This window comes from Microbacterium sp. NPDC055455, assembly GCF_053619935.1.
In genome coordinates this window covers 42189-244430 of sequence record NZ_JBSHLB010000006.1, presented here as the reverse complement: position 1 = coordinate 244430, position 202242 = coordinate 42189, and the positions used below count along the sequence as shown (strand labels likewise).

General features: G+C 71.2%; 177 protein-coding genes and 2 riboswitches. Of the genes, 84 read left to right on the top strand and 93 right to left on the bottom strand.

The genetic code is table 11. From position 1 onward, the window contains the following. The coding region (locus tag ACWGUG_RS15925; RefSeq protein ID WP_452325266.1) for a lipase family protein at positions 1–583 on the top strand (583 nt) is incomplete at its 5' end. A 170-nt stretch (positions 584–753) separates the two neighbouring features. On the opposite strand, the gene katG is transcribed toward ACWGUG_RS15925, so the two are convergent. The 3 genes from katG to ACWGUG_RS15910 are packed head-to-tail and all read right to left on the bottom strand — an operon-like array spanning position 754 to position 4640. Next, entirely contained in the window at positions 754–3066 is a 2313-nt protein-coding gene (katG, locus tag ACWGUG_RS15920) for a catalase/peroxidase HPI (protein WP_452325265.1), read from the bottom strand. A gap of 41 nt (positions 3067–3107) precedes the next feature. Then, positions 3108–3596 (bottom strand): Fur family transcriptional regulator, encoded by a 489-nt coding sequence (locus ACWGUG_RS15915; RefSeq protein ID WP_336398487.1) that lies wholly within the window; start codon positions 3594–3596, stop codon positions 3108–3110. Between the two features lie 48 nt (positions 3597–3644). Continuing rightward, positions 3645–4640, bottom strand: a complete 996-nt coding sequence (locus tag ACWGUG_RS15910) for a stage II sporulation protein M (RefSeq protein WP_452325264.1) — start codon at positions 4638–4640, stop codon at positions 3645–3647. 16 nt (positions 4641–4656) lie between these two features. Here ACWGUG_RS15910 and ACWGUG_RS15905 point away from each other — a divergent pair, with 16 nt between their 5' ends. Next, positions 4657–5529, top strand: a complete 873-nt coding sequence (locus ACWGUG_RS15905) for an RDD family protein (RefSeq protein ID WP_452325263.1) — start codon at positions 4657–4659, stop codon at positions 5527–5529. Between the two features lie 24 nt (positions 5530–5553). On the opposite strand, the gene ahcY is transcribed toward ACWGUG_RS15905, so the two are convergent. Together ahcY and ACWGUG_RS15895 are read right to left on the bottom strand one after the other, a co-directional pair. Continuing rightward, entirely contained in the window at positions 5554–7053 is a 1500-nt protein-coding gene (ahcY, locus tag ACWGUG_RS15900) for an adenosylhomocysteinase (RefSeq protein ID WP_452325262.1), read from the bottom strand. 39 nt (positions 7054–7092) lie between these two features. Then, positions 7093–7299: a DUF3499 family protein gene (locus tag ACWGUG_RS15895; protein WP_109210080.1), complete on the bottom strand. Its 207-nt coding sequence runs from the start codon at positions 7297–7299 to the stop codon at positions 7093–7095. 79 nt (positions 7300–7378) lie between these two features. Between ACWGUG_RS15895 and ACWGUG_RS15890 the strand changes: the two genes are divergently transcribed. After that, positions 7379–7819, top strand: coding sequence for a metallopeptidase family protein (locus ACWGUG_RS15890; protein ID WP_336398483.1), 441 nt, complete (start codon positions 7379–7381; stop codon positions 7817–7819). Positions 7820–7852: 33 nt separating this feature from the next. On the opposite strand, the gene ACWGUG_RS15885 is transcribed toward ACWGUG_RS15890, so the two are convergent. The 4 genes from ACWGUG_RS15885 to manA all read right to left on the bottom strand — a co-directional run bounded on the left by ACWGUG_RS15885 (position 7853) and on the right by manA (position 13877). Continuing rightward, positions 7853–9271: a DUF5719 family protein gene (locus ACWGUG_RS15885; RefSeq protein WP_452325261.1), complete on the bottom strand. Its 1419-nt coding sequence runs from the start codon at positions 9269–9271 to the stop codon at positions 7853–7855. Further along, positions 9268–12129 carry a glycosyltransferase gene (locus tag ACWGUG_RS15880; protein ID WP_452325260.1) on the bottom strand — a complete coding sequence of 954 codons (2862 nt, stop codon included), beginning with the start codon at positions 12127–12129 and terminating at the stop codon, positions 9268–9270. Before ACWGUG_RS15880 ends, ACWGUG_RS15885 begins: the two co-directional genes overlap by 4 nt. Positions 12130–12216: 87 nt before the next feature. Continuing rightward, positions 12217–12543 (bottom strand): WhiB family transcriptional regulator, encoded by a 327-nt coding sequence (locus ACWGUG_RS15875; RefSeq protein ID WP_194397809.1) that lies wholly within the window; start codon positions 12541–12543, stop codon positions 12217–12219. Positions 12544–12725: 182 nt separating this feature from the next. Further along, positions 12726–13877 carry a mannose-6-phosphate isomerase, class I gene (gene manA / locus ACWGUG_RS15870; protein ID WP_336398480.1) on the bottom strand — a complete coding sequence of 384 codons (1152 nt, stop codon included), beginning with the start codon at positions 13875–13877 and terminating at the stop codon, positions 12726–12728. A gap of 130 nt (positions 13878–14007) precedes the next feature. Here manA and ACWGUG_RS15865 point away from each other — a divergent pair, with 130 nt between their 5' ends. Genes ACWGUG_RS15865 through ACWGUG_RS15855 form a run of 3 tightly spaced genes read left to right on the top strand, consistent with a single transcriptional unit; the run spans position 14008 to position 17835 of the window. Beyond that, the gene (locus ACWGUG_RS15865) at positions 14008–15441 is read left to right on the top strand and encodes an O-antigen ligase family protein (RefSeq protein ID WP_452325259.1); all 1434 of its coding nucleotides are present in this window, start codon (positions 14008–14010) and stop codon (positions 15439–15441) included. Further along, positions 15438–16793 carry an O-antigen ligase family protein gene (locus tag ACWGUG_RS15860; protein WP_452325258.1) on the top strand — a complete coding sequence of 452 codons (1356 nt, stop codon included), beginning with the start codon at positions 15438–15440 and terminating at the stop codon, positions 16791–16793. The genes ACWGUG_RS15865 and ACWGUG_RS15860 overlap by 4 nt, the downstream gene beginning before the upstream one ends. A 55-nt stretch (positions 16794–16848) precedes the next feature. Further along, on the top strand, positions 16849–17835 hold the full coding sequence (locus ACWGUG_RS15855) for a glycosyltransferase (RefSeq protein WP_452325257.1): 987 nt from the start codon (positions 16849–16851) through the stop codon (positions 17833–17835). A gap of 53 nt (positions 17836–17888) precedes the next feature. Here ACWGUG_RS15855 and ACWGUG_RS15850 read toward each other — a convergent pair whose 3' ends face one another. Next, the gene (locus ACWGUG_RS15850; RefSeq protein ID WP_452325256.1) at positions 17889–18635 is read right to left on the bottom strand and encodes an ABC transporter ATP-binding protein; all 747 of its coding nucleotides are present in this window, start codon (positions 18633–18635) and stop codon (positions 17889–17891) included. Continuing rightward, positions 18635–19432 (bottom strand): ABC transporter permease, encoded by a 798-nt coding sequence (locus ACWGUG_RS15845; protein WP_452325255.1) that lies wholly within the window; start codon positions 19430–19432, stop codon positions 18635–18637. Before ACWGUG_RS15845 ends, ACWGUG_RS15850 begins: the two co-directional genes overlap by 1 nt. 71 nt (positions 19433–19503) lie before the next feature. On the opposite strand from ACWGUG_RS15845, the gene ACWGUG_RS15840 reads away from it, so the two are divergent. Further along, a complete protein-coding gene (locus ACWGUG_RS15840) occupies positions 19504–21603 on the top strand; it encodes an acyltransferase family protein (RefSeq protein ID WP_452325254.1) in 2100 nt (699 codons plus the stop codon). A gap of 47 nt (positions 21604–21650) precedes the next feature. Here the strand turns inward: ACWGUG_RS15840 and ACWGUG_RS15835 are convergent, their stop codons facing one another. Genes ACWGUG_RS15835 through rfbA form a run of 5 tightly spaced genes read right to left on the bottom strand, consistent with a single transcriptional unit; the run spans position 21651 to position 28224 of the window. Further along, positions 21651–23669: an acyltransferase family protein gene (locus ACWGUG_RS15835; RefSeq protein WP_452325253.1), complete on the bottom strand. Its 2019-nt coding sequence runs from the start codon at positions 23667–23669 to the stop codon at positions 21651–21653. After that, positions 23666–24802, bottom strand: coding sequence for a UDP-galactopyranose mutase (gene glf / locus ACWGUG_RS15830; RefSeq protein WP_452325252.1), 1137 nt, complete (start codon positions 24800–24802; stop codon positions 23666–23668). Before glf ends, ACWGUG_RS15835 begins: the two co-directional genes overlap by 4 nt. A gap of 58 nt (positions 24803–24860) precedes the next feature. Next, positions 24861–26300, bottom strand: a complete 1440-nt coding sequence (locus ACWGUG_RS15825) for a sugar nucleotide-binding protein (RefSeq protein WP_452325251.1) — start codon at positions 26298–26300, stop codon at positions 24861–24863. Positions 26301–26352: 52 nt separating this feature from the next. After that, positions 26353–27354, bottom strand: a complete 1002-nt coding sequence (gene rfbB / locus ACWGUG_RS15820; protein WP_452325250.1) for a dTDP-glucose 4,6-dehydratase — start codon at positions 27352–27354, stop codon at positions 26353–26355. Beyond that, positions 27355–28224, bottom strand: coding sequence for a glucose-1-phosphate thymidylyltransferase RfbA (rfbA, locus tag ACWGUG_RS15815; RefSeq protein WP_452325249.1), 870 nt, complete (start codon positions 28222–28224; stop codon positions 27355–27357). A 171-nt stretch (positions 28225–28395) separates the two neighbouring features. Between rfbA and ACWGUG_RS15810 the strand changes: the two genes are divergently transcribed. The 4 genes from ACWGUG_RS15810 to ACWGUG_RS15795 all read left to right on the top strand — a co-directional run bounded on the left by ACWGUG_RS15810 (position 28396) and on the right by ACWGUG_RS15795 (position 32545). Then, positions 28396–30414, top strand: coding sequence for a hypothetical protein (locus tag ACWGUG_RS15810; RefSeq protein ID WP_452325248.1), 2019 nt, complete (start codon positions 28396–28398; stop codon positions 30412–30414). Positions 30415–30495: 81 nt separating this feature from the next. Beyond that, positions 30496–31227, top strand: coding sequence for a glycosyltransferase family 2 protein (locus ACWGUG_RS15805; protein WP_452325247.1), 732 nt, complete (start codon positions 30496–30498; stop codon positions 31225–31227). Further along, complete coding sequence (locus ACWGUG_RS15800) at positions 31224–31625, top strand: DUF2304 domain-containing protein (protein WP_452325246.1); 402 nt, start codon at positions 31224–31226, stop codon at positions 31623–31625. The genes ACWGUG_RS15805 and ACWGUG_RS15800 overlap by 4 nt, the downstream gene beginning before the upstream one ends. After that, complete coding sequence (locus ACWGUG_RS15795; RefSeq protein ID WP_452325245.1) at positions 31622–32545, top strand: glycosyltransferase; 924 nt, start codon at positions 31622–31624, stop codon at positions 32543–32545. The genes ACWGUG_RS15800 and ACWGUG_RS15795 overlap by 4 nt, the downstream gene beginning before the upstream one ends. On the opposite strand, the gene ACWGUG_RS15790 is transcribed toward ACWGUG_RS15795, so the two are convergent. Then, positions 32517–33767 carry a polysaccharide biosynthesis protein gene (locus ACWGUG_RS15790; protein ID WP_452325244.1) on the bottom strand — a complete coding sequence of 417 codons (1251 nt, stop codon included), beginning with the start codon at positions 33765–33767 and terminating at the stop codon, positions 32517–32519. The genes ACWGUG_RS15795 and ACWGUG_RS15790 overlap by 29 nt on opposite strands. Before the next feature lie 59 nt (positions 33768–33826). Here ACWGUG_RS15790 and ACWGUG_RS15785 point away from each other — a divergent pair, with 59 nt between their 5' ends. Next, the gene (locus tag ACWGUG_RS15785) at positions 33827–34606 is read left to right on the top strand and encodes a glycosyltransferase (protein ID WP_452325243.1); all 780 of its coding nucleotides are present in this window, start codon (positions 33827–33829) and stop codon (positions 34604–34606) included. On the opposite strand, the gene ACWGUG_RS15780 is transcribed toward ACWGUG_RS15785, so the two are convergent. From ACWGUG_RS15780 to ACWGUG_RS15765, 4 genes are read right to left on the bottom strand one after another with little or no spacing between them, the layout of a single operon-like run. Continuing rightward, positions 34565–35452 (bottom strand): glycosyltransferase family 2 protein, encoded by an 888-nt coding sequence (locus ACWGUG_RS15780; protein WP_452325242.1) that lies wholly within the window; start codon positions 35450–35452, stop codon positions 34565–34567. The two genes, ACWGUG_RS15785 and ACWGUG_RS15780, sit on opposite strands and share 42 nt — an antisense overlap. Then, positions 35449–37383: a DUF6541 family protein gene (locus ACWGUG_RS15775; protein ID WP_452325241.1), complete on the bottom strand. Its 1935-nt coding sequence runs from the start codon at positions 37381–37383 to the stop codon at positions 35449–35451. The genes ACWGUG_RS15780 and ACWGUG_RS15775 overlap by 4 nt, the downstream gene beginning before the upstream one ends. Continuing rightward, on the bottom strand, positions 37380–38282 hold the full coding sequence (locus tag ACWGUG_RS15770; protein ID WP_452325240.1) for a glycosyltransferase family 2 protein: 903 nt from the start codon (positions 38280–38282) through the stop codon (positions 37380–37382). Before ACWGUG_RS15770 ends, ACWGUG_RS15775 begins: the two co-directional genes overlap by 4 nt. Beyond that, a complete protein-coding gene (locus tag ACWGUG_RS15765; protein WP_452325239.1) occupies positions 38276–39943 on the bottom strand; it encodes a glycosyltransferase in 1668 nt (555 codons plus the stop codon). Before ACWGUG_RS15765 ends, ACWGUG_RS15770 begins: the two co-directional genes overlap by 7 nt. Before the next feature lie 180 nt (positions 39944–40123). On the opposite strand from ACWGUG_RS15765, the gene ACWGUG_RS15760 reads away from it, so the two are divergent. Together ACWGUG_RS15760 and ACWGUG_RS15755 are read left to right on the top strand one after the other, a co-directional pair. Further along, complete coding sequence (locus ACWGUG_RS15760; RefSeq protein WP_452325238.1) at positions 40124–40990, top strand: ABC transporter permease; 867 nt, start codon at positions 40124–40126, stop codon at positions 40988–40990. Beyond that, complete coding sequence (locus tag ACWGUG_RS15755; protein WP_452325237.1) at positions 40974–41723, top strand: ABC transporter ATP-binding protein; 750 nt, start codon at positions 40974–40976, stop codon at positions 41721–41723. Before ACWGUG_RS15760 ends, ACWGUG_RS15755 begins: the two co-directional genes overlap by 17 nt. Before the next feature lie 58 nt (positions 41724–41781). Here ACWGUG_RS15755 and ACWGUG_RS15750 read toward each other — a convergent pair whose 3' ends face one another. From ACWGUG_RS15750 to ACWGUG_RS15715, 8 genes are all read right to left on the bottom strand, one after another. Continuing rightward, positions 41782–42771, bottom strand: coding sequence for a metallophosphoesterase family protein (locus ACWGUG_RS15750; RefSeq protein ID WP_452325236.1), 990 nt, complete (start codon positions 42769–42771; stop codon positions 41782–41784). Further along, positions 42768–45281 (bottom strand): CotH kinase family protein, encoded by a 2514-nt coding sequence (locus ACWGUG_RS15745; protein ID WP_452325235.1) that lies wholly within the window; start codon positions 45279–45281, stop codon positions 42768–42770. The genes ACWGUG_RS15750 and ACWGUG_RS15745 overlap by 4 nt, the downstream gene beginning before the upstream one ends. Positions 45282–45512: 231 nt before the next feature. Next, on the bottom strand, positions 45513–46643 hold the full coding sequence (locus ACWGUG_RS15740; RefSeq protein ID WP_452325234.1) for a glycosyltransferase: 1131 nt from the start codon (positions 46641–46643) through the stop codon (positions 45513–45515). 3 nt (positions 46644–46646) lie between these two features. Beyond that, positions 46647–48116, bottom strand: coding sequence for an LCP family protein (locus ACWGUG_RS15735; RefSeq protein ID WP_452325233.1), 1470 nt, complete (start codon positions 48114–48116; stop codon positions 46647–46649). Further along, positions 48113–48580 (bottom strand): 5-(carboxyamino)imidazole ribonucleotide mutase, encoded by a 468-nt coding sequence (gene purE / locus ACWGUG_RS15730; protein ID WP_378882811.1) that lies wholly within the window; start codon positions 48578–48580, stop codon positions 48113–48115. The genes ACWGUG_RS15735 and purE overlap by 4 nt, the downstream gene beginning before the upstream one ends. A gap of 128 nt (positions 48581–48708) precedes the next feature. Next, a complete protein-coding gene (locus ACWGUG_RS15725; RefSeq protein WP_378882450.1) occupies positions 48709–49845 on the bottom strand; it encodes a 5-(carboxyamino)imidazole ribonucleotide synthase in 1137 nt (378 codons plus the stop codon). A gap of 67 nt (positions 49846–49912) precedes the next feature. After that, entirely contained in the window at positions 49913–50497 is a 585-nt protein-coding gene (locus tag ACWGUG_RS15720) for a PH domain-containing protein (RefSeq protein WP_336398433.1), read from the bottom strand. A 54-nt stretch (positions 50498–50551) separates the two neighbouring features. Beyond that, positions 50552–51373, bottom strand: a complete 822-nt coding sequence (locus ACWGUG_RS15715) for a biotin--[acetyl-CoA-carboxylase] ligase (protein ID WP_452325232.1) — start codon at positions 51371–51373, stop codon at positions 50552–50554. Positions 51374–51523: 150 nt separating this feature from the next. On the opposite strand from ACWGUG_RS15715, the gene ACWGUG_RS15710 reads away from it, so the two are divergent. Next, a complete protein-coding gene (locus ACWGUG_RS15710; protein WP_378882441.1) occupies positions 51524–53113 on the top strand; it encodes an acyl-CoA carboxylase subunit beta in 1590 nt (529 codons plus the stop codon). Further along, positions 53110–53343 carry an acyl-CoA carboxylase subunit epsilon gene (locus ACWGUG_RS15705; RefSeq protein ID WP_336398429.1) on the top strand — a complete coding sequence of 78 codons (234 nt, stop codon included), beginning with the start codon at positions 53110–53112 and terminating at the stop codon, positions 53341–53343. Before ACWGUG_RS15710 ends, ACWGUG_RS15705 begins: the two co-directional genes overlap by 4 nt. Before the next feature lie 301 nt (positions 53344–53644). Here the strand turns inward: ACWGUG_RS15705 and ACWGUG_RS15700 are convergent, their stop codons facing one another. From ACWGUG_RS15700 to ACWGUG_RS15690, 3 genes are read right to left on the bottom strand one after another with little or no spacing between them, the layout of a single operon-like run. Then, a complete protein-coding gene (locus ACWGUG_RS15700) occupies positions 53645–54745 on the bottom strand; it encodes a hypothetical protein (protein WP_336398428.1) in 1101 nt (366 codons plus the stop codon). Beyond that, positions 54742–55989: a sensor histidine kinase gene (locus ACWGUG_RS15695; protein WP_452325231.1), complete on the bottom strand. Its 1248-nt coding sequence runs from the start codon at positions 55987–55989 to the stop codon at positions 54742–54744. The genes ACWGUG_RS15700 and ACWGUG_RS15695 overlap by 4 nt, the downstream gene beginning before the upstream one ends. Beyond that, positions 55979–56656: a response regulator transcription factor gene (locus ACWGUG_RS15690; protein WP_336398426.1), complete on the bottom strand. Its 678-nt coding sequence runs from the start codon at positions 56654–56656 to the stop codon at positions 55979–55981. Before ACWGUG_RS15690 ends, ACWGUG_RS15695 begins: the two co-directional genes overlap by 11 nt. Before the next feature lie 68 nt (positions 56657–56724). On the opposite strand from ACWGUG_RS15690, the gene pseI reads away from it, so the two are divergent. After that, positions 56725–57780, top strand: coding sequence for a pseudaminic acid synthase (pseI, locus tag ACWGUG_RS15685; protein WP_452325230.1), 1056 nt, complete (start codon positions 56725–56727; stop codon positions 57778–57780). 23 nt (positions 57781–57803) lie between these two features. On the opposite strand, the gene ACWGUG_RS15680 is transcribed toward pseI, so the two are convergent. Genes ACWGUG_RS15680 through ACWGUG_RS15650 form a run of 7 tightly spaced genes read right to left on the bottom strand, consistent with a single transcriptional unit; the run spans position 57804 to position 64544 of the window. Continuing rightward, on the bottom strand, positions 57804–59234 hold the full coding sequence (locus ACWGUG_RS15680) for a GNAT family N-acetyltransferase (protein ID WP_452325229.1): 1431 nt from the start codon (positions 59232–59234) through the stop codon (positions 57804–57806). Further along, positions 59231–59962, bottom strand: a complete 732-nt coding sequence (locus tag ACWGUG_RS15675; RefSeq protein ID WP_452325228.1) for a cytidylyltransferase domain-containing protein — start codon at positions 59960–59962, stop codon at positions 59231–59233. Before ACWGUG_RS15675 ends, ACWGUG_RS15680 begins: the two co-directional genes overlap by 4 nt. Next, the gene (locus ACWGUG_RS15670) at positions 59959–61089 is read right to left on the bottom strand and encodes a DegT/DnrJ/EryC1/StrS family aminotransferase (RefSeq protein ID WP_452325227.1); all 1131 of its coding nucleotides are present in this window, start codon (positions 61087–61089) and stop codon (positions 59959–59961) included. The genes ACWGUG_RS15675 and ACWGUG_RS15670 overlap by 4 nt, the downstream gene beginning before the upstream one ends. Positions 61090–61094: 5 nt before the next feature. Then, positions 61095–62078, bottom strand: coding sequence for a UDP-N-acetylglucosamine 4,6-dehydratase (inverting) (gene pseB / locus ACWGUG_RS15665; protein ID WP_452325226.1), 984 nt, complete (start codon positions 62076–62078; stop codon positions 61095–61097). Then, entirely contained in the window at positions 62075–62425 is a 351-nt protein-coding gene (locus ACWGUG_RS15660) for a hypothetical protein (protein ID WP_452325225.1), read from the bottom strand. Before ACWGUG_RS15660 ends, pseB begins: the two co-directional genes overlap by 4 nt. A gap of 19 nt (positions 62426–62444) precedes the next feature. Beyond that, positions 62445–63149, bottom strand: a complete 705-nt coding sequence (locus tag ACWGUG_RS15655) for a hypothetical protein (protein WP_452325224.1) — start codon at positions 63147–63149, stop codon at positions 62445–62447. 12 nt (positions 63150–63161) lie between these two features. Next, positions 63162–64544 (bottom strand): class I SAM-dependent RNA methyltransferase, encoded by a 1383-nt coding sequence (locus ACWGUG_RS15650; RefSeq protein WP_452325223.1) that lies wholly within the window; start codon positions 64542–64544, stop codon positions 63162–63164. Between the two features lie 42 nt (positions 64545–64586). Between ACWGUG_RS15650 and ACWGUG_RS15645 the strand changes: the two genes are divergently transcribed. Further along, positions 64587–65264 (top strand): Maf family protein, encoded by a 678-nt coding sequence (locus ACWGUG_RS15645; protein WP_336398424.1) that lies wholly within the window; start codon positions 64587–64589, stop codon positions 65262–65264. Between the two features lie 112 nt (positions 65265–65376). Next, on the top strand, positions 65377–67143 hold the full coding sequence (locus tag ACWGUG_RS15640) for an acetyl/propionyl/methylcrotonyl-CoA carboxylase subunit alpha (protein WP_336398423.1): 1767 nt from the start codon (positions 65377–65379) through the stop codon (positions 67141–67143). 173 nt (positions 67144–67316) lie between these two features. Here the strand turns inward: ACWGUG_RS15640 and ACWGUG_RS15635 are convergent, their stop codons facing one another. After that, positions 67317–68765, bottom strand: a complete 1449-nt coding sequence (locus tag ACWGUG_RS15635; RefSeq protein WP_452325222.1) for an NAD(P)H-quinone dehydrogenase — start codon at positions 68763–68765, stop codon at positions 67317–67319. 115 nt (positions 68766–68880) lie between these two features. Between ACWGUG_RS15635 and ACWGUG_RS15630 the strand changes: the two genes are divergently transcribed. The 5 genes from ACWGUG_RS15630 (at position 68881) to ACWGUG_RS15610 (ending at position 75124) form a co-directional block, all read left to right on the top strand. Beyond that, positions 68881–69714, top strand: coding sequence for a purine-nucleoside phosphorylase (locus tag ACWGUG_RS15630; protein ID WP_378882428.1), 834 nt, complete (start codon positions 68881–68883; stop codon positions 69712–69714). Between the two features lie 56 nt (positions 69715–69770). After that, complete coding sequence (locus ACWGUG_RS15625) at positions 69771–71696, top strand: phospho-sugar mutase (RefSeq protein ID WP_452325267.1); 1926 nt, start codon at positions 69771–69773, stop codon at positions 71694–71696. Between the two features lie 120 nt (positions 71697–71816). Then, complete coding sequence (locus ACWGUG_RS15620) at positions 71817–73193, top strand: MFS transporter (RefSeq protein WP_336398420.1); 1377 nt, start codon at positions 71817–71819, stop codon at positions 73191–73193. A gap of 76 nt (positions 73194–73269) precedes the next feature. After that, on the top strand, positions 73270–73854 hold the full coding sequence (locus ACWGUG_RS15615; RefSeq protein ID WP_336398419.1) for a GNAT family N-acetyltransferase: 585 nt from the start codon (positions 73270–73272) through the stop codon (positions 73852–73854). Positions 73855–74173: 319 nt separating this feature from the next. Further along, positions 74174–75124, top strand: coding sequence for a hypothetical protein (locus tag ACWGUG_RS15610; protein WP_452325221.1), 951 nt, complete (start codon positions 74174–74176; stop codon positions 75122–75124). Positions 75125–75565: 441 nt separating this feature from the next. Here ACWGUG_RS15610 and ACWGUG_RS15605 read toward each other — a convergent pair whose 3' ends face one another. After that, positions 75566–77509, bottom strand: coding sequence for a BglG family transcription antiterminator (locus ACWGUG_RS15605; protein ID WP_452325220.1), 1944 nt, complete (start codon positions 77507–77509; stop codon positions 75566–75568). A 120-nt stretch (positions 77510–77629) separates the two neighbouring features. Here ACWGUG_RS15605 and ACWGUG_RS15600 point away from each other — a divergent pair, with 120 nt between their 5' ends. The 7 genes from ACWGUG_RS15600 to ACWGUG_RS15570 all read left to right on the top strand — a co-directional run bounded on the left by ACWGUG_RS15600 (position 77630) and on the right by ACWGUG_RS15570 (position 84150). Then, a complete protein-coding gene (locus ACWGUG_RS15600) occupies positions 77630–77998 on the top strand; it encodes a PTS sugar transporter subunit IIB (protein WP_336398417.1) in 369 nt (122 codons plus the stop codon). A gap of 32 nt (positions 77999–78030) precedes the next feature. Further along, positions 78031–78309, top strand: coding sequence for an HPr family phosphocarrier protein (locus tag ACWGUG_RS15595; RefSeq protein ID WP_336398416.1), 279 nt, complete (start codon positions 78031–78033; stop codon positions 78307–78309). Between the two features lie 2 nt (positions 78310–78311). Beyond that, a complete protein-coding gene (gene ptsP, locus ACWGUG_RS15590) occupies positions 78312–79979 on the top strand; it encodes a phosphoenolpyruvate--protein phosphotransferase (RefSeq protein ID WP_452325219.1) in 1668 nt (555 codons plus the stop codon). A gap of 26 nt (positions 79980–80005) precedes the next feature. After that, positions 80006–81565, top strand: coding sequence for a PTS mannitol transporter subunit IICB (locus ACWGUG_RS15585; protein ID WP_336398414.1), 1560 nt, complete (start codon positions 80006–80008; stop codon positions 81563–81565). Between the two features lie 139 nt (positions 81566–81704). Then, complete coding sequence (locus ACWGUG_RS15580) at positions 81705–82142, top strand: PTS sugar transporter subunit IIA (RefSeq protein WP_336398413.1); 438 nt, start codon at positions 81705–81707, stop codon at positions 82140–82142. After that, the gene (locus tag ACWGUG_RS15575; RefSeq protein WP_452325218.1) at positions 82142–83314 is read left to right on the top strand and encodes a mannitol-1-phosphate 5-dehydrogenase; all 1173 of its coding nucleotides are present in this window, start codon (positions 82142–82144) and stop codon (positions 83312–83314) included. The genes ACWGUG_RS15580 and ACWGUG_RS15575 overlap by 1 nt, the downstream gene beginning before the upstream one ends. Positions 83315–83340: 26 nt before the next feature. Further along, positions 83341–84150, top strand: coding sequence for an alpha/beta hydrolase (locus ACWGUG_RS15570; protein WP_452325217.1), 810 nt, complete (start codon positions 83341–83343; stop codon positions 84148–84150). Positions 84151–84211: 61 nt separating this feature from the next. Here the strand turns inward: ACWGUG_RS15570 and ACWGUG_RS15565 are convergent, their stop codons facing one another. The 9 genes from ACWGUG_RS15565 to ACWGUG_RS15525 form a co-directional block, all read right to left on the bottom strand. Next, positions 84212–85327, bottom strand: coding sequence for an adenosine deaminase (locus ACWGUG_RS15565; protein WP_452325216.1), 1116 nt, complete (start codon positions 85325–85327; stop codon positions 84212–84214). 94 nt (positions 85328–85421) lie between these two features. Continuing rightward, on the bottom strand, positions 85422–86732 hold the full coding sequence (locus ACWGUG_RS15560; RefSeq protein ID WP_452325215.1) for a thymidine phosphorylase: 1311 nt from the start codon (positions 86730–86732) through the stop codon (positions 85422–85424). Beyond that, positions 86729–87130 (bottom strand): cytidine deaminase, encoded by a 402-nt coding sequence (locus ACWGUG_RS15555; protein WP_336398408.1) that lies wholly within the window; start codon positions 87128–87130, stop codon positions 86729–86731. The genes ACWGUG_RS15560 and ACWGUG_RS15555 overlap by 4 nt, the downstream gene beginning before the upstream one ends. A 4-nt stretch (positions 87131–87134) precedes the next feature. Further along, positions 87135–88421, bottom strand: a complete 1287-nt coding sequence (locus ACWGUG_RS15550) for an ABC transporter permease (protein WP_452325214.1) — start codon at positions 88419–88421, stop codon at positions 87135–87137. Next, positions 88418–89788, bottom strand: a complete 1371-nt coding sequence (locus tag ACWGUG_RS15545; protein WP_452325213.1) for an ABC transporter permease — start codon at positions 89786–89788, stop codon at positions 88418–88420. Before ACWGUG_RS15545 ends, ACWGUG_RS15550 begins: the two co-directional genes overlap by 4 nt. Further along, positions 89785–91299 carry an ABC transporter ATP-binding protein gene (locus ACWGUG_RS15540; protein ID WP_378882402.1) on the bottom strand — a complete coding sequence of 505 codons (1515 nt, stop codon included), beginning with the start codon at positions 91297–91299 and terminating at the stop codon, positions 89785–89787. Before ACWGUG_RS15540 ends, ACWGUG_RS15545 begins: the two co-directional genes overlap by 4 nt. A 110-nt stretch (positions 91300–91409) precedes the next feature. Next, on the bottom strand, positions 91410–92558 hold the full coding sequence (locus ACWGUG_RS15535) for a BMP family lipoprotein (RefSeq protein ID WP_452325212.1): 1149 nt from the start codon (positions 92556–92558) through the stop codon (positions 91410–91412). Positions 92559–92739: 181 nt separating this feature from the next. Continuing rightward, positions 92740–93855 carry a mannose-1-phosphate guanylyltransferase gene (locus tag ACWGUG_RS15530; RefSeq protein WP_336398403.1) on the bottom strand — a complete coding sequence of 372 codons (1116 nt, stop codon included), beginning with the start codon at positions 93853–93855 and terminating at the stop codon, positions 92740–92742. A gap of 99 nt (positions 93856–93954) precedes the next feature. Then, positions 93955–95118, bottom strand: coding sequence for an endo-1,4-beta-xylanase (locus ACWGUG_RS15525; RefSeq protein WP_452325211.1), 1164 nt, complete (start codon positions 95116–95118; stop codon positions 93955–93957). Between the two features lie 377 nt (positions 95119–95495). On the opposite strand from ACWGUG_RS15525, the gene sdhC reads away from it, so the two are divergent. From sdhC to ACWGUG_RS15480, 9 genes are all read left to right on the top strand, one after another. Then, on the top strand, positions 95496–95933 hold the full coding sequence (gene sdhC, locus ACWGUG_RS15520) for a succinate dehydrogenase, cytochrome b556 subunit (protein ID WP_336398401.1): 438 nt from the start codon (positions 95496–95498) through the stop codon (positions 95931–95933). Beyond that, on the top strand, positions 95933–96403 hold the full coding sequence (locus ACWGUG_RS15515) for a succinate dehydrogenase hydrophobic membrane anchor subunit (RefSeq protein WP_452325210.1): 471 nt from the start codon (positions 95933–95935) through the stop codon (positions 96401–96403). The genes sdhC and ACWGUG_RS15515 overlap by 1 nt, the downstream gene beginning before the upstream one ends. Before the next feature lie 55 nt (positions 96404–96458). Beyond that, positions 96459–98264, top strand: coding sequence for a succinate dehydrogenase flavoprotein subunit (gene sdhA, locus ACWGUG_RS15510; protein ID WP_452325209.1), 1806 nt, complete (start codon positions 96459–96461; stop codon positions 98262–98264). Further along, positions 98264–99064 carry a succinate dehydrogenase iron-sulfur subunit gene (locus tag ACWGUG_RS15505; RefSeq protein WP_336398398.1) on the top strand — a complete coding sequence of 267 codons (801 nt, stop codon included), beginning with the start codon at positions 98264–98266 and terminating at the stop codon, positions 99062–99064. Before sdhA ends, ACWGUG_RS15505 begins: the two co-directional genes overlap by 1 nt. Positions 99065–99139: 75 nt before the next feature. After that, positions 99140–100405, top strand: a complete 1266-nt coding sequence (locus ACWGUG_RS15500; RefSeq protein WP_452325208.1) for a YihY/virulence factor BrkB family protein — start codon at positions 99140–99142, stop codon at positions 100403–100405. A gap of 30 nt (positions 100406–100435) precedes the next feature. Further along, positions 100436–101302: an exodeoxyribonuclease III gene (locus ACWGUG_RS15495; RefSeq protein ID WP_336398396.1), complete on the top strand. Its 867-nt coding sequence runs from the start codon at positions 100436–100438 to the stop codon at positions 101300–101302. Between the two features lie 70 nt (positions 101303–101372). Next, a complete protein-coding gene (gene trpS, locus ACWGUG_RS15490) occupies positions 101373–102380 on the top strand; it encodes a tryptophan--tRNA ligase (protein ID WP_336398395.1) in 1008 nt (335 codons plus the stop codon). A 51-nt stretch (positions 102381–102431) separates the two neighbouring features. After that, positions 102432–102998: a GNAT family N-acetyltransferase gene (locus ACWGUG_RS15485; RefSeq protein WP_452325207.1), complete on the top strand. Its 567-nt coding sequence runs from the start codon at positions 102432–102434 to the stop codon at positions 102996–102998. Between the two features lie 75 nt (positions 102999–103073). Next, a complete protein-coding gene (locus tag ACWGUG_RS15480; protein ID WP_452325206.1) occupies positions 103074–103934 on the top strand; it encodes an Fpg/Nei family DNA glycosylase in 861 nt (286 codons plus the stop codon). A 39-nt stretch (positions 103935–103973) separates the two neighbouring features. Here the strand turns inward: ACWGUG_RS15480 and glpK are convergent, their stop codons facing one another. Both glpK and ACWGUG_RS15470 read right to left on the bottom strand, forming a co-directional pair. Beyond that, the gene (glpK, locus tag ACWGUG_RS15475; protein WP_452325205.1) at positions 103974–105524 is read right to left on the bottom strand and encodes a glycerol kinase GlpK; all 1551 of its coding nucleotides are present in this window, start codon (positions 105522–105524) and stop codon (positions 103974–103976) included. Positions 105525–105589: 65 nt separating this feature from the next. Next, on the bottom strand, positions 105590–107314 hold the full coding sequence (locus tag ACWGUG_RS15470; RefSeq protein WP_452325204.1) for an FAD-dependent oxidoreductase: 1725 nt from the start codon (positions 107312–107314) through the stop codon (positions 105590–105592). Between the two features lie 88 nt (positions 107315–107402). On the opposite strand from ACWGUG_RS15470, the gene ACWGUG_RS15465 reads away from it, so the two are divergent. The 7 genes from ACWGUG_RS15465 to ACWGUG_RS15435 all read left to right on the top strand — a co-directional run bounded on the left by ACWGUG_RS15465 (position 107403) and on the right by ACWGUG_RS15435 (position 114248). Continuing rightward, positions 107403–108362: a sugar-binding transcriptional regulator gene (locus ACWGUG_RS15465; RefSeq protein WP_378882377.1), complete on the top strand. Its 960-nt coding sequence runs from the start codon at positions 107403–107405 to the stop codon at positions 108360–108362. Between the two features lie 91 nt (positions 108363–108453). Continuing rightward, positions 108454–108615, top strand: a riboswitch (FMN riboswitch). 68 nt (positions 108616–108683) lie between these two features. Then, positions 108684–109721 (top strand): bifunctional diaminohydroxyphosphoribosylaminopyrimidine deaminase/5-amino-6-(5-phosphoribosylamino)uracil reductase RibD, encoded by a 1038-nt coding sequence (gene ribD / locus ACWGUG_RS15460; RefSeq protein WP_378882374.1) that lies wholly within the window; start codon positions 108684–108686, stop codon positions 109719–109721. Further along, on the top strand, positions 109721–110392 hold the full coding sequence (locus ACWGUG_RS15455) for a riboflavin synthase (protein ID WP_452325203.1): 672 nt from the start codon (positions 109721–109723) through the stop codon (positions 110390–110392). Before ribD ends, ACWGUG_RS15455 begins: the two co-directional genes overlap by 1 nt. Further along, a complete protein-coding gene (gene ribA / locus ACWGUG_RS15450; protein WP_336398387.1) occupies positions 110389–111663 on the top strand; it encodes a GTP cyclohydrolase II in 1275 nt (424 codons plus the stop codon). The genes ACWGUG_RS15455 and ribA overlap by 4 nt, the downstream gene beginning before the upstream one ends. Further along, positions 111660–112142 (top strand): 6,7-dimethyl-8-ribityllumazine synthase, encoded by a 483-nt coding sequence (ribH, locus tag ACWGUG_RS15445; protein ID WP_336398386.1) that lies wholly within the window; start codon positions 111660–111662, stop codon positions 112140–112142. The genes ribA and ribH overlap by 4 nt, the downstream gene beginning before the upstream one ends. Positions 112143–112216: 74 nt before the next feature. Beyond that, the gene (locus tag ACWGUG_RS15440) at positions 112217–112570 is read left to right on the top strand and encodes a Fe-S protein (RefSeq protein ID WP_452325202.1); all 354 of its coding nucleotides are present in this window, start codon (positions 112217–112219) and stop codon (positions 112568–112570) included. A 199-nt stretch (positions 112571–112769) separates the two neighbouring features. Continuing rightward, entirely contained in the window at positions 112770–114248 is a 1479-nt protein-coding gene (locus ACWGUG_RS15435) for an MFS transporter (RefSeq protein WP_336398384.1), read from the top strand. 65 nt (positions 114249–114313) lie between these two features. Here the strand turns inward: ACWGUG_RS15435 and ACWGUG_RS15430 are convergent, their stop codons facing one another. From ACWGUG_RS15430 to ACWGUG_RS15420, 3 genes are read right to left on the bottom strand one after another with little or no spacing between them, the layout of a single operon-like run. Beyond that, the gene (locus ACWGUG_RS15430; protein WP_336398383.1) at positions 114314–115156 is read right to left on the bottom strand and encodes an ABC transporter permease; all 843 of its coding nucleotides are present in this window, start codon (positions 115154–115156) and stop codon (positions 114314–114316) included. Then, positions 115153–116034, bottom strand: coding sequence for an ABC transporter permease (locus ACWGUG_RS15425; RefSeq protein ID WP_336398382.1), 882 nt, complete (start codon positions 116032–116034; stop codon positions 115153–115155). Before ACWGUG_RS15425 ends, ACWGUG_RS15430 begins: the two co-directional genes overlap by 4 nt. Beyond that, on the bottom strand, positions 116031–116972 hold the full coding sequence (locus ACWGUG_RS15420; RefSeq protein ID WP_336398381.1) for an ABC transporter ATP-binding protein: 942 nt from the start codon (positions 116970–116972) through the stop codon (positions 116031–116033). Before ACWGUG_RS15420 ends, ACWGUG_RS15425 begins: the two co-directional genes overlap by 4 nt. A 226-nt stretch (positions 116973–117198) precedes the next feature. Between ACWGUG_RS15420 and ACWGUG_RS15415 the strand changes: the two genes are divergently transcribed. Together ACWGUG_RS15415 and ACWGUG_RS15410 are read left to right on the top strand one after the other, a co-directional pair. Then, positions 117199–117414: an AsnC family protein gene (locus ACWGUG_RS15415; protein WP_336398380.1), complete on the top strand. Its 216-nt coding sequence runs from the start codon at positions 117199–117201 to the stop codon at positions 117412–117414. Positions 117415–117440: 26 nt separating this feature from the next. Next, complete coding sequence (locus tag ACWGUG_RS15410) at positions 117441–119453, top strand: ABC transporter ATP-binding protein (protein WP_452325201.1); 2013 nt, start codon at positions 117441–117443, stop codon at positions 119451–119453. A gap of 69 nt (positions 119454–119522) precedes the next feature. Here ACWGUG_RS15410 and ACWGUG_RS15405 read toward each other — a convergent pair whose 3' ends face one another. Next, on the bottom strand, positions 119523–121403 hold the full coding sequence (locus ACWGUG_RS15405; protein WP_378882358.1) for a phosphoenolpyruvate carboxykinase (GTP): 1881 nt from the start codon (positions 121401–121403) through the stop codon (positions 119523–119525). 136 nt (positions 121404–121539) lie between these two features. Here ACWGUG_RS15405 and ACWGUG_RS15400 point away from each other — a divergent pair, with 136 nt between their 5' ends. Continuing rightward, complete coding sequence (locus ACWGUG_RS15400) at positions 121540–122976, top strand: helix-turn-helix domain-containing protein (RefSeq protein WP_452325200.1); 1437 nt, start codon at positions 121540–121542, stop codon at positions 122974–122976. A 15-nt stretch (positions 122977–122991) separates the two neighbouring features. On the opposite strand, the gene ACWGUG_RS15395 is transcribed toward ACWGUG_RS15400, so the two are convergent. Then, positions 122992–124071, bottom strand: a complete 1080-nt coding sequence (locus ACWGUG_RS15395; protein WP_452325199.1) for a winged helix DNA-binding domain-containing protein — start codon at positions 124069–124071, stop codon at positions 122992–122994. Between the two features lie 108 nt (positions 124072–124179). Here ACWGUG_RS15395 and treS point away from each other — a divergent pair, with 108 nt between their 5' ends. After that, entirely contained in the window at positions 124180–126474 is a 2295-nt protein-coding gene (gene treS, locus ACWGUG_RS15390; protein ID WP_452325198.1) for a maltose alpha-D-glucosyltransferase, read from the top strand. A gap of 81 nt (positions 126475–126555) precedes the next feature. On the opposite strand, the gene ACWGUG_RS15385 is transcribed toward treS, so the two are convergent. After that, positions 126556–127800, bottom strand: coding sequence for a maltokinase N-terminal cap-like domain-containing protein (locus tag ACWGUG_RS15385; RefSeq protein WP_452325197.1), 1245 nt, complete (start codon positions 127798–127800; stop codon positions 126556–126558). Between the two features lie 228 nt (positions 127801–128028). Here ACWGUG_RS15385 and ACWGUG_RS15380 point away from each other — a divergent pair, with 228 nt between their 5' ends. The 4 genes from ACWGUG_RS15380 (at position 128029) to ACWGUG_RS15365 (ending at position 131194) form a co-directional block, all read left to right on the top strand. Beyond that, a complete protein-coding gene (locus tag ACWGUG_RS15380; RefSeq protein ID WP_452325196.1) occupies positions 128029–129267 on the top strand; it encodes a hypothetical protein in 1239 nt (412 codons plus the stop codon). Positions 129268–129413: 146 nt separating this feature from the next. Beyond that, positions 129414–129899 carry a DUF2975 domain-containing protein gene (locus ACWGUG_RS15375; RefSeq protein WP_336398372.1) on the top strand — a complete coding sequence of 162 codons (486 nt, stop codon included), beginning with the start codon at positions 129414–129416 and terminating at the stop codon, positions 129897–129899. 1 nt (position 129900) lies between these two features. Continuing rightward, positions 129901–130155: a helix-turn-helix domain-containing protein gene (locus ACWGUG_RS15370; RefSeq protein ID WP_452325195.1), complete on the top strand. Its 255-nt coding sequence runs from the start codon at positions 129901–129903 to the stop codon at positions 130153–130155. Positions 130156–130255: 100 nt separating this feature from the next. Further along, on the top strand, positions 130256–131194 hold the full coding sequence (locus ACWGUG_RS15365) for an SDR family oxidoreductase (RefSeq protein ID WP_452325194.1): 939 nt from the start codon (positions 130256–130258) through the stop codon (positions 131192–131194). A gap of 1 nt (position 131195) precedes the next feature. Here the strand turns inward: ACWGUG_RS15365 and ACWGUG_RS15360 are convergent, their stop codons facing one another. The 3 genes from ACWGUG_RS15360 to ACWGUG_RS15350 form a co-directional block, all read right to left on the bottom strand. Next, on the bottom strand, positions 131196–131465 hold the full coding sequence (locus ACWGUG_RS15360) for a hypothetical protein (RefSeq protein WP_336398369.1): 270 nt from the start codon (positions 131463–131465) through the stop codon (positions 131196–131198). 145 nt (positions 131466–131610) lie between these two features. Then, entirely contained in the window at positions 131611–133080 is a 1470-nt protein-coding gene (locus tag ACWGUG_RS15355) for an NAD-dependent succinate-semialdehyde dehydrogenase (protein ID WP_336398612.1), read from the bottom strand. A gap of 157 nt (positions 133081–133237) precedes the next feature. Continuing rightward, positions 133238–135151 carry an FAD-binding monooxygenase gene (locus tag ACWGUG_RS15350; protein WP_452325193.1) on the bottom strand — a complete coding sequence of 638 codons (1914 nt, stop codon included), beginning with the start codon at positions 135149–135151 and terminating at the stop codon, positions 133238–133240. Between the two features lie 130 nt (positions 135152–135281). Here ACWGUG_RS15350 and ACWGUG_RS15345 point away from each other — a divergent pair, with 130 nt between their 5' ends. After that, positions 135282–135995 carry an IclR family transcriptional regulator gene (locus ACWGUG_RS15345; RefSeq protein ID WP_452325192.1) on the top strand — a complete coding sequence of 238 codons (714 nt, stop codon included), beginning with the start codon at positions 135282–135284 and terminating at the stop codon, positions 135993–135995. Positions 135996–136010: 15 nt separating this feature from the next. Here the strand turns inward: ACWGUG_RS15345 and ACWGUG_RS15340 are convergent, their stop codons facing one another. Then, entirely contained in the window at positions 136011–136319 is a 309-nt protein-coding gene (locus ACWGUG_RS15340; RefSeq protein ID WP_452325191.1) for a hypothetical protein, read from the bottom strand. A gap of 138 nt (positions 136320–136457) precedes the next feature. Here ACWGUG_RS15340 and ACWGUG_RS15335 point away from each other — a divergent pair, with 138 nt between their 5' ends. Then, positions 136458–138110, top strand: a complete 1653-nt coding sequence (locus tag ACWGUG_RS15335) for a thiamine pyrophosphate-binding protein (RefSeq protein WP_378882332.1) — start codon at positions 136458–136460, stop codon at positions 138108–138110. A gap of 14 nt (positions 138111–138124) precedes the next feature. Here ACWGUG_RS15335 and ACWGUG_RS15330 read toward each other — a convergent pair whose 3' ends face one another. The 10 genes from ACWGUG_RS15330 to ACWGUG_RS15285 all read right to left on the bottom strand — a co-directional run bounded on the left by ACWGUG_RS15330 (position 138125) and on the right by ACWGUG_RS15285 (position 147119). Further along, the gene (locus ACWGUG_RS15330; RefSeq protein WP_336398364.1) at positions 138125–138886 is read right to left on the bottom strand and encodes an enoyl-CoA hydratase/isomerase family protein; all 762 of its coding nucleotides are present in this window, start codon (positions 138884–138886) and stop codon (positions 138125–138127) included. Positions 138887–138896: 10 nt separating this feature from the next. After that, complete coding sequence (paaE, locus tag ACWGUG_RS15325) at positions 138897–140093, bottom strand: 1,2-phenylacetyl-CoA epoxidase subunit PaaE (protein WP_452325190.1); 1197 nt, start codon at positions 140091–140093, stop codon at positions 138897–138899. Further along, positions 140093–140614 (bottom strand): 1,2-phenylacetyl-CoA epoxidase subunit PaaD, encoded by a 522-nt coding sequence (gene paaD, locus ACWGUG_RS15320; protein ID WP_378882803.1) that lies wholly within the window; start codon positions 140612–140614, stop codon positions 140093–140095. The genes paaE and paaD overlap by 1 nt, the downstream gene beginning before the upstream one ends. A gap of 125 nt (positions 140615–140739) precedes the next feature. Next, a complete protein-coding gene (gene paaC, locus ACWGUG_RS15315; RefSeq protein WP_336398362.1) occupies positions 140740–141591 on the bottom strand; it encodes a 1,2-phenylacetyl-CoA epoxidase subunit PaaC in 852 nt (283 codons plus the stop codon). Next, the gene (paaB, locus tag ACWGUG_RS15310) at positions 141588–141893 is read right to left on the bottom strand and encodes a 1,2-phenylacetyl-CoA epoxidase subunit PaaB (RefSeq protein WP_378882800.1); all 306 of its coding nucleotides are present in this window, start codon (positions 141891–141893) and stop codon (positions 141588–141590) included. The genes paaC and paaB overlap by 4 nt, the downstream gene beginning before the upstream one ends. After that, complete coding sequence (gene paaA, locus ACWGUG_RS15305; RefSeq protein WP_336398361.1) at positions 141893–142858, bottom strand: 1,2-phenylacetyl-CoA epoxidase subunit PaaA; 966 nt, start codon at positions 142856–142858, stop codon at positions 141893–141895. Before paaA ends, paaB begins: the two co-directional genes overlap by 1 nt. A 94-nt stretch (positions 142859–142952) precedes the next feature. Further along, positions 142953–143366, bottom strand: coding sequence for a hydroxyphenylacetyl-CoA thioesterase PaaI (paaI, locus tag ACWGUG_RS15300; protein ID WP_336398609.1), 414 nt, complete (start codon positions 143364–143366; stop codon positions 142953–142955). Positions 143367–143401: 35 nt separating this feature from the next. After that, positions 143402–145528: a phenylacetic acid degradation bifunctional protein PaaZ gene (gene paaZ / locus ACWGUG_RS15295; protein ID WP_452325189.1), complete on the bottom strand. Its 2127-nt coding sequence runs from the start codon at positions 145526–145528 to the stop codon at positions 143402–143404. Next, on the bottom strand, positions 145525–146385 hold the full coding sequence (locus ACWGUG_RS15290; RefSeq protein ID WP_452325188.1) for a 3-hydroxyacyl-CoA dehydrogenase family protein: 861 nt from the start codon (positions 146383–146385) through the stop codon (positions 145525–145527). Before ACWGUG_RS15290 ends, paaZ begins: the two co-directional genes overlap by 4 nt. After that, on the bottom strand, positions 146382–147119 hold the full coding sequence (locus tag ACWGUG_RS15285; protein ID WP_452325187.1) for an enoyl-CoA hydratase/isomerase family protein: 738 nt from the start codon (positions 147117–147119) through the stop codon (positions 146382–146384). The genes ACWGUG_RS15290 and ACWGUG_RS15285 overlap by 4 nt, the downstream gene beginning before the upstream one ends. A gap of 91 nt (positions 147120–147210) precedes the next feature. On the opposite strand from ACWGUG_RS15285, the gene ACWGUG_RS15280 reads away from it, so the two are divergent. Further along, a complete protein-coding gene (locus ACWGUG_RS15280) occupies positions 147211–147825 on the top strand; it encodes a TetR/AcrR family transcriptional regulator (protein WP_452325186.1) in 615 nt (204 codons plus the stop codon). Between the two features lie 66 nt (positions 147826–147891). Here ACWGUG_RS15280 and ACWGUG_RS15275 read toward each other — a convergent pair whose 3' ends face one another. Continuing rightward, positions 147892–149274 (bottom strand): MFS transporter, encoded by a 1383-nt coding sequence (locus tag ACWGUG_RS15275; protein WP_452325185.1) that lies wholly within the window; start codon positions 149272–149274, stop codon positions 147892–147894. A gap of 123 nt (positions 149275–149397) precedes the next feature. Here ACWGUG_RS15275 and ACWGUG_RS15270 point away from each other — a divergent pair, with 123 nt between their 5' ends. The 10 genes from ACWGUG_RS15270 (at position 149398) to ACWGUG_RS15225 (ending at position 159207) form a co-directional block, all read left to right on the top strand. Next, positions 149398–150897, top strand: a complete 1500-nt coding sequence (locus tag ACWGUG_RS15270; protein WP_336398355.1) for a fumarylacetoacetate hydrolase family protein — start codon at positions 149398–149400, stop codon at positions 150895–150897. Further along, positions 150894–151595: a GntR family transcriptional regulator gene (locus ACWGUG_RS15265; RefSeq protein ID WP_336398354.1), complete on the top strand. Its 702-nt coding sequence runs from the start codon at positions 150894–150896 to the stop codon at positions 151593–151595. Before ACWGUG_RS15270 ends, ACWGUG_RS15265 begins: the two co-directional genes overlap by 4 nt. Positions 151596–151650: 55 nt before the next feature. Next, entirely contained in the window at positions 151651–153171 is a 1521-nt protein-coding gene (gene hpaE / locus ACWGUG_RS15260) for a 5-carboxymethyl-2-hydroxymuconate semialdehyde dehydrogenase (RefSeq protein ID WP_336398353.1), read from the top strand. Position 153172: 1 nt separating this feature from the next. Next, a complete protein-coding gene (hpaD, locus tag ACWGUG_RS15255) occupies positions 153173–154333 on the top strand; it encodes a 3,4-dihydroxyphenylacetate 2,3-dioxygenase (RefSeq protein ID WP_452325184.1) in 1161 nt (386 codons plus the stop codon). Between the two features lie 157 nt (positions 154334–154490). Further along, positions 154491–155276, top strand: coding sequence for a 2-keto-4-pentenoate hydratase (locus ACWGUG_RS15250; RefSeq protein WP_452325183.1), 786 nt, complete (start codon positions 154491–154493; stop codon positions 155274–155276). After that, on the top strand, positions 155261–156064 hold the full coding sequence (locus tag ACWGUG_RS15245; RefSeq protein WP_452325182.1) for an HpcH/HpaI aldolase family protein: 804 nt from the start codon (positions 155261–155263) through the stop codon (positions 156062–156064). The genes ACWGUG_RS15250 and ACWGUG_RS15245 overlap by 16 nt, the downstream gene beginning before the upstream one ends. Before the next feature lie 91 nt (positions 156065–156155). Then, on the top strand, positions 156156–156950 hold the full coding sequence (locus tag ACWGUG_RS15240) for a transglutaminase-like domain-containing protein (RefSeq protein ID WP_452325181.1): 795 nt from the start codon (positions 156156–156158) through the stop codon (positions 156948–156950). 74 nt (positions 156951–157024) lie between these two features. Further along, positions 157025–157591, top strand: coding sequence for a hypothetical protein (locus tag ACWGUG_RS15235; protein ID WP_378882298.1), 567 nt, complete (start codon positions 157025–157027; stop codon positions 157589–157591). A 75-nt stretch (positions 157592–157666) separates the two neighbouring features. Further along, positions 157667–158047 (top strand): YciI family protein, encoded by a 381-nt coding sequence (locus ACWGUG_RS15230; protein WP_452325180.1) that lies wholly within the window; start codon positions 157667–157669, stop codon positions 158045–158047. Positions 158048–158109: 62 nt separating this feature from the next. Then, on the top strand, positions 158110–159207 hold the full coding sequence (locus ACWGUG_RS15225; protein WP_378882293.1) for an RNA polymerase sigma factor: 1098 nt from the start codon (positions 158110–158112) through the stop codon (positions 159205–159207). Positions 159208–159459: 252 nt separating this feature from the next. On the opposite strand, the gene ACWGUG_RS15220 is transcribed toward ACWGUG_RS15225, so the two are convergent. Beyond that, entirely contained in the window at positions 159460–160341 is an 882-nt protein-coding gene (locus ACWGUG_RS15220; RefSeq protein ID WP_378882291.1) for a bifunctional methylenetetrahydrofolate dehydrogenase/methenyltetrahydrofolate cyclohydrolase, read from the bottom strand. Between the two features lie 99 nt (positions 160342–160440). Then, on the bottom strand, positions 160441–161715 hold the full coding sequence (gene glyA, locus ACWGUG_RS15215; RefSeq protein ID WP_378882288.1) for a serine hydroxymethyltransferase: 1275 nt from the start codon (positions 161713–161715) through the stop codon (positions 160441–160443). 38 nt (positions 161716–161753) lie between these two features. After that, positions 161754–161838, bottom strand: a riboswitch (ZMP/ZTP riboswitch). Between the two features lie 58 nt (positions 161839–161896). On the opposite strand from glyA, the gene ACWGUG_RS15210 reads away from it, so the two are divergent. From ACWGUG_RS15210 to ACWGUG_RS15185, 6 genes are all read left to right on the top strand, one after another. After that, positions 161897–163420, top strand: coding sequence for a family 20 glycosylhydrolase (locus tag ACWGUG_RS15210; protein ID WP_452325179.1), 1524 nt, complete (start codon positions 161897–161899; stop codon positions 163418–163420). Between the two features lie 25 nt (positions 163421–163445). Further along, positions 163446–164582: an N-acetylglucosamine-6-phosphate deacetylase gene (gene nagA, locus ACWGUG_RS15205; protein ID WP_452325178.1), complete on the top strand. Its 1137-nt coding sequence runs from the start codon at positions 163446–163448 to the stop codon at positions 164580–164582. 353 nt (positions 164583–164935) lie between these two features. Next, on the top strand, positions 164936–167083 hold the full coding sequence (locus tag ACWGUG_RS15200; protein ID WP_452325177.1) for a sigma-70 family RNA polymerase sigma factor: 2148 nt from the start codon (positions 164936–164938) through the stop codon (positions 167081–167083). Between the two features lie 41 nt (positions 167084–167124). After that, positions 167125–167538, top strand: coding sequence for a YrdB family protein (locus ACWGUG_RS15195; protein WP_336398330.1), 414 nt, complete (start codon positions 167125–167127; stop codon positions 167536–167538). Beyond that, on the top strand, positions 167535–168926 hold the full coding sequence (locus ACWGUG_RS15190; protein ID WP_452325176.1) for an FAD-binding oxidoreductase: 1392 nt from the start codon (positions 167535–167537) through the stop codon (positions 168924–168926). The genes ACWGUG_RS15195 and ACWGUG_RS15190 overlap by 4 nt, the downstream gene beginning before the upstream one ends. Beyond that, positions 168923–169327 (top strand): NUDIX hydrolase, encoded by a 405-nt coding sequence (locus ACWGUG_RS15185; protein ID WP_378882277.1) that lies wholly within the window; start codon positions 168923–168925, stop codon positions 169325–169327. Before ACWGUG_RS15190 ends, ACWGUG_RS15185 begins: the two co-directional genes overlap by 4 nt. Positions 169328–169360: 33 nt before the next feature. Here ACWGUG_RS15185 and ACWGUG_RS15180 read toward each other — a convergent pair whose 3' ends face one another. From ACWGUG_RS15180 to ACWGUG_RS15155, 6 genes are all read right to left on the bottom strand, one after another. Continuing rightward, positions 169361–170140 carry a glucosamine-6-phosphate deaminase gene (locus ACWGUG_RS15180; protein ID WP_336398327.1) on the bottom strand — a complete coding sequence of 260 codons (780 nt, stop codon included), beginning with the start codon at positions 170138–170140 and terminating at the stop codon, positions 169361–169363. After that, a complete protein-coding gene (locus ACWGUG_RS15175) occupies positions 170133–171083 on the bottom strand; it encodes an ROK family protein (protein WP_336398326.1) in 951 nt (316 codons plus the stop codon). The genes ACWGUG_RS15180 and ACWGUG_RS15175 overlap by 8 nt, the downstream gene beginning before the upstream one ends. A gap of 43 nt (positions 171084–171126) precedes the next feature. Then, positions 171127–171969, bottom strand: coding sequence for a carbohydrate ABC transporter permease (locus ACWGUG_RS15170; RefSeq protein ID WP_452325175.1), 843 nt, complete (start codon positions 171967–171969; stop codon positions 171127–171129). Then, positions 171966–172931, bottom strand: a complete 966-nt coding sequence (locus tag ACWGUG_RS15165; RefSeq protein ID WP_336398324.1) for a carbohydrate ABC transporter permease — start codon at positions 172929–172931, stop codon at positions 171966–171968. Before ACWGUG_RS15165 ends, ACWGUG_RS15170 begins: the two co-directional genes overlap by 4 nt. Before the next feature lie 87 nt (positions 172932–173018). Beyond that, on the bottom strand, positions 173019–174290 hold the full coding sequence (locus ACWGUG_RS15160) for an extracellular solute-binding protein (protein WP_336398323.1): 1272 nt from the start codon (positions 174288–174290) through the stop codon (positions 173019–173021). Positions 174291–174397: 107 nt separating this feature from the next. Further along, positions 174398–175591, bottom strand: a complete 1194-nt coding sequence (locus ACWGUG_RS15155; protein ID WP_336398322.1) for an ROK family transcriptional regulator — start codon at positions 175589–175591, stop codon at positions 174398–174400. A 219-nt stretch (positions 175592–175810) separates the two neighbouring features. Here ACWGUG_RS15155 and ACWGUG_RS15150 point away from each other — a divergent pair, with 219 nt between their 5' ends. Then, entirely contained in the window at positions 175811–177547 is a 1737-nt protein-coding gene (locus ACWGUG_RS15150; RefSeq protein ID WP_452325174.1) for a L,D-transpeptidase family protein, read from the top strand. A gap of 71 nt (positions 177548–177618) precedes the next feature. Here the strand turns inward: ACWGUG_RS15150 and ACWGUG_RS15145 are convergent, their stop codons facing one another. After that, positions 177619–179835, bottom strand: a complete 2217-nt coding sequence (locus tag ACWGUG_RS15145; RefSeq protein WP_452325173.1) for an NADP-dependent isocitrate dehydrogenase — start codon at positions 179833–179835, stop codon at positions 177619–177621. 148 nt (positions 179836–179983) lie between these two features. Between ACWGUG_RS15145 and ACWGUG_RS15140 the strand changes: the two genes are divergently transcribed. Beyond that, on the top strand, positions 179984–180436 hold the full coding sequence (locus tag ACWGUG_RS15140) for a GNAT family N-acetyltransferase (RefSeq protein ID WP_336398319.1): 453 nt from the start codon (positions 179984–179986) through the stop codon (positions 180434–180436). A gap of 154 nt (positions 180437–180590) precedes the next feature. Further along, positions 180591–181559, top strand: coding sequence for an acetylxylan esterase (locus ACWGUG_RS15135; RefSeq protein ID WP_452325172.1), 969 nt, complete (start codon positions 180591–180593; stop codon positions 181557–181559). 16 nt (positions 181560–181575) lie between these two features. On the opposite strand, the gene ACWGUG_RS15130 is transcribed toward ACWGUG_RS15135, so the two are convergent. Further along, entirely contained in the window at positions 181576–182601 is a 1026-nt protein-coding gene (locus ACWGUG_RS15130; protein ID WP_452325171.1) for a LacI family DNA-binding transcriptional regulator, read from the bottom strand. Between the two features lie 291 nt (positions 182602–182892). Here ACWGUG_RS15130 and ACWGUG_RS15125 point away from each other — a divergent pair, with 291 nt between their 5' ends. The 7 genes from ACWGUG_RS15125 (at position 182893) to ACWGUG_RS15095 (ending at position 191637) form a co-directional block, all read left to right on the top strand. Then, positions 182893–184209: an ABC transporter substrate-binding protein gene (locus tag ACWGUG_RS15125; RefSeq protein WP_452325170.1), complete on the top strand. Its 1317-nt coding sequence runs from the start codon at positions 182893–182895 to the stop codon at positions 184207–184209. Positions 184210–184228: 19 nt separating this feature from the next. Then, entirely contained in the window at positions 184229–185221 is a 993-nt protein-coding gene (locus ACWGUG_RS15120; protein WP_452325169.1) for a carbohydrate ABC transporter permease, read from the top strand. Next, the gene (locus ACWGUG_RS15115) at positions 185218–186120 is read left to right on the top strand and encodes a carbohydrate ABC transporter permease (protein ID WP_336398314.1); all 903 of its coding nucleotides are present in this window, start codon (positions 185218–185220) and stop codon (positions 186118–186120) included. Before ACWGUG_RS15120 ends, ACWGUG_RS15115 begins: the two co-directional genes overlap by 4 nt. Then, entirely contained in the window at positions 186117–188618 is a 2502-nt protein-coding gene (locus ACWGUG_RS15110) for a glycosyl hydrolase 2 galactose-binding domain-containing protein (protein ID WP_452325168.1), read from the top strand. Before ACWGUG_RS15115 ends, ACWGUG_RS15110 begins: the two co-directional genes overlap by 4 nt. Beyond that, the gene (locus ACWGUG_RS15105) at positions 188615–189586 is read left to right on the top strand and encodes a glycoside hydrolase family 113 (protein ID WP_452325167.1); all 972 of its coding nucleotides are present in this window, start codon (positions 188615–188617) and stop codon (positions 189584–189586) included. Before ACWGUG_RS15110 ends, ACWGUG_RS15105 begins: the two co-directional genes overlap by 4 nt. Continuing rightward, a complete protein-coding gene (locus ACWGUG_RS15100; protein ID WP_452325166.1) occupies positions 189583–190494 on the top strand; it encodes an N-acetylglucosamine kinase in 912 nt (303 codons plus the stop codon). Before ACWGUG_RS15105 ends, ACWGUG_RS15100 begins: the two co-directional genes overlap by 4 nt. A 255-nt stretch (positions 190495–190749) precedes the next feature. Beyond that, entirely contained in the window at positions 190750–191637 is an 888-nt protein-coding gene (locus ACWGUG_RS15095; RefSeq protein ID WP_452325165.1) for an endonuclease domain-containing protein, read from the top strand. Positions 191638–191839: 202 nt separating this feature from the next. Here ACWGUG_RS15095 and ACWGUG_RS15090 read toward each other — a convergent pair whose 3' ends face one another. The 10 genes from ACWGUG_RS15090 to ACWGUG_RS15045 form a co-directional block, all read right to left on the bottom strand. Beyond that, positions 191840–193654 carry an ABC transporter ATP-binding protein gene (locus tag ACWGUG_RS15090; protein WP_452325164.1) on the bottom strand — a complete coding sequence of 605 codons (1815 nt, stop codon included), beginning with the start codon at positions 193652–193654 and terminating at the stop codon, positions 191840–191842. Then, complete coding sequence (locus tag ACWGUG_RS15085; RefSeq protein ID WP_336398309.1) at positions 193651–195489, bottom strand: ABC transporter ATP-binding protein; 1839 nt, start codon at positions 195487–195489, stop codon at positions 193651–193653. The genes ACWGUG_RS15090 and ACWGUG_RS15085 overlap by 4 nt, the downstream gene beginning before the upstream one ends. Positions 195490–195893: 404 nt before the next feature. Then, the gene (locus ACWGUG_RS15080) at positions 195894–196406 is read right to left on the bottom strand and encodes a methylated-DNA--[protein]-cysteine S-methyltransferase (protein ID WP_378882245.1); all 513 of its coding nucleotides are present in this window, start codon (positions 196404–196406) and stop codon (positions 195894–195896) included. Next, positions 196403–197947, bottom strand: a complete 1545-nt coding sequence (locus ACWGUG_RS15075) for a DNA-3-methyladenine glycosylase 2 family protein (protein ID WP_452325163.1) — start codon at positions 197945–197947, stop codon at positions 196403–196405. Before ACWGUG_RS15075 ends, ACWGUG_RS15080 begins: the two co-directional genes overlap by 4 nt. Before the next feature lie 159 nt (positions 197948–198106). Further along, positions 198107–198394 carry a WXG100 family type VII secretion target gene (locus tag ACWGUG_RS15070; RefSeq protein WP_194397663.1) on the bottom strand — a complete coding sequence of 96 codons (288 nt, stop codon included), beginning with the start codon at positions 198392–198394 and terminating at the stop codon, positions 198107–198109. 102 nt (positions 198395–198496) lie between these two features. Beyond that, positions 198497–199282, bottom strand: coding sequence for a hypothetical protein (locus ACWGUG_RS15065; RefSeq protein WP_452325162.1), 786 nt, complete (start codon positions 199280–199282; stop codon positions 198497–198499). Then, positions 199279–199893, bottom strand: coding sequence for a hypothetical protein (locus ACWGUG_RS15060; protein WP_452325161.1), 615 nt, complete (start codon positions 199891–199893; stop codon positions 199279–199281). The genes ACWGUG_RS15065 and ACWGUG_RS15060 overlap by 4 nt, the downstream gene beginning before the upstream one ends. Further along, positions 199890–200507 (bottom strand): hypothetical protein, encoded by a 618-nt coding sequence (locus ACWGUG_RS15055; RefSeq protein ID WP_336398304.1) that lies wholly within the window; start codon positions 200505–200507, stop codon positions 199890–199892. Before ACWGUG_RS15055 ends, ACWGUG_RS15060 begins: the two co-directional genes overlap by 4 nt. Positions 200508–200535: 28 nt before the next feature. Continuing rightward, positions 200536–201768 (bottom strand): hypothetical protein, encoded by a 1233-nt coding sequence (locus ACWGUG_RS15050; protein WP_378882238.1) that lies wholly within the window; start codon positions 201766–201768, stop codon positions 200536–200538. Beyond that, positions 201769–202074, bottom strand: a complete 306-nt coding sequence (locus ACWGUG_RS15045; RefSeq protein WP_336398302.1) for a hypothetical protein — start codon at positions 202072–202074, stop codon at positions 201769–201771. Positions 202075–202242: the final 168 nt, after the last annotated feature.

Genomic DNA, 202242 nt, shown 5'->3' with positions numbered 1-202242 from the left:
GGTGCTCACCCGCATCGACGGCAACATGATCATGGGGGCCATCGGCTACGCGGTGAAAGGGTTCCTGGAAACGAACCCGGAGCTGCGCCCGATCATGGACGAGATCGCCTCGCCCTACGGCAAGCGCATCCTCGGCGAGCTGTCCGAGAACTGCATCGGCGACTCCGTCGAACGCGTCGGCCTGCACCGCACCAATTCGTGGACGCGCGACGGCCGCAGCCTGTCGGCGCACTTCGCCGAGCACCCCGAAATCGTTTCGGTCCTCGACCAGCACCGCATCGGGCGCCTGAAGCCCAATGCGCCCGTCCTGGTGCTCAACGGGCGCAACGATGACGTCATCCCGTTCCAGCAGGCCGAACAGATGGCCCGCGACTGGTGCTCGCTCGGCGCCGACGTCACCTTCGTCCCCGCGGAGATTCCGCGCATCGCCCCGGGCCTGGGCATCGGGCACACCGCCCCGATGATGTCCGGCTCGGAACTGGCCACGCACTACATGGCGGCCGCCTTCGGCATCGCGCTGAAAGAGGCCGCGCAAAGCGGTTCGGCCGGGGACATGGACCTGCCGGCGTCCTGCCAGTTCTAGGCGTTCCGCCCCGGGTGGGGACCACCGGCTGGGTGACCAAAGGCCGACCTCCCGCGCCATCGTGGTGCAGGAGGTCGGCCTCTGCCAGGAACGCTAGAACCGGAACCAGGGGCGGCGGGGGGGGGGCCCCCCCCCGGAGGGGGGGCGGGCCGCTCTGTCGTGGCCGTCGTTCAGACGAGGTCGAAGCGGTCGAGCTCGGTGACCTTGCCCCACGCCTTGACGAAGTCGCGCACGAACTTCTCGGTGGCGTCGTCGGAGGCGTACACCTCGGCGACGGCACGCAGCTCCGAGTTCGACGCGAACAGCAGGTCGACCCGGGTGCCGATGCCGACCGGCTCGCCCGAGCCGTCCTTGGCGCCCGAGAAGGCGTGCGAGCCCGGGTCGAGCGGCTTCCAGGTGGTGCCGAGGTCCAGCAGGTTCACGAAGAAGTCGTTCGTGAGAACGCCCTTGCGATCGGTGAACACGCCGTAGTCCGAGTCGTCCCAGTTCGCGCCGAGCACGCGAAGCCCGCCGACGAGCACGGTCATCTCCGGCGCGCTGAGCGTCAGCAGGTTCGCGCGGTCGATGAGGTGGTGCTCCTCGGGCATGAACGCCTGCGGCCCGTAGTAGTTGCGGAATCCGTCCGCCGCCGGCTCGAGGAACGCGAACGACGCGGCATCCGTCTGCTCCTGCGTGGCGTCGGTGCGACCGGGGTGGAAGACCACCTCGGCCTCGACGCCCGCGTCCTCGGCAGCCTTCTCGACCGCCGCGTTGCCGGCGAGCACGATGAGGTCGGCCAGCGACACCTTCTTGCCGTCGGTGCGGCCGTCGTTGAACGCGGCCTGGATCTGCTCGAGCTGCGCGAGCACCGTCGCCAGCTGGGCGGGCTTGTTGACCTCCCAGTCCTTCTGCGGCACGAGGCGGATGCGGGCGCCGTTGACGCCGCCGCGCTTGTCGCTGCCGCGGAACGAGGATGCCGCGGCCCACGTCGTCTCGACGAGCTGCGTGACGGTGAGACCGGAGTCGAGGATCCGTGCCTTGAGCGCCGCCGCGTCCGCCGCGTCGATGAGCTCGTGGTCGACGGCCGGGACGCGGTCCTGCCACAGGAGCTCCTCCGCCGGGACCTCGGGGCCGAGGTAGCGGTCGATCGGGCCCATGTCGCGATGGGTGAGCTTGAACCACGCCCGCGCGAACGCGTCGGCGAACGCCTCGGGGTCGTCCTTGAAGCGGCGCGAGATCCGGTCGTACTCGGGGTCGGTGCGCAGCGCGAGGTCGCTCGTCAGCATGCGGGGCTCGCGCCGGCCGTTCGAGTGGGCCATCGGCACCATGTCGGCGCCGCCGCCGTTGACCGGGCGCCACTGGTGGCCGCCGCCGGGGCTGCGCATGAGCTCCCAGTCGTACGCGTAGAGGATGTGGAAGAACTCGTTGTCCCAGCGCGTGGGGTGGTAGGTCCAGGTGACCTCGAGACCCGAGGTGATGGTGTCGTCGCCGTGCCCGGTGCCGTGGTTGTTCTTCCAGCCCAGGCCCTGCTGCTCGAGGCCGGCGGCCTCGGGGTTGTCCTCGACGTTCGTGTCGGGCGCGGCGCCGTGGGTCTTGCCGAACGTGTGGCCGCCGGCGATCAGCGCGACGGTCTCCTCGTCGTCCATCGCCATGCGACCGAAGGTCTCGCGGATGTCGCGGGCCGACGCGAGCGGATCGGGGTTGCCGTTGGGCCCCTCCGGGTTGACGTAGATGAGTCCCATCTGCACGGCGGCGAGGGGCTTCTCGAGGTCGCGCTCGCCCGAGTAGCGCTCGTCGGCGAGCCAGGTGGTCTCGGGGCCCCAGTACACGTCGGCGTCGGGCTCCCACACGTCGGCACGACCGCCGGCGAACCCGAAGGTGCGGAAGCCCATCGACTCGAGCGCCACGTTGCCGGCGAGGATCATCAGGTCGGCCCACGAGATCGACTGGCCGTACTTCTTCTTCACCGGCCACAGCAGGCGGCGGGCCTTGTCGAGGTTGACGTTGTCGGGCCAGCTGTTCAGCGGCGCGAAGCGCTGCTGGCCGGCCCCGCCGCCACCGCGGCCGTCGGTCACGCGGTACGTTCCCGCGCTGTGCCAGGCCATGCGGATCATCAGCGGACCGTAGTTGCCGAAGTCGGCCGGCCACCAGTCCTGCGAGGTGGTGAGGGTCTGGGCGATGTCGGCCTTGACCGCCGCGAGGTCGAGCGCCTCGAAGGCGGCCTTGTAGTCGAAGTCGTCGCCGAGCGGGTTCGCCACGGCCGGGTTCTTGGCGAGGATCTTGAGGTTCAGCTGGTTCGGCCACCACACGCTGTTCGCGTTGCCCGTCGTCGGGTGCGGCTGACCGCCGCCGTGGATGACCGGGCACGACTCGTCGAGATTCGGGCGCGGACGCGTCTCGCCGTCCTCGCGCTCGTCGACGGGGGTGTCGATCGGCGTGACCGCCTGGTCGGTGTTGGGCAGGTCCTCACCGATCTCGGGGATGATCTCGTTGCTGTCGGTCATGGCTTCCTTCCAATCGGGATGGGCTGTCGGGTCGGAGTGAGTCAGGATGCGGCGGGCACGGCGCGCCCGGGGGCGGCGCCGCCGGCGTCCTCCGCCGCGCACGCGGGGCACACACCCCAGAAGGTCACCTCGGCGACCTGCAGCGCGTAGCCGTGGGTGTCGGCGGGCGTGAGACACGGCGCCTCGCCCACCACGCAGTCGACGTCCTGCACGGCGCCGCAGCGCGAGCAGATGAGGTGGTGGTGGTTGTCGTCGACCCGCAGCTCGAACAGGCCGGGTCGACCCGCCGGCTCGATACGGCGCGCGAGTCCGGCGTCGACGAAGTCGCCCAGTGCGTTGTAGACGGACTGCAGGCTCGTGCCGGGCACCGTGCGAGCCACGACGCCGTAGAGCTCGTCCGCGCTGGCGTGCGGACGCTCGACGAGAGCGGCGACGACCGCGCGCCGGGACTCGGTCACCCGCAGGCCGGCCGCGCGCAGCCGCGCGATCGGGTCGACGTGCGCAGCGTCGAGGTGGGGGGCCGGAGTCACCCCTTCATCGTAGCTTTGTTTTGAGTCATTCAAAACAGTGGTAATGGCTCAGCCGGCGACGAGCGTCGGGGTGCCCGTCTCGTACTCGGTGAGGTCGCCCGTCTCCCCCAGCCGGTGCGCGCGGCGTCCCACGACCAGCATGTAGACGAGGAACAGCGCGAGCGCGGCCGCGCCGATGCCGATCTTGACCGGCCACGGCCAGGGCTGCGCCGTGACGAAGCCCTCGATGAGCCCGGAGACGCCGAGGGCGATGACGAGCCCGATCGCGATCGTGGCCAGCGAGCGGCCCGTCGCCGCGAGCGCCTCGCCGCGCGAGCGGGCGCCGGGCGCCACCCAGGCCCAGAAGATGTGCAGCCCGGCCGCGCCGGCGACGAAGATGCAGGTCAGCTCGAGGAGGCCGTGCGGGAGGATGAAGAGGACGAAGACGTCGGCACGGTCGAACGCCGTCATCACGGCGGCGGCGGTGCCGACGCCGACGGCGTTCTGGACCAGCACCATGACCGGCCACACGCCCGTGATGCCGAACAGCACGCACTGCGCCGCGATCCAGGCGTTGTTGGTCCATACGGTGCCGGCGAACACGGCCGCCGGGTTCTCGCTGTAGTACTCGGTGAAGTCGTTCTCGGCGTACTGCTCGAGCTGCGCCCGGCTGCCCAGACTCGCCACGAGCGCGGCGTCCTGCGAGACCCACAGGGCCACGACCGTGACGACCATCAGGAACGCCGCCGCGATGACGAGCGTCGTCCAGCGCACGCGGTACAGCGCCGCCGGCAGCTGGAGCGCGAAGAACCGCGGGATCTGCCGCATGACGTTCTCGGGGGCGCCGGTGAGCCGCAGCCGCGCCCTGCCGAGCATGGTCGACACGTGGTCGCTCTGGATGCTCCGCCCGGCCGACGTCTTCGCGTCGGCGAGATCGGCGGATGCCGCCCGGTACCGCGTCACCAGCTCGTCGACCTCCGCGCCCGACAGGCGCCGCGCACGGCTGAGCTCGTCCAGCCGGGCCCACTCCTGGCGACGGGCGGCGGTGAGCGCGTCGAGGTCCATGCGCTTTACTGTAGCCATGAGCGCTCCGCCGTCCGTCCCGCCGCCGAGCGTCTCCCGCGGCGCCGTCGTCGACATCCACCAGGACGAGGTCCTCACCGGCGAGGCGGTCGCGCTGGACGTCCAGCCGCTGGGCTTCTTCCTCCGGGCGCTCGGCGTACTGATCGACATGCTGATCGGCGTCGCGATCCTGCTGCTGTTCGCGTGGGGGATGCTCTGGCTCGTGGGCGTAGGGGCCGTGGACAGCACGGTGGTGCCGATCCTGACGATCGTCGTGCTCGTTCTCGTGATGGTCGTGATCCCGACGGTCGTCGAGACGACCACGCACGGCCGCAGCCTCGGCCGCCTCGCCGTGGGCGGGCGCATCGTCCGCACGGACGGCGGAGCGGCGGGCTTCCGGCACGCGTTCGTCCGCGCCCTCGTCGGCGTCTTCGAGCTGTGGTTCACGCTCGGCGCCGTCGCCGCCCTCGTCGGCGCGTTCACGCCGCGGTCGCAGCGACTCGGCGACCTCGTCGCGGGCACCTACTCCGAGCGCACGCGCACGCCCCGCCTGCCCGACGCGTGGATCGGCGTTCCGCCGCCCCTCACCGGGTGGGCGGCGGTCGCCGATGTCGCCCGGCTGCCCGAGCCGCTCTCGCGCCGCATCTCGCAGTTCTCGCGGTCGGCGACCAGCATGCAGCCGGCCGCGCGCACGCGGGTGGCGGCATCCCTCGCACGAGAGGCGGCCGAGCACGTCTCGCCGGTGCCGCCCGTCGATCCCGAGACGTTCCTCATCGGCGTGATGGCGCTGCGTCGCGATCGCGAGCTGCGGGCGCTGCAGCTGGAGACCGCCCGCGCGGACGCCCTGTCAGGACCGGCGGCGTCCCCGCCGCGCGGCTTCCCGGAGCGCTGATCCGCGCCGCTGCGGCGCGATGCCTCAGTAGCGGTAGTGGTCGAGCTTGTACGGCCCCTGGACGGGAACGCCGATGTAGTCGGCCTGCTCCTCGGTCAGCGTGGTCAGCTTCACCCCGAGGGCATCGAGGTGAAGGCGAGCGACCTTCTCGTCGAGGTGCTTGGGAAGCGTGTACACCGCGGTCGGATACTCGTCGCGCCGGGTGAACAGCTCGATCTGGGCGAGCACCTGGTTGGTGAAGGAGGCGCTCATGACGAACGACGGATGCCCCGTCGCATTGCCCAGGTTGAGCAGCCGGCCCTCGCTCAGCACGAGCACGCTGCGTCCGTTGGGCAGGCGCCATTCGTGGACCTGCGGCTTGATCTCGACCTTCTCGGCGCCGGGGAGCGACTCGAGCCCGGCCATGTCGATCTCGTTGTCGAAGTGCCCGACGTTGCCGACGATCGCCAGATGCTTGAGGGCGAGGAGATCGTCGACGGTGACGACGTCCTTGTTGCCCGTGCCGGTGATGAGGATGTCGACCTGGCCGGCGACATCGGCGAGCGGCGCCACCTGGTAGCCGTCCATCGCGGCCTGCAGCGCGCAGATCGGGTCGACCTCGCTCACGATCACGCGGGCGCCCTGCCCGCGCAGCGCCTCGGCCGCGCCCTTGCCCACGTCGCCGTAGCCGCACACGAAGGCGACCTTGCCGCCCATCAGCACGTCGGTCGCGCGGTTGATGCCGTCGGGGAGCGAGTGGCGGATGCCGTATTTGTTGTCGAACTTGGACTTCGTGACCGAGTCGTTGACGTTGATCGCCGGGAAGAGCAGGTCGCCGGATGCCGCCAACTCGTACAGGCGGTGGACGCCTGTCGTGGTCTCCTCCGTGACGCCCAGCAGGTCCGCTGCCATACGCGTGAACCGCTGCGGATCGCGCGCGATGCTCGCGCGGATCGTGTCGAGGATGATCCGGTACTCGGCCGGGTCGCCGGGCGCGGCATCCGGCACCGCCCCGTCCTTCTCGAACTCGACGCCCTTGTGCACGAGGAGGGTCGCGTCACCGCCGTCGTCGAGGATCATGTTCGGGCCGTCGAAGCCCTCGGCCGACCAGTCGAAGATGCGGTCAGCGAGGCGCCAGTACTCCTCGAGGGTCTCGCCCTTCCACGCGAACACCGGCACGCCGGCCGGCGCGTCGACGGTGCCGGCCGGACCGACGACGACGGCCGCGGCCGCCTCGTCCTGGGTGGAGAAGATGTTGCAGCTGGCCCAGCGCACCTGCGCGCCGAGGGCGACCAGGGTCTCGATGAGCACGGCCGTCTGCACCGTCATGTGCAGCGACCCGGCGATGCGGGCGCCCTTCAGCGGCTGCGACGCACCGAACTCCTCGCGCAGCGCCATGAGGCCCGGCATCTCGTTCTCGGCCAGGCGCAGCTGGTGGCGTCCCGCCTCGGCCAGCGAGAGGTCGGCGACCTCGAACTCGAAAGCGGAGGCTGCTGCCTCAGCAGCGGGGGCGCCGGCGGGCGCGACAGAGGTGTGGGTCGGCATCCGCCCATTCTCCCATGCGGATCCGGCGCACGAACGGGCTCAGGCGCGCAGGGTCTCGTGGCGCACCACCACCCAGCCCTTGGGAACCGAGAGCCGGTCGGTGTGGATCGCGCACAGGTCGTGCGCGTGCGGGTCGCCCACCGCGCCGAGGGGGCCGAGAGCCGCCATCTGGTCGCCGTAGTCGTAGGTGAGCGTCGACACCGCCTCACGGGCGCAGCCGACTTTGGAGCAGACTCTCTCGCGCATCGGCTCGACGCTACTGCCCCATCGACGGGAGCGACGGATGCCGCGCCGCGGCGACCTGCGCGAGACCTAGGATGGGGGCATGGCGTGGCGTCGGACCCGGACCAGCGACCGCGTGGCGCGGCGGGCGTCGCGACACGGACGCCACGGGCGCGAGGGGCGGAGCTCCGTCGTCCGACCGCCGCTGCCCCCGCTGGACACCCGCGTGGACCGCTTCGACCTGTCCGTGGGAACGGCGGCGGAGTTCCTGCGCTCGGCCTGGTCGGAGCTGCGCGACGTGCGGTTCGAGGTCGCCGACATGCCTGCCGCGACCGGCGCCGACGGAATCCCCCGCTGGACGGTCCTGCCCGCCGAGCGACGCATCATCCTGTACCGGCTCCCCATCGAGCGGCTGAGCCACCTGCACCGCGACGACGAGCTGCATCGACGCATGCTCGTGGAGGGCGCCGTGTTCCGGGCCGCGGCGGAGTACCTCGACCGCGACCCCTGGGATCTCGGGCCGGAGCGCTTCCGGTACTTCTGACGCGACTCGGATCGAGACGCGGCCCGCGGCGGACTACGGGTAGACGACGATCTCCGGCGTGGCGACGTCGGCCGGCCAGATCGGGAAGCCGGCCAGCGCGCCGTCGCCGGCGAACGTCAGCCCCGCCCGCACCGGCGCGTCGGGCTCGAACAGGTACAGCGTGCGGGGCGCGAGACGCACGGCCACCGATCCGAGGGCGGGAACCGTGAGGTCCATCGTCGAGCCGCCGTCGGCGGCGACCACGCCGACGGTGACGGCCTCCGCGGCGGGATTCACGATCGAGAGCGTCGGCGTCGGGCCGCCGGGCGTCGCGAACAGCGACGGCACCGCGACCTCGGGCGACGGCGTGTACCACGCGAAGTCGTCGCCCTCTTCGACGCCCGTGGTCTGCCAGACCGCCGAGACGACGGGGGCGTCCGCCTCCACCGTCACCGTGTAGGTGCCGGTGCTGAGGCCGTCCAGCGCGAACGCCAGCGGGCGTCCCTCTTCGAGCGCCACCTCCTGCGGCTCGCGCACCGACTCCGCCCGTCCCACCGCATTGACGGTGACCCGGGCGGTGGCCGCGGCAGAGGGCGACAGCATCCGCAGCACGGTGGCCTCCGCCGGGGCCTCTGCCGCGCCGTCGTCCTCGCCGGTGTCGGGCTCGACGGTGACGCCGGTGATCACGGTGCGGGTCTCCGCCTGCGGCACGGGGCCGACCTGGTCGACCCCGCCCGGCGTGAGGGTGCGGATGATGCTCGCCTGCAGCGAGGCGTGGATGGGGGCGCCGACCGCGGAGACCCGTACGACGGGCGTCTCCTCGCCGAGCGCGAGGCCCGCCAGCGGAATGACCCGCTGCGTGCCGGGGGCGATCACGAGGTCCGAGCCGCCGGGGGGAACCTGCGGCCCGTCCACGCCGTACACGGTGAGCTGCACGGTCGCCGCCACCGTCCCCGGATTCGACAGCAGCACCAGATCCGCCGCGCCCGTCGTCGCCGACCCGCCCACCAGCCACGAGTCCAGCAGCGGGGGGCGGCACGCCGACGCGGCGAATCCGGCGAGGTCGGGCTCCGCCGCGGTGGCGGAGCCGGTGGCGGCGATGTCCACCGCCTCGTCGCCGACCGGCTGGGCGACGAACGCGACGGGGCCCTCGCCCACGTCCACCGTCTCGAGCCGCTCCTCGTCGGCGGGCTCGCCCTCGGCCACGCCGCCGACGACGGACTGCGGCACGGCCACCTGAACGGCGTCGGCGTCGGTCGGGTCCCGCCCGATCGTCAGGAGCGCACCGTCGCACACGATCATCGACGCCGCGGGCGCCGGCGTGGCCGTCACCTCCAGCGGCGAGCGCGCGAGGGTCGGCCACGGCAGCCAGACCGCCGTCACCACCGCGATCGCGGCACAGATCGACACCGCCGTGCCGATGAGGAGGCGGGCGCTCGAGGTCGCCCACCGGAACACGCGTCGGTCGCTCATCGTCCCTCCTGCCAGTGCGGTCCCACGATCCGCGGCGTGCGCCGCGCCTGGCGCAGCGACGCGCCCGTCGGCACGGCCAGGAGCAGCGCGATGCCGAAGACGACGAGCTGCGCGGCGGCGATCCACCACGCGATCATCGACACGGATGCCGGCTCCCCAGGCCGCTCGGCCACCTCGTCGACGACGCGCCACAGCTCGCCCTTCGCGGTGTCGCCCACGACCACGAGCGTCTCGCGCTGACCGAGCGCCGTCATCGCCGACAGGCGCACCGTGCGGGCGGCGTCGGTCTCGGGCGGTGTGGCCGGCGCCAGCAGGATGAAGCCGATGCCGCTCTCGCCCAGCTGCGCGACGACGTCCTCGGAGGACGGCGTCACGAGGTCCGCGGCGAGCCTGGCCAGCTCGGCGTCCTGCGCCGTGGGCTCCGTGCGGGCGGACAGCAGGGTGGTCTGGCCGCCGATCGTCTCACTCGCGCCCCACACCACCTGGGCGGCGACACCGGAGTCGGCCTGCGGGGTCAGCACGATCGTCCCGACGTCCGGATCCTCGCGGCCCTCCGCGGCGACGAACGCCGGGAGGGTGCTGGCCGGGCCGTTGGCGAGCGTCGCCGCACCGCGGGTAAACGCGGTGAGGGAGGGCAGCGCGAGCACCACGGCGCAGCCGAAGACGAGCGCGGCGGCGACGCCCCGCACGAGGGCGACCCGCGGCGCGAGCCCGGCATCCAGTGCCACGAGCGCGCCGCCGAGCGCTCCCAGCCAGGCGAGGCTCAGCGCGGTCCCCGGCCACAGCGGCACGGTGAGCGACTGGATGAACTGGACCGACACGCCCGCGGCCGCGAAGGCCGTCGCCAGCCCGAGCGCCGTCACGACCAGGAGGCCGGTGCCCACGGCCCAGCGCTGGGTGAGCGGGGCCGCCAGGGCGAGGAGCGCGAGCGGGACGCTCAGCAGCGGCACCCACCACGTCGGGCCCTCCGGGAGGAGCGCTGCCCATCCGGCGAGGTCGGGGGTCGGGATGCCCGCCGCGAGCAGGGCCCGACCAGCGGCGTCCGCCGCGACCTGGGGTCCCGGCCACGGGACGCCGGGGTCGGCCACAAGGCTCCAGGCGCTGCCGCCCGCGAGGCTGTGCCAGACGAGGGGCAGAGCCAGGGCGATGGTGGGCACGAGCGCCCAGATCAGCCGCGCCACGCCGTGCCCCGCCCGGCCGAAGACGGCCAGCAGCACCGCGCCGATCCAGATCAGCGCCATCGCGGGGGCGAGGGACGGCGCGGTCGCGAGCACGGCGGCCAGCAGGATCGAGGCGGCGCCCGCACCCGCCCAGGAGCGGTGGGCGACCGAGCCGGCGTAGAACAGCCACGGCAGGAGCAGGTGCAGGATCACACCGGTCGGCCGGCCCTGCATGAGGGCGATCACAAAGGTGGGAGCGAGCGCCCAGACGGCGCCGCCGAGGAGTCGGAGCCCCGAGCGCTCGGTGACGCGCGTCGCCGCGAACCATCCGCCCAGAGCGGCGAGCGGGAGCGCGGCGATCCACAGCAGCACGAGCCCGCGGGACGGCGCCCACGGCGAGAGCGAGCCGAGGACGGCGACGACCGCCGCGAACGGGTCGGCCGGCCCGATGGTCGCAAGGCCGAGGGCACGCTGCCCGAAAGCCGCGTCGTTCCACAGCTGCCCCACCGTCGTCGCGAGGGGCTGCAGCGCTCCCCCGCCCAGCACCGGCCAGGCCAGGAGCGCGGGGAAGGCGGCGATGGATCCGACCAGCGCCGCGAGCACCAGCCACGCGCCGCCGCCGGAGAAGAACCGCAGGTCGCTGCGCCGGTGCCCGCCGATCGCCACCTCGGGCTCGTCGTCCAGCCGCTCGCGCAGCTCGGCCTGACTGGTCCGCAGCGGCGCCAGCAGCGCCCACGACGCCGTGCGGGCGTTGCGCAGGCGCCGCCGCCCGCGCCACACGGACGCGAACCCGACGAGCGCGACGGCGGCCGCCGCCCACTCGGGCGCGATGCGGCCCGGCTGCTTGCGGGCGAGGTCCGCGATGGTCCGCCACACCGCGAGCGGCAGGATCGTCAGCCAGTGCAGCGGCACCGCCGGCGCCGGCGCGTACACGAGGCGGCGGTGCAGCTGCGCCAGGCGAACGGCGTATGCCGTTCGGCGCCGCCGCTGCGGCGTGAGCGGAACGGGAAGGCCTGCCACGCCGTCCCCCGCGACCGCGACCAGCGCGCTGGGCACCAGCGAGACGCGCCCGCCGGCGAGCCGTGCGCGCACCCCCAGATCCAATCCCTCGTCCGCGCCCGCGAGGCCCCGGTCGAGTCCGCCGAGTCGCTTCCAGGCGTCGGCGCGGATCAGGATGCCGCGCACGTCGGTGCCGAGCACGTCTTCGCGGGCGTCGTGCTGACCCTGGTCCAGCTCGTCGTCGGCGAGCCCGACCGAGCGCCCGAAGCGCGTCATGCCCACGCCGAGGGACACGATCTCGGAGCGATCGTCCCACCGCACGAGCTTGGGGGCGACGAAGGCGACCGACGGCGACCGCTCCAGCGCGCCGAGCAGTCGCGCCAGCGCGTCCGGCTCGGGTGCGGTGTCCTGGGCCAGGAGCCACACCACGCCGTCGCCGAGATCGTCCGTGGCCTGCGCCACCGCGGCGGCGAATCCGGTCGACGCCGGCGCGCGCAGGATGACGTCTGGCCTGCCGGCATCGGCGACCTCGAACAGATGGTCGTCGCCGCCGCAGACGACGACGGTCAGCGTGTCGACCGAACGCGACTGCTGTCCGAGCGCCGCGAGGCTCCGGCGCAGATGGAACGCGGCTGGAGTGCGCCCGTCGGGACGCACGACCAGGACGGCGTGGACTCTGTTCGGCGTGTCGGCGGGCATGTCTTCGTCAGCCTAGGCGTGCAGATCCGTCACGCCGGGCGAACGCGCCGGGCCGACCGGATCGGACCGGTCGGCCGCGGCGTGCGTTCAGCCTGCTCGGCGCTTCAGCTTGCGACGCTCCCGCTCGCTCAGCCCGCCCCAGATGCCGAACCGCTCGTCATTCTGCAGCGCGTACTCGAGACATTCCCCCCGAACGTCGCACGACGTGCAGATGCGCTTGGCATCTCTGGTGGAGCCGCCCTTCTCAGGGAAGAACGCCTCCGGATCGGTCTGCGCACAGAGTGCGTCGGTCTGCCACGCGAGCGGATTGTCTTCTTCCGCGTCGACGTTGCGGCGTACCCCCGGAACCCCCAGTTGAACCGGATCGACGAACCAGTCGTCGGGAACGCCGGAACGGAATTGCGAAACCGTCATGTCGTTCTCACCCCCCGAGATCCTGCTCCACGCTGGTGCGTGTACGGCTAATTACACCCGTGTAGTTCGGTGAGGTCAAGTCGCAGATAGTAAAGGCTCAACCGACTCTTGAACCTTCACGACGCGCCGACGGCGTGTCGCACTGTGTAACGGTCCGGTGAGAAAGCCGCCCTGGGGCGTCCTCACCGCCCCGGCAGCGCGATGAACAGCTCACCCTCGCCCGACACGCGCACTCCCCGCTCGTCCGGGGTGACGAGCACCGCGGCGCCCGGCACCAGCTCCGCCCGTCCGCCCGAGGCGCGACCCGACACGGTGACGGCGCCGCCGGTCGCGAGGGCGATCGCTGGGCCCTCGAGCGGCACGTCGATGCCCGCGTCGTCGCGCGGCGAGGCGGTCAGCAGCGCGAAGTCCTCGACCGGGACGTCGTAGCGACCGACGCCGTCGCCGACCGGCCGCGCCCGGATCACGGGCGGAAGGCCCGGCGCGGGGTCGAGCACGCCGACCAGCTCCGCGGCATCCACGTGCTTGGGGGTCAGGCCGCCGCGCAGCACGTTGTCGCTGGCTGCCATGAGTTCCACGCCGAGCCCCTCGAGGTAGGCATGCAGGACCCCCGCTGGCACGAACAGCCCCTCGCCGCGGCGCAGGGTCACGAGGTTCATCAGCAGCGCGACGACGATGCCGGGGTCGCCGGGGAACGCCTCGTCCAGCGCGCGGGCGAGCTCCAGCTCGGCGGCGAACTCGTCGGAGCGGGCGGCGACCGCGGCGGCGATGATCTCCTTCGCCGCGTCGGCGCCGTCCGACAGCACCCAGCCGATGACGGCCGCGAGCGAGGCATCCGGATCGGCGAGCCTGTCGGCCAGCGGAGCCGCTCCCGCACCCAGCTCGTGCACGAGGCGGCGCGTCGCGTCGATCTCGCGCAGCCCCGCCAGCGCGCGGAAGGTCTCGCTCAGCGCCACGATGAGCTCCGGCTTGTGGTTGCGGTCGCGGTAGGTGCGCTCGCCCGCGTCCCGGGGGATCCCGGCGGCCTCCTCGCGCGCGAAGCCGGCTTCTGCCTGGGCGATGGAGGGATGCGCCTGGATGGACAGGGCGGATGCCGCAGCCAGGAGCTTCAGCAGGTACGGCAGCGGTCCGTCCACGCCGACGGCGGCGCCGTCCTCGGCGATCCAGCGGTCCAGCGTGCGCCCGTCCGGGGTGTCGGCCGGGTCCCCCGGGTGGTCGCCGAACCACACCTCGGCCTCGGGGCGGCCGGACGGCTCGCGCCCTTCGAGCTCTGCCAGCAGGGACGGGGAGCCCCACGCGTAGTCGCGGGGGTCGTTCGCAAGCGGAATCAGCACGCGCCTCAGCCTAGCCACGGCCCTCGCACCCCTCCCCGCCGTGCGTCATCCGCGGACCCGCCTCCGGTCGCGCGGCGCGGGGTCCTGCGAGCGGCGGGGCGGACGGGGTCGCGCGGGTACTCTGAGAGCGATGGCCGTCCACTCGAAGCATCCGGCGTCGGCGCCGCCCGGACCGCCGGTCCGCGAGAAGACCGGCCACCTGCTGCTGCGCGGCTGGTGCATCTTCGTCCTGTTCATGTCGCTGTCCGGCACGGCATGGGTCAACGCGTTCGGAGAGCTTCCGGCGGCCGTCGTGACCATCGGCGGCGGCGTCCTCTCGGCGGTGCTGTGGATCGTCGTCCGCCCTCCGGTGCAGTGGCGCCGCCTGCCCTGGTTCGTCGTGGCCTACGTCGTGTGGGCGACGACGTCGCTGGCGTGGTCGGCATGGCCGCAGACCACGGCGATCACCCTGCTGCTGCTGTACATCACGACCCTGCAGGCGCTCTTCATCGGCAGCGTCCTGACGTGGCGCGAGCTGGTGGGTGCGGTCGCGTCCGCGTTGAAGTGGGTCGTCGCGCTGTCGATCCTCTTCGAGCTGTGGGTGTCGGTCGTCATCGGCGAGCCGATCATGCCCGGCTGGGTCGTCGAGAAGGCCGACGATCCGATCGAGTACTGGTCGCGGAACAACCTCTTCGATTTCCCTGAGCGCATCCAGGGCATCATGGGCAACGCCAACCTGCTCGGCCCGGTGGCGCTGCTGGCGATCATCGTCTTCGCGATCCGGCTGGCCGCGGGCGCGCCCCGCCGCGTGGCGCTGTGGATCTGGATCGGATCGGCGGCCTTCCTCTTCGTCCGCGCGTCCTCGGCCACGGCCTACCTCGCCGCCGCCGCGGTGGCCGTGGTGCTGGTCACCGCGCTCCTCATGCGCCGCGCGACGAAGCCGGGCGAGCGGACGAAGTTCTACCTGGGATACCTCGTCGTGGGCGTGGGTGGCCTGGTGGCGCTCTGGCTGCTGCGGGATGCCGTCTTCAGCGCCCTGGGACGCAGCGCCGACCTCACCGGCCGGGAGCGCATTTGGGACGCGGTGCTGGCCCGCACCGCGGAGCGGCCGTGGGTCGGCTGGGGCTACGCGACGCCGTGGATCCCGTCGGATCCGGCGTTCGACGGCTGGGTGGTCGATCACGGCCAGACCGTCATGCAGGCGCACAGCATGTGGATCGACGTGTCGATGCAGCTCGGGATCGTCGGCGTGGTGCTGCTCGCGCTGCTCTTCTTCGCCTTCATCTGGCGCTCGTGGTTCTTCGCCGTCGACCGGCCGCGCTGGGATCTCCGATCCGACCGCCCGTACTCGCCGCTGACCCTGCTGCCCACGCTGGTGGGGGCGATCCTCCTGGTGCAGGGGCTGGCCGAGTCCAGCCCGCTGCTGCTGTGGGGCTGGCTCTTCGTGGTCATGCTCGGCGGCAAGATCAAGCAGTCCCCGCACGTGGGGGTCGGTCCCGCCGAGCAATCGGCCGCGATCGAGCGCGGTGAGGCCGTCCGCCCGGACGAGTCCGTCCCCCGTGACCGCCCGGGGCCGGGCGCGTGAGCGACTCGCCCGCGCCGACGGCACCCGGATGGCCGGGGGCGCTGCTGAACTCGGCGTCCTTCGCCCGCGCGTTCACCGTCACCGTCTTCGGCACCGTCTTCGCGTCCTTCGCGATCGAGCGCATCGCCGGGCACGTCACCTATGTCACCGTGGTCGCCGGGCTGTGCGTGCTGGGAGCGGCGGTGATGATGGTGCGCCGGGGCGAGGTCTCGCTCCTGCGGCTGGTGCCCACGAGCGTGGTCGTGTTCGTCGGCTGGGCACTGGCGAGCGTCTTCTGGAGCGGCGAGCCGACCACCTCGTTCTGGAGCTGGGTCTCGATGGCCGCGATCGCCTTCCTGGCCGTGGTGATCGGCCACGTGCGGGACACGCTGCAGACCGTCCGGGCCCTCGGCGACGTGCTCCGCGTGCTCCTGGGCCTCTCCCTCGCCGTCGAGGTGCTCTCCGGCATCCTGCTCGACGTCCCGTTCCGCTTCCTCGGCGTGCAGGGCAACCTCGCACAGCTGGGCCCGGTCCAGGGCATCTTCGGGACGCGCAACCTCCTCGGCTTCGTCGCCGTGCTCGCTCTCATCACCTTCCTGATCGAGTACCGCACGCAGTCCGTCGCGCCGGGCGTGTCGGTGGCATCCGTCGTGCTGGCGGGCGGCCTGGCCGCCCTGAGCGACTCCCCCACGGTCGTCGTCCTCGCCCTCGCCGTGGGCCTGGCCGTCGGCGCCCTCGCGCTCGTGCGCCACGCGCGCCCCGAGCGTCGCGCCGGACTGCAGCTCGCCCTCGGCGCCCTGGTCGTCGTCGGCGTCTTCGTCGGCTATGCGGCGCGGCATCCGATCATCGCCCTGCTCGGGGCCGGCACGGACTTCTCCATGCGCGTCGACCTCTGGAACTTCATGGTCGACATCCTGCGCCAGAGGCCCGTGCAGGGATTCGGCTGGTTCGGCGTGTGGGACCCGCGGGAGTACCCCTTCAACGCCATCAACTTCTGGGTCGACGCCGACCACGCCACCGGGCTGAACGCCTACTTCGACGTGGCGCTGCAGCTCGGCTGGGTGGGGCTGGTGCTGTTCCTCGCCCTGGGCGCCCTCGCCCTCGCGCGCGCGTGGCTGGTCGCCGGCGAGCGTCGCTCGGTGGTGTACGCGTGGACGCCGCTCATCCTCGTGGCGCTCCTGGTCGACTCGATGTTCGAGAGCTTCACGCTCACCGGCCTCGGCTGGCTGATGCTCGTGCTGTGCGCGGTGCGCGCGGGCCAGTCCCGCTCGTGGCGCGAGCGGCTGGACGGCGGGACGGATGCCGGCGGCGGGGCGGGCGCGAGCGGCTCCGGGCTTCCCCACGACCAGGGACCGCACGGGACGGCGGGGTAGGCTTCTCTCCGGCCCGACGTCTCGGCGCCCGCCGCCTCATCCCGGAGATCACCCCGTGAGCCACGTTCCGTCCGTCGCACCGTTCGACCCCGCCACCGCGACCATCGCCATCGTGACGTACAACCGGTCCGGTCTGCTGACGCGCCTGCTGACGAGCCTGACGACGATGGACCCGAAGCCCGGCAACGTCGTGATCATCGACAATGCCTCGACCGACGACACTGCCGATGTCGTCGAGTCGTTCCGCGAGAGCCTGGAGCCCACGTCCGTCGTATACCGGCGCATGGAGACCAACACCGGTGGGTCGGGCGGCTTCAGCGAGGGCATGCGCGTCGCGTACGAACTCGGGTCCGAATGGATCTGGCTCATGGACGACGACGTCGAGGTCCTCCCCGACGGGCTGGCGAAGATGGGCAGATGGGCGCCGCGCTTCAAGAGCATCCAAGGACGCCGCTACGACTACGACGGCAGCGCATTCTATTGGCAGTACCGGATCGCGGAGCCGTTGGGCATCCCCATCCCGTTCGCCCCTGCGGGCTTCGACGACTCGGGCTACAAGCCGATGAACTCGGGCTGCTTCGAGGGGATGTTCATCCACCGCGACATCGTGCGCGAGATCGGCCTGCCCGACCCGCGCTTCTTCATCTACTGGGACGACCAGATGTACGGCTGGCTGGCTTCCCGCATCACGCAGTCCGTCATCGTGAATGAGTTCGTGCTCCGCCGCACGCGCGAGATCAAGCAGTGGGACATGGGCATCCGGCACATGAACGCGTCCAGCAACGCCTACCGCTACTACATCATGCGCAACAGGGCATACATCAAGAAGTACTACCGCGCGCTGGGCGTTTACCGCCGCGTGCCGTTCGCCCTCGGGACGGCGTTGACTTTCGGCAAGGAGCTCATCCGCCTCCTCTTCGTCGAGCGCACGGTCCGCGGCACATCGAACCTCTTCCGCGGCCTTCGTGACGGGCGGAAGATCTCCAAGGATGCCTCGTGGCAGCCCATGCCGCCCCTGACAGCGGCAACTGCCCAGGCCTGATCTCGACGCATCGGTCTCATCGATTCTGGACCAACCGGTGGGAGTGAGCGCGATCAGCCGGTCGGGTAGTCGGCGTTGTAGCGGTCGAGCACCTCGTCGATCGGAGCGTCCAGCGCGAGCCGGTGCCTGTCGAGGTACAGTCCGCGACGGCAGAACCGCCGCAGGTCGCGTTCGCTGTGCGACACGAAGAACAGCGTCCGGCCGTCTGCCAGCAGCTCGTCGATGCGGGTGTAGCACTTCTCGCGGAACGCCTTATCGCCGACCGCCAGCACTTCGTCGACGAGGAGGATCGGCTCCTCGAGCTGCGAGACGACAGAGAACGCCAGGCGCACCTTCATGCCGTTGCTGAGATGCTTGTAGGGCGTGTCGACGAAGTCTCCCAGCTCGGCGAAGTCGATGATGCCGTCGAACCGACGCGTCACCTCCGCCTTCGACATCCCATGGAGGCCCGAGGTCAGGCGCACGTTCTCGCGCACGGTCAGGTCGCCGACGAAGCCTCCGGTGATCTCGATAAGCGGGGCCACTCCGCCGTTCACTGAGACGCTCCCCTCGTCCGGGAGCAGCACGCCCGCGACGAGCTTGAGCAGCGTGGACTTGCCCTGCCCGTTGCGTCCGACCACGCCGATCGACTCTCCGGGACGCACGTCGAAGGCGACGTCGCGCAGGGCCCAGAACTCGCCGGGTTTGGAGCGCCGCGAGGAGTCCGAGAACAGGTCCTTGATGCTGCGGCGGCCGCGCCGGTTGCGGCGGAAGCGCACCCCGAGGCCCTCGACCTCGATCGCGAGACCCGACGACGTCATCACAGCTCCTTCAGCACGGGACGCTCGAGGCGGCGAAACACGAGGACGCCGAGGACGAAGAAGAGCAGCGACGTCACGGCGCCGATGGAGACCACCCACGGGTCCCATTCCTCAGGGAAGAAACCCACCCGATAGAGGGCGAAGATCCCGGCCAGCGGATTGAACGCGGCGAGCGTCTCGAGAGCGCCCGGCAGGTCGGAGACGCCGTAGATGACCGGAGAGGCATAGAACAGTGCGCGCAGGATCAGCTTCGTCGTGCGCTCGAGGTCGCTCCACAGCACGCACAGGGGCGCGACGAGCAGGCCGAGGCCGATGAGCAGGATGGTCTGCAGCACGACGGCGACCGGGAACAGCAGCAGTCCCCAGTTGAACTGGACGCCCGGTCCGGCGAAGACGACGAACAGCACGAGGACCGGCAGCGAGCACAGGAACTCGATGCCCTTCGACAGCACGATCCGGTTCACCCAGATGGAGCGCGGGATCGCGGTGGACCGCACCAGCCGGGCGTCCTTATTGAACGCCCGCGTGAAGTCCGACACCACCGAGTTGAACCACACCCACGGCAGCAGTGCGGTGATTAGGAAGACGATGTACGGCTCGTGGCCGACCGTGCGATCGAAGATCTGCGTGAAGACGAACCAGTAGATCGCGCTCATCACGAGCGGGTCGAGGACCGACCACAGGTAGCCGAGCGCACTCGTGGCGTAGCGGACCTTCAGATCACGCGCCGACAGCAGCCACAGGGAGTGGACGTAGCGCCGGGGCGATCCGGGGGCGCCGACGGCGGCAGTGCTCACTCAAACGAGTCTAGGCTCCGCCTGCACACGGCGCGTGCACCGAGGCGCGGTAGTCTGTACGCGCCCCCGACGTGAGATTCCTCCCCGTGACGACAGCCACAGCAGCGACCTACACCCCAGCCCGCCCGGCTCGTTTGACCCCCGTCCGAGCAGAGATCCAGGCACTCCGGATGCTCGCGGTGCTGGGTGTCCTCCTCTTCCATCTGTGGCCGAACCGTCTCACCGGCGGATACGTCGGCGTCGATGTCTTCTTCGTCGTCTCGGGATTCCTGATCACCGATCATCTCGTGCGCGACCACGAGCGCTTCGGGCGCGTCCCGCTGGCCGCGTTCTGGGCTCGGCGAGCGCGCCGCCTGCTTCCGGCATCCTTCCTCGTCCTCCTGGCGACGGCCGCAGCGGTATACGCCTGGGTTCCGCTCAATCGCTGGCCGCAGATCGGCTCGGAGATCATCGCCTCCGCGCTGTACGTCGAGAACTGGGCCCTCGCCGCGCAGTCCGTCGACTACATGGCCGCTTCGAATGTCGCGTCTCCGGTCCAGCATTTCTGGACGCTGGGCGTGGAGGAGCAGTTCTACCTCGTCTGGCCGCTGCTGCTCGCCGTGGGGATCCTCGTCGCCCGACTCGCGAGGAAGGGCGCGGGGTTGGGCATCACCGTGGCAGTGGCATCGGCGACCGTCGGCAGCCTGGTCTTCTCGGTCGTCTACACGGTGCTGGTGCCGACCGTCGCGTATTACTCCACCTTCACGCGCGCGTGGGAGTTCGGCGCCGGTGCTCTCCTCTCCTTGCTCCTGCGTAGGCGCCCGGCGCCCTTCGGCGCTGCGTGGGCATCAGTGGCCGCCGTCGGCGGCTGGCTGCTGATCCTGGGAACGATGGTGGTGTACACCTCCTCCACACCGTTCCCCTCCTACACGGCGGGACTGCCGGTGCTGGGCGTCCTCGCGGTCATCGCAGCGGGCACCCCCGCGACGGGACCGCGGGCGCGCATCACGGGCCTGCCGCCGATCCAGTTCCTGGGGGATGTGTCGTACGGCGTCTATCTGTGGCACTGGCCCCTGATCGTCCTGCTGCCCTTCGTCACGCTGACGCCCCTCGCCACGGGGCAGAAGCTGGGCATCGCGGCCGCCTCGATCGCGCTCGGCTGGGCGTCGAAGAGATTCGTCGAAGACCCGGTCCGCGGCCACCGGTGGCTCGCGGGACGGCCACGGCGCTCGCTGCTCGGTGCGGCGGCGGGAATGGTACTGGTCACGTGCGCGGCATTGCCGCTCGCGGTGTCATCGATCCCTCCGCCTCCCGACCCACCGGCGACTCTGCCCGCCTGCTGGGGTGCTGCTGCGATGACCGACGCGTCGTGCGGCGGTCCGCTCGCCACGCCGCTGAAGGCGCCGCCGGAGTCTTTCGCCGCAGACCGTCCGACGCCTGACGCGCAGGCGTGCGAGGTCACCGTGGAACTGGCGGCCTTCCGGCGGTGCGACCGCGTCGCCGGAGCCGACGATGCCCCCCACATCGCGCTGATCGGCGACTCGCATGCCACGCGGTGGGTGGAGGCGTTCGATCGTGCCGCCGGCGACGACGGCTGGAGCCTGACGACGTACCTCGTGTCCGGATGTCCCCTCGTCTCGCGCGAGCCGCTCGGCAGCCCCTGGGGGTTCGATCCCGTCGGCGCCGAGCTGTGCACCGCTCCCACCGGAGCGCTGCTGCAGGAGGTCGCCGACGATCCCGCCATCACGGACGTGGTCTTCACCAATCGGACACGGCTGTATCTCTCCGACGACCCGGCGCACCATCCGCTCCAGGCCGAGGCGGTGGAGGCCTCAATAAAGGCTCTGCAGGACGCGGGCAAGAATGTCGTGATCCTCAAAGACCATCCCGAGATCCGTCCGGTGCCGCAGCAGGGTGGCGCGAGCGCACCCGATTGTCTTGCGCTCGCCCCCATCGACAGCTGCCGGATGCCGCGCACTGCAGCCGACTTCGACGACCCGATGACCGCGGCAGCCACCGCGACCGGCGCGGGGATCGTGGATCTCACCGACGCGTTCTGCGACGCAGAGGTCTGCTACTGGCAGATCGGCGGGCTGTCGGTCTACACCGACGACAATCACCTGTCTCGATCGTTTGCCGCGAGCCTTGCGGACCCGCTGGCCTCCGCACTCGCACCGTTGGTCGCTGACTGACGCGTGGCGCGTCGCGTGGCCGTCGTCCCCGCGTCAGAGCCGGTGTCTCAGAGCAGCCGGGCGAGCGCCGGTGCGAGTGTGCGAGCGTACGTCGCCGTCAGGTGATTGTCGTCGAGATACACGACGACACCGCCGATGACCGGCAGGCACACACCGTCCGGGCAGAGGTAGGGCGTCAGGTCGGCGACGCGTACGTCGCCCCCCTCTAAGCCGGCGGCCGGATTTCGATGCGCGAGCACCGCGTCGGCGGTGCGGGTGCATTCGGCCGCCTCAGGACCGAAGTCCTCGACACAGTCGAACATGTCGATGGCGAATCGGGGGTTGTCGCGGATGAGGAGGATCTGGGCCTCGGTGGTGCTCAGATCTTCCAGCGTCGCCTCGATTCCGGCGAGCAGCCGCTCCTCCGAGGCATCGGGGATCGTCTTCGTCCCCATCGCCACGATGATCGCCGGGTCGAGCCGGCGGATGTGCGCCAGGGCGTCGTCGCGCCACTCCTGGCACCCCTCGACTCCGGGAACCGGCGACTCGTCAGCCGCGAACGAGCAGCCGGCTTTGAGGAGTGCCACCACGTCCAGGCCCCGCTCCTCTGCCAACGGGATCACCGCACCCATCCACTGCTGGGCATGCGAGTCGCCGACGACCACGAGGGTGCCCTGCGGCGCGGAAGCCGCCGGTTTCTCCGAGCATCCTGGCGACGACCCGGCTACCGGCTTCCGAGTCCCTGTGCAGGGGCCGTCCAGCGCCACCCACTCCTCGTCGAGGGCTGTCGCCAGCGGCACGATCTCGTCGTAACTGCCGTCCGGGCCGGAGCCTCCCGGAAGCAGGACCGCTGCACCGGGGTTCTGCGACGACGCCTCGATCGTGGCCGCACGCGCCGTCTCGGCAGCGGTCCACGCCGTGAGCGGCACAGCGACGAGGGCCACCGACGCCAGGATCGCGACCACGCCACGGCGCGTCGAGGCGCTGATCCAGCGCGAGCGCCGGACGGGGTTCTCGACCAGGTACGTGAGGGCGAAGGCGAGCCCGACGCTGAGGGCGATCACCGCCGTGCCGGCGTACGGGCCGACGGAGGTTCGATTTGTCAGCGTCAACCAGGTGATGAGAACCGGCCAGTGGACGAGATAGAGGGCGTAAGCGATCGCACCGAGCCGGAGCAGGATGCCGTTGGAGAGGAAGCGCTCCGCGCCGAAGCGTGTCGTCGTGCGGCCCGCGATGATGACCGCTGCGGCGCTCAGCGTGGGCCACAGCGCGAGATAGCCCGGGAACCCGCCCTGCACATCGAGCACCATGCCGCACGAGACGAGCCCCGCGATGCCGGCCCAGCCCACGACTATCGCCCAGCGAGCCCCGAGCCTGATCTGCGGCGCCGCAAGCGCGAGGAGGGACCCGAGTGCGAACTCCCACAGGCGGGCGAAGGTGTCGAAGTACGCCCGCTGCTGGTCTGCTGAGGTGGCGATGATGGAGTACACGAAGGACGCGGCGAAGATGACGGCGAAGACGACGGCGAGCGAGCGCCTCAGGTCCAGGCCCGCCCGTCGGGCAGCGAGGCCGATGGTGAGGATGACCAGTGGCCACGCGATGAACACCTGTCCCTGAATCGACAGCGACCAGAAGTGGAGCAGTGGGCTCGGGGTGGACTCCTCGCGCGCGTAATAGTCCACGGAGGACGCCATCAGCTCCCAGTTCTGCGCGTAGAACAGAGACGCCCAGGCCTGCCGCCAGACGTCCGACCATGTCGACGGCGGGAACCAGAGCCAGGTCACGGCGAGCACTCCGACGATGGTGACGGCGGCGGCGGGGAGAAGGCGACGGAATCGGCCCACCCAGTATGCGCCGAGGGCGGGCCCCCTCCCGTCGAGCAGGCGTCGCGCCAGCGACGCCGTCAGGAAGTACGCCGAGATCATCAGGAAGACGTCCACGCCCCCTGATACGCGCCCGAACCACACGTGGTACGCGACGACCAGCCCGACTGCGAGAGCCCTCAGCCCGTCGATGTCGGGACGATGAGCTGCGTCCCCGACGCTCCGACGCGCGGCGAGCGTCGAGGCGACTGTGAGCTCGGTCACGCCAGCTGGTTCTGCCACATCGACAGCGCCGAGCCGATCGCCATGTGCATGTCGAGGTACTGGTACGTGCCGAGACGGCCGCCGAACAGGACGTCCTTCTCGCCCCTGGCGAGCTCGCGGTAGGCGAGGAGGCCGGCCCGGTCTTCAGGGGTGTTCACCGGGTAGTAAGGCTCGTCGTCCCGGGTAGCGAACCGGGAGAACTCCCGCATGATCACGGTCTTGTCAGCGGGGTATCGCTCGGCTCGTTCGGGGTGGAAGTGCTTGAACTCGTGGACGCGGGTGTACGGCACGTCCGCATCGGCGTAGTTCATGACCGAGGTGCCCTGGAAGTCGCCCACCTCGAGCACCTCCTCCTCGAAGTCGAGTGTGCGCCACGAGAGCGCGCCCTCCGCATAGTCGAAGTAGCGATCCACCGGACCCGTGTAGACCACGGGGAGCTGGCCCACGACCGCGTTCCGGCTCAACGGCTGCGACTCATCGAAGAAGTCGGTCTCGAGCTTCACCTCGATGTTGGCGTGATCTGCCATGCGCTCCAGCCACGCAGTGTAGCCGTCCGTGGGAAGACCTTCCCAGGTGTCGTTGAAGTACCGGTTGTCGTAGTTGTAGCGCACGGGGAGTCGGCTGATGACCTCGGCGGGCAGGTTCTTCGGGTCGGTCTGCCACTGCTTGGCCGTGTAGTCGCGGATGAATGCCTCGTAGAGAGGTCGGCCGATGAGAGCGATCCCCTTCTCCTCGAGGTTGGCTGCCTCCTTCGCGTCGAACTCGCCGGCAAGCTCGTGCACCAGCGCCTTCGCCTGGTCGGGGCTGTAGGCCGACTGGAAGAACTGGTTGATGGTGCCGAGGTTGATCGGCAGCGGATAGACGACGCCGCGGTGATTCGTGTACACGCGATGCACGTAATCGGTGAACGTCGTGAATCTGTTGACGTACTCCCACACCGTCGCGTTGGACGTGTGGAAGAGATGCGCACCGTAGCGATGGACCTCGATCCCGGTCTCGGGGTCGTCCTCGCTGAAGGCGTTGCCGCCGATGTGCAGCCGCCGATCGATCACCGTCACCTTGCGACCCGCCTCGGCGGCCCGCTCAGCGATGGTGAGGCCGAAGAAGCCGGAGCCGACGACGAGGAGATCCATGCAGAAGCCTTTTGAGAATGGGAGCGGGGGGCGCGGTGCGAGAACACCGCCATAGATTCTACCGACCAGCGGCGGGATCCTCGGACCCGGTCGACGCGAGGTACCGCTCGAGCGCTTCCTCCCATGCCACGGGCGCGAATCCCGTGGATCGGATCCGCTCGAGACGGAGGACGCTGTTGCGCGGGCGAGGCGCGACGACCGCAGCGGCCCCGGCGAAGTACTCCTCGGTGCTCACACCGGTCACTCGCGCCGGGTCCTGCCCGGTGAGGCTGAAGACGCGACGCGCGACGTCGGCCCAGGTGACCGGCTCCCCCGCGCCGGTGACGTTGTAGACACCGTATGGAGCTTCGACATCGAGGAGATGCCGGATGGCAGCCGCGATGTCAGAGGTGAACGACAGGCGACCGACCTGGTCGTCCACCACGCGCGGGTCGACGCCACTTCGCGCGAGCGCCGCCATGGTTCGCACGAAGTTGCCGCCGTCGCCGATCACCCAACTCGTCCGGACGATGTAGTGACGGGGGGCGGTGGCTGCAGCGGCATCACCGGCCGCCTTGGTCTGTCCGTAGACGCCGAGCGGCGCGACGGGATCGTCCTCCCCGTACGCCTCGGTCTTGGTACCGTCGAACACGTAGTCGCTCGAGATGTGGACCAGCGTGATGCCGTTCTCGGCCGCGACGCGGGCCAGGTCGGCCACCGCCGTGGTGTTCGCTGCCCAGGCGTGTGCGCGCCCCTCCGTCTCCGCCAGATCAACCTTCGTGTACGCCGCTGCGTTGATGATCGCACCGTAGTCGCGCCACCGGCGGGCACCAGCCAGACCGGGTGCGGTGACGTCCAGGTCGTCGCGCGTGACGTACTCGACGTGCGCGGGGTCTCCGAACTCGTCACGGACGGCTCTGCCGAGCTGTCCGTTGGCGCCCAGAACCAGGATCTTGCGGGGTCGAATGGGTGTGACGTCCGCCAGGCGAGGGTGATTCTGGTCCTTGTCGCTGATCACCACCCGATCCAAGGGGATCGGCCACACGATTCCGGCGGTCTCGTCTGCCAGATTGAGGAAGGAGTATTCGGCTTCAGGCGACCAGTGATCGTTGACCAGATACGTGTACGCGGTTTCCGGTTCGAGCGTCTGGTACGAGTTGCCGACGCCGCGGGGAACGAAGATCGCGCGTGACGGGTCGATCTCGGCGGTGAAGACAGCTCCGAACGTCGGGCCTTCGCGCAGGTCCACCCACGCGCCGAAGATGCGGCCGGTCGCCACCGAGACCCACTTGTCCCACGGCTCCGCATGGATGCCTCGAGTGGTGCCGACCTCGTCATTGAACGAGATGTTGTTCTGCACCGGCCCGAGGTCCGGGAGACCGAGCGCCGCCATCTTCTCGCGCTGCCAGTTCTCCTTGAACCAGCCGCGGGAGTCGCCGTGCACGGGCAGATCGAAGAGGACCAGACCGGGGATGGACGTTTCGGTGGCCCGAAGCTGCTTGCCGAACTCGATGGACACGACGCGACGCCTTTCGGAACAGGTGAGAGAACGTGAGGGCGGGGGCTCCCCGCTACTGGCCCTTGGAGGCGTAGAACGCCTCCACCCCGTCCTTGGCCGGCGCCCACCAGGACTCGTTGGCCCGATACCAGTCGACCGTCGCAGCGAGTCCGGCGTCGAAGTCGCCGTACTGGGGAGTCCACCCGAGCTCCGTCCGAAGCTTGGTCGAATCGATGGCGTAACGCAGGTCGTGTCCGGCTCGGTCGGTGACGTGATCGTAGGCGTCCGCCGGCCGGCCCATCAGCCGGAGAATCGTCTCGACGACCGTCTTGTTGTCTTTCTCGCCGTCGGCACCGATGAGGTACGTCTCTCCGATCGCGCCCTTGTCGAGGATCGTGAGGACGGCCGACGAGTGGTCGTCCGCGTGGATCCAGTCCCGCACGTTCTCGCCCTTGCCGTAGAGCTTGGGACGGATGCCGCGCAGAACGTTGGTGATCTGACGGGGAATGAACTTCTCGACGTGCTGGTAGGGCCCGTAGTTGTTCGAGCAGTTCGAGATCGTCGCCCGCACGCCGAACGATCGGACCCAGGCGCGGACGAGAAGGTCACTTCCCGCCTTGGTCGACGAGTAGGGCGACGAGGGGTTGTACGGCGTCGACTCCGTGAACCGCGCGGGGTCGTCGAGCTCCAGGTCGCCGTAGACCTCGTCCGTGGAGATGTGGTGGAAGCGCCGGTCGTGTCTGCGTGCCGCTTCCAAGAGCGTGTAGGTGCCCACGATGTTGGTGTCGAGGAACGGCCGCGGGTCGTGCAGCGAGTTGTCGTTGTGCGACTCGGCCGCGTAGTGCACGACGGCGTCGACTCCGGAGAACAGGTCGTCCACCAATGCCGCGTCCGCGATGTCCCCCACCACGAGGCGCACCCGGTCCTCCGGCAGGCCGTCCAGCGATGCGCGGTTGCCGGCATAGGTCAGCTTGTCCAGCACGGTGACGTGGTCGTCCGTGTGGGCGATGACGTGATGGACGAAGTTGGAGCCGATGAAGCCGGCGCCCCCCGTGACCAGAAGCTTGCGGCCCATTCAGCGCCCTCTTTCCAACGTCTCCAGCAGATACGTCCCGTATCCGGATTTCACCAGCTTCTGCGCCCGCTCACGAAGCTCGTCGTCGCTCAGGAACCCCTGACGCCAGGCGACCTCCTCGGGCACGCCGATCCGCAGGCCGGTCCGGCGCTCCATCGTGCGGACGTAGTCTGCCGCGTCCGTCATCTGGTCGAAGGTCCCGGTGTCGAGCCACGCTGTGCCGCGAGGCAGCACCTCCACCTGCAGCTTCCCGCGTTCGAGGTACGCCCGGTTCACATCGGTGATCTCGTATTCACCACGCGGCGACGGCTGGAGTCCCCGAGCGATGTCGACCACATCGTTGTCGTAGAAGTAAAGCCCCGGAACCGCGTAGTTCGACTTGGGCTCGGCGGGCTTCTCCTCCAGGGAGACAGCCTTCCCCTCGGCATCGAACTCGACGACGCCGTAGGCGGACGGCTCTGCGACCCAGTATGCGAAGACGGCGCCCCCGTCGACGTCCGAATAGCGCTTGAGCTGCGTGCCCAGCCCCGGGCCGTAGAGGAGGTTGTCCCCCAGCACGAGGGCGACCTTGTCGTCGCCGATGAAGTCCGCGCCGATGGTGAAGGCCTGCGCGAGACCGTCCGGCGAGGGTTGCTGCGCGAAGGTGAGGCGCACGCCGAACTGCGACCCGTCCCCGAGGAGGCGCTCGAAGAACGGCGCGTCGTGCGGCGTGGTGATCACGAGGATGTCGCGGATGCCCGCGAGCATCAGAGTCGACAGCGGGTAGTACACCATCGGCTTGTCGTAAACGGGGACGAGCTGCTTGGAAACGCCCAGGGTGATCGGGTGCAGACGCGTGCCCGAGCCTCCGGCGAGAATGATGCCCTTCACCCGTCAATCGTGTCATACGGCTGCCTGGATTCCCGTGCTGAGAGCAGCCCGGGATCATCCTGTGCACCGCGTGTCATAGCATCAATCACACGCGTCACAGTGGTATCTAACCGCCACTTCGGTAACAATGATCACGTGAATGATGCTCAACCGGGTCGCCTTCGTCACTCCATGACCGCGCTCCTGGTCTCCACGGCACTGGCGGCAGGGCTGATCGCAGGCGCCGTTCCGGCGACGGCGGCCCAGCAGCCAACGACGGCCGTGCCGGCAGCGGCCGTCGCCCCGGCCGTCATCACCGATCCCGCGCAGTTCCGCCCCGGGAACATCATCTCCAACGAGGTGTTCTTCGACTCGTCGACAATGACCGCCGAGAACATCGACGCATTCCTGAAGCAGCGGGTGGCCCGCTGCCAGTCGGGATACGTCTGCCTGAAGGATTACCGGCTCTCGACGACGTCCCGGGCCGCCGACAGGTACTGCAACGCCTACGAGGGAGCCTCCAACGAATCCGCCGCCCAGATCATCTCCAAGGTCGCACGGGCGTGCGGGATCAATCCCCAGGTGCTCATCGTGACCCTGGAGAAGGAGCAGGGACTCGTGACTCACACCTGGCCGTCCTCCTGGCGGTACACCATCGCGATGGGCCAGGGATGCCCTGACACGTCGGACTGCGACACCCGCTACTACGGCTTCTACAACCAGGTGTACGGGGCGGCGCGCCAGTTCAAGATCTACACCGAGAATCGATACTTCACCTACTACGCACCGGGCAAGACCTGGAACGTCCGGTACCACCCGAACACGTCGTGCGGATCGTCGCCGGTCTACATCGAGAACCAGGCCACCGCGAACCTCTACTACTACACGCCCTATCAGCCGAACGCCGCCTCGCTCCGCGCCGGATACGGCGAGGGGGACTCGTGCTCCGCATACGGCAACCGCAACTTCTTCAAGCGCTTCACCGACTGGTTCGGCAGCACCCAGACCCGCTACGGGGCGCTGGTCCAGGGAGCGGGGCGCGCCGAGGTGTATCTTCTGTCGAACGGCAACAAGCACCACGTCCCCACCATGGAGGTCCTCACGACGCTGCGCTCGCGGCTCGGAGCGGTCGCGACGGTGCCGGCGGCGTACATCGACGACCGCCCTTCCGGCAAGCCGATGTCGCGCTACGTCCACGACCCGAGATCCGGCACGCTGTATCTCCTCGAGCGCGACGGCACGAAGCATCGCTTCGCCTCCGCCGCGCAGGTCACGCTGTTCGGGTATGCCTTCACCGGCTACGTCGACGTCGACGCTCGCGTCGCCGACGCCTTCACAACAGGCTCCGATGTGGGTTCCTTCATCCAGGTGTGGGCCAAGCCCGAGGCGTACCTGGTCGAGAACGGCCAGCGTCGCCATGTGTACGACTGGGCGGCCTGGCAGTACGTCACCCGCGGAACCTCGCGGTACCTCGCGACGGTCGATGCTGCGGCCGCCGCGAACATCCCTGTCGGACCGACATATCTCACGCCGAACACGCTCGTGCGCGCCCAGTCGTCGGGTGACGTCATGCTGGTGACGCCCACCGCGACTCTCGTCCACATCCCGAGCTTCTCGCTGGCGGCCGACTTCGGCGCAACCGCGTACCGCGTCCTGCCCGACAGCGCACTGGCCGGGCGCAGCATCGCGAGCACCCAGCTCGCTCCGATCATCGACTGCGGTGGCGAGGTCCTCATCGCCGCCCGCGGAGGGGCGCGAGTCCTGGACGGCGGCAAGCCCGAAGGCGTGACCGCGACCGCGCTGAACGGCGCCGACTGCGCCGGGATCCCCCGGGTGGGCGGGTCTCTCGCAGCCCCGGTGCTCATCCAGCCGGTCTCTGCGGCCGAGGTGTACGTCCTCGACAAGGGCAAGCTGCGCCACGTCCGCTCCTACGCCAAGCTCCTGGAGCTCAACGGGCCGCGCCCGCTCACCATCCTCCGCTGGTCGCCTGACGCCGTCGCGCGCATCGGGGTGGGTGCACCGGTGCTCGCCGACGGAGCGTTCGTGCAGTTCGAGGGTCGTGGCGAGGTCTACCGAGTCGAATCGACCGGACTGCGCCATGTCCAGTCGATGCAGACGCTGCTGAAGTTCGGCGGCGGACGCATCCCGGCCATCGAATTCCTTCCCGCGGCGTACCTGCCGGTGTACGTCATCGGTGCGCCCATCCCCTAGACAGCACGCTGTCGCGGCGGCGACCCGACCGGGGTCCTCCGGGCGGGTCGCCGTGCGCCGAGTTGGTAGGATCCTTGAACTGTGAGCTCTCGTGTGCTGGTCATCGTTCCCGCGTGGAATGAATCGCGTAACGTCGGAGCCACCGTTACGGAGATCCTGCGGCAGGACTCCCGCTACGACGTGGCCGTCGTCGACGACGGGTCCACCGACGACACCGCTGCGGTCGCCCGCGCGGCGGGAGCGACTGTGATCTCCCTGCCCTTCAATCTGGGCGTCGGCGGCGCGATGCGCACCGGCTTCACGTACGCGCAGCGACACGGCTACGGCAGAGCCATCCAGGTGGACGCCGACGGACAGCACAACCCTGCGGACATCGACCGCGTGCTGGCGGGGCTGGACGTCGCGGACATCTCGATCGGTGCCCGTTTCAGCGACGTCGGCGACTACAGCGTGCGTGGACCGCGCAAGTGGGCCATGCGCTTCCTGGCGCGCGTGCTGAGCAGGGTCGCCCGGACGCGACTCACCGATGTGACGAGCGGTTTCCGCGCAGCCGGCCCCAAGGCGATCGCCCAGTATGTCCGCTACTATCCCGCCGAATACCTCGGAGACACCCTCGACTCCCTCGTGGCCGCCTGCCACGCCGGCCTCTCCGTCACGCAGGTTCCGGTCGCGATGCGACCCCGCCAGCACGGCCGCCCGAGCCAGGGCGCCGTCGGGTCCACCATCTACCTGGGGCGCTCGGTGTTCGCGCTCGCGCTCGCGCTGATGCGGCGACCGACGCCCAACCCCGCCGGCGATGGGCTGCCGCTGTGATCGTCTTCCTCGGGATCGTGCTCGCGGTCGTCTTCCTCGCTATCGTCATGTGGCTGCTCCTCACGCGCCGACTGCGCGAGAAGTACGCCGTGCTCTGGCTCGTCATCGGGCTCGGCGTGCTGGTGCTCGGCATCTTCCCGCAGCTGCTCTACTGGCTGACCGGAGCGCTGGGCGTGCAGCTGCCGGCCAACTTGCTGTTCGCCACTGCGATCGTGCTCCTCCTGGGCGTGTCGCTCCACCTCTCCTGGGAACTCTCGCAGGCGGAGGAGGAGATCCGGAAGGTCGCCGAAGAATCGGCGATCGCGCGCGCTGAGATGCACGCGCTCACAGAACGGCTCTCGGCCCTGGAAGGCCACTCCGAGAGCGCCAGCGCGTCCGACGCAGACGGGAACGGATGACCGCGCCCGTCTGGGCCGTCTTCAGCGCGTACCGGCCCGACCCCTCCCTCATCGCGAACGTCGCGTCGGTCGCAGACCAGGTGGCAGGGGTCGTCGTCGTCGATGACGGTGGCGGAGACGGCTTCGATGACGTCTGGTCGTCGCTCGCTGCGGACGATGTCACCGTCGTCCGCCTGCCGGCCAACGCAGGGATCGCCGCGGCGCTCAACCGCGGCGTCGCGGTCGCCCGCCTCGCTGGCGCGCGCTCCGTCGTCACCTTCGATCAGGACTCCTCCGTGGCGCCCGGCTTCGTCGAGGCGCTCGAGACGACCGCCCGTTCTGCGGCAGCATCCGGACGTCCGGCCGCGCCGGTCGTCCCGGAGTTCTTCGGCGGCGTATCGCAGGCGGTGCGACGCGGTCGGTCCTCTGCGCTCACGGCTCCGAAGGCGATCCAGTCGGGCATGCTGGTCGAAGTCGAGGTCTTCGACGCCGTCGGACCGCTGCGGGAGGATTTCTTCATCGACCTGGTCGACGTCGAGTTCGCCATGCGCTGCCGCGTCGCCGGACGAACGCCGCTTGCGAGCGCGGGTCTGCGGCTGGAGCATCGGCTCGGGCTGCGGCTCGAGCGCCGCGTGCTCGGCATCCTTCTGCCCGGCGCCGCCACCGTCAGCACCCCTTTCCGCTACTACTACCGGGTGCGCAACCGCGTCGCGCTGAACCGCATCTTCGCCGGGCGGCTGAGAGGAGCGCGGCTCATCGACACGGCGCTGGATGCGGCGCATTTCGCGATGGTGCTTCCGCTCGCACGGCCCTGGCGTTCGCTCGCGGCGCTGTACCTGCGGGGGCTGAGCGACGGACGCCGTCTCCGGCTGGGGCGGATAGACCCCGAGACCGAGACACGGGCCCTCGCTGTCACGTGGTCTGCTCGGCGCCTGGACTGACGGCGGAGGCACGCACTCGGCGGTACGCGCGCAGCGCCGGTACGGCGATCACGGCCAGAGCAGTGGCCTCCGCGCAGGCGACACCCAGCGCGATCAGGTTCGCGGACCCCGACGCGGACCCGACCAGCATGACCGCCAGTCCCGTCGCGGCGGCCGCGATCGTCGCCCCGAACACGACGCGGTACCGGTGGTCGGGGATAAGGAGGTTCCGCGTCAGCGGCGTCGCGGTGGAGATGAACAGGAACGCGGCACCGAAGAGCACAGACGGAATCGGCTGGGCGGCGACAGCGGGGCCGAAGAGGACGGCCGTCGCCCACGGACCGAGGAGCGCGATCATCGCGCCGCCCACGATCCCCAGACCGACGTGGGCCGACAGCGCCATCCGCTGCCTGCGCGCCGGGTCGTCGCCGGCGGGATCGAGCACCCAGGCCTGGAAGGCGTTTCCGACCGCGACCACCGCGAGCAGTCCCACGCGGTAGATGCGGTCCGCGGACGCGAAAGCACTCGCATCCGCGGCGCTGAGCCCGGCGGTGGCGATCGGGATCGGCGTCGAACCGTACGCGTTCGCCGTCGCGTCGATCGCCGCCGTCGGCACCAGTGCGCCGACGATCGCGCCCATGGGTCTCTTCGTGGCCAGCGTGGGGTCGTGATCGCGCCTGACGATCAGCCAGTGAGCGAGCACCGCCGGCAGCGTGAAGAGCACCAAGGCGATCGGGTACCAGAGGACCTGGCCGGAGAGGAGGACCACGGGAAGCATGAGGACGGATGCCGCCAGCTTGGGTGCCGCGTCGAAGATCATGAGCGCGCGGGGATTGCCCTGGCCGATGCAGAACCAGGCCGGAGAGAGTCCACCGAGCGTCATGGCGACGGCGACCGCGATGGATTCCGTGCGGTAGGCACCCTGGCAGATGATCGCGGTGACGACCCCCGCGAGCGGAACGGCGGCGCAGGCGAGGAGGACCCGAGACCGGAGGCTCTCGCCGAGGATCTCCGCCCGCTCGTGGGCAGATCGGCTCCTCGCGATCCGGACAGGGCCGACGACTCCCCACCCGAACAGGACGCCGACCATGCCGAGGATGCCGATGGACTGCCCGGTGGAGAAGTTCGCCCACCCCTCGCTGCCCACGATGCGGGAGATGACGGGAAGTATGATGAAAGGCGCGAAAGCTGCGATCACGGGCGCTCCGGCGAAGCCGGCGAGTTTCAGCATGAATGACCGCATCACCCCAGATTCTACGGCGTGGGGTGCCCGCAGCCCGTTCTGCCGCCGAGAGGGAGTGTATGAAGGTCAGCGTCTGCATGGCGACGTACAACGGCGCGCGCTTCGTCGCCGAGCAGCTGCAGTCCATCGTGTCGGAGCTCGAGCCGCAGGACGAAGTGGTCGTCGTCGACGACGCCAGCCGTGACACCACCGCGGAGGTGGTGGAGTCGCTCGCGGACGATCGGATCCGGCTCATCCGGCAGCCCGTCAACCGGGGATACGTCCGCACGTTCGAGCGAGCTTTGTCCGAGGCTCGGGGCGACGTGCTCCTGCTCGCGGACCAGGACGACGTGTGGGAGCCGGGCCGACGTGCCGCCCTGGTGGCCGGACTCTCGGGGGCGCAGGTGTGCGCGTCGAACCTCGTCGTCCTCGGCAGCGGTGCCCCGCTGTCGAACCCCGTCACTCGGAGACCGTGGCGGCTCAGCGCCGCCACGTCCGGCCAGTCCGCCCGCAACATCCTCCGGATCCTCGCGGGCGTCGCCCCGTACTACGGGTGCGCGATGGCGGTGCGGGCGGACTTCCGCTCGATCGCGCTGCCCTTCCCCTCCTACCTCACCGAGTCGCACGATCTGTGGCTCGCGATCCTCGGCAACCGCGCGCACGCCATGGGTCACGTCGAGGACGCCACGATCCGCCGCCGGTTCCACGACGGCAACACCTCGCCGTCGCGCCCCCGGGGCCTGATCACCGTGCTGAAGGCCAGAGTGATGCTGCTGCGACTCGTGCTCGAAGCCGGCCGTCGCCTGCGACGGGCGCGCTCACGGGGCAAAGATGTGCGCGGCGCACGCCGCCAGGGCTGAGCCGTTCCCCCGCAGAGCGGCCGCCGGCAGCTCCGTGATCGCGTGCAGGCGCGACATCAGCCGCAGGGCGGCGGCGCGTCGAGCCCTTCGCCAGCCCATCACCGAAGCGGCCTTCCGGGCCTCGGCGTAGAAGCGCCGCTCGTCGCGGAACCGCGTGCCGTCCAGCAGCGCGGTCTGCGAGGCACTCGCGTCATGGCGCCGGTACAGGAACGCCGGGGAAGGATCGTAGAGCAGGCTTCCCCCATCCATGGCGATCTCGATGAGCACCGCGAGATCCTGGATGACCGCGAGATCCTCGCGGAAGGGGTGCCGGCGGAGCGTCTCCGCCCGGAAGGCGAGAGAAGGCCAGTACAGCCAGTTGCCCCGCAGCAGACTCGCGGCCAGCTCCTCACCGTGCAGCACGGTCCGCTTCGACCGAGGCGGCGCGAGAGCGTCCTTGACGCGATCGACGAGCGGCGTGCGAGCCTCGCCGCGTGCATCGACGACCTGGACGCCGGGCTGCACGATGTCGACGTCAGGGGCCGACGCCAGCGCCTGGCGCACCACCTCGACGTATGACGGCAGCAGCACGTCGTCGGCGCCCATGATCGTCACGAACGGGTGCTCGGCGAGATCTATGCAGCGCTGGAAGTTCCCGCTGATCCCCAGGTTCGCCTCGTTCCTCACGTATCGCACGCGGGGATCGGTGATTGCCTGCACGGCTCGCTGGACGGTCAGGTCCGGATAGCAGTCGTCGACGACCGTGAGTCGCCAGTTCGGGTCGGACTGGCCCTGCACGCTCGCGACGGCGCGCAGCAGCAGCGCGGGATCTCCCCAGTACGGGATGGCGATCTCGAGCGTGCTCATCGCCGGAGCCCGCACGAGACGACGCGATACAGCCGAGCGTCACCTTCGCTCACGACGAGCTCCACGTCATCCGATCTCTCCAGATGGTCGAGGCCGGAGTAGTCGCCGTCGTGCTCCTGGAAGTCCCCTCCGCCGAAATCCAGGACGAATCGGACGCCGGTCTCCTCGAGCGCCTCGCACATCTCGGGCGAGTCGCCGTCGGTGTCCAAGCCGGTGTTGATCACGCGCGCCGCCGCGGTCTCGTCCATGAGGAGGTGGGGCATGAGCACGGCGCGACCCGAGATGCCGTATGCGAATGAGGCGCCCGTCCACGGGTTGGCTGCGATGACGGCATCCTCGGGAACGTAGTCGTCCAGCTCGCGCATGAGCTTGTACTCGTCGGGGCTGAGGATCGGGCCACCCGGGCGCAGCTGGTAGGTGAACTCGATGTCCGCGGCCGCCTGCCGCATCGCCGGCCCCTGGCTCAGCAGTGTCAGGACGATCCCGAAGACGACCACCGACGCGCCGGTCCCCACGAGTCGACGGCCCCGGGCAGGCAGGCGTGCGGTGAGGAAGCGCACCAGCACCGCCCCTCCGAGCGCGGCGAGCGGAAGGGCTCCGATGGCCCAGACCGAGGCGAGCCGCGGTGCGTTGTTGTACCAGGGGGCCGTGAGCCACATGCGGAGCGTCTCGCTCGTCGACCCCGCGACGATCACGTACAGCACACCGCCGATCAGCGCGATGGACAGCACGATCCACCGGGCGTAGGTCGGGCGCCGGATCGCCGAGTAAACCCCGACGAGCGACAGCACCGCCACCACAGGCGCGGCGGGATACTGGTAGACGGAGGCGCTGACGACCTCTCCGATCGCCGCCGGCAGCGTGCCGAGGACCGGCCAGTAGATCTGACTCGCCGGGGGTCGCACGGCGATCAGGATGACGCAGCCGATGACCGCGTAGGCGAGGATCCCGCCGACCCATGCGGCGCGGATCATCGGCCGCCGGGCGCGGCCGAGCCGCCCCAGGGCGAAGGCGAGCACGATCGGCACGCTCAGGGCGAGCAGGGCGAGGAGCGCACCGGGGTGGGCCACTCCGAGGCCCGGCACGAGCAGCACGACGAGGAGCACGGCGTCCTGCCGGCGGGGAACCCGCCCCGGCCGCAGCGCCAGGTACGCGAAGGCGAGCGCGGCCGGCACGATGGAGAGCCCGAGGAAGAGGGGATACAGCACGCCGTAGTGCAGCGGCAGATACGGGAACGCGGGGAAGGCCGCGCTGAGCACGCCCGCGGACACGGTCGTGATGCGGCTCCGCCCGAGGAGCGTCCGGGCGAGGAACAGCGCACCGAGCGGCCACACAGCCGCAGCGATCGCGAACACCGCCGCGTTGGTCGCGGCGACGACGGACGCACCGGTGAGCATGACGATGAGCGAGACGACGGCGTGCCAGCCCGACGGGTAGAAGGGCAGGCCCTCGGGCGAGGTCATCGAGCCGATCCACAGCGGTGACGCGTTCGCGGTGTCGATGACGTACTGCACCGCGTTGAGGTGGAAGAAGTTGTCGTACCGCTGGGACAGGTACTCGGGGTCGCCGATGCTGCGGACCAGCAGGTGGGTGATGACCGCGGCTGGGATCGCGAACGCGACCGCCGTCACCCACCAGCGGGAGCGGTCCGGTCGTCTCGCGGAGTGCGCGGGCGTTCCTGCCCACCTCGACCATGCGTACGCCGACGCCGCGGCGATCACAGTGAGGGCGATCACCGGTACCGGACCCCAGCCGCTCCCCACCATCGGCGAGACCAGGGCGGCGACGGCGATGATGGCGACCGAGATGCCCGGGGCGGCCGCTGCCAAGCGGAGACCGCGGAACCCGAGCAGCCAGGCGGTGAGCCCGCCGGGCACGGCGAGGACCAGGAGGGTGACGGCGGCGGTCGGCGTGAGGCTCAGCCAGCTCACGCGTCGGCCTGTCGCGGGTACTCCACCTTCGGGTTGAACGTCACCCCGGCGAGCCAGCGGCCGAGCAGCCGGGCCCGCAGCGGAAGCGCGACGCGCCCGCGGTGGAGACTGACGGCGAGCCGAGCCCCGAACTCCAGGAAGTACAGCAGTCCGCGGTGGTGCAGCTGGTACGACGCCTCGTTGCGGACGCCGTAGGCGAACTTCCAGAGGCTCTTGCGGTCGACCATCCCGAAGTTCACCCCGCGGTTCTCGCCCATGTCGTGGACCACCACGCTGTCGAGCACCTGCACGCCCGGGCACCGGCGCGTGAGGCGCAGGGTGTACTCGCGGTCATCGAACCAGATGAAGTAGTCGCGATAGGGCAGCCCGTACTGTGCGATGGCCCATCGCGGGATCAGGACGGACACGAACGAGCAGGCCGTCACCATCACGTTGCGCTGCGCCTTGACCAGGAGCCGGCCCCAGTCCCAGGTGGGCACGGGGTTGTTCATCTCGCAGATGCTGCCGTCGGTGAACTGCACGACGGAACAGGCGAACGGCACGTCGCCGCCCAGCTCCGAGACCGCTTCGTCGAATCCGCGGACCAGTGTCTCGAGGGCGGTGGGCTGGGGGTAGCAGTCGTCGTCCATGATCCAGACGTGGTCGGCCCCGCCCACGTATCCGCGGAGCATACCCTCGGCGAACCCGCCGGCTCCTCCGCTGTTCTCGGCCATCGACACGACGGTCAACGGCGCTCGCGTCTCAAGTCGGGCGAGGTAGTCCCCCGTGCCGTCCGTGGAGGCGTTGTCCACCACGATCAGCTGCGCGACGGGCATCGTCTGCGCCTCGAGGGAGGCGATGACCGTCTTGAGCTTCTCGAGCCGGTTGAACGTCACCACGACCGCTGCGACCGTCACCACGTCTTGATCTCCTTCGTGAACCATTCGCTCGCGGACGGGTGCGACAGCAGCCTCTGCTCGGCTTCGCGTTCCGCGCGCCAGAGTTCTCGCCGGCGCGCCTCATCGTCGGCGAGCACCGCGACGCGCTCCGCCGCCGTCCGCACCGCCCGGTGGACGTTCTTGGGGACGAGTCCGGACGCAGGGATGATGTCCGACTGCGCGCCGACGTCGGTGGAGACCACCGGGACCCCGTGGGTGATCGCTTCGAGCGTGGTCAGCGTGAGGCCTTCGTTGTGCGACGTGACCACCAGTACGTGCGCCTCGTCGAGGGTCGTCTCGACCGGAACGGTCGAGTCCCTGCGCACGACATCCGTGAGGCCGTACGCCCGGAGCAGGTCGCCGACCCACCCGGCCATCTCACCGTCGCCGTGCATGATGAACCGGAAGTCACGTCCCTGCTTGCGCAGACGGTTGGCCATCGCCACGAACACCTCGGGCGCCTTCTGCCGCGCCATCCGACCGACGAAGGCCACCGTGAACGGCTCATCGCCGCGAGCGCGGAACTCCGCCTCCCGCGCGTCGACCGTCAACCCGCCGAGCGGCGCCATCACCACCCGATCCGGTGCGATGCCCTGCCGGTCGATCATCCATCGCTCGAGCGCGGGCGAGATGACGTGGTGCGTGGTGATCACGTCGGCGACGAGGGCGCTGCTCAGTGGGTAGCCGCCGCCCCGGTACTCGATGACGTGCGTGGAGTCGACGATCGGGATACCCGGACGGGACCGCGCGATCCAGTGCAGGCGGTCGTAGAGCCACTGATTGTGGTGGACGACCGCGCCGCGCACGTCGAACGTGCGCAGCAGTGCGCGGAGGAGCTCCTCGACGCCGGGCGTCTGCGACTTGGAGGTCGCCTCGGAGAACGGGATGATGAGCGCGTCGTCGAGTTCCGGTCGCGTGATCCACGGCTGGTGGGAATCCCGGTTCGTCAGGACGATCGGAAGCAGGCCGGCCTCGCGGATGAGACGGACGCTCTCGAACGCCCAGCGTTCCGCGCCGCCCAGCTCGAACCAGTGCAGACCGACGATGACCGCCCGTTCGGCGCCAGCGGGGTGCTGCACGGCCGGGATGATCGCCGAGTCGGAGTGTGCGGCGCCGGGAAGGAATTCCGCTTCGAAGTCGCGGCGGGGCGCGCGCCGGATCAGAGCCGCGCGATGACGGAGAAGCTCTATGTCGCGGGCCTCGTCGTAGAGGAGAGGCATCCGCGCCCGGATCGCTCTCAGTGTTCGCCGGACGAGTGTCGGCTCGATGTCCCGCGGCGGGTCGAAGTCCAGCACCTCGTCGCGGGAGACGTGGATGTGGCGGACGGGCTGCGCGACGAGCTCGCGCGCCTCGCGCTCCGCTTCGACGCGCGCCCACTCCTCGGGCGAGACGACGCTGGCCGCGCGAAGCGAGTACTCGCGCTTCCGGAACGCGCGCGACATGCCCGAGAACGTCGTGTCGTCGGAGGTGCGGGGCAGGGAGTCCCAGCCGCCGCCGTACTCGTGCACCACGAGCTCCTGCTCCGGCGCCATGAGCGCGTGGAAGTTCAGTGCGCCGACGAGCAGGCGACGCTCACGCAGTGACAGGTCATCCGGAATCTCGCTGGAGTCGGTCAATCGGAAGAGGGCCGGCTGGCCGAGCACTTGGCGAAGTGTCACTGTCGGGCGGTCTCTCGTCTGTGTCGTGGGGGCGCGGGAACCCGTCGTGGGGGGCGCGGGAACCCGCCGAGCCTACCAGCGGCTCCTCACAGCAACCCGTGAGGACGTCACGCATTAGGATGTATCGGCCCCATTCCGGGCCTGTCACAGCATCCGAGGAGGGCAATGTCCCGCGCCGCACCCGAGCTCGCGACTCTCGACGAGCCAGGACGCAGCATCGGCCTGCTGGACGTGTTCCGTCGCCGCTACCTGCTGTCGCTCATCGTGCGAAAGGAGGTGCAGATCCGCTACCGCGGGTCGGTGCTCGGCTGGATGTGGTCCTACGTCAAGCCGCTCGTCCAGTTCGTCGTCTTCTATCTGGCGATCGGCGTCTTCCTCGGGATGAACGGCCGAGTGGACTACTTCCCGATCTATCTGCTCGCCGGCATCACGATCGTGACGTTCTTCAACGAGGCCTTCTCCAACGGGACCCGATCGCTCGTCGACAACGCTGCGCTGATCAAGAAGATCTACCTCCCGCGAGAGATGTTCCCGGTGGCCAGCATGATGATCGCGGCTGTGAACACTCTCCCGCAGATCGTGGTGGTGATCGTGATCGCCCTCTTCTTCGGCTGGGCGCCGACCGCACTGCAGATCGGAGCGATCTTCCTCGGACTGATCATCGTGGCGACCCTCGCGACCGGTCTCGGGCTGTTCTTCGGCGCCGTGAACGTCACATTCCGCGACGCGCAGAGCTTCGTCGAGATCATCGTGATGTGCGCCGTGTGGGCGTCGCCGGTGATGTATCAGTGGGAGATGGTGGCGGATGCGGTGCCGGAGTGGTTGTTCGTGCTCTACCGCCTCAATCCCATCACGGTGGCCGTCGAGCTCTTCCATTACGGCATCTGGTTCCCCCTCGACCCCCGGCAGGCATCCATGATTCCCGGCATGTGGATGTACACCGCGATCGCGATCGGCACGTCCGCCGTCCTGCTCGTGATCGGCCAGACCGTCTTCCGCCGTTTGGAGGGGCGCTTTGCACAAGACCTCTGACACGCTCGCCGGCACGCTCCCGCGCGTGACCGTCCGCGACGTGCACAAGGACTTCAAGCTGCGGCACACCCACTCCATCAAGGAGACGGTTCTGGCCGCGGTTCGGCGCCGACCGCTGACGACAGACTTCCACGCGCTCGACGGGGTCTCGTTCGACATCGCCGAGGGCGAGGCCGTGGCGCTGCTGGGGTTCAACGGCTCCGGGAAATCGACGACGCTGAAGATGATCTCCGGGGTGCTCCGGCCCGACAGCGGAAGCGTCATGACGCGCGGGCGGGTCGCCGGCCTCATCGAGGTGGGGGCGGGATTCCATCCCGATCTCTCCGGCCGCGAGAACATCTACCTCAACGCAGCGATTCTCGGGATGACCAAGAAGGAGACAGAGGAGCGCTTCGACGACATCGTCGCGTTCAGCGAGATCGAGCAGTTCATCGACACGGAGGTCAAGCACTACTCGTCCGGGATGTTCCTGCGCCTGGCGTTCTCTGTCGCGATCCACACGGAGGTCGACATCCTCCTCATCGATGAGATCCTCTCGGTCGGCGACGAGCCGTTCCAGAAGAAGTGCCTCATGAGGATCCGCGAGCTGCACGCAGCCGGCAAGACCCTGGTCGTCGTGAGTCACGACCTCAACATGGTCTCCGACCTCTGCCAGCGGGGCATCCTGCTTCGCGACGGAAAGGTCGTGTTCGACGGCGACAGCAAGCAGGCGGTCGCGCTCATGCGCGCGTGACCACGTCTTGCCCCTCGCTCGTCGCCCGTCGCGACGCCCGGGCCCGCGGCGATGATCGTCAGCCGCCGCGGCTCAGCTCGAGCTGTTCCACGCTGCGTCCCTGCCCGCCGTCAGGGACGCGGTAGTCCAGCACGAGCCGAGAGTCGGTCGCGGTGACCCGCAGCGCGCCGAAGCCCTCGACGCAGCCTCCGCTCTCTGCGACGAGCGGCACCGGACACTGCCGCGCGATGTCGCTGGCTCCCACCCCGGCGACGAGATACGGCAGTCCGTCGACCTCCAGCTCCTCGTACACGTGCTGATGGCCCGCGACGACGAGATCCGCCCCCCACTCCGCGTAGTCCCAGCCCGCCTCCGGCCGCATCCTCAGATTGGGCTCGTGCGGGCCCGACGTGAACACCGGACGGTGGAACACGACGATGTTCCAGTCCCGCGGCTCCGACAGGCGAGCTTCGGTCAGCGCCCGCTGCAGCCAGGACCGCTGCCGCTCAAGCTCGGCGTCGTCCAGTTCGCTGTCCAGCATGAAGAGGTTGGCGCCGCCGATCTCCGCCTGGTACCAGAGCCCGCCCCCGCCGAGCGCGCCGAGGTACGCGAAGTAGTCGAGGTAGGCGGCCTGACCGGCGCCCTCGTTCTCGTAGTCGTGGTTGCCCGGCACGGGGAACAGGCGGGGACCGTCCGGACCGCTCACGAAGGCGGAGTAGTAATTTCCGACGGATTGGGCGAAGGGAACGCAGCCGGCGACCCCCTGCGTGTTGTCGCCTGCTGTGGCGACGATCGCCGGGTTCCAGGCGGCGACCATCGCGGCCACCTGCTGCTCGCCCTCGTCGCAGTTGCCGTAGTCCGTGATGAGCGCCCACGACGACGCGGCCCGCGATCCGGGTTCACCCTGCCCTGTGAGCGTTCCGGTGTCGGGCTGCGGCTGCTCGTCCGGCGTGCTCGGGGTCGGAACGCAGCCCACCGTCAGCAGCCCGATGAGCAGCGCCAGTCCGACCGTCCCCGCCCTCCGCCGACCCGGGAGTCGGCGGACGGGTCCGGTCAGACGTCGCTTCATCCCTTGGGAACCAGGTCGATCTGAACCGCCTCGATGCGCAGGGATTGACCGACCGTGCCCGCGGTCTGCCCGTCGGTCCGCCAGCTCTGCCACCCGACGTTCTGCACGTGGGCACGATAACGGATCGAGTAGTGTTCCGCCAGGTCGCCCGTCAGCTTGATCTCGAGCGCCTCGAGTCGAAGCGCGCGGCCGGTCGTGCCGATCTCACCGCCGGTGGTCCATTGCTGCCATCCGATGTTCTGCACCTGGCCGCGCCACAGGATCCCACCCGTGTACACGGCATCGCCGACAGAGAGCCGGAGCGCTTCGACGCGCAGCGATCTCCCCGTGGTGCCCGCGGTGGCGCCGTCCTTGACGGTCGCCATCCACCCGATGCTCTCCACGTGTGCGCGGTATGACGCCGAGGCGTCGCTCTGCGGCGGTGTGGTGGTGGGCGTCGGGGTGGGCGTGGGCGCTACGGTCGGCGTCGGGGTCGGGGTGGGCGTGGGTGTCGGGGTCGGCGTGGGCGTCGGGGTGGCGCCCGCCTTCTTCACCAGACGCACCTGGAGCGCCTCGATGCGGAGCGCCTGCCCCTCCGTGCCGGCGACCGCCGCATTGGACACCCACTTCTGCCAGCCGATGTTCTGCACGTGGGCGCGGTACTGGACGTCGTACAGGCTCGCGAGGGACCCGGTGAGCCGGAATGCGACGGCCTCCAGCCGCAGGCTCTGACCCACCGTGCCCATGGTTGAGGACGAACCCCATCCGCTCCAGCCGATGTTCTGCACGTGGCTGCGCGCCTCGATCCCGCCGGACTGGCCCGCCGCGTCGACGATCGCGACCGACATGGCCTCCAGCCTCAAGGACTTGCCGAAAGTGCCAACGATCTGCCCGGAATTCATGCGGGTATCCCAGCCGATGCTCTGCACGTGTGCGCGGTACTGAAGGATCGGGACCACGCCGTACTCCTTGCCGAGGAAGCCGGTGCGTGTGGCGACCTTTCCTCGCAGGTACGAGACCTCGCCGGCGTACGTGCTGGCGTACGTCTTGCCCTGACCCGGGATCAGCAGTGTCGACTGACCCAGCACCTTCCACCTGGTGAAGTTGTTCGCGGCCGAGGCAGTGATGGCCGCGGAGTATCCGTCGATCTTGCCGGGGAGCGCGGCGGCAGCGGCGCCGATCTCGCCGTGCCAGAGCTCGTTCGCCCGCTTGACGAACGCCGGGTTGCGGAAGATGTCCTGGAACCAGGGGTTGCTCGGCGGGATGCGGTTCGGCGTGCGCAGCGTCGCCGCGTTCTCCACATAGTCCGACAGCGGGTCCGCCCCGAGGTCTTCGCTCTTGTCGTAGTTGAACAGGGAGCTGTCGAAGTCCCACACCGGCCCGGCGTGCAGCTTGTCCCCGGGTCCGTCCTTGTAGAAGAAGACACTGGATGCCACAATCTCCGGGTTCTCCGTCGTCTCGAACACGAAGTAGTACTTCACGAACGACTCGACGTCGATGAGGGCGCTGATCGCGTTCCAATCGGGCTTCGGCGCATGGAGGGCGGCGTCGAGGGCGTTAAGCGTCCTTTTGACGTCCTCCCAGCCCGCTTGCGTGTCGGCCGGCAGGTAGCCCGGGGTGTTCTTCGCCACGCCGTCGGGTAGACCCGGAACCTCGGACTTCGCGTCCTTCAGCGTGAAGATCGTCCCCGTCGTACCGGTGCGGAAGTAGTAGTCCTCAGCCGTGCCGTAATTGTTGTCGAGCTCGACCAGCACGCCGCGCGAGTCGGCGAACTCCACGCGGTTCTTCTTGACCTCCACCTTCTCGGTGAGCAGGTAGTTGCCGTAGTACGCGCCGTTGATCCGGACGTCCACCCACCGGGAGGCCGGGGTGAACGGGAGGCCCAGAGCGTCGGCGAAGTCGAAGGCCAGCTTGTTGCGCATGAGCGACGCGTCGGCGTGGTTCGCCAGCAGGATCCACGTCTTGGCCGACCCCATGCCGAGCACGTCCGTCGACGCCGCGAACTTGAACTGGTACGGCTTCTTCGCAAGGGTCCAGGTGTAGTTCCCGCGGCCCTTGAGCTCGCCGCCCGGCTGCGGAGCGATCGAATAGGTCCCTGCGGGGTCGGTCAGGCTGATTGTGGCCGGAGCCTTGTTGTCCTTGTCGCTGTGGACCCAGGTGAGCGACCGCGCCGGATCCGTCAAAGTGATGTCGATGGTGGGCAGGTTGCTCGTCACCGGGGCCGGCACCGTCCATGTCGGCGTGGGCGTGGGTGTCGGCGTCGGCGTGGGCGTCGGCGTGAGAGTCGGTTCCGGAACCATCGTCGGCTCCGGTGTGACGACCGGCGCTGGCACGTCGGTCGGAGCCACCGTGGGGGTCGGCGTCGGTTCGACCTCCTGTGTCGATCCGCCGGTGTCGGCCTGCGTCGATGTCGTGGGCTCGACCGGCGGCGTCTCCTCCGCGATGGCCGGGACGGTGTACCCCAGCACCACCGTCAGGAGGACGGCCGCCGCCGCCGTCGCCGCGATCGACCGCGTTCGCTTGCTGTGCATTGTGACCTCGCTGTACCCGATCGGTCGCGATGCACGCGGGCATCGCGATTACCACCGGAAAGCCGGTCGCGGATCGAGCAGCTCAACTGCTCGCTAGGCACAATCGTTTAGACACCGCTTCCCAGTCACGGTGTCCAGATCGCGTGTTCCCCAACACGCCTCCCCGCGCTCAGCATAAGCCTGCGCGACGGGTCGTTCAACCCGTCATGCCGCCCATCTCGCGCTGACGGTCTACAGCTCGGCGTGGAGGAGCCACACCTTGTCCGCCGCCTCGCGCCACGAGAAGGCGCGGCCGCGATCACCGGCCAGCACGCCGAGCCGCTCGGCCTGTGCCGTGGACGCGAGCGCCGACGCGAGCGCCGCACCGAGGCCGTCGGACAGCTCGGAGGCGTCGGTCGCCGAGACGAGCACTCCCCCGTCGAGCACGACCTCGTCGTGCACGGCGGAGGCCGCGGCGATCACCGGGACACCGAGCCGCAGCGCGTCGACCACGCGCCAGGGGAACGCGGCCCGTCGCGACGGCGCGACGAGCGCGACCGCCCCGCCGAACACGGCGGCGCGGTCGGCGGGATCGAGCGCGCCCCGCACATGCACGGCGCGCTCGGGCACGCCCGCGGCGGAGGCGATGTCGGCGACCGCCGGCTCGTCCCCCTCTTCGACGTCGATGACCACGACGGGGAGGTCGATGCCGGATGCCGCCACCGCTGCCAGCGCCGTGGCGAGGTTCTCCGAAGGGGGCGGGCCTCCGGCGATCAGCACGAATCCTTCCGGCAGGTCGAGCCCCCGACGACGACCGACCTCGTCCGTCGGCACCGCGAATCGGGACGGGGCGGCGCCGGCGATGACCCGGACCCTGTTCGCCAGCGAAGGGGCGATCTCCAGCAGCCGCGTGGCGAGCGAGTGCGTCGGCACGACGACCGCGTCGGCGTGCTTGGCCGCGCGCTTGAGCATCGCCCGGTGCCACCCGACGACCGAGCGAGGCAGCTCGGACGACGCCTCCCACGGCCGCAGATCCCAGATCGTCACGACGGTCTGGTCGTGGTCGTGGACGCGGTCGTGCCGCACGAGGGGCGCGAACAGCGACGGCGCGTGGATCATGCCGCCGCCGAGGCCGCTGCCCACCCCGAGCTGCAGCACACCGGCGAGCTCGCGACGCGGCAGCGCGCTGCGCCGGACGGCGGACAGCCCCGGAACCGCCGCGAACGCGTCGTCCGCGCCGCCCGCGGGGCCGATGCCCTCCACCTCGCACCCGTCGGGCGCGGCCACGACGAGAGCCCGCGCCAGCTCGAGCGATGCCTCGGCGAGCTGCGGCTCATTGGGCGCCACGAGCTGGTCCAGCATGACGCGAAGGGTCGCCACCACCGCTCAGCCCTCCGGCGTCTCGGTCGGCGGGTGCAGCGTCGTCCGGATCAGCTCGGCGATATAGGCGTAGTCGGGGTCGAACTCGTCGATCCCGCCGGCCGGCGTCAGCTCGAGCGTCTGCACGGGCTGCTCCTTGGCCTTCATCGCCAGGTCCACGAGCGTCGGGATGAGCGACTGCGGCAGATCGGTCTGCACGATGTCGGCACCCGCCGCGGCGACGTCCTGGAACCGGGTCAGCACCACCTGCGGGGTGAACTGCGCGAGGATCGCCGCCTGCAGCTCCCGCTGGCGCTCCATGCGGTCGAAGTCGCTCGTGGTGTAGCGGGAGCGGGCGTACCACTGCGCGGTGTCGCCGTCCATGCGCTGCGTGCCGGGCTCGATCCAGCCGATCGCCCACTCCTCGACGGGCTGGCCGGTGTATGACGGCCCGCCGCCCTTGGGCAGGCGCTCGTCGACGGTGATCTCGACGCCGCCGAGAGCGTCGACGAGGGACGCGAACCCGTGCATGTCGATGAACACGTAATAGGGGATCTCGATGCCGAGGATGCCTTCGGCGGCGTCCTTCGTGGCCTCGATGCCGGGGGCCGATCCGTTGGACTCGGCATCCGGATACAGCTCCGCGCCGTCCTGGCACACCTCGACCTCGGTGCGCAGCTGGTTGATGCCGCTCCCCCACCCGCACGACGGGTCGGAGAAGCCCTCGTGGCCGTCGGGATAGCGGTCCCGCATCGGTCCCTCCGAGAACGGGAAATGCGGCATGTCGCGTGGGATGCCGGTGATCGTGGTGGCCCCCGTCTGAGCGTTCACCGACACGACCGAGATGCTGTCGAACCGCATCGAGTCGCGGCCCTCGCCGCTGTCGGCGCCGAGCAGGAGGATGTTGTAGTACCCGTCCGACGGCGGCACGGTCGGACCGCTCGCCCCGAAGATCGTCGAGATCGTGCTGCGGGCGGTGCCGACCGCCGTGGATGCGTAGGCGGCGGCGCCGCTGGCGACGACGAGCAGCCCCACGGCCACGGTCGCGATCGCGAAGCGGGCGCCACGCCCGGTCCTGACCAGCCGCACGAGGCGCAGCGTGTCGATCGTGAGCACGATCCACAGCGCGGCGTAGGCGATGAGCACGCCCTGCGCGACGAGGAGCGGCAGCGGGCGGAGGAGTCCGAGCCAGTCCGGAAGCCACGCGCTGGTGACCAGGCTCAGCCCCGCGGTCGGCGCGAGCAGGGCGAACAGCACCCCCACCACCGCGAGCACCCACAGCACGAGCGTGGATGCGATCCCGAAGCGACCGAGCCGCCGGTTGCCCGCGAGCACCTGCGCCGAGCCCGGGATGAGGAAGTTGAGACCGACCAGCCACCACCCGCGCCGGGTCATGAGGGCGCGGGACGAGGTGTCGGGATACCGCAGCGGACGCTCGTTCACGACCGCGGCCGTCACCGCCCTGGCGCCCGTGCGCGGAGGACTGGCGATGCTCACAGCGACTCCCTGAGCCGCCGGTTCTTCTCCTCCACCTGGGATTCCAGGTCACGGGCGTAGGCCTCGACGCGATCCGCCACGGCATCGTCGGCGACTCCGAGGATGCGCGCGGCCAGGAGCCCGGCGTTCTTGGCGCCGTTGATCGAGACCGTGGCCACCGGGATTCCTGCGGGCATCTGGACGATGCTCAGCAGCGAGTCCATGCCGTCGAGCGTCGCGAGCTGCACCGGGACCCCGATCACGGGCAGCGCCGTCACCGACGCCAGCATGCCCGGCAGGTGGGCAGCGCCCCCCGCTCCCGCGATGATGACCCTCAGGCCGCGCGAGCGGGCGTCCCGCCCGTAGCGCATGAGCTTGTCGGGCGTGCGGTGCGCCGAGACGACCTCCACCTCGTGGGGGATCCCGAAGTCGGTGAGGGCCTGGGAGGCATCGCTCATGACCCGCCAGTCCGAGTCGGAACCCATGACGACGCCGACCAGCGGCGCCTCGGAGGAGTGAAGGGGCGCAGTCACTCGTCAAGGGTAGGGGGCGAGGCTGGAAGATCCCCGCAACGGCGCGGCCCCGTCGGCAAGCTCAGGAGCCGCTCGAGCGCTCAGTCGAGGAAGACGGATGCCGCGGCCCGCGCCTGGTACGCGACGTCGTCCAGGTCGTCGCCCACGACGGTGACGTGACCGACCTTGCGCCCGGGGCGGGGCGCCTTGCCGTAGGTGTGCACCTTCGCCTGCGGGTGCTCGCCCATCGCCGCGGCGAACCGCGCGTCCAGAGCGTCCTGCGCCGGGCCGCCGAGGATGTTGACCATCATCGCCCACTCGGCCAGCGGATCGGTGTCGCCCAGCGGAAGGTCCAGCACCGCACGCAGGTGCTGCTCGAACTGGCTGGTCACCGCGCCGTCCTGGCTCCAGTGCCCGCTGTTGTGCGGCCGCATCGCGAGCTCGTTGACGAGCAGCCGCTCGTCCGTGGTCTCGAAGAGCTCCACCGCCAGCATCCCGGTGACGCCCAGGCCCTCGGCGATTCCGACGCCGACCTGGGCCGCCACCTGCTGCAGCCGGTCCCCCGCGTGCGGGGCGGGCGCGATCACCTCGGCGCAGACGCCGTCGCGCTGGACCGTCTCGACCACCGGATACGCCCGGACGGCGCCCGACGGACGGCGGGCGACCTGCTGGGCGAGCTCGCGCGTGAACTCGACCAGCTCCTCCGCCAGCAGCGCGCCGCCCCGAGCGTCCTCCGCGAGCGTCGCGAACCAGTCCATAGCCTCCGTGCCCGCCGAGACGACGCGCACGCCCTTGCCGTCGTACCCGCCGCGCGGCGTCTTCACGACCGCCCGGCCGCCGTGGTCGTCGATGAAGGCCTGGAGCTCCTCAGCGGTCGTGACGGCCGCCCAGTCCGGCTGCGGCATCCCCAGCTCCTGCAGGCGTGCGCGCATCAACAGCTTGTCCTGCGCGTACCGCAGCGCGTCGGGACCAGGGTGGACGGCGACGCCCTCGGCCACCAGCGCCGCCAGCACCTCCTGCGGCACGTGCTCGTGGTCGAAGGTGAGCACGTCGACGTCCCGGGCGAAGGCCAGCACCGTGGCGGCGTCGCGGTAGTCGCCGACGGCGGTCGCGGCGAGCGAGGCCGACATGCCCTCCTCCTCGGCGAGCACCCGCAGCTCGACCCCGAGCTCGACCGCCGGCGCGATCATCATGCGGGCCAGCTGCCCGCCCCCGACGACTCCGACTCGCAGCGCCATGCCACTCCCTCTCGACTGCAGACAGACCTCCTCCATCATCCCGCACCCGCGAGCGGGAGGCGGCGCGTCAGGAGGTCGGCGCGGGAGGCCGTGGCGGGACCGCGGGCGGCGGGCCCGGCGGAAGCGGCTGGGCGTCGCGATGCGCCAGGATCTGGTTGACCTCGACCTGGTCGACGAGCGCCTCGTGCACGAGCTCGACGCTCGGGATGTCGGCCAGGCGCAGGGGCTCGTCGACGCCGTTCGCGAGAGTGATCGTGCCGGCACCCCACAGGCGCTGCAGGACGCCCCGGCGCACGGTGAGCGTGTAGCCGCGCACGTGGGCGAGCTCCCGCTTCTTCACGCCGAAGGCGCCACGGCGCTCCATGACCCGCCGGGTCGTGATCGTGTAGACGTGGGCCCACCAGCCGAGGAACGGCAGGAGCACGAGGAGGAGGACGATGGCGGCGCCGGCACCCAGCAGCATCCAGTCCTCGAACGGGGCAGGGAGGTTGCCGTAAAGATATCCGCAGGCCGCTGCGACGGCGATGAGCACCAGCGCGGACCAGAACAGCCTGCGGGCGTGGGGGCGGAAGCGCGCGACGAGCAGCTCCGGCGTGGGGGCGCCCGGGGCCGGGGTGAGCGGCCTGCCGCCGTAGCTCGTCGGCTGCGTCATGCTCCCATTGTGACCGGTGGCCGCGACACCGCGGCGCGCACCCGCCGGTTCGGCTCAGTCCGGTGCGGTCGACGGCCGGGTCCGGACGTGGACCACGTCGCCCGCCGAGACCACGCTCTCGTACTCGTCGTCCTGGACGATCACGAGCCGCCCGTCCGGGTCGATGCGGTGACCTCGCCCCCACAGCGTCTGGCCGTCGGGCAGCGACACGGCCACGTCGTGACCGAGGGTGCCGCACAGTGCCTCGACCTCGCCGTGCACCCCCGACGCCCCCGCATCCCCGCCCGCCGCGACCAGGGCCTTGAGCTGCTCGTCCAGCGCGCCGAGGTAGTCGGCGAGCAGGCGGTCCTCGTCGCACGTGAGGCCGTGCACGGCGAAGGATGTGGCCGTGGTCACCGGCAGGTCGGGGCGCGGCATCCGCGTGTTGACGCCCGCTCCGACCACGACGGCGTCCGGACGGCCGGGGACGACCTCGGCGAGGATGCCGCACACCTTCTGGCCGTCCAGGAGCACGTCGTTGGGCCACTTGAGGGTCGCGGTGTGGATGCTGCCGGTCAGCTGTGCGCCGATCGCCCGCGTCATCGCGGCGCCGGCGATGAGCGGGATCCAGCCGCGCGCGGCGGCCGGCAGGCCGGTGACGTCCACGAGCACCGACACGGCCAGGGCGGTGCCCGGCGGCGTCACCCACGTGCGGTCCAGGCGACCGCGGCCCGCGCGCTGGTCGTTCGTCAGGAGGAGGGACAGGTGCGGCCAGTCCGCGGGCGCCTCCGCGACGTGGCGCAGCACGTCCGCGTTGGTCGAGTCCGTCGACTCCACGACCTGGACGCGCGGGCTGATGGCGGCGGTGAGCGGGAACCCGTCGGACGAGAACGTCATGATCCTCACGCTACGCCGTTCATGCCGCCATCCATCAGGATCTGTGAGTGGCGCGCGCCGCGACCGTGCGGTGAGGTGCACAGCGGATGCCGCGACCCCTTGTGCGGACCCTCCAACGGATGCGCCGACCCCGCCGATAGGGTGGAATCCGTGACCGAGCAGCCCGACCTCTCGACGACCGCCGGCAAGATCGCCGACCTCCGCGCCCGCTTCCAGGAGGCCGTGCTCGATCCCGAGGAGGTCGCCAAGCAGAAGCAGCACGCGAAGGGCAAGGGCACCGCGCGGGAGCGCATCGACATGCTCCTCGACACCGGCAGCTTCGTCGAGCTCGACGAGTACGTCCGCCACCGCACCACCGCGTTCGGCATGGACCGGTCCCGCCCCTACGGCGACTCCGTCGTGTCGGGCGTCGGCACCATCCACGGTCGCACGGTGGCGGTGTACTCGCAGGACTTCTCGACCTTCGGCGGCTCGCTCGGCGAGGTCGCCGGCGAGAAGATCATCAAGGTGATGGAGTTCGCGCTGCGCTCCGGCATCCCGATCGTCGGAATCCTCGATTCGGGCGGTGCGCGCATCCAGGAGGGCGTCGTCGCCCTCGGCAAGTACGGCGAGATCTTCCGCCTCAATACCCAGGCGTCGGGCGTCATCCCGCAGATCTCGATCATCATGGGCCCGGCCGCCGGCGGTGCGGTCTACTCCCCCGCCCTCACCGATTTCGTCGTCATGGTCGACAAGACCAGCCAGATGTTCGTCACCGGCCCCGACGTCATCAAGACCGTGACCGGCGAGGACGTCGGCATGGAGGAGCTCGGCGGCGCGCACACGCACAACACCCGCTCGGGCGTCGCGCACTATCTCGCCGAGGACGAGGACGACGCGATCGACTACGTCCGCACCATGCTCGGCTTCCTCCCTGACAACAACATGGCCGAGCTGCCGGTCTACGAGACGGGATTCGAGTTCGAGACGACGGATGCCGACCGCGCGCTGAACGCGATCATCCCCGACTCGCCCAACCAGCCGTACGACATCCATCAGGTCATCCGCGGCATCGTCGACGCGGAGGACTTCCTCGAGGTGCAGCCTCTGTTCGCCCCGAACATCGTCATCGGCTTCGGCCGCATCGAGGGGCGCTCGGTGGGCATCATCGCCAACCAGCCGTCGCAGATGGCGGGGACCCTCAACATCGAGGCCGGCGAGAAGGCCAGCCGCTTCGTGCGCTTCTGCGACGCGTTCTCGATCCCGATCGTCACCCTCGTCGACGTGCCCGGCTACCTCCCCGGCACCGACCAGGAGTGGACGGGCGTCATCCGTCGCGGCGCGAAGCTGCTGTACGCGTACGCCGAGGCGACCGTGCCGCTGGTCACCGTGATCCTGCGCAAGGCGTACGGCGGCGCCTACATCGTGATGGGCTCCAAGCAGCTGGGCGCAGACATCAACCTAGCGTGGCCGACCGCCGAGATCGCCGTGATGGGCGGGCAGGGCGCGGTCAACATCCTGTATCGCGGCGAGATCAAGCGGGCCGAGGAGGCGGGCGAAGACGTCGCCGCCGTGCGCACGCGCCTGGCGAACGAGTACACCTACAACGTCGCCTCGCCGTTCCTCGCCGCCGAGCGCGGCGAGCTCGACGGCATCATTGAGCCCGCGGCCACCCGCGTGTCGGTCGCCAAGGCGCTGCGGGCCCTCCGCGGCAAGCGCGCGAGCCTGCCGCCCAAGAAGCACGGGAACATCCCGCTGTGAGCATCGCGGACGACGGGTCGCAGGCGGACCGCGTCACGATCGACGTCCTCCGCGGCACTGCCACGGAGGAGGAGCTCGCGGCGCTCATCGCCGTCGTCAGCGAGGCCTACGTCGGCGAGGCCGCGGAGGCCGTCGCCGACGACAGCGCCCGCCGCACCGCGTGGCAGCTGTCGCAGCGCGACCTTCGCCGCCCGCTGCGGCGCGATCTCGGCTGGGGACGCTTCGGCTGACCCCCGCGCGGGCATGGCCGTGTCCCCCGAAATACCTACAGACACCGGTCGCATCGCGTGGCGATACTGGATTCGCTGGAACGCTTTTGCGTTCGGCCGACCCGGATCCGTCATGCGGATACCCCGGGTCCGGCCACGCGGACGGTTTTCGGGTAACCGTCCGCCAGGCGAGGGGCGGGCGGCTTCGCCGCCCCTCGCCTCCTTCGATTTCGTTCCCCGTCCGGCGTCCCTCCCTCTGCTGGGCGGGGATCGTGTGCGCCGACAGACGCCGTCCGCGAGTGCGGACGGGCGCGGCGCGTCGTCACACCCTCCCGGGATGCGGGATCTCGCGCCAGAGGTCGACCGCGTCCTCGTCGCTGGGGGCGCCGACCGACGGCGATCGCCCCACCACCGTCACCGCGACCCGCTCGTCCGGCGACGTGCGGATGTACAGGCGGTCGGAGCTGGCCGAACGCAGGGTCTCGGCCAGCTGCGCCCGGATGACCGCCAGCGTGTCCTCGTCGACGTCGTCCAGCCCGCCTTCGTCGAGCACCGTCACGTTCGCACCGCGCCGTCGCGCCCGCTCCAGCTCGGCGCGCACGTCGTCGTCGAGGAGACGCGGCCCGCGCATCTCGTCGCGCAGCCGGCCCTCGGCGATGCGCGCCTCGAGGCGGTCGTCGTCGGTGAGGGCGCCGCCGTTCGCGACGGTCCGCGTGAGCACGGGCCCGGCGACCGCGAGCGCCTTCTGCACCTGCACCCGCCGCTCCCGCTGACGCACGACCTGGGACGTCTGCCAGGCCGTCGCGGCGCGCTGCAGGCGCGTGAGACGCGAGGTGTCGCGCGCGGCGCGATCCATCGAGCGCACGAGCAGCTGCGCGACGGCGACCCAGACGATCGAGCCCACGAGGCCGAGACCGAGCGCGGTCAGCGGCCCCATCCACGCCATCGACGCCACCGACAGCGCGACGATGCCCGCCCAGGCCGTCCACGGCCGGCGGCGGACCATGACGATGGTCATCAGCGCCCCGATGCCGCCCAGGTACCAGGTGGCGAAGGGATCGGTGCGCGCGGCCTCGCCGACCGAGAGGGCGATGGCGCTCGGCACGATGAGGGCGCACGCCAGAGCGAGCACCTGGGCGGGAACGGGCAGCGGCATCGAACCGCGGATGCCGTCGCCCGCGGCCTCGGGCCTTGCGGGGTCGCGGGGCGCGCCGGGTCCGGCCGCCTCGGCCGCGGCGCGGGCAGCCCTCACCGCCGCAGGCTCCCAGAAGATGCAGAGCCAGGTGGTGGCGAGATAGAGGGCGAGGGTGGTGACGACCACGAGCGGGTAGGGCACCGGGCCCGTCCACGACAGCCCGCGGGCGGCGAGGTACGCCGTGAAGGCGACGGCCAGCACGGCCAGGACGTTCTTGACGCTGATCATGCGGCCGCCTCCTGCCACGACAGGCGGACGACGGTGCCGTGCGGTCCCGTCTGCAGGTCGGCCTTCCCGCCGACGGCCGCGACCCGCGCCACGATCGACGCACGGATCCCGAGGCGGTCGTCGGGGACGGCATCCGGATCGAAGCCCTCCCCGGCGTCGTGCACCTCCACGCGCACCCGTCCGCCGCCGCAGATCACGGCCACGCCGAGACCCGCGCCGCCGGCGTGCTGGATCGCGTTGGCGACGGCCTGGGTCGCGGCGAGCGTGAGCGCCCGCGCCACGCGCCCCGGGATCGGCGGCGAGGCGGGGTCGATGTCGCGCTGGACGTCGACCTCGACGCCCAGGTCGCGGGCGGCCTCGCCCACCTCGGCGGCGAGGGTGGCGGCATCCCACGGCTCGTCGGTGCCCTCGTGGTCGTCCTGCTCGGTGTTGGCCAGCCGCGTCAGCGCCTCCCGCGCCATCGTCGCCGCCAGCGTGCGCTCGCGCGGCGTGGTCGCGCGCTCCGCCGCGATCAGCGCGGCCAGCACGCTGTCGTGCATGAGCGCCGCGACGGCGACGCGCTCCTGCTCGGCGGCGTCCGCGGCGGCCGCCTTCGCGTACGAGGCCACGGCGCGGGCGCGCGTCTCGTCGACGTTGACGGCCATCGAGCGGAACAGCCACCCGAGCGTGAGGATCACGCCGCCCAGGATGAGCGTGAACGACACGTCGAGCCCGACGACCAGCCAGTACTCCTGGGCGAAGCCGACCTGGATCAGGCGCACGATCCCGAAGAGCAGCGGCGTCAGCGCGGTCCAGATGACCTGCAGCGGGAAGGGGAAGGCGAGCACGGCCGCCAGGGTCGCGAGGTTGAGGGGAAGCCAGATCCACGGCTCCTCGAGCGAGGGCGGCGCGACGCCGGCCGTCGCGATGGGCCAGGCGACGAGGGCGAGGACGTAGATCATCGCGAACGCGCCGGCCGCGATGCGCACCCCGCGGCCGATGATGCAGGCCAGGATCATGACGGCGAGCGACCCGAACACCGAGATCATGAGCGCCTCGTGCCAGCCCGGGCGCTCGTCGGCGGATCCCAGCGCGGTCAGGAACGACTGCAGGCCGACGATGACCGACCCGAGGCCGGCGGCGAGCGAGATGATGCGCTCGACCCGCGACCGGGTGAACGAGCCGATCCCCGCCGTCGAATGCGTGGCATGCGGGATCTGCCCCCAGGCCGTGTCGAGCACGCCCGTCTGCACGTCAGCGGCCACGCGCCACGTCTCCCGGGTCGGCGGACGGCTCGACGAGGATGCCGTCCTCGACCGCGCGGTGGAGCAGATCGATCTTGGTGGGCGCGGGGCGCCCGACCTCGACGTACTTGACGCGGATGCGCGTGATGTTCTCCTTGGCGGTGGAATAAGCCACGCCGAGGCGGTCCGCGACGACCTTGAGCGGCAGCCCGGCGGCGTAGAGCCGCAGGACGTCGCGCTCACGCGCCGACAGCTGTGCGTCGGCGAACGCGCGATCCCCCTCGACGGCACTGGCCCACTCGACGTTGTTGAGGGGTTCGCCGCGGGCGACGGTGCGCACCGCGGCGATCACGTCGTCGATCGGCGAGGACTTGCTCACCACCCCGGCGGCGCCGGCGGCGAGCGCCTCGCGCACGGCGGCAGGGCGGTCGGCGACGCTGTGGATGATGACGCTCGAGCCGTCGCGCACGAGACGGCCGACGTTCTCGGTCACGGTCGTCCCGTCGCCGAGCGTGAGGTCGAGCACGACGACGTCGGCCGGCGCCTGGCGCGCGTAGGCACGCCAGTCCAGATACTCCGTCACGGTGCTGCCCGAGAAGGCCACGTTCATGCTCTCGGCCCGCGCGCACGCCGCCTGGAGCCCGAGCCGCACCGACTCGTGGTCGTCGATGAGGGCGACGCGCGTCATGCGCTCAGCCTATCCACGTGCACCCCTGCACCATGGAGCTTGTAGCCTGAATCGGCAGAAAGGCGTCAATGACCAGCTACCCCGTGACCATCGCAGGACGACCGGTTGGTCCCGAGCACCCGCCGTTCCTCATCGCGGAGGTGTCCGGCAACCACGGCGGCGATCTCGACCGCGCGCTGGCGATCATCGATGCGGCGGCGGACGCCGGCGCCGACGCCGTGAAGTTCCAGACCTATACGGCCGACACGATCACCATCGACGTCGACGAGCCCGTCTTCCGGGTGTCCGACGGGCACGGCCTGTGGGGCGGACGGACCCTCTACGATCTCTACACCGAGGCGCACACTCCCTGGGATTGGCACGACGCGATGTTCGCGCGGGCCCGCGAGAACGGGCTGATCCCGTTCTCCAGCCCGTTCGACGACACCGCTGTGGCGCTGCTGGAGTCCCTGGACGCCCCGGTCTACAAGATCGCCTCGCTCGAAGTCGGCGACACCGGACTGCTGAGGTCCGTGGCCTCGACCGGAAAGCCCGTCATCCTCTCCAACGGCGCGACCAGCCTCGTCGAGGTGGCGCACGCGGTCCAGACGCTTCGAGATGCCGGGGCTGACGAGATCATCCTCCTGTCCTGCGTGTCCTCTTACCCCGCCGACCCGCGCGAGGCGAACGTGCGCAGCATCCCGACGCTCCGAGACGCCCTGGGCGTTCAGGTCGGGTTCTCAGACCACACGCCCGGCATCGGGGCCGCACTGGCGGCGATCGCTCACGGCGCCACCGTGGTGGAGAAGCACCTCATCCTCTCGCGCGCTGAGGGCGGGGTCGACGCCGAGTTCTCGCTGGAGCCGGCGGAGTTCGCCCTCCTCACGCAGGAGGCGCGTCGGGCATGGGAGTCGCTCGGTGCCGCGACGCCCCGGCTGACCGCAGGCGAGTCGGAGAGCCGCAGGCTGCGCCGATCGCTGTGGGTGGTGCGAGACGTGGAAGCAGGAGACCCCGTCTCCGCCGACGCCGTGAGGTCGATCCGCCCGGCGGGCGGACTCGAGCCCGCGGAGTGGGAGCACGTGGAGGGACGCGCCTTCCGCACCGACGTCCGGCGCGGGACGCCCCTCACCTGGGACCTCATCTGAGGCCCCACTCTCGGCGGCGTGGCTCAGACCCGGGCGACCCAGCGCTCCCAGCCCTCGCCTGCTGACGGAGCGGCGGCGAAGCCGGAACGGCGGAAGAGTGCGCGCGAGGCGCTGTTCGAGCTGCGCAGGTCGGCGACGACCGTGCCGCCGCCGTCTCCGGCGACGATGTCCAGCGCCTGCGCGATGATCCGCCCTCCGACTCCGCGCCCGCGGTGGCTCGGCGCCACGGTCACTGATATCTCCCATTCCCGCTCGGCGAGCGCATCGAGCCGGACGGTTCCGACGGCGCCGCGCCAGGCGGCCACGAAGAAGCGCACCCCGTCCCCGGCGATCGTTCTGTTCAGCCATGCAAGGTGCCCCGGCCACGGCACAGGATCGTGGTTGCGGGACTGTCGGCGCACGACCGGATCGTTTCGCCACGCGTACAGGCGACCTGCGTCACGCAGCTCCGCGCGGCGGAGCACGAGGGACGCCGCCCGATGGTCGCTCAGCGCACCGGTCCACGCAAGGACGACGCGTTCGGCACCCCTGCCGTCGACGAGGCGCCGCGCCCTCGCCGCCTGCTCCCGTCGGTCGTCCTCATCCGCTGCGAGCGCGGCGACGCCCTGCATCGCCAGGCCGTCCGATTCGGGGAGGAACCCGACGCCGACGGCCGCACCGGCGCGGATGAGGGCGTCGTAGTGGTCCCTCTGGTTCTCGGCGACCCCGATGAGCGCCATGGGCGCACCGACCGCGGCGAGGTCCCACACGGTCGTTCCCGCGGCGGTGATGACGATGTCCCATCCCGCGACGAGTCGAGCCAGGTCGGGTTGCCGCGGCAGGCGGGTCACCCCGTCGAGCGGCTCGACGCCGCCGACCAGACCTACCCGGGCGACGCCTGGAACGTCGACCGCGGCCCGCGCCACCGCGGACCCGTAGCCCGCGGCATCCGTTCCCCCCATGAGCACGAGCACGCCCACGCCCTCAGTGCGGGCGCCGCCGCCGGGCTCCCCGCCGCGGACGAGCCCGCGGCGAAGCGCGAGATGGTCGGGGCCCAGGCACACGTCCGCCTCGCCGTACAGCGGGTCGTAGTGCTCGAGGGCGCGAGGGGAGCCATCCACGATGACGTCCGCGAACCGGCGTCCGAAGGTCGCGTCGGTCGCGGTGGAGAGTAATCGCCGGGAGGCTCGCGCCTGCTCGTGCAGTGTCGCGTACCCCTCGTAGTGATCGACATGGATGAGGGCGGCATCGGCGACCTCCGCCTGTTGCAGCAGCGCCTGGGGGGTCGATGCGGGAGGAAGCACCTCGATGCCGCTCCCCGCCAGCATCTCCCGCGCCAACGGGGCGGTGACGTCCCCGGAGACGATCGGCCGGCCCCCGCGGTCGGCGAGCGCCTCCGCGAGCGCGAGCGTTCGAACCAGATGGCCGATTCCGCCCTGCGTCGTCGCGTCGCAGCGGAACAGGACGGTGCTCACCCCTCCTCCACGCTCTTCTGCTCGACGTGCGCATTCAGCGCGACGATCTCGGGATGGGATCGGAGCGTCGCCACCACCTCGTACCACCGCGGCGACGGCGGCAGCAGCCGAACGAGGGCGTCCAGCAGCGCGGCATCCGCATCGGTGTCCAGCGTGACGCGAAGATCCGACGAGGACGGGGACACCACGATGCCCGCCCGACGGATGTCCGACCCTGGGGAGTAGGCGCTGCTGGTGACGTGGACGCGGTCGTAGCCCGTCGCCCTCACATCGGTCGTGCGCAGCGCCGGTGTGGAGATCAGCTCGACGTCGAGCCCACGCGGGAGCGTGCGCTGGAGCGTGGTAGACACGTAGCCGAGGCCCGGGTCCCGCCGCCAGACGGCGACGACCTGATCGATGAGAACGGCGTCCAGGAGCGGGCAGTCGGCGGTGAGCCGCACCACGGCATCGGCGCGGCTCTCGTCCGCGGCCAGCACGAAGCGGGAGAGCACGTCGGATTCGCTGCCTCGGACGACGGGCACGCCGGCGGCACTCGCCCACGCGGCGATCGGGTCATCCGCGTCGAGCACGGAAGTCGCGACGACGACGTCGTCGACCTGATCCGCGGACCGCGCCGCACCGACGACCCAGTCCAGCACCGGGCGTCCTGCCAGGTGCCTCAGCACTTTCCCCGACAGTCGCGTCGAGCCCATCCGCGCCTGGACGACGGCGACCACCCGATCGCTCACGCCTTCATGGCCTTCCGCACGGCGTCGATCACCCGGTCGACCTCGTCGTCCGCCAGTCCGGCGTGCATCGGCAAAGAGACCTCGCGACGGTACCAGTCCTCGGCGACGGGGCAGAGGCCGCGGCGATACCCGAGGTCTTCGAAGACGGGATGCCAGTAGACGGGGATGTAGTTGACCTGCACGCCGATCCCGGCGGCCCGGAGTTCCTCGAAAATGCGGCGGCGCTCGTCCGCGGGCACGCGGACGGTGTACAGGTGCCACATCGGGTCCGCGTCCGGCGGACGCCACGGCAGCTGCAGCCCCTCGACGTCGGACAGCCCGTCCCGGTAGCGCTCGAAGACCTGCGCCCGACGCAGCTTGAACGCCTCGAGGCGGGACAGCTGGCTCGAACCGAGAGCCGCCAGCACGTCGGGGAGCCGGTAATTGAGCCCGAACTCCGCGATCTCCTGGTGCCAGGGCCCTTCATCCGGCCACCGCTGCCGGTCACGATCGCGGATGAGGCCGTGGTTGCGGAAGGAGCGGGCGCGCTCCCAGACCGTCGCGTCGGCGGTGACCACGGCACCGCCCTCGGCGGTCGTCGCGTTCTTGGTCGGGAAGAAGGAGAAGGTCGTGACGTCCGCGAGCGAGCCGACTGGGCGGCCGTCGACCGCGCTGCCGATCGAGTGGGCGGCGTCCTCGAGGAGCAGCGCCCCCGCGGCGTGCGCCACCTCCGAGAGCCGGTCCGCATCCATGGGGACACCGGCATAGTCCACGCCTGCGACGACAGCGGTGCGCTCCGTAACCGCGCCGGCAGCGGCACGCGGGTCGAGGTTTCCGGTCTTCTCGTCGACGTCGGCGAAGACCACGCGCCCGCCGAGGAGTGCCGCGGCGGACGCGGTGGCTGCGAACGTGAGAGGGCTCGTCACGACCTCCACGCCTGGGCGTACGCCCATCGCCTGGTACGCGACATGGAGGGCGGCCGTGCCACTGGTGACGGCGACCGCGGGCAGCGTCACCCCTGCAGCGCGGCTCACGTCGGTTTCGAACCGCTCCACAGCGGGACCGGTGGTGAGCCAGTCCGAGCGGAGCGCGGCGACCACGGCGTCGACGTCGTCCTGATTGATGGACTGACGACCGTACTGGATCATCCCCGTCACCCTGCGTCCACGATCGCGCGCAGCTGGTCGACACTCAGCCAGCGATCGTTGCTGTCCGAGCGGTAGCTGCGGCCCTCCGGGAAAGGGACCGCGTCGCGCGGCGGGGTGTAGCCCCATCCGCTCAGGTGAGGCTGCACGACGAAGCGGTCCCCCATCACCAGGGTTCGGCGCGCGTCGTCCTCGGCGATCATCTCCTCGTGGAGCTTCTCACCCGGGCGGATGCCGATCTCGTCGGTCGGCGCGCCGGGCGCCACCGCCTCGGCGAGATCGGTGATCCGCATGGACGGAATCCGCGGCACGTAGAGCTCGCCGCCGGTCATCAGGTCGAACGAGGACAGTACGAAGTCGACGGCCTGCGGAAGGGTGATCCAGAAGCGGGTCATGCGGCGGTCCGTGACCGGCAGCGGCCGCCCCGCCGCGGCGAGCTCGCGCCACTTCGGCACGATGCTCCCCCGCGACCCCGAGACGTTCCCGTATCGCACGACGGAGAACCGGGTGGGGTGGTTCGCCGCGTAGTGGTTGCTCGCGATGAACATGCGATCGGCGGCGAGCTTGGTCGCCCCGTAGAGGTTGATCGGGCTGGAAGCCTTGTCGGTGGACAGAGCCACGACCCGCCGGACGCCGGAGTCGATCGATGCCTCGATGACGTTCTGGGATCCGCGGACGTTCGTCTCCACGAACTCGAAAGGGTTGTACTCGGCGGTGTCGACCTGCTTGAGCGCGGCGGCGTGGATCACGTAGTCCACACCGTGCATGGCACGCCTCAGGCGGCCGACGTCGCGGATGTCACCGAGGAACCAGCGCAGTCGCGGGTCGTGTCCGAACTGCTCGCGCATCTCGAACTGCTTGAGCTCGTCGCGGCTGAGGATCACGAGCCGCGCGATCGCATGGTTCGCCAGGAGCTCTCGGGTGAGCGCCTTGCCCAGCGAACCGGTCCCGCCGGTGATCAGAACCGAACTGCCGTCGAGCACCGAGCTCATGCCTGCGCCGCCTCCTCGAGACGGCGTAGACGCTCCTCGTAGTGGCTGGCGAGCTCGACGCGCAAGCGCGCGCGCTCGTGCTCCAGAGCGGCGGTCGTGGTTGCCTTCTCGGCGCCTGCGTCGAGGGGCGCGTTCGCAAGCCGCTCGACGCGGTACTCCAGCGCCGCCAGCTGAGGGGCGAGGCGATCGAACTCCGACCGGAGGAAGTCGTAGTCGGCCTGCAGTCCACCCAGTCGCGCCTCGTAGTCGGCCCGGATCCGCGCCGACTCCTCGTCGTACGCAGCAATGCGGGAGTCGATCCGCCGGCTGACCGCCGCGTCGAACCGGCGCCGTAGTGGTGTGAGCATTCGTGATCCTCGATCCGGGTCAGCGATGGTACATGATGCGGCCGTTGTCGATCCATGCCCGGACGAGATCGGACTCGTTCCGGATCCGGTGTTCGGCTCCGACGGCCGACGGCTCGCCGTAGGCATGGTTCCAGTCCTTCTGCGTCGGCTCGTCGACGAACGAGAACCCGGTGGCGTGGAGCTGGGCCTCGGGAAACAGGTGCGACGCCATCCACAGCATGGTCGTCCCGGTCGTCGCCCACAGCCCTGCGCCCCGAGCATCCAGCCCGATGGTGTCGTTGAGCGGGAGGATGACCTCGCGGTTCGGGACGGTGATGAATCCCAGGTCGGTGGGCCAAAATGCCGGGATGCTCTCATTCTCCCAGCGCAGCCGACCCGGTTCGATGAGCAGATACAGGCGGCCGGTATATCCCGCGAAGAACCAGGGCGTCGCCCGCACACCCCGATTGAAGACGACGACATCCGTCCGAGTGCCGACGCAGGGGCCGCTCTCAGAGGTGTCGACCCGGAAGCCGTTGACCCGGAAGATCAGGTCCGACCCGTCGATGACCATCGCCCGCTCAGCGGAACGGGACAGCGGCTGGTTGCCGACCACGGCGACACGGGTGACGGGCAGGGACGCGGCGTAGGACTCGACGAGAGGCCGGATGCGGTCGTAGTAGGTGCGGGCGTCGACGTCGTTGTCGGTGTCGGTTTCGCCAGGTTGCGCGAGGGGCTGGTTCATTCTGTCCCCACCCTAGTTGACCGGGGTGGGGTCCTCGGCGCGGGTGAGGAGGGCCACAGCCTCGACGTGATGTGAATTGGGGAAGACGTCCAGTGCGTCGATGCCCGCCATCGCGTATCCCCCGGCGCGGAACGTCGCGATGTCGCGGGCGAGGGCCACCGGGTCGCACGCGACGTAGACGATCGTGGCCGGCGACAGGGTCGTGATGTGCTCCACGACCTCGCGACCCGCACCTGAGCGGGGCGGGTCGAGCAGCACCACACCGCGCGCCAGCCGTTCCTTCTCGGCGGCGGATGCCTCGGCCGCCAGCCGCGCCAGCCACCGGTCGACCCGCCCGGTCTCGGCGCGCGCGCCCACCCACTCGGCGAGGTTCTCACCGGCATGCTCGGTCGCACGGGAGTCGGACTCGACGCTCGTGACACGGGTGGAGGGACCGCCGAGCTCCCCCAGCGTCGCGGCGAAGAGGCCGACGCCGCCGTAGAGGTCCAGGTGCCAGGCGTCCGGATCGACGGCGGGCGCGTCGCCCGCCCGGGCCCGCAGCGCCGCCGCGACGGTGGTCGTGAGCGTGTGCGCCGCCAGCCGGTGCACCTGCCAGAACCCGCCGGCGTCCACGCGGAACCCGCGCCCGCCGACGCGCTCGACGATCACCTCGGGGGCCGGCGGCTTGGCCTGGGGCCGCCCCGGACGTCGCCCGGGCCGCCCCCGGCCACCGCGAGGACCGGTGGGCCGCACCGCATCGGGGCGCGGCAGCACGCGCACGCGGCCGTCCGCCGGCTGCACCAGGTCGATGCGCCCCGGCTCGCCGCCGTGGAGAGCCATGGCCGCGCGCTCGACCTCGGCGGTGGCCAGCGGCAGGTCTTCGAGCGGGATCACCCGGTGGCTGCGCGCGGCGTACTGGCCGACGTTGCCGTCGGCGTCGACGTGCAGGCTCACGCGGGTGCGCCATCCGGTGCCGTCGACGGTCTCGGCGTCGGCCTCGTCGCCGTCGACCTCCTCGCCGTCGACCGGAGCGGACGCGCCGCTCATCGTCGCGGCGGGATCGGCGATGCCGCCGAAGCGGTGCAGCGCGTCCAGGAGCACCTCGAGCTTCAGCCGGCGCTGGTGCTCCAGCGAGATGTGCCCGAAGTCGGCGCCGCCGGGGCGCTGCTCGGGCGGCACGTCGACATCGGCCTGCCGCCAGACGTGCAGCTGCCGGTGCGGCGACGCGTCGAGGACCTCGAGCGTCTCGGCCCGCCAGAACGACTTCTTCGCGGTGTCGGTGAGCCGCACGCGCACACGCTCCCCCGGGATCGTGTCGGGCACGAACACCACCCGCCCCTCATGGCGGGCGACGAAGACGCCGCCGTGGGCGACGCCCGTGATGTCGAGGTCGAGGATGTCGCCGGTTCCGCTCACCCGTCGAGCCTACGTCCCCCGGCCGTTGCGTACGGTGGACGCATGCGCGTCTGCCTCGCCTCGACCAGCCCCGCCCGGCTCATGCTGCTGCAGCAGTTCGGCATCCGCCCGCTGACCCTCGCGCCCGCCGTCGACGAGGAGGCGGTGATCGCCGCGGTGGAGAGCGCGGAGCGGCGCACGCTGGCGCCCGACGAGCACGTGCTGCTGCTCGCGCGCCGCAAGGCCGCCGACGTCGCCGCCCGGCTGCGCGACGACATCCCCGACTTCGACGGCATCGTGATCGGCGGCGACTCGATGTTCGAGATCGGCGGCGAGGTGCTCGGCAAGCCCTACACCCCCGAGAACGCCGTCGCCCGCTGGCGGTCGATGCGCGGACGCACCGGCGTGCTGCACTCGGGACACGCCGTCGTCCGCGTCGCGCCGGACGAGCAGCCGCGGGAGGTGCACGCGACGGCCGAGGCATCCGTCTCGTTCGCCGAGGATGTGACGGATGCCGAGATCGACGCGTACGTCGCCACCGGCGAGCCGCTCCACGTGGCGGGCGCGTTCACGGTGGACAGCCTCGGGGGCGCGTTCATCTCCCGCGTCGAGGGCGACCCGTCTACCGTCGTCGGGATGTCGCTGTCGACCCTCCGCGACCTCGTCCGCGCGCTCGGCGTGGACTGGACGGCGCTGTGGAACACGACCGACCCGTCGCTCGACGAGACGTCCGCGCACTAGCTCGGCGCGCGTCGCGGAGCCGTCGGCGTTGTAGTAGGAATCCCACGTTTCTGGTCGGTTCTTGTACGAACCGGTCAAAAGCCCTCGGGGTGCCGTCGGTAGGCTGGCACTCATGCCTCAGATCGCCAAGGTTCTCGTTGCCAACCGCGGCGAGATCGCCGTCCGCGTCATCCGCGCCGCCCGCGACGCCGGGAAGTCCTCGGTCGCCGTGTACGCCGACCAGGACCGCGACGCGATGCACGCGCGCCTCGCCGACGAGGCCTACGCGCTCGACGGCTCCACGAGCGCCGAGACCTACCTCTCGATCGACAAGATCCTCTCGGTCGCCCGCCGGTCGGGCGCCGACGCCGTGCACCCCGGGTACGGCTTCCTGGCCGAGAACGCCGACTTCGCGCGGGCCGTCATCGCGTCGGGGCTCGTCTGGATCGGCCCGTCCCCGGAGGCCATCGAGGCGCTCGGCGACAAGGTGACCGCCCGCGCGGTCGCCGAGAAGGTGGGCGCGCCCCTCGCGCCCGGCACCCCCGGCCCCGTGTCGGGCGCCGACGAGGTGGTCGCCTTCGCACAGTCGGTCGGTCTGCCCATCGCCATCAAGGCGGCCTACGGCGGCGGCGGCCGCGGCCTCAAGGTCGCCCGCACCCTCGACGAGGTCCCCGAGCTCTTCGAATCCGCCACGCGCGAGGCGATCACCGCCTTCGGACGCGGCGAGTGCTTCGTCGAGAAGTACCTCGACAAGCCGCGTCACGTCGAGACGCAGTGCCTCGCGGATGCCGCGGGCAACGTCGTCGTCGTCTCGACGCGCGACTGCTCGCTGCAGCGCCGTCACCAGAAGCTCGTCGAAGAGGCACCGGCGCCCTTCCTGACCGAGGCGCAGAACAAGACGCTGTACGAGGCGTCGAAGGCCATCCTCAAGGAGGTCGGGTACGTCGGCGCGGGCACGTGCGAGTTCCTCATCGGCGCCGACGGCACGATCTCCTTCCTCGAGGTGAACACCCGCCTGCAGGTGGAGCACCCCGTCTCCGAGGAGATCACCGGCATCGACCTGGTGCGCGAGCAGTTCCGCCTGGCCGAGGGCGAAGAGCTCGGCTACGACGACCCGGTCGCCGACGGCCACTCGATCGAGTTCCGCATCAACGGCGAGGACCCCGGCCGCGGCTTCCTCCCCCAGCCCGGGCCGATCCACGTGTTCAAGACGTTCGGCGGTCCCGGCATCCGCCTCGACTCCGGCGTCACCGCCGGCGACAGCGTCTCGGGGGCCTTCGACTCGCTGCTGGCGAAGATCATCGTCACCGGCCGCGACCGCGCCGAGGCGCTGGAGCGCTCACGCCGTGCCCTCGACGAGTTCGAGGTCTCGGGCCTGCCCACCGTGCTCCCGTTCCACCGGGCCGTCGTGCGCGACCCCGCCTTCACCGCGGAGGACGGCCGCTTCGGCGTCTTCACGAGATGGATCGAGACGGAGTTCGTGAACGACATCCCGCCGTGGGACGGCGAGCTCAGCGAGCCGACCGCCGCCGAGGCGCGCCACACGGTCGTCGTCGAGGTCGCGGGCAAGCGTCTCGAGGTGAGCCTGCCCGACCGCGTCGTGACCCCCGTCGGCGTCGCGGGGCGCCCCGCCGCCGTGCCGCCGTCGCGCCGCTCGCACTCCCCCTCGGTCGTGGCCGGCGCGTCGGGCGACGCCGTGAAGTCGCCGATGCAGGCCACCGTCGTGAAGGTCGCCGTCGAGGACGGGCAGCAGGTCGTCAAGGGCGATCTGGTCGTGGTCCTCGAGGCGATGAAGATGGAGCAGCCGATCCAGGCGCACAAGGACGGCGTCATCGGCGCGATCGACGCCGATCCGGGCACGACCGTGTCGGCCGGCCACCAGCTCCTCACCATCAGCTGACGCGCGCCGGATGCCGCGGGTCGCGGCATCCGTCATCCTCGCCCGATCCGGAATCCGGACTTCCGCGCTGTCTCCGGACCGACACGCCGCGGGCTCGCCGGAAAGCGGCAGGTTCTCCGAATTCGGGTCCGCGGAAAGGTGAGGTCGGCCCCTGGGGAACGCGGTGCTCGGGGTCAGCCGCCGTAGAGGTTGTGGTCGACGACGTGCATCGCGCGTGCGGCATCCGTGATGCTGCCCGACAGCGACGGGTAGACCGCGAACACGCGCGAGACCTGGTCGACGGTGAGACGGCGCTCGACGGCGATCGCGATGGGGTAGATGAGCTCCGACGCGCGGGGGGCGACGATGACGCCGCCGATGACGGTCCCGCTGCCCTCGCGCGCGATGAGCTTCACGAAGCCGTCCTTGACGCCCATCATCTTCGCGCGCGGGTTGGCGGCCAGCGGGAGCTTGTGCACCACGCCGTTGATGTGCCCGTCGACGATGTCGTTCTCCTGCCAGCCGATCGTGGCGATCTCGGGCGCGGTGAAGATGTTCGAGGTGATGCGCCGGCGCTCGAGCGGGATCACGACGTCGCCCAGCGCATGGAAGACGGCGGTGCGGCCCTGCATCGAGGCGACCGACGCGAGCGGGACGAAGGTGGTGCAGTCGCCCGCGGCGTAGATGTTGGGGACCGACGTGCGCGCGACGCGGTTCACCTGGATGTGTCCGGACTCGGTCATCTGGACGCCTGCCTCCTCGAGGCCGATGCCCTTCGTGTTCGGCACCGACCCGACCGCCATGAGACAGTGGCTGCCCTCGACCGTCGCGCCGTCCGACAGGGTCACCACGACGCCGTCGCCGGTGTTCTCGACCTTGTCGGCCCGGGACTTCTGCAGGAGCTTCATGCCGCCGCGCTTGAACACGCGCTCGAGCACCGCCGCGGCGTCCTTGTCCTCGCCCGGGAGCACCTGGTCGCGGCTCGAGACCAGGGTGACCTTCGCCCCGAGGTTCATGTAGGCGCCGGCGAACTCGGCGCCTGTGACGCCGGAGCCGACGACGATGAGATGCTCGGGGATCGCCGCCATGTTGTAGAGCTGCGTCCAGGTCAGGATGCGCTCCCCGTCGGGCATCGCAGACGGCAGAACCCGGGGCGAGGAGCCCGTGGAGACCACGAGGGTGTCGGCCTCGATGCGGTCGAAGTCGGTGCCGCCGGGGCCGGTCGACACGACCACCGCGTCGTCCCCCTCGAGGCGGCCGTGACCGGAGATGATCCGCACGCCCGCTTCGGCGAGCGTCGCCCGCATGTCGTCGGACTGCTGCCGGGCGAGGGTGAGCAGGCGCTTGTTGACGGCGGCGAGGTTGATCGCGATCTCGGGCTTGAGCGGCTTGCCGTCCTTCCCCTTGGCGAACACCTGCACCCCGAGGTCGCCCGCGCCGGCGATCGCCACGGCGGCGTCGGCGGTGGCGATGAGCGACTTGGACGGCACGACGTCGGTGATGACCGCGGAGCCGCCGATGCCGGCCCGTTCGACCACCGTCACCTCGGCTCCGAGCTGGGCGGCGGCCAGCGCCGCTTCGTATCCGCCGGGTCCGCCGCCGATGATGGCGACGCTCTGCGTGCGCTCGAAGCTGATCGACATGGGTTCCATTCTCTCCTGCCCGCGGGGGCGGGCACGACATCGGCCGCGACACTCCCGGCGGGGCGCCGAAACAGGATCGTTGGCTCTGATGCCCGCCGGTTCCTAGAGTGGTCCCATGTCAGACACCACCGGCAACCCCCTCGACGATCCCGCCGTCGACCCGTTCGAGGTCGCGGCGGCCGCCGCCGAGGACATCGCCCGCGTCACCGGGGTCGAGCGCCACGACATCGCGCTGACCCTCGGCAGCGGCTGGGGCAAGGCCGCCGAGCTCCTCGGCGAGACGACCGCGACGTTCCCCGCCACCGAGATCACCGGCTTCAGCGCGCCGGCCCTCGCCGGGCACGTCGGCACGCTTCGCAGCATCGTCACCCCCCGAGGCCGCCGGGTGCTCGTCATCGGCGCGCGAACCCACTACTACGAGGGCCACGGCGTGCGCCGGGTCGTCCACAGCGTGCGCACGGCCGCCGCGACCGGCGCCCGCACGATGGTGCTCACCAACGGCGCCGGCGGCATCAAGCACACCTGGACGCCCGGCCGCCCGGTGCTCATCAGCGACCACATCAACTTCACCGGCGCCACGCCGCTCGAGGGCGCCACCTTCATCGACCTCACCGACCTGTACTCGATGCGACTGCGCGACCTCGCGCGCAGGGTCGATCCGACGCTGGACGAGGGCGTGTACTGCCAGTTCCGCGGTCCGCAGTACGAGACGCCGGCCGAGGTGCAGATGGTCAAGGCCGTCGGCGGGCACATCGTCGGCATGTCGACCGCCCTCGAAGCGGTCGCCGCCCGCGAAGCGGGCATGGAGATCCTCGGCTTCTCGCTCATCACGAACATGGCCGCCGGCATCCAGAAGACCCCGCTCAGCCATCAGGAGGTGCTCGACGCCGGCCGCGAGGCCGAGCCGGTCATCTCGTCGCTGCTGGCCCGTGTGATCGGTTCGCTGTGAGCGGCGAGGAGGTGCCCGCGGCGAGCCCCGACGTCCAGGAGCCGGCGCCCGACGCGGTGTCCGCCGGCGCGGACGACGCCACGGCGATCCTGGCGCGGGCGCACGCCTGGCTGGCGCAGGATCCCGACGGCGAGACGCGCGCGGAGCTGCGCGCGCTGATCGACGCGGCCGAAGCGGGCGACGCCGGGGCGGCAGACGACCTCGAGGACCGGTTCGCGACACGGCTCGCCTTCGGGACCGCGGGCCTGCGCGGCGCCCTCGGAGCCGGGAGCAACCGCATGAACCGCGTCCTGGTGGCGCAGGCCGCGGCAGGCCTCGCCGCCTACGTGCGCGAGCGGGCCGGGATGCCGCCGCTCGGCGCGGATCACGGCGGCGAGAGCGATCGGCCGGCGGCGGTTGCCCCGGAGGGGGCGCCGGCCGAGCCCGAGGCGTCGCCGGATGCCGCACCGGACAGCGCGTCGGATGCCGCACCGGACAGCGCGTCGGATGCCGCACCGGACGGCGCGCTCATCGAGGCGCCGTCTCACGACGCGCTCGAGGCGGAGGGCCCGGAGGTCCCCGGCATCCTCGACGATGCGCCGATCGTGGTCATCGGCTACGACGGCCGCCGCAATTCCGACGTCTTCGCGCGCGACTCCGCCGAGATCTTCGCGGGCGCCGGGCTCCGCGCCATCGTGCTGCCGCGTCTGCTGCCGACCCCCGTGCTGGCCTTCGCCGTCCGCCGCTTCGGCGCGGCGGCCGGCGTGATGGTCACCGCGAGCCACAATCCGCCCGACGACAACGGGTACAAGGTGTACCTAGGCGGCGACGACGACGGCTCGCAGATCGTCTCCCCCGCCGACGCGGAGATCGCCGCGCACATCGAGCGCGTCGCGGAGGCCGGCGACATCTCGACGCTCCCCCGTTCGCTCGGGTTCGAGCTGGCGACCGAGGCGGTGGTCGACGACTACGTCGCCGCGACCGCCGCCGTCGCCCCGGCGACGCACGGGGCCGAGGGACTCACCTGGGTGTACACGGCCATGCACGGCGTCGGCTGGGAGACCTTCGCGCGCATCCTCGAGACCGCGGGCTACCCGCCGCCGGTGCCGGTGACGGCGCAGCTCGAGCCCGACGGCGCCTTCCCGACGGTGGCCTTCCCCAATCCGGAGGAGCCCGGCGCGATGGACCTCGCCTTCGAGCTCGCGCGCGAGTCGGGCGCCGAGCTGGTCATCGCCAACGACCCCGACGCCGACCGGCTCGCAGTCGCCCTGCCCGACGACGCAGCGGAGGGCGGCTGGCGGCGGCTCACCGGCAACGAGATCGGCCTGCTGCTGGGCTGGCGCGCAGCGCGCCTCGCGACCGCCGACGGGAGGCCGGCCGGCGCGTCGCTCGCGTGCTCGCTGGTGTCCTCGCCCGGTCTGCAGGCGGTCGCCGAGCACTACGGCCTGGACTTCCACGCGACGCTGACCGGGTTCAAGTGGATCTCGCGCGCGCCGGGCATGGTGTTCGGGTTCGAGGAGGCCCTGGGCTATCTCGTCAACCCCGAGACCGTCCGCGACAAGGACGGCATCTCGGCGGCCGTGGCGATCCTCGGGATGGTGTCGGAGGCCCGCGAGCGCGGCGCGTCCCTCGCCGACCTGCTGCGGGAGTTCGACGAGCAGTTCGGGTCGTTCGCGAGCGACCAGATCTCGGTGCGCGTCGACGATCTGTCCCAGATCGGCCGGATCATGGGTGCGCTGCGGGAGCGGCATCCGGAATCCGTGGGAGATGTCGCGGTCGACCGCGTCGACGACCTGCTCGGCGGGTTCGGCGACCTGCCGCCCGGCGACGTGCTGCGCCTCTGGCTCTCGGACGGGTCGCGCGTGATCGTGCGGCCGAGCGGCACCGAGCCCAAGCTCAAGCTGTACCTCGACGTGCGCGGTGACGACCGCGAGGACGCGTCTGCGCGGATCCGTGCGCTCGCCGACGGCGCGCGCACGCTCCTGAACACCTACGGAGGCTGACCCTCACGGGTGTCCGGCGTGTGTCCGGGCCCGGTGCTAGAGTCGCGTCCGCGGTAGACCGCGAGCCCTCCCCTGCCTGGACGGTTCGCGCCTGCGCGCGGGCGAGCGACGGGAGCGACGATGGGCAGCGGGAGCGACGACGAGCGGACGGATGCCGCTACCCAGACCCCCGATCCCCCGCGGTGGCTGCGCAACGTCATCCTCTTCCTGAGCGGGCAGACCGTCAGCCTCTTCGGGTCGATGCTCGTGCAGTACGCCGTCTTCTGGTACCTCACGATCACCTATCAGTCCGGCCTGGTGATGGCCCTCGCGGCCCTGTTCGGCTTCCTGCCGCAGGCCGTGGTGTCGATCTTCGGCGGTGTCTGGGCGGACCGCCACAACCGCAAGTACCTCATCATGGGCGCCGATGCGGCGATCGCCCTGTCGACGCTGACCCTCGCACTCATCATGATGACCGGCTACGACGCGGTGTGGCTGATCTTCGCCACCATGGCCATCCGGTCCGCCGGGGCGGGCATCCAGATGCCGGCGGTGTCGGCGCTCATCCCTCAGATCGCACCGACGCGCAACCTGATCCGGGTCAACGGCATCAACGGCTCGATCCAGTCCGCGATGGCGCTGCTGGCGCCGGCTGCCGCCGGGGCGCTGTACGCGTGGGCGTCGGCGGCGTCCGACGGTGCCGCCGCGTCGCTCATCCCGATCTTCTTCATCGACGTCGCGACCGCGGTCATCGGCGTCGGCATCCTCGCGTTCATCCCGGTGGGAACCGTGCGACGCGCCGCCGACGCCCACACCGGCTACTTCGCCGACCTGGTCGACGGCGTCCGCTACATCGTGCACCACGCGTTCGTGCGCTGGCTCCTGGTGCTGTTCGCCATCATCTTCCTGCTCACCGTCGCGCCGTCGAACCTCACGCCGCTCATGCTGGTGCGGTCGTTCCCCGCCGGCGAGTCGCAGGACGTCGTGAACCTGGCCGTCCTCGAGATCGCCTTCAGCATCGGCATGATGCTCGGCGGCATCCTGGTCGCGTCGTTCTTCGCCAAGCGCAGCCGGATCGGCATGATCGTGGCGTCGTCGCTGGTGTTCGGCGTGCTGTCGATCGGACTCGGCCTGTCGCCGAACGTCTGGGTGTTCTTCGGCTTCATGTTCCTCGTCGGCCTCGCGGTGCCCTTCTTCTCGACGCCGTCGATGACGCTGCTGCAGGAGACGGTGGAGCCCGAGCGCCAGGGCCGCGTGTTCGGCTTCGTCGGCATCGTGATGGCGGTCGCGATGCCGATCGGCATGGTCGTGTTCGGCCCACTCGCCGACCTCGTGCCCATCGAGGCGCTCCTCATCGCCGCCGGGGTGCTCACGTTCGTCGTCGTCGGCCTCTCGGTGTGGCTGCCGGCCGGCCGGCGGGCGATCGCCGCCGCACGCCGGGCGTCGCAGGTGGCCGAGCACGACCCGGGCACCGCTGCGGCGGTGGTCGAGGCCGAGATGCACGCGAAGGAGTCCTGAGCATCGGATGCCGCGACGCGGCGTATACGCCGGGCCCGCACGGGGATTCGGGCCGATCCAGCCCTAGGCTCGGGGAATGCTCCTCACCCAGCCCCTCACACTCGAGAACGCCCACGTCCGGCTGGAGCCGCTGTCGCCGGAGCATGCAGCCGACCTGAGTGCGGCCGCCGTCGGGCTGGAGCACGCCTGGTACACCTCGGTGCCGCGTCCCGGCGAGGTCGACGCCGACATCGCACAGCGGCTCGCGTGGCGCGACGAGGGGCACATGAATCCGTGGGCGGTCCGCCGCCTGGACACCGGCCGCGTCGTGGGGACCACGACCTTCTGCAACATCGACCAGCCGAACCGGCACGTCGAGATCGGCCACACCTGGATCGGGCTCGAGGCGCAGCGCACGGCCGTGAACACCGCGTCGAAGCTGCTCCTCCTCGCGCACGCCTTCGAGGCGTGCGACGCCATCGCGGTCGAGTTCCGGACGCACTGGCACAATCGGCAGTCGCGCGCCGCGATCGCCCGGCTCGGCGCGAAGCAGGACGGCGTGCTGCGCAACCACCGCCTCGGCCCCGACGGCACGCTGCGCGACACCGTGGTGTTCTCGATCCTCCCCGGCGAGTGGCCGGCCGTGCGCCTCGACCTCACGGAGCGTCTCGCCCGCGGCTGACCCGGGGAGCTCGGCGCGGCCCGGCCGCGGCATCCGTCGTTCTGGATCCGTGTCGTCCCGCCCTGGCTGCGTCCGGCCCCCCATCGGGGTTTGGGGCGCACCGGTTTCGTTCGGGGCGCACCGCGCGCGCCCCGAACGTGCGTCCAGCGCCCCAAACGCACGAAGCAGGGCCATGCCGGATGCCGGGAGTCCCGAGGGCGGAAGGAACGGGGAGAGCGGATGCCGCGAACGCGCGGCGGCCTCCTCCACAGGCTGAAGTTGTCCACACTTTCCGGGCCCGGGCGCCGCACCCACGGCGGTGCGACGGAGACTCGCCGACATGGCCGCCCTCACACTGCTCAGGCGCGAGGAACTCCTCGGCGCGATGACGCCCCGCCGGCTCACGAAGGCGGTCACCGCCGGCGAGCTCACGCGGCTGAGAGTCGGGGTCTACGTGGACACGGTGGCGTGGGATGCCGCGAAGCCCGAAGCTCGCGTCCTTGCGCGCGCTCGTGCCCTGGCGCTGGTCTCGCCGACGGCACCCGTGATCTCTCACGAGACGGCCGCCGCGGTGCATGGCCTGCCGCTGTATCGCGCGGATCGGAACCGGGTGCACGTCATCGCGCCGCACGCGCGACCGGGTGCTGCGGGTGGCGTGATCCGTCACCGCGGCGAACTCCGGGACGATGACATGGTCGAAATCGACGGACTCCAGGTCACATCGCTCGCTCGCACCGTCTCAGACGTCGCCCGAACCGCCTCGTTCGAGCAGTCGGTCGCCATCGCCGACGCCGCGCTGCGCCGGCAGTTCGTCACCGCTCCGGGTGAATACGACTTCGCCGGAGCGGAGCGGTTCCGGCGGGAGGTGCTCGTGATCGCGAGCCGATCAGCTCATGGTCGCACGCGCGCTCGTCGCGCCCTCGAGTTCGCCGACGGGCGCGCACAGCTGCCCGGCGAGAGCATCAGCCGAATCCGGCTCCGCGAGATCGGCTTCCGTTCCCTGGAGCTGCAGGTCGCGGTGCCGGGGCGGGGCATGCATCCGTACTACGTCGATTTCGGCCTCGACGAGGCCGACGCCTTCGGGGAGTTCGACGGAGCGATCAAGTACGTCGACGGGAACATCCTCGACGGCCGCACGTCGTCGCAGGTCTTCGACGAGGAGAAGCAGCGCGAGGACTGGATCCGCGGGACCACCCAGCGCCGCTACGCCCGCTGGGGGTGGCCGCACCTCGCGACGGCGACGGACTTGCGGATGCGACTCGAGGCCTTCAGCATCCGGCCGCCCCGCTGACGTCCTCCGCGGGTTCGCCGCGAACCGCGCGGGTTCGGGGCCACGCCGCCGGGTTTGGGGCGCGCCGCGTGCGTTCGGGGCGCACGGCGCGCGCCCCGAACGGTCGCCGTGCGCCCCAAATCCGTGGGCAATCCCGGGAGGGGACGGACGCCGGGTTTGGGGCGCGCCGCGTGCGTTCGGTGCGCACCGCGCGCGCCCCGAACGGTTGCCACGCGCCCCGAACCGAGGCGAGCGGCACCCTGTGCGCTCGAGATGACGTCGGCGTGCAGCAGTTGCGGCCACGCCGCGGGTTTGGGGCGCGCCGCGCGCAATCGGGGCGCACCGCGCGCGCCCCGAACGGTCACCGCACGCCCCGAACGGTCGCCGTGCGCCCCAAACCGATGGGCAATCCCGAGAGAGGGGACGGACGCCGGCAGCCCCGAAGGAGACGGATGCCGCGGCTCAGCCATCTATCACGGCGACGAGCTCGTCGAGGAAGGCGTTGAAGTCAGTGCCTCGGCGGACGATCCGCTGCACACTGTCGCGCTCGCTGAAGACCTCGACGAACTGCTCGAAGATGGTCTGGAAGGCCTCGCGGTCGGTCTCGGAGAACGCCACCAGCGCCACCACCTGCACGCGCCCGTCGCCCCACGGGATCGACGGGTCGGCGATCCCGATGGCGATCGCGGTGCGGGATGCCGTCATCTCGAGCGCGTGCGGCACCGCTAGCGCGTCGGTGAACGCCGTGGACGACAGGCGCTCGCGCTCGATGGTGCGCTCGACGTACTCGTCGTCGATGACGCCCTGTCCGACCAGCAGCGCCCCCAGCGCCCGGATCACGCCCTCGTCCCCTGAGGCCGCGACGCCGTCGAGCCCGCGCAGGTAGGCCGAAGGCTCGAAGTACCGCTCGAGCTCGGCGCGCAGGCGCGCGAGGCGCCGGGACCTGCGGATGCGTCCCGCCGCCGTGTGCACGCGCTCCACGTCGGCGTCGGTGAGGAACGGCTGGATACGGACGATGCGGTCGCTCGTCGTGGGCGGGTCGATGGTCGTCAGCACGAGGTCGGTGTCGATCGAGCCCCAGTCGGGGTCGACGCGCGTCTCGACGCCGACGACCTCGACGGCCCGCCCGAGCGAGCGATCGACGCTCGAGCGCAGCAGCTCGTGCAGGTCGTAGTAGCCCGGGCAGACGATCGTCGCCGTCAGCAGCTGGTCGGCGCGGCGGCTCCGCTCGAGACGCCCGCCGACGTGCATCGCGATGTAGGCGATCTCGTCATCGGGCAGCGGGATGCCCAGCCGCTGCTGCAGGCGGCTGGCGATGAAGACCGCGACCTCGAAGATCATCGGGTAGGTCGACTTGAGCGAGCGCGTGAGCGGGTTGCGCGACCACGCCTGCTCGCGGGCGCGGTGCAGCAGGTTCTGCACGTGCAGCGCCAGTCGGGCGACGAAGTCGTCGTGGACGATGTCGACGAGGAACTCGTCGGCCGCCGCCGTCACGACCTCCCGCACGACCTCCTCCACCTCCGCGTCGAGCGAGGCCGGCCGGGATCCGGATGCCTCGCCCGCCGCACCGTCGGGGGCGACGACGCGCGTCAGCACGAGCGTCGCGAGGTGCTGCAGGTCGGCCGTGCCCAGCCGCACCCCCAGATGCTGCGCGGACAGCTCGGCGATGATCTCGGCGACCTGCCGCTGCGTCGGCCGGTCGCCCGCGGCATCCGCGCCCGCCGCGTCCAGCGGCCGGTCCCGGGCCGTCCGGTCCGCGGCGATCGCGATGTGCATCACCACGTCGCCGATCCCGAACTCGTTGACGAACCAGCCGAGCTCGCCGAGCCGCGCGACGAGGTCGGACTTGAACGGCCCGAACGCCTGCGCCCCCACCGACCCCTCGCCGAGCGTCCGCCGCAGGGCGGCGATGTCGAACGACCCGGCATCCATCTCGTCGTGCGCGAGCCGGCTGAGCAGCCGTCGCTGGGCGCTCTCGGTGCCGCGCAGGCGCGCCTGCGACGCGGAGCGCTCGAGAGTCAGCTCGGTGCCGCCCAGCAGTCCCCGGACCCGCGCGAGGTCGGCGTCCAGCGTCGCCGTCGACACGTGCAGCGCGTCGGCGGTCTCGAACACGTCGATGCCGTCGGGTGCGTCCAGCAGCGCGCGCACGAGCGTGTGGAGCCGATCGCGCGGCGTCCCGGCATCACCGCCGGCGCGCAGCGCGGCCGCCGCGTCCGATCCCGCCCGGTATCCCTGCGGGCCCGATTCGACGGCGACGCCCGGGGCCACCCGCGCATTGGCCGCGGTGACGTACGAGCGGATGCTGCGCGGCGTGACGCCGAGGGCGTCGGCGAGCGCGGACGCGGTCATCCAGTCCCCGTCGCGCAGGAGGAGCCCCAGCACGCGATCTTGCCGGGCCCGGGTCACACGCCCAGTCAATCACGCGCCGGGACGCCCCGGCCGGTCCGCGTTTCCGCCCCCGCGGAAGAAGGACTGGTTGTCCCCTCTCAGCGTTCTCACAAGAATGGCTCCAGAGGAGGCGGATCGATGAGGATCCTGGTGGTCTGCGGAGCGGGTGCCTCGAGCACCTTCGTCGCCCAGCGCGTGCGCCACGCAGCCCAAGCCCGGGGGCTCGACTATTCCGCCTTCGCCGGCACCGAGCGGTCGCTCCCGATCGACCTCGACGCCGCCGACATGGTCCTCGTGGGACCGCATCTGGCTCATGCGCTCGAGCGCATCGAACGGGATGCCGCCGCGCGGGGCACGACGGTGGTGCTGCTGCCGCCCGACATCTTCGGAGACCGGGACGGCACACGGACACTCGAGCTGGTCCGCGCCGCAGCCGGAGCCGACGAGGGTCCACGGCCGGCGACGGACGCGGCCCCCGCAGCCGGCACCGCCTCACCCGAAGACTGAACGACGCCGGACTCCGACAGAGAGGTCACGACATGCCCCCCATCTCCCGCACCGTCCGCATCGGATCGGCGCACGGGCTGCACGCCCGCCCCGCGAAGCTCTTCGCACAGGCGGCGAAGGATGCCGGCATCCCGATCACCATCGCGAAGGACTCCGGCGCGCCCGTCAACGCGGCGAGCATCCTGGGCGTGATCGCCCTGGGCGTGGAGCAGGGCGACTACGTCACCCTCACCGCCGACGGCGACGGCGCCGAGCCCACGCTCGACCGGCTCGCGGAACTGCTGACCACCGACCACGACGCGGAGGCGTGAACATGACCGAGCTTCGGGGTGTGGGAATCGGCCTGGGCGTGGCCCAGGGTCCCGTCGCGCGCATGGCCGAGCCGCTGCCGGCGCCGTCCGACGCGCCGAGCACGCTGACCCACGACGAGGAGAAGGCGCGGGTGGCGGATGCCGTCGCCGCTGTCGCCCGCGAGCTCGAGGCTCGCGGCGCGCAGGCGGGCGGCGCCGCGCAGGAGGTGCTCGAGGCGCAGGCGATGATGGCCGAGGACCCCAGCCTCGCCGACGAGGTGAACGCCCGCATCGCGCAGGGCAAGACCGGCGAGTTCGCCGTATTCGACGCCTTCGCGTCGTTCCGCGACCAGCTGACGGCCCTCGGCGGCTACCTCGGCGAGCGCGCCGCCGACCTCGATGACGTCGCCCAGCGGGTCATCGCGAGGCTGCGCGGCGTGGCGGCGCCGGGCGTGCCCGACCCGGGGCATCCCTTCGTGCTCGTCGCCAAGGACCTGGCGCCCGCCGACACCGCCCTGCTCGACCTCGACAAGGTGCTGGCGCTCGTGACCACCGAGGGCGGGCCCACCTCGCACACCGCGATCCTCGCGCGCGAGAAGTCGATCGTCGCCGTGGTCGGCGCGGTGGACGCGAAGGGACTGCGCGAGGGCGAGACGGTGATCGTGGATGCCGCCGCCGGCGTGGTGACGACCGAGCCGACCGCCGACGAGCTCGACCGGGCGCATCGTCGTGCCGCCGATCGCGCGGCCGCGGCATCCGCGCCGATCACCGACGGCGCGCTCGCGGACGGCACCCCGGTGCCGCTGCTGGCCAACCTCGGCAATGCCGACGGGGCACCGGACGCCGTCGCGCTCGGCGCGGAGGGCGTGGGGCTGTTCCGCACCGAGTTCCTGTTCCTCAGCGCCAGCCAGGCACCCACCGTCGAGCAGCAGCGCGAGGCGTACACGAGGCTGCTCGCGGCGTTCCCCGGCAAGAAGGTCGTCGTGCGCGTGCTCGACGCCGGCGCCGACAAGCCGCTGCCCTTCCTCAACGACGCGCACGAGGAGAACCCCGCGCTCGGCCTGCGGGGCCTCCGCGCGCTGCGTGCCAGTGAGGACATCCTGCGCGAGCAGCTCACCGCGCTGGCAGAGGCGGATGCCGCCACCGACGCCGACCTGTGGGTCATGGCGCCGATGGTGTCCACCGTCGAGGAGACCGCCTACTTCGTCGACGTCGCCCGTGACTACGGCATCAAGACCGCCGGCGTCATGGTGGAGGTGCCGTCCTCGGCCCTGCTCGCCGACCGCATCCTCGCCGAGGCCGACTTCGCCTCGATCGGCACCAACGACCTCACCCAGTACACGCTCGCCGCCGACCGGCTCCTCGGATCGGTCGCCTCGTTCCAGGATCCGTGGCACCCGGCGGTGCTGCGGCTCGTGGGCGAGGTCGGCGAAGCCGGCCGCGCCACGGGCAAGCCGGTCGGCATCTGCGGCGAGGCGGCAGCGGACCCGCTGCTGGCCGTCGTGCTCGTGGGCCTCGGCGCCACGAGCCTGTCCATGGCCCCCACCGCTCTCGCCGACGTGCGGGCCACCCTGCTGCAGTACACCCTCGACCAGGCGCGCGAGATCGCCTCGGCCGCCGTCGCCGCGTCGGACGCGGCATCCGCCCGAGCCGCCGCCCAGGCGGCCGTCACCCGAGAGCCCGCCGCCTGAGCGGCCGCGGAGAGAAGGAGAAAGTCATGACAACGGCGTCTGCGCCCACATCGGGCGCCAGCAAGGCGCGAGTCGGAGTCCAGCGCTTCGGCACGTACCTGTCCGGCATGATCATGCCGAACATCCCCGCGCTCATCGCGTGGGGCATCTTCACCGCGTTCTTCATCGGAGTCGGCTGGACGCCCAACGCCGACCTCGCGACGATCGTCGGTCCGTTCATCCACTACCTGCTGCCGATCCTGATCGCCTATACGGGCGGAAGCATCGTGTACGGCATCCGAGGCGGCGTCGTGGCATCCATCGCCACGATGGGCGCGATCGCCGGCTCCGACCTGCTCATCGCCCAGTTCAACGCGACGCTCCCCGAGGGCGAGGCGCAGCTGGGTCAGGTGCACATGTTCATCGGCGCGATGATCCTCGCCCCCCTGTCGGCCTACACGATGAAGTGGCTCGACAGCCTGTGGGAGGGCAAGATCAAGGCCGGCTTCGAGATGCTCGTGAACATGTTCTCGGCAGGCATCTGGGGCTTCGTGATGGCCATCGTCGGGTTCTACCCGGTCGCGTGGCTCGTCAACGGCATCATGGGCGTGCTGTCGCGCGCGGTGGAGTGGCTCGTCGACTTCAACCTGCTGCCGCTGACCAGCATCATCATCGAGCCGGCGAAGGTGTTCTTCCTGAACAACGCCATCAACCACGGCGTGCTGACGCCGCTCGGCATCTCGCAGGCCGCCGAGGAGGGCTCGTCGATCCTGTTCCTCCTCGAGGCCAACCCCGGCCCCGGTGTCGGCCTGCTGCTGGCGTTCACCTTCTTCGGCCTGGGCGCCGCGCGCGCCTCGGCCCCCGGTGCCGCGGTGATCCAGTTCTTCGGCGGCATCCACGAGGTGTACTTCCCGTACGCGCTGATGAAGCCGATCCTGATCGTCGCGCTCATCGCCGGCGGCATGACGGGCGTCACCACGAACATGCTCCTGGGCGGCGCGCTGCGCGCGCCGGCCGCGCCGGGCAGCATCATCGCGGTGCTCGCGCAGACGGCCACGGGCGCGTATCTCGCGGTGATCCTGTCGGTGATCCTCTCGGCCGCGGTGACCTTCGTCATCGCCGCGCTGATCCTGCGCGCCTCGCGCAAGCGCGACCTCGCGGCCATGGCGGCGACCGACGACGCGTTCGGCGCCGCGATCACGCAGACCGAGGCGGCCAAGGGCAAGTCCTCGTCGCACCTGACCGGCCTCCGCGGCGGAGCGGCGACCGAGGCGGGCGGCGGCGTGGAGCCCCCCACCATGACGGAGCGCCAGATCCGCAACATCGTGTTCGCGTGCGACGCGGGCATGGGCTCCTCGGCGATGGGCGCGAGCGTCCTGCGCAACAAGATCAAGAAGGCGGGCATCGAGGACGTCACGGTCGTCAACAAGGCGATCGCCAACCTCGACCCGTCGGCCGACCTGGTCATCACGCAGAACCAGCTCACCGACCGGGCGCGCCACCGCACGCCCGACGCGGTGCACGTCTCGGTCGACAACTTCATGAATTCGCCGCGCTACGACGAGGTCGTCGATCTCGTCCGTGCCCAGCACGAGGGCAAGGCGTAACAAGGCGGCGATGGGGCCGGGCAGGCGAATGCCCCCGGTCCCATCGCCCTTCTCCCGAGCGGCCCGTAAGGTCGAGGACACGGCCGGCCGCGGCATCCGTCCCCCACAGCCACAGACGATCAACCAGAAAGGCGATGACATGGCACGCGAGGTCCTGAGCATCGGTCAGGTGCGCATCCACTCCGGCAGCGCGACGCGAGACGACGCGATGCGGGAGGCCGCCGACATCCTGCAGAGCGCGGGAGCCGTCACCGGCGCCTACTACGACGCCATGCTGCAGCGCGAGCAGACGGTCTCGACCTACATGGGCAACGAGCTGGCCATTCCGCACGGCACCAACGAGACCAAGAACGAGATCCTGGAGTCGGCCCTCTCGGTGGTGCGGTACGACGGCGGCGTCGACTGGGACGGCAACCCGGTCAGCTTCGTGATCGGCATCGCAGGCAAGGGCGACGAGCACCTGGAGATCCTGTCGCAGATCGCGATCCTGTTCTCGGACGAGGACGAGGTCGAGAAGCTCAAGGCCGCCCAGACGCCGGAGGAGCTCTTCGCCCTCGTGTCGGCGGCGGGCGTCTGATGAAGGCGGTCCACTTCGGGGCCGGGAACATCGGCCGGGGATTCGTCGGCCTGCTCCTGCACCAGGGCGGCTACCGGCTGGTGTTCTCCGACGTCGCGGCGTCGCTCGTGGACGCCATCAACGCCACCGACCGCTACACCGTCCACGAGGTGGGCGAGGGCGGCCGCGACACCGTCGTCACCGGCTTCCGCGCGATCAACAGCGCCGAGCACCCCGACGAGGTCGTCGAGGAGATCGCCACGGCCAACGTCGTCACCACGGCCGTCGGGCCGACGATCCTCAAGTTCGTCGCCCCGCACATCGTCGCCGGACTCGCGCTGCGCAACCCGTCGAGCCCGCCGCTGCAGATCATGGCGTGCGAGAACGCGATCAATGCGACCGACCTGCTGCGCGACGAGATGGTGGCCCTCGCGGCCGATGCGTGGGACGGCCTGGCCTCCCGCGCCGTGTTCGCCAACACCGCCGTGGACCGCATCGTCCCCGCCCAGCCCGACGGCGGCGGCGTCGACGTGACCGTCGAGCCGTTCTTCGAATGGGCGATCGAGCGGCTTCCCTTCGGGGACGACCCGCCGAGCATCCCGGGCGCGCACTTCGTCGACGACCTGACTCCCTACATCGAGCGAAAGCTCTTCACCGTCAACACCGGGCACGCCGCGACCGCCTACTTCGGGGCGCAGGCGGGGATCGAGGGGATCGCCGACGCCCTCGCCGACGAGGCCATCGCCGCACGCGTCTCGGCCGCGCTGGAGGAGACCTCGGCGCTCCTGGAGGCCAAGCACGGGCTCGGCGCGCCGTCGCTCGCCGACTACCGGGCGACGATCCTGCAGCGGTTCCGCAACCACGCACTCCCCGACACGGTATGGCGGGTCGGCCGCCAGCCGCTGCGCAAGCTGTCGCGCCATGAGCGCTTCACAGGTCCCGCGGCCGAAGCCGCCGAGCGCGGGCTCGGCGTCGACGCCCTCCTCGCGGCGATGGGCGCGGCACTCGCGTTCGACGACGCCGAGGACGCGCAGTCGGTCGACCTGCAGCGGATGCTGCGCGAGCAGGATGCCGGAGAGTTCACCGCCGCGGTCACCGGCCTGGAGCCCGGGCATCCGCTCTTCCCCCGCGTGGCGGCCGTCGTCGCGGCGCGGCAGGCGGAGCTGGCGGAGCAGCCGGAGTCATCGGAGTAGGCGGTGGCGCGGAATAGGCTCGTGCCGTGACCGCACGCGACGCCGACCCCGCGCACGCCGCCTCGCACGCGTCCGCGACGCGGCCGCGACGCCGCGGACTGCGGGTGCTGTGGTGGATCCTGGGCTCGCTCGCCGCCGTCATCCTCCTCGGCGTCGTCGCGATCCTGGTCTGGAGCCAGGTCGGTGTGATGGCGGCCGAGGAAGGGCCGGTCGCGGCCGTGCGGGCGAACTCCGCGATCGCGGTCACCGATACGGACGCGGGCATCGTCCTCGCGCCGGCGGACGGCAGCGCGGACGTGGGACTCGTCTATGTGCCGGGCGCGAAGGTCGAGCCGTGGGCGTACGCCGACAAGCTGTCGGGCCTCGTCGCCGAGGACGGCATCACCGTCGTCATCACCAAGCCGTGGCTGAACCTCGCCTTCTTCGACCTGCGCCCGCTCGGAGCGTTCACCGAGCTCGCCCCGGACGTCGACACGTGGCTCGTCGGCGGGCACTCCCTGGGCGGCGTCCGCGCGTGCCAGCTGGCGACGGATGCCGACGGCCTCGCGCTCTTCGCCTCGTACTGCGCGACCGACCTGGCGGCATCGGGGCTCCCCGTGATCAGCGTCGCGGGCAGTGAGGACGGTCTCTCGACGCCCGGCGAGATCGCCGACGGGCGACACCTCCTGCCCGAGGACGCGGAGATGCACGAGATCGAGGGGGCGAGCCACTCGTCGTTCGGCGACTACGGCCCGCAGGCCGGCGACGGCACGCCCACGATCTCGGACGACGACATGCGGAGGCAGCTCACCGAGCTGGTCGGCGCCTTCGCCCTCACCGCCGTCGCCGACCGGTGACCGTCGCGCTCCGACCCACGATGAGTGCGCCTCAGCCCGGGGGTGCCGAGCACGGGTGGCGTCAGGCGCCGAAGCCCTCGGCGATGAGCTCGATGAGCTCCTCGCGCTCCTCCACCGGGAGGAACGCGGCCGCGGCGGCGTTGAGCTGGAACGCCTCGAGGTCGTCGAGGCCGTACTCGAACGTCTCGGCCAGCAGGGCGAGCTCGCGCGTCAGGGACGTGCGGCTCATCGTGCGGTTGTCGACGTTCACCGTCACCGAGAAGCCGAGCTGGTACAGCAGATCGAAGGGGTGATCCTCCATCGTGCTGCCCCAGCGCTCGATCGCGCCGGTCTGCAGGTTCGACGACGGCGACAGCTCGAGCGGGATCTCGCGGTCGCGCACCCAGCGCGCCAGATCGCCGAACTGCACGAGCACCTCTTCGCCCGCCCGAGAGACGACCTCGAGGTCCTCGGCGATGCGCACGCCGTGGCCGAGTCGCAGCGCGCGGCCGTCGATCAGCGCCGAGCGGATGGAGTCGAGCCCCGCGGCCTCTCCGGCGTGCACGGTCGCCGGGAAGAACTCCGACGCGAGGTAGTCGAAGGCATCGCGGTGATTCGAGGCGGGGAATCCGTCCTCCGGCCCGGCGATGTCGAAGCCGACCGCGCCGCGGCCGCGCCAGTCCACCGCGAGCCGCGCGATCTCCAGCGAGCGGTCGGTGTGGCGCATCGCCGTGATGAGCTGTCCGACGCGGATGTCGCGTCCGCGACGCTCGGCGGCATCCTCGCCCTCCTCGATGCCCTCCTGCACGGCGGCGACGACCTCGTCGAGCGACAGGCCGCGGCCGAGGTGCTGCTCGGGAGCCCAGCGCACCTCGCCGTAGATGACGCCGTCGGCGGCGAGGTCCTCGACGAACTCCCGCGCGACGCGCGTGAGCCCCTCGCGGGTCTGCATGACCGCCGTCGTCAGGTCGAACGTCTTGAGGTACTCGACGAGCGAGCCCGAGTCGCTCTTCTCGGCGAACCAGTCCGCGAGGTCGTCCGGGTCGGTCTCGGGAACCTCCAGCCCGATCGCGTCGGCGAGCTCGATGATCGTCGCCGGGCGCACGCCGCCGTCGAGGTGGTCGTGCAGCGACACCTTCGGCAGGCCGCGGACCGACAGTCCGTCGAGGATGGCGTCGCCGTGCTGATCGATGGGCATGGAGTTCTCCTCGGTTGCGATCGCGAGTGGGGGTGTGATGACGGATGCCGCTGCCCGGCGCCGCGTCGTGTCGTGGCACGCGCGACTGAACAGTCTAGGCAGTGATGCGTTCGAGGACGAGGGGCGACGAGGCGGGGGCATCCGTCCCGATCTCCCACGCGCCCTCCAGTGCGTCCAGGGCGCGCTCGAACCGCGAGTCATCCTGCCCGAGGAGGGTGAACAGCGGCTGTCCGGCGGCGATCTCGTCGCCCGGCTTGACGTGGAGGTCGATGCCCGCGGCGTGCAGCACCGGGTCCTGGGCCCGCGCCCGCCCCGCGCCGAGGCGCCAGGCGGCGATCCCGAACGGGAGCGCCTCCAGGCGGGTGACGAACCCGCTCCGGGGCGCCGACACCGTGTGGGTGTCGTTCGGCGCGGGGAGGGCGGCATCCGGATCCCCGCCCTGCGCGGCGATCATCGCGCGCCATGTGTCCATCGCACGGCCGTCGCGCAGCGCGGCCTCGACATCGGCGTCCGGCTGTCCCGCGAGCGCGAGCATCTCGCGCGCGAGCGCCACCGTCAGCTCGACCACGTCAGCGGGTCCGCCGCCGGCGAGCACCTCGACCGATTCGCGGACCTCGTTGGCGTTTCCGATCGCGAGGCCGAGGGGCGTGTTCATGTCGGTGAGGAGCGCCGTCGTCGCGACGCCCGAGTCGGTGCCGAGCTCGACCATCGTCCGCGCCAGCTCGCGCGCACGGTCGACGTCGCGCATGAACGCCCCGGAGCCGAACTTCACGTCCAGCACGAGCGAGTCGGTGCCCTCGGCGATCTTCTTCGACATGATGCTCGAGGCGATGAGCGGGATCGCCTCGACCGTGCCGGTGACGTCGCGCAGCGCGTAGAGCTTCTTGTCGGCCGGTGCGAGGCCCGACCCGGCGGCGCAGATGACCGGGCCGACGTCGCGCAGCTGCGCGAACATCTCGTCGTTCGAGAGCGCCGCGCGCCAGCCCGGGATCGACTCGAGCTTGTCGAGGGTGCCGCCGGTGTGGCCGAGGCCGCGGCCGGACAGCTGCGGCACGGCGACGCCGAACGACGCGACGAGGGGCGCCAGCGGCAGCGTGATCTTGTCGCCCACGCCCCCGGTCGAGTGCTTGTCGACCGTGGGCTTGCCGAGGCCGGCGAAGCTCATACGCTCCCCCGACGCGATCATCGCATCGGTCATGACGCGGATCTCGTCGCGCGTCATGCCGTTCAGGAGCACCGCCATGGCGAACGCCGCCATCTGCGAGTCCGCGACATAGCCGCGCGTGTACGCGTCGACCATCCAGCGCAGCGCGGCCTCGGGGACCGCTCCCCCGTCGCGCTTGGCGCGGATGACGTCGACGGCGTCGAAGGGCTCCACCGCGGCATCCGTGCTCTGCTCGCTCATCGCCCCGCCTCCTCGAGGTCCCGCGGCCCGAAGGCGTCGGGCAGCACCTCGTCGATGGTGCGGATGCCCGAGACGGTCTCGAGCAGCATGCCGGGGATCGCGAACTCGAAGAGCAGCTGCCGGCAGCGACCGCACGGCATGATCGTGTCGCCGTGACCGTTGACGCACACGAAGGCGACGAGACCGCCGCCGCCCGAGTTCTGCAGCTCGCTCACCAGGCCGCACTCGGCGCACAGGCCGACGCCGTACGACGCGTTCTCGACGTTGCAGCCGGTCACGATGCGCCCGTCGGTCACGAGCGCCGCCGCGCCGACCTTGTAGCGCGAGTACGGCGCGTACGCGCGCTCCATCGCATCGGTCGCCGCGGCCCGCAGCTCGTCCCAGTCGATATCGGTCACGGAGTCATCCCTTGATGTACGGCTTGCCCGCTGCCGCGGGGCCGCGGATCTGCCCCGCGAAGCCGGCGACGGCGATGATGGTCACGACGTACGGAAGCATCAGCATGAACTCGCTGGGGATCGGCGTCCGCAGCACCGTGAGGAGGTTCTGCAGGTTCGTCGCGAAGCCGAACAGCAGCGCCGCCAGCGTCGCGCGGATCGGATCCCAGCGGCCGAAGATGACGGCCGCGAGGGCGATGAAGCCGAGGCCCGCCGTCATCTCCTTGGTGAACTGCCCCACCGAGACCAGCGTGAAGTACGCCCCGCCGATTCCGGCGATGGCCCCCGCGAGCGAGACGTTCCAGAAGCGGCTCGTGTTCACCTTGATGCCCACGGTGTCGGCGGCCTGCGGGTGCTCGCCGACCGCGCGCAGGCGCAGGCCCCACCGGGTGCGGTACAGGCCCCACGCCACCACCGCGACCGTGATGTACATGAGGTAGACGATGAACGTCTGGTTGAACAGCACCGGCCCGATGATCGGGATCTCGCCGAGCACCGGGATCTCCCAGCGCGTGAAGCGCACCGGGCGGTTGAGCTCGGACTCGTTGGGCACCAGCAGCGCGCCGTAGAGGAATCCGGTCAGGCCGGTGACCAGGACGTTCAGGACCACACCGACGATCACCTGATCGACGAGGTACTTGATCGAGAACGCGGCCAGCACGAACGCCACGAGCACGCCGCCGATCATCGCGCCGACGAGGCCGACGAACGGGTTGTGCGTGATGCTCGCCAGCAGCGCCGCGCTGAACGCCCCGAAGAGGAACTGACCCTCGATCGCGACGTTGACCACGCCGACGCGCTCGCCGATGACGCCGCCCAGGGCGCCGAAGATCAGCGGGATCGACAGCGACAGCGCGCCGAAGAGCAGCCCCGTGACGGGCACGAGACCGCCGGCGGAGGCCCACACCAGGAACGCGAACACGGCGAGGAGGCCGAACACGATCGGAAGCCACATGCCGGTGCGGCGATACGAGACCGCGTTCCAGAAGGCCAACAGGGTCAGCAGGACGAGCAGGACGATCAGGATCCAGCACGTCGGCGCCGTCGGGACGCTGACGTTCGGCAGCGCGATGGACGAGCCGGGGTCGCCCAGCCGGAACGTGCTGACGCCGTCGCGCGGCACGAGGAGGAACAGCAGGGCCAGCAGCACCGTCGCGATGGCGAGGGTGATGGGCATCTTCAGATGGCGGACCTTCACCGTGGAGTGCTGCACGGTGCTCCCTGCGGCGGGAGCGGGGGCGAGGGCGGTCATGCGGACACCGCCTTCTTCGCGGCCTTGGCTCTGGCCTTCGCGGCCTTCTCGGCATCGGTCTTGGGTAGGAAGAAGATCGTGCGGATAAGCGGCGGTGCGGCGATGAACAGCACGATGAGCGACTGCACGACCAGCACGATGTCGACCGGGATGCCCTGCGAGGCCTGCATCGTGAACGATCCGGCCTTGAGCGCGCCGAACAGCAGACCCGCCGCGAACACGCCCCACGCCCGGCTGCGGCCGAGGAGCGCCACGGTGATCGCGTCGAAGCCGATGCCCGCGTCGATGAGGCCGTCGAAGCCCGTGGTCACCGAGCCCTGGATCTGGTTCATGCCGGCCAGGCCGGCGAGGCCGCCGGCGAAGAGCATCGCGTAGATGTACATGCGCTGCACCGAGATGCCCGCCGCCCGCGCGGCGTGCGGGTTCTCACCCACGGCACGCAGCCGGAAGCCGAGGCCGGAGCGCTCGACGAGCCACCAGACGAAGACGGTGGCCCCGATCACGATGATGAAGCCCCAGTCCAGCAGCGGGAAGCGCGGCCCGAGCAGTTCGGGGAACTGCGCGTTCGCGGGGGTCGCCGACGAGATCGGCTGGTCCCCGGCGGGCCGCTGCAGGATGCCGGAGGTGCGCACCATCCACGTCACGAGGTAGAACGCGACGTAGTTGAGCATGATCGTGAGGATGACCTCGTGGGCACCGGTGCGGGCCTTCAGCACACCGACGATGCCACCCCAGATCGCGCCGCCGGCGATGCCTGCGGCGAGCGTCAGCGGCAGCTGCAGGAACATCGGGAGGTTGAGGTTGAACGTCAGCAGCGCCGCCGTCGCACAGGCGATGAGGATCTGGCCGCGACCGCCGATGTTGAACAGGCCGACGCGGAACGCCAGCGCCACGCCGAGGCCCGCGGCGATCAGCGGCGCCGCGAACCCGAGGGTGTTGGTCAGCGGGCGGATCTGCGTCGCGAAGTCATTGGCGCGGGGGTTGAAGATGGCGCCGCGGAACATCGCCTCGTACCCGCCGTACACCGCGTTCCAGATGGCCGCGAGTGTGTCGGTGGGGCGGGCGAAGAAGTACCCCGCCGCCTCCTGGACGTCCTCGTCGGTGAGCGCCATGAGGATGCCGCCGACGACCATGGCCACGACGATCGCGAGAACGGTCGTCACCCAGTTGCTGCGCAGCAGCTCTTTGATGAAGACGTTCTGCCGGGGCGGCGGCGGCACCTCGCCGTCGACGGCGCCGGGCGCGGTCGGCGAGGGTGCGGGGAAGTCGGGCGACCCCGTCAGGGGTCCGGAGACCGGGGGCAGCTGCTCGGGGGGCAAGCCGCCCTTCAGCGGTTCGCCGCTCGCGGCAGGGGTCTGACCGCTCACGCGACCGCCTCCTCAGGCTTCTCGCCGGCCATCATCAGGCCGAGAACGTCACGGGGGGTTCCGCCGGGCACGATGCCGACGATCGCACCGCGGTACATGACGGCGATGCGGTCGGCCAGCGCGGCGACCTCGTCGAGCTCCGTGGAGACGACGACGACGGGGATGCCGGCATCGCGGGTCTCGACGATGCGCTTGTGGATGAACTCGATGGAGCCGACGTCGACGCCGCGCGTGGGCTGCGCGGCGACGAGGAGCTTGAGGTCGCGGCTCATCTCCCGGGCGATGACGACCTTCTGCTGGTTCCCGCCCGAGAGCGTGCCGGCGGGCAGGTCCGGGCCCTGCGTGCGGATGTCGTACTCGGCGATCCGCGCCCTGGCGAATTCGTCCAGCACGCCCCGGCGGATCGTGCCGCCCGAGATGAAGGCGCTGTCGCCGGAGCGGTCGAGGATCAGATTCTCGGCGACGGTGAAGGTGCCGACGAGGCCGTCCTCGGTGCGGTCCTCGGGGACGAACCCGACACCCTCGTCGAGGATGCCGCGCACGCTCCTGCCGACGAGCTCGACGCCGTCGAGCTCGATCGAACCGGTCACGCGGTCGGCGAGGCCAACCATGGCCTCGATGAGCTCGGTCTGGCCGTTGCCCTGCACACCGGCCACCGCGAGGATCTCGCCGGGCCGCACGTCGAAGCTCACGTCGTCGACGACGACGGTGCCGTCGGCGGCGACGACGCGCAGATCGCGCACCTCCAGGCCGCCCGTGCCGGGCGTCGCCGGCTCCTTGTGGACGGTGAGCTCGACGGCGCGGCCCACCATGAGCGACGCGAGCTCGGCGTTGGACGCGGTGGGCGCGGCCTCGCCCACGACCTTGCCGAGCCGGATGACGGTGATGCGGTCGGCGACGGCGCGGACCTCGCGGAGCTTGTGGGTGATGAAGACGATCGAGGTGCCCTCGTCGCGCAGCTGCCGCATGATCGCCATCAGCTCGTCGGTCTCCTGCGGCGTGAGCACCGCGGTGGGCTCGTCGAACACGAGCACCTTCGCGTCGCGGGAGAGCGCCTTGATGATCTCGACGCGCTGCTGGACTCCGACGGGGAGGTCGCCGACGATCGCGTCGGGATCCACCTCGAACCCGAACCGGTCGGCGACGGCGCGCACGTGCTGGCGCGCCTTGGCGAGGTCGAGGGCGCCGAGCGCCTTGGTGTCTTCGTGGCCCAGCATGACGTTCTCGGCCACGGTGAAGACGGGGATGAGCATGAAGTGCTGGTGCACCATGCCGATGCCGGCGTTCATCGCGTCGCCGGGGCCGCGGAAGTGCTGGACGACGTCGTTCAGCAGGATCTCGCCCTCGTCCGCCTGATACAGGCCGTAGAGGACGTTCATGAGCGTGGACTTGCCGGCGCCGTTCTCCCCCAGAAGAGCGTGGATCTCACCCGGTTGGACCACCAGATCGATGTGGTCGTTCGCGACGAGGGAGCCGAACCGCTTCGTGATGCCACGGAGCTCGAGCTTCATATCTGCACCTTATATATCCATTCGGCGGTGGCGCCATGGTGGCTGCCGTGCCCGGAAGAACGCGGCCGGGTGGAATCGTCCACCCGGCCGCGTATCACACCTGCCCTGCCTTACGGCGAGCTGGGCGAGGTGACCTCGAGCTCACCCGAGATGATCTGCTCGCGCAGCGCGTCGAGCTCGTCGGTCAGACCCTCGGGCAGCTGCGACTCGAACGAGCCGAAGCCGGAGAGGCCGACGCCCTCGTTCTCGAGCGTGCCGACGTAGGGGGTGACGTCGAAGTCACCGGTCGACGCCTCGAGCGTGGCCTGGTAGACGGCCTCGTCGATGCGCTTCATGATCGAGACGAGCACCATGTCGGCGACCGACGGGTCGGCCACGGCGAGGTCGGAGTCCACACCGAGCATGACGGTGCCGGTGCCGCCGTCGGTGATGGCGTCGCGGGCGCTCTGGTAGATCGGGCCGCCGACCGGGAGGATGACGTCGACGCCCTGGTCGAGCACGCCCTGCATGGCCTGCTTGGCGGTGTCGTTGGCCTGGAAGCCACCGGTCATCGAGCCCTGCTGAGCCTCGACGTCCCAGCCGAAGGTCTCGACGTTGGCGCCCTTGTCCTCGTTGTACTTCTCGACGCCGTCGACGAAGCCGTCCATGAAGATGGTCACCGGCGGGATCGGGATGCCGCCGACCGTGCCGACCTTGTTGACGCCGGACTGCGCCGACCACGCGGCCGCGGCGTAGCCGCCGAGGTACGCGGCCTGGACCGTGTCGAACATGAGCGGCTTGATGTTGGGGGCGTCGGTGGTGCCGTCGCCGATGTCGTTGCCCTCGTCGTCCTTGGCGCCGGTGTTGTCGGCCCAGTCGTCGATGATGGCGTAGCTCACCTCGGGGTTGGCGTTGGCCGACGTGATGGTGTCGGCCGAGAGCTTGAAGCCGACCGACACGATGAACGTGCAGCCCTCGGCGATCAGGTTCTCGAGGTTCGGGGCATAGTCGTTGGCCGAGCTCGACTCGACCTCGATCGCCTCGACGCCGAGCTCGTCGGCGGCGCGCTCCATGCCCTCGAGGGCCGACTGGTTGAACGACTTGTCGTTGAAGCCGCCGTCGTCCGAGACCAGGCAGGGCGTGAAGCCCTCGACGACGTCGCCGCCTGCGTCACCGGTGGGGTCCGTCTCCTCCGGGGCGGAGCCGCAGCCCGCGAGGGCGATCAGCATGCCCGCGGCGACGGTGACGCCGACGAGCTTCTTGGTGCGTGAGATGGTCAACTCAGCCTCCACTACGTTCCCCCGCGGCCTTCACGGGGACTGCATCAAGTTACCCATTGTGACGCCGGAGTTGCATGCGTCCGGGCCCCCGCGAGCGGAATGGTTACAAAGACGCAATATCGCGAGACGAGTTCGATACCGGATGCCGCGGCTCGCGGCATCCGGTCCCATCACTTCCTCGTCAGAGCACCTCGCCGCGCCCGCTCAGCTTGAGCGCGTCGACGACGCCCTTCACCCGCTGCGCATGCTCGCTCGTGGTGACCAGGAGGGCGTCCTCGGTGTCGACGACCACGATGTCGCGCACCCCGATGACGCTGATCACGCGGCGGGTCTGGCTGACGACGATGCCGCTGGCGGCGTCGGACAGCACCCGTGCGTTCTCACCCAGGATCGCCAGATCGTTCTTGCGCCCGCCGGAGTTGAGCTTGGCGAGACTGGCGAAGTCGCCCACGTCGTCCCAGTCGAAGTGCCCGGGGATCACGGCGAGGCGGCCCTTCGCCGCGGCGGGCTCGGCGACGGCGTAGTCGATGGCGATCTTGGTGAGGGTCGGCCAGACGCGGTCCACGACCGGGCCGCGGCGGTCGCGGTCGTCCCAGGCCTCGGCCAGGTCCATGAGGCCCGCGTACAGGTGGGGGTCGCTCTCGGCGATCTCTCCCAGCAGCACGTCGGCGCGCGTGATGAACATGCCCGCGTTCCACAGGTAGTTGCGGTCGGCGAAGTACTCCTTGGCGGTCTCCAGGTCGGGCTTCTCCACGAAGCTCTCCACCAGGGCCGCCTCGGGCGCACCCTCCACGGTCAGCGCGTCGCCCTTGCGGATGTAGCCGAAGCCGACTGACGGCTCGGAGGGCTGGATGCCGATTGTGCAGATGTACCCCTCGCGGGCGGTGGCGACCGCCTGGCGCACGGCCCAGTCGAACAGCTGCGGCACGCGGATGACGTGGTCGGCTGCGAAGGATCCGATGATGACGTCGGGCTCCCGGCGCGCCAGGATCGCCGCGGCGAGGCCGATCGCCGCGGTGGAGTCGCGCGGCTCGGACTCGAGGAAGACGTTGTGGTCGGGGATGCCCGGGAGCTCCCTCTCCACGGCCGCGCGATGGGCGCGCCCGGTCACCACGGCGATGCGGTCCGCACCGGCCAGGGGCTCCAGCCGGTCCCAGGTGTCGCGCAGCAGGGTGCGCCCGGAGCCGGTGAGATCGTGCAGGAACTTGGGGGCGTCGGCTCGCGAGAGCGGCCAGAGCCGGCTGCCGATGCCACCCGCGGGGATGACGGCGTAGAAGTCGTCGATGCGTCCGGACATGACCCCAGGCTATCGGGCCGGTTTTCGCCGGGATGGCGCGCGCGTGGCGGGCGCATGACGACGGCGGCGGGCATCGCCTGCCCGCCGCCGTCGTGGAGGTCAGCCCCTTCTCGGCGAGATGCCGGGCGTGGCGTCGCGCAGCGACGCGAGCATGACGTCGAAGGCCGGCTTCGGCGAGAAGTCGTCCTCGAAGATCGTCGCCCAGCCCTCGCCGGGGAAGACGGCGGGAACCCACGAGTTGGCATCCGGGAAGCCCCACACGGTGAACGACGAACATGCGGGGACGTTCAGGCACGCCTCGAGCATCGCGTCGTAGCGCGCGGCCTGCTCGGCGACCTGGGCAGGCGTCGGGCCCGTCTCACCGTCGAGCAGCGGGATGCGCACGTCCGCTTCCGTCACGGCGACCTTCAGTCCCAGCGCGGCGAACCGCTCGAAGTTCGCCTGGATGGAGGTGTCGAAGCCGTACAGCAGGCTGAGGTGCCCCTGCGCGCCGAACCCGCTCAGGGGCACGCCGTCGGCGAGCAGGCGCTGCGCGAGGTCGTAGTATGCGTCGGTCTTCTCGTTGATGCCCTCGGCGTTGTAGTCGTTGAGGAACAGCACGGCGTCGGGATCGGCCTCGTGCGCCCAGCGGAAGGCATCCCCGATGAGCGCGACCGGGTCGTCGGCGCACGCCCGGAGGAACGGGTTGGCCTCGGTGCGGAGCCGGACCCCGCCCGCGTCCCAGTTGTCCTGGAAGATCTCGTTCGCGACGTCCCACTCGTAGATCTCGCCCTTGAAGTGGCCGACCACGGTGCGGATGTGGTCCTCCAGCACGGCCCGAGCGTCGTCGCAGGTCCACGTGCTGCTCGCCGCGGTCACCCAGGCCGGGTTCTGGCTGTGCCAGAGGAGCGTGTGGCCGCGGACCTCCTGGCCGTTCGCCTCGGCGAAGGCGACCAGCGCGTCGGCGGACGCGAAGTCGTACACGTCGGGCGCCGGGTGGATGGCATCCCACTTCATGTCGTTCTCGGGGGTCACCGAGGAGAACTGGGCGCCGAGGACCCGCTGCAGCTCCGTCGGCGCGGCGGGGTCATAGGAGAGGAGGTCCCGCTGCGCCCAGACGGCGCTGCCGATCGCGAGATCGCGCGGGGCCTGATTGCGCAGCGTGTCCTTGTCGGCGTGGCTGAATCCGGGCGGCTCGGCGTTGGCGGCCGTGCCCGCCCAGAGGGGCACCACGAGGGAAGCGGCGGCCGTGGCCACCAGAATCGATCGAAGGGATCGACGCATGGAGAACTCCTGACATCTTCGTCGGCGTCGCCGCAGCGACGCATATGTTCTTGTGTCCAACAAAAGCTAGGCGGGGTCTCCCGGGCGGGCAAAGAGTTTCGGCGGATTTTCGACACCGGCCGCGACCGGACCCGGCCGAGCGCTGCTGAGTGGGCCGCCGGGCGAAACAAACGGTGTTCTTCACGCATGCGAAGATCCCTCCGGAAGAAGGCACCGTAAGGATGCCCTTCGTCGCCCGTGCCCCGAATGCGGGAATAGGATGGACGCAGCGCCCGCGTGACGCCGACGGCCCGAAGCCCACCGTTTGGGGCCCTCTCCGGGGGCCGTCCTCGTCCGCCGAGGCCGCCCCACCGTGTTTCGATCCAAGGAGGACGCACGTGTCTGCACCAGCACGCGTCACACCGTCGGTATCCGAGACCACCTCCCGAGTCCCCCGCGGCACCCTCTACCGCGGGAACGAGGGCATGTGGTCATGGGTGCTCCACCGCATCACCGGCGTCGCCATCTTCTTCTTCCTCCTCGTGCACATCCTCGACACGGCCCTGATCCGGGTCGCGCCGGACGCGTACGACGCAGTGATGAGCTCGTACAAGAACCCGATCATGGGGCTCGGCGAGGTCGTGCTGGTCGGCGCCGTCGCCTATCACGCCTACAACGGGCTGCGGATCATCCTGGTCGACTTCTGGCCCTGGGCGACCCGCCACCAGCGCCAGCTGTGGTGGGGCGTCATCGCCCTGTTCCTGGCGACGATGATCCCCTTCGCCGTACGCCACCTGTCGATCGTCTTCGCCTACGGCTGGGGAGGAGAGCACTGATGACCCTCGGACAGACGCAGGGCGGCGCCGCGATCGCCGACCCCCGCTCCCCGCGCACCGCGGTGCGCCGCAAGGGACCGAACCTCGAGAAGTGGGGCTGGATCTACATGCGCGCCTCCGGCGTGCTGCTGGTGGTGCTGATCTTCGGCCACCTCTTCGTCAACCTCATGCTCGGCGAGGGCATCCACGGCATCGACTTCGCCTTCGTCGCCGGCAAGTTCGCCTCGCCGTTCTGGCAGTGGTGGGACGTGCTGATGCTCTGGCTCGCCCTCATCCACGGCGCCAACGGCATGCGGACGATCGTGAACGACTACGTCATGCACGACAAGACCCGCCGGGTGCTGGTGTGGGCGCTGTGGCTCACCGCCGCCTTCCTCATCCTCCTCGGCACGCTCGTGGTCTTCACCTTCGACCCGTGCATCCCCAACCTCAGCGACGGAAGCGTCCTGGCCGAGATCTGCAACGCCTGACGCAGACCCCCTCGCCACGACTCAGAACGCAGCACAGAACAGAGGCACCCCACACGTGAGCACTCAGACCGCGGACTCCTACGTCAAGGACGGCGTCCACTACCACCAGTTCGACATCGTCATCGTGGGGGCCGGCGGCGCGGGCATGCGCGCCGCCATCGAGGCCGGCCCCGGCGCGAAGACCGCCGTCATCACCAAGCTGTACCCCACCCGCTCCCACACCGGCGCGGCGCAGGGCGGCATGGCGGCGGCGCTGGCCAACGTCGAAGAGGACTCCTGGGAGTGGCACACCTTCGACACCGTCAAGGGCGGCGACTACCTGGTCGACCAGGACGCGGCCGAGATCCTCGCGAAGGAGGCCATCGACGCGGTCATCGACCTCGAGAACATGGGCCTGCCCTTCAACCGCACGCCCGAGGGCAAGATCGACCAGCGCCGCTTCGGCGGCCACACCGCCGATCACGGCAAGACCCCGGTGCGCCGCGCCTGCTACGCCGCCGACCGCACCGGCCACATGATCCTGCAGACGCTGTTCCAGAACTGCGTCAAGCTCGGCATCAACTTCTTCAACGAGTTCTACGTCCTCGACCTCATCACGGTGAAGAACGCCGACGGCGGCACCGAGATCGCGGGCGTCGTGGCGTACGAGCTCGCCACGGGCGACCTGCACGTGTTCCACTCGAAGGCCGTGATCTTCGCCACCGGCGGCTTCGGCAAGATCTTCAAGACGACCTCGAACGCCCACACCCTCACCGGTGACGGCGTCGGCATCATCTGGCGCAAGGGCCTGCCCCTGGAGGACATGGAGTTCTTCCAGTTCCACCCGACGGGCCTCGCCGGACTCGGCATCCTGCTCACCGAGGGCGCGCGCGGCGAGGGGGCGATCCTGCGGAACGTGAGCGGCGAGCGCTTCATGGAGCGCTACGCGCCGACCATCAAGGACCTCGCGCCCCGCGACATCGTCAGCCGCTGCATGGTGCAGGAGGTCGCCGAAGGACGCGGCGCCGGCCCGCACCGCGACTACGTGCTGCTGGACTGCACCCACCTGGGCGCCGAGGTCCTCGAGACCAAGCTCCCCGACATCACCGAGTTCGCCCGCACCTACCTCGGCGTCGACCCGGTGGTGGAGCCCGTGCCCGTCATGCCGACCGCGCACTACGCGATGGGCGGCATCCCGACCAACAACGACGCGCAGGTGCTCAGCGACAACACCACGGTCGTCCCGGGCCTGTACGCCGCCGGCGAGTGCGCGTGCGTGTCGGTACACGGCTCCAACCGCCTCGGCACCAACTCGCTCCTGGACATCAACGTGTTCGGCAAGCGGGCCGGCCGCAACGCGGTCCAGTACGTGCAGAGCGCCGACTTCGTGCCGCTGCCCGAAGACCCCGCCGCCGAGGTGCGGAACCTGATCGAGGGCCTGCGCAACAACCAGGGCACCGAGCGCATCGCCGTCCTGCGCAAGAAGCTGCAGGACGAGATGGACCGCAAGGCTCAGGTCTTCCGCACCGAGGAGTCGCTCGGCGAGGTCCTCGAGGTCATCGAGGAGCTCCGCGAGCGCTTCCGGAACGTGCACGTCGACGACAAGGGCAAGCGGTTCAACACCGACCTGCTCGAGGCCGTCGAGCTCGGCTTCCTGCTCGACATCGCGGAGGTCGTCGTCGTCACCGCGCGCAACCGCAAGGAGAGCCGCGGCGGTCACATGCGCGACGACTTCCCCCAGCGCGACGACGAGAACTACATGCAGCACACGATGGCGTACCTCTCGGGGGATGCCGGCTCGTCGAAGGCCGACGACCACATCCGCCTCGACTGGAAGCCCGTCGTGGTGACCCGCTACCAGCCGATGGAGAGGAAGTACTGATGGCCACCTCGGCAACCGACGTCATCGAGCGCACCGACGCCGACGCCCCCGTGCGCGCGCAGGAGACCGCGAGCGACACCGGCATCCAGTCGTTCCTCGTCACGTTCATCATCCGTCGCTTCGACCCGGAGGTCGACGAGGAGCCGCGCTGGGTCGACTACGACGTCGAGCTCTATTCGACCGACCGCGTGCTGGACGCGCTCCACAAGATCAAGTGGGAGGTCGACGGGTCGCTGACCTTCCGGCGCTCGTGCGCCCACGGGATCTGCGGCTCCGACGCGATGCGCATCAACGGCCGCAACCGCCTGGCGTGCAAGACCCTCATCAAGGATCTCGACATCTCCCAGCCGATCTACGTCGAGGCGATCAAGGGCCTGCCGCTGGAGAAGGACCTCGTCGTCGACATGGAGCCCTTCTTCGCGTCGTACCGCGAGGTGCAGCCGTTCCTCATCGCGAGCTCCACGCCGGAGCCGGGCAAGGAGCGCATCCAGTCCATCGTCGACCGCGAGGTCTTCGACGACACCACGAAGTGCATCCTGTGCGCCGCGTGCACCTCGTCGTGCCCGGTGTTCTGGACCGACGGCCAGTACTTCGGTCCGGCCGCGATCGTCAACGCCCACCGCTTCATCTTCGACTCGCGCGACGACGCCGGCGATGTGCGCCTCGACATCCTCAACGACAAGGAGGGCGTGTGGCGCTGCCGCACCACCTTCAACTGCACCGAGGCGTGCCCCCGCGGCATCGAGGTCACCAAGGCCATCGCCGAGGTGAAGCAGGCGGTTCTGCGCGGACGCCCGTAGACGCCGCGCACGCTGGACGACCGGATGCCGCATCGCACTGCGATGCGGCATCCGTCTGTCGATAATGTGAGGTCCGTGAGCCATCGGGACGACGCGCAGGAGAAGCCGCGCCGCCATGCGCAGGGCCACGAGCAAGCCCGGGACCAGGCCGACGCCGCCCAGCGCGAGGAGGAGTCGCTCCGCGCGCGGTGGGAGGCGACGCAGACGAGCCTGCGTCAGCGCTTCGACGAGCCGCTGAGCCGCGCGACGGCGATCACGCAGCGCACGCTCGCCTGGTTCCCGGTGCGCGTGTGGCGCCACTTCCTGCAGCACAACGGCTTCCTGCTCGCGGCGGGCGTGAGCTACCAGGCGCTGTTCGCGACGTTCGCGGCGATCTATGTGGCGTTCGCGATCACCGGCCTCTGGCTCGGCGGCAGCGAGCAGGCCATCGAGGGCCTCATCGACCTCATCAACAGCTACATCCCCGGTCTCATCGCGCCGGAGGGCGGGCTGTTCACCCCCGACCAGGTGACCGAGGTCGCCACGAGCAACGCCGGCGTGCTCGGCATCACAGGCATCATCGCGCTCGGCACCCTGATCTGGACCGCGATCGGGTTCGTCACCTTCACGCGCCGCGCGGTGCGCGACATCTTCGGCCTGCCGCCCGACAGCCGCAGCTACGTCTACCTGAAGGTGCGCGACCTCATCGGCGCCGGGCTGTTCGCGCTCGCCCTCGTGCTGGGCTTCGCGGCCACCTCGATCGGGACGTGGGCGCTCACGTGGGTGTTCTCGATCCTCGGCTGGGACGACGCGTCGGGGTGGATCGGGGTCACGGCCACCGTCGGCACGATCCTCATCTCGTTCGCCATCTACAGCGCCGCGCTCGGCGCGCTCATCCGCTTCCTCACCGGGACCGAGCTCCCCCCGCGGCGGATCATCCCCGGCGCCCTGCTCGGCGGGGGCGCGATCACCGTGCTGCAGCTGTTCACCGGCTGGCTCTTCATCTACACGCCGACGAACGCGCTGCTGGCCACCTTCGCGATCTTCGTCGGCCTGCTGCTGTGGTTCCGCATCATCGGCATCATCATGCTCGTCGCCGCCGCGTGGATCGCGGTGTCGGCACAGGACGAGGAGATCCCCCTCCTGCCGCAGACGGAGGCCGACCGGCTGGCGGCCGAGCATGCGGCGCTCCTGGTCGCCGCGCGCGTGCGCCTGCGCACCGCCGAGGAGGCGCGCGACAGCGCGCCGTGGTACCGGATCTGGACGGCGAACCGCGCCGTCCGCGCCGCCGAGGACGAGCTGGCCCAGGTCGAGGCGGCGACGCCGCCCGTGCAGAAGAAGGCCGGCAGCCTGTTCGAGTGAGTGTCGGCGGTGCCGGATAGTCTTGCCGTCGTGTCTCGCCGTGTTCGCATCGCCTCTGTCAACGTCAACGGGATCCGCGCGGCGACGCGCAAGGGCATGCTCGAGTGGCTCGACGCCGCCGACATCGACGTGATGGCGCTGCAGGAGGTGCGCGCGACCGAGGACGAGCTGCGCGCGGCCCTGCCCGGGTGGGAGATCGTCAACGACGAGGCGCTGGCGAAGGGCCGCGCCGGCGTCGCCGTGGCCAGCCGGATGCCCTCGGTCGAGGTGCGGCGGGTGCTCGGGCCCGCGGCGGAGGACGCCGCCGATGTGCTCGACAGCGCGGGCCGCTGGATCGAGGCCGACTTCGACATCGACGGCGAGCGCCTGATCGTGGTCAGCGCCTACGTCCACACCGGAGAGGCCGAGACGCCGAAACAGGACGCCAAGTGGGCCTTCCTCGATGCGATGGAGAAGCGGATGCCGCAGCTGCGCGCCGCCTCGCCGCTCGCCCTCGTGATGGGCGACCTCAACGTCGGGCACCGCGAGTTCGACATCCGCAACTGGAAGGGCAACGTCAAGAAGGCCGGCTTCCTCCCCCGCGAGCGGGCGTACTTCGACCGGTTCTTCGGCGACGAGGGTGCCGACGTCACGGGCGCCGACGGGTCGGTCGGCCCGGGCCTCGGCTGGGTCGACGTCGGCCGCCGGTTCCACGGCGACGTCGACGGCCCCTACACGTGGTGGTCGATGCGCGGACGCGCGTTCGACAACGACACCGGGTGGCGGATCGACTACCACCTCGCAACGCCCGAGCTGGGGGCGCGGGTCGCCGACTATCGCGTGGTGCGGGCGCCCTCGTGGGACACCCGGTGGAGCGACCACTCCCCCGTCGTCGCGGACTACACGATCGGCCGCTGACCGCTCGCCGAGCCGCGCCGGCACCCGCGGGCGGCGCGGAGCGGCGGCATCCGCTTTGTAGGATTGTCGGATGACCAAGTCGCGTCTCTATTCCGGCATGCAGCCCTCCGCCGACTCGCTCCAGATCGGCAACTACATCGGGGCCCTCATGCAGTGGCGCGATCTGCAGGAGTCCTACGACGCGTTCTTCTCGGTGGTCGACCTCCACGCGATCACCGTCGCGCAGGATCCCGAGCACCTCCGCGAGAAGACGCGCCGCACGGCCGCGCAGTACATCGCGGCGGGGATCGAGCCGTCGAAGTCGACGCTGTACGTGCAGTCGCACGTGCCCGCGCACCCCGAGCTCGCGTGGATCCTGTCGACGATCACCGGCTTCGGCGAGGCCGGCCGCATGACGCAGTTCAAGGACAAGTCGCAGCGCTACGGCACGGACGCGACCTCCGTCGGGCTCTTCACCTACCCGGTGCTGATGGCCGCCGACATCCTGCTCTACCAGACCGACATCGTGCCTGTCGGCGACGACCAGAAGCAGCACGTCGAGCTCACGCGCGACCTCGCCGAGCGCTTCAACAGCCGCTTCGGCAAGACGTTCCGCGTGCCGACGCCGGTCATCCAGCAGGAGACCGCGCGCATCTACGACCTGCAGAACCCGACCGCGAAGATGTCGAAGTCGGCCGAGACGGATGCCGGCGTGCTCTGGCTGCTGGACGACCCGGCGGTCTCGGCGAAGAAGATCATGCGCGCCGTGACCGACTCCGAGGGGTCGGTGCGGTACGACCGCGAGACCAAGCCCGGCGTGTCGAACCTGCTGGTGATCTACGCGGCGCTGACGGGCCGCCAGATCCCGGCGATCGAGGACGAGTACGCGGGCCGCGGCTACGGCGACTTCAAGAAGGGCCTGGCCGAGGTCGTGGTGAACGAGTTCGGTCCGGTGCGCGAGCGCGCCCTGCAGATGCTCGACGACCCGGCAGAGCTCGACCGCGTGCTGGCCGCGAACGCCGCCAAGGCCGAAGAAGTCGCCAACCGCACGCTCGCCGACGTCTACGACAAGGTGGGGCTGCTCCGCCGTACCCGCTGACTCCCCGGCCTGCCGCGGGCAACCCCACGCGCTCGGCCCTAGGCTGGGCCGATGGAGCCGGTCGTCCTGCGCACGCCTCGCCTCGAGCTGTCGCTCCCCCGTGAGGACGATGTCGACCTGATCCACGCGGCCTGCCAGGATGCCGACATCCAGCGGTACACCCCGGTGCCGGTCCCGTACGAGCGGGAGCACGCGGCGGCGTTCGTGGAGCGCATCCCGCGCGACTGGGAGGCGGGCCAGCACCTGACCTGGATCATCCGCGAGAGCGACCGCCTCGTCGGCACCATCGGGTTCTACCGCGTCGACGGACGAGGAGCCGGTGAGATCGGCTACTGGATGGCGCCCTGGTCTCGCGGCGGCGGTCGGCTCCGCGAGGCGGCCGAGGCGGTGATCGACTGGGGGTTCTCGTCCGACGGTCTGGGCCTGGTCCGCATCGAGTGGCGGGCGGTCGTGGGGAACGTCGCCTCTGCCAAGCTCGCCCGCACGCTCGGCTTCCGGTACGAGGGACTGCTGCGCGACGCGCTGACGGGCGCGCACGGGCGCGACGACGGCTGGATCGCCGGCCTCCTCGCGTCCGACGACCGCAGGCCGCAGCACTGGGCGGTCCTCGCGGACTGACCGGCCCCCGCCGGTCGCCGCGTACCCGGCGGGTTCGCCGGCCCGGCCGTCGCGGGCACATGGCAGGATGAGCGCATGCCCGAGATGCCCGAGGTTCAGGGGCTCGTCGACTTCCTCCGCGAGCGGCTCACCGGCGTGCGCATCGAGCGCGCCACGGTCGCGAACATCGCGGCGCTGAAGACGTACGACCCGCCGATCGACGCGCTGAAGGACGCCGAGATCACGGGGGCCGAACGCCACGGCAAGTTCATCGACCTCGCCACGACCGGCCCGCACCTGGTGTTCCACCTCGCCAAGGCGGGGTGGCTGCGCTGGTACGACGAGCTGCCGAAGACCGTGATCCGCCCCGGCAAGACACCGATCGCGCTGCGCGTGGCGCTCGCCGACGGCGCGGGCTTCGACCTGACCGAGGCGGGCACGAAGAAGTCGCTCGCCGTCTACGTCGTGCGCGAGCCCGCCGACGTGCCCGGCATCGCCCGGCTCGGCCCCGACCCGCTCGACCCGTCCTTCTCGCGCGACGTGTTCGCGTCCCTCATCGAGGGCCGGCGCACGCAGATCAAAGGCGTGCTGCGCGACCAGGCGATCATCGCCGGCGTCGGCAACGCCTACTCCGACGAGATCCTCCACGCGGCGAAGATGTCGCCGTACGCGCTCGCGTCCTCACTGTCGGACGCCGACATCACGCGCCTCTTCGACGCGATGACGCAGACGCTGACGGATGCCGTCGCCGAGGCGTCCGGCAAGCCGCCGGCCGAGCTGAAAGACGCCAAGCGCCGCGGCATGCAGGTGCACGGCCGGCGAGGCGAGACCTGCCCCGTGTGCGACGACGAGGTGCGCAGCGTGTTCTTCGCCGACAACTCGCTCGAGTACTGTCCGACCTGCCAGACCGGCGGCAAGATCCTCGCGGACCGCCGCCTCTCGCGCCTGCTGAAGTAGGCGCCGACGCGCCGGGACCCCGCGGCGCCCGTCGAGGCCTCAGCCGAACGGCGGCGTCTCGGTGGTGCCCATGAGCACGCGGGCGTCGTCGTCGACCCAGTCCAGCGACTTCGACACGGCCTTGCGCCACTGCCGGAATCGCCGCTCGCGCTCGTCCTGCGCCATCCGCGGCTCGAAGCGGACGTCCTCCTGCCAGTGGGCGCGCAGCTCGTCGAGGTCGCGCCAGACCCCCGTCGCCAGGCCCGCGGCGTACGCGGCGCCGAGCGCCGTGGTCTCGACGACCTTCGGGCGCACCACCGGGATGCCGAGGATGTCGGCCTGGAACTGCATCAGCAGGTCGTTGCGCGTCATGCCGCCGTCCACGCGGAGCTCGTCGAGCGTCCGTCCTGTGTCGGCGACGACCGCCTCGATGACATCGCGGGTCTGGAAGGCCGTCGACTCGAGGGCGGCCCGCGCGATGTGCCCCTTGTTGACGTAGCGTGTGAGGCCGACGAGCGCGCCGCGTGCGTCGGGGCGCCAGTACGGCGCGAAAAGCCCCGAGAACGCCGGCACGAAGTACGCTCCGCCGTTGTCGTCGACGGTCGAGGCGAGCGTCTCGACCTCCTCCGAGCGCTGGATGATGCCGAGGTTGTCGCGCAGCCACTGGACCAGCGAGCCGGTCACGGCGATCGAGCCCTCCAGCGCATAGCGCGCGGGCTCGTCGCCGATCCGGTAGCCGACGGTGGTGATGAGCCCGCTGCCGGAGCGGATGATCTCGGTCCCGGTGTTGACGAGCAGGAAGTTGCCCGTGCCGTACGTGTTCTTCGACTCTCCCGCGTCGAACGCCGCCTGCCCGAAGGTCGCCGCCTGCTGGTCGCCGAGGATCCCGGCGATCGGGGCGCCGTGGAGGACCTCCGGCAGCAGCGATTCGCCGACGACCTCCGATGAGGAGCGGATGGCCGGCATCATCGCCCGCGGGATGCGCCAGGTCGCCAGCAGCTCGTCGGACCAGTCGAGGGTGCGCAGGTCCATCAGGAGCGTCCGCGAGGCGTTGGTGACGTCGGTGACGTGGATGCCGCCGCGCGCGCCGCCGGTGAGGTTCCACACCACCCACGTGTCGGGCGTGCCGAACAGCAGGTCGCCCGCCTCCGCGGCCGCGCGCGCGCCGGGCACGTGGTCGAGGATCCACGCCACTTTCGACGCCGAGAAGTAGGTCGCCAGCGGCAGACCGGTGGTGTCGGCGAATCGGTCGCCCCCGCCGTCGCGCGACATCTCGTCGATGCGCGGCTGCGTGCGGGTGTCCTGCCAGACGAGGGCGTTGTGCACGGGCCGGCCGGTGCGCTTCTCCCACACGACGGCGGTCTCGCGCTGGTTGGTCACGCCGATCGCCGCGACCTCGGACGCGCCGATCCCGGCGCGCGAGAGGCACGAGGCCACCACCCATTCGGTGTTCGTCCAGATCTCGACCGGATCGTGCTCGACCCAGCCCGCGCGGGGGAAGATCTGCTCGTGCTCGCGCTGCGAGACGGCGACGACCGCGCCGCCGGAGTCGAACACGATCGCGCGCGTCGAGGTCGTGCCCTGATCGATGGACAGCACGTGGCCGGGCAACCTCGTCTCCTTCCTCGGCGGGCGGCAGTGCCCGCGACGGCGCCCTCGGGCGCGGTGCGGTCAGGCTATCGTGCCGACGCCGGGGACCACGTCGGGTCGGCGGCGTGGACCCGCTCGAGAGCACGGGCGATCTCGAGGGAGACGCGGTCCGCATCCCACCCGAGCACCGGCGCGACGGCGTCGGCGACCTCGGCCACCGCGTCGGGCGTCGCACCGCCGGTGAAGGCGATGCTCGTGCGGCGCAGGAGCAGGTCGTCGAGGTGCGCGACGTCCTCGGTCGCCGCGAGGTGCCGCAGCTCGCCCGAGCTGTAGGAGGGCGCGTGGTCCAGGAGTGCGTCGTCCGGGTCCTGCGCGATGGCCTCGACGACGGATGCCGCGACCGTGCCGTAGCGGTCCAGCAGCGTCGCCACGCGCGCGGCGGGGACGTCCACGGCGTGCGAGGCGATCCACTGCTGCCGCGCGCGCTCGGTGACGGGGTAGCCCCGGCCGCCGCCGATCGGCAGGCCGCGGGTGGAGCGACGGCGGGGCTGGGCGAGCAGCTCGAGGGCGCGGTCGGCGAGGTCCTCGGCCGAGGCGCGGAAGGTCGTCCACTTGCCGCCGACGAGGCTCAGGACCGTGGCGTCCCCTCCCACGAGCGGGGCGGACTCGATGCGATAGTCCCGCGAGACGAAGCCGGGCGAGAGCTCGCCGTGGCCCGGCAGCGGCCGCACGCCCGAGAACCGGTAGACGATCTGCGAGCGCTGCACCGGCACGGTGGGCAGCACCTGCCCGATGAGGTCGATGAAGTAGTCGACCTCGGCCTCGGTGCACACGACCGGGTCGCCCATCTCGTGCTCGAGATCGGTGGTGCCGACCAGCACGCGACCCTTCAGGGGGTAGATGAGGACGATGCGGCCGTCCTCGTTCTCGAAGAACAGCTCCCGGCCGCCCGTCGCAGCGAGCAGCTCGGGGTGGTCGAGCACGATGTGCGAGCCCTTGGTGCCGCCCATGTAGCGTGTCGGGTCGCCCAGGGCCAGGTTCGTCAGATCCGTCCACGGTCCGCTGGCGTTGACGACGACGGATGCCGCGAACCGCGTCTCCTCCCCGCTCAGCGCGTCGCGCAGCACGACCCGTCCGCGGTCGACCCCCACCGCCGCGGTGTGGTTGGCAGCGCGCGCGCGCTCGCCGCCGGCGATGCGGCCGTCGCGCAGGACGTCGATCGCCAGGCGCTCGGGGTCGTGGAGGGAGGCATCCCAGTAGGTGGCGGTGTACTTCACGTCGGGGTTCAGCTGAGGGAGCTGCGCGAGCGAGCGCTTGCGGCCGTGGAACGTGTGGCGTGGCACGGTGCCGCGCCCGAACAGACCTCCGCCACGGGAGAAGGAGTCGTAGATGACCAGCCCGATCTTGATGAGCGCGGCGCCGCGCTCTCGGTGCTTTCCGCCGCCGTGGCGGAGGAAGCGCAGCGGAGCGGAGAGGACGCCGGAGAAGGTGGAGAAGATCGGGATGGTCGTCTGCAGCGGGCGCACGTAGTGCGGTGCGGTCTTGAGCAGCGCGTTGCGCTCGGTGACCGCCTCGTGCACGAGACGGAACTCGCCGTTCTCGAGGTAGCGGATGCCGCCGTGGATCATGTGGGACGAGGCCGCGGAGGCGCCGCTGACGAAGTCGTCCTTCTCGACGAGCGCGACGTCCACGCCCTGGATGGCGAGGTCGCGGAAGGTGGCGAGGCCGTTGATGCCGCCCCCGATGATCAGCACGTCGGCATACGGACGCGCCGAAAGTGCCTCGAATCCTCGCTCCGAACCCGCCGTCATCGCCGGCCCCCTCTCGTGTCGCTGGTGACCATGATGACACCTCTGGACGTCCTTGCAGGCCATATGCACATACGTGCACAATGGGCGGATGGAGCAGATCGGCGACGCCCGGACGGTGCAGCGGGCCCTCACCGCCGCGCACCTCTATTACGTGCAGGACCGCACGATGGAGGCGATCGCCCGCGAGCTCGGCACGTCGCGTTCGACGGTGTCGCGTCTGCTGACCCATGCGCGCGCCGCGGGCATCGTCGACATCCGCATCCGGTCTCCCTTCGCCGCCCCGGAGGGGCTCGAGGAGCGCCTGGCCGAACGGTTCGGCATCGCGGCCGACGTCGTCCCGGTGCCCGAGGAGGCCACCGAGGTCGACCGCCTCCAGCGCGTCGCGATCGCCGCCGCCCACATCGTCGCCGACCTCGTCCAGGACGACATGACAGTGGGTGTCGCGTGGGGGTCGACGACCGCCGCGGTGAGCCGGCATCTGGTGCCCAAGCCGGTCCACGGCGCGACGTTCGTGCAGCTCAACGGCTCGGGCAACACGCACACGACCGGCCTCCTGTACGCCAGCGAGATCCTCAGCCGCTTCGCCGCGGCGTACGACGGCAGCGCGCAGCAGTTCCCGGTGCCGGCGTTCTTCGACGACCCGGCGACGAAGCGGGCGATGTGGCGGGAGCGCAGCACCCGCCGGATCCTCGACATGCAGACGTCGATGGACCTCGTCGTCTTCAGCACCGGCTCGGCGGGCTCGCAGGTGCCCAGCCACGTGTACAGCGGCGGCTACCTCGAGGCGGGCGAGCTCGACGAGCTCGCCGACGAGGGCGTGGTCGGCGACGTCGCGACGGTCTTCTACCGCGCCGACGGCTCGAGCGACGGCATCACGCTCAACGCCCGCGCGACGGGCCCGAGCCTCGACCTGCTGCGGCGGATCCCCCGGCGCCTGTGCATCGTCTCGGGCGTCTCGAAGCTCGCGAGCCTGCGCGGGGCGCTGGCCGCGCGCATCGCCACCGACCTGGTCGTGGACGAGGCCACCGCGCGCGCGCTGCTGGAGTGACGGCCGCATGCCGCGCCCGCCTCGCGACGAAGTACATGCGAAGACATGGAATGAATGAACGGATGCCGCGTTGACTACACTCGTGAGCATCAACGTGCTCCGGGGTCGGTGAGAATCCGAACCGGCGGTGACAGTCCGCGAGCCGAGGCATCAGCATCCGATCGGATGCCGCCACGGCCGATCCGGTGGAACTCCGGAACCGACGGTGATGCGACGGGTATCCGTCGCTAGTCCGGATGGGAGGCAGCACGAGCGGCGCCCTGCGCGCCGCGGCTTCCCGTGCCCCGGAGCGTCGTAGACGACGACGAGACGAGGGGCCGGATGGCAAGCGCAGCGGAACACGACGCGATGCGTCGCGCGCTGGAGCTCGCCGTGCGCGGCCCGCGGGGCGTGAACCCGCAGGTCGGTGCCGTGCTGCTCTCGCCCGACGGCGAGATCCTCGCCGAGGGCTGGCACCGCGGCGCCGGGACGCCGCACGCCGAGGTCGATGCCCTGTCGCAGCTGGCGCCGGGGGCAGCCCGCGGTGCGACCGCCGTCGTCACCCTCGAACCCTGCAACCACACCGGACGCACCGGCCCGTGCGCCCAGGCGCTCATCGCCGCCGGGGTCGCCCGCGTGGTGTACGCCGTCGCCGACCCCGGCGACCACTCCTCCGGCGGCGCCGACCGGCTCCGCGCTGCCGGCGTGGACGTCGAGTCCGGCCTGTTCGCGCCGGAGGCGGCCGCGCTGCTCGACGCGTGGCTCACGGTGCAGCGCCTCGGTCGCCCGCACGTGACGGTGAAGTGGGCCCAGAGCCTCGACGGGCGGGCTGCGGCATCCGACGGCACCAGCCAGTGGATCACCGGACCGGTGGCGCGCGCCGACGTCCACGTTCGCCGGGCGCAGGCGGACGCGATCGTGGCCGGCACCGGCACGGTCCTCGCCGACGACCCGGCCCTCACCGCGCGCGCCGAGGACGGCTCGCTCCTGTCGCGACAGCCTGTCCCCGTCGTCGTGGGCGCCCGCGCGGTGCCCGAGACCGCGGCGCTGCGCCGGCACCCGCACGCATTCCTGCAGTTCCCCGGCGACCCCGCGTCCGGCGGCCTCCCGGCGCTGCTCGAAGACCTCCGCCGTCGCGGCGTGCAGCGCGTGTTCGTCGAGGGCGGGCCCTCCGTCGCCGCCTCCTTCCTTCGCGACGGGCTCGCCGACGAGCTCCTCGTGTACGTCGCCCCCGTGCTGCTCGGCGGCGACCGCCTCGCGCTCCAGGACATCGGCGTGACAACGATCACCGAGGCGCGACGCCTGGCCGTGGCATCCGTCACCCCCCTCGGCGATGATCTGCTCATCGTCGCCCGCCCGTCGTCGGAAGGAGACGAGTGATGTTCACCGGAATCGTCGAGGAGATCGGCGAGATCGCCGCCGTCGAGCCGTCGGGCGACGGCGTGCGCGTGATGGTCACCGCCCCGAAGGCGGTGTCGGATGCCGCGCACGGCGACTCGATCTCGGTCAGCGGCGTGTGCCTCACCGTCGTCGACCAGGGCGCGGACTGGTTCACCGCGGACGTGATGAAGCAGACCCTGGACATGTCGACCCTCGCCGGGGTCGCAGCGGGACGCCGCGTGAACCTCGAGCGCGCCACGGCCGTGCACGGACGACTGGGCGGGCACATCGTGCAGGGTCACATCGACGGCACCGGCGAGGTTCTCGAGGTGCGCCCCGGCGCGCAGTGGCAGGTGCTGCGCATCTCGCTGCCGGCACCGCTCGCGCCCCTTGTCGTCGACAAGGGCTCGATCGCCGTCGACGGCGTCTCGCTCACGGTCAGCGCCGCCAGCCCCGCCTCCCCCGGCGACGGGTGGTTCGAGGTCTCGCTCATTCCCGAGACCCTCGCCGCGACGACCCTCGGCGCCCGGGTGCCGGGCGACCGCGTCAACCTCGAGACCGACATCCTGGCGCGGCACGTGCAGCGCCTCCTCTCCTTCGCCTCCGCGGCCCCGGCCGCCTCAGCAGCCTCCGCGGCGACGTCCGCACCCACGGAAGGAGGCTCCGCATGAGCCTTTCCACGATCCCCGAGGCCCTGGCGGCGCTGCGCGCCGGCCGGCCGGTCATCGTCGCCGACGATGAGAACCGCGAGAACGAGGGCGACGTCGTGCTGTCGGCACAGCTCGCGACGCCCGAGTGGGTCGCCTGGACCGTCCGCTGGACCAGCGGCTTCCTGTGCGCCCCGATGCCCGCCGACTGGGCCGACCGTCTCGACCTCCCCCCGATGGTGGAGGTCAACGAGGACGCCCGCGGCACCGCGTACACCGTCAGCGTCGACGCGGCCGACCGCTCGTCGACGGGCATCAGCGCATCCGACCGCGCGCACACGCTCAACGTGCTCGCCGACCCCGAGTCGACGCCTGCCAGCCTCATCCGTCCCGGCCACATCCTGCCCCTGCGCGCCGTCGACGGCGGCGTCCGCGAGCGGGCCGGCCACACCGAGGCCGCGGTGGAGCTCATGCGCCTCGCCGAGCTCACGCCGGTCGGCGTCATCGGCGAGGTCGTGGCCGACGACGGCAGCATGATGCGACTGCCGGGTCTCCAGGAGCTCGGCGCCGAGCACGACATCCCGGTGATCACGATCGAGCAGCTCATCGCCCACCTCGACGAGACGGCGCCGTGCGACCCGGCGACCCACGGCGCGCACAAGCGCCGCGTGAGCCTGCGCGCCGAGGCGCGCGTGCCCACCTCGCACGGCGACTTCCGTTTCCTCGCGTACAAGGACCGCGTCACCGGCACCGACCACATCGCGGTCGTCTCGGGCGAGCTCTCCGACGCGCCGCTGGTGCGCGTGCACTCCGAGTGCCTGACCGGCGAAGCCTTCGGGTCGCTCAAGTGCGAGTGCGGCCCCCAGCTCGATGCGGCGCTGGACGCCATCGAGCAGGACGGCGGGGTCGTCATCTACATGCGCGGCCACGAGGGGCGCGGCATCGGGCTCATCAACAAGCTGCGCGCGTACTCGCTGCAGGAGCGCGGACTCGACACCGTCGATGCGAACCTGGCGCTCGGCCTCCCGGCCGATGCGCGCGACTACGCGGCGGCGGCGGGGATCCTCACCGACCTCGGCATCGAGAAGGTGCGCCTGCTGACCAACAACACCGACAAGGTGGCGCAGCTGCGAGCCCTCGGACTCGACATCGTCGAGCAGGTTCCGCTGCTCGTGGGCGTCGGCCCGAACAACCACCAGTACCTCGCGACCAAGCGCGACCGCATGGGCCACATCATCGCCGAGGCGGATCTCGCCGACGCGCTGGCCCAGATGCACGAAGGAGCAGAGCGATGAGCGGCAAGGGCGCTCCCCAGGCCACCGACCGGATCGACGGCGCGGGGCTGGACGTGGTCGTCGTCGCCGGCACGTGGCACGACACGATCACCGACGGCCTCATCGCCGGCGCCGAGCGCGCCCTCGAGGCATCGGGCGCCTCCTGGCGCCTCGTCCGCGTGCCGGGCTCGTTCGAGCTGCCGGTCGTCGCGAAGGCGGCGCTGGACGCCGGCGCCGATGCGGCGGTCGCGCTGGGGGTGATCATCCGCGGTGGTACGCCTCACTTCGACTTCGTCTCGAACGCGGCCACCGACGGCCTCACGCGCGTGGCGCTGGACACCGGCAAGCCGGTGGGCTTCGGTGTGCTCACGCTCGACGACGAGGCGCAGGGCATCGACCGCGCCGGACTCGAGGGGTCGAAGGAGGACAAGGGGTACGAGGCGGCGGACGCCGCGCTGCGCACCGCGCTCGTGCTGCGGGAGCTCCGCCAGGCTCGGTGACCGGGTGGCGCGGGCCTCGCCGCGCCGCCGCGATCGGCCCTGGAGGCGAGGCAACCTTCAGGTAGGCTGATGGCATGGAAATCCTCCGCCACGTCGTCGTGCTCGTCCACCTCGTCGGCTTCGCCATCCTCTTCGGAGCCTGGGTCGTCGAACTGGTCAACGGGAAGCACCACATCACGCGTCTCATGCACTGGGGTCTCGGCATCGCGGGTGTCGCCGGCCTCATCCTCGCCGCCCCCTCGGGAATCGAGTACGACCTCAATTACGCCAAGATCGGCGTGAAGCTGGTCATCCTCCTGATCATCGGCGCGCTGCTGGGCATCGGCGCCGGCCGCCAGCGCAAGTCCGGCTCGGTGCCGCCGGCGATCTTCTGGTCGATCGGCATCCTCACCTTCGCCAACGCCGCGATCGCGGTGCTCTGGCGCTGATCCAGCGGGAACGAGCGGATGCCGCGACCCCGCGTCGCGGCATCCGCAGCCGGGGGTAGACTCGATCCTCGTGCCGGGCGACCCCGCCCGTGCTCACGGTGATCCAGTGCAGTGCCGCCTGACGCATCACCCTGCGCCGTGCGGACGCCCACCGCCGCATCCGACCCGGATGCTTCGCTCCGCACTCCCCCAGGTGACAATGACTTCCCGCACGTCCGCCGCCACGCCCGCGGCCCCCGCCAATCCCCGTTCCCGCGTCATCACCGCGAGCCTCGTCGGCACGACGATCGAGTTCTACGACTTCTACGTCTACGCGACCGCCGCCGTCCTGGTCTTCCCCATCCTCTTCTTCCCCACCGGCAACGACACCACGTCGCTCCTGCTCTCGTTCAGCGTGTTCGGCGCCGCCATGATCGCCCGACCGCTCGGCGCGGTGGTGTTCGGCCACTTCGGCGACCGCTTCGGGCGCAAGGCGACCCTCGTCGCCTCGCTCCTCACGATGGGCATCGCGACCTTCCTGATCGGATGCCTCCCGACCTTCAACGAGATCGGCGTGTGGGCGGCCGTATTGCTGCTGGTGCTCCGCCTCGCCCAGGGCTTCGCGCTCGGCGGCGAGTGGTCGGGCGCGGCGCTCGTCGCGACCGAGAACGCCCCGAAGGGCAAGCGCGCCTGGTACGGCACGTTCCCGCAGCTGGGTGCCCCGCTGGGCTTCATCATCGCCAACTCGGTGTTCCTCGCGATCAACTACCTGCTCCCGCACCCGGACGGCGCAGGACAGCGCTCGGACGACTTCCTCGCGTGGGGATGGCGCGTGCCGTTCCTGTTCTCGGCGGTCATGGTGATCATCGGCCTGTGGGTGCGCCTGCGCCTCGTCGAGTCCGACACCTTCGTCAAGGCGGAGGCCAAGGGCGCGATCCGCAAGTTCCCGCTGGCGACGGTCCTGCGTCACCACTGGTGGCACCTGATCCTCGGCACGTTCATCATGCTGGCGACGTACGTGCTGTTCTACCTGATGACGAACTTCACCCTCTCGTACGGCACGAAGGCGGCGGACCTCGAGACGGCATCGGCCGCCGCGCAGGCGGCCGCCGAGGCCGCGGGCAACCCGTTCGACGCCGACGCCTTCGCGGCGCAGTTCTACCCGGGTCTGGGCTTCGGCTACACCGACTTCGTGCTGATGCAGATCATCGGCGTGGTGTTCTTCGGCATCTTCACGCTGCTGTCCGGTCCGATCGCCGACGCGATCGGCCGCCGCCGCCTGCTGCTGTGGGTGACGGGTCTGATCATCGTGTTCGGCCTCACCTTCAACATCTTCCTGCTCCCGCAGGCCGACCCGAAGTTCACCGGAGCCCTCACGCAGGCGTTCCTCGTCTTCGGGTTCATGCTGATGGGCTCCACGTTCGGGCCGATGGGCGCCGTGCTGCCGGAGCTGTTCCCGACCAACGTCCGGTACTCGGGATCGGCCATCTCGTACAACGTGTCGTCGATCCTCGGGGCGGCCCTCGCGCCGATCGTCGCGGTCTGGCTGTGGGCGTCCGCCGGCGGCAGCCCCGTGCTGGTCGGGGTGTACCTGTCGGCGATGGCGGTGCTGACGTTCATCGCGCTGCTCCTCGCGCCCGAGACGAAGGACGTCGACTACGACGCCGACCTGGGCGTCGGTGCGACCGGTTCGCTCTAGCGATATCGCGCCGGACGAGCGGATGCCCCGACCCGGCCGGGTCGGGGCATCCGTCGTCTGTGACCTCAGTCCAGGAACAGCGCGCGCAGCCGCTTCGTGGTGAAGACCAGGCCCACGGCGATCATGACGACGTAGTACAGGACGTGCCACCACATGTCGGGCGTGAGGATGCCGGTGGTGAGGCCGCGGACCAGCTCGACACCGTGCCACAGCGGGAAGGCCATGATGATGCCCTGGATCCACTCGGGGTAGATGGTGATGGGGTACAGCGTCGCCGAGAAGAGGAACATCGGCAGCAGCACGAAGTTGATCCAGTCCATCTGCTGGAAGGTCTTCATGTAGCTGGTGACCGCCATGCCGAGGCTGGCGAAACCGAAGGCGATGAGCAGCACCGCCGGCAGCGCGAGGATCGCGGTCCAGGCCAGATTCAGCCCGAGCAGCTGCATGATCACCATGAAGCCGGTGGCGTAGAGCAGGCCGCGCAGCAGCGCGTAGAGGATCTCGCCGAGCGCCACGTCGAGCGGCCCCATGGAGGTCGCCAGCATCCCCTCGTAGAGCTTGCCGTAGTTGAGCTTGAAGAAGACGTTCCACGTCGAGTCGTAGATGGCGCCGTTCATCGCCGACACCGCCAGGAGCGCCGGGGCGATGAAGGCCGCGTAGGGCACCTCGACGCCGCTGGAGGTCTGGACATCGCCGATGAGGGCACCGAGCCCGATGCCCATCGAGGCGAGGTAGAACACGGGCTCGAAGAAGCCCGAGAGCACGACGGCCCAGCTCGACGAGCGGGCGGCGAGGAGCCCGCGCTGCACCACGGCCTGCGGGTTGCCCGCCCACAGCGCCCGCACGCCGCCACGGCGGACCTGCGCCTGCGTCTCCTCCGGTCCGGAGGACTGTCGGACGGCGGTCATTCGGCCAGCCTCCTGCCGAACAGACGCCTGCCGACGAGGTAGCCGCCGATGGACAGCACGAGCAGGTAGCCGACGTGCACGACGATCATGAAGGGTTCGGCGGGTTTGCCGTAGGTGACGATGCGGCCGAGCTCGGTGGCGTGCCAGAGGGGCGAGACCCATCCGATCCACTGCAGCCACAGCGGAAGCGTGGCCAGCGGATAGAACGTGCCCGAGAACAGGAACATGGGCATGAAGATGAAGCGCTGGACCAGCGCGATCTGCCCTTTGTCCTCCGTGATCGAGGCGGCGTACGCCATGTACGGGATCCCGAACGCGAGCCCCGCGAGCAGGCCGATGGGGATGGTGAGCCAGCCGGTCGCCGGGTCGGGCACGGCGCCGAAGATCCAGAGGAAGGCGTAGTAGGCGACGACGACGAAGATGATGCGCGCAGAGGCGCCGGCGACCACACCGCCGGCGATCTGACCGGGGGAGAGCGCCGAGGCGCTGAAGCCGAAGAAGTAGCGCCGCCACTTGAAGCCGGCCATCACCGGGTAGGAGAACTCCTCGGACGCGACCGAGATCGCGGCGGTCATGAGAAGGGCGGGGGCGACGAACACGAGGTACGACACCTCCACGCCGTTCTCGACGATCGGCGCGTCGATGAGCGCCGCGAGCCCCACCGCCAGCCCGAGGAGGTAGAGGATCGGCTGGCCCAGCGCGCCGACGATGATCGTCCAGCCGTAGGCGCGCATGGCACGCACCATGTGCTCGGTGACGTACCAGGTGCCGAACATGCGGGGCTTGCGCCCCCACTGCAGCGCCTCGGCACGCAGCTCGTCGAGCGACGGCGCCGCGGTCGTCGCGGCGGCGCCGGCGTCTTCGGGTCGCGCGGTCATTCGATCAGCGACCTTCCGGTCAGGCGCAGGAAGACGTCCTCGAGGCTCGAGCGGCGCACGAGGCTCGTGATCGGGCGGAGACCGCGGTGCGTGACGGCCTCGAGGGCCTCTTCGCCGTTGCGCGCGTAGACGAGCACGCGGTCGGGCAGCACCTCGACGCGGTCGCCGATGCCCTCGAGCAGCGGCGCGACCTGCTCGTTGCGGTCGGAGCCGAACCGCACCTCGAGCACCTCGCGGCTGGAGTGGTCGCGGATGAGTGACGCCGGCGTGCCCTCGGCCATGATGCGGCCCTTGTCCACGACGATGAGGCGGTCGCACAGCTGCTCGGCCTCGTCCATGTAGTGCGTCGTCAGCACGAGCGTCGTGCCGCGCTCCTTGAGGCGGAACAGCCGGTCCCACAGCACGTGCCGCGCCTGCGGGTCCAGGCCCGTGGTCGGCTCGTCGAGGAGCAGGATGCGCGGGTCGTTGATGAGGCCGCGGGCGATCGTCAGCCGTCGCTTCATCCCGCCCGAGAGCTGGTCGACCTTCGACTTGGCCTTGTCTTCCAGCGCGGCGAAGGCCAGCAGCTCGTCGGCCTTCTCGGCGCACACCCGGCCGGGCAGGCCGAAGTAGCGGCCGTAGATGTAGAGGTTCTCGCGCGCGTTGAGCTCGCCGTCGAGGTTGTCCTGCTGGGGCACGACGCCGAGGCGCGAGCGGATCTCCGGCCCGTAGCGGTCGGGGTCGAGCCCGAGGATCTCGAGGTCGCCGGCGGTGCGGGTCGAGACGGCGCCGATCATCTTCATCGTCGTCGACTTGCCTGCGCCGTTCGGGCCGAGCAGGCCGAACGACTCGCCGGGCGCGACCTCGAACGAGAGGCCGTCGACGGCGAGGAAGTCGGGCTTGCCCTTGACCTTGTAGGCCTTGACGAGGTTCGCAGCTTCGATCACGGGGGCGGGCACCGGACCACCCTAACGCCCCGCTCCGACACCGACCAGCGCCGTCATGCGCCCACGGCGCTCCCCCGCCCGCACCCTTCCTCGATCGAGTTGGTTGGCGGCTGCAGCGTCAACGCGAGTTGACGGCGCCGCGGCGTGTCAACTATGGTTGACGACGGATGCCGCGGCCTGCGGCATCCGTGATCCGACAGCTCATCGACCGATGGGCGGCCCGCACGAGAGGCGCACGATGAGCGGCGACGACCTGAGCACCCTGATCGGGGCGGCCGGCGCGCGCGAACCCCTGGCCGAGCTGCACCGCCTCGCCGAGGTGCGCCGCGAGCTCGCCCGCGCCGAAGAGGTGCAGGTGCGCAAGGCCCGCAACCTCGGCTTCTCGTGGCAGGCGATCGCGAGCGCCCTGGGCGTGAGCCGACAGGCCGTCCACAAGAAGTACGGTCGAAGGTAAGCCCTTTTCACGAACGAGGTACACCCATGCCCTCCGCCGAACTCGACGAAGCCCCCGCCGTCGCACCGCCCACGGCGTCCCCCTCCCCTCGCGCGCCGCGCGGCCGCTCGCGCCGCGGCAAGCAGGACGACGGCCCCCGTGCCTCGTTCGGGCAGCTGCTCCCCTACCTCTTCGAGCACAAGCGCACCCTCGCCGTCGTGGTGATGCTCAGCATCCTGAGCGCCGCCGCGTCCCTCGTGCAGCCGCTTCTGGTCGGCCAGGTCATCACGCGCGTGCAGGAGGGGCTCGACCTGGGCCTGCTGGTCTGGGCGCTCGTCGGCTTCGTCCTCCTGGCCTCGCTCATCTCGGGGTGGCAGCACTACCTGCTGCAGCGCACGGGCACGGCCGTCGTCTACTCGAGCCGCCGCCGGCTCATCGCGCGCATCCTGCACCTGCCCGTCAGAGAGTTCGACGCGCGCCGCACCGGCGACCTCGTCTCGCGCGTCGGCAGCGACACGACACTCCTCTACTCAGCGCTCACGCAGGGGCTCGCAGACTCGATCGGCAACGCGCTGCTGTTCGTCGGCGCGCTCGTCGCCATGGCGATCATCGACCCGGTGCTGCTCGCGATCATCGTGGTCGTGATCGGCATCTCGGTGCTCGGCGTCACCGCACTGAGCGGCCGCATCCGCACCGCCTCGACCGAGCAGCAGGAGAAGGTCGGCGCGCTCGCGTCGGGCGTCGAGCGCGCCGTCGGATCGATCCGCACCGTCCGCGCGTCCGGCGCGACCGCGCGTGAGATCGACGCGGTCACCGCGCAGGCGACGGATGCCTACACCGTCGGCGTGCGCATCGCGAAGGTGTCGGCGCTGGTGGTGCCCATCGCCAGCGTCGCACTGCAGGTGTCGCTTCTGGTGGTCATCGGCCTCGGCGGCTTCCGCGTCGCGACCGGCGCGCTGTCGATCGCGAGCCTCGTGACGTTCATCATGTTCCTGTTCATGCTGATCGCACCGCTGGGCTCGTTCTTCGGCGCCATCACGTCGGTGAGCCAGGCGCTCGGCGCCCTCGGCCGCATCCAGGAGGTGCTCGACCTTCCCACCGAGTCGCAGGACGACGCCGCCATCGCGGCACGGGCCCTCCGACAGGCTCAGGGACCGGACCCGGTCGCTGAGCGTGCCGAAGCGCCGGCCATCGAGTTCCGCGACGTGCGGTTCCGATACCCCGAGAACGTCGTCGAGGCGCGCCGCAAGGCCGAGTCCGAGGCGCGGGCGGTGCTCGAGAGCGCTCACGTCGACACCTCGGCGATCGCGCTCGGCGACGAGTCCGTCTCCGGCAGCACGGACGGACGGACGGATGCCGCTGCATCCGTCTCGGGCGATGCCGAGGTGCTGCGGGGGGTGTCGTTCTCGGTCCCGCGCGGCGCGCGCGTCGCGCTCGTCGGCCCTTCGGGTGCGGGCAAGAGCACGACCCTCGCGCTCATCGAGCGCTTCTACGACCCCACCGGCGGCGCGATCCTGCTCGACGGCACGGACGTGCGCACGCTCGACCGCGTCGAGCTGCGCGCGCAGCTCGGCTACGTCGAACAGGACGCCCCGACCCTGGCCGGGACGATCGGCGACAACCTTCGGCTGGCCTCGCCCGAGGCATCCGATTCCGAATGCGAGGCCGTGCTGCGCGCCGTGAATCTCGGCGAGGTGCTCGATCGCAACCCGCTCGGCGTCGACGCGCCCGTGGGCGAGTCGGGCGTCATGCTCTCGGGCGGCGAGCGCCAGCGCCTGGCGATCGCCCGGGCGCTGCTGGCCGCTCCCCCGATCCTGCTGCTCGACGAGTCGACCTCGTCGCTCGACGGGCTGAATGAGCAGCGCATGCGCGAGGCGATCGACGCCGTCGCGGCCGGCCGCACGCTCATCGTGATCGCGCACCGCCTGTCGACCGTCGTCGACAGCGACCACATCGTCGTCATGGAGCACGGCCGGGTGGTCGGCCAGGGCACGCACTCCGAGCTCGTGCAGTCGACGCCGCTGTACCGCGAGCTGGCCAAGCACCAGCTGCTCGTCTGACGCGGCGCCCGTGATGAGGCGCCCGGACCCTCTGCGAAGAAGAGGGGCCGGGCGCCGGTCGGGGGCGCGTCAGGCGCGCTGGAGCCGGTACCGCAGGGCGGCGAGCTCGGCCCAGAGGGGGGCGGGCACGCGGCCGTCGAAGGTGCGGTAGAACTCCTCGGTGAGGTCGGCCTCGTGCAGCCACAGGTCGCGGTCGATGGCGAACAGCTCGTCGAGGTCGGCCTGCGACACCTCGATGCCGTCGAGGTCGAGGTCCTCGTTGCGCGGGAGGCGTCCGATCGGGCTGTCGATCGCGCCGACCTCGCCCTCGATGCGCCGGATGATCCAGTCGATGACGCGCGAGTTGTCGCCGAAGCCCGGCCACAGGAAGCGGCCGTCGGCGCCCTTGCGGAACCAGTTCACCTGGAACACGCGCGGGGCGCGGTCGAAGCGCAGCTTCTGCCCGACCTTGAGCCAGTGCCCGAAGTAGTCGGCCATGTTGTACCCGCAGAAGGGCAGCATCGCGAACGGGTCGCGGCGCAGCTCGCCGACCGTGCCCTCGGCGGCGGCGGTGCGCTCGGACGAGATGTTCGAGCCCATGAAGACGCCGTGGGTCCAGTCGGTGGCCTCCACGACGAGCGGCACGTTCGTCGCCCGGCGCCCGCCGAACAGGATCGCGTCCAGCGGCACGCCCTGCGGGGCGTCCCAGTCGTCGGCGATCTGCGGGCACTGGGCAGCGGCGACGGTGAAGCGCGAGTTCGGGTGCGCGGCGGGACGACCGGATGCCGGGGTCCAGGGGTTCCCCTCCCAGTCGGTGAGCTCCGCCGGCGGCTCGTCGGTGAGACCCTCCCACCACACGTCGCCGTCGGGGCGCAGCGCGACGTTGGTGAAGATCGTGTTGCCCCACAGCGTCTCGACGGCCGTGACGTTCGTGGACTCGCCGGTGCCCGGGGCGACGCCGAAGAAGCCGGCCTCGGGATTGATCGCCCACAGGCGCCCGTCCTCGCCGGGGCGGAGCCACGCGATGTCGTCGCCGAGGGTCTCGACGCGCCAGCCGGGGATGGTCGGCCGCAGCATCGCGAGGTTCGTCTTGCCGCACGCCGAGGGGAACGCGGCCGCGAGGTGGTAGGCGCGGCCGGCCGGGTCGATCACGCGGATGAGCAGCATGTGCTCTGCGAGCCAGCCCTCGTCGCGGCCGATCACCGACGCGATGCGCAGCGCGAAGCACTTCTTGGCCAGGATCGCGTTGCCGCCGTAGCCCGAGCCGAACGACCACACCTCGAGGGTGTCGGGGAAGTGCACGATGTACTTCTCGTCGTTGCACGGCCACGCGACGTCCTGCTGGCCAGGCTGCAGCGGGGCCCCCACCGAGTGCACGGTCTTGACCCACGGCGCACCGCCGGCGATCTCGCGCAGCACCTCGGTGCCCACGCGCGTCATGATGCCGATCGAGGTGACGGCGTAGGCGCTGTCGGTCACCTGCACGCCGATGTGCGACAGCGGCCCGCCGACCGGCCCCATCGAGAACGGCACGACGTACATCGTGCGGCCGGCCATCGAGCCCTCGAACAGCGGGGTGATGGTGGCCCGGATCTCGTCGGGCGCGGCCCAGTTGTTCGTCGGCCCCGCGTCCTGCTCGCGCTCGGAGGCGATGAAGGTGCGCGCCTCGGTGCGGGCGACGTCGCTGGGGTGCGAGCGGGCGAGGTACGAACCCGGCCGCCACTCGGGGTTGAGCTTGATGAGCTTGCCCTCGTCGACCATCTCGCGCAGCAGCGCGTCGTTCTCGGCGCGCGAGCCGTCCACCCAGTGGATGCGGGCCGGCTTCGTCAGCGCGGCGATCTCGTCGACCCACTGCGTGAGGGCGGCCATGCCCTCACCCTGGACGGTGGGCACCGCGCCGTACGACCGGGTCGCGGCATGACGGGCGGGGGTGGAGCCTTCGGTCCGGGTGAAGATGTCGGCAAGGGCCATAGTGTCGCTCCTCGTTGATTCGACCGTCGGATAGACGATTCAGATTCGTGCTCTTCCTCTACTTTGGATGCCCTTGAGCTTGTTTTCCCACGCAACATGGCGTCAAGAGTCTTGATTCTTTCGCTAGCATCAAAGAATGCCCGCCACCGCGCTCGAACTCTCGACCCTGGGTCACCGCATCCGTCATCAGCGCCTCGCCCACGGCTACACGCTGGACGAGCTCGGCGCCCTCGTCGGCGTCGCCGGCAGCCAGCTGAGCCTCATCGAGAACGGCAAGCGCGAGCCGAAGCTCTCGCTGCTGCAGGCGATCGCGTCGTCGACCGGCGTCGAGGTCGCCGACCTGCTGTCGGCCGAGCCTCCCAACCGGCGCGCGGCCCTCGAGATCGAGCTCGACCGGGCGCAGTCGAGCTCCGTCTTCCGCCAGCTGGGGATCGCCCCCGTCAAGGTGTCCAAGGGCATGAGCGACGAGACGATCGAGTCGATCCTCGGGCTGCACCGCGAGCTGCAGCGCCGCGAGAAGGAGGCGATCGCGACACCCGAGGAGGCCCGCCGCGCGAACACCGAGCTGCGGCTCATGATGCGCGAGCGCGACAACTACCTCCCCGAGATCGAGAAGCTCGCCGAGAAGCAGCTGAAGGCCGCGGGCCACACGACCGGCGCGCTGACCCACCGCACCGTGAGCATCATGGCGGAGAAGCTCGGATTCGAGCTGATCTACGTCAACGACCTGCCCCACTCGACCCGCTCGGTGACCGACCTCGAGCACGGCCGCATCTACCTGCCGCCCGCCTCGATCCCCGGCGGCCACGGCCTGCGCTCGATGGCGCTGCAGGCGATGGCCCACCGCCTGCTCGGGCACGAGCGCCCCACCGACTACGCCGACTTCCTGCAGCAGCGACTGGAGATCAACTACTACGCCGCGTGCTGCCTCATGCCCGAGACGGCGTCGGTGGCGTTCCTCCAGCAGGCCAAGAAGGACCGCAACCTCGCGGTGGAGGACTTCCGCGACGCCTTCGGCGTGACGCACGAGGCCGCGGGCATGCGCCTGACCAACCTCGCGACCCACCACCTCGGCATCAAGCTGCACTTCCTGCGCGTCGACGGCTCGGGGGCGATCTCGCGCGTCTACGAGAACGACGACCTCCCCCTGCCGATGGACGTCACCGGCGCGGTGGACGGCCAGATCGCCTGCCGCAAGTTTTCGGCGCGCGCCGCGTTCTCGGAGCAGAACCGCACGACGGAGCACTACCAGTACACCGACACTCCGGCCGGCACGTACTGGTGCTCGACGCAGACCGGCACCACCTCGGCGGGCGAGTTCTCGATCACCGTCGGTGTGCCCTTCGACGACGCCCGCTGGTTCCGCGGACGCGAGACCCAGAAGCGCGCCACGTCGACGTGCCCCGACGAGTCCTGCTGCCGCCGGGCGGCACCCGACGTGCTCGAGCGCTGGTCGGGGAAGGCCTGGCCGAGCGCGCGCGTGCACATGCAGATGTTCTCGCCGCTCCCCCGCGGCGCCTTCCCCGGCGTCGACGACAACGAGGTCTACGACTTCCTCGACCGCCACGCCTGAGCGCGTGCCGCCCGCCTACACCGTGATGAAGTCCCGGTAGCGGTCGAGCGCGGCCGCGATCTCGGCATCCGTCGCCGCCCCCGGCGTGAACAGCTCGGGCACCGGCGCATCGGCATGCCGGCCCACCGCGACCGAGTGGGTCCACACGCCGACGGCCTCGCCGCGGGCGACGAGGATGGGCCGGACGATGCCGTTCATGCTCGGCCCGATCGCGCTCAGGAACTCCGGCGCGCACGGCACGGTGCGGTCCACGTACGACAGGTAGTACTCCTCGAACGGCGGGAGGGCCACGACCTCGGGTGCGGCCGCGCTGCGTCGCGGCGCCGCGCCGGCGACCAGATACTGCGGCTCGGGCTCGTCGGCGACGACGACGAGACGGTCGGATGCCGCTTCCGCCGCGGCCCGCGACACCCCCAGCGGCAGCCCGGTCCACCACGCGAAGTCCCGCGGCCCGGCCGGTCCGTGCGAGGCGATGTAGCGGACGAAGAACTCGGCGAGCGGATCGGCGGGGGCGGCGGCATCCGTGATCCACTCGTCGGCGAGCACCCAGTACTGTTCGCGGGTCGGCCCGCTCTCGCGCGGGACGACGGGGCCCTGGCACAGCACGGACCGCAGCGACAGCGCGACGAGGAGGTGGTAGCCGCGCTGGCGCAGCGTCGACACGCCGCCCTGCTCCCACACCGCCAGCAGCTCCCTGCGGGTGAGGCGACCGCCGCCGGCGAGCGCCGCACGGGCGAGGCGCTCGGCCCGATCGGCCTCGTCGGCGTCGATCCCCTCGGCACGATGGACGGCGGCGGCCTGACGGAGCTGCCGCTGGGCGGTCACCGAGAGAACCCACGCGACGTCGGCGGCCGGGATCGTGTGGATCGTCCCGCGCATCGTCCACGTGCGCACGATCTCGCCGCGCCCGTACGCGGCGTCGACGTCGCGCACCGTGATGCGCCCGCGGGTGCGTGCCGCGAGCGCCCAGCGGCCGCCCCAGAACTCCTGGCTCTGCGTCGCGAGCATGTGCCGTGCGGCGTCGGCGACCGACGCCGCGGGAGCGGTCAGGCGATGCGACCGGAGCCGCTCGTGACGCACGGTCGAGGCATCCATCCGCCCATCATGGCCCAGCCCGCGGACAGCCGGTGTCCCCTATAACCCCTGGCGGAGGGTGCGCACCAGTCCCTCGTGCCGGGGAGCCGGGATCTCTAGCGTGGAGGGATGGCGCGCGACGAGCAATGGCCGGAGGCCCTGTACACCGGACCCATCGACCTGGCCGGGATCGAGGCGATCGAGGGGGCGGAGCCCGAGGCCGAGACGCCCGAGATCAGCTACGACGAGCAGCGCTACCCTGCCCGTCCGCGGCGACTGCGCCCCCGCGACCATCTGCGCGGCAGCAGCGTGCGGCGCATCCGGACCGACCCGCGCACGGCGAACGGCACCAACCCGTCGTACGTCGAGTGGCTCGTGCGGCAGTCGATGCTCAAGGACGCCGACGTCCTGGCCCGCCAGCTGTCGGGGCAGCCGACGATGTGGCGTCATGCCTACGCGCGTCCGGACGCCCGGCGGGCCATCGCGACGAGTGACGTGTGGTTCACGGCGTATCCGATCTCCCTCATCACCCGGCCGGGGCAGTCGTTCCTGGCCTCGCTCGGCGACGACGCGCTCTGGTCGGCCTTCGAGCGCATCGGGATCACCGCCATCCACACCGGGCCGGTGAAGCGGGCGGGCGGCATCGCCGGGTGGCTGGACACCCCGAGCGTCGACGGGCACTTCGACCGCATCAGCACGCAGATCGACCCCGCCTTCGGCACCGAGGACGAGTTCCGCGCCCTGTGCGACGTCGCCGACACGCACGGCGGGAGCATCATCGACGACATCGTGCCCGGGCACACGGGCAAGGGCGCCGACTTCCGCCTCGCCGAGATGGGCTTCAAGGACTATCCGGGGATCTACCACATGATCGAGATCCCGCCGGAGGACTGGGCGCTGCTGCCCGAGGTGCCCGACGGCGTCGACAGCGTCAACCTGGACGCCGCGACCGAGCATGAGCTCGCCGGGCACGGGTACATCATCGGCGCCCTGCAGCGCGTCATCTTCTACACCCCCGGCGTGAAGGAGACGAACTGGAGCGCGACCGCCCCGGTGATCGGACCCGACGGCGTGACCCGCCGGTGGGTGTACCTCCACTACTTCAAGCAGGGCCAGCCGTCGATCAACTGGCTCGACCCGACGTTCGCGGGGATGCGCCTTGTCATCGGCGACGCGCTGCACTCGCTCGGGGAGCTCGGCACGAGTGCGCTGCGCCTGGACGCGAACGGATTCCTCGGCGTGGAGAAGAGCGCCGAGGGTCTTCCGGCGTGGTCGGAGGGGCATCCGCTCTCGCACGCCGCCAACCACATCATCGCCGGCATGGTCCGCAAGGTCGGCGGCTTCACCTTCCAGGAGCTCAACCTCACGATCGAGGACATCCGCGACACGGGCGCCGTCGGCGCCGACCTGTCGTACGACTTCATCGGTCGCCCGGGCTACCACCACGCGCTGGCGACCGGGCAGACCGAGTTCCTCCGCCTCGCGCTGACCACGTCGCTGCGGCTGGGCGTGCAGCCGGTGCAGCTCGTCCACGGCCTGCAGAACCACGACGAGCTCACCTACGAGCTCGTGCACTGGGCGACGCGGCACGGCGACGACACGTTCCCCTTCCGGGGGCGCGAGATCCCGGGCAGCCAGCTCGCCGAGGAGGTGCGCGCGGACCTCACCGAGCGGCTCACCGGCACGGCGGACTACAACCGCGTCTTCACGCAGAACGGCATCGCCTGCACGACGACGTCGCTCATCGCGGCGACCCGCGGACTGGCCAGGCTCGATGACATCACCGACGACGACCTGCCGGCCATCCGCGACGCGCACCTGCTGCTGTGCGCCTACAACGCGTGGCAGCCGGGCGTCTTCGCGCTCTCGGGCTGGGACCTCACCGGCATGCTCACCGTGCCGGCGGACCAGGTCGCCGATCTCGTCGCCGCGGGCGACACGCGGTGGATCGAGCGGGGCGCCCACGATCTGCTCGACGTCGACGGCAGCGCCACGCGGTCGGCGGCGGGCATGCCCCGCGGGCGCGCGCTGTACGGCGCGCTGCCGGCGCAGCTGGCCGACCGGGAGTCGTTCGCGTCGCGTCTCGCCGACATCCTCGCCCTGCGCCGGGAGCACGGCATCGCGACGGCGTCGCAGATCGACATCCCCGAGGTCGCCCACGCGGGCATGCTCGTGCTCGTGCACCGCCTCGACGACGGCGACCCGCACGCCGAGGCCCCGATGCAGGTGACGGTGCTGAACTTCTCGCAGGACCCCACCGAGGGCACCGTGCGATCGGAGCAGCTCGCTCCCGGCAGCGAGGTCGTGGACGCGGCCTCGGGCGAGTCGGTCGGGCGCGTCGACGACCTGCAGAGCTTCTCGGTCTCGCTCCCCGCCTACGGAGCACTGTTCCTGGTGCTCCGGCCTGCGGAATCCGCCGAGTAGCCCCAGCCCGCGCGCCGGAGGTCGGATGCCTCCGGCGCACGTCGCCGCCGGGCCCGGCCCCGGCCCGCACCGGCGGGCGGGTCAGGCGAGCGCTGCGTCGATCCCCGCGAGCGGCACGGGCAGCCAGGCGGGGCGGTTGCGCGCTTCGTAGATCGACTCGTACACCGCCTTGTCGAGGACGAGCGCCCGCAGCAGAACGGGGTCCAGCCCCACGGCGCCGGGCGCGCCGGCGTAGGCCTCGACGAACGCAGCCTGGCACGCCGCCGCCCACCGGGCGCCGTCGGGGCCGGCGGCCACCGCACCCGCGTAGTCGAAGGACCGGAGCATGCCCGCGACGTCCCGCGGCGGGAGGTCGGGGATGGCCCGCTCCCTCATCGGGCGGAGGGGCTCGCCCTCGAAGTCGACGATGCGCCACCCGCCGTCGGGCACCGCGAGCACCTGACCGAGATGCAGGTCCCCGTGGATCCGCTGCAGCCGCGGCCACGCGCGCTCGAGTGCGGCACGGTAGACGGCGTCGATCGCGGGGAGCCGCTCGGCGACGGCGGGCACCTCGGCCGACGCGATCCGCAGGCGCCGCCGCCAGGCGGTCGCCGTGGACGCCACCTCGTCGGGTCCGGCATCCGCCGTCTCCAGCGCCGCTCCGAGGGCGCCGTGCACGCCGGCGACCGCGGTTCCGAGGTCATGCGCCGCGGCGGTGAAGTCCCGCCCCTCGCGCGCCTCCTCCAGCGCGACCGCCCACCCGTCCCGCACGCCGGGGAGGAACTCCTGCGCGAAGCCGAGGGTGCCGTGCGCGACGCCGGCCTCGCGCCCGACATCCGGCCACTCGGCGTCCACGCTGCCGAAGAAGCGGGGCACGAACGGCGAGCCCTCGCCGCTCAGCACGCGCTGCACCGTGACGTCGGGATTCTCGCCGTGGTGGAGGGTGCGGAAGAGCTTGAGGATGATCGTCGGCTCACCGTCCTCGTCGAACACGATCGACGTGTTCGACTGCTCCCCCGTGAGCACCCGCGAACCCGTCACACGGCTGACGTCGACGCCCATCTCCGCGAGGATGCCGACGGCGAACTCCGGATGCCGGGCCGCATCGACGAGGCATCCGCCCTCGCCACGGCTGACGACGGCGTCCGGCGGCTCGATCGGCTCGGCGACCAGCGCGAGGGGCACGTGGTACAGCGCCGGCAGCGTCCCCGCGTCGTCCATGAGCAGATAGCGGGTGGCCCCCGTGACCGGTCGGGCGTCGAGGAGCCGGAATCTGGGCTCGTGCCCCTTCCCCGCGTACCACCGCTGCTGCGCCACCCAGGCGCCGATCTCATCCGTGAAATGCACCACCCCACCTTGACCCGCATCCGCATGCGGAAGAAAGGGGTGGACGGACGCGCGCGAGAGGCGTAGTGCCGGCGCCCAGAGCGGCGAGGCGCGGCGGCATGTCCCCCGAAAGGTCTACAGAATCGCGGAAACGCTTGCCAATACGGTGCTGTTGTCGGCCTGTTCCCACCCCACAGGGCACGAGTTCCGCGTGCACCTGGGGACGGTCGACCGAACCTTGGAGGTCAGTTGTCCCACCCCCGACCGCGTCGGACCGTCGCGTCCCTCGCCACCGCCGCCCTCATCGCGACCGCCGTGCTCGGCGCGAGCCCCGCCTTCGCCGCCAAGCCGGGAGGTCCCGGCAAGCCCGGCCCCGTCCCCACGACGACCGCCGCACCCACCCCGACGGTCTCCGGCACGCTGTTCGCCACGAACACCGATGCCAACGCCCTCTCCGACCACTGGCACCGGTCGCTCACCGACCTCGCGATCGCAGGCGGTGAGCTGTACTCGTCCTGGGGCGACTACAACGGCAACATCGGCCCGATCGCGCTGAACTCGCACAACCTGGCGACCGGCGCGCAGACCCACCACCTCACCGTCAACGGGGAGGAGCTCAACGCGCTGCGCGTGGTCAACGGGAGCGTCTACACCGCGGACATCGACCCCAAGGTGGGCTGGCAGTCCAACGCCGGGTATGCCACGAACGCGGGCGGCGTGTGGAAATACAACGCGGCGACCCCCTTCATCCATGTCTTCGACGTCGCCGTCGCCGGAAGCGAGATCTTCCTGGCCGGCAGCATCGTCAACCCCGACACCGCCACCTACGGCCCCGCGCCGTACCTCGCCGCGATCAAGAAGTCCGCGGACGGCGGAAAGACCTGGACCATCGAGAAGACGCGCTCGTCGCTGCGCGGCAGCAACGACAACGACCGCTACTACTGGCTCGCGTCCGTCAACGGCAAGGTCTACGCCGCCGCCACCGTCGCCGACGCGAACGGGTACCGCAACAAGATCATCGACGTGTACGCCGCGGGCACCTGGTCGACGGTCACCCTCCCGTCGTCCAGCCCGGCGAGCGTGCTCGAGGCGCACCACCTCACGACCTTCGGCACGAAGATCGTGGCGAAGTCGATCAACAACTCGGTGTTCGTCTTCGACACCGCGGCGAGGAAGGCCACCATCCAGGGGGCGACCCTCGGGACGAGCGGCGGCGTGCTGGTCGATCTCTACGTGGACGGCTCGACCATCTACGGCCTCGTCCGCGCGGACGCGGTGACCGCCGACGACACCCTGTACTCGTCGAAGGACGGCCTCACGTGGACCCCGGTGATGAACATCGACATCCCCGTCGACAACTGGCTCCACACCTGGCACAACGGCGAGATCACCACCGAGATGCGCGGGACCGCCGCGAGCATCGCCGTGAAGGACGGGGCGTTCTACTTCGGCACCAACCTGGGCACGATCTACACGGCCGCGCTCTAGCGATCATCGTCGGGACCCCGGGCGCCCGCGCCCGGGGTCCCGTCATCGCTGCGCGGCATCCGATCCCCACTAATCTATCGACAGTATTGCGATATCTATCGAGGAACGATAGTTTTCTGTCGTTAGCTGAAGAAAGGACGGATGCCGTGGCCAAGTCGACAACTCTCGTGCTGCAGGTCGTCATCGCGCTGGCACTGGCCGGGTCGCTCATCGTGCAGACCTTCATCGTCCCGGCGGTCTGGGTGGACCTCGACGGCGCTCCCCCGGTGCCCCGGATCACCTTCGTCACGCTCCTCGTGCTCGGCGTCGTGACCATGCAGGTCTTCGCCGTCTGCGTCTGGCAGCTGCTGACGAAGGTGCGCAAGGGGTCGGTGTTCTCGGAGTCCTCCTTCCGGTACGTCGACGTGGTCATCTGGTCGATCGCGGCGGCGGCCGTCATCACGTTCGCCATCGCCGTCCTGCTCGCCAGCGGCGAGGCCGCGCCGGGTGTGGTCGGGCTCATCTGCGGGGCGACGCTCGTGCTCGGCGGGATGGCCCTGCTCGTCGTGGTCATGAAGACGCTGCTGCGGCAGGCCATCGACCGCGAGACCGAGGCCACGGCCCTGCGCTCCGAGCTGGACGAGGTGGTCTGACATGCCGATCGTCATCGATGTGGATGTGATGCTCGCACGACGGAAGATGTCGGTGGGCACCCTGGCCGAGCGGGTCGGCATCACACCGGCGAACCTGGCCGTGCTCAAGAACGGCAGGGCGAAGGCCGTCCGCTTCACCACGCTCGACGCCCTGTGCGAGGTGCTCGAATGCCAGCCCGGCGACCTCCTCCGGTGGGAGCCCGAGGCGCCGGCACAGGCGAGCCCCGCCGGTCGCTCGGCCGACGTCGCGGGTTGATCTCGCAGCCAGGGACCCGCAGTCCCTGGACAAGCGCGCCCTGAATCCGTCGGGACGAGGACTCCAGCATGGAGGTCACCGACCGAACAGGAGCCACCTCATGCCCACCTCCCTCGACATCTCCGTCCCGGATCTCGCCGGAAAGCTGGCGGTCGTCACCGGCGCGAGCGACGGCGTCGGATTCGAGATCGCCTCGCGTCTTGCCCGCGCCGGCGCCGACATCGTCCTTCCCGTCCGCAACCGGCAGAAGGGAGAGGCGGCAGCCGGGCGCATCCGGGAGCGGACGACGGATGCCACCACCGACGTCCGCCCGCTCGACCTCTCGTCGCTCGACTCGGTGTCGGCGTTCGCCGACGGCCTGCTCCGCGACGGACGGCCGATCGACATCCTCATCCTGAATGCCGGCGTCATGAACCCGCCGACGCGTCGACTCACCGCCGACGGCTTCGAGCTGCAGCTCGCGACGAACCACCTCGGGCACTTCACCCTGATCGCCGGGCTGATGCCGCTTCTGCGCGAGGGTCGTGCCCACATGACGAGCCAGGTGAGCATCGCCGCGGATCAGGGCACGGTGAACTGGGACGACCCGAACTGGAGCCGCCACTACGACCCGATGAAGGCGTACAGCTCGTCGAAGATCGCGTTCGGACTGTTCGCGATGGAGCTGCATCGGCGTTCGCAGGCGGCCGTATGGGGCATCCGGAGCAACCTCTCGCACCCCGGCATCACGCCCACCAATCTGCTCTCGGCCCAGCCCGGCATGGGTCGCCCCGAAGACACGACGGCGGTCAAGGTGATCCGGACGCTGTCGCGCCTGGGCATCCTGGTCGGCACTCCCTCCTCGGCGGCGCTCTCCGCCGTCTACGCGGCGACCAGCGCGGATGCGATCGGGGGCCGACTGTACGGGCCGAAGGGCTTCCGCCACCTGGGCGGACTCCCCGCCGAGCAGCCGGTGTACTCGCGCCTCGCGAGCGAGGAGGACGGCCGACGCATCTGGGACCTCTCCGAACAGCTCACCGGCGTGCGCGTGCCGGTGTGAGCTACCAGATCGTGCCGCCGCCGAGCGAGATGCCGCCCCACGTGAGCGCGATGAAGATCGCGGCGAACACGACCGGTGCGATGCCCTTGCCGTTGCGTGCGAGGCCCTTGAGGAGCGCGATCACGGCGAGCACCGCGGCGACGATGGAGAGGCCGCCGCCGAGGATCAGACCGATGAACAGCGGGATGGGCATGAGCACGAGGCCGGCCAGCGCGAACCAGAACGCGGCCCAGGCCGTCGGGTTGGAGCGGCGTTCGACGGAGGAGGTCATGCGTCCATTATCCCGTGCGGGCGATCCGCGCCCCGCAGGGCGCGGATCGCTCTGGGCGAGGATCTCGATACGCTCGTTCCTCGCTACTCGATCTTGACCCGCCACGCATCAACGTTCGCTGGCGCTCACATTGATCCGTGTCGCGTCAAAACGGGTTCGGGGTCAGCGTGTACTTGGTCTGCAGGTACTCGTGGATGCCCTCGGCGCCGCCCTCGCGGCCCAGGCCCGACATCTTCCAGCCGCCGAACGGCGCGGCGGCGTTGGAGACGACGCCCATGTTCAGGCCCATCATGCCGGTCTCGAGGCGCTCGATCATGCGCTGGCCGCGGGCGAGGCTCTCGGTGAAGACGTAGGAGACCAGGCCGTACTCGGTGTCGTTGGCCAGACGCACCGCGTCGTCCTCGGTGTCGAAGGGGACGATGGCGAGCACCGGTCCGAAGATCTCCTCGCGGAGGATGTCCGAGCCGGGCTGCACGTCGGTGACGACGGTGGGCTCGTAGAACGTGCCCGGCCCCTCGACCTCGCTGCCGCCGGTGGCGACCTTCGCGCCGCGATTCACGGCGTCCTGCACCAGCTGCGACGCCTTCGCGACCGCGCGGTCGTCGATGAGCGGGCCGATGGTCACGCCTTCCTCGGTGCCGCGCCCGACCTTGAAGCCGTTGACGCGCTCGGTCACCCGGCGGGCGAACTCGTCGGCGACGGAGCGGTGCACGATGAACCGGTTGGCGGCGGTGCAGGCCTGCCCGATGTTGCGGAACTTCGCCGCGATCGCCCCGTCGACCGCCTTGTCGAGGTCGGCGTCGTCGAACACGACGAAGGGGGCGTTGCCGCCGAGCTCCATCGAGGTGCGCAGCACGCCCTGCGCGGCCTGCTCGAGCAGGCGCTGACCGACCTGCGTCGACCCGGTGAACGACAGCTTGCGCAGCCGCGGGTCGCGGATGATCGGCTCCGACACCGCACCGGACGTCGAGGTGGTGAAGACGTTCACGACCCCCGCGGGCACGCCGGCGTCTTCGAGCAGCTTCGCGAAGTAGAGGGTGGTCAGCGGCGTGAGCTCGGCGGGCTTGATCACCACGGTGCAGCCGGCGGCGAGCGCCGGCGCGATCTTGCGGGTCGCCATCGCGAGCGGGAAGTTCCACGGCGTGATCAGGAAGCACGGCCCGACGGGATGCTGCGACACGATCATGCGGCCGGTGCCCTCCGGGTTCGCGCCGTAGCGGCCCTGCACGCGGGAGGTCTCCTCGCTGAACCAGCGCAGGAACTCGCCGCCGTACGCGACCTCGCCGCGCGCCTCGGCCAACGGCTTGCCCATCTCGATCGTCATCAGCAGGGCGAAGTCCTCCTTGCGCTCCTGCAGCAGATCGAACGCGCGACGCAGGATCTCGGCCCGCTCCCGCGCCGGCGTCGCCGCCCATCCGGGGAACGCCTCGACGGCCGCATCGAGCGCGGCCTTGCCGTCCTCGGGCGACGCGTCGGCGATCTCCTTGACCGTTTCGCCGTTGGACGGGTCGTAGACCTTCAGCGTCCTGTCGCCGGATGCCGCACGCCACCGCCCGCCGATGAACAGCCCGTCGGGCACGGACGCCAGCAGCTCGGACTCACGGGTTTCGGTGATCGTCGTGCTCACGGGGACTCCCTCGTCGGTTCCGGATGCCGCCCGTCGCGGCATCCGCTCGTTCGATGTCTACCGGGCCAATTCTGCCCGCCGCCGCCGGGGCGGCCGATGTACGCGCTGTACACCGGGGATGGTTGTTTCGCCGGCCTGGAGGCGATCAGCCGACCAGGACCGCAGGCTCCTGCTGCGGCAGGAAGGACTGCGCGAAGAACGCGGCGAGTTCGTCGTGCGCCTGCAGGGGCAGCACCGCGGCGACGTACTGGTCGGGCCGCACGACGACGACGACGCCGTCGCGCGACAACCCGCGCTCGGCGAAGATGTCGTCGGTCGTCCACGCGCTCGGCGCGGCGGCGTAGACCTTCTCCCAGTCGGTGAGCCCGAGCGGTCCCGTCTGGGGGAGGAACGCCTCGGGCACGCGCGCGAGGTCGACGTCCTCGTAGCGCTGCTGGTAGATCACCTTGACGTCGAAGACCGCGTCGACGTCGGCGCCCGCAGGGGTGAAGCGACGCACGGGCGAGTCCGGCGAGGCGATGAACTCCGCCCAGGCGGAGAGGGCGGATGCCTCTCCCGCGGCCGGCGCGTCGGCGAATGCGTACACACGCCACCGCCCGTCGGCCTTGGCGTGGTGGCCGAGGTGCACCGCGTTGCCGTCGCACACGCGCACGACCTCCGCGGACTTGAAGCGCTTGCCCAGCGGGAAGCCCTCGGCCAGCGCCTGATGCGCGGCATCCGTCACGATCATCGACGGGCCGTACTGCGTCATGAAGCCCGATGGGAACTCGGCGGTGCCGAGGTAGTAGTTCGCGAGCTCCTGCGGGTCGGAAATCTCCTCCGGCTTGCGCGCCATGAGAGAGGACCACTCGCGGTCGAAGTCGATGAGCTGCTGCGCGACCGGCTGCCGCTCGGCCGAGTAGGTCTCCAGCAGCGAGGCGGGACTCAGCCCGGTGAGGACGTGCCCCAGCTTCCAGCCGAGGTTGAAGCCGTCCTGCATCGAAACGTTCATGCCCTGGCCCGCCTTCGCGCTGTGCGTGTGGCACGCGTCACCGGTGAGGAAGACCCGCGGGGCGTGCCCCTGGTCGACGTCGACGTCGTCGAACTTGTCGGTCACGCGGTGGCCGACCTCGTACACGCTGTGCCACGCGACCTGCTTCACGTCGATCGTGTACGGGTGGAGGATCTCGTTCGCGCGGCGGATGATCTCTTCGATCGGCGTCCGGCGCACGCGGTGCTCGTCGTCGGCTGCCACTTCGCCCAGGTCGATGTACATGCGGCTGAGGTAGCCGCCCTCGCGGGGGATGTGGAGGATGTTGCCGGCACTGGAGTTGATCGCGCACTTGGTGCGCCAGTCCGGGAAGTCGGTGTTGACGAGCACATCCATGACGCCCCACGCGTGGGCCGCGAACTCGCCGACGTGCTTGCGCCCGATCGCCTCGCGCACACCGCTGCGGGCGCCGTCGGAGCCGACCACGTACTTGGCGCGCACCGTGCGCTCCTCGCCGGCCCGCTCCCCCGCGACGTGGCGCAGGCGCACCTCGACGGGGTGCTCGCCCTCGCCGTGGACGGTCAGGCCGACGAACTCGATGCCGTAGTCGGGGACGATGCGGCCGGGACCCTTCGCGGCGGCGTCGGCGAAGTAGTCGAGCACCCGGGCCTGGTTCACGATCAGGTGAGGGAACTCGCTGATCTTGAAGGCGTAGTCCTCGGTGCGGGCGGTGCGCACGATGTCGCGGGGGTTCTCGGGGTCGGGACCCCAGAAGTTCATGTACGCGATGTTGTACGCCTCGGCGATGATCGGCTCCGCGAAGCCGAACGCCTGGAAGGTCTCGACGCTGCGGGGCTGGATGCCGTCGGCCTGCCCCAGCACGAGGCGACCGTCGCGCCGTTCGATGATCCGCGTGGTGACGCCGGGGAACTGCGACATCTGCGCGGCGAGCAGCATGCCCGCAGGCCCGGAGCCGACGATGAGCACGTCCATCTCGTCGGGCAGCTCGGCGGGGCGGTCGATGCCGGTGCCGGCGGCGTCCTGCACGCGGGGGTCGCCCGAGACGTAGCCGTGGTGGTGGAACTGCATCGTGTCCTCCTCGGACGACGGTGTCGAGGGCTTGAGAGCCTGGGTGATGTGTTCTATATTCGAACACATCGTTCTACTATTGAACAGATCGTATACGACCTGCCGCGCAGCGGCAAGACTGCGAGCACACATGGCCCCTCCGCGCAGCAGTCCGGCGCCGGCGTCGCAGACGCTGAGTCGCGGCATCCGGATCCTCGAAGTGCTCGCCGACGCGCGCGGGCCTCTCACGATCGACGAGATCGCGCGCCGCCTCGAGGTGCACCGCTCGGTCGCCTACCGGCTGCTGCGGACGCTCGAGGACCACGGCCTGATCGAGCGCGACTCCGCGGGACGCGTCGAGCTCGGCGCGCGCATGGCCGCCCTCGCGGCGGGCGTCGCGCACGACCTGCAGGCCGAGGCCCTCCCCGAGCTCACCGCCGTGGCCGGAGACCTCGGCGTGACCTGCTTCCTCTCAGTGCTCGACCACGACGAGTGCGTCACGCTCTCCAGCGTCGAGCCGCGGCACGCCGTGAACCCGGTCGCGCAACGGCCGGGCACGCGGCATCCGGTCACCCGCGGCGCGCCCGGCAAGGCGATCCTGTCGCTGGTGCCCGAGCGATCGTGGCCCGACGGCGTCGGCGACGACCTCGCCGGCGAGATCCGCGATGCCGCGGCCCGCGGCTGGGCGACGAGCCACGACGAGGTCATCCCGAGCCTGCGCGCGGTCGCGGTCCCCCTGGCCGTGCGGGGGCGCGGACCGGCGGCGATCGCCGTGGTGTTCGTGGCCAGCGCGCACGGCGACGACGCCATCGCGCAGCGGCTGTCGCGCTCGGCCTCCGCCATCAGGGACGCGCTCGGCGGCTGACCCGTTCTGGGGGGGTCAGGCCGTCGTCGGGAAGTCCGACACGAAGCGGATGTTGTACTCGGCGACCCGCTGCGGGACGCCCGCGAACGCCTCGGCCCGCGCCTCGGACGCCATGTACGCCTTCTCGAGGGCGGCGAACGCGTCCTCGTCGCCGGGCGCGCTGACGGCCCATACGAACTCGTTCGTCTCGGGCAGGCCGTAGGCGAACTCGACCGTGAAGCCGGCGGCGGGCCGGACCCTCGGCATCCATTCGGTCCACCACGCGACGAACGCGTCGTACTCCCCTTCGACGAGCGTGTACCGGCGCAGCTGGATCGTCTTCATGAACCCATCTTGGCCGAAGTCATATACTCGACTCGTCCGGCGGCACCGAAGCCCGCCGGTGCTCGAAAAATGGGCACGCAGCGCGAAGCGCGAGACACATACGGCCTGATCCTCCGTTCCGTCTCGAAAGGCTCCGCCATGCCCACCGTCTCCGCGCACGTCGCGCTCACCCTCGCCCGCCACATCGACCACGTCTTCGGGGTGATGGGCAACGGCAACGCGTACTTCCTCGACGCGCTCGAGCGCTCCACCGACGTGCACTTCACGGCCGTGCGCCACGAGGCGGGCGGCGTGGTCGCCGCCGACGCGTACCACCGCGCCTCCGGACGCCTGGCCGCGGCGACCGCGACCTACGGTGCGGGGTTCACCAACACGATCACCGCTCTCGCCGAGGCCGTGCAGGCGCACGTGCCACTCGTGCTCGTCGTGGGCGACGAGCCCACGTCGGGACCGCGCCCGTGGGACGTGGACCAGATCGCGCTCGCGTCGGCGGTCGGCGCCCGCACCTACACCGTGGGGCGGGCGGATGCCGCGGCCACGACCGTCATCGCCATCGAGCACGCCCTCACCTACCGGGTGCCGACGGTGCTGGCGATCCCCTACGACGTCGCGGCGCGCGACGCCGGGCCGGTGCCGGAGGCTCCGGAGCCCCGGCTTCCCGGACCGCTGGTGCCCGCCGGGCCGTTCGCCGAGGGCGCGGTCGAGGGCATCGTGGATGCACTGGCGTCGGCGGCGCGTCCCTTCCTGCTCGCCGGCCGGGGAGCCTGGATCTCCCGCGCCGGGGAGGCGCTCGGCGACATCGCCGACGCGGTCGGCGCCGTGACGGCCTCCACCGCGCTCGGGCGGGGCGTGTTCCCGCGCGGCGAGTTCGACTTGGGCGTGACCGGCGGCTTCGGAGCCGAGGGGGCCATGGAGCTCGTGCGCACGGCCGATGTGGCCGTCGTCTTCGGGGCATCCCTCAACCAGTTCACGATGCGCTTCGGCGACCTGTTCGCGCCGGGGACCCGGGTCTTCCAGGTGGACGTGACGGGCGCGGCGACCCACCCGCACGTCGGCGGCTTCGTGCGCGGGGACGCCGCCGTCGTGGCGCGTGCCGTCGCGGAAGGCCTGCGCGCGCGAGGCGCGGCGCCGAGCGGCTGGCGCGAGTCGATCGACGTGGCGGCGCTGCGCACCTACGAGCCGGGCGACCGCGCCGCCCCCGACGGACGCCTGGACCCCCGCTCGGTGGCGGCGCGCATCGGCGAACTGCTGCCCGACGACCGCGTGGTCGTGTCGGACGGCGGGCACTTCATTGGCTGGGCGAACATGTACTGGCCGGTCGCCTCCCCCGACCGCATGAGCATGGTCGGCACGGCATTCCAGTCGATCGGGCTGGGCTGGCCGTCCGTGCCGGGCGCGGCGCTCGCGAAGCCCTCGGCGACGGTCGTGCTGACGACCGGCGACGGCGGCGGACTCATGGCGCTCGCCGATCTCGAGAGCGCCGTGCGGGTCGCACGCGGTCGAGGACTGGCCGTCGTCTGGAACGACGCCGCCTACGGCGCCGAGGTGAACCTGTACGGCCTGAAGGGGCTCGCGAAGGAGCCGATGCTCATCCCCGAGGTCGACTTCGCAGCCCTCGCCGCGGGCGTGGGCGCCGAGGGCGTCGTCGTGCGGACGCTCGAGGATCTGGACCGTCTCGCGACCTGGGCGGCCGAGCCCGAGGCATCCCGCCGCTTCCTGGTCCTGGACTGCCGCATCTCGGGCGCGGTCGTCGCGCCGTATCAGCGCGAGATCATCCGCGTGAACTCCTGACGGGCCGAGCCGGGCTACTCCCCCTTGAAGTCGGGGCGGCGCTTCTGCTGGAACGCGGCGAAGCCCTCGCGGTAGTCGGCGGTGGTGCGCAGCGCCTCCTGGGCGCGCGCCTCCTCGGCGACGGCATCCCACAGCCGCTCCCCGCGCAGCCGGGCGATCAGGCGCTTGGAGGCGACGAATGCCGCCGTCGGTCCGGATGCCGCGACCGTGGCACGCTGCTGGGTGAAGTCGAACACGTCCTCGACGGGCATCGCCCGGCTGAACAGGCCCGCTGCGACGGCTTCCGCGCCGGTCATGAGCTCGCCGGTGTAGATGAGGTCGAGCGCCCGGTGGGCGCCGAGCCGCTCGTAGAGCAGGGCGTGGCCGCCGGAGTCCAGCATCGCGCCGAGGCTCGCGAACGGCGAGCCGATCTTGGCGTCGTCGGCGACGTAGACGACGTCGGTCGCGATCGCGAGGCCGAGCCCCACCCCGAGGCATGCGCCGTGGACGGCCGCGAAGGTCGGCGCGGGGAACGCGGCGATCCTCCGCATGAGCGTCTCCACGCCCGCGAGGTACTGGGGCACGTCGTCGGTCAGGGGGTCGACGCCGGCGATGTCGCGGCCCGCGCAGAACGCGCGGCCCTCGGCCCGCAGCACGAGCGCCCGGACGCCGGCCTCTTCGGCACTGCGATAGGCGGCATCCATCTCCCCCAGCGCCCGCAGCGAGAGGGCGTTGAGCTTCTCCGGCGCGTTGAGGACGACGTCGGCCACGTCGCCGGTGATGGACAGTTCGATCATGCGTTCCTCCTCAGACGTCGTAGTCGACGACCACGGTGTCGGTCGTCGGGTGGGATTGGCAGGTGAGCACGTAGCCGCGCTCGAGCTCGTCGGGCTCGAGCGCGTAGTTCTCGGTCATCGTGACGGAGCCCTCCAGCAGCCGGGCACGACAGGTGCCGCACACGCCGCCCGCGCAGGCGAAGGGCACGTCGGGGCGCACGCGCAGCGCGGCGTTGAGGATCGACTCGCGCGCCGAGACCGGGCTGTCGACGGCCTGCGACTGCCCGTCCAGCGTGAATTCGATGCGTCGCACCGGCTCGTCCGCGGCCACGGCGACGGGTCGACCCGCGGCCGGCTCGGCCCGCTCGCCCTCGCCGGTGGTGAACAGCTCGTAGCGCACGTGCGCCGGGTCGACGCCGATGTCGGCGAGCGTGTCGCGGCACAGCTGCACCAGCTCGAACGGCCCGCAGAGGAACCACTCGTCGACGGTGTCGGGCAGCACGAGGTCGCCGAGGATGCGCCGCAGGCGCGGCTCGTCGATGCGCCCCGACAGCAGCGGCGCCGTGCGCTGCTCGCGCGAGAGCACGTGGTGCAGCGCGAGGCGCGTCGGGTAGCGGTCCTTGAGGTCGGAGAGCTCGTCGAGGAACATCACATCGAGGCTCGAGCGGTTCGTGTAGACCAGGGTGAACCGCGAGGTGGCGGAGCGCGCGAGCACCGTCGCGGCGAGCGCCATCAGCGGCGTGATGCCGGACCCCGCCGCGATACCGGCGACGTGCGCGTCGTCCAGGTCGGCCAGCTTCGAGGTGAACGTGCCCTGCGGGCTCATGACGTCGATCCGGTCGCCCACCCGCAGCTCGGTCTGCGCCCACGTCGAGAACAGGCCGCCCGAATCGCGCTTGATCGCGACACTGATCGTGCGGGGGCCGTCGCCCCCGCCGCCCGAGTCCGCCGCCCGGCACAGCGAGTACGACCGGCGCAGCTCGTGCCCGTCGATCACCTTCCGCAGCGCGACGTGCTGACCGGCGAGGTAGTCGAAGTCGCCGCGCGCCTCCTCGGGGATGGCGAAGGTCACCTCGACGGCGGCATCCGTCAGCGGCCGCACCGCGGCGACGCGGAGCGTGTGGAACCGCGCGCGGTGCTTCGCGCCGCGGGGACCACCCACCGCGGTCGTCAGCAGCGTCTCGGCGATGCGCCGGCGCTCGGCGTCGGCGAGGTCGTCGGGCCGCATCAGTGCGCCTTGAAGTGGTCGAAGGGCTCGAGGCATGCGCGGCACTCGTAGAGCGCTTTGCACGCGGTCGACCCGAACCGGGCTACTTCGCGGGTGTCGAGCGACCCGCACCGCGGGCACCGCACCGACAGCCGCACCGGGATCGGGCCGCGCACCGCCGCCCGGCCGGTGGGCGGGGCGATGCCGTAGTCGACGAGCTTGCGCTTGCCGGCATCCGTCATCCAGTCCGTCGTCCACGCGGGCGCCAGCACGAGCCGCACGTCGACGTGCTCGAACCCGGCCGCGGTCAGCGCGAGCACGACGTCGTCGCGGATCGCGTCCATGGCGGGGCAGCCCGAGTAGGTGGGGGTGATGGTGACCGTGACGCGGCCGCCCTCGACCACGACGTCACGCAGGACGCCGAGATCCTCGATGGTGAGGACCGGCACCTCCGGGTCGAGGACGGAGGCCGCCACCGCCCAGGCGCGGGTGCGTTCTGGTACCCCGTCTCCGGTCGCAGCCTCGACACGTACCGTTCGCAGGAGCGTCTCGTCCCGCGCCGACGCGCGCCCGCGGGAATCCGCGGGCGTGCCCGCCGCCGAGCCGCCCGATCCTGCAATCGGCACAGAGCGGCCGGCGGAAGCTGCCAGCGAGGGAACCGCCCCGGTCACCATGTCGCCCCCGGATGCGCTCGCGCGAGCACCTGCATCTCGGCGAGCAGGTACCCCAGCGTCGAGAAGTGGGCCCCGCGGCGTCCGCCGGCCGAAGACACCGGGCCGGCCGGGACCTCGATCTCCGCTTCCGCGAAGACCGCCGCGATGACGGCGTCGAACCCCGCCTGCAGCGCCGACGGGCGCACCGCGACGTCGCCGAGCCGGTCGATGAGCGGCTCGTCGCGGAACAGCTCGCCGACGTACGGCCACACGTCGCCGACGGCGCGCACGATGCGCCGCCGCGACTCGTCGGTGCCGCCGGCCAGGCGCAGCGTCCACTGCACGGCGTGGTCGCGGTGGTACTCGACCTCCTTGACCGCCTTGCCGGCGATGGCCGCGAGGGTCTCGTCGGACGATCCCTGCAGCGCGGTGTACAGCTCGAAGAGGTACACGGATGCCACCAGCTGGCGCGCGATCGTCTGCGCGAAGTCGCCGTTGGGCTGCTGGAAGAGCCAGGCGCACCGGAACTCCGGCTCGTCGCGCCAGTAGGCCAGGTCGTCCTCGGTGCGTCCGTCGAACGAGCCGGCGTAGTGCAGCAGCGACCGCGCGTGGCCCAGGAGGTCGAGTGCGATGTTCGCCAGCGCGACGTCCTCTTCGAGCTCGGGCGCCCGCGCGATCCAGGCGCCGAGCTGCTGCGACAGGATCAGCGCGTCGTCGCCGAGCCACAGCGCGTACTCCGCGACGTCGGCCGACGGCGCGCGGCCTTCGCCGCCGGCGAGCTCGGCCGAGAGCGCGATCCGCTCGACGGTGACGTCGCCGTGAGCGTCGCCGCCGAGATCCGGTGCCTGGGCGTGTCGGAGGGTCACAGGTGCGGCACCCCCTCCGAGGCCGTGTAGTAGGTCGCGTGCCGGTAGTTCTTGCCGGCGGGGCTCTCGAAGAACGCGCCCTTGGAGGCGGGGTCGCTGGTCGTGATGGCGTCGGCGGGCACGACCCAGATCGACGTGCCCTCGCCGCGCCGGGTGTAGAGGTCCCGCGCATTGCGCAGCGCGAAGTCCGCATCGGGCGCGTGGAGCGACCCGGCGTGCACGTGCGACAGGCCGCGGCCGGCGCGGACGAACACCTCCCACAGCGGCCACGATTCGCGGTCGGAGAATCCGGGGGTCGGCATCATGCCACCGCCTTCTGCGCGTCGAGCGCCTGCTTGCGGGCGTACTCGGCGGCGGCCTCGCGCACCCACGCGCCCTCCTCGTGGGCGTTGCGTCGGTTGCGGATGCGCTCGGCGTTCATCGCGCCGCGACCGGCGATCACCTCCTGCAGCTCGCTCCAGTCGATCTCGCTGGTGTGCCAGCGTCCGGCCTCGTCGTCCCAGCGCAGTTCGGGGTCGGGGAGCGTGACCCCGAGCACCTCGGCCTGCGGCACCAGCATCCCGATGAACCGCTGCCGCAGCTCGTCGTTGGAGAACCGCTTGATGTTCCACGCCATCGACTGCGCCGAGTTGGGCGAGGCGTCGTCGGGCGGCCCGAACATCATCAGCGACGGCCAGTACCAGCGGTCGACGGCATCCTGCGCCATCGTCCGCTGCGCCTCGGTGCCCTGCATCAGCGTCAGCAGGATCTCGAAGCCCTGGCGCTGGTGGAACGACTCCTCCTTGCAGATGCGCACCATCGCCCGGCCGTAGGGGCCGTACGAGGCGCGGCACAGCGGCACCTGGTTGCAGATCGCCGCGCCGTCCACGAGCCAGCCGATCGCGCCCATGTCGGCCCACGTGGGTGTCGGGTAGTTGAAGATCGACGAGTACTTCGCGCGGCCTTCGATGAGCTGCTCGGTCATCTCGTCGCGGGTGATGCCGAGGGTCTGCGCGGCGGAGTAGAGGTACAGGCCGTGGCCCGCCTCGTCCTGCACCTTGGCCATCAGGATGGCCTTGCGCTTGAGGCTCGGCGCCCGGGTGATCCAGTTGCCCTCCGGCTGCATGCCGATGATCTCGGAGTGCGCGTGCTGCGAGATCTGGCGGATCAGCGTCTTCCGGTACGCAGCCGGCATCCAGTCGCGCGGCTCGATGCGCGAGTCGGCTTCGATGATCGCGTCGAAGGCCGCCTGCTCGGCGGTCTCGGCGGACGTCGCATCGGTCGTCATCGTCGACTCCGTTCGGTTCCTGAGCCTGTCGAAAGGATTACAGACCGTTCGTTCAGTAAAAGTGTAGTACGGCGACGGATGCCTCGCCACGACCTCACACCGACTCCTCGGGGCCGGCCCGGCGCGTGGTGAAGGAGCGCCCGCGGAACTCCGCCACGACGTCGCCCGTCTCGTCGGCGACCGTCACGTCGTAGAGCCCGCTGCGGCCGGTCACCGCCACGCGGCGCGCGTGTGCGGTGAGCGTCTGCCCCGCGCGCGTCGCCTTGAGGAACGAGATGTCGGCCCCGGCCGCCACCGTGACGGCGGGGTCGCCCGCGGAGCCCGGATCCGCACCGTTGCACGCCATCGCGAACGCGGTGTCGGCGAGCGCGAACACCATCCCGCCGTGGGTGATCGCGAAGCCGTTGGTCATGTCGTCGCGCACCCGCATCGACACCACCGCCTCCCCCGGCTCGTCGCGCTCGACGACCATGCCGAGCGCCGCCGACGCCCGGTCGCGCCGGAGCATGGGCCGCTGCCCCGCGAAGTGCTCGGCCGGGTCGGTCACACCGGTACCTGGGCGGCGGGAGAGCCGGACGGGAGGGCATCCGTCGCCTCCGCCGTCTTCGCGACGAGGGTGAGCACGTCGTAGGTCGCCACGATCTCGTCGTCCTGGTTGAGGATCACGGCATCCCACCGCACCTCGCCGTACGCGTCGGTCTCGCGCGGCGTGATCTGCTTCGCCGTGAGCACGACGCGGATCTCGTCGCCCGGCGACACCGGGGTCATGAAGCGGAGGTTCTCGAGCCCGTAGTTGGCGAGCACCGGGCCCGGCTCGGGGTCGACGAACAGGCCCGCGGCCCACGAGACGAGCAGGTAGCCGTGCGCGACCCGCCCCGGGAAGAACGGGTTGGCGGCGGCGGCCGCCTCGTCCATGTGCGCGTAGAAGAGGTCGCCGGTGAAGTTCGCGAACGTCTCGATGTCGTCGAGCGTGACCGGGCGCGTGGGCGAGGCCACCTGGTCGCCGACGGCGAGCTCGGCGAGCGACTTGCGGAACGGGTGGCGGTCGGAGCGGGATGCCGCACCCTGGTGCCACACGCCGGTCAGGGCCGTGAGCATCTGCGGCGATCCCTGCACGGCGGTGCGCTGCATGTGGTGCAGGACGGCGCGGATGCCGCCGAGCTCCTCTCCCCCGCCGGCGCGGCCGGGTCCGCCGTGGACGAGGTGCGGCACGGGTGCGCCGTGGCCGGTCGACGAGCGGGCGTCGTCGCGGTCGAGGAACAGCAGGCGCCCGTTGTAGGCCGCGGTGCGGGCGAGCAGCGTCGCGGCGACCGCGGGGGCGGAGGTGGCGACGCTGGTCACGAGCGACCCGCCGCCGCGCTCCACGAGGTCGGCGGCCTCGTCGACCGTGCGGTACGCCAGGATGCTCGCGACGGGCCCGAACGCCTCGACCTCGTGCACGGCGTCCGGCAGCGACGCCGGGTCGCCGTCGAAGCCGACCACGATCGGCGCGACGAACGCGCCGTCGGGCGCGGGTCCGGTCGAGCCGTCCGCGTGCGTGACGTCGGGGGCATCCGTCGTTCCGATCAGCAGCCGGCCGCCCGCCGCCTGCAGCTCGCCGACCGCCCGGAGCACCTCCTCGCGCTGGGCGCGCGAGACGACGGGCCCCATCGTGACGCCGTCGGCGCGCGGATCGCCGACGACCACGCGCTCGACGATCTTCGCCCGCAGCGCCGCCACGAGCGGCTCGACGGACGCGACGGGCACGATCGCGCGGCGGATGGCTGTGCACTTCTGCCCGGCCTTCGTGGTGAGCTCGACCGTGAGCTGCGTGACGTACGCGTCGAACTCCGGCGTGCCCGGCACCGCGTCGGGGCCGAGCACCGAGGCGTTGATGGAGTCGGTCTCGCTGGTGAACCGCACGCCCGGGGCCGCCTGGGCCCGCAGCCGCTCGGCGGTCGAGGCGCTTCCGGTGAAGCCGACGAGGTCTCCGAGTCCGAGATGGTCGAAAAGACCGGGCACGCCGCCGCTCACCAGCTGCAGCGATCCTGCCGGGAGCCTCCCCGTCTCGACGAGGATGCGCACCCAGGCCTCGGCCACGTACGCCGTGGGGGTCGCGGGCTTCACGATCGTCGGGACGCCCGCGAGGAACGCCGGCGCGAACTTCTCCAGCGCCCCCCACATCGGGAAGTTGAAGGCGTTGATCTGCACGGTGACGCCGGGAAGGCGCGTGTAGACGTGGCGGCCGAGGAACGATCCGTCCTTGGAGAGCGGCTCGGCCGGGCCGTCGAGGTACACCTGCGCGTTCGGCAGCTCGCGACGCCCCTTCGACGAGTACGTGAAGAGCACGCCGATGCCGCCGTCGACGTCGCTGAGGGAGTCGCGCACCGTCGCGCCGGCGCGCTTGGAGAGCTCGTACAGCTCGTCCTTGCGCGCGGTGAGCGCGATGGCGAACTCCTTGAGCAGCAGCGCCCGCTGGTGGAACGTCAGCGCACCGAGGCTCGCCTGCCCCGTCGTGCGCGCGCAGGCGATCGCGCCCGCGAGGTCGATGCCGGCGGTGCTCACGCGGGTCACGACCTCGCCCGTCGACGCGTCGAGCACCTCGGCCGCCTCGGCGCCGGGCTCGGGAGCCCACCACCGATCCTGGAGGTAGCTGGGGAGGATGCCGACCTCGGTCCGATCGTCGATCACTGGTCACTCCATTCGTAGAAGCCGCGGCCGGTCTTGCGGCCGAGATGTCCGTCGGCGACGAGCCGTCGCAGCAGGTCGGGGGGCGCGAAGCGGTCGCCGAGCTTCGCGTGCAGCTCCTCGGCGATGCCGAGCCGCACGTCGAGGCCGACGAGGTCGGTCGTGCGCAGCGGGCCGAGCGGATGCCGGTACCCGAGCTCCATCGCCGCGTCGATGTCGGCCGCCGATGCGACGCCCTCCTCGAGCATGCGGATCGCCTCGAGCCCCAGCGCCACCCCCAGCCGGCTCGACGCGAAGCCCGGGCTGTCGCGTACGACCACGGCCGCCTTGCCGAGCGCCTCGACCCAGCCGCGCGCGTCGTCGACCAGGCCCGGGCCGGTCGCCGAGCCCGTGACGACCTCGACCAGCTGCGAGGCCGGCACGGGGTTGAAGAAGTGCAGGCCCAGGAACCGCTCCGGACGCTCCAGCCCGGACGCCAGGTCGTCGATCGAGATCGATGACGTGTTGGTCGCCAGCGCCGCCTCAGGCCCGAGGGTCCCCTCGGCCCGCCGGAGCGCCTCGAGCTTGAGCCCACGCTCCTCGGGGACGGCCTCGACGACGAGGCCGCAGCCGCCGAGGGCGGCGGCATCCGCCGTCGTCTCCACCGCGGCCGCGAGCGCCTCGAACCGGCGCTCGGTCGCATCGCGCTCGACGCTGCGCCGCAGGCTCTCGAGGAGGCGAGCGGATGCCGCGGCCGCGGCATCCGCGTCCCGCTCGACGACGGTCACCGCGGCGCCGGCCAGCGCGAAGGCGTGTGCGATGCCGGCCCCCATGCGGCCTCCGCCGATGACGCCGACGCGCGCGGGGACGCCCGCGCTCATCGCGTGCGCCTCTCGAGGAAGGCGGCCATGCGCCGGTCCTTCTCGGGGCTCTCGAAGAGCTGGGCCTGCAGCTCCAGCTCCACCTCCGGGTGCGCCGCGGGCGGCGCGAGCAGCGCGGTCTTGGTGTGCCTCGTGGCCAGCGCATCGTTGCGGGCGATGCGGTCGGCGAGCGTGTTCGCGGCGGCGAGGAGCTCGTCCGGCTCGTACAGCGACGACACGAGGCCCCACGCGACGGCGGTCTCGGCATCCAGGATCCGTCCGGTCAGCAGCATCTCGGCGGCGCGGGCCTCGCCGACCAGCTGCGGCAGCCGCCACGTCGCCCCCGCGGCGGCGATGATGCCGAGGCCGGTCTCGGGGTTGCCGATCTGCAGACGCGGCGTGCCGATGCGGATGTCGGCGGCGTAGGCGAGCTCGGCGCCGCCGCCGAGGGCGTATCCGTCGACGGCGGCGATGACGGGCATGGGCAGGTTGCGGATCCGCTGGAACGCCCGGGTGTTGATGCCCTTGCGCGCGTCGGCGGCCCGCCGCTCGCGCAGCTGGGCGATGTCGGCGCCGGAGGCGAACACGCCGTCCGCGCCGATGAGGATCAGCGTGCGGGGCTCGCTCTCGAGCTCACGGCACAGCTCGTGCAGCCGCTCGATCATGTCCTGGTCGATGGCGTTGCGCACCTCGGGCCGCGACAGCGTGGCGATGACGCGGTCTGTGCGGCGCTGGAGCTGCAGCGGCTCGGGCATCGGCATCCTCTCGATCCGCTCCGTCGCGGTCGCCTCCATATTACGTGACCGATCGTTCAGTAATACCCCTTCCCGTGCCAGACTGGGGCACATGCCGCTGCCGTCCGAGCCCGCGCAGGCCGCCGTGCGGCGCGGGCGCCCTGGGTACGACCGCGACCAGGTGCTCGCCGTCGCCGTGACGCTGTTCAACGAGCAGGGGTACGACGCCACCTCGGTCGCCGGCCTCGCCGAGCGGCTGGGCCTGACGAAATCGGCGCTCTACCACCACTTCGACTCCAAGGAGCAGCTGCTCGCGCTGGCCCTCGACGAGGCGCTCGACGGCCTGGAGGGCGTGCTCGACGATCCCTCCGCCGCGATCGGCGACCCGGCCGAGCGCCTGGCGACCGTGCTGCGCGGCGCCGTGCGGGTGCTGGTCGACAAGCTGCCGTACGTCACGCTGCTGCTGCGCGTGCGCGGCAACAGCGCCGTCGAGCGCTCCGCGCTGGAGCGCCGTCGCGCTTTCGACCACCGCGTGGCCGCGCTGGTGAGCGAGGCGCAGCGGGCCGGTCAGGTCCGCGCCGACGTCGACGGCGCCGTCGCGACCCGCCTCGTGTTCGGCATGGTCAACTCGATCGTCGAGTGGTACCGACCCGGCGGTCCCACGGGCCGCGACCAGTTGGCGCACGACGTCGTGGCGGTCGCCCTCGACGGCATGCGCACGCGCTGACGGACGACGGATGCCGCGACCCGCCGCCCGTGAGGGGGCGGGGTCGCGGCATCCGCCGTCGAGGCGTCAGGCCCGGGACAGGCCGTAGATCGGGCTCTTCGCCTGCTCGGCCTCGTGGTCGGGGCCGAGCGGGATGCCCGAGCGGTCGCGGAGGAGGAGCGTGGCGATGAGGCCGATGAGCGTCATGCCGGCGAGATACCAGGTCACGGCGTCGGTGGAGCCGGTCGTCTGCACCAGAGCCTGCGCGATGGTCGGGGCGAACGCACCACCCACGATCGCGCCGATCGCGTACGAGATCGAGACGCCCGAGAACCGGATCGAGGCGGGGAACAGCTCGCTGTACAGCGCCGCCTGCGGACCGTAGGTGAAGCCCAGGCCGATCGTGAGGAACGCGAGCCCCGAGAACAGCAGGCCGACGTCGGCGGTGTTCACCAGCGGGAAGAGGAGGAAGACACCCGCCAGCTGCAGGATCCAGCCGATGATGTACGTCGTGCGGCGGCCGATCTTGTCGCTGAGCCAGCCGGCGACGAAGGTCGCGATCAGCCACGTCACGGCCGATCCCGTCACCGCCCACAGCACCGGCGCGGTGGCCAGGCCGACCGGACCCTCGGGGTCGGTGGCGTAGCGCTGGATGTAGCCGCCGGTGGTCATGTAGCCGACCGCGTTGTTGCCGGCGAAGACGAGCGCGGCGATGATCACCAGGAGCGTGTGCTTCTTGAACAGCTGCACGATCGGCATGCGCGCCTCCTCCTTGCGCTCGGCGAGCTCGGCGAAGACCGGGCTCTCCTCGACGCGACGGCGGACGTAGTAGCCGACGAGGATCAGCACGACGCTCAGCAGGAACGGGATGCGCCATCCCCACTCCTTGAACCACTCGTCGCCGGGGATCGCGACCAGGGCCATGACGCCCGAGGCCAGCAGCAGGCCGATGGGCACGCCGACCTGCGGCGAGGCCCCGAAGATGCCGCGGCGCGCCTTGGGCGCGTGCTCGACGGCCATCAGCACCGCGCCGCCCCACTCGCCGCCGGCCGAGACGCCCTGCAGCACGCGCAGCAGGATGAGCAGGATCGGTGCGGCGATGCCGATCGCGGCATACGTCGGCAGCAGACCGACGAGGGTCGTGGCGGCGCCCATGAGGATCAGCGTCCACATCAGCACGACCTTGCGGCCGTACTTGTCGCCGAAGTGCCCGGCCAGGAACGCGCCGAGCGGGCGGAACAGGAAGCTGATGCCGACCGTGATGAACGAGAGGATCTGGGCGAACCCCTCACCGGCGGGGGCGAAGAACAGCTCGGCGAAGACGAGGCCGGCCGCGAACGCGTAGATGAAGAAGTCGTACCACTCGACGGTCGTGCCGACGACCGTGGCGAAGACGACCCGGCGCCGATCGGCCGAAGTGGCGATGGTGCCGGTGGGGGTGAACCCCTGCGGGGCTTTCGATGAGCTCATTCTGACTCCTGTGTCGGGGCTGACGTCGTCGTCACCGGCGAACGATTCGGGACGCTTGCCGGATGCGGGATGATCATATACGATTTCGGATACGACGCAACAGCCCACCGAGTGAGGAAGCTCATGGCAGACACCCCCGACGCCGCAGACCCGCGATTCGCGGCGCTGCCCTCGCGCCCCGGCAAGATCGTCGCGATCCACCTCAGCTACGCGTCTCGCGCCGACCAGCGCGGGCGTCGGCCGCAGCATCCGTCGTACTTCTTCAAGCCCTCGAGCTCGGTCGCCGCCTCCGGCGGCACGATCGAGCGGCCGGCGGGCACCGAGCTGCTGGCGTTCGAGGGCGAGATCGCCCTCGTGATCGGCGAGCCCGCACGACGGGTCTCCCTCGAAGACGCGTGGAACCACGTCGGCTGGGTCACGGCGGCCGACGACTTCGGGCTCTACGACCTGCGCGCCAACGACAAGGGCTCGAATGTGCGGTCGAAGGGCGGCGACGGCTACACGCCGATCGGCCCCTCCCTCATCGACGCGCGCACCATCGAGCCTCGCGACCTGCGGGTGCGCACGTGGCTCAACGGCACGCCGGTGCAGGACGACACCGCCGCCGGCATGATCTTCGCGCTCCCCCAGCTCGTCGCCGACCTCTCTCAGCACTTCACCCTCGAGCGCGGCGACGTCATCCTCACCGGCACGCCGGCCGGCTCCTCGGTCGCCGTCCCCGGCGACGTCGTCGAGGTCGAGGTCGACGTCCCCGGCGGCCCCACCTCGGGACGCCTGGTCACGACGGTCGTGCAGGGCACCGTCGGCTTCGACGGCGCGCTCGGGTCGCTCCCCGCCGCCGACGACCTGCAGCGCTCCGAGGCGTGGGGCTCCCGCGAGGCGGCCGGGCTTCCGCCCGAGGAGCCCGAAGCCTCCGCCGCACCCGTGCTCAGCGACGCGCTGCGGGCGAAGCTCGACGCCGTGCCGGTCGCCGGCCTCTCGGCGCAGCTGCGCAAGCGCGGCCTGGACAACGTGCACATCGACGGCGTCGTGCCGCTGCACCCGGGGGCCAAGCTCGTCGGCACCGCCCGGACGCTGCGCTTCGTACCCAACCGCGAGGACCTGTTCGCCTCGCACGGCGGCGGCTACAACGCGCAGAAGCGCGCGTTCGACGCCGTCGGCGAGGGCGAGGTCGTCGTCATCGAGGCGCGCGGCGAAGCCGGCTCCGGCACGCTCGGCGACATCCTCGCCATCCGCGCCCACGCCCGTGGCGCCGCCGGCATCGTCACCGACGGCGGGGTGCGCGATGCCGCAGCCGTCGCGGCCGTCGGCATCCCGGTGTACACCTCCGGCGCCCACCCGGCCGTGCTCGGCCGCAGGCACGTCCCGTGGGACCACGACCTCACCATCGCGTGCGGCGGCGCCACGGTGCAGCCCGGCGATGTGATCGTCGGCGACGCCGACGGCGTCATCGTCATCCCGCCCGGGATCGTCGAGGAGGTCGCGGACGCGGCCCTCGCGCAGGAGGTGGAGGACGCCTGGATCGCCGAACGCGTCGCGGAGGGGCATCCCGTCGACGGCCTCTTCCCGATGAACGCGCAGTGGCGCGAGCGGTACGACGCGCAGAAGGGACGGGAGCGATGACCGAGGTCGAGACCGGCGTCGACACGCCGAGCCGGAGCAAGTCGCAGATCGCCTACCACTGGATCAAGGAGCGCATCGCGCGGCAGGAGTTCACCCCCGGCTACCGCCTCGTGCTCGGCTCGATCGCGGGCGACCTCGACATGAGCGTCGTGCCGGTGCGCGAGGCGATCCGCCAGCTGGAGGCGGAGGGCCTGGTTACATTCGAGCGCAACGTGGGCGCCCGGGTGTCGATGGTCGACGACTCGCAGTACCGGCACAGCATGCAGGCGCTGTCGATCCTCGAGGGCACCGCCACCGCCCTCGCCGCGCGCCGGCTCACCGCCGACGACCTCCGCGCCGCACGCCGCATCAACGAGCTGATGATCGAGACGCTCAACCACTTCGACCCGCGGGCCTTCACGTCGCTGAACCACGAGTTCCACTCGGCGCTGTACTCCAAGTGCGCCAACCCCCGCATGCTCGAGCTCGTCAACGCGGAGTGGGCGCGCCTCGGCCACCTGCGCGACTCGACGTTCAGCTTCGTGCCCGGGCGCGCGCAGGAGTCGGTGCACGAGCACGAGAACATCGTCCGGCTCATCGAGGTCGGCGCCCCGCTCGGCGAGATCGAGAAGGCCGCCCGCCGCCACCGCGCCGCCACCCTCGACGCGTACATGATCCACGAGCACCCCGACGAGGCGCTCGGCCTCCCCGCGTTCTGACACCTCGACGGCTGCCCGACCCGCACCCGTCACGAATCTCCGACGAAGGAGCGAAATGACCGACACCCAGACCGTTCTCGCGACGCGGCACGTGCCCGAGGGCCTGCCGGACCGCATCCAGCACTACATCGACGGCGCGTTCGTCGACTCGCTGGACGGCGACACGTTCGACGTGCTCGACCCCGTCACCAACGAAACCTATGTCCAGGCGGCCGCCGGCAAGAAGGCGGACATCGACCGGGCGGTCGCCGCCGCGCGGCGCGCCTTCACCGAAGGACCCTGGCCGCGGATGCTGCCGCGCGAGCGCTCGCGCGTGCTGCACCGCATCGCCGACATCGTGGAGTCCCGCGACGCCCGCCTGGCCGAACTCGAGTCGTTCGACTCGGGCCTGCCGATCACGCAGGCGCTCGGTCAGGCCCGCCGCGCGGCCGAGAACTTCCGGTTCTTCGCCGACCTGATCGTCGCGCAGGCCGACGACGCCTACAAGGTGCCGGGCCGCCAGATGAACTACGTCAACCGCAAGCCGATCGGCGTCGCCGGGCTCATCACCCCGTGGAACACGCCGTTCATGCTCGAGTCGTGGAAGCTCGGCCCCGCCCTGGCCACCGGCAACACCGTGGTGCTCAAGCCCGCCGAGTTCACCCCGCTGTCGGCATCGCTGTGGGCCGGCATCTTCGAGGAGGCGGGGCTCCCGCAGGGTGTGTTCAACCTCGTCAACGGGCTCGGCGAGGACGCGGGCGACGCGCTGGTGAAGCATCCGGATGTGCCGCTCATCTCCTTCACCGGCGAGAGCCGCACGGGGCAGATCATCTTCGGCAACGCCGCACCGTTCCTCAAGGGCCTGTCGATGGAGCTCGGAGGCAAGAGCCCGGCCGTCGTCTTCGCCGACGCCGACCTGGAGGCCGCGATCGACGCGACGATCTTCGGGGTCTTCTCACTGAACGGCGAGCGCTGCACCGCCGGCTCGCGCATCCTCGTCGAGCGATCGGTGTACGACGAGTTCGTCGAGCGCTACGCGGCCCAGGCCGAGCGCGTCGTGGTCGGCTACCCGCACGATCCCGCCACCGAGGTCGGCGCGCTCGTGCACCCCGAGCACTACGACAAGGTGATGGGCTACATCGAGATCGGCAAGGGCGAGGCGCGCCTCGTCGCCGGCGGCGGCCGCCCCGACGGGTTCGACGGGGGCAACTTCGTGCGCCCGACCGTCTTCGCCGACGTCGCCCCCGACGCGCGGATCTTCCAGGAGGAGATCTTCGGCCCGGTCGTCGCGATCACGCCCTTCGACACCGACGAAGAGGCGCTCGAGCTCGCCAACGGCGTGCGCTACGGCCTCGCCGCGTACGTGTGGACGAACGATCTGAAGCGTGCGCACAACTTCTCGCAGGCGATCGAGGCCGGCATGGTGTGGCTGAACTCGAACAACGTGCGGGACCTGCGCACCCCGTTCGGCGGCGTCAAGGCGTCGGGCCTCGGTCACGAGGGCGGCTACCGCTCGATCGACTTCTACACCGACCAGCAGGCCGTGCACATCACGCTCGGCCCCGCCCACAACCCCACCTTCGGCAAGGGAGCCTGATATGACCCACGACAAGACCCTGACCTCCTCCGGCTTCTTCGTGAGCCAGGAGGCGCCGATCCTCTCGGACGACCCGATCCCCACCCCCTCCGTTCCGGCGCCCGACATCCTGCGCTGCGCGTACATGGAGCTCGTGGTCACCGACCTCGCCGCCTCCCGCACGTTCTACGTCGACGTGCTGGGTCTGTACGTCACCGAGGAGGACGACGAGGCGATCTACCTCCGCTCGACGGAGGAGTTCATCCACCACAACCTCGTGCTGCGCCAGGGGCCGGTGGCCGCTGTCGCCGCATTCTCGTACCGCGTGCGCACCCCCGAGGACCTCGACCGCGCCGTCGCCTTCTACGAGGAGCTCGGCTGCCGTGTCGAGCGCCGCCCGGACGGCTTCGTCAAGGGCATCGGCGACGCGGTGCGGGTGACCGACCCGCTCGGCTTCCCGTACGAGTTCTTCTACGCCACCGAGCACGTGGAGCGCCTGTCGTGGCGCTACGACCTGCACACCCCCGGCGAGCTGGTGCGCCTGGACCACTTCAACCAGGTGACCCCCGACGTGCCCCGCGCGGTGAACTTCATGCAGTCGCTGGGCTTCCGCGTCACCGAGGACATCCAGGACGAGGAGGGCACCGTCTACGCCGCATGGATGCGCCGCAAGCCCACCGTGCACGACACCGCCATGACCGGCGGCGACGGCCCGCGCATGCACCACGTGGCGTTCGCCACGCACGAGAAGCACAACATCCTCGCGATCTGCGACAAGCTCGGCGCTCTCCGCCGCTCCGATGCGATCGAGCGCGGGCCGGGGCGGCACGGCGTGTCCAACGCGTTCTACCTCTACCTGCGCGACCCCGACGGGCACCGCGTCGAGATCTACACGCAGGACTACTACACCGGCGACCCCGACAACCCCGTCGTCACGTGGGACGTGCACGACAACCAGCGCCGCGACTGGTGGGGAAACCCCGTCGTGCCCTCCTGGTACACCGAGGCCTCGCTCGTGCTCGACCTCGACGGCAACCCGCAGCCGGTCGTCGCCCGCACCGACTCGTCCGAGATGGCCGTCACGATCGGCGCGGACGGCTTCTCGTACACGCGCCCGGACGAGCGGGCCGAGGAGCTGCCGAGCTGGAAGCAGGGCGAGTACAAGCTCGGCCACCAGCTCTAGACCCGCCGATGTCACGCTCGTCGCGGGTGCGGGGTGGATCGACCCGCCGGCTGTGTGACACGGCTCTCAGCCGTGTCACACAATGGGCTGGTCGCAGCATCCGACACCCACCGCACGCGTGACACGACCCGTTGAATTCGAAGCGAAGGAGAATCGGATGCTGACACACGAGCAGATCGCGCAGATCGCGGCGGAGCTCGCCGAGGCCGACCGCACGCACGGGGTCATCCCCCGGATCACCGCGCGGTATCCCGACGCGACGGTCGAGGACTCGTACGCGATCCAGGGGGTGTGGCGCGACCAGAACATCGCCGCCGGGCGCCGGCTCGTCGGCCGCAAGATCGGGCTCACCTCCAAGGCGATGCAGCAGGCGACGGGCATCACCGAGCCGGACTACGGCGTGATGTTCGACGACACCGTCTACGAGTCGGGCGCCGAGATCCCGGTCGACCTCTTCTCGAACGTGCGCATCGAGGTCGAGCTCGCCTTCGTGCTCGCGAAGCCCCTCGAGGGTCCGGACTGCACGCTCGAGGACGCCCTCGCCGCGATCGAGGACGCCGTGCCGGCCCTCGAGATCCTCAACTCGCACATCGAGCTGGAGGGCCGCACGATCGTCGACACGATCGCCGACAACGCCGCGTACGGTGCGATGGTGCTCGGCGATGTGCGCAAGCGGCCCGACGAGATCGACCTGCGGTGGGTCCCGGGCGTGCTCAGCCGCAACGGCGAGATCGAGGAGACCGGGGTCGCCGCCGGCGTGCTGGGCCACCCCGCCACCGGTGTCGCGTGGCTCGCGAACAAGTTCCACCAGCACGGCGCACGACTGGAGGCGGGCGAGATCATCCTCGCCGGGTCCTTCACGCGCCCCATGTGGGTCTCGCGGGGAGATAGCGTCAGGTGCGACTACGGACCGATGGGAGTCATCGAATGCCGCTTCGTCTGAGCCCGACCTTGAGCGCCGCCCTCGCGGGCGCCGATCGCCCGCTGGCCGGGATGTGGGTGTGCACGGGATCGCCGCTGGTGGCCGAGATCTGCGCGGGCTCGGGCCTGGACTGGGTGCTGATCGACATGGAGCACTCGCCCAACGGCCTCGAGTCCGTGCTCGCGCAGCTGCAGGCGGTGGCCGCCTACCCGGTGACGCCCGTCGTCCGCGTGCCCATCGGCGACGTCGTGACGATCAAGCAGGTACTCGATCTCGGAGCCCAGAACCTGCTCGTGCCGATGGTGTCGTCCAGGACGGATGCCGAGGCCGCCGTCGCCGCCGTGCGCTATCCCCCGCGGGGGAACCGCGGGGTGGGCTCGGCGCTCGCCCGGTCGGCGCGGTGGAACCGCGTCGACGGATACCTGCGGGACGCCGACGACCACGTGTCGCTGTTCGTCCAGATCGAGACGGCCGCGGGCGTCGAGGCGGCCGCCGAGATCGCCGCGGTCGACGGGGTCGACGGGGTGTTCGTCGGGCCGTCCGACCTCGCCGCCTCGATGGGAGTCCTCGGTCAGCAGACGCATCCGGACGTCGTCTCCGCCGTCCACCGCGCCTTCGACGCCGTGCGCGCCGCCGGCAAGCCGGTGGGCGTCAACGCGTTCGATCCGGCCGCCGCCGACGCGTACCTCGGCGCCGGAGCATCCTTCATCCTCGTCGGCGCCGACGTCGCGCTGCTCGCGCGCGGGTCCGAGGCCCTCGCGGCGCGCTGGGTCGTGGCATCCGGCGACGGCGACCGCGCGTCGTACTGAGGCGCACGAGCGCTGCTGCTCCCGGCGACAGGCGCCGGGCGAACCCTGTCAAGGGCCCCCACCCGCAGCGCGGGCGTGACACGCTGGGCCCATGAAGCGCGACGTCTCCAGCCGCATCGCCCTGAACATCACCGAGCCCGCCGAACTGGTGTTCGCCATCGCGGCCTCCCGCCACTACTCCCCCGCGTCCGAGCGCATCTCGGCGACCGTCGACGGCCGGTCCCTCGAGATCGAGGAGCTCCTCGACGTCCACGGGACGCGTCTGCACCGCGTGCTCGCCCCGGTCGGCGCGTTCGCGATGGAGTACGCCGCCGCGCTCGACGAGGGCGACCCGGCCGGCGGCGACGACGTCGAGCGGCTCGTGTACCTCCGTCAGAGCCGCTACGCCGAGTCCGATGCGATGGCCCCCACAGCGGCCGCGGAGTTCGCCGGCATCGAGGGCGCCACCCAGCTCCTCGCCGCCGTGTCGTCGTGGGTCGGCACGCGCCTGGCGTACGTCCCCGGCTCGTCGCTCCCGACGGACGGCGCCACCCGCACCCTCCTCGCACGTCAGGGCGTGTGCCGCGACTACGCCCACCTGTGCATCGCGCTGCTGCGCGGGCTCGGCATCCCGGCCCGCATGGTGGCCGTCTACGCGCCTGGACTGCACCCGATGGACTTCCACGCGGTCGCCGAGGCGTGGATCGACGACGCGTGGCGGGCCGTCGACGCCACCACGCTCGCCCCGCGCTCGAGTCTCGTCCGCATCGCGACGGGGAGGGATGCCGCCGACACGGCGTTCCTCACGGTGGTGTCGGGCCGCGCCGACCTCGTCGACGTCACCGTGGGCGCGACGGCCGACGTGCTGCCGGACGACGACCTCGACAGGCTCGTCTCGATCGCCTGAGCGTCCCCACCGGCCGGACGGCGGGCGGTGGCATCGGTCACCAGCGCCCGAGCGGACATGGCACAGTGAGAGGCATGAAGAAGTGGGTCGTGCGGTTCGCGTCGCTGCTCGTGTTCAACATCGTCGTGCTGCTGGTCGTGGGCTGGCTCACTCCCGCGCGCGTCGGCTGGGCGGCATTGTGGGCGGGCATCGTCCTGACCGCGCTCGTGATCTGGATCAAGCCCCTCGTCGAGAAGTGGTTCCGCTCGATGGCGGCCCGGTCGTCCCACCAGCGCACCCGGGCAGGCGAGAAGCTCGTCGAGTTCCTCCTCGCCTTCGCCGTCGCCTTCCTCGTCTGGATCGCCACCGTGGTCTTCACCGGCGTGTCGATCGGCGGCGGGATCTTCGGCGCATTCTGGGGGTGGGTGATGCCCCCGGTTTTCCTCCTCATCGCCTGGGCGATCTACGCCGCGATCGATGACCGGGTCGAGACGCACGCCGGCACCCTCTACGACCGGGCGACCGGTACGCGCAGTGTGCCGGGGCCGGATGCCTCCGCCCCGCCGGTGCGGAGCCCCGAGGCCGCCGCGGGCCGGCGCGAGCTGAACGACGGCCTCACCGACGAGCAGCGCCGCATGCTCGACGAACTCGGCAAGGGCTGATCGGGCCCGATCTGTCGATCGGCGTCGACCCCGATCGTCATAGAGGTGTCACACCCCTCCAGAAAGGACGACGCCATGCGCTACGCACTCCTCCTCCACTACCCCGAGATGACCGCCGACGACATGGGCCCCGATGCGTGGGCCGAGGGCATGCGCGAGTTCGACGAGTACGCCAAGGCGCTCGATGACGCCGGCGTGCTCGTGTCGGCCGAGGTGCTCCAGCCGTCCGCGGTGACCACGACCGTCACGGCGCCGGACGGTGCGCTGCGCGTGCAGGACGGCCCGTTCGCCGACACGAGGGAGCAGCTCGGCGGCACCTTCGTGATCGAGGTCGACGACCTCGACGCCGCCGTCGCGTGGGCCGGCAAGGCGCCCTCGGTCGGCTGGGGCGCCATCGAGGTGCGCCCGAGCGCCACGCACTTCCGCGACGGCGCCTGGACCCCGTTCGCGAGCTGATGCCGCCGGCCGCCGTGCCCCCTCCCGACCGGCCCGTCGTTCCGGGCGGATCGACCGGGGGCGTGGCACCCGGCGCCGCTGCTGCGGCCGCCGAGCACGCCGCGAGGACGTCGTACGGCCGGCTGCTCGCCGTCGTCGCCGCCTCGACGCTCCCCTCGCCTCCTCCCCGCGCCGCCGGCGCGTCGCGCGGAGCCTCCGGGCACGTCGGCCCGGACATCGCGCTGGTCGAGGACGCCCTCGCCGACGCGTTCGAGAAGGCGCTGCGGACGTGGCCGGATGCCGGCATCCCCGCCAATCCCGAAGGGTGGCTCGTCACCGTGGCCCGAAACCGCATCCGCGACGCACTGGGCTCCGCCGCGCGCCGCACGGGCGTGCCACTCGATGAGGCACTCCTGGCGACGCTCGCCGACGACGGCGACGCGGCGACGGCCGTCGCGCGACGCGAGGTCATCCCCGACCGGCGGCTCGAGCTGCTGTTCGCCTGCGCGCACCCCGCGATCGATCCCGCCGCCCGCACGCCGCTCATGCTGCAGACGGTGCTGGGGTTCGACGCCGCGCAGATCGCCGGCGCGTTCGGCGTGGCACCGGCGACGATGGCGCAGCGGCTCGTGCGCGCGAAGCGCCGCATCCGCGACGCCGGGATCCCGTTCCGGGTGCCGTTGCGGGCCGACATGCCGGCCCGGCTGCCCGCCGTGCTCGAGGCCGTGTACGGCGCGTACGCGATCGCGTGGCTCGACCAGGGCGACGAGCCGCGGGAGTCGCTCGCCGACGAGGCGCGCTGGCTCGCGGTGCTGACGGCCGCCCTCCTCGACGACGAGCCCGAGGCGTGGGGCCTGGCCGCGCTGCTGACGTATGCCCAGTCGCGTGCCGCGGCACGCGCGGCCGCGCCGTGGCCGCCACTGGACGAACAGGACCCGGCGCTGTGGGACCGCTCGCTCATCGCCGAGGGCGCCGCGCTGCTGCGCCGCGCCTCCGCGCTCGGTCGTCCGCTCGGTCGCTTCCAGCTCGAGGCGGCGATCCAGGCCGTGCACTGCGACCGCGCCCGCACCGGCGAGCTGGACGTCGAGGCTCTCGTGAAGCTCTACCGCGGACTGGTGGCGATCGCCCCGACCGACGGGGCCCGGGCGGCCCTCGCCGCCGCCGAGGCGCGGCTGCGCTGAGCCCGCCGACGCCGCGCTCGCGCGGTTCCGGCGACGCGGCGCTTCCGGCGACGCGGGTCCGGAATTCGGAGATTCGCCGCGTATTCGGATGCCGGCGGCACGAGGCATCCGGAATCCGTCACATTCTCCGGATTCCGGATCCGACCATTCGACGCCCGACGGGGTGACGCCGACACCGCGGACGCGCCATCCGTGCCCGGCGGGCCCAGCCCGCGCAGGGGGCCCAGCCGGCGCGGGCTAGCCCGCCCGGCGTCAGCCGGCGGCGCGCTCGGCGGCCTCGACCACGTTCGTCATGAGCAGCGCGACGGTCATCGGCCCCACGCCGCCGGGGTTCGGCGACAGGTAGCCCGCGACCTCGGCGACATCGGGGGCGACGTCGCCGTACACGCGGGACTTGCCGGTCTCTGGGTCCTCCTCGCGCGTCACGCCGACGTCGAGCACGGCCGCGCCGGGCTTGACGTCCTCCGCGCGCACGATGTGCTTCACGCCGGCGGCGGCGACGATGACGTCGGCCTGGCGCAGGTGGTGGCCGAGGTCGGTGGTGCCGGTGTGCGTGAGGGTCACCGTGGCGTTGATCTCGCGTCGGGTGAGCAGCAGGCCGATCGAGCGGCCGATGGTGACTCCGCGGCCGACCACCACGACGTCCTTGCCCTTCAGGTCGTAGCCGTTGCGCAGGAGCAGCTCGATGACACCGCGGGGCGTGCACGGCAGCGGCGTCGTGATCGGCGCGTTGACGTTGAGGACGAGGCGTCCGAGGTTCGTCGGATGCAGGCCGTCGGCGTCCTTGGCCGGATCGATGCGCTCCAGGATCGCGTCGGTGTCGAGGTGCTTCGGCAGCGGCAGCTGCACGATGTAGCCGTGGCACTCCGGATCGGCGTTGAGCTCGTCGATCAGCGCCTCGACCTGCTCCTGCGTGGCGTCGGCCGGAAGCTCCCGCTGGATGGAGTTCATCCCGATCGCCTCGGACTCGCGGTGCTTCATCCCCACGTACAGCTGCGACGCGGGGTCGGCGCCGACGAGCACGGTCGCGATGCCCGGCGTGATGCCCTTCTCCTTCAGCGCGGCGATGCGCCCGCGCAGCTCGTCCTTGATCTCGGCCGCGGCCGCCTTGCCGTCGAGCTTCTGTGCCGTCATGTCGTGCCTCCGTCGACGGATGCCGCACCCGCGGCATCCGAAATCCCTATCTCGATAGTGATACCAGACGAGCGCCCCCGCTGCGGCGCCCGCTTCCGCTCAATGGCGGAAGTCGGGGTACAGCGGGAACGCGGCGGTCAGGGCCGACACCCGCAGGCGCAGCTCCTCGAGGTCGGCGCCCGGCTGGAGGGCGAGGGCGATGACGTCGGCGACCTCGGTGAACTCGGCGTCGCCGAACCCGCGCGTGGCGAGCGCCGGCGTGCCGATGCGCAGACCGGACGTGACCATCGGGGGGCGGGGGTCGTTGGGGACCGCATTGCGGTTGACGGTGATGCGGATCTCGTGGAGGCGGTCCTCGGCCTGCTTGCCGTCGAGCTCGGCGTTGCGCAGGTCGACCAGCACGAGGTGGACGTCGGTGCCGCCGGAGCGCACCGTGATGCCGGCATCCTTCACGTCCTGCTGCGACAGGCGCTCGGCGATGATGCGGGCGCCGCGCAGGACGCGCTCCTGCCGCTCCTTGAACTCGGGGGTGGCCGCGAGCTTGAACGCGGTGGCCTTGGCCGCGATCACGTGCATGAGCGGGCCGCCCTGCTGGCCAGGGAAGACCGCGGTGTTGATCTTCTTGGCGATCTCGGCGTCGTTGGTGAGGATGAAACCCGAGCGCGGGCCGCCGATGGTCTTGTGCACCGTCGAGGACACCACGTGCGCGTGCGGCACGGGGTTCGGGTGCACACCCGCCGCGACGAGTCCCGCGAAGTGCGCCATGTCGACCCACAGCGTGGCGCCGACCTCGTCGGCGATCGCGCGGAAGCGCGCGAAGTCCAGCTGACGGGGGTAGGCCGACCAGCCGGCGATGATCACCTTCGGCCGGTGCTCGCGCGCCAGCCGCGCGACCTCGTCCATGTCGATGGTCGAGGTCTCGGGGTCGACGCCGTACGCGACGATGTTGTACAGCCGGCCCGAGAAGTTGATCTTCATGCCGTGCGTGAGGTGGCCGCCCTGGTCGAGCGACAGACCGAGCAGCGTGTCGCCGGGGCGCGCGATCGCGTGGAGCACCGCGGCGTTCGCGGTGGCGCCCGAATGGGGCTGCACGTTGGCGAACTCGGCGCCGAAGAGCTTCTTCGCGCGGTGGATCGCAAGCTCCTCCGCGACGTCGACCTCCTCGCAGCCGCCGTAGTAGCGGCGGCCGGGATAGCCCTCGGCGTACTTGTTCGTCAGCACCGAGCCCTGCGACTGCAGGACCGACACGGGGACGAAGTTCTCGGACGCGATCATCTCGAGGAATCCGCGCTGCCGGTCCAGCTCGCGGTCGAGCACCTGGGCGATCTCGGGATCGACCTCGGCGAGCGGGGCGTTGAAGAACTGATCGGTCATGCGATCTCCTGACTCACGGCTTCCAGATAGGGGTGTCCCACATCGGCCCAGGCGTGCGGTCGAATGCCGTAGTCGGTCGCTCCCCGGTGGTGGCCCACCTCAACGCCAGTCGCGACATCCCGAGCATAACCGAAGACGAACCGCTAGGCTGATGCCCGACCGATTTGTTAGGACTCTTTACATGCATGCCGCGTCGCTTCCCGCCGTCGTCCCTGCACCGTCGTCGATCGAGGCGGGCAGCGGTGCGCCCTTCCGGCTCTCCGAGACCACCTCGCTGGCGGGGGACGCGGATGCCACGGCCGCCCTCGCCGCCATCGTCCTGGCGCGGACCGGGCTGAGCCTGGGCGCCGCCGAGGGCGCCGCCGACGTCGAGCTGCGCGTGACGCCGGGCGGCGCGCCGGAGTCCTACCGGATCGACGTGGCGGAGGCATCCGTCGTCGTGACTGGAGCCGACGCGGCCGGACTGTTCTACGGCGTGCAGACCCTCGGGCAGCTGATCGCACGCGACGGGGCGGGCTGGAGCCTGCCCGCCGTGAGCATCGACGACGCACCGCGGTTCGCCTACCGCGGGCTGATGCTCGACGTCGCCCGGCACTTCCACCCCGTCGAGGCGGTGAAGGGCTGCATCGACCGCGCCGCCTCGCTGAAGATGAACGCGCTCCACCTCCATCTGACCGACGACCAGGCGTGGCGCATCCAGCTCGACTCGCGTCCCGAGCTCGTGGAGCGCGCGAGCGCCGGCTCGGTCGGCGGCGACCCGGGCGGGTTCTACACGAAGGACGACTACCGCGACATCGTCCGGTACGCCGCGTCGCGGCACATGATCGTCGTGCCCGAGATCGACATGCCCGGTCACACCCACGCGGTCGGGCTCGCGTACCCCGAGCTGGCGGAGGAGCCGGCGGTCGGCGACCACATCCTCGAGACGCTCGCCGAGTACGGCGGCGACGCGCCCGTCGCCGGCGTGCCGTACGACGGCATGGCGGTGGGGTTCTCCTCGCTGAAGATCCACGAGGAGGCGACCTACGACTTCGTGGCCGACGTCTTCGGCGAGCTGACGGCCATGACGCCCGGGCCCTATCTCCACTTCGGGGGCGACGAATCGCTGTCGACCAGCGCCGCGGACTTCGACGAGTTCGTCACCCGCGTCAGCGCGATCATCGCCGACCTCGGCAAGACGCCGGTCGCGTGGCACGAGGCGGGCGCCGCGAAGGACATCGCGGACACGACGATCGGCCAGTACTGGGGCTTCGTGAGGCCGCAGGGCGATTCCGGCGAGAAGGCGAGGGCGTTCGTCGACAACGGCGGCGGGCTCATCCTCTCCCCCGCCGACGCGATCTACCTCGACATGAAGTACCCGTCCGGTCCCGCGCTCGGGCTGACGTGGGCCGACGGACCGACGAGCGTCGAGCGCGCGTACTCGTGGGAGCCGTCCGACGTCGTGCCCGGCGTCGACGACGGCGCCATCCTCGGGATCGAGGCCGCGCTGTGGACCGAGACGGTCCGGACCGCCGCCGACATCGACACCATGGCCTTCCCCCGCATCGCCGCGGCGGCCGAGGCCGGGTGGTCGCCGGCGACCGGCGACAGCGAGCTGCGGACGTGGGGGTCGTTCCGCGAGCGCGTCGGCGCGCTGGGTCCGCTGTGGACCGCGATGGGCATCGGCTTCCACCCCTCCGACGAGATCCCGTGGGCCGCCGAGTGACGGCCGCCGAGGAAGGACGCACCGCATGAGCACGCTCGTCCACACCGTCCGCCTGCTCGGGTCGGCAGGCGTCGACTCCGGCCGCGGCGACGGCTGGGTCCTGTTCGAGGACGGCCGGGTCTCGGGCGCCGGGGCGGGCGGCGACCTCCCTGCTGCCCAGGACGTCGTGGACGGCAGGGGCGGATGCCTCGTCCCCGGCTTCATCGACATCCACGGGCATGGCGGGGGCGGGGCCGGCTTCGACGACGGCCCGGAGGCGATCCGCGCAGCGCGCGCAGTGCACCGGGCCCACGGCACGACACGCGCCGTGCTGTCGCTGATCACCGCGCCGATCGACGAGCTGGCCGCGCGGGTCGCGATGGTCGCCGACCTGACCGAATCCGACCCGACGATCCTGGGCTCCCACCTGGAGGGACCGTTCCTCGACCCCGGTCACAAGGGCGCGCACGCAGAGGCGCTGCTGCGCGCCCCGGACGCGGCCTCCGTCGACCGCCTGCTCGAGGCCGGACGAGGATCGATCCGGCAGGTCACCCTCGCTCCCGAGCTCCCGGGCGCCTTCGAGGCCATCAGCCGCTTCGTCGACGCGGGCGTGGCCGTCGCGGTCGGGCACACCGACGCGGACGCCGCCGTCGCCCGTCGCGCGTTCGACGCCGGCGCGACCATCCTCACGCACGCCTTCAACGCGATGAACGGCATCCACCACCGCGCACCGGGACCGGTCGTCGCGGCGTTGCGCGACGACCGCGTGACCGTCGAGATCATCGCCGACGGGGTGCACGTCGACCTCGCCCTGATCGCGACGCTCTTCGCCGCCGACGGCGACCGCATGGCGCTGGTCACCGACGCGATGGCGGCGGCGGGCGCGGCGGACGGGCGCTACGTGCTCGGCGGGCTCGCCGTACGGGTGGACGGAGGAGTGGCGCGCCTGGAGGACGGCGGCGCGATCGCCGGGTCGACGCTCACGCAGGATGCCGCAGTGCGCAACGTCGTCGCGGCCGGAGTCGCTCTCGACGACGCGGTGCGCGCCGCGACGCAGACCCCCGCGAAGGCGATCGGCCGACCCGACCTGGGACGGCTGGACGAAGGCTCCCTCGCCGATGCGGTGCTGCTGGACGACGACCTCGCCGTGCGCCGGGTGTGGGTCGCGGGCAGCTCCGACTGACGCAGGCACGATGAAGGCGGGGCCGAAGGTCCCTCCCCCGAGATACCTTCGAGCCCCGCCATATCCGCGGGATGATCCCGCGGGGGGCCGCCGCCGTCGTGCCCCACACAAGGGCGGTCCTGCCACTCTGACCAGAGAGACCGCGGGTCCCGGCATCTATTACGCGACTTCGCGAAGATTTTCTTCGGGCTCGCGGAGCACGGCGAGGAGCGCGCATCGCGCCGCTGCGCCGGCGGGCTGCGCAGACCACTGGTCAAATCGAGGCAGGGCCGCGACAATGGACCCAGTCGCGACGCGAGACGCGCCGCGCACCGGGGCGTGCGCGATCGTGGCGCTGTGGAGTCTGGGGATTCATGGAACACGACGAGGTACGCGAGCACGACGCGGTCGATGCCGACGTCGTCGCCGACTCCGACCTCGTGACCCGCACCCGCTCGGGCGACTCCGGCGCCTTCGGAGAGCTGTGGCGCCGCCACTACCGGGCGGGCGTCACGGTGGCGCGCAACATGACGTCGAGCCTGGACGCGGACGACCTGGTGCAGGAGGCGTACACCCGCATCTACCACTCCATCGTGTCCGGCGGCGGCCCCACCGGATCCTTCCGCGCGTACCTGTTCACGAGCATCCGCAACACCGCAGCGGCGTGGGGACGCGCGCGCCGCGAGACGGCGTACGACGAGCTCGACGGCGTCGAGGACCCGGCGGCCGGCGAGCACGAGAGCGAGGCCGCGCTCGACCGCGGCCTCACGCACCAGGCGTTCCGCAGCCTGCCCACGCGCTGGCAGGAGGTGCTCTGGTACTCCGAGATCGAGCAGATGAAGCCGGCCGAGATCGCGCCCCTCCTCGGCATGAAGCCGACGGCGGTGGCGCAGCTGACGTTCCGCGCGCGTGAGGGGCTGCGCGAGGCGTGGATCCAGGCGCACCTGCGCTCGGTCGCCGACGGGTCCGAGTGCCAGTGGACGATCGAGCGCCTGGGCGCCTACGCCCGGCGCAACCTCGGACGCCGCGACCACGCCAAGGTCGAGCGCCACCTGTCCAGCTGCGTGCGGTGCTCGATCGTCGCGAGCGAGGCCAAGGAGGTCTCGAGCCGCCTCGCCCTGGTGCTGCTTCCGCTCGCGATCGGGGCCACCGGCACCGCGGGCTACCTGGCGACGGTCCAGGGCGGCGGCACGACACTGGTCGCGATGGCCGAGATGCCGTCCGCCGTCGTGGAAGGCGCCGCCGCGGTCCTCCCCCGCGCGGCCGACCTCGCGATCGGCGCCGGGACCTCCACAGGCGCCGGCAGCGGCGCCGCCGCGACCACCGGCGGGACGCTCGCCGGTTCGACGAGTGCGATCGCGAGCACCGGCACCGGGGTCGGGGCGAGCGCCGTCGCGGTCACCTCGAGCGCCGGCGCCGTGGGCAGCGCGGTCGCGGCGGGGACGACGACGGGCATCGCCGGCGCCGTCGGCGGGTCGACCCTGGCCGGGATCGGCGCCGCCTCGGGCCTGGCGGCTGCGGGCCTCGTGGTGGTCAGCAGTGTGGTGGCGGCGGTGGCGCTGCCGGCCGCAGCACCCGACCCTGCGCCGACACCGGCCGTGACGGCGTCCGAGCCCGGCCTCCTCGACGCGCTGCCCGGCATCGTCGATGAGGACGAACCCGCGCTGCAGCTCTCGGACGAGCCGGGCCCGGATCCCGCGGACATCTCCGTGATCGCCGAGCACGGACCGTCGGACGACGTGGTGCGGGGCAGGCGCGACACCGGCGGTCAGGGCGCGGACGGCGAGCGCCCCAGCCGGGGCGACGCCACCGACGACGAGGCCGACGGCAGCGCCGCCGAAGACGGCGACGAGGCCGGCGATGAGGCGGGCGACGCCCCCGACGGCCCGACGAAGAACGGCAACGGCAACGCGTACGGCACCGGCAACGGCAATGCGTACGGCACCGGCAACGGCAATGCGTACGGAAGCGGACGCGGCGACGAGGCGACCACGCCCGGCACGCCGGTTCAGACCCCCGGCCGCGGCAACGGCGGCGCCGCGGTCAGCGAGGAGCCGGCCGGCGACGACGATGCGGCCGGCGTGGACGAGAAGAAGCCGAGCGGCGCGCCGAACAGCAGCACGCGGCCCGGCAAGACCGAGACAGCAGCGCCGGAGACGCCGGAGGCCGCAGCCCCGACGCGACCGACCGCCGCCGGCTCCCCGGCCGAGGAGAAGCGGGCGGCGTCGCCGGCCGCGGATGCACGCGGCCAGGACGCGACCGGCGCCGAGCAGGCGGCAGACGCCCGCCCAGGCCAGGCCCCCGGGAATCGACCGGCGGAGACCGGCCCGACGGCGACGAGGGGCTCGACACCGCACTCGCCGGCTGCTGCGGAGCCCGAGGAGCGCGCAACCCCGGCGGCGCCCCCCGCCCGCGAGACCCCGGCGGCCCAGGCGGCCGCCGACGCCTCGGACAGCCGGGGGCCTGCGGCACGCGCCGACGCCGCCGCGGGCGCGCGCGGGGCGGCGCCCGCCGGAGACTGACCCGGCCGGCGGGTGCGGCATCCCGCCGTAGACTGGAGGCCATGTCCGACACGACCGGCGCCACGCCTGCGCCCACGAGCAAGGCTGCGCCGCAGGCGTCCGAACCGGCACCGGGCACCCGCCCGCCGCTCTCGGCGATCGACATCGTGGCGTTCCTGTGCGAGCTCTTCGCCTTCGCCACCCTGGCGCTGTGGGGCTTCACGATGTGGCCGTTCCCGTGGAACATCGTGGCGGGCATCGCGGCTCCGGTCGTCGCCATCCTCGCCTGGGCGCTCTTCGTCTCACCGCGCGCCGTGCTCGCCGTGCATCCGTTCGTGCGCGCCGTCGTCGAGCTCCTGGTGTACGCGTCGGCGACGATCGCGTGGTGGAGCATGGGCAACGCCTGGATCGGCCTCGCCTACGGCGTCATCGCCGTCACCGCCGGCGTGATCGTCGGCCGCCGGCGCCTCTCGTGATCACGGGCGCGGACGCGCTCACCCTCCTGCGCGCCGAGCTCGGCGACCGGGTCGACACCTCACCCGCGTCGCTGGCCGCCGCGCGCGCCGACAAGTCGGGGCATGCGGCATCCGGGCACCCGATCGCCGTCGTGCACGCCCGCAGCGTCGAGGACGTCCAGCGCACCCTCCGCATCGCGAGCGAGACAGGCACGCCGGTCGTCACCCGCGGCGCGGGCACCGGCCTCGCGGGCGGCGCCAACGCGGGCGCCGGCGAGATCGCCCTCTCGATGCGCGCCATGGACGGCATCCTCGAGGTGCGTCCGGACGACCTCCTCGCCGTCGTGGAGCCCGGCATCCTCAACGCCGACCTCAACGCCGCGCTCGCCCCGCACGGCCTCTGGTGGGCGCCCGACCCCGCGAGCCGGGCGATCTCGACCGTGGGCGGCAACATCGCGACCGGCGCCGGCGGACTGCTGTGCGCCAAGTACGGCGTGGTACGCGACGCGGTGCTGGGCGTCGACATCGTCCTGGCCGACGGACGGCTGCTCACGCTCGGCCACCGCACCGTCAAGGGGGTGACCGGCCTCGACCTCACGTCGCTGGTCATCGGGTCCGAGGGCACGCTCGGGGTGATCGTGGGCGCGACCCTGAAGCTGCGCCGGCTCATGCCCGGCGAGGTGTGCACGATCGCCGCGACCTTCCCCGACGTGCGGACGGCCGCCGAGGCATCCGCCGCCGTCACGGCGTCCGGGACGCAGCCGGCGATCATGGAGCTCATGGATGCCGCGTCCCTCGCCGCGGTGCACGCCCTGCTGTCGCTGGGCCCACCCACCCCGGGCGCCGCCCAGCTGACCATCCAGACCGACGGTCCCGCGGCCATCGCGGAGGCCGAGGCGATCGCCGCGGTGCTGCGCCGCGCCGGCGGCACGGTCGCGGTCTCGCACGATCGCGAGGAGGGCGAGCGGCTGCTGACGGTCCGCCGATCGATGCACCCCGCGATGGAGACGCTCGGCACCGCGCTCATCGAGGACGTCTCGGTGCCGCGCAGCGCGCTCCCGGCGATGTTCGACGAGATCGCCCGCGTCGAGCGCGAGCACGGCGTCGTCATCCCCACGGTCGCCCACGCCGGCGACGGCAATCTGCACCCCAACTTCATCTTCGAGGGCGTGCCCGGCGAGTTCGGCGTCGTCGAGGCTCCCGAGTACATCTGGCGCGCGGCCGACGACCTGTTCCGCGCCGCGCTGCGGCTGGGCGGCACGCTCACCGGCGAGCACGGCGTCGGCGTGCTCAAGCGCCGGTGGCTCGCCGACGAGCTGGGCGAGGACCAGTGGGAGCTGCAGCGGCAGATCACCCGCCTGTTCGATCCGCAGGGCATCCTGAACCCGGGCAAGGTGTTCGCGCCGTGACCGCCACGGTGCACGTCAGCGCCGCCGTCGTGGTCGACGACGCCGGCCGGGCGCTCGTCGTCCGCAAGCACGGCGCGACGGTGTTTCAGCAGCCCGGCGGCAAGCCCGACCCCGGCGAGACCGCCCTCGACGCGGTCGTGCGCGAGGTGGCCGAGGAGACCGGCATCGTGGCCGACCGCGCCGCGTTCGAGCCGCTCGGACGGTTCACGGATGCCGCCGCCAACGAGCCGGGTCACCTCGTCGTGGCCGACGCCTACGTCCTCAGGGTTGCGGCGGGCTCGGGCACGGCGATCCCGGCGGCCGAGATCGCCGAGCTGCGGTGGATCGGCGAGCACGAGGTCGAGGCGACGCCCCTCGCGCCGCTCTCGCGGAACCAGCTCATCCGCTACGCCTGGCGCTGAGCCGCGGCATCCGTCACGCGTCCGAAGCCGGGATCAGATGCCCTGCCAGTCGGGCTTGTTGTCGAACGCGTAGCGGTAGTAGTCGGCGCGACGCAGCTGCGATGCGGCCGCCTCGTCGACGACCACCGTCGCGCGGGCGTGCAGCTGGATGGCCGACCCGGGCAGCGACGCGCTCAGCGGCCCCTCGACCGCGCCGGCGACAGCCGCCGCCTTCCCCTCGCCGAAGGCCAGCAGCACCAGGTGACGCGCCCGCAGGATCGTGCCCAGCCCCTGCGTGATGCAGTGCATCGGCACGTCGTCGATCGAGTCGAAGAACCGCGCGTTGTCGCGCCGGGTCTGCTCGGTGAGCGTCTTCACGCGCGTCTGGGAGGCGAACGACGAGCCGGGCTCGTTGAAGCCGATGTGACCGTCGGTGCCGATGCCGAGGATCTGCAGGTCGATGCCGCCGGCGTCCAGGATCGCCGCCTCGTACTCGTCGCCGTGGAACTCGATGCCCTCCGGCGTGCCGTCGGGCGTGCGGATCAGCTCGGGGTCGAGGCCCAGCGGCTCCACGACCTCCCGCGTGATGACCGAGCGGTAGCTCTCGGGGTGGGCCGGGTCGATCCCGACGTACTCGTCCAGCGCGAAGCCGCGCACGCGTGACACGTCCAGACCCTCCAGCCGCGGCTTCAGGGCCTCGTACACCGGAAGCGGGGTCGACCCGGTCGCAAGACCCAGGACCGTCTCGGGATTCTCTCGCACGAGCGCCGCGATGTGATCGGCGACGAGCGCCCCCGCGGCCTCCTTGTCGCGGACGATGACGATCTCAGCCATGGACCAGAGCCTCCTCGGTGTCGTGTGTGGCATCGCCCTCCGCACCCACGAGCGCGGCGCCCAGCGCCGCCGCGGGCGAACCCGGCGGCAGCAGCTCGACGCGCTCGGCGAGGTGCAGGGAGCGCATGAACGGGGATGCCTCGGCGCTGGCCGACAGCTCGGCTGCGACATCCGTCATCAGCCGATCGCCCAGCGCTGTCACACCCCCTCCGAGGACCACGATATCGACGTCGGCGGTGAGCACCAGTACCCGCACGGCGGCCGCCACGCCGCGGGCGAGACCCGCGCGCAGCCGCTGCGCCGACGGATCGCCCGCGTCGGCGGCGTCGAACACGTCGCGCACGGGGAGGGCCGAGCGCCGCCCCCATCGCTCGGCGATGGCCCCGCCGCCCGCGAAGGCCTCGATGCACCCCCGCTGCCCGCAGCGGCAGACCGGCCCGTTCGGGTCGATGGAGATGTGACCCACCTCGCCGGCGGCACCGCGCGCCCCTCGCCACAGCGTTCCCTCCGACACGATGCCGGCCGCGACGCCGGTGCCGAGGTTCAGATACGCCATCGACCGCGGCGGCGGTCCCGAGACCGCATGCAGCGCGTGGGCGCCGAGAGCGGCCGCCTTGACGTCGTTCTCCACCCGCACGGGCACGCCGAGCCGGGGCGAGACCGCCGCGGCGAGGTCCAGCTCGTCGACGCCGAGGTTGACCGCATGCACGACGCGTCCGGTCCCCGGCTCGACCTGGCCGGGGATGCCGACCCCCACCGACCGCACCGCGCCGAGGTCGACACCGGTCTCGGCGCCGAGGGCCCGCACGGCGTCCACCACCGTGTCGACGACGGCATCCGGTCCCCATCCCGTGGCCACCCGCAGACGACCGATGACGGCACCGGCATCGTCGACCGCGACGACGTCGGTCTTGGTTCCGCCGACGTCCAGCCCGATCCTCATCCGCCGGCCTCCCCGCGGGACGCCGGCCCAGAACCCCCGCGCATCAGCCCTTGACCGCCCCGGAGACCAGACCGCTGGTCATGCGGTGCTGGACGATGAGGAAGAAGACGATGACAGGCACTGCCATGATCGTGGAGGCGGCCATGACGACCGCCCAGTCGGTCGCCTTCGTCGCCTGCACGAAGGCCCGCAGCCAGATGGGCAGCGTGAGCGACTCCGGGCGCGTCATGATGACGAGGGCGAAGACGAACTCGTTCCAGGCCTGGATGAAGGCGAACACCCCGGTCGCGATCAGTCCCGGCGCGAGCAGCGGGAACGTGATGCGCCAGAAGGCGCCCGAGCGACTGCATCCGTCGATCATCGCAGCCTCTTCGAGGTCGGCGGGCACGCCGTTGACGAAGCCGCGCAGCGTCCAGATCGTGAACGGCAGCACGAACGCGATGTAGACGAAGCTCAGGCCGATGATCGTGTTGAGCAGGTACCAGCCGTCCAGCACGCGGAACACCGAGACGATCATGGCCTCCGCGGGGATCATCTGGATCACGAGGATCGCGACGATGAAGGACGTCCGCGTGCGGAAACGGTAGCGCGACACCGCGACGGCCCCGAGGAAGGCGAAGGCGAGCGCCACCACGAGCGTGATGCCGGTCACCGCCATCGAGTTGAAGAGCGCGTTCACCAGGCTGTCGTCGCCGAGCGCCTCCTGATAGTTGCTCAGGGTGAACTCGTCGGGCCACCAGTGCGGCGTGGTCGAGCGCACCGCGGATGCCGGCAGCAGGGACGTGTTCACCATCCAGTAGACGGGGAAGAGCGAGGCGACGATGACGACGAGGGCGGCGGCGTTCAGCGACACCCGTGCCATGGCGCGGCGGGGGCGGCCTGTCATGACTCCTCCTTCAGCATGGTGCGGATCCAGTAGCCCGAGATGACCAGCAGGAGGATGACGAGGATCACCGAGATCGCTCCCCCTGCGCCGAGGTCGCCGGAGGCCATCGAGACGCTGTAGATGTAGACGCCGATGGTGTTGGTCTCGGCGCGGACGCCGCCGATCGACTGCAGCGCGTAGATCTGGGCGAACACGCGGAGGTCCCAGATGATCTGGAGGACCAGCAGCACCAGCAGCACGGACCGCAGGTAGGGCATGACGATGAGGCGGAACCGGGCGAAGCCGCCGGCGCCGTCGAGGGAGGCCGCCTCCAGCACCTCGTCCGGGACCTGCATGAGCGCGGCGTAGGTGCTGAACGCGACGAACGGGATCGCTCCCCACGTGATGATGATCGCCGCGACGGCGTAGAAGCTCGTGGGGTCGATCAGCCAGCTGTGGCCGATCCAGTTCTCACCCGTGAGCTGGGTCAGCAGCCAGTTCACGAGTCCGTACTGGGTGTCGAAGATCCAGCCCCACACGATGGTGGCGGTCAGCGCCGGCATCGCCCAGGCCAGGAGCAGCGAGATCGACACCGCGGTGCGCATCACCGCGCCGAGCCTGGTCATCATCACCGCGATCGCGACGCCGAGGAGCATGGTGGCCACGACGCTCACGACGCAGAGGGCGACGCTGCGTCCGAGCACGGCCCAGAACTCGGGGTCGGTCAGCACGGAGACGTAGTTGTCGATGCCGATGAACTCCGGTGCGGCGCCGAAGATCTGCGCACGCCCGAACTCCTGGAACGACATGATCACGAGCTGCACCAGGGGCCAGCCGATGAAGACGACGAGCATGATGAGCGCGGGTGTGAGCAGCGCGAGCGGCGCCCACGGGAAGCCGCGCCGTCGCGGCTGTTCGGGTTCGGGCCGTGACGCCGACGGCGAGGCCGGCGGTGCGGATGCCTCCGCGGGAATGGTCGTCATGGCGAACCTCCTCTCAAGATCGTGCGAGCCCTGGGGGCGGGCATGGAACGGGGTGCCCCGCGGCACGAGGCACCCCGCTCCCGAAGATCAGCCGTTCAGGATCTCTTCGATCTGCTCATCGGCCGCGGTGGCGAGCTCTTCGATGTCGCCGCCGTTCGCGATGTTGACGAACAGGTCCTGCATGATGCCCTGCGCCTCGACGTCGGCCCAGTTGGGCGATGCCGGCGTGAGCTTCGCGTCGGCAGCCGCCTCGGCGATGACGGTCGCGAGCTCGGGGGTGGCCGCGGCCACCTTGTCGCCGAGCGAGACGAGGGCGGGGACCAGACCGTTCTCGGCGAGGATCGTCTGGTACTCCTCGCTCAGCATGATCTGCAGCGCGCTCTTGGCCAGGTCCGGGTTCTGCGACTTGGCCGCGATGCCGATGTTGGATCCGCCCGCGAAGACCTGCGCAGCGCCGCCGTCCATGCCAGGGAGGGCGAAGTAGCCCGTGAGGTCTGCGACCGGGGTGGGCTGCTTGTCCTCATCGGCGACGATCGACCAGTACGCCCAGCTCGGCGCGGAGTAGGTGGCCGACTGCTCGGTGCGGAAGGGGACCCAGCCCTCGGCCTCGTCGCCGTCCTTCGGCGCGAGGGAGGCCTCGGTCATCAGCTGCTGCACCTGCGCGAGACCGGCGAGGGACTCGTCGCTGGACAGCTGCGCATCCCACTCGTCGCCGTCCTGGACGGCGATCTCTCCGCCGTTCTCCCAGATGAAGGGCAGCGCGTTGTACCAGTCCTTGCCCGGGAAGTACACGCCCGACACCCCCGGCAGCGCCCCGGCCAGGGTCACGCCGTTCGACACGTACTCGTCGAGGGTCGTGGGTACCGCGACGCCCGCCTGCTCGTACATCGCCGTGTTGTAGAACACGACCCGGGCGCCGGAGTAGTACGGGGCCGCGAACAGCGTGTCGTCCCAGCTGCCCGCCTCGACGAAGCCGGGGAGCAGGTCGTCGCCGCCGAGGTCGCCCTCGATGTCGTCGAGGCTCAGCAGCGCGCCGCTGGAGGTGAAGGCCGGAGCCTGCGTGTTGCCCATCTCGACGATGTCCGGGCTGTCGTTGGACGACAGGCTGGTGGTCAGCTTGTCGACGAGGCCCGTCCACTGCTGCTCCTCGATGACCAGCGTCGACCCCGGGTTCTCCTCCTCGAAGGTCTCCTTCAGGTAGTCCCGCGCGTCCTGCGGCGTGTCGGTGCCGACGAGCCACACGCGGATCTCGGCGCCCTCCTCCGACGAGGAGCCGCCCTCGTCGCTGCTGCCGGCGCAGCCGGCGAGCACCAGTGCCGAGGCGCCGATGAGCGCCACAGCTCCGAGCGTCTTCTTCATGGTGTCTTCCTTCGTGTTCTGTTCGGTGTTCTCTTGGTTCGGGTGGGCCGGGTGGCCCATCCGGGGGGAATCGGGGTTTCCGGGACGAACCCGGACAGACAGCGCCGTCAGGACACCCCGAGTTGACCTGACAGGACCATGACGGCCGCGCCGCGCAGGACGATGTCCTGGCCTTGCTCCGTCATCCGCACCCGCACGCCCTCGTCGTCGGACGACGCGAGCGTGCGCGCACGGAGGGTCTCGACGGTCTGGTCCGCGAGGGACCCGCCGAGGAGTTCAGGGGGGCCGGAGAGGACGATCTCCGACACGTCGAGGGTGCCGACGACCGGTGCGAGCGCGATCCCGAGTCGCTCCCCCGCATCGCGGAGGACGCCCTCGCGGGCATCGGGATCGGATGCCGCGGCCAGCCGCGACGACAGCGAGGGCACCGACAGCCAGGCCTCGAGGCATCCGACCCGACCGCACGCGCAGCGGGGACCGCCGTCGGTCCCGACCGTCACATGGCCGATCTCGCCCGCAGCGAAGCGGCTGCCGCGCATGGGCTGACCGGCCAGCAGCAGCCCAGAGCCCACGCCTCGGCCGACCTTGACGAGCAGCACGTCGTCGGGTGCGCCGCCGAAGGTGTACTCGGCCAGCACCGCGGCGTTCGCGTCGTTGGCGACCAGCACGGGGAGCCCGAGCGCGCCGCGCAGCGCGCCCTCGAGGTCGAAGCCCGCCCAGCCGAAGTTCGGGGCCGTGAGGATCACGCCGCGGTCGTCCACGACGCCGGGCGTGCCGACGCCGATGCCGAGCACCGGGGCGTGCGAGTCGGCCACGAGCGCGCGGGCGAGGTCGACGACCGTCGTCACGACGTCCTCGTCGGCCGGCAGCGGGACCTCGCGCCGCGCGACGATGCTGCCGTCGAGGGTCAGCACCGCGCCGATGAAGGTGTCGCTGCCGGACAGATCCAGGCCGACGATGCGGTGGCCGTCGTGGTCGAGGTCGACGAGGATGGCGGGCTTGCCCGGGCCTGACGCCTCGCGCACGCCCCGCTCCGAGACGAAGCCGTCGGCGATGAGCTCGGCGACGAGGTCGGAGATCGTGACGCGCGTGAGCCCGGTCTCCCTTGACAGGTCGGCGCGGCTCATGGCGCCCTGGTGGAACAGGGTCTGCAGCACCAGCGACCGGTTGTGGCCGCGAGCGTGCTCCGGCAGCACCTTGCGCCCCTGGCGCAGCGTGCGTCCGGGGGTGAACGCGCCGGACCCGGACACCGGTGGGGCGTCCGCGACAGAGGCGCTGCGCTGCGTTTCCGTGTTCGGCATGTTTGTTAGTAGAGCTTACGAACTAACTTTCCGCAACCCTCAGAGCCTATTTGCGCGGAGGCTTTACAAAACCGTGACCTCCCGCGCAGGCGGTCCGAAACGCGTCCACGCACGTTTCGCAGCGTGACCGGCGATTCATGCGTGATCAGGCCGTAACCTCATGGGTGGCCTCCGTCACCTACCATGGGGGAAGCGTTTATCACAGTCGGGGGTGTTGGCGTGACAGATCTGGCGACCCAGTCGCAGGCCGGTGAGGCGTCTTCAGAAGACGACGACCGGGCCCAGCAGGCCGTCGAAAGCGACGAGACCGCGGTCGAGACGGAGCCGGCCGACGAGCCGGAGGGGGCCGTCGACGCCGAGGAGGCCGTCGAGGCGAAGCCGGCCGACGAGCCCGCGCAGGCCGACGAAGCGGAGCCGGCCGACGAGCCCGCGCCGGCCGACGAAGCGAAGCCGGCCGACGAGCCCGCGCAGGCCGACGAGCCCGAGCCGGAGGCCGCCGCGACAGCCGCGCTCGCCACGTCGGCGGCCACGACTCCGGTGCCGCCGCTCCCCTCGATCTCTGCCGACGCCGCCGTCTACGCGTGGGCGCCCGCCGAGCCGAAGGCCAAGAAGAGGCGCACCGGGCTCTGGATCACCGCGGCCGCCGGCGTCGCCGTCGTCGGACTGGTGGTGTCATCGCTCGTGCTGATCGCCCCCGGCACCACGGTCGCCGGGGTTCCGGTCGGATGGCTGACGCCCGGCGCCGCCGCCGACGCGATCGACGGCAGCCTCGCCGAGACCACGGTCGTCATCGCCGGCGAGGACGGTGACGTCGAACTGACGGGCGCCGAGCTCGGAGCGACCGTCGACGCGCAGGCTCTCGCCGACGCCGCGTTCGCGCAGCACCCGATGTGGAACGTGACGTCGTGGTTCCAGAGCACCGACGCAGAGGTCGCGCTCGACGCCGCCACCGCGACCGCAGCACTCAGCGAGGCGGTCCCCCAGCTGTACACCGATCCGGTCGACGCGACGCTGGCCTTCGATCCGGCGTCGGCCTCGTATGTGGTGACGCCGGCTGTTCCAGGCACCGGGATCGACCTCGCCACCGTGCAGGCCGCCCTGCAGGACGCCCTGATGACCGGCGCCCGGAGCGCCGACGTCGAGCCCGTGGCGGTCGAGATCCCGGCCGGCATCTCGACCGAGACGGCGGACGCCGCGGTGGCACAGCTGAACGGGATGCTCGACACGGCCGGCTTCTACGTCGGCGAGGAGCGCACGGTGCCGATCGATCGCGCCACCCTGGCGGGGTGGTTGAACGTGGCGCCCGACACCGAGAGCGGCGGCTTCGAGATCACCGCCGACGCCGCCGCGATCCAGACCGCGGTCGACGGCCTTGCGGCGGCCATCAACCGGCCGGTCGAGAACGGCGCGGTCATCACCAACTCGGCGGGCACCGTGCTCCGCGAGGAGGCTGCGGGAGTGTCCGGGCGGCAGCTCGGCGACACCTCGAACGTGGCCTCCGACTTCGCCGAGCAGCTCGCCACCGGAAACGCGGTGTTCGCGGCGCCCGTGACCGAGACTGCACCTGAGATGAGGACTCTGGCTCGCACGGTCGAGGTGAACCTGTCCAGCCAGACGGCGTATCTCTTCGAGAACGGCAACGTCGTCGGCACGTACGCGATCTCGTCAGGGCGGGCCGCCACCCCGACCCCGACGGGACACTTCACCGTGAACGCGTACACCCGCATCCAGGACCTGGGGGCGCTCTGCTACAACCCGGAGGCACAGAACAGCTACTGCACGGAGGACGTGCCCTGGATCACGTGGTTCGCGCCGGACATCGCCTTCCACGGCACGTATTGGCACAACAACTTCGGTACGCCGATGAGCCACGGCTGCGTGAACATGACCGAGTCGGCCGCCAAGTTCGTCTACGACTGGACCGCCCGAGGCACCGAGGTGTGGGTTCACCACTGACCTGCTCGGCGACGACCTGAGAACGAGGAAGGGCGGATGCCGCAGCATCCGCCCTTCCTGCTCTCGGGGTTTCAGAGCGCGTCGATCACGGCGTTGAAGGTCGCCGACGGACGCATGATTCCCGCCACGAGCTCGGCGTCGGGACGGTAGTAGCCGCCGATCTCGGCCGGCGAGCCCTGGACGGCGTTCAGCTCCTCGACGATCTTCTGCTCGTCGGCCGCGAGCGCCTCGGCCACCGGCGCGAAGACCGCAGCCAGCTCGGGATCCGCCTGCTGCGCGGCGAGCTCCTGCGCCCAGTACAGCGCGAGGTAGAAGTGGCTTCCGCGGTTGTCGATCGTCCCGAGCGCACGGCCGGGCGACTTGTCGTTCTCGAGGAACGTTCCGGTCGCGGCATCCAGCGTGTCGGCCAGGACCTGCGCCTTGACGTTGCCGGTGAAGTCCGCGAGGTGCTCCAGCGACGCGGCGAGCGCGAAGAATTCGCCGAGCGAATCCCAGCGCAGGTAGTTCTCCGAGACGAGCTGCTGCACGTGCTTCGGAGCCGAACCGCCGGCGCCGGTCTCGAAGAGCCCACCGCCCGAGAGCAGCGGCACGATCGAGAGCATCTTGGCGCTGGTGCCGACCTCGAGGATCGGGAACAGGTCGGTGTTGTAGTCGCGCAGCACGTTGCCGGTGACCGAGATGGTGTCCTCACCCTTGCGAAGCCGGTCGAGCGAGTACTGCGTCGCCGCCGCCGGAGCGAGGATCTCGATCGTGAGGCCCTCGGTGTCGTGGTCGGCCAGGTACGTCTTCACCTTGCCGATCAGTTCGGCGTCGTGGGCGCGGGTCTCATCGAGCCAGAACACCGCGGGAGTGGCGCTCGCGCGAGCTCGCGAGACGGCGAGCTTGACCCAGTCGCGGATCGCGACGTCCTTGGTCTGGGTCGCCCGCCAGATGTCGCCCCGCTGCACGGCGTGCTCGAGGAGCACGTCGCCGGAACCGCCGACGACCTGGACGACGCCGGGAGCCGCGATCTCGAAGGTCTTGTCGTGGCTGCCGTACTCCTCGGCCGCTTGCGCCATGAGACCGACGTTCGGCACCGAGCCGATCGTGGCGGGGTCGAGCGGGCCGTGGGCATTCACGTCGTCGATCACGGTCTGGAACACGCCGGCGTACGACGAGTCGGGGATCACGGCGAGCGTGTCGTCCTCGCCGCCGTCGACGCCCCAGAGCTTGCCACCGTTGCGGATGAGCGCCGGCATCGAGGCGTCCACGATCACGTCGGAGGGAACGTGCAGGTTCGTCAGGCCCTTGTCCGAGTTGGTGTACGACAGGCGAGGACCGCGCTCGAGGTCGGCCGCGATGGCCGCCGCGATCTCGTCACCGCCCTCGACCGACGGAAGGCCGGCGAGGATCGCGCCGAGGCCGTCGTTCGGGGTCAGGCCCGCCTCGGCGATCTTGTCGCCGTAGGTGGCGAACACGTCGGCGAAGTAGGCCTTGACGACATGGCCGAAGATGATCGGGTCGCTGACCTTCATCATGGTCGCCTTGAGGTGCACCGAGTAGAGCACGTCGTCGGCTGCGGCATCCTTGAGCGTCTGCGCCAGGAAGGCGTCGAGCTCGGACGCCGAGAGGAAGGTCGCGTCGATGATCTCGCCCGGCAGCACCTTCAGGCCGGTCTTGAGCTCGGTGACCGTGCCGTCGGCGGCCACGTGCTGGATGGTCAGCACGTCGTCGGCGGGGGAGACGAAGGACTTCTCGTTCGAGCGGAAGTCGTCGTGGCCCATCGTGGCGACGCGGGTCTTCGAGCCCTCGGCGAACGCCTTGTTGCGGTGCGGGTGCTTGCGCGCGTAGCTCTTCACCGAGAGCGGTGCGCGCCGGTCGCTGTTGCCCTCGCGCAGCACCGGGTTGACCGCGGAGCCCTTGATGCGGTCGTAGCGGGCGCGGACGTCCTTCTGCTCGAGCGTCTCGGCCTCGTCCGGGTAGTCGGGGATGTCGTAGCCCTGCGACTGCAGCTCGGCGATGGCGGCCTTGAGCTGCGGGATCGACGCCGAGATGTTCGGCAGCTTGATGATGTTCGCCTCGGGGAGGGTGGCGAGGCCGCCGAGCTCGGCGAGCGCGTCGCCCACCTGCTGCTCGGGGGTGAGGTTCTGGGGGAATGCCGCGAGGATGCGGCCGGCCAGTGAGATGTCGCGCGTCTCGACGTCCACACCCGCCTGGCGGGTGACGGCCTGCACGATCGGCAGGAACGATGCGGTCGCGAGAGCCGGGGCCTCGTCGGTGTAGGTGTAGATGATGGTGGAGTCGGTCACCTGTCACGTCCTTCTTGCGGGTCGGCTGTCAGCCTATCGCAACAGGCCCGGAGATATCTCGACGTCAAGATATCTCCGCGTATGAACACCGTGTTAATCCGACATCCCGGCGGTGCCGGATGCGTCCATCCCCGCTAGCCTGTGCGTTATGGGTGACCTGCGACTCGTCGAACTGTCCGCCGCCACCATCGTGGCGGTCAACAATATGTCGCTGAAGCCCGGGCAGGAGGAGTACCTGTCCCCCGTCAGCTACGGCATCGCCGCGACGGTGGTCAATCCGCAGACGACCTGGCAGCGCGTCGTGCTCGACGGCGAGGAGGTCGTCGCCTTCGTGAGCGGCAACTTCGACCCCGACGCCCCGCAGGAGCACTTCCGCTCGGTCCTGTGGCGCATCAACGTGGACGCCGACGACCAGGGCCGCGGCGTCGGCCGGTTCGCGGTCGCGGGACTCCTGGAGGAGGCCCGCAACCGGGGCATGGACCACGTCAACGTCATCTACGAGGCGGGCGAGGGCGGCCCGCAGGCATTCTTCGAGCGCGTGGGCTTCACACCGGTCGGGGAGACCGAGTACGGTGAAGTGATCGCGGAGATGCGCCTGTAAGACGCGGGCGCGACACTCGCTCTGCCACGACGCCGCCCGGACTGGGGCTTCCGAGACCGGCGGCGGGGCCTCGAATACCCCTCCCCCATCGAGGCCTCGTCGCCCTCTGCGGCACCGTCGAAACGCTTCGTCGCGAACGCGCTAGGGTATGCCCGTGCCGAGATTCGATCTGTCCCCCGCCGAGCTCGAGACCTTCGCCCCGGAGGTCCGCGAACCCGCCGACTTCGACGCCTTCTGGGCCGACACCCTCGCCGAGTCACGCCGAGCGGATGCCGCGCCCGTCCTCACCCGTGTCGACACGGCGCTCACCCTGGTCGACGTCTACGACGTCACCTTCCCGGGCTTCGCCGGTGACCCGGTGCGCGCCTGGCTCACCCTCCCGGCGGGTGCGGAGGGCCCGCTGCCGGCCGTCGTGGAGTTCCAGGGCTACGGCGGCGGCCGCGGGGTCGCGGGCGAGCGGATCAACTGGGCGGTCGCGGGCTATGCCCACCTGTTCATGGACACGCGCGGCCAGGGGTCCATGTGGGGCTCCGGCGGCGACACGCTCGACCCCCACGGCACGGGTCCCTCCTCGTCCGGGTTCATGACGCGCGGCATCGAGGACCCCGCCGCCTACTACTACCGCCGCGTCTACACCGACGCGGTCCGCGCCGTCGACGCGGTGCGCTCGCTCCCGCAGGTCGACGCGGAGCGCGTCGCGGTCTGCGGCGCGAGCCAGGGAGGCGGCATCGCGATCGCGGCGGCCGGACTGTCGGAGGGCCTGGTCGCGGTCATGCCCGACGTGCCGTTCCTGTGCCACTTCGAGCGCGCGGTCGGGCTGACCGGCGACGACCCGTACCAGGAGGTGGTCCGGTATCTGGCCGTCCACCGCGGCGCCGACGACCGGGTGTTCGAGACGCTGTCCTACTTCGACGGGGTCAACATGGCGAAGCGGGCGGATGCCGCGGCCCTGTACTCCGTCGCGCTCATGGACACCATCTGCCCCCCGTCGACGGTGTACGCGGCGTTCAACCGCCACACCGCCGCCACGAAGCGGATCGAGGTCTACACGCACAACGGCCACGAAGGCGGCCAGGCGTTCCAGTTCCCGAAGCAGGCCCGCTTCCTCGCCGGACTCCTCTGACGCACTCCGGCCCTCGTCAGGCCGGAGCCCGGTCGGCGGGCGGGCGCTCGCCCGTGCCACGCTCGACCACCCACGTCGGCAGCTCCAGTCGGCGCGTGAACCCGGCGGGGTCCTGCATCCGCTCGATCGCGAGCGTCGCCGCGGCGCGTCCGAGCGCCAGCGGGTCGTAGGTGACCACCGACACGCCGAGCACGTCGGCGGTGTCGAAGTCGTCGAAGCCGATGAGGGCGGTGCGGCCGTCGTCGTGGCGGTCGCGCAGAACGCGGAGCGCGCCGACCGTGACCCGGTTGTTGCCGGTGATGATCGCCGTCGGCGCGTCGGGCTGGTCGAGCAGGTCGGCGATGAAGCCGTCGGCCGGCACCGACAGGTCGTCGGCGAGCCGCTCCCATCGGGATGAGTCGTGGATGCCGTAGGCGGCCAGCGCGTCCCGGTAGCCGCGCAGCCGCTCGGCCTGGGTGTAGACGGATGCCGGATTGCAGATGTAGCCGATGCGCCGATGCCCGCGCTCCAGCAGACGGGTCGTGGCGTCGAAGACGCCGCCGTGGTTCTCCAGGACGAGGCAGTCGGCGACGAGGTTGCGTGCCGGTCGGTCGATCGCGATGACCGGGGTCCCCAGGTGGCGCTCCCCCTCGAGGTAGGACTGGTCCTCGGCGACGGGGATCAGCAGCAGCGCCCCCAGTCGCTGACCCAGCAGCGTCTCGGCGACCCGCTCCTCCCCTTCGGCGGTGTCGTCGGTGGTCGCCACCACGAGGGAGAACCCGTTCGCGGACAGCTCGCGCTCGATACCCGCCGCGACCTTGTAGTAGAAGGGGTTGTTCAGCTCGCCCATGATGAACCCGATCGTGTTCGTCGGGCCGCCCCGCCGCAGATTGCGGGCGAGCGGGTTGGGACGGAAGCGCAGCCGTTTGGCGGCGACGAGCACGCGATCCACCGTGTCGGGGGCGACGAGGTCGCGATGCGTGAACACCCGCGACACCGTCTTGGAACTCACGCCCGCCAGACGGGCGACGTCTTCGAGCGTTGCGCGCTGCTGAACGGTCATCGGTGTGGCCTCCTCGCCGACGCCACCACGCTAGCACCGTCCTGCGGCTGATGTCCACGTAGGACATTTCACAGACATTCGGACGGCCTCCGCGCGAGCGATGGAGAAAATATGCCTGGTTATAATGCTTTATTTCTTACGCTTCACATCGCGGACAGGCTTAGACAGCGCTGACATCCGACGCTTGCGAAACCGCTTCGAATGCCTTTAGCCTGACGGCGCGACGAACCACGCAACGGTGCGAACAGCCGCACCGGAAAGTTCAAGGGCGAACCTGACAAGGAGCATCACATGGCCAAGAAGGCACTCGCGGGCATCGCGCTCGCGGCCACCGCCGCGGTCGCGCTGAGCGGCTGCGCCGGCGGCGGGGCGGGCGACGACGCCGACAACACGATCGACGGCGAGGTGAAGGGCGACATCAAGGTCGTCACCTGGCGCACCGACCTCGTCGAGGACGGCACGTTCGAGAAGTACGCGGAGGAGTTCAACAAGAAGTACCCGGACGTGAACGTGACGTTCGAGGGCATCACCGACTACGCCGGCGAGATGCTCACGCGCATGAGCACGACCAACTACGGGGACGTCATCGGGATCCCCGCGATCAAGCCGGAGCAGTACGAGCAGTTCCTCGAGCCCCTCGGCGAGACGTCGGACTTCGAGGACACGTACCGCTTCCTCCCCGCCGCGAGCTACGACGGCACCCAGTACGGCATCGCCTGGGGAGGCAACGCCAACGGCGTCGTCTACAACAAGCGCATCTTCGAAGAGGCCGGCGTCACCGAGCTGCCGACCTCCGAGGCGGAGTGGCTGGATGCCCTGCAGCAGGTGAAGGACGACACCGACGCGATCCCGCTGTACACGAACTACAAGGACGGCTGGCCGCTGACGCAGAGCTTCGGCAACCTCGGTGTCGTCACCGACGATGCCGACGCGCCGATCACCATGGCGGAGGATCCCGCGCCGTGGACCGAGGGCACCGACGTCTACGCGATCGACTCGCTGCTGTACGAATCGGTGGCGGCAGGCCTGACCGAGGACGACCCGCTCACCACCAACTGGGAGCAGTCCAAGGTCGACCTCGGCACCGGAAAGATCGCCGCGATGACGCTCGGATCGTGGGCGATCTCGCAGATGCAGGCGGCCGCCGAGGACAACGGCGCATCCGCCGACGACATCGGCTACATGGCGTTCCCGGCGAGCGTCGACGGCCGGCAGCTCGCGGTGATCGGCGGGGACTACAACCTCGCGGTCAGCAAGCACTCCAAGGCCAAGGCGGCGGCGTGGGCCTGGATCCAGTGGGTGGTCGAGGACTCCGGCTACACCGAGGCGCAGGGCATGATCTCGCCGGTGCTCGACAAGCCGCTCCCCGAGAACCTGCAGGGCTTCGAGGAGGCGGGCGTCGAGCTGATGGAGATCAACCCCGCCCCGGCCGGCAAGGAGGGACTCATCAACAACATCGCCGATGACTCCCAGATCGACCTGTACGGCCCGATCTACCGGCAGAAGCTTGTCGACATCGCCCGCGGCGCGGCCGACGGCGACAAAGAGAGCTACTTCGCCGAGCTGAACGAGCGCTGGGGCGCGTCGGTCGAGAAGCTCGCGGGCTGAGCGGACGGGGACGGCACTCATGGCCATCGCGACACCTGGTGCGGCACCGGCGGATGCCCCTGCCGTCCTCTCCGCGCCCGCGCGGGCGCGGCGATTCGGCGGAGGAATCCGCCGGATCGGCCGCCCGCGCGGCGGCTCCGCCGGGCGGAGCATCCTGCAGCACCTCACCCCGTGGCTCTTCCTCGCCGCGGCGGTGGGCTTCCTGCTGCTGTTCACCTACTGGCCGGCGGTGAACCTCTTCTACTTCAGCGTCACCGACTGGGACGGCATCGACCTCGAGAAGGATTTCGTCGGGCTCGACAACTACGTGCAGGTGTTCACCGACCCGCGGATCTTCTCCGTCTTCGGCGTGAGCCTCTACTACTTCTTCGCGTCCTTCGCGCAGATGGCGATCGCGCTCTACTTCGCGACGATCCTCAGCTTCTCGACGCGCTTCTCCAACCTCTTCCGCGGCATCATGTTCTTCCCCTACCTCATCAACGGCGTCGCGATCGGCTTCGTGTTCCTCTACCTCTTCCAGCCCGGCGGGACGCTCGACACCGTCCTCAGCTGGTTCGGCGTCAGCGACCCGCCGCACTGGCTCGGCAACCCCGACGTCGTCAACTGGTCGCTGGCGGGCACGTCGGTGTGGCGCTACACGGGCATGAACTTCGTGCTGTTCCTGGGGGCCATCCAGTCCATCCCGCACGAGCTGTACGAGGCGGCCGAGCTCGATGGGGCGAGCCGCTGGCAGCAGTTCTGGGCGATCATCTTCCCCGGCATCCGGCGCGTGGTCGGCCTGTCGTTCATCCTCGCGATCGCCGGCAGCCTCAGCGTCTTCGAGATCCCTTTCATCATGACCGGCGGCGCCAACGGATCGGCAACCTTCGTGATCCAGACGCTCCAGACCGCGTTCACCTTCCGGCAGGTGGGCCTCGCCTCCGCCATGGCCGTCGTGCTCCTGGCGATCGTGCTGGTCGTCACCTGGATCCAGCGAAAGGTGTTCCCCGACGAGAAGGTCGACCTGACATGACCATCACCGAATCGCCGCGCACCGCCACGACCCCGGCTGCGCCGGCACGCAGCATCCGGGGCCGTTCCCCTCTCGAGCGACTGCGCGGGATCAGCGCGACGACGGCCAAGTACCTGAGCCTCGTCATCGCGTCCGTCGTGACGCTGCTGCCGCTGTCGGTGCTGCTGTTCGCGAGCCTGAAGACGGCGCCCGAGTATGCGCAGACGGGTCCCTTCGACCCGCCGTCGAACTGGCTCAACTTCGACAACTTCGTCACGGCGTTCACCAGCGGCGAGATGCTGGAGGGCTTCGTCAACACGACGATCGTGCTCGTGGTGTCGCTGGCCGGCACGATCTTCATCGGCACCATGGCCGCATACGCGCTGGACCGCTTCGCCTTCCGCGGCAAGAAGCTCGTCTTCGGCCTGTTCCTGGTCGCCACGCTCATCCCCAGCGTGACGAGTCAGGTCGCGACCTTCCAGCTCATCAACGGCCTGGGCCTGTACGACACGAAGGCCGCCCTGATCCTGCTCTTCATGGGCACCGACATCATCGCCATCTACCTGTTCATCCAGTTCATGCAGTCGATCCCGGTGTCGCTCGACGAAGCGGCGATGATCGACGGCGCGAACCGGTGGACCATCTACTGGCGCATCGTGCTGCCGCTCCTCAAGCCCGCCATCGCGACCGTCGTGATCATCAAGGGCATCGCGGTGTACAACGAGTTCTACGCACCCTTCCTCTACCTGCCGTCGGAGGGCCTCATCTCGACGTCGCTGTTCCGGTTCAAGGGACCGTTCGGCGCGCAGTGGGAGGTCATCGCGGCCGGCACCGTCCTGGTCATCATCCCCACCCTCATCGCCTTCCTCCTGCTTCAGCGCTGGATCTACAAGGGCCTCACCTCAGGAGCCGTCAAGTGACCCTCACCCGCACCTTCCGACCACTCGACTCGGGCTGGACCCTCCGCGCCGAGAGGGGGCCCGCCCCGGCCGGCTTGGAGGGCCCCGTCCCGGCCGCGGTCCCGGGATGCGTGCACACCGACCTGCTCGCCGCAGACCTCATCCCGGATCCGTTCCTCGACGACAACGAGTCGGCGCTCTCGTGGATCGGCCTCGTGGACTGGACGTACGCGACGTCGTTCGCGTGGGAGCCCGACGGCTCGGACCGCGCGGACCTCGTGTTCGAGGGGCTCGACACCGTCGCATCCGTCGCCCTCAACGGCCGGGTGCTCGGGTCCACCGCCAACCAGCACCGTTCCTACCGGTTCGCCGTACGCGACGCACTCGTCGCCGGCGAGAACGAGCTCGTGGTGCGCTTCCGCTCCCCCGTGAAGTACGCGAACGAGCAGAGCGTGGCGCTCGGCGTGCGCCAGCGGCCCTACCCGCTGCCGTACGACGCCATCCGCAAGTCCGCCTGCAGCTTCGGGTGGGACTGGGGCATCGCCACCTACACGAGCGGGATCGTGAAGCCCGTCGGCCTCGAATCGTGGTCGGTCGCCCGCCTCGCGCAGACGAGGGTGGTCGCGACGCCCGCAGGCGACGGCGGGACGATCACGGTCGACGTGGAGCTCGAACGGGCGGCGGGTGCGGCATCCGTCCCCCTCTCGGTCAGCGTCGTCGTGAACGGTCCGGGACTCGGCGACGACCTGCCGGGCACGGTCGTGGACGTGGTCGGCGACCGCGCGCAGGTGCGCGTCGACCTGCCCGCCGCCCGGCGCTGGTGGCCGGCGGGGTACGGCGACCAGCCGCTGTACGTGGTGGACGTCCGCCTGCACGGCGACGCCCCGCAGCCGCTGGACGCGACGCACCGGTCCGTGGGATTCCGCGACGTCCGGTGGGACACGACGCCCGACGCGGACGGCACGCCGTTCACCCTCGTCGTCAACGACCAGCCGGTCTTCGTCAAGGGCGTCAACTGGATCCCCGACGATGCCCTCACCGTCCGCGTCACGCGCGACCGGCTTCGGCGCCGGTTCGCGCAGGCCCTGGACGCCAACCTGAATCTGATCAGGGTGTGGGGCGGCGGGCTGTACGAGTCCGACGACTTCTACGAACTGGCCGACGAGCTCGGGCTGCTGGTGTGGCAGGACTTCCTGTTCGCGTGCGCCGCGTACGCCGAGGAGGAGCCGCTGCGGTCCGAGGTCGAGGCGGAGGCGCGCGAGAACATCGTGCGACTCGCCCACCACGCCTCGCTCGTGCTGCTCACCGGCAACAACGAGAACCTGTGGGGCTACGAGGACTGGGGCTGGAAGCTGCGCCTGGACGGCAAGAGCTGGGGCGCGCACTACTATTACGAGCTGTTCCCCGCGCTGGTCGCCGAGCTCGCCCCGCACGTCCCGTATGCGCCGGGCAGCCCGTTCAGCCCGGGGATGGGCTGGGACGGCGAGCGCCAGACCGGCCCCCACCCCAACGACGAGCAGCACGGGTCGATGCACCTGTGGGAGCAGTGGAACCGTCAGGACTGGGCGACCTACCGCGACCACCGGCCGCGGTTCGTCGCCGAGTTCGGCTGGCAGGGCCCGCCCACGTGGACGACGCTCACGCGATCGGTCTCGGACGACCCGCTCACACCGGAGTCGCCGGGGATGATCGTGCACCAGAAGGCGATGGAGGGGAACACCAAGCTCACGAACGGGCTGATCCCGCATTTCCGGATGCCGGAGGCCATGGAGGACTGGCACTGGGCGATGCAGCTCAACCAGGCCCTCGCGGTGCGCACCGCGCTCGAGCACTTCCGCTCGTGGGCGCCGCACACGCAGGGCGCCGTCGTCTGGCAGCTCAACGACTGCTGGCCGGTGACGTCGTGGGCCGCGATCGACGGCGACGAGCGGCCGAAGCCGCTGTACTACGGGCTGAAGCACGCCTTCGCGCCGCGTCTGGCGACGATCCAGCCGCGCGACGGCGGCCTGGCCGCGGTGCTGGTCAACGACACCGCCGAGCCGTGGACGGGAGAGCTCGTCGCCCGCCGGCTTGACGTCGCCGGGGGCGCGCTCGCCCGCTTCACGTCGCCGGTGTCGCTCGCGCCGCGCGAAACCGTGACCGTGGCCCTGCCGGCCGACGTGGCGACGCCGGCCGACGCGGCGCGCGAGCTCGTCATCGCGGGAGTCGGCGAGACGCGCGGGTTCTGGTTCTTCGCCGAACCGCGCGACTCGGCGCTCGAGGCGGCATCGGTCGAGGTGAGCACCGAGCCCGCCGACGGCGGCACCCGCGTGACGCTCACGAGTGCCGGCCTCGTGCGCGACCTCACGCTGCTCGTCGACAAGGTCGTCCCGGATGCCGTGGCCTCCGACGCCCTGCTGACGCTGCTGCCCGGCGAGAGCACGACGATCCTCGTGCGGCACGACGGCGCCGCGCTCGAGGCATCCGCTCTGTCCGATCCGCGCGTGCTCCGCACCGCGAACGAACTGGTCGCCTCGTGAGCGCCGAGACGGCCCGCGCGCTCGAGCCGTACGTGGCCGGGATGACGTGGGGGTGGACCGGCGTGCGCGGCACGTGGCGCACCGCAGAGGCATCCGCGTCCCTCCGGGCGATGGCCGACCACGGCGTGAACTGGACGGCGCTGGCGTACTCGGCCCTGCAGGACACCGCGCAGTCGACCGACGTCCGGTTCGGCGACGAGCCGACCGTCACGGACGACGAGATCGTGTGGGCGATCCGTGAGGCGAAGGCGCTCGGGCTCAAGGTGTGCCTCAAGCCCGTCGTCAACGTGGCCGACGGCACGTGGCGCGCGCACATCGGCTTCTTCGACCAGGACGTCCCCGGCGAGCCGACGTGGGCGCAGTGGTTCGCGTCGTACCGTGCGTTCGTCGTCCACGCCGCCCGCATCGCCGAAGCCGAGGGCTGCGAGATGCTCTGCGTCGGCTGCGAGATGGTGCGTGCCGACGCGCGCGAGGCCGAGTGGCGCGAGCTGATCGCGGCGGTCCGAGCCGAGTACTCCGGCATCGTCACGTACAACTGCGACAAGTACCAGGAGGACCGCCTGACCTGGTGGGACGCCGTGGACGTCGTCACGTCGAGCGGGTACTACCCCATCGACCGGTGGGACGCCGAGCTCGACCGCATCGAGCGCGCCGTCGCCGCGACGGGCAAGCCGTTCTTCTTCATGGAGGCCGGGTGCCCCGCGCGCGAGGGGTCGGCGGAGCGTCCGAACGACTGGTCGCTGCCCGGAGCCCCCTCGGCCGAGGAGCAGCTGCGGTATTACAGAGTCATGTTCGACGCGTGCGCGCAGCGCCCGTGGTTGGGGGGATTCATGATGTGGGATTGGCCCGCTCGGCTCTACGACGTGGCGGATGCCGCGCGCAACGACGACTACTGCCCGTACGGCAAGCCCGCGGGCGACCTCCTGCGCGAGCGGTACACCGCGCTGACCGCGGCGGTGACGCGGTGACCGCCGGCGTCCTGGCGATCGACGCCGGGCAGACCGGGATCAAGGTGCGGGTGCGCGAGCAGGACCTGGTGTTCCCCGGCATCCGCACCGACGAGCCGCTGCTCCCCCAGCTGGCGGCCGTCGCCGACGCGACCATCGTGCGCATCGGCGCCGATGTCTCGGTCGTGACCGCCGGGGTCTCCGGGTTGACGACGCGGGAAGCGGATGCCGCGGCCCTCCTCGCCCGCATCGACGACCCCGCGGTGCACGAGGTGATCCTGGCCCACGACTCGACCACGTCGTTCCTCGGCGCGCTGGGCGACGAGCGGGGCGCGGTCGTCGCCGCCGGCACCGGGGTGGTCACCCTCGCCGTCGGAGCCGAGCGCGTGGCCCGCGTCGACGGGTGGGGCTACCTCGTCGGCGACGCCGGCAGCGGCTACTGGATCGGGCGCGAGGCGCTGGACGCGGTCATGCGCGAGTTCGACGGCCGCGGCCCCGCGACGTCGCTGCGCGCCGTGGCCGAGGAGCGCTGGCCCGACCTCAGCCAGGCGTACATCCACATCCAGTCCGACCCCGACCGCGTGCGCCTCGTCGCGTCGTTCGCCGAGCACGTCGCCCGGCTCGCCGCCGAGGGCGACGCGGTGTCGCAGAACATCACCGTCCGCGCCGGCGGCGAGCTCGCCCACAGCGTCGAGACGGCGCTGCGGCGGGTGCGCTCCGACGATCGCGAGCACTTCTCGGTGTGCGCGATCGGCGGCGTCTTCCGCTCGCCGCAGCTGCGCGAGGCCTTCGCCTCGCACATCGCCGCGAGCGAGCTCGACGTCGCCCTCGTGGAGCCCCGCGGCCACGGCATCGACGGCGCCGTCGCGCTCGCGGGCCTCGAGGCGCGGCATCCGCTCGCCCACGCCGTGTCGTTCGCCCACGCCTGAGGGTCGTCGCGTTCCTTCGCTGTGCGCGCGGATCCGGAATTCGGACAATCGCACCGTTTCCGGATCCGCTCGCCTCGGGAAGTCCGGAAAACGGCGTGAAGTCCGATTTCCGGATCCGCGAAAGTAGGGCTTGACGAGGCAATCTGCGGGGCGTCGCACAAAGCCCCCTCCTCCCCAGGGCAGGATTCACGCGGCGTGGCGCGCGCGGGCTGTGGACGGCGCGGTGCGGAGCGTGCCGCGCAGCAGGATGCTCGTGTGAGCGTCGTCCACCGAGTGAGTCCTGTCCAGCGGGTGGCGCGCGAGGTCGGCCGATTGGCGGAGTGGGTGGACGCGGCGGGCGGCATCGCCCACCGGGATGCCGCCGCGAACGCGGGATTCGGTGTGGCCGTGCGTCGCGCGGCGGTGCGGTGCGGTGCCGTCCGTCGTGTCCGTCGGGACTGGCTGGCGACGGATGCCGCACCCGCCGATCTCCTCACTGCCGCCGAGAACGGCGGCAGCCTCACGTGCGTCTCGGCTGCGCGGCGCCGGGGATGGTGGACACCCGATGGGATGGACGACTCCGTGCATGTGCGCCTCGAGCCCCATGCGACGTCGCCGATATCCCCCGTCACCGCGCACTGGACGCAGCGGATCGCACCGGCGCCGGGCCACGGGCTGGTCGAGTCGATCGAAGACACTCTCGCCCACATCGCCGTCTGCCTGTCGCCCGAGAACGCGCAGATCCTCTGGAACTCCGCACTCCAGATCGAGCAGATCACCCCGATCGCGATCCGCCGCGTCCGCTGGCCCCACCGTCGGGCGCGAGACTGCGCCGACCGGGCGTCGGACCAGTCCGACTCCGGTCTCGAGACGATCATCGCCGTGCGGCTCGGTGCCTGGGGCATCCCGATGCGTCAGCAGGTCGTCCTGCTCGGACGACCTGTCGACCTCCTGATCGGTGAGCGCCTCGTGATCCAGGTCGACGGCTTCGCCCATCACTCGTCCTCCGCGCAGCGCTCGAAGGACGTCGCCTTCGACGCGGAACTCACGCTCCAGGGGTACACGGTGATCCGGTTCACCTACGCACAGGTCATGCACGACTGGGACGCCGTCGAGCGGACGATCGCGCGCGCGATCGCCGCCGGCTCGCACCTCGCTCGCTGAATCGTCGCGGGCGCCGCGTCGGCGGATCCGGAACTCGGACAATCGCTCCGTTTCCGGAGCGTTCCACGTTGGAGGATCCGGAAAGTGGCGTGAAGTCCGAATTCCGGATCCGATTGGGCGGGCGCGGACAGCGGGAGCCCGGAGACGGCGGATGCCCCGGCCCCGCGTGGACAGGCGGGGCCGGGGCATCCGGGTTCGCGGGCTAGACGAGCGACTCGCGCCAGGCGGCGTGCAGCTGGGCGAACTTGCCCGTGCCGCCGATGAGCGTCTCGGGGGTGTCGTCCTCGATGATGCGGCCGTGCTCCATGACCAGCACGCGGTCGGCGATCGCGACCGTCGAGAGGCGGTGCGCGATGATGATCGCGGTGCGGTCGGCGAGCAGCGTCTGCAGCGCGTCCTGGATCTGCCGCTCCGACGGGATGTCGAGCGAGGCCGTGGCCTCGTCAAGAATGAGCACCGCCGGGTCGGCGAGGAACGCCCGCGCGAACGAGATCAGCTGCCGCTGCCCCGCCGACACGCGGCCGCCGCGCTTGTTGACGTCGGTGTCGTAGCCGTCGGGCAGGCGCTCGATGAAGGCATCCGCCCCCACCGCCCGCGCCGCCGCCTTGATCTCGTCGAGCGTCGCGTCGGGCTTGCCGAGCGCGATGTTGTCGGCGACCGTGCCGCTGAACAGGTACGCCTCCTGCGTGACCATGACGATCGCCCGCCGGAGGTCCTTCGGGTGCATGCGGCGCAGGTCCACGCCGTCGAGCGTCACGGCCCCCTCGGTCGGGTCGTAGAACCTCGACACCAGCTTGGCGAGCGTGGACTTGCCGGCTCCGGTCGTGCCGACGAGCGCGATCGTCTGCCCCGCGGGGATGTCCAGCGAGAAGTCCGGCAGGATGACCCGGTCGCGGGAGTACCCGAACACCACGTCGTCGAACCGGATGTGGCCCTTCGCCTCCCACAGATCGACCGGGTCGCGGGGGTCGGGGACGGTCGGCTGCTCCTCGAGCACGCCCGACACCTTCTCCAGCGCCGCCGTCGCGGACTGGTAGGAGTTCAGGAAGAACGCCACCTCCTGCAGCGGCGAGAAGAAGTTGCGCACGTACAGCACCGCCGACAGCAGGAAGCCGATCTCCATCACGCCGCCGGCGACGCGGATGCCGCCCCAGGCGATGACGACCGCGAGGGTGACGGATGCCACGGCCATGAGCCCCGGCTCGAATGTGCCGAAGAGGCGGATCGAGCGCATGTTGACGTCGCGGTAGTTCATCGCCTGCACGCCGAACTCCTCGTCGTTGCGGACCTCCTTGCGGAAGGCCTTCACGGCGCGGATGCCGGTCATGGTCTCGACGAACTTGACGATGACGCCGGCGCTGATGACGCGCGACTCGCGGTACACCCGCTGCGAGCGGGTGTAGAACCACCGCATCAGCAGGAACAGCGGGATGCCCATGACCGTCAGGATCAGCCCGGACTGCCAGTCCACGAGGAACAGCGCCACCAGCGTGAACGCGCCGTACAGGATGCCGGACACCAGCTCGTTCAGACCGCCGTCCAGGAGCTCCCGGATGGTGTCGAGGTCGCTCGTCTGGCGCGAGATGATGCGGCCGGACGTGTACGACTCGTGGAACTCCAGGCTCAGCCGCTGCGTGTGCAGGAAGATGCGCTTGCGCAGGTCCAGCATGATCGCCTGGGTGAGGCGCGCGGCGACGACGACGTACCACCCGATGAGGGCGGCGCCGCCGATCGCGGCGACGAGGTAGACGGCGACGACCACGGTCGTCGGCATCCAGTCGTTCCGCTCGATGACCGCCGGCAGCGCGTTGTTGATCCCGATGCCGATGAGCCAGGGGCCGGCGACGCGCAGCGCCGTCGAGACCACGAGCACGACCGCAGCCAGGATCAGCTGACCGCGCACCGGGGTGATGAGCGACCCGAGCAGGCGCAGCGACCGCTTGCGGATCGCCCTGCTCTCGTCGCGCGTGTAGTCGGAGCGGTCCTCCCCGCTCGTTCCGACGACGGTGGTGCTCACAGGGTCACCTCCCTCTCCCGCATGCGGGCTTCTTCGATCTCGAGACTGGAGATCACGTGCCGGTAGTGCTCGCTGGTGCGCAGCAGCTCGGAGTGGCGGCCGACCGCCGTCACGCGGCCCGCCTCGAGCAGCGCGACCCGGTCGGCGAGCATGACGGTCGACGGACGGTGGGCGACGACGAGCGCCGTCGTCTCGTGGAGCACCTCGCGCAGGGCGTCCTCCACGAGCGCCTCGGTGTCGACGTCGAGCGCCGACAGCGGGTCGTCGAGCACGAGCACCGCGGGGCGCGCGGCGACCGCGCGGGCGAGCGCGAGGCGCTGCCGCTGCCCGCCCGAGAGCGAGAGTCCCTCTTCGCCGATGACCGTGTCGACGCCGTCGGGCAGGTCGTCGACGAACGACGCCTGCGCGACGCCGAGCGCCTCGCGCAGCACGCGCTCGGCCTCGGCGCTGCCGGGCTCGAGGTCCTCACGACCGAGCAGCACGTTGTCGCGCACAGACTGCGAGAAGAGCGTCGCGTCCTCGAACGCCATGCCGATGTGCCGGCGCAGCTCGGCGAGGGTGAGGTCGCGCACGTCGACGCCGTCCAGCGTCACGCGGCCGCCCGTCACGTCGTACAGGCGCGTCGGGAGCGTGGTGAGCGTCGTCTTGCCCGAGCCGGTGAGCCCGACCAGCGCCATGGTCTCGCCGGGGCGCAGCACGAGGTCGACGCCGTCCAGCAGATCGCGCTCGCGGGACGCGGCGTCCTGATACCGGAAGTGGACGTCCTCGAACGCCAGCTCGCCGCGCGGCTTCGCGATCGACACGGGGTTCTCGGGGTCGACGATCGTGTTCTCCTCGTCGAAGACCTCGAAGATGCGGTCGGTCGCCGTGCGGGCGTCGAGCAGGAACGAGAACAGGAACCCGATGGACTCCATCGGCCAGCGCAGCACGGTCGCCATCGCGAAGAACGCGATCAGCTCGGCGCCCTGCAGCTGACCCATCGCGGTCAGGTAGATGCCGGCGCCGAGGCACAGCGCGAACGCGACGTCGGGCAGCAGCACCAGCCAGAACCAGATCCAGCCGATGGCGCGGGCCTTGCTGAGCTCGGTCTGGCGCAGCGTCTCGGCCTGCCGCGCGAACTTCTGCAGCGCGTGCTTGCCGCGACCGAACGCCTTGAGCACGCGGATGCCGTGCACGCTCTCCTCGACCGAGGTGGCGAGGTCGCCCGCTTGGTCCTGCGACTGCCGGGCGAGGGTGCCGTAGGTCTTCTCGAACCGGTAGCCGGCGTACCAGAGGGGCGCCGAGGTGATGAGGAAGATCGTGCCGAGGAGCCAGTGCCAGCGGAACAGCAGCGCGGTTCCGACGGCGATGGTGATCGCGTTCACGACGAGCAGCACCAGGCCGAAGGCGAGCCAGCGGCGGAGCATGCTCATGTCCTGCATCATGCGGCTGAGCAGCTGGCCGGACTGCCAGCGGTCGTGGAACGCGACCGGGAGCCGCTGCAGCCGCGAGTAGAACGTCTGGCGCAGGTCGTACTCGACGAGCGTGGCGGGCCCCAGCACGAACCAGCGGCGCAGCCACACCATGGCGGCCTCGGCGAGGCCCAGGGCGAGGATGGCGGCGGCGCCCCACCCGATGGCGGCGATGTCGCCCGACGAGATCGGGCCGCGGACGACCTGCTCGAGCACGAGCGGGATGCCGAGGGCGAGCAGGCTCGCGACGAGCGCGCTGGCGCCGCCGAGCGCGAGACGCGGAAGCACCGGCTTGACGAAGGGCGTCAGCCGGCCGAGGGCTTGGAAGGTGGACAGTTCGGACCGTTGCGGTTCTGATCGCTCAGGGGTGGCGGTGGAGGTCATGATCCTTGTGGGTGGCGGTGATGCGGTGACCCGTCGTCGGGTCGTGTCTGAACGGCGCCCATGGGCGGGCGTCGTCGTGCGAAGGCTCCGAGTGGGGAAACGCTTCGCCGGGCGGCGATATGCCGAAGCCGGCCGAGCCGGGGCGTGCGGAGGAGGCTGCTACCCCTGAATGCGGGGACGCGGCAGCCGGATGGCGGTGCGGGGTCCCGCGGAGCGGAGGACGAGAGCGGCGTTCGCAGCGACGGCGGCCTGAGACATTTCTTCCTCCTTGGGATGAGCGGAATGGGCATGTCGGCACCGCGGGTTTCCTCGCGGTGCGACAGCCGACCAGCCTATACCTGGGAGTTGACTGAACGCAACAACCGCTTTCCGGTCCCCCGGAAAGCGGTTGTCGGCGAGCGGTGTCAGACCACGAGGGCGGGCACACCGGCCTCGCGGTCGAGCAGCCGCTGCTTCACGTCGAGCCCCCACGCGAAGCCGCCGAGCGCGCCCCCGGTGCGCAGCACCCGGTGGCAGGGGACGAACAGCGCGGGCGCGTTGCGCGCGCAGATCGAGGCCGCGGCCCGCACCGCGCTCGGCGACCCGAGCTCCGCGGCGAACTCCGCGTACGTCAGCGGCCGGCCGGGGGCGATGCGCCGCAGAGCGCTCCACCCGGTCAGCTGCATGACCGTGCCGTGCTGCACGACGGGGATGCCGTCGATGGCGGCGAGGTCGCCGTCGTAGTAGGCCGAGACGGCGGCGGCGGCATCCGTTCGCCCTTCCGCCACGGAGGACGGGCGGTCCGATGCCCGCAGACGCTCGAGGATGCGGCCGGCCTCGGAGGTCCAGCCCGATGCGAGCACGCGCCCCTCGTCGTCGGTGAGGATCGTGAACGCCCCGTCGGGGGTGTCGATGGTCTGGATGGTCGCGGTGGTCATGGCATGCCTCCGGTGGTCGGGACGGGCGGGACGGAGAGGACGGATGCGGCGCCCCTGCGCTGCGCGGGGCCCTTCGGCGGGACGGCGCGCCACAGGTGCGCGGTGAGGTAGCTGCGCCATGGCGCCGTGCGCGCCGCCCAGCCGGTGAGGGCGCGCGGCTCGGACGGGAGTCCCGCGGCCGCGGCGCCGGTGCGCACGGCGACGTCGCCGGGGAGGGACACGTCGGGGTCGGCGAGGACGCGCATGCGCACGTAGTCGGCGGTCCACGGGCCGATGCCGGGCATGGCCAGGAGCGCGGCCCGCTGCTCGACGGCGTCGTCGCCGGTCGTCAGCGTGAGGGAGCCGTCGGCGAGGGCCGCCGCCGCCCCGGTGATCGCGCGGATGCGGGCGGCGGGCCCGCGCAGCACCTCGTGGCCGCGGTCGGCGATGGCCGCCATCGTCGGGAACAGCTTCACCGTGCCCTCGGCCCCGTCCACGTCGTCGCCGAGCGCCGTCGTGAGCTGCGTGAGCGCAGTGCGCGCCGCCGCCACCGTGATCTGCTGCCCGACCATCGCGCGGACGAGCATCTCGTGCGGATCGGCGGCCCCCGGCACCCGGATGCCGGGCAGGTCCGCCACCAGCGGCGCGAGCTCGGGATGCTCACCGAGCGCCTCGTCGACCGCGACGGGATCGGCGTCGAGGTCGAACAGCCGCCGGGCCCGCGTGACGAGGGTCGAGAGGTCGGCGAGGTTCGTCAGGCGGGCCCGAAGCCGCACGCGTCCGGCATCGTCGACACGCAGCTCGAACCACGCCGGCCCGTGCGGCAGCCGCAGCGTGCGGGCGAACGACGTCGAGGTCGCCACCTCGGCGCCCGGCACGGCGCGGGCCGCCATCCACGCGAAGAGCCCGTCGGCATCGAGCGGCCCGCGATGCGGCAGCACGAGGTCGATCGCGCCGAGCATCGCGTCCTCCGGCGCGCTGGAGGGGCGCGGCAGGCGGCGCCGGGCGCGCAGCTCGAGCGGCGACAGGCCGAACACCTCGCGGACGGTGTCGTTGAACTGCCGCACGCTCGCGAACCCCGACGAGAACGCGACGTCCGCCGCGGGCAGGTCGGTGCCCACCAGGAGCATGCGGGCCGTCTGCGCCCGGTGCGCGCGGCTGAGCGCGAGCGGACCGGCGCCGAGCTCGGCGGTGAGCAGGCGCGTCAGGTGGCGCGGCGAGTAGCCCAGCCGCCGGGCGAGGCCCGGCACGCCCTCGCGCTCGACGACGCCGTCGGCGATGAGCCGCATCGCGCGGCCGGCGGTGTCGCCGCGGAGATTCCACTGCGGCGACCCCGGCGCGGCCTCGGGCAGGCACCGCTTGCACGCGCGGTAGCCGGCCTCGTGGGCGGCGGCGCTCGTGGGGTAGAACGTGACGTTCGACGCCTTCGGCGTGCGCGCGGGGCAGCTGGGACGGCAGTAGATGCCGGTCGACCGCACCGCCGTGACGAACTGGCCGTCGAAGCGCGCATCGCGCGAGTCGATCGCGCGGTACCTCTCGTCGAACGTCATCGCCAGGCTCATGCCCCTAGCCTGACACGCTCCCCCGACATCGGCTCGCGGAAATCGGACACGACGGTGACGCCCCGCGAGGCAGGCCGCGCGCCGCCCGCAGACGACGAAGCGGCCGGTCGCGGCCCCGCCGCGAAGCGGGGCGACGACCGGCCGCCGAAGTCCGTCGGTTCAGCCGCCGGCGAGCTGCTGGTCGAGGTCCTGGATGGCACGCATCATGCCCAGCAGAGCCTCCGACATGTCGTTGATGCCGTCCACCGCACCCTTCAGACCCGTCGTCAGCTCGGAATAGCCCTCACCGAACTTCCCCGACGCGTGCTGCGTCTTGAAGTCCTCACCCAGCAGCGTGTCCACCTGGCTCTTCAGCGCGTCCAGCTGACCCTGGATGTCATCACGAGCCTGCGACAGCGACGACGCCACCTGCTCCATCTCCGCATACGAGGCACCGAAATCCGCCATCGTCAACTCCCTCACTCAGATAACCCGACCCAGCCGGCCGATGCCCTCCACGCTAACCCGGGCCGGCGCCGGGGCCCATGGGGACCATTCCCCATCCGGCGCTCACGCCGTTCGTCCGCCTCGGGGCGTGAGGTCCTCACGGGGCGCCATCGTGATGCCGAGCAGTCCGATGCGCACGTCCCGGGCGCGCACGAGCTCCGGCTCGGTGATGAGCCCCCGCTCCGCGAGGACGGCCAGCGCACCCTGGACGTCCGCGTAGATGCGGGCGCGCTCGTCGGGAGGCATCCCCTCGACGGCCTTCTCGAGGGCCGTGAGGCTCCGCCGCCATCGATCCGTGCCGGTGTGCGCGGGACCGCGGAACAGTACGAGATGCAGCACGCCCACGGCCACGTCTGCCGCGAGGCCCACGATGCCGATCGGGGCGTCGGCGGCGCCCTGTGCGATCGCCAGCGCGGCGACGGCGGTGGCGATCGCGGACGGGACGAGGTGGAGCGCCCCCAGCAGCCGGTGGATGCCGGGCTCGGTGCCGAGCGATTCGCGGATCTCGGTGAGGATGCCGTTCGCGCCGAGGAGGGCGGCTATCCCGGCGAGCATGCCGGCCCACCCGACCAGCGCGGTCTCTGTGCGGTCGAAGAGCCAGGGCAGCAGCATCAGCAGCGCCACCACGGGCAGCGTGAAACTCGCGATGTGCGACAGGGTGAGCAGGCACCCCCAGGCGGGCGCGACGTTCTTCGCGAGGTCCTTCCACGCCGCCGGCGGCGCGAAGAAGGCCAGCGCGCGGCGCGCGTCGGGCACGTGGTGCAGGGCGCGGGCCTCGAGCTTCCACCAGTCCAGCGGCGTCCACGCGCTCACCGTGCGCGCGTACGCCGTCGCGGGCGCGTCGGTCATACCCGCCACAGTCCTTCCGGGTCCTGCGCGGACTGGACGAGGGCGGGCACGTCGAGCAGGCCGGACGGCGTCCAGGGCGCGCCGTCGATGCGCACGGTGTCGAGCAGGTCCTCCACCCGCGCGGCGGACAGCGCGATCGCCGCCGGGTCGAGCGGTCCCAGGACGGCGAAGAACGACGCGCCGGTGGTCATGAAGAGCCAGCGGACCACGCCGCGGCCGTCCTCGTCCATGAGGGTGACCGAGCAGCCCTCGCCGAGACCGGCCGAGCGGGCAGGCCGGATCCGAGGAGCGAGGACCGACGGCGGCCAGAGGTACCGCCGCTGCTCGTCGGCATCCGGCTCCCCGTCGGCCAGGGTGAGGCGCAGTGGCGCCCACGACCACGTGGCCGGCTCGAAGGTGAGCAGGTTGGTGCCGGGATCGGATGCCGCCGACCGCTGCGCACGCGCGAGAGCCCGGGCCAGGACCTCCGTCTCCTGCGGGGGGAGGTCGTGGAGCCCGGCCATCCGCGCCGCCGCTTCGGCGGCCCAGGCCTCGACGTCACCGGAGCCGAGGTCGGCTCCGGGCAGCGGGACGACGGTCGCGGCGTCGAAGCCGAAGTCGACGCGCGTCATCGCCCGGTCCAGGCGAACGTCAGCACGTGCGCGTCCATCAGGGACAGCCAGTTCTTCATGTACGGGTCCTCGTCGGGGTCGACGTCCGTCGGGTGGACCAGCGTCGCCGTGAGCTGGAGGGCCTTGGTGCGGCGGGATCCCGGCAGGGGCGTGAGGTACACGATCGTGTAGGCGCCGGCAGACTCCCCCGACAGCTCCACGGTGCGACGATCCGTCCAGCGGAGGAACTGCCGGCTGCCCTCGAGCGCGCGGGCGCCGCGCCGCTCGACGGCGTCGGCGACCATGGCGTCCAGGGACACGCCGGGCGCTCCCTCGGTGATCGTGCCGAGCACGCTGATGGGGACCGTCGACCACTGCGGGGCATCCTCACCCGCCATGATCATCACGAACGCCCCCTGACGCCGCGCCGCCCCGAGCGCGCCGGTGACGTGGGTCTCCAGCGCGGCGTACACGTCGGGCCGGTGCGCCTCGCGCAGCCGCGCCTTCGCCCGGTCCAGCAGCGCACGCTCGGTCGCGCCGGAGGTGTCGTACATGGTCCAGCCCTCGGGCAGCGTCATCCGGAACTCGGGGACTCCCGGACGCCCGCCGGCGAGCTGATCGCGCAGTGAACTCACCCGCTCCACCCTGCCACAGTCGACCCGGTCACCACGTCGGGTAGGCGATGCGGTCCATGCCCGTCGCCAGCTCCACGGTGCCCTGCAGGCCGCCGGCGAGCGTGGCGATGTTGTTGTAGTGGGCACCCAGGCCGCTGAAGGCGTAGGTGAGCTGCTCGCCCGTGGTGCCGAGGGCTCCGATGACCTCCCACATGAAGGGATCCTGTCCGGTCATCACCGTGCTCAGGATGTCGTCGAAGGAGTTCACCACGTACCCCGCCTCCGGGCCCAGCGAGCGCATGTTCGAGATCCACTGACCCGGGCTGCGCGAGCCCATGCTCAGCGTCCACCGGGCGAAGTCGTCGCCGTACGACATGCCGCCCGTGGGAAGGCCCGCCCACGCCCGCATGCCGGCCCCGAAGCCGCCACTGGCGAACTCGCCGAACGCGCCGAACGGGAGCACGCCGAGCACCGCGAGGCCGACCTCCCAGAGCGCGGCATCGCCGCGCGAGTACTGCCAGAGCGTTCCCGCGAGCGTGAGCACGCCGACGGCGAGCGCAAGCAGGGCGACGATGGGTCCGCCGACCACCATCGCGAGCACGGCGAGCACGACGCCCGCGACCGCGAGCACGTCCAGCGCGAAGTCGACGAAGCCGTCGAGGTTGTCGCGCCAGCCGTCCTTGATCGCGTTGGCGTTCGAGGACCGCACGCCTTCGACGGCCGCATCGAACGCGGTCTCCCACCGGTCGTACTGCTCGTCGAAGTCGTCGGCGGCGCCCTTCCACAGTGCGTAGGCGGCGTCCTTGTCGCCCTCGGCGGACTCCACGGCGTTGTCGTGGGTGCGCTCCGCCTCGGTGCGGGCGGAGTCGTCGTCGCCGGATCCCTCGGGGTAGGGCACCGGCGCCATCTGCGCGCTCTGCCACTCGCTGAGGGCCTGCTGGTAGTTCTGCCAGTAGGTGTCGGCGTCGGGCACGGTCACCTTCATGAGCGCCTTGACCGCGGCCAGCTCCGAGCCGTAGTCCCGCACGAACGGACCGACCGCCTGGTACAGCTCCGCCGCCCGGCCGAGCTCGACGTTGACCTCCCCGCTCAGCTCGCGGAGCTTGTCGACCGCCTTGCCCTCCATGTCGGCGCCGTCGTCGACGAGCCGCGTGAGCAGCGTCTCGGCCTCCGACATGGCCGCGCCGAGGTTGATGATCTGCTGGCCGCGTTCGCGGACGTCGTCGCCGTTGCCCGACACGACCTCGATCGGGCGTCCCTTCGGGGATTGGTGGATCGCCATCTACTCGCCCACTTCCTGCATCTGCGCCGCGAGCTCTGCGGCCACCTGGGTGTCGAAGTCGCCGAAGCCCTCGAGGACCGTCTTGGCCTGCTCGGTGACCGCCTTCAGGCCCTCGTTGAGCTTGTTGCGCCGGTCGTCCCAGCGCTCCTCGAAGTCGTCGGTCTTGTCGCGGAGGTCGCTGCGACCGTACGGCGACCCGATGTCATGGCTGAGGTCGCTCCGCCGCTTGGACGCCGACTCGAACTCCGTCTGCGTCGCGAGCAGGTTGGTGTACAGCGCACCGAGCTCGTCGTATGAGATCTTCACCGACACGTGTGTTCACTCCCAAGGCCGTGATCGAACGAGAGGACGCGTGGGGAACCGTGGTTCCCCACGCGTGAAGTCCGTCGGTTCAGCCGCCGGCGAGCTGCTGGTCGAGGTCCTGGATGGCACGCATCATGCCCAGCAGAGCCTCCGACATGTCGTTGATGCCGT

Excerpts from the sequence above, each read along its gene's own strand:
- ACWGUG_RS15430 (WP_336398383.1), bottom strand. The coding sequence starts at position 115,156 with ATGACCGCCGTCCGACAGTCCTCCGGACCGGAGGAGACGCAGGCGCAG.
- purE (WP_378882811.1), bottom strand. The coding sequence starts at position 48,580 with ATGGGTTCCGACTCGGACTGGCGGGTCATGAGCGATGCCTCCCAGGCC.
- ACWGUG_RS15690 (WP_336398426.1), bottom strand. The coding sequence starts at position 56,656 with ATGACGCGCGTCGCCCTCATCGACGACCACGAGTCGGTGCGGCTCGGG.
- hpaD (WP_452325184.1), top strand. The coding sequence starts at position 153,173 with ATGACCCACGACAAGACCCTGACCTCCTCCGGCTTCTTCGTGAGCCAG.
- ACWGUG_RS15060 (WP_452325161.1), bottom strand. The coding sequence starts at position 199,893 with ATGACGCGCGTCGACTTCGGCTTCGACGCCGCGACCGTCGTCCCGCTG.
- ahcY (WP_452325262.1), bottom strand. The coding sequence starts at position 7,053 with ATGCCGACCCACACCTCTGTCGCGCCCGCCGGCGCCCCCGCTGCTGAG.
- ACWGUG_RS15575 (WP_452325218.1), top strand. The coding sequence starts at position 82,142 with ATGAAGGCGGTCCACTTCGGGGCCGGGAACATCGGCCGGGGATTCGTC.
- paaE (WP_452325190.1), bottom strand. The coding sequence starts at position 140,093 with ATGCGGCCCGACGACCTCGCCGACGCCGAGCGCCGGCGCATCGCCGAG.
- ACWGUG_RS15645 (WP_336398424.1), top strand. The coding sequence starts at position 64,587 with ATGCGCGTCTGCCTCGCCTCGACCAGCCCCGCCCGGCTCATGCTGCTG.
- ACWGUG_RS15780 (WP_452325242.1), bottom strand. The coding sequence starts at position 35,452 with ATGAGCACGCTCGAGATCGCCATCCCGTACTGGGGAGATCCCGCGCTG.
- ACWGUG_RS15170 (WP_452325175.1), bottom strand. The coding sequence starts at position 171,969 with ATGACAGGCCGCCCCCGCCGCGCCATGGCACGGGTGTCGCTGAACGCC.
- ACWGUG_RS15415 (WP_336398380.1), top strand. The coding sequence starts at position 117,199 with ATGAGCGGCGACGACCTGAGCACCCTGATCGGGGCGGCCGGCGCGCGC.
- ACWGUG_RS15670 (WP_452325227.1), bottom strand. The coding sequence starts at position 61,089 with ATGATCCAGTACGGTCGTCAGTCCATCAATCAGGACGACGTCGACGCC.
- ACWGUG_RS15620 (WP_336398420.1), top strand. The coding sequence starts at position 71,817 with ATGGGCAGCGGGAGCGACGACGAGCGGACGGATGCCGCTACCCAGACC.
- ACWGUG_RS15760 (WP_452325238.1), top strand. The coding sequence starts at position 40,124 with ATGTCCCGCGCCGCACCCGAGCTCGCGACTCTCGACGAGCCAGGACGC.
- ACWGUG_RS15485 (WP_452325207.1), top strand. The coding sequence starts at position 102,432 with ATGGAGCCGGTCGTCCTGCGCACGCCTCGCCTCGAGCTGTCGCTCCCC.
- ACWGUG_RS15585 (WP_336398414.1), top strand. The coding sequence starts at position 80,006 with ATGACAACGGCGTCTGCGCCCACATCGGGCGCCAGCAAGGCGCGAGTC.
- ACWGUG_RS15250 (WP_452325183.1), top strand. The coding sequence starts at position 154,491 with ATGCTGACACACGAGCAGATCGCGCAGATCGCGGCGGAGCTCGCCGAG.
- ACWGUG_RS15230 (WP_452325180.1), top strand. The coding sequence starts at position 157,667 with ATGCGCTACGCACTCCTCCTCCACTACCCCGAGATGACCGCCGACGAC.
- ACWGUG_RS15130 (WP_452325171.1), bottom strand. The coding sequence starts at position 182,601 with ATGACCGTTCAGCAGCGCGCAACGCTCGAAGACGTCGCCCGTCTGGCG.
- ACWGUG_RS15405 (WP_378882358.1), bottom strand. The coding sequence starts at position 121,403 with ATGGCCCTTGCCGACATCTTCACCCGGACCGAAGGCTCCACCCCCGCC.
- ACWGUG_RS15875 (WP_194397809.1), bottom strand. The coding sequence starts at position 12,543 with ATGACGGTTTCGCAATTCCGTTCCGGCGTTCCCGACGACTGGTTCGTC.
- ribD (WP_378882374.1), top strand. The coding sequence starts at position 108,684 with ATGGCAAGCGCAGCGGAACACGACGCGATGCGTCGCGCGCTGGAGCTC.
- ACWGUG_RS15085 (WP_336398309.1), bottom strand. The coding sequence starts at position 195,489 with ATGACCTCCACCGCCACCCCTGAGCGATCAGAACCGCAACGGTCCGAA.
- treS (WP_452325198.1), top strand. The coding sequence starts at position 124,180 with ATGGCGCGCGACGAGCAATGGCCGGAGGCCCTGTACACCGGACCCATC.
- ACWGUG_RS15115 (WP_336398314.1), top strand. The coding sequence starts at position 185,218 with ATGACCATCACCGAATCGCCGCGCACCGCCACGACCCCGGCTGCGCCG.
- ACWGUG_RS15530 (WP_336398403.1), bottom strand. The coding sequence starts at position 93,855 with ATGTCCGGACGCATCGACGACTTCTACGCCGTCATCCCCGCGGGTGGC.
- ACWGUG_RS15885 (WP_452325261.1), bottom strand. The coding sequence starts at position 9,271 with ATGAGCGACCGACGCGTGTTCCGGTGGGCGACCTCGAGCGCCCGCCTC.
- ACWGUG_RS15370 (WP_452325195.1), top strand. The coding sequence starts at position 129,901 with ATGCCGATCGTCATCGATGTGGATGTGATGCTCGCACGACGGAAGATG.
- ACWGUG_RS15235 (WP_378882298.1), top strand. The coding sequence starts at position 157,025 with ATGAAGAAGTGGGTCGTGCGGTTCGCGTCGCTGCTCGTGTTCAACATC.
- ACWGUG_RS15065 (WP_452325162.1), bottom strand. The coding sequence starts at position 199,282 with ATGACCGACGCGCCCGCGACGGCGTACGCGCGCACGGTGAGCGCGTGG.
- ACWGUG_RS15700 (WP_336398428.1), bottom strand. The coding sequence starts at position 54,745 with ATGATCAGCGTCAAGAACGTCCTGGCCGTGCTGGCCGTCGCCTTCACG.
- ACWGUG_RS15635 (WP_452325222.1), bottom strand. The coding sequence starts at position 68,765 with ATGTCGATCAGCTTCGAGCGCACGCAGAGCGTCGCCATCATCGGCGGC.
- ACWGUG_RS15465 (WP_378882377.1), top strand. The coding sequence starts at position 107,403 with ATGGAGCAGATCGGCGACGCCCGGACGGTGCAGCGGGCCCTCACCGCC.
- ACWGUG_RS15220 (WP_378882291.1), bottom strand. The coding sequence starts at position 160,341 with ATGACGGCACAGAAGCTCGACGGCAAGGCGGCCGCGGCCGAGATCAAG.
- ACWGUG_RS15440 (WP_452325202.1), top strand. The coding sequence starts at position 112,217 with ATGGAAATCCTCCGCCACGTCGTCGTGCTCGTCCACCTCGTCGGCTTC.
- ACWGUG_RS15395 (WP_452325199.1), bottom strand. The coding sequence starts at position 124,071 with ATGGATGCCTCGACCGTGCGTCACGAGCGGCTCCGGTCGCATCGCCTG.
- ACWGUG_RS15340 (WP_452325191.1), bottom strand. The coding sequence starts at position 136,319 with ATGAAGACGATCCAGCTGCGCCGGTACACGCTCGTCGAAGGGGAGTAC.
- katG (WP_452325265.1), bottom strand. The coding sequence starts at position 3,066 with ATGACCGACAGCAACGAGATCATCCCCGAGATCGGTGAGGACCTGCCC.
- ACWGUG_RS15580 (WP_336398413.1), top strand. The coding sequence starts at position 81,705 with ATGGCACGCGAGGTCCTGAGCATCGGTCAGGTGCGCATCCACTCCGGC.
- ACWGUG_RS15275 (WP_452325185.1), bottom strand. The coding sequence starts at position 149,274 with ATGAGCTCATCGAAAGCCCCGCAGGGGTTCACCCCCACCGGCACCATC.
- ACWGUG_RS15560 (WP_452325215.1), bottom strand. The coding sequence starts at position 86,732 with ATGAGCGAGCAGAGCACGGATGCCGCGGTGGAGCCCTTCGACGCCGTC.
- ACWGUG_RS15285 (WP_452325187.1), bottom strand. The coding sequence starts at position 147,119 with ATGCCCGAGCCGCTGCAGCTCCAGCGCCGCACAGACCGCGTCATCGCC.
- trpS (WP_336398395.1), top strand. The coding sequence starts at position 101,373 with ATGACCAAGTCGCGTCTCTATTCCGGCATGCAGCCCTCCGCCGACTCG.
- ACWGUG_RS15120 (WP_452325169.1), top strand. The coding sequence starts at position 184,229 with ATGGCCATCGCGACACCTGGTGCGGCACCGGCGGATGCCCCTGCCGTC.
- ACWGUG_RS15365 (WP_452325194.1), top strand. The coding sequence starts at position 130,256 with ATGCCCACCTCCCTCGACATCTCCGTCCCGGATCTCGCCGGAAAGCTG.
- ACWGUG_RS15240 (WP_452325181.1), top strand. The coding sequence starts at position 156,156 with ATGAAGCGCGACGTCTCCAGCCGCATCGCCCTGAACATCACCGAGCCC.
- ACWGUG_RS15795 (WP_452325245.1), top strand. The coding sequence starts at position 31,622 with ATGACCGCGCCCGTCTGGGCCGTCTTCAGCGCGTACCGGCCCGACCCC.
- ACWGUG_RS15435 (WP_336398384.1), top strand. The coding sequence starts at position 112,770 with ATGACTTCCCGCACGTCCGCCGCCACGCCCGCGGCCCCCGCCAATCCC.
- ACWGUG_RS15905 (WP_452325263.1), top strand. The coding sequence starts at position 4,657 with ATGAGCGCTCCGCCGTCCGTCCCGCCGCCGAGCGTCTCCCGCGGCGCC.
- ACWGUG_RS15725 (WP_378882450.1), bottom strand. The coding sequence starts at position 49,845 with ATGGCGCTGCGAGTCGGAGTCGTCGGGGGCGGGCAGCTGGCCCGCATG.
- ACWGUG_RS15480 (WP_452325206.1), top strand. The coding sequence starts at position 103,074 with ATGCCCGAGATGCCCGAGGTTCAGGGGCTCGTCGACTTCCTCCGCGAG.
- ACWGUG_RS15540 (WP_378882402.1), bottom strand. The coding sequence starts at position 91,299 with ATGAAGCTCGAGCTCCGTGGCATCACGAAGCGGTTCGGCTCCCTCGTC.
- ACWGUG_RS15155 (WP_336398322.1), bottom strand. The coding sequence starts at position 175,591 with ATGCCGAACACGGAAACGCAGCGCAGCGCCTCTGTCGCGGACGCCCCA.
- ACWGUG_RS15265 (WP_336398354.1), top strand. The coding sequence starts at position 150,894 with ATGACCGAGGTCGAGACCGGCGTCGACACGCCGAGCCGGAGCAAGTCG.
- paaA (WP_336398361.1), bottom strand. The coding sequence starts at position 142,858 with ATGACGACCGATGCGACGTCCGCCGAGACCGCCGAGCAGGCGGCCTTC.
- glyA (WP_378882288.1), bottom strand. The coding sequence starts at position 161,715 with ATGACCGATCAGTTCTTCAACGCCCCGCTCGCCGAGGTCGATCCCGAG.
- ACWGUG_RS15750 (WP_452325236.1), bottom strand. The coding sequence starts at position 42,771 with ATGAAGCGACGTCTGACCGGACCCGTCCGCCGACTCCCGGGTCGGCGG.
- ACWGUG_RS15180 (WP_336398327.1), bottom strand. The coding sequence starts at position 170,140 with ATGGCTGAGATCGTCATCGTCCGCGACAAGGAGGCCGCGGGGGCGCTC.
- ACWGUG_RS15125 (WP_452325170.1), top strand. The coding sequence starts at position 182,893 with ATGGCCAAGAAGGCACTCGCGGGCATCGCGCTCGCGGCCACCGCCGCG.
- ribA (WP_336398387.1), top strand. The coding sequence starts at position 110,389 with ATGAGCCTTTCCACGATCCCCGAGGCCCTGGCGGCGCTGCGCGCCGGC.
- hpaE (WP_336398353.1), top strand. The coding sequence starts at position 151,651 with ATGACCGACACCCAGACCGTTCTCGCGACGCGGCACGTGCCCGAGGGC.
- ACWGUG_RS15400 (WP_452325200.1), top strand. The coding sequence starts at position 121,540 with ATGCCCGCCACCGCGCTCGAACTCTCGACCCTGGGTCACCGCATCCGT.
- paaB (WP_378882800.1), bottom strand. The coding sequence starts at position 141,893 with ATGCCGACCCCCGGATTCTCCGACCGCGAATCGTGGCCGCTGTGGGAG.
- pseI (WP_452325230.1), top strand. The coding sequence starts at position 56,725 with ATGACCAGCTACCCCGTGACCATCGCAGGACGACCGGTTGGTCCCGAG.
- ACWGUG_RS15810 (WP_452325248.1), top strand. The coding sequence starts at position 28,396 with ATGACCGCGCTCCTGGTCTCCACGGCACTGGCGGCAGGGCTGATCGCA.
- ribH (WP_336398386.1), top strand. The coding sequence starts at position 111,660 with ATGAGCGGCAAGGGCGCTCCCCAGGCCACCGACCGGATCGACGGCGCG.
- ACWGUG_RS15075 (WP_452325163.1), bottom strand. The coding sequence starts at position 197,947 with ATGAGCCTGGCGATGACGTTCGACGAGAGGTACCGCGCGATCGACTCG.
- ACWGUG_RS15165 (WP_336398324.1), bottom strand. The coding sequence starts at position 172,931 with ATGACGACCATTCCCGCGGAGGCATCCGCACCGCCGGCCTCGCCGTCG.
- ACWGUG_RS15245 (WP_452325182.1), top strand. The coding sequence starts at position 155,261 with ATGCCGCTTCGTCTGAGCCCGACCTTGAGCGCCGCCCTCGCGGGCGCC.
- ACWGUG_RS15160 (WP_336398323.1), bottom strand. The coding sequence starts at position 174,290 with ATGAAGAAGACGCTCGGAGCTGTGGCGCTCATCGGCGCCTCGGCACTG.
- ACWGUG_RS15895 (WP_109210080.1), bottom strand. The coding sequence starts at position 7,299 with ATGCGCGAGAGAGTCTGCTCCAAAGTCGGCTGCGCCCGTGAGGCGGTG.
- ACWGUG_RS15345 (WP_452325192.1), top strand. The coding sequence starts at position 135,282 with ATGGCCCCTCCGCGCAGCAGTCCGGCGCCGGCGTCGCAGACGCTGAGT.
- ACWGUG_RS15070 (WP_194397663.1), bottom strand. The coding sequence starts at position 198,394 with ATGGCGGATTTCGGTGCCTCGTATGCGGAGATGGAGCAGGTGGCGTCG.
- ACWGUG_RS15080 (WP_378882245.1), bottom strand. The coding sequence starts at position 196,406 with ATGACCACCGCGACCATCCAGACCATCGACACCCCCGACGGGGCGTTC.
- paaI (WP_336398609.1), bottom strand. The coding sequence starts at position 143,366 with ATGCTCCGGCGCGACCGGGCGTCGGCGGCGCTCGGCATGGTCGTCGAG.
- ACWGUG_RS15715 (WP_452325232.1), bottom strand. The coding sequence starts at position 51,373 with ATGACGTTCTCGTCCGACGGGTTCCCGCTCACCGCCGCCATCAGCCCG.
- ACWGUG_RS15865 (WP_452325259.1), top strand. The coding sequence starts at position 14,008 with ATGGCCGTCCACTCGAAGCATCCGGCGTCGGCGCCGCCCGGACCGCCG.
- ACWGUG_RS15550 (WP_452325214.1), bottom strand. The coding sequence starts at position 88,421 with ATGACCGCCCTCGCCCCCGCTCCCGCCGCAGGGAGCACCGTGCAGCAC.
- ACWGUG_RS15210 (WP_452325179.1), top strand. The coding sequence starts at position 161,897 with ATGCATGCCGCGTCGCTTCCCGCCGTCGTCCCTGCACCGTCGTCGATC.
- ACWGUG_RS15515 (WP_452325210.1), top strand. The coding sequence starts at position 95,933 with ATGACCCTCGGACAGACGCAGGGCGGCGCCGCGATCGCCGACCCCCGC.
- ACWGUG_RS15195 (WP_336398330.1), top strand. The coding sequence starts at position 167,125 with ATGTCCGACACGACCGGCGCCACGCCTGCGCCCACGAGCAAGGCTGCG.
- ACWGUG_RS15785 (WP_452325243.1), top strand. The coding sequence starts at position 33,827 with ATGAAGGTCAGCGTCTGCATGGCGACGTACAACGGCGCGCGCTTCGTC.
- nagA (WP_452325178.1), top strand. The coding sequence starts at position 163,446 with ATGAGCACGCTCGTCCACACCGTCCGCCTGCTCGGGTCGGCAGGCGTC.
- ACWGUG_RS15640 (WP_336398423.1), top strand. The coding sequence starts at position 65,377 with ATGCCTCAGATCGCCAAGGTTCTCGTTGCCAACCGCGGCGAGATCGCC.
- ACWGUG_RS15200 (WP_452325177.1), top strand. The coding sequence starts at position 164,936 with ATGGAACACGACGAGGTACGCGAGCACGACGCGGTCGATGCCGACGTC.
- ACWGUG_RS15610 (WP_452325221.1), top strand. The coding sequence starts at position 74,174 with ATGGCCGCCCTCACACTGCTCAGGCGCGAGGAACTCCTCGGCGCGATG.
- ACWGUG_RS15660 (WP_452325225.1), bottom strand. The coding sequence starts at position 62,425 with ATGCTCACACCACTACGGCGCCGGTTCGACGCGGCGGTCAGCCGGCGG.
- ACWGUG_RS15655 (WP_452325224.1), bottom strand. The coding sequence starts at position 63,149 with ATGAACCAGCCCCTCGCGCAACCTGGCGAAACCGACACCGACAACGAC.
- ACWGUG_RS15595 (WP_336398416.1), top strand. The coding sequence starts at position 78,031 with ATGCCCCCCATCTCCCGCACCGTCCGCATCGGATCGGCGCACGGGCTG.
- ACWGUG_RS15565 (WP_452325216.1), bottom strand. The coding sequence starts at position 85,327 with ATGCCCATCGATCAGCACGGCGACGCCATCCTCGACGGACTGTCGGTC.
- ACWGUG_RS15470 (WP_452325204.1), bottom strand. The coding sequence starts at position 107,314 with ATGACGGCGGGTTCGGAGCGAGGATTCGAGGCACTTTCGGCGCGTCCG.
- ACWGUG_RS15425 (WP_336398382.1), bottom strand. The coding sequence starts at position 116,034 with ATGACCGCGCGACCCGAAGACGCCGGCGCCGCCGCGACGACCGCGGCG.
- pseB (WP_452325226.1), bottom strand. The coding sequence starts at position 62,078 with ATGAGCTCGGTGCTCGACGGCAGTTCGGTTCTGATCACCGGCGGGACC.
- ACWGUG_RS15850 (WP_452325256.1), bottom strand. The coding sequence starts at position 18,635 with ATGACGTCGTCGGGTCTCGCGATCGAGGTCGAGGGCCTCGGGGTGCGC.
- ACWGUG_RS15615 (WP_336398419.1), top strand. The coding sequence starts at position 73,270 with ATGCTCCTCACCCAGCCCCTCACACTCGAGAACGCCCACGTCCGGCTG.
- ACWGUG_RS15720 (WP_336398433.1), bottom strand. The coding sequence starts at position 50,497 with ATGACGCAGCCGACGAGCTACGGCGGCAGGCCGCTCACCCCGGCCCCG.
- ACWGUG_RS15050 (WP_378882238.1), bottom strand. The coding sequence starts at position 201,768 with ATGGCGATCCACCAATCCCCGAAGGGACGCCCGATCGAGGTCGTGTCG.
- ACWGUG_RS15330 (WP_336398364.1), bottom strand. The coding sequence starts at position 138,886 with ATGATCGAACTGTCCATCACCGGCGACGTGGCCGACGTCGTCCTCAAC.
- ACWGUG_RS15880 (WP_452325260.1), bottom strand. The coding sequence starts at position 12,129 with ATGCCCGCCGACACGCCGAACAGAGTCCACGCCGTCCTGGTCGTGCGT.
- ACWGUG_RS15630 (WP_378882428.1), top strand. The coding sequence starts at position 68,881 with ATGTCAGACACCACCGGCAACCCCCTCGACGATCCCGCCGTCGACCCG.
- ACWGUG_RS15335 (WP_378882332.1), top strand. The coding sequence starts at position 136,458 with ATGCCCACCGTCTCCGCGCACGTCGCGCTCACCCTCGCCCGCCACATC.
- ACWGUG_RS15455 (WP_452325203.1), top strand. The coding sequence starts at position 109,721 with ATGTTCACCGGAATCGTCGAGGAGATCGGCGAGATCGCCGCCGTCGAG.
- ACWGUG_RS15140 (WP_336398319.1), top strand. The coding sequence starts at position 179,984 with ATGGGTGACCTGCGACTCGTCGAACTGTCCGCCGCCACCATCGTGGCG.
- ACWGUG_RS15910 (WP_452325264.1), bottom strand. The coding sequence starts at position 4,640 with ATGGACCTCGACGCGCTCACCGCCGCCCGTCGCCAGGAGTGGGCCCGG.
- ACWGUG_RS15175 (WP_336398326.1), bottom strand. The coding sequence starts at position 171,083 with ATGAGGATCGGGCTGGACGTCGGCGGAACCAAGACCGACGTCGTCGCG.
- glf (WP_452325252.1), bottom strand. The coding sequence starts at position 24,802 with ATGGATCTCCTCGTCGTCGGCTCCGGCTTCTTCGGCCTCACCATCGCT.
- ACWGUG_RS15410 (WP_452325201.1), top strand. The coding sequence starts at position 117,441 with ATGCCCTCCGCCGAACTCGACGAAGCCCCCGCCGTCGCACCGCCCACG.
- ACWGUG_RS15280 (WP_452325186.1), top strand. The coding sequence starts at position 147,211 with ATGCCGCTGCCGTCCGAGCCCGCGCAGGCCGCCGTGCGGCGCGGGCGC.
- ACWGUG_RS15290 (WP_452325188.1), bottom strand. The coding sequence starts at position 146,385 with ATGAGCGCGGGCGTCCCCGCGCGCGTCGGCGTCATCGGCGGAGGCCGC.
- ptsP (WP_452325219.1), top strand. The coding sequence starts at position 78,312 with ATGACCGAGCTTCGGGGTGTGGGAATCGGCCTGGGCGTGGCCCAGGGT.
- ACWGUG_RS15890 (WP_336398483.1), top strand. The coding sequence starts at position 7,379 with ATGGCGTGGCGTCGGACCCGGACCAGCGACCGCGTGGCGCGGCGGGCG.
- ACWGUG_RS15360 (WP_336398369.1), bottom strand. The coding sequence starts at position 131,465 with ATGACCTCCTCCGTCGAACGCCGCTCCAACCCGACGGCCTGGGCCGCG.
- ACWGUG_RS15790 (WP_452325244.1), bottom strand. The coding sequence starts at position 33,767 with ATGCGGTCATTCATGCTGAAACTCGCCGGCTTCGCCGGAGCGCCCGTG.
- ACWGUG_RS15505 (WP_336398398.1), top strand. The coding sequence starts at position 98,264 with ATGGCCACCTCGGCAACCGACGTCATCGAGCGCACCGACGCCGACGCC.
- ACWGUG_RS15350 (WP_452325193.1), bottom strand. The coding sequence starts at position 135,151 with ATGCAGTTCCACCACCACGGCTACGTCTCGGGCGACCCCCGCGTGCAG.
- ACWGUG_RS15270 (WP_336398355.1), top strand. The coding sequence starts at position 149,398 with ATGGCAGACACCCCCGACGCCGCAGACCCGCGATTCGCGGCGCTGCCC.
- ACWGUG_RS15600 (WP_336398417.1), top strand. The coding sequence starts at position 77,630 with ATGAGGATCCTGGTGGTCTGCGGAGCGGGTGCCTCGAGCACCTTCGTC.
- rfbB (WP_452325250.1), bottom strand. The coding sequence starts at position 27,354 with ATGGGCCGCAAGCTTCTGGTCACGGGGGGCGCCGGCTTCATCGGCTCC.
- ACWGUG_RS15525 (WP_452325211.1), bottom strand. The coding sequence starts at position 95,118 with ATGCGTCGATCCCTTCGATCGATTCTGGTGGCCACGGCCGCCGCTTCC.
- ACWGUG_RS15745 (WP_452325235.1), bottom strand. The coding sequence starts at position 45,281 with ATGCACAGCAAGCGAACGCGGTCGATCGCGGCGACGGCGGCGGCGGCC.